This is a genomic window from Kitasatospora gansuensis, assembly GCF_014203705.1.
Lineage (GTDB): Bacteria > Actinomycetota > Actinomycetes > Streptomycetales > Streptomycetaceae > Kitasatospora > Kitasatospora gansuensis.
In genome coordinates, this window is the sequence record NZ_JACHJR010000001.1 from 339,040 (window position 1) to 567,275 (window position 228,236).

At 71.5% G+C, this 228,236-nt stretch carries 198 protein-coding genes and 5 pseudogenes (2 of these 203 only partly in view); 87 read left to right on the plus strand and 116 right to left on the minus strand.

The genetic code is table 11. The features are described 5' to 3' along the window. Nucleotides 1–40, minus strand: the beginning of a protein-coding gene (locus F4556_RS01620) for an Lrp/AsnC family transcriptional regulator (RefSeq protein ID WP_184910992.1). Its footprint begins 920 nt before the window's first position; only the first 40 of its 960 coding nucleotides appear in the window; its start codon is at nucleotides 38–40; its stop codon lies off the left edge, out of view. 112 nt (nucleotides 41–152) lie between these two features. On the opposite strand from F4556_RS01620, the gene F4556_RS01625 reads away from it, so the two are divergent. Both F4556_RS01625 and F4556_RS01630 read left to right on the plus strand, forming a co-directional pair. Beyond that, nucleotides 153–584, plus strand: a complete 432-nt coding sequence (locus F4556_RS01625; protein ID WP_184910993.1) for an MFS transporter — start codon at nucleotides 153–155, stop codon at nucleotides 582–584. A gap of 76 nt (nucleotides 585–660) precedes the next feature. Then, nucleotides 661–1,527, plus strand: a complete 867-nt coding sequence (locus F4556_RS01630) for an aldo/keto reductase (protein WP_281403627.1) — start codon at nucleotides 661–663, stop codon at nucleotides 1,525–1,527. Between the two features lie 30 nt (nucleotides 1,528–1,557). Here F4556_RS01630 and F4556_RS37795 read toward each other — a convergent pair whose 3' ends face one another. Beyond that, nucleotides 1,558–2,406 carry a MerR family transcriptional regulator gene (locus F4556_RS37795; protein WP_184910994.1) on the minus strand — a complete coding sequence of 283 codons (849 nt, stop codon included), beginning with the start codon at nucleotides 2,404–2,406 and terminating at the stop codon, nucleotides 1,558–1,560. 229 nt (nucleotides 2,407–2,635) lie between these two features. Here F4556_RS37795 and F4556_RS01640 point away from each other — a divergent pair, with 229 nt between their 5' ends. Both F4556_RS01640 and F4556_RS01645 read left to right on the plus strand, forming a co-directional pair. Next, nucleotides 2,636–3,445 (plus strand): hypothetical protein, encoded by an 810-nt coding sequence (locus F4556_RS01640; protein WP_184910995.1) that lies wholly within the window; start codon nucleotides 2,636–2,638, stop codon nucleotides 3,443–3,445. Between the two features lie 95 nt (nucleotides 3,446–3,540). Beyond that, entirely contained in the window at nucleotides 3,541–4,428 is an 888-nt protein-coding gene (locus F4556_RS01645; RefSeq protein WP_184910996.1) for a class I SAM-dependent methyltransferase, read from the plus strand. Here the strand turns inward: F4556_RS01645 and F4556_RS01650 are convergent. The 3 genes and pseudogenes from F4556_RS01650 to F4556_RS01660 form a co-directional block, all read right to left on the minus strand. Further along, a pseudogene (locus tag F4556_RS01650) lies at nucleotides 4,411–5,517 on the minus strand (glycosyltransferase); the annotation flags it as partial. The gene F4556_RS01645 and the pseudogene F4556_RS01650 overlap by 18 nt on opposite strands. A gap of 179 nt (nucleotides 5,518–5,696) precedes the next feature. Further along, nucleotides 5,697–6,596: a Gfo/Idh/MocA family protein gene (locus F4556_RS01655; protein WP_313069156.1), complete on the minus strand. Its 900-nt coding sequence runs from the start codon at nucleotides 6,594–6,596 to the stop codon at nucleotides 5,697–5,699. 178 nt (nucleotides 6,597–6,774) lie between these two features. Further along, on the minus strand, nucleotides 6,775–7,692 hold the full coding sequence (locus tag F4556_RS01660) for a LysR family transcriptional regulator (RefSeq protein WP_184910999.1): 918 nt from the start codon (nucleotides 7,690–7,692) through the stop codon (nucleotides 6,775–6,777). 359 nt (nucleotides 7,693–8,051) lie between these two features. Here F4556_RS01660 and F4556_RS39850 point away from each other — a divergent pair. Further along, nucleotides 8,052–8,372: pseudogene (locus tag F4556_RS39850) on the plus strand (WXG100-like domain-containing protein); the annotation flags it as partial. Between the two features lie 648 nt (nucleotides 8,373–9,020). On the opposite strand, the gene F4556_RS01670 reads toward F4556_RS39850, so the two are convergent. Then, nucleotides 9,021–10,259 carry a glycine C-acetyltransferase gene (locus F4556_RS01670; RefSeq protein WP_184911003.1) on the minus strand — a complete coding sequence of 413 codons (1,239 nt, stop codon included), beginning with the start codon at nucleotides 10,257–10,259 and terminating at the stop codon, nucleotides 9,021–9,023. A gap of 29 nt (nucleotides 10,260–10,288) precedes the next feature. Next, the gene (gene tdh / locus F4556_RS01675; RefSeq protein WP_184911005.1) at nucleotides 10,289–11,317 is read right to left on the minus strand and encodes an L-threonine 3-dehydrogenase; all 1,029 of its coding nucleotides are present in this window, start codon (nucleotides 11,315–11,317) and stop codon (nucleotides 10,289–10,291) included. Nucleotides 11,318–11,730: 413 nt separating this feature from the next. On the opposite strand from tdh, the gene F4556_RS01680 reads away from it, so the two are divergent. From F4556_RS01680 to F4556_RS01695, 4 genes are all read left to right on the plus strand, one after another. Further along, nucleotides 11,731–12,114: a hypothetical protein gene (locus F4556_RS01680; RefSeq protein WP_184911007.1), complete on the plus strand. Its 384-nt coding sequence runs from the start codon at nucleotides 11,731–11,733 to the stop codon at nucleotides 12,112–12,114. Further along, a complete protein-coding gene (locus F4556_RS01685) occupies nucleotides 12,114–12,971 on the plus strand; it encodes a transcriptional regulator (protein ID WP_246510946.1) in 858 nt (285 codons plus the stop codon). Before F4556_RS01680 ends, F4556_RS01685 begins: the two co-directional genes overlap by 1 nt. 37 nt (nucleotides 12,972–13,008) lie before the next feature. Beyond that, complete coding sequence (locus F4556_RS01690) at nucleotides 13,009–13,461, plus strand: roadblock/LC7 domain-containing protein (protein ID WP_184911009.1); 453 nt, start codon at nucleotides 13,009–13,011, stop codon at nucleotides 13,459–13,461. Between the two features lie 70 nt (nucleotides 13,462–13,531). Further along, entirely contained in the window at nucleotides 13,532–13,906 is a 375-nt protein-coding gene (locus tag F4556_RS01695; RefSeq protein WP_184911011.1) for a hypothetical protein, read from the plus strand. Nucleotides 13,907–13,964: 58 nt separating this feature from the next. Here F4556_RS01695 and F4556_RS01700 read toward each other — a convergent pair whose 3' ends face one another. The 3 genes from F4556_RS01700 to F4556_RS01710 form a co-directional block, all read right to left on the minus strand. Next, entirely contained in the window at nucleotides 13,965–14,657 is a 693-nt protein-coding gene (locus F4556_RS01700) for a class I SAM-dependent methyltransferase (RefSeq protein WP_184911012.1), read from the minus strand. Between the two features lie 75 nt (nucleotides 14,658–14,732). Beyond that, nucleotides 14,733–15,224 carry a GNAT family N-acetyltransferase gene (locus F4556_RS01705; protein WP_313068106.1) on the minus strand — a complete coding sequence of 164 codons (492 nt, stop codon included), beginning with the start codon at nucleotides 15,222–15,224 and terminating at the stop codon, nucleotides 14,733–14,735. A 44-nt stretch (nucleotides 15,225–15,268) separates the two neighbouring features. Continuing rightward, entirely contained in the window at nucleotides 15,269–15,658 is a 390-nt protein-coding gene (locus F4556_RS01710; protein WP_184911014.1) for a cupin domain-containing protein, read from the minus strand. 61 nt (nucleotides 15,659–15,719) lie between these two features. On the opposite strand from F4556_RS01710, the gene F4556_RS01715 reads away from it, so the two are divergent. Both F4556_RS01715 and F4556_RS01720 read left to right on the plus strand, forming a co-directional pair. Next, a complete protein-coding gene (locus tag F4556_RS01715) occupies nucleotides 15,720–16,577 on the plus strand; it encodes a carbon-nitrogen hydrolase family protein (RefSeq protein WP_184911016.1) in 858 nt (285 codons plus the stop codon). Between the two features lie 117 nt (nucleotides 16,578–16,694). Continuing rightward, nucleotides 16,695–17,309, plus strand: a complete 615-nt coding sequence (locus F4556_RS01720; RefSeq protein WP_184911018.1) for a hypothetical protein — start codon at nucleotides 16,695–16,697, stop codon at nucleotides 17,307–17,309. A gap of 79 nt (nucleotides 17,310–17,388) precedes the next feature. Here the strand turns inward: F4556_RS01720 and F4556_RS01725 are convergent, their stop codons facing one another. From F4556_RS01725 to F4556_RS01760, 8 genes are all read right to left on the minus strand, one after another. Next, nucleotides 17,389–18,576, minus strand: coding sequence for a metallopeptidase domain-containing protein (locus F4556_RS01725; protein ID WP_184911019.1), 1,188 nt, complete (start codon nucleotides 18,574–18,576; stop codon nucleotides 17,389–17,391). 96 nt (nucleotides 18,577–18,672) lie between these two features. Next, nucleotides 18,673–19,836, minus strand: a complete 1,164-nt coding sequence (locus F4556_RS01730; RefSeq protein ID WP_184911021.1) for a M6 family metalloprotease domain-containing protein — start codon at nucleotides 19,834–19,836, stop codon at nucleotides 18,673–18,675. Nucleotides 19,837–19,868: 32 nt separating this feature from the next. Beyond that, nucleotides 19,869–21,152, minus strand: a complete 1,284-nt coding sequence (locus tag F4556_RS01735) for an alpha/beta fold hydrolase (RefSeq protein WP_313068107.1) — start codon at nucleotides 21,150–21,152, stop codon at nucleotides 19,869–19,871. Beyond that, nucleotides 21,149–22,138, minus strand: a complete 990-nt coding sequence (locus tag F4556_RS01740; protein ID WP_184911024.1) for an ABC transporter ATP-binding protein — start codon at nucleotides 22,136–22,138, stop codon at nucleotides 21,149–21,151. Before F4556_RS01740 ends, F4556_RS01735 begins: the two co-directional genes overlap by 4 nt. Beyond that, the gene (locus F4556_RS01745) at nucleotides 22,135–22,947 is read right to left on the minus strand and encodes an ABC transporter ATP-binding protein (protein WP_184911026.1); all 813 of its coding nucleotides are present in this window, start codon (nucleotides 22,945–22,947) and stop codon (nucleotides 22,135–22,137) included. Before F4556_RS01745 ends, F4556_RS01740 begins: the two co-directional genes overlap by 4 nt. After that, nucleotides 22,944–23,936, minus strand: a complete 993-nt coding sequence (locus tag F4556_RS01750; RefSeq protein WP_184911028.1) for an ABC transporter permease — start codon at nucleotides 23,934–23,936, stop codon at nucleotides 22,944–22,946. The genes F4556_RS01745 and F4556_RS01750 overlap by 4 nt, the downstream gene beginning before the upstream one ends. Beyond that, nucleotides 23,933–24,814 carry an ABC transporter permease gene (locus F4556_RS01755; RefSeq protein ID WP_184911031.1) on the minus strand — a complete coding sequence of 294 codons (882 nt, stop codon included), beginning with the start codon at nucleotides 24,812–24,814 and terminating at the stop codon, nucleotides 23,933–23,935. The genes F4556_RS01750 and F4556_RS01755 overlap by 4 nt, the downstream gene beginning before the upstream one ends. Then, a complete protein-coding gene (locus F4556_RS01760) occupies nucleotides 24,811–26,493 on the minus strand; it encodes an ABC transporter substrate-binding protein (protein ID WP_184911033.1) in 1,683 nt (560 codons plus the stop codon). Before F4556_RS01760 ends, F4556_RS01755 begins: the two co-directional genes overlap by 4 nt. A 98-nt stretch (nucleotides 26,494–26,591) precedes the next feature. On the opposite strand from F4556_RS01760, the gene F4556_RS01765 reads away from it, so the two are divergent. Then, nucleotides 26,592–27,554 (plus strand): LysR family transcriptional regulator, encoded by a 963-nt coding sequence (locus F4556_RS01765; protein ID WP_184911035.1) that lies wholly within the window; start codon nucleotides 26,592–26,594, stop codon nucleotides 27,552–27,554. A 179-nt stretch (nucleotides 27,555–27,733) separates the two neighbouring features. Here F4556_RS01765 and F4556_RS01770 read toward each other — a convergent pair whose 3' ends face one another. From F4556_RS01770 to F4556_RS01780, 3 genes are all read right to left on the minus strand, one after another. After that, on the minus strand, nucleotides 27,734–29,179 hold the full coding sequence (locus F4556_RS01770) for a glyceraldehyde-3-phosphate dehydrogenase (protein WP_184911038.1): 1,446 nt from the start codon (nucleotides 29,177–29,179) through the stop codon (nucleotides 27,734–27,736). Between the two features lie 196 nt (nucleotides 29,180–29,375). Continuing rightward, on the minus strand, nucleotides 29,376–30,275 hold the full coding sequence (locus tag F4556_RS01775) for a hypothetical protein (protein WP_184911040.1): 900 nt from the start codon (nucleotides 30,273–30,275) through the stop codon (nucleotides 29,376–29,378). Between the two features lie 13 nt (nucleotides 30,276–30,288). Beyond that, complete coding sequence (locus F4556_RS01780) at nucleotides 30,289–31,941, minus strand: serine/threonine-protein kinase (RefSeq protein ID WP_184911042.1); 1,653 nt, start codon at nucleotides 31,939–31,941, stop codon at nucleotides 30,289–30,291. A 257-nt stretch (nucleotides 31,942–32,198) separates the two neighbouring features. Here F4556_RS01780 and F4556_RS01785 point away from each other — a divergent pair, with 257 nt between their 5' ends. From F4556_RS01785 to F4556_RS01795, 3 genes are all read left to right on the plus strand, one after another. Then, nucleotides 32,199–32,762 (plus strand): GNAT family N-acetyltransferase, encoded by a 564-nt coding sequence (locus tag F4556_RS01785; protein ID WP_184911044.1) that lies wholly within the window; start codon nucleotides 32,199–32,201, stop codon nucleotides 32,760–32,762. 294 nt (nucleotides 32,763–33,056) lie between these two features. Further along, entirely contained in the window at nucleotides 33,057–34,088 is a 1,032-nt protein-coding gene (locus F4556_RS01790) for a phytanoyl-CoA dioxygenase family protein (protein ID WP_184911046.1), read from the plus strand. A 2-nt stretch (nucleotides 34,089–34,090) separates the two neighbouring features. After that, the gene (locus tag F4556_RS01795; protein WP_184924173.1) at nucleotides 34,091–35,236 is read left to right on the plus strand and encodes a type III PLP-dependent enzyme domain-containing protein; all 1,146 of its coding nucleotides are present in this window, start codon (nucleotides 34,091–34,093) and stop codon (nucleotides 35,234–35,236) included. Here F4556_RS01795 and F4556_RS01800 read toward each other — a convergent pair. Then, nucleotides 35,229–36,299, minus strand: coding sequence for an ATP-dependent DNA ligase (locus F4556_RS01800; protein ID WP_184911048.1), 1,071 nt, complete (start codon nucleotides 36,297–36,299; stop codon nucleotides 35,229–35,231). The two genes, F4556_RS01795 and F4556_RS01800, sit on opposite strands and share 8 nt — an antisense overlap. A 94-nt stretch (nucleotides 36,300–36,393) precedes the next feature. On the opposite strand from F4556_RS01800, the gene ligD reads away from it, so the two are divergent. From ligD to F4556_RS01835, 7 genes are all read left to right on the plus strand, one after another. Next, nucleotides 36,394–37,389, plus strand: a complete 996-nt coding sequence (gene ligD, locus F4556_RS01805) for a non-homologous end-joining DNA ligase (protein ID WP_184924175.1) — start codon at nucleotides 36,394–36,396, stop codon at nucleotides 37,387–37,389. Nucleotides 37,390–37,728: 339 nt separating this feature from the next. Continuing rightward, nucleotides 37,729–39,801, plus strand: coding sequence for a DUF8189 domain-containing protein (locus tag F4556_RS01810; RefSeq protein WP_184911050.1), 2,073 nt, complete (start codon nucleotides 37,729–37,731; stop codon nucleotides 39,799–39,801). 275 nt (nucleotides 39,802–40,076) lie between these two features. Then, entirely contained in the window at nucleotides 40,077–42,248 is a 2,172-nt protein-coding gene (locus F4556_RS01815) for a trypsin-like serine protease (RefSeq protein WP_184911053.1), read from the plus strand. Nucleotides 42,249–42,455: 207 nt separating this feature from the next. Beyond that, a complete protein-coding gene (locus tag F4556_RS01820; protein ID WP_184911055.1) occupies nucleotides 42,456–43,943 on the plus strand; it encodes an RICIN domain-containing protein in 1,488 nt (495 codons plus the stop codon). A 130-nt stretch (nucleotides 43,944–44,073) separates the two neighbouring features. Further along, on the plus strand, nucleotides 44,074–48,561 hold the full coding sequence (locus tag F4556_RS01825; RefSeq protein ID WP_184911057.1) for a polymorphic toxin-type HINT domain-containing protein: 4,488 nt from the start codon (nucleotides 44,074–44,076) through the stop codon (nucleotides 48,559–48,561). 15 nt (nucleotides 48,562–48,576) lie between these two features. Beyond that, nucleotides 48,577–48,984 carry a hypothetical protein gene (locus tag F4556_RS01830; RefSeq protein WP_184911059.1) on the plus strand — a complete coding sequence of 136 codons (408 nt, stop codon included), beginning with the start codon at nucleotides 48,577–48,579 and terminating at the stop codon, nucleotides 48,982–48,984. Between the two features lie 139 nt (nucleotides 48,985–49,123). Further along, complete coding sequence (locus F4556_RS01835; protein ID WP_376775645.1) at nucleotides 49,124–49,774, plus strand: hypothetical protein; 651 nt, start codon at nucleotides 49,124–49,126, stop codon at nucleotides 49,772–49,774. Between the two features lie 8 nt (nucleotides 49,775–49,782). Here F4556_RS01835 and F4556_RS01840 read toward each other — a convergent pair whose 3' ends face one another. The 3 genes from F4556_RS01840 to F4556_RS01850 form a co-directional block, all read right to left on the minus strand. Beyond that, nucleotides 49,783–50,223: a VOC family protein gene (locus F4556_RS01840; protein ID WP_184911061.1), complete on the minus strand. Its 441-nt coding sequence runs from the start codon at nucleotides 50,221–50,223 to the stop codon at nucleotides 49,783–49,785. Nucleotides 50,224–50,326: 103 nt separating this feature from the next. Further along, complete coding sequence (locus F4556_RS01845) at nucleotides 50,327–51,130, minus strand: hypothetical protein (protein ID WP_184911063.1); 804 nt, start codon at nucleotides 51,128–51,130, stop codon at nucleotides 50,327–50,329. After that, on the minus strand, nucleotides 51,127–51,771 hold the full coding sequence (locus F4556_RS01850) for an RNA polymerase sigma factor (protein WP_184911064.1): 645 nt from the start codon (nucleotides 51,769–51,771) through the stop codon (nucleotides 51,127–51,129). Before F4556_RS01850 ends, F4556_RS01845 begins: the two co-directional genes overlap by 4 nt. A 388-nt stretch (nucleotides 51,772–52,159) precedes the next feature. Here F4556_RS01850 and F4556_RS39315 point away from each other — a divergent pair, with 388 nt between their 5' ends. From F4556_RS39315 to F4556_RS01865, 3 genes are all read left to right on the plus strand, one after another. Further along, nucleotides 52,160–53,128, plus strand: coding sequence for a serine protein kinase RIO (locus F4556_RS39315; protein ID WP_313068109.1), 969 nt, complete (start codon nucleotides 52,160–52,162; stop codon nucleotides 53,126–53,128). An 89-nt stretch (nucleotides 53,129–53,217) separates the two neighbouring features. Next, complete coding sequence (locus F4556_RS01860; RefSeq protein WP_221503507.1) at nucleotides 53,218–54,360, plus strand: hypothetical protein; 1,143 nt, start codon at nucleotides 53,218–53,220, stop codon at nucleotides 54,358–54,360. A gap of 35 nt (nucleotides 54,361–54,395) precedes the next feature. Next, nucleotides 54,396–55,403 carry a YdcF family protein gene (locus tag F4556_RS01865; protein WP_184911065.1) on the plus strand — a complete coding sequence of 336 codons (1,008 nt, stop codon included), beginning with the start codon at nucleotides 54,396–54,398 and terminating at the stop codon, nucleotides 55,401–55,403. A gap of 7 nt (nucleotides 55,404–55,410) precedes the next feature. Here F4556_RS01865 and F4556_RS01870 read toward each other — a convergent pair whose 3' ends face one another. Next, the gene (locus F4556_RS01870) at nucleotides 55,411–56,595 is read right to left on the minus strand and encodes an 8-amino-7-oxononanoate synthase (protein WP_184911066.1); all 1,185 of its coding nucleotides are present in this window, start codon (nucleotides 56,593–56,595) and stop codon (nucleotides 55,411–55,413) included. 115 nt (nucleotides 56,596–56,710) lie between these two features. Next, a complete protein-coding gene (locus F4556_RS01875) occupies nucleotides 56,711–57,694 on the minus strand; it encodes a zinc-binding dehydrogenase (protein ID WP_221503508.1) in 984 nt (327 codons plus the stop codon). A gap of 176 nt (nucleotides 57,695–57,870) precedes the next feature. Between F4556_RS01875 and F4556_RS01880 the strand changes: the two genes are divergently transcribed. Together F4556_RS01880 and F4556_RS01885 are read left to right on the plus strand one after the other, a co-directional pair. Next, nucleotides 57,871–59,415 (plus strand): APC family permease, encoded by a 1,545-nt coding sequence (locus F4556_RS01880; protein ID WP_313068110.1) that lies wholly within the window; start codon nucleotides 57,871–57,873, stop codon nucleotides 59,413–59,415. A gap of 350 nt (nucleotides 59,416–59,765) precedes the next feature. Beyond that, a complete protein-coding gene (locus F4556_RS01885; protein ID WP_184911067.1) occupies nucleotides 59,766–61,331 on the plus strand; it encodes a S8 family peptidase in 1,566 nt (521 codons plus the stop codon). A 19-nt stretch (nucleotides 61,332–61,350) separates the two neighbouring features. Here the strand turns inward: F4556_RS01885 and F4556_RS01890 are convergent, their stop codons facing one another. The 22 genes from F4556_RS01890 to F4556_RS01995 form a co-directional block, all read right to left on the minus strand. Further along, nucleotides 61,351–61,926, minus strand: coding sequence for a hypothetical protein (locus tag F4556_RS01890; protein WP_184911068.1), 576 nt, complete (start codon nucleotides 61,924–61,926; stop codon nucleotides 61,351–61,353). A gap of 76 nt (nucleotides 61,927–62,002) precedes the next feature. Beyond that, nucleotides 62,003–63,484: an NCS1 family nucleobase:cation symporter-1 gene (locus tag F4556_RS01895; protein ID WP_376775646.1), complete on the minus strand. Its 1,482-nt coding sequence runs from the start codon at nucleotides 63,482–63,484 to the stop codon at nucleotides 62,003–62,005. A 187-nt stretch (nucleotides 63,485–63,671) separates the two neighbouring features. Continuing rightward, nucleotides 63,672–64,931 (minus strand): ATP-grasp domain-containing protein, encoded by a 1,260-nt coding sequence (locus tag F4556_RS01900; RefSeq protein WP_184911070.1) that lies wholly within the window; start codon nucleotides 64,929–64,931, stop codon nucleotides 63,672–63,674. Nucleotides 64,932–64,985: 54 nt separating this feature from the next. After that, entirely contained in the window at nucleotides 64,986–65,828 is an 843-nt protein-coding gene (gene ddaH / locus F4556_RS01905) for a dimethylargininase (protein ID WP_184911072.1), read from the minus strand. A 43-nt stretch (nucleotides 65,829–65,871) separates the two neighbouring features. Continuing rightward, nucleotides 65,872–67,059: an acyl-CoA dehydrogenase family protein gene (locus F4556_RS01910; RefSeq protein ID WP_184911074.1), complete on the minus strand. Its 1,188-nt coding sequence runs from the start codon at nucleotides 67,057–67,059 to the stop codon at nucleotides 65,872–65,874. A 4-nt stretch (nucleotides 67,060–67,063) separates the two neighbouring features. Then, a complete protein-coding gene (locus tag F4556_RS01915; RefSeq protein ID WP_184911076.1) occupies nucleotides 67,064–67,570 on the minus strand; it encodes a flavin reductase family protein in 507 nt (168 codons plus the stop codon). Nucleotides 67,571–67,667: 97 nt separating this feature from the next. Beyond that, on the minus strand, nucleotides 67,668–69,026 hold the full coding sequence (locus F4556_RS01920; RefSeq protein WP_184911078.1) for an FAD-binding oxidoreductase: 1,359 nt from the start codon (nucleotides 69,024–69,026) through the stop codon (nucleotides 67,668–67,670). Next, nucleotides 69,023–69,376 carry an avidin-fold protein gene (locus F4556_RS01925; protein WP_184911080.1) on the minus strand — a complete coding sequence of 118 codons (354 nt, stop codon included), beginning with the start codon at nucleotides 69,374–69,376 and terminating at the stop codon, nucleotides 69,023–69,025. The genes F4556_RS01920 and F4556_RS01925 overlap by 4 nt, the downstream gene beginning before the upstream one ends. After that, nucleotides 69,373–70,671, minus strand: a complete 1,299-nt coding sequence (locus F4556_RS01930) for an ATP-grasp domain-containing protein (RefSeq protein ID WP_184911082.1) — start codon at nucleotides 70,669–70,671, stop codon at nucleotides 69,373–69,375. The genes F4556_RS01925 and F4556_RS01930 overlap by 4 nt, the downstream gene beginning before the upstream one ends. After that, entirely contained in the window at nucleotides 70,668–71,747 is a 1,080-nt protein-coding gene (locus F4556_RS01935; protein WP_184911084.1) for an NAD(P)/FAD-dependent oxidoreductase, read from the minus strand. Before F4556_RS01935 ends, F4556_RS01930 begins: the two co-directional genes overlap by 4 nt. A gap of 1 nt (nucleotide 71,748) precedes the next feature. Then, nucleotides 71,749–73,287 (minus strand): class I tRNA ligase family protein, encoded by a 1,539-nt coding sequence (locus F4556_RS01940; protein WP_184911086.1) that lies wholly within the window; start codon nucleotides 73,285–73,287, stop codon nucleotides 71,749–71,751. Next, nucleotides 73,284–73,652 carry a cupin domain-containing protein gene (locus F4556_RS01945; protein WP_184911088.1) on the minus strand — a complete coding sequence of 123 codons (369 nt, stop codon included), beginning with the start codon at nucleotides 73,650–73,652 and terminating at the stop codon, nucleotides 73,284–73,286. The genes F4556_RS01940 and F4556_RS01945 overlap by 4 nt, the downstream gene beginning before the upstream one ends. Continuing rightward, a complete protein-coding gene (locus F4556_RS01950) occupies nucleotides 73,652–74,932 on the minus strand; it encodes a SidA/IucD/PvdA family monooxygenase (protein ID WP_184911090.1) in 1,281 nt (426 codons plus the stop codon). The genes F4556_RS01945 and F4556_RS01950 overlap by 1 nt, the downstream gene beginning before the upstream one ends. Nucleotides 74,933–75,073: 141 nt before the next feature. After that, nucleotides 75,074–76,537, minus strand: coding sequence for a tetratricopeptide repeat-containing protein (locus F4556_RS01955; protein WP_184911092.1), 1,464 nt, complete (start codon nucleotides 76,535–76,537; stop codon nucleotides 75,074–75,076). A gap of 204 nt (nucleotides 76,538–76,741) precedes the next feature. Further along, nucleotides 76,742–77,977, minus strand: a complete 1,236-nt coding sequence (locus F4556_RS01960) for an MFS transporter (protein WP_184911094.1) — start codon at nucleotides 77,975–77,977, stop codon at nucleotides 76,742–76,744. A 132-nt stretch (nucleotides 77,978–78,109) separates the two neighbouring features. Next, on the minus strand, nucleotides 78,110–78,937 hold the full coding sequence (locus tag F4556_RS01965) for an isocitrate lyase/PEP mutase family protein (protein WP_184911095.1): 828 nt from the start codon (nucleotides 78,935–78,937) through the stop codon (nucleotides 78,110–78,112). A 214-nt stretch (nucleotides 78,938–79,151) separates the two neighbouring features. Beyond that, on the minus strand, nucleotides 79,152–80,420 hold the full coding sequence (locus F4556_RS01970) for an MFS transporter (protein WP_184911097.1): 1,269 nt from the start codon (nucleotides 80,418–80,420) through the stop codon (nucleotides 79,152–79,154). Between the two features lie 130 nt (nucleotides 80,421–80,550). Next, on the minus strand, nucleotides 80,551–82,287 hold the full coding sequence (locus F4556_RS01975; protein ID WP_184911099.1) for a copper resistance CopC/CopD family protein: 1,737 nt from the start codon (nucleotides 82,285–82,287) through the stop codon (nucleotides 80,551–80,553). A 32-nt stretch (nucleotides 82,288–82,319) separates the two neighbouring features. Then, nucleotides 82,320–83,135, minus strand: a complete 816-nt coding sequence (locus F4556_RS01980) for a dimethylarginine dimethylaminohydrolase family protein (RefSeq protein WP_184911101.1) — start codon at nucleotides 83,133–83,135, stop codon at nucleotides 82,320–82,322. Nucleotides 83,136–83,319: 184 nt separating this feature from the next. Then, nucleotides 83,320–84,336, minus strand: coding sequence for a TIGR03842 family LLM class F420-dependent oxidoreductase (locus F4556_RS01985; RefSeq protein ID WP_184911103.1), 1,017 nt, complete (start codon nucleotides 84,334–84,336; stop codon nucleotides 83,320–83,322). Between the two features lie 12 nt (nucleotides 84,337–84,348). Further along, a complete protein-coding gene (gene hydA / locus F4556_RS01990; protein ID WP_184911106.1) occupies nucleotides 84,349–85,746 on the minus strand; it encodes a dihydropyrimidinase in 1,398 nt (465 codons plus the stop codon). 11 nt (nucleotides 85,747–85,757) lie between these two features. Further along, a complete protein-coding gene (locus F4556_RS01995) occupies nucleotides 85,758–86,600 on the minus strand; it encodes a nitrilase-related carbon-nitrogen hydrolase (protein WP_184911108.1) in 843 nt (280 codons plus the stop codon). A gap of 296 nt (nucleotides 86,601–86,896) precedes the next feature. Here F4556_RS01995 and F4556_RS02000 point away from each other — a divergent pair, with 296 nt between their 5' ends. After that, entirely contained in the window at nucleotides 86,897–88,177 is a 1,281-nt protein-coding gene (locus F4556_RS02000) for a glycoside hydrolase family 16 protein (RefSeq protein WP_184911110.1), read from the plus strand. 52 nt (nucleotides 88,178–88,229) lie between these two features. Here F4556_RS02000 and F4556_RS02005 read toward each other — a convergent pair whose 3' ends face one another. Then, the gene (locus F4556_RS02005; protein WP_184911112.1) at nucleotides 88,230–88,544 is read right to left on the minus strand and encodes a porin family protein; all 315 of its coding nucleotides are present in this window, start codon (nucleotides 88,542–88,544) and stop codon (nucleotides 88,230–88,232) included. A gap of 195 nt (nucleotides 88,545–88,739) precedes the next feature. Between F4556_RS02005 and F4556_RS02010 the strand changes: the two genes are divergently transcribed. After that, nucleotides 88,740–91,238, plus strand: coding sequence for a DEAD/DEAH box helicase (locus F4556_RS02010; protein ID WP_221503843.1), 2,499 nt, complete (start codon nucleotides 88,740–88,742; stop codon nucleotides 91,236–91,238). Between the two features lie 30 nt (nucleotides 91,239–91,268). Here F4556_RS02010 and F4556_RS02015 read toward each other — a convergent pair whose 3' ends face one another. Further along, nucleotides 91,269–91,721 (minus strand): hypothetical protein, encoded by a 453-nt coding sequence (locus F4556_RS02015; RefSeq protein WP_184911116.1) that lies wholly within the window; start codon nucleotides 91,719–91,721, stop codon nucleotides 91,269–91,271. 663 nt (nucleotides 91,722–92,384) lie between these two features. Between F4556_RS02015 and F4556_RS02020 the strand changes: the two genes are divergently transcribed. From F4556_RS02020 to F4556_RS02035, 4 genes are all read left to right on the plus strand, one after another. Then, nucleotides 92,385–93,017: a hypothetical protein gene (locus F4556_RS02020; RefSeq protein ID WP_184911118.1), complete on the plus strand. Its 633-nt coding sequence runs from the start codon at nucleotides 92,385–92,387 to the stop codon at nucleotides 93,015–93,017. Next, nucleotides 93,014–93,439: a hypothetical protein gene (locus tag F4556_RS02025; protein ID WP_184911120.1), complete on the plus strand. Its 426-nt coding sequence runs from the start codon at nucleotides 93,014–93,016 to the stop codon at nucleotides 93,437–93,439. Before F4556_RS02020 ends, F4556_RS02025 begins: the two co-directional genes overlap by 4 nt. 254 nt (nucleotides 93,440–93,693) lie before the next feature. Then, entirely contained in the window at nucleotides 93,694–94,512 is an 819-nt protein-coding gene (locus F4556_RS02030) for a barstar family protein (protein WP_184911122.1), read from the plus strand. A gap of 230 nt (nucleotides 94,513–94,742) precedes the next feature. Next, nucleotides 94,743–95,840 (plus strand): MerR family transcriptional regulator, encoded by a 1,098-nt coding sequence (locus tag F4556_RS02035; protein ID WP_184924187.1) that lies wholly within the window; start codon nucleotides 94,743–94,745, stop codon nucleotides 95,838–95,840. A 17-nt stretch (nucleotides 95,841–95,857) separates the two neighbouring features. Here F4556_RS02035 and F4556_RS02040 read toward each other — a convergent pair whose 3' ends face one another. The 5 genes from F4556_RS02040 to F4556_RS02060 form a co-directional block, all read right to left on the minus strand. Continuing rightward, a complete protein-coding gene (locus tag F4556_RS02040; RefSeq protein ID WP_184911125.1) occupies nucleotides 95,858–96,763 on the minus strand; it encodes a GlxA family transcriptional regulator in 906 nt (301 codons plus the stop codon). Continuing rightward, complete coding sequence (locus F4556_RS02045; RefSeq protein WP_184911127.1) at nucleotides 96,760–97,347, minus strand: cysteine hydrolase family protein; 588 nt, start codon at nucleotides 97,345–97,347, stop codon at nucleotides 96,760–96,762. The genes F4556_RS02040 and F4556_RS02045 overlap by 4 nt, the downstream gene beginning before the upstream one ends. Nucleotides 97,348–97,439: 92 nt before the next feature. Beyond that, complete coding sequence (locus F4556_RS02050) at nucleotides 97,440–97,922, minus strand: macro domain-containing protein (protein WP_184911129.1); 483 nt, start codon at nucleotides 97,920–97,922, stop codon at nucleotides 97,440–97,442. A 74-nt stretch (nucleotides 97,923–97,996) separates the two neighbouring features. Continuing rightward, on the minus strand, nucleotides 97,997–98,659 hold the full coding sequence (locus F4556_RS02055) for a phosphotransferase (protein WP_184911131.1): 663 nt from the start codon (nucleotides 98,657–98,659) through the stop codon (nucleotides 97,997–97,999). 46 nt (nucleotides 98,660–98,705) lie between these two features. Continuing rightward, entirely contained in the window at nucleotides 98,706–99,278 is a 573-nt protein-coding gene (locus tag F4556_RS02060; protein WP_184911133.1) for a TetR/AcrR family transcriptional regulator, read from the minus strand. A gap of 120 nt (nucleotides 99,279–99,398) precedes the next feature. On the opposite strand from F4556_RS02060, the gene F4556_RS02065 reads away from it, so the two are divergent. From F4556_RS02065 to F4556_RS02075, 3 genes and pseudogenes are all read left to right on the plus strand, one after another. Then, the gene (locus tag F4556_RS02065) at nucleotides 99,399–99,839 is read left to right on the plus strand and encodes a nuclear transport factor 2 family protein (protein ID WP_184911135.1); all 441 of its coding nucleotides are present in this window, start codon (nucleotides 99,399–99,401) and stop codon (nucleotides 99,837–99,839) included. Nucleotides 99,840–100,451: 612 nt separating this feature from the next. After that, a complete protein-coding gene (locus F4556_RS02070; RefSeq protein WP_184911137.1) occupies nucleotides 100,452–102,875 on the plus strand; it encodes a cold shock domain-containing protein in 2,424 nt (807 codons plus the stop codon). A gap of 127 nt (nucleotides 102,876–103,002) precedes the next feature. Continuing rightward, nucleotides 103,003–103,359, plus strand: a pseudogene (locus tag F4556_RS02075) (NAD-dependent DNA ligase LigA); the annotation flags it as partial. Nucleotides 103,360–103,795: 436 nt separating this feature from the next. On the opposite strand, the gene F4556_RS02080 reads toward F4556_RS02075, so the two are convergent. Further along, nucleotides 103,796–104,803, minus strand: a complete 1,008-nt coding sequence (locus F4556_RS02080; RefSeq protein ID WP_184911139.1) for a hypothetical protein — start codon at nucleotides 104,801–104,803, stop codon at nucleotides 103,796–103,798. 350 nt (nucleotides 104,804–105,153) lie between these two features. Between F4556_RS02080 and F4556_RS02085 the strand changes: the two genes are divergently transcribed. The 3 genes from F4556_RS02085 to F4556_RS02095 all read left to right on the plus strand — a co-directional run bounded on the left by F4556_RS02085 (nucleotide 105,154) and on the right by F4556_RS02095 (nucleotide 107,121). Continuing rightward, on the plus strand, nucleotides 105,154–106,038 hold the full coding sequence (locus F4556_RS02085) for a hypothetical protein (protein ID WP_184911141.1): 885 nt from the start codon (nucleotides 105,154–105,156) through the stop codon (nucleotides 106,036–106,038). Nucleotides 106,039–106,208: 170 nt separating this feature from the next. Next, nucleotides 106,209–106,625 carry a VOC family protein gene (locus tag F4556_RS02090; RefSeq protein ID WP_184911143.1) on the plus strand — a complete coding sequence of 139 codons (417 nt, stop codon included), beginning with the start codon at nucleotides 106,209–106,211 and terminating at the stop codon, nucleotides 106,623–106,625. A gap of 106 nt (nucleotides 106,626–106,731) precedes the next feature. Further along, on the plus strand, nucleotides 106,732–107,121 hold the full coding sequence (locus F4556_RS02095; RefSeq protein WP_184911145.1) for a hypothetical protein: 390 nt from the start codon (nucleotides 106,732–106,734) through the stop codon (nucleotides 107,119–107,121). A gap of 361 nt (nucleotides 107,122–107,482) precedes the next feature. Here F4556_RS02095 and F4556_RS02100 read toward each other — a convergent pair whose 3' ends face one another. The 5 genes from F4556_RS02100 to F4556_RS02120 form a co-directional block, all read right to left on the minus strand. Beyond that, the gene (locus F4556_RS02100; RefSeq protein ID WP_184911147.1) at nucleotides 107,483–108,073 is read right to left on the minus strand and encodes a hypothetical protein; all 591 of its coding nucleotides are present in this window, start codon (nucleotides 108,071–108,073) and stop codon (nucleotides 107,483–107,485) included. 95 nt (nucleotides 108,074–108,168) lie between these two features. Next, complete coding sequence (locus tag F4556_RS02105; RefSeq protein WP_184911149.1) at nucleotides 108,169–108,639, minus strand: NUDIX hydrolase; 471 nt, start codon at nucleotides 108,637–108,639, stop codon at nucleotides 108,169–108,171. A 121-nt stretch (nucleotides 108,640–108,760) separates the two neighbouring features. Continuing rightward, complete coding sequence (locus F4556_RS02110) at nucleotides 108,761–109,768, minus strand: hypothetical protein (protein ID WP_184911150.1); 1,008 nt, start codon at nucleotides 109,766–109,768, stop codon at nucleotides 108,761–108,763. Beyond that, complete coding sequence (locus F4556_RS02115; protein ID WP_184911151.1) at nucleotides 109,765–110,124, minus strand: PadR family transcriptional regulator; 360 nt, start codon at nucleotides 110,122–110,124, stop codon at nucleotides 109,765–109,767. The genes F4556_RS02110 and F4556_RS02115 overlap by 4 nt, the downstream gene beginning before the upstream one ends. A 14-nt stretch (nucleotides 110,125–110,138) precedes the next feature. Then, nucleotides 110,139–110,732, minus strand: coding sequence for an MmyB family transcriptional regulator (locus F4556_RS02120; protein ID WP_281403692.1), 594 nt, complete (start codon nucleotides 110,730–110,732; stop codon nucleotides 110,139–110,141). A gap of 16 nt (nucleotides 110,733–110,748) precedes the next feature. Between F4556_RS02120 and F4556_RS02125 the strand changes: the two are divergent. Both F4556_RS02125 and F4556_RS02130 read left to right on the plus strand, forming a co-directional pair. Further along, nucleotides 110,749–110,922, plus strand: a pseudogene (locus F4556_RS02125) (aldo/keto reductase); the annotation flags it as partial. Between the two features lie 93 nt (nucleotides 110,923–111,015). Further along, nucleotides 111,016–111,561 carry a hypothetical protein gene (locus F4556_RS02130; protein WP_184911153.1) on the plus strand — a complete coding sequence of 182 codons (546 nt, stop codon included), beginning with the start codon at nucleotides 111,016–111,018 and terminating at the stop codon, nucleotides 111,559–111,561. Between the two features lie 460 nt (nucleotides 111,562–112,021). On the opposite strand, the gene F4556_RS02135 is transcribed toward F4556_RS02130, so the two are convergent. From F4556_RS02135 to F4556_RS02160, 6 genes are all read right to left on the minus strand, one after another. After that, the gene (locus F4556_RS02135; RefSeq protein WP_184911154.1) at nucleotides 112,022–112,432 is read right to left on the minus strand and encodes a VOC family protein; all 411 of its coding nucleotides are present in this window, start codon (nucleotides 112,430–112,432) and stop codon (nucleotides 112,022–112,024) included. A 169-nt stretch (nucleotides 112,433–112,601) separates the two neighbouring features. Then, nucleotides 112,602–113,252: a neprosin family prolyl endopeptidase gene (locus F4556_RS02140; RefSeq protein ID WP_184924189.1), complete on the minus strand. Its 651-nt coding sequence runs from the start codon at nucleotides 113,250–113,252 to the stop codon at nucleotides 112,602–112,604. 9 nt (nucleotides 113,253–113,261) lie between these two features. After that, on the minus strand, nucleotides 113,262–113,843 hold the full coding sequence (locus tag F4556_RS02145; protein ID WP_184911155.1) for a hypothetical protein: 582 nt from the start codon (nucleotides 113,841–113,843) through the stop codon (nucleotides 113,262–113,264). Between the two features lie 91 nt (nucleotides 113,844–113,934). Continuing rightward, the gene (locus tag F4556_RS02150) at nucleotides 113,935–115,482 is read right to left on the minus strand and encodes an MFS transporter (protein ID WP_313068111.1); all 1,548 of its coding nucleotides are present in this window, start codon (nucleotides 115,480–115,482) and stop codon (nucleotides 113,935–113,937) included. A gap of 207 nt (nucleotides 115,483–115,689) precedes the next feature. Beyond that, nucleotides 115,690–116,862 carry a C40 family peptidase gene (locus tag F4556_RS02155; RefSeq protein ID WP_184911157.1) on the minus strand — a complete coding sequence of 391 codons (1,173 nt, stop codon included), beginning with the start codon at nucleotides 116,860–116,862 and terminating at the stop codon, nucleotides 115,690–115,692. Nucleotides 116,863–116,998: 136 nt separating this feature from the next. Beyond that, a complete protein-coding gene (locus F4556_RS02160) occupies nucleotides 116,999–117,601 on the minus strand; it encodes a TetR family transcriptional regulator (protein ID WP_281403628.1) in 603 nt (200 codons plus the stop codon). 261 nt (nucleotides 117,602–117,862) lie between these two features. On the opposite strand from F4556_RS02160, the pseudogene F4556_RS02165 reads away from it, so the two are divergent. Next, nucleotides 117,863–119,647, plus strand: a pseudogene (locus F4556_RS02165) (glycoside hydrolase family 3 protein); the annotation flags it as partial. Between the two features lie 54 nt (nucleotides 119,648–119,701). Beyond that, the gene (locus F4556_RS02170) at nucleotides 119,702–121,876 is read left to right on the plus strand and encodes a pectate lyase-like domain-containing protein (protein WP_184911160.1); all 2,175 of its coding nucleotides are present in this window, start codon (nucleotides 119,702–119,704) and stop codon (nucleotides 121,874–121,876) included. A gap of 18 nt (nucleotides 121,877–121,894) precedes the next feature. Here F4556_RS02170 and F4556_RS02175 read toward each other — a convergent pair whose 3' ends face one another. Continuing rightward, nucleotides 121,895–122,614 carry a hypothetical protein gene (locus tag F4556_RS02175; RefSeq protein WP_184911162.1) on the minus strand — a complete coding sequence of 240 codons (720 nt, stop codon included), beginning with the start codon at nucleotides 122,612–122,614 and terminating at the stop codon, nucleotides 121,895–121,897. Nucleotides 122,615–122,768: 154 nt separating this feature from the next. On the opposite strand from F4556_RS02175, the gene bioB reads away from it, so the two are divergent. The 4 genes from bioB to F4556_RS02195 all read left to right on the plus strand — a co-directional run bounded on the left by bioB (nucleotide 122,769) and on the right by F4556_RS02195 (nucleotide 126,590). Then, nucleotides 122,769–123,995: a biotin synthase BioB gene (gene bioB / locus F4556_RS02180; RefSeq protein WP_184911164.1), complete on the plus strand. Its 1,227-nt coding sequence runs from the start codon at nucleotides 122,769–122,771 to the stop codon at nucleotides 123,993–123,995. 76 nt (nucleotides 123,996–124,071) lie between these two features. Continuing rightward, nucleotides 124,072–125,304 (plus strand): adenosylmethionine--8-amino-7-oxononanoate transaminase, encoded by a 1,233-nt coding sequence (locus F4556_RS02185; protein WP_246511250.1) that lies wholly within the window; start codon nucleotides 124,072–124,074, stop codon nucleotides 125,302–125,304. Then, a complete protein-coding gene (bioD, locus tag F4556_RS02190; RefSeq protein ID WP_184911168.1) occupies nucleotides 125,301–126,023 on the plus strand; it encodes a dethiobiotin synthase in 723 nt (240 codons plus the stop codon). The genes F4556_RS02185 and bioD overlap by 4 nt, the downstream gene beginning before the upstream one ends. 90 nt (nucleotides 126,024–126,113) lie before the next feature. Continuing rightward, nucleotides 126,114–126,590, plus strand: coding sequence for a RidA family protein (locus F4556_RS02195; protein WP_184911170.1), 477 nt, complete (start codon nucleotides 126,114–126,116; stop codon nucleotides 126,588–126,590). A 12-nt stretch (nucleotides 126,591–126,602) separates the two neighbouring features. Here the strand turns inward: F4556_RS02195 and F4556_RS02200 are convergent, their stop codons facing one another. From F4556_RS02200 to F4556_RS02235, 8 genes are all read right to left on the minus strand, one after another. Beyond that, a complete protein-coding gene (locus tag F4556_RS02200; protein WP_184911172.1) occupies nucleotides 126,603–127,439 on the minus strand; it encodes a PhzF family phenazine biosynthesis isomerase in 837 nt (278 codons plus the stop codon). Nucleotides 127,440–127,513: 74 nt separating this feature from the next. Further along, complete coding sequence (locus tag F4556_RS02205; protein WP_184911174.1) at nucleotides 127,514–128,335, minus strand: 2OG-Fe(II)-dependent halogenase WelO5 family protein; 822 nt, start codon at nucleotides 128,333–128,335, stop codon at nucleotides 127,514–127,516. Between the two features lie 84 nt (nucleotides 128,336–128,419). Beyond that, complete coding sequence (locus tag F4556_RS02210; RefSeq protein WP_184911176.1) at nucleotides 128,420–128,602, minus strand: hypothetical protein; 183 nt, start codon at nucleotides 128,600–128,602, stop codon at nucleotides 128,420–128,422. A 222-nt stretch (nucleotides 128,603–128,824) separates the two neighbouring features. Continuing rightward, nucleotides 128,825–131,761, minus strand: coding sequence for an alpha/beta hydrolase (locus F4556_RS02215; protein ID WP_184911178.1), 2,937 nt, complete (start codon nucleotides 131,759–131,761; stop codon nucleotides 128,825–128,827). Between the two features lie 127 nt (nucleotides 131,762–131,888). Next, nucleotides 131,889–132,521, minus strand: a complete 633-nt coding sequence (locus F4556_RS02220) for a class F sortase (RefSeq protein WP_184911180.1) — start codon at nucleotides 132,519–132,521, stop codon at nucleotides 131,889–131,891. 68 nt (nucleotides 132,522–132,589) lie between these two features. Beyond that, nucleotides 132,590–133,009 (minus strand): excalibur calcium-binding domain-containing protein, encoded by a 420-nt coding sequence (locus tag F4556_RS02225; protein WP_184911182.1) that lies wholly within the window; start codon nucleotides 133,007–133,009, stop codon nucleotides 132,590–132,592. A 138-nt stretch (nucleotides 133,010–133,147) separates the two neighbouring features. After that, nucleotides 133,148–134,485 carry a DUF4419 domain-containing protein gene (locus tag F4556_RS02230; protein WP_184911184.1) on the minus strand — a complete coding sequence of 446 codons (1,338 nt, stop codon included), beginning with the start codon at nucleotides 134,483–134,485 and terminating at the stop codon, nucleotides 133,148–133,150. Nucleotides 134,486–134,515: 30 nt separating this feature from the next. Beyond that, nucleotides 134,516–137,842: an ATP-binding protein gene (locus F4556_RS02235; RefSeq protein ID WP_184911186.1), complete on the minus strand. Its 3,327-nt coding sequence runs from the start codon at nucleotides 137,840–137,842 to the stop codon at nucleotides 134,516–134,518. A gap of 108 nt (nucleotides 137,843–137,950) precedes the next feature. On the opposite strand from F4556_RS02235, the gene F4556_RS02240 reads away from it, so the two are divergent. The 5 genes from F4556_RS02240 to F4556_RS02260 all read left to right on the plus strand — a co-directional run bounded on the left by F4556_RS02240 (nucleotide 137,951) and on the right by F4556_RS02260 (nucleotide 141,705). After that, nucleotides 137,951–138,613: a hemerythrin domain-containing protein gene (locus F4556_RS02240; RefSeq protein ID WP_246510948.1), complete on the plus strand. Its 663-nt coding sequence runs from the start codon at nucleotides 137,951–137,953 to the stop codon at nucleotides 138,611–138,613. A gap of 32 nt (nucleotides 138,614–138,645) precedes the next feature. Next, complete coding sequence (locus F4556_RS02245) at nucleotides 138,646–139,083, plus strand: DUF4267 domain-containing protein (RefSeq protein ID WP_184911188.1); 438 nt, start codon at nucleotides 138,646–138,648, stop codon at nucleotides 139,081–139,083. A gap of 46 nt (nucleotides 139,084–139,129) precedes the next feature. After that, nucleotides 139,130–139,555, plus strand: a complete 426-nt coding sequence (locus tag F4556_RS02250) for a GNAT family N-acetyltransferase (RefSeq protein ID WP_184911190.1) — start codon at nucleotides 139,130–139,132, stop codon at nucleotides 139,553–139,555. A gap of 91 nt (nucleotides 139,556–139,646) precedes the next feature. Continuing rightward, the gene (locus F4556_RS02255; RefSeq protein ID WP_184911192.1) at nucleotides 139,647–140,315 is read left to right on the plus strand and encodes a class I SAM-dependent methyltransferase; all 669 of its coding nucleotides are present in this window, start codon (nucleotides 139,647–139,649) and stop codon (nucleotides 140,313–140,315) included. A gap of 229 nt (nucleotides 140,316–140,544) precedes the next feature. Further along, nucleotides 140,545–141,705, plus strand: a complete 1,161-nt coding sequence (locus tag F4556_RS02260) for an ROK family protein (protein WP_184911194.1) — start codon at nucleotides 140,545–140,547, stop codon at nucleotides 141,703–141,705. Nucleotides 141,706–141,785: 80 nt separating this feature from the next. Here F4556_RS02260 and F4556_RS02265 read toward each other — a convergent pair whose 3' ends face one another. Continuing rightward, nucleotides 141,786–142,568: a GntR family transcriptional regulator gene (locus F4556_RS02265; RefSeq protein ID WP_184911196.1), complete on the minus strand. Its 783-nt coding sequence runs from the start codon at nucleotides 142,566–142,568 to the stop codon at nucleotides 141,786–141,788. 254 nt (nucleotides 142,569–142,822) lie between these two features. On the opposite strand from F4556_RS02265, the gene F4556_RS02270 reads away from it, so the two are divergent. From F4556_RS02270 to F4556_RS02285, 4 genes are all read left to right on the plus strand, one after another. Continuing rightward, the gene (locus tag F4556_RS02270; RefSeq protein WP_184911198.1) at nucleotides 142,823–143,629 is read left to right on the plus strand and encodes an exodeoxyribonuclease III; all 807 of its coding nucleotides are present in this window, start codon (nucleotides 142,823–142,825) and stop codon (nucleotides 143,627–143,629) included. A gap of 195 nt (nucleotides 143,630–143,824) precedes the next feature. Beyond that, entirely contained in the window at nucleotides 143,825–144,844 is a 1,020-nt protein-coding gene (locus F4556_RS02275; RefSeq protein ID WP_184911200.1) for an LLM class flavin-dependent oxidoreductase, read from the plus strand. Between the two features lie 130 nt (nucleotides 144,845–144,974). Then, on the plus strand, nucleotides 144,975–145,355 hold the full coding sequence (locus F4556_RS02280) for an effector-associated constant component EACC1 (protein ID WP_184911202.1): 381 nt from the start codon (nucleotides 144,975–144,977) through the stop codon (nucleotides 145,353–145,355). 6 nt (nucleotides 145,356–145,361) lie between these two features. Next, nucleotides 145,362–148,052 carry a caspase, EACC1-associated type gene (locus tag F4556_RS02285; RefSeq protein ID WP_184911204.1) on the plus strand — a complete coding sequence of 897 codons (2,691 nt, stop codon included), beginning with the start codon at nucleotides 145,362–145,364 and terminating at the stop codon, nucleotides 148,050–148,052. Nucleotides 148,053–148,075: 23 nt separating this feature from the next. On the opposite strand, the gene F4556_RS02290 is transcribed toward F4556_RS02285, so the two are convergent. Next, entirely contained in the window at nucleotides 148,076–149,605 is a 1,530-nt protein-coding gene (locus F4556_RS02290; RefSeq protein ID WP_184911206.1) for a hypothetical protein, read from the minus strand. A 69-nt stretch (nucleotides 149,606–149,674) separates the two neighbouring features. Further along, nucleotides 149,675–150,619, minus strand: a complete 945-nt coding sequence (gene bla / locus F4556_RS02295) for a class A beta-lactamase (protein WP_313068112.1) — start codon at nucleotides 150,617–150,619, stop codon at nucleotides 149,675–149,677. Between the two features lie 415 nt (nucleotides 150,620–151,034). On the opposite strand from bla, the gene F4556_RS02300 reads away from it, so the two are divergent. After that, on the plus strand, nucleotides 151,035–151,403 hold the full coding sequence (locus tag F4556_RS02300; RefSeq protein ID WP_184911210.1) for a VOC family protein: 369 nt from the start codon (nucleotides 151,035–151,037) through the stop codon (nucleotides 151,401–151,403). A 47-nt stretch (nucleotides 151,404–151,450) separates the two neighbouring features. Here the strand turns inward: F4556_RS02300 and F4556_RS02305 are convergent, their stop codons facing one another. From F4556_RS02305 to F4556_RS02315, 4 genes are all read right to left on the minus strand, one after another. Next, nucleotides 151,451–151,930: a transposase family protein gene (locus tag F4556_RS02305; protein ID WP_313068113.1), complete on the minus strand. Its 480-nt coding sequence runs from the start codon at nucleotides 151,928–151,930 to the stop codon at nucleotides 151,451–151,453. A gap of 152 nt (nucleotides 151,931–152,082) precedes the next feature. Next, nucleotides 152,083–152,382: a barstar family protein gene (locus F4556_RS37800; protein ID WP_246510949.1), complete on the minus strand. Its 300-nt coding sequence runs from the start codon at nucleotides 152,380–152,382 to the stop codon at nucleotides 152,083–152,085. Beyond that, complete coding sequence (locus tag F4556_RS37805; protein ID WP_246510950.1) at nucleotides 152,363–152,581, minus strand: CPCC family cysteine-rich protein; 219 nt, start codon at nucleotides 152,579–152,581, stop codon at nucleotides 152,363–152,365. The genes F4556_RS37800 and F4556_RS37805 overlap by 20 nt, the downstream gene beginning before the upstream one ends. Nucleotides 152,582–152,623: 42 nt before the next feature. After that, nucleotides 152,624–155,074, minus strand: coding sequence for a hypothetical protein (locus F4556_RS02315; RefSeq protein WP_184911212.1), 2,451 nt, complete (start codon nucleotides 155,072–155,074; stop codon nucleotides 152,624–152,626). A gap of 323 nt (nucleotides 155,075–155,397) precedes the next feature. Here F4556_RS02315 and F4556_RS02320 point away from each other — a divergent pair, with 323 nt between their 5' ends. The 4 genes from F4556_RS02320 to F4556_RS02335 all read left to right on the plus strand — a co-directional run bounded on the left by F4556_RS02320 (nucleotide 155,398) and on the right by F4556_RS02335 (nucleotide 158,075). After that, the gene (locus tag F4556_RS02320; protein ID WP_184911214.1) at nucleotides 155,398–156,372 is read left to right on the plus strand and encodes a D-alanine--D-alanine ligase family protein; all 975 of its coding nucleotides are present in this window, start codon (nucleotides 155,398–155,400) and stop codon (nucleotides 156,370–156,372) included. Between the two features lie 147 nt (nucleotides 156,373–156,519). Then, nucleotides 156,520–156,831 carry an NIPSNAP family protein gene (locus F4556_RS02325; RefSeq protein ID WP_184911216.1) on the plus strand — a complete coding sequence of 104 codons (312 nt, stop codon included), beginning with the start codon at nucleotides 156,520–156,522 and terminating at the stop codon, nucleotides 156,829–156,831. A gap of 118 nt (nucleotides 156,832–156,949) precedes the next feature. Further along, nucleotides 156,950–157,501, plus strand: coding sequence for an FHA domain-containing protein (locus F4556_RS02330; protein ID WP_184924197.1), 552 nt, complete (start codon nucleotides 156,950–156,952; stop codon nucleotides 157,499–157,501). Between the two features lie 19 nt (nucleotides 157,502–157,520). Continuing rightward, nucleotides 157,521–158,075, plus strand: a complete 555-nt coding sequence (locus tag F4556_RS02335) for a MepB family protein (RefSeq protein ID WP_184911218.1) — start codon at nucleotides 157,521–157,523, stop codon at nucleotides 158,073–158,075. A 6-nt stretch (nucleotides 158,076–158,081) separates the two neighbouring features. Here the strand turns inward: F4556_RS02335 and F4556_RS02340 are convergent, their stop codons facing one another. Both F4556_RS02340 and F4556_RS02345 read right to left on the minus strand, forming a co-directional pair. Beyond that, entirely contained in the window at nucleotides 158,082–158,528 is a 447-nt protein-coding gene (locus F4556_RS02340) for a nitroreductase family deazaflavin-dependent oxidoreductase (protein ID WP_184911220.1), read from the minus strand. A gap of 187 nt (nucleotides 158,529–158,715) precedes the next feature. Further along, complete coding sequence (locus F4556_RS02345; RefSeq protein ID WP_184911222.1) at nucleotides 158,716–159,438, minus strand: SDR family oxidoreductase; 723 nt, start codon at nucleotides 159,436–159,438, stop codon at nucleotides 158,716–158,718. Nucleotides 159,439–159,534: 96 nt separating this feature from the next. Between F4556_RS02345 and F4556_RS02350 the strand changes: the two genes are divergently transcribed. Beyond that, entirely contained in the window at nucleotides 159,535–160,476 is a 942-nt protein-coding gene (locus F4556_RS02350; RefSeq protein ID WP_184911224.1) for an AraC family transcriptional regulator, read from the plus strand. 18 nt (nucleotides 160,477–160,494) lie between these two features. Here the strand turns inward: F4556_RS02350 and F4556_RS02355 are convergent, their stop codons facing one another. Together F4556_RS02355 and F4556_RS02360 are read right to left on the minus strand one after the other, a co-directional pair. Continuing rightward, nucleotides 160,495–160,764 carry a hypothetical protein gene (locus F4556_RS02355; RefSeq protein ID WP_184911226.1) on the minus strand — a complete coding sequence of 90 codons (270 nt, stop codon included), beginning with the start codon at nucleotides 160,762–160,764 and terminating at the stop codon, nucleotides 160,495–160,497. Between the two features lie 28 nt (nucleotides 160,765–160,792). Then, nucleotides 160,793–160,948 carry a hypothetical protein gene (locus F4556_RS02360; protein ID WP_184911228.1) on the minus strand — a complete coding sequence of 52 codons (156 nt, stop codon included), beginning with the start codon at nucleotides 160,946–160,948 and terminating at the stop codon, nucleotides 160,793–160,795. Between the two features lie 130 nt (nucleotides 160,949–161,078). On the opposite strand from F4556_RS02360, the gene F4556_RS02365 reads away from it, so the two are divergent. From F4556_RS02365 to F4556_RS02375, 3 genes are all read left to right on the plus strand, one after another. Further along, nucleotides 161,079–161,705 (plus strand): TetR family transcriptional regulator, encoded by a 627-nt coding sequence (locus F4556_RS02365; protein WP_184911230.1) that lies wholly within the window; start codon nucleotides 161,079–161,081, stop codon nucleotides 161,703–161,705. A gap of 115 nt (nucleotides 161,706–161,820) precedes the next feature. Beyond that, a complete protein-coding gene (locus tag F4556_RS02370; RefSeq protein ID WP_184911232.1) occupies nucleotides 161,821–164,544 on the plus strand; it encodes a SpoIIE family protein phosphatase in 2,724 nt (907 codons plus the stop codon). 112 nt (nucleotides 164,545–164,656) lie between these two features. Next, a complete protein-coding gene (locus F4556_RS02375) occupies nucleotides 164,657–166,189 on the plus strand; it encodes an MFS transporter (protein WP_221503512.1) in 1,533 nt (510 codons plus the stop codon). Nucleotides 166,190–166,211: 22 nt separating this feature from the next. Here the strand turns inward: F4556_RS02375 and F4556_RS02380 are convergent, their stop codons facing one another. Continuing rightward, complete coding sequence (locus tag F4556_RS02380) at nucleotides 166,212–166,994, minus strand: sporulation protein (protein WP_184911234.1); 783 nt, start codon at nucleotides 166,992–166,994, stop codon at nucleotides 166,212–166,214. A gap of 38 nt (nucleotides 166,995–167,032) precedes the next feature. After that, nucleotides 167,033–167,389, minus strand: a complete 357-nt coding sequence (locus tag F4556_RS02385) for a hypothetical protein (RefSeq protein WP_184911236.1) — start codon at nucleotides 167,387–167,389, stop codon at nucleotides 167,033–167,035. A gap of 163 nt (nucleotides 167,390–167,552) precedes the next feature. On the opposite strand from F4556_RS02385, the gene F4556_RS02390 reads away from it, so the two are divergent. After that, nucleotides 167,553–168,752: an MFS transporter gene (locus F4556_RS02390; protein ID WP_184911238.1), complete on the plus strand. Its 1,200-nt coding sequence runs from the start codon at nucleotides 167,553–167,555 to the stop codon at nucleotides 168,750–168,752. Nucleotides 168,753–168,775: 23 nt separating this feature from the next. On the opposite strand, the gene F4556_RS02395 is transcribed toward F4556_RS02390, so the two are convergent. Together F4556_RS02395 and fxsT are read right to left on the minus strand one after the other, a co-directional pair. After that, nucleotides 168,776–169,645, minus strand: a complete 870-nt coding sequence (locus tag F4556_RS02395; RefSeq protein WP_184911240.1) for a hypothetical protein — start codon at nucleotides 169,643–169,645, stop codon at nucleotides 168,776–168,778. Between the two features lie 159 nt (nucleotides 169,646–169,804). Next, nucleotides 169,805–173,698: an FxSxx-COOH system tetratricopeptide repeat protein gene (gene fxsT, locus F4556_RS02400; RefSeq protein ID WP_184924201.1), complete on the minus strand. Its 3,894-nt coding sequence runs from the start codon at nucleotides 173,696–173,698 to the stop codon at nucleotides 169,805–169,807. A 1,135-nt stretch (nucleotides 173,699–174,833) separates the two neighbouring features. Here fxsT and F4556_RS02405 point away from each other — a divergent pair. Beyond that, on the plus strand, nucleotides 174,834–175,055 hold the full coding sequence (locus F4556_RS02405; protein ID WP_184911242.1) for a hypothetical protein: 222 nt from the start codon (nucleotides 174,834–174,836) through the stop codon (nucleotides 175,053–175,055). A 19-nt stretch (nucleotides 175,056–175,074) separates the two neighbouring features. Here F4556_RS02405 and sigJ read toward each other — a convergent pair whose 3' ends face one another. Continuing rightward, nucleotides 175,075–176,028: an RNA polymerase sigma factor SigJ gene (sigJ, locus tag F4556_RS02410; protein ID WP_184911244.1), complete on the minus strand. Its 954-nt coding sequence runs from the start codon at nucleotides 176,026–176,028 to the stop codon at nucleotides 175,075–175,077. Nucleotides 176,029–176,210: 182 nt separating this feature from the next. On the opposite strand from sigJ, the gene F4556_RS02415 reads away from it, so the two are divergent. Next, nucleotides 176,211–176,819, plus strand: coding sequence for an SGNH/GDSL hydrolase family protein (locus F4556_RS02415; protein WP_184911247.1), 609 nt, complete (start codon nucleotides 176,211–176,213; stop codon nucleotides 176,817–176,819). A gap of 39 nt (nucleotides 176,820–176,858) precedes the next feature. Here the strand turns inward: F4556_RS02415 and F4556_RS02420 are convergent, their stop codons facing one another. Genes F4556_RS02420 through F4556_RS02445 form a run of 6 tightly spaced genes read right to left on the minus strand, consistent with a single transcriptional unit; the run spans nucleotide 176,859 to nucleotide 183,892 of the window. Further along, nucleotides 176,859–177,707: an ABC transporter ATP-binding protein gene (locus tag F4556_RS02420; protein WP_184911249.1), complete on the minus strand. Its 849-nt coding sequence runs from the start codon at nucleotides 177,705–177,707 to the stop codon at nucleotides 176,859–176,861. Continuing rightward, nucleotides 177,704–178,687 (minus strand): ABC transporter ATP-binding protein, encoded by a 984-nt coding sequence (locus tag F4556_RS02425; protein ID WP_184911251.1) that lies wholly within the window; start codon nucleotides 178,685–178,687, stop codon nucleotides 177,704–177,706. Before F4556_RS02425 ends, F4556_RS02420 begins: the two co-directional genes overlap by 4 nt. Next, complete coding sequence (locus F4556_RS02430; protein WP_313068115.1) at nucleotides 178,687–179,559, minus strand: ABC transporter permease; 873 nt, start codon at nucleotides 179,557–179,559, stop codon at nucleotides 178,687–178,689. Before F4556_RS02430 ends, F4556_RS02425 begins: the two co-directional genes overlap by 1 nt. Beyond that, nucleotides 179,556–180,530, minus strand: a complete 975-nt coding sequence (locus F4556_RS02435) for an ABC transporter permease (protein ID WP_184911253.1) — start codon at nucleotides 180,528–180,530, stop codon at nucleotides 179,556–179,558. Before F4556_RS02435 ends, F4556_RS02430 begins: the two co-directional genes overlap by 4 nt. Beyond that, a complete protein-coding gene (locus tag F4556_RS02440) occupies nucleotides 180,527–182,149 on the minus strand; it encodes an ABC transporter substrate-binding protein (RefSeq protein WP_184911255.1) in 1,623 nt (540 codons plus the stop codon). Before F4556_RS02440 ends, F4556_RS02435 begins: the two co-directional genes overlap by 4 nt. A 33-nt stretch (nucleotides 182,150–182,182) precedes the next feature. Then, nucleotides 182,183–183,892, minus strand: a complete 1,710-nt coding sequence (locus F4556_RS02445; RefSeq protein ID WP_221503513.1) for an amidohydrolase — start codon at nucleotides 183,890–183,892, stop codon at nucleotides 182,183–182,185. Nucleotides 183,893–184,015: 123 nt separating this feature from the next. Here F4556_RS02445 and F4556_RS02450 point away from each other — a divergent pair, with 123 nt between their 5' ends. The 3 genes from F4556_RS02450 (at nucleotide 184,016) to F4556_RS02460 (ending at nucleotide 188,836) form a co-directional block, all read left to right on the plus strand. After that, nucleotides 184,016–184,711: a TetR/AcrR family transcriptional regulator gene (locus tag F4556_RS02450; RefSeq protein WP_184911257.1), complete on the plus strand. Its 696-nt coding sequence runs from the start codon at nucleotides 184,016–184,018 to the stop codon at nucleotides 184,709–184,711. Between the two features lie 222 nt (nucleotides 184,712–184,933). Next, nucleotides 184,934–186,550 carry a flavin monoamine oxidase family protein gene (locus tag F4556_RS02455; protein WP_184911259.1) on the plus strand — a complete coding sequence of 539 codons (1,617 nt, stop codon included), beginning with the start codon at nucleotides 184,934–184,936 and terminating at the stop codon, nucleotides 186,548–186,550. Nucleotides 186,551–186,910: 360 nt separating this feature from the next. Continuing rightward, nucleotides 186,911–188,836, plus strand: a complete 1,926-nt coding sequence (locus F4556_RS02460) for a glycoside hydrolase family 5 protein (RefSeq protein ID WP_376775648.1) — start codon at nucleotides 186,911–186,913, stop codon at nucleotides 188,834–188,836. 50 nt (nucleotides 188,837–188,886) lie between these two features. On the opposite strand, the gene F4556_RS39320 is transcribed toward F4556_RS02460, so the two are convergent. Next, nucleotides 188,887–190,014: a nucleotide disphospho-sugar-binding domain-containing protein gene (locus tag F4556_RS39320; protein WP_184911261.1), complete on the minus strand. Its 1,128-nt coding sequence runs from the start codon at nucleotides 190,012–190,014 to the stop codon at nucleotides 188,887–188,889. A gap of 135 nt (nucleotides 190,015–190,149) precedes the next feature. Continuing rightward, nucleotides 190,150–190,653: a MarR family winged helix-turn-helix transcriptional regulator gene (locus tag F4556_RS02470; RefSeq protein WP_313068116.1), complete on the minus strand. Its 504-nt coding sequence runs from the start codon at nucleotides 190,651–190,653 to the stop codon at nucleotides 190,150–190,152. Between the two features lie 74 nt (nucleotides 190,654–190,727). On the opposite strand from F4556_RS02470, the gene F4556_RS02475 reads away from it, so the two are divergent. The 3 genes from F4556_RS02475 to F4556_RS39325 all read left to right on the plus strand — a co-directional run bounded on the left by F4556_RS02475 (nucleotide 190,728) and on the right by F4556_RS39325 (nucleotide 193,106). After that, nucleotides 190,728–191,894, plus strand: coding sequence for a flavin-dependent oxidoreductase (locus F4556_RS02475; RefSeq protein ID WP_184911263.1), 1,167 nt, complete (start codon nucleotides 190,728–190,730; stop codon nucleotides 191,892–191,894). Then, the gene (locus F4556_RS02480) at nucleotides 191,891–192,340 is read left to right on the plus strand and encodes a DUF3237 domain-containing protein (RefSeq protein WP_313068117.1); all 450 of its coding nucleotides are present in this window, start codon (nucleotides 191,891–191,893) and stop codon (nucleotides 192,338–192,340) included. Before F4556_RS02475 ends, F4556_RS02480 begins: the two co-directional genes overlap by 4 nt. Nucleotides 192,341–192,428: 88 nt before the next feature. After that, the gene (locus F4556_RS39325; protein WP_184911267.1) at nucleotides 192,429–193,106 is read left to right on the plus strand and encodes a sensor histidine kinase; all 678 of its coding nucleotides are present in this window, start codon (nucleotides 192,429–192,431) and stop codon (nucleotides 193,104–193,106) included. On the opposite strand, the gene F4556_RS02490 is transcribed toward F4556_RS39325, so the two are convergent. Genes F4556_RS02490 through F4556_RS02500 form a run of 3 tightly spaced genes read right to left on the minus strand, consistent with a single transcriptional unit; the run spans nucleotide 193,037 to nucleotide 196,982 of the window. Next, entirely contained in the window at nucleotides 193,037–194,287 is a 1,251-nt protein-coding gene (locus tag F4556_RS02490; protein WP_184911269.1) for a vWA domain-containing protein, read from the minus strand. The genes F4556_RS39325 and F4556_RS02490 overlap by 70 nt on opposite strands. After that, nucleotides 194,284–195,522: an AAA family ATPase gene (locus tag F4556_RS02495; protein ID WP_184911271.1), complete on the minus strand. Its 1,239-nt coding sequence runs from the start codon at nucleotides 195,520–195,522 to the stop codon at nucleotides 194,284–194,286. The genes F4556_RS02490 and F4556_RS02495 overlap by 4 nt, the downstream gene beginning before the upstream one ends. Before the next feature lie 50 nt (nucleotides 195,523–195,572). Then, complete coding sequence (locus F4556_RS02500) at nucleotides 195,573–196,982, minus strand: hypothetical protein (RefSeq protein ID WP_184911273.1); 1,410 nt, start codon at nucleotides 196,980–196,982, stop codon at nucleotides 195,573–195,575. Between the two features lie 547 nt (nucleotides 196,983–197,529). On the opposite strand from F4556_RS02500, the gene F4556_RS02505 reads away from it, so the two are divergent. The 10 genes from F4556_RS02505 (at nucleotide 197,530) to F4556_RS02550 (ending at nucleotide 209,703) form a co-directional block, all read left to right on the plus strand. After that, nucleotides 197,530–199,113: an amino acid adenylation domain-containing protein gene (locus tag F4556_RS02505; RefSeq protein WP_184911275.1), complete on the plus strand. Its 1,584-nt coding sequence runs from the start codon at nucleotides 197,530–197,532 to the stop codon at nucleotides 199,111–199,113. Nucleotides 199,114–199,146: 33 nt separating this feature from the next. Further along, a complete protein-coding gene (locus F4556_RS02510) occupies nucleotides 199,147–199,443 on the plus strand; it encodes an acyl carrier protein (RefSeq protein ID WP_184911278.1) in 297 nt (98 codons plus the stop codon). After that, a complete protein-coding gene (locus F4556_RS02515) occupies nucleotides 199,440–200,771 on the plus strand; it encodes a flavin monoamine oxidase family protein (RefSeq protein WP_184911280.1) in 1,332 nt (443 codons plus the stop codon). The genes F4556_RS02510 and F4556_RS02515 overlap by 4 nt, the downstream gene beginning before the upstream one ends. A gap of 137 nt (nucleotides 200,772–200,908) precedes the next feature. Continuing rightward, nucleotides 200,909–202,615 (plus strand): class I adenylate-forming enzyme family protein, encoded by a 1,707-nt coding sequence (locus F4556_RS02520; RefSeq protein ID WP_184911282.1) that lies wholly within the window; start codon nucleotides 200,909–200,911, stop codon nucleotides 202,613–202,615. Nucleotides 202,616–202,622: 7 nt separating this feature from the next. Continuing rightward, on the plus strand, nucleotides 202,623–204,053 hold the full coding sequence (locus tag F4556_RS02525) for a KamA family radical SAM protein (RefSeq protein WP_184911284.1): 1,431 nt from the start codon (nucleotides 202,623–202,625) through the stop codon (nucleotides 204,051–204,053). Continuing rightward, nucleotides 204,037–205,056 (plus strand): ATP-grasp domain-containing protein, encoded by a 1,020-nt coding sequence (locus F4556_RS39330; RefSeq protein ID WP_184911287.1) that lies wholly within the window; start codon nucleotides 204,037–204,039, stop codon nucleotides 205,054–205,056. The genes F4556_RS02525 and F4556_RS39330 overlap by 17 nt, the downstream gene beginning before the upstream one ends. Then, nucleotides 205,053–206,276, plus strand: coding sequence for a phenylacetate--CoA ligase family protein (locus F4556_RS02535; RefSeq protein WP_184911288.1), 1,224 nt, complete (start codon nucleotides 205,053–205,055; stop codon nucleotides 206,274–206,276). The genes F4556_RS39330 and F4556_RS02535 overlap by 4 nt, the downstream gene beginning before the upstream one ends. Continuing rightward, a complete protein-coding gene (locus tag F4556_RS02540; RefSeq protein WP_184911290.1) occupies nucleotides 206,273–207,565 on the plus strand; it encodes an MFS transporter in 1,293 nt (430 codons plus the stop codon). The genes F4556_RS02535 and F4556_RS02540 overlap by 4 nt, the downstream gene beginning before the upstream one ends. Continuing rightward, nucleotides 207,562–208,422, plus strand: coding sequence for an SDR family NAD(P)-dependent oxidoreductase (locus F4556_RS02545; protein ID WP_184911292.1), 861 nt, complete (start codon nucleotides 207,562–207,564; stop codon nucleotides 208,420–208,422). Before F4556_RS02540 ends, F4556_RS02545 begins: the two co-directional genes overlap by 4 nt. A gap of 24 nt (nucleotides 208,423–208,446) precedes the next feature. After that, complete coding sequence (locus F4556_RS02550) at nucleotides 208,447–209,703, plus strand: AMP-binding protein (RefSeq protein WP_184911294.1); 1,257 nt, start codon at nucleotides 208,447–208,449, stop codon at nucleotides 209,701–209,703. Between the two features lie 53 nt (nucleotides 209,704–209,756). Here the strand turns inward: F4556_RS02550 and paaI are convergent, their stop codons facing one another. Continuing rightward, nucleotides 209,757–210,194: a hydroxyphenylacetyl-CoA thioesterase PaaI gene (gene paaI, locus F4556_RS02555; RefSeq protein WP_184911296.1), complete on the minus strand. Its 438-nt coding sequence runs from the start codon at nucleotides 210,192–210,194 to the stop codon at nucleotides 209,757–209,759. Between the two features lie 60 nt (nucleotides 210,195–210,254). Beyond that, nucleotides 210,255–211,175, minus strand: coding sequence for a GNAT family N-acetyltransferase (locus F4556_RS02560; RefSeq protein WP_184911298.1), 921 nt, complete (start codon nucleotides 211,173–211,175; stop codon nucleotides 210,255–210,257). Between the two features lie 216 nt (nucleotides 211,176–211,391). Between F4556_RS02560 and F4556_RS02565 the strand changes: the two genes are divergently transcribed. The 3 genes from F4556_RS02565 (at nucleotide 211,392) to F4556_RS02575 (ending at nucleotide 216,953) form a co-directional block, all read left to right on the plus strand. Further along, the gene (locus tag F4556_RS02565; RefSeq protein WP_184911300.1) at nucleotides 211,392–215,105 is read left to right on the plus strand and encodes a tetratricopeptide repeat protein; all 3,714 of its coding nucleotides are present in this window, start codon (nucleotides 211,392–211,394) and stop codon (nucleotides 215,103–215,105) included. A gap of 155 nt (nucleotides 215,106–215,260) precedes the next feature. Further along, entirely contained in the window at nucleotides 215,261–216,070 is an 810-nt protein-coding gene (locus F4556_RS02570; RefSeq protein ID WP_184911302.1) for a GNAT family N-acetyltransferase, read from the plus strand. A 7-nt stretch (nucleotides 216,071–216,077) separates the two neighbouring features. Beyond that, complete coding sequence (locus F4556_RS02575; protein WP_184911304.1) at nucleotides 216,078–216,953, plus strand: lysophospholipid acyltransferase family protein; 876 nt, start codon at nucleotides 216,078–216,080, stop codon at nucleotides 216,951–216,953. Between the two features lie 21 nt (nucleotides 216,954–216,974). Here the strand turns inward: F4556_RS02575 and F4556_RS02580 are convergent, their stop codons facing one another. The 10 genes from F4556_RS02580 to F4556_RS02625 form a co-directional block, all read right to left on the minus strand. Then, nucleotides 216,975–217,796 carry a phosphate ABC transporter ATP-binding protein gene (locus tag F4556_RS02580; protein ID WP_184911306.1) on the minus strand — a complete coding sequence of 274 codons (822 nt, stop codon included), beginning with the start codon at nucleotides 217,794–217,796 and terminating at the stop codon, nucleotides 216,975–216,977. A gap of 33 nt (nucleotides 217,797–217,829) precedes the next feature. Continuing rightward, nucleotides 217,830–218,723 (minus strand): sortase, encoded by an 894-nt coding sequence (locus F4556_RS02585; RefSeq protein WP_184911308.1) that lies wholly within the window; start codon nucleotides 218,721–218,723, stop codon nucleotides 217,830–217,832. Further along, nucleotides 218,720–220,444, minus strand: coding sequence for a substrate-binding domain-containing protein (locus F4556_RS02590; RefSeq protein WP_184911310.1), 1,725 nt, complete (start codon nucleotides 220,442–220,444; stop codon nucleotides 218,720–218,722). Before F4556_RS02590 ends, F4556_RS02585 begins: the two co-directional genes overlap by 4 nt. 50 nt (nucleotides 220,445–220,494) lie before the next feature. Next, nucleotides 220,495–221,649: a phosphate ABC transporter permease PstA gene (gene pstA, locus F4556_RS02595; protein WP_184911312.1), complete on the minus strand. Its 1,155-nt coding sequence runs from the start codon at nucleotides 221,647–221,649 to the stop codon at nucleotides 220,495–220,497. A gap of 18 nt (nucleotides 221,650–221,667) precedes the next feature. After that, complete coding sequence (gene pstC, locus F4556_RS02600; RefSeq protein WP_184911314.1) at nucleotides 221,668–222,666, minus strand: phosphate ABC transporter permease subunit PstC; 999 nt, start codon at nucleotides 222,664–222,666, stop codon at nucleotides 221,668–221,670. Between the two features lie 55 nt (nucleotides 222,667–222,721). Then, on the minus strand, nucleotides 222,722–225,172 hold the full coding sequence (locus F4556_RS02605; RefSeq protein ID WP_184911316.1) for a hypothetical protein: 2,451 nt from the start codon (nucleotides 225,170–225,172) through the stop codon (nucleotides 222,722–222,724). A 241-nt stretch (nucleotides 225,173–225,413) separates the two neighbouring features. Then, nucleotides 225,414–226,046, minus strand: a complete 633-nt coding sequence (locus F4556_RS02610; protein ID WP_184911318.1) for a hypothetical protein — start codon at nucleotides 226,044–226,046, stop codon at nucleotides 225,414–225,416. A 103-nt stretch (nucleotides 226,047–226,149) separates the two neighbouring features. After that, complete coding sequence (locus F4556_RS02615; protein WP_184911320.1) at nucleotides 226,150–227,178, minus strand: substrate-binding domain-containing protein; 1,029 nt, start codon at nucleotides 227,176–227,178, stop codon at nucleotides 226,150–226,152. 313 nt (nucleotides 227,179–227,491) lie between these two features. Next, nucleotides 227,492–227,881 (minus strand): hypothetical protein, encoded by a 390-nt coding sequence (locus F4556_RS02620; RefSeq protein WP_184911322.1) that lies wholly within the window; start codon nucleotides 227,879–227,881, stop codon nucleotides 227,492–227,494. Then, on the minus strand, nucleotides 227,871–228,236 hold the 3' portion of the coding sequence (locus F4556_RS02625; RefSeq protein ID WP_184911324.1) for a YegP family protein. It continues 36 nt past the right edge of the window; only the last 366 of its 402 coding nucleotides appear in the window; its start codon lies beyond the right edge, outside the window; its stop codon occupies nucleotides 227,871–227,873. The genes F4556_RS02620 and F4556_RS02625 overlap by 11 nt, the downstream gene beginning before the upstream one ends.

Consider the following 228,236-nt stretch of genomic DNA (forward strand, 5'->3'; position numbering starts at 1 on the left):
GGTCGAGGTCGTCGAGCATCGGACTCTGAGTGGTTTCCATCACTACTGCAGTGGACGGTCGGCGCGGGCTCGACCTGGACCGCCCTGCTGCCCGGCCTGGCGCTGACCGGTGTCGGGGTGGGCCTGGCGGGGCCTCGCTGGCGACCGCCGCGATGGCCTCGGTGCCGGCGGAGCGGGTCGGGATGGCGGCCGGCGCCGTCAGCACCTCGCGCCAGCTGGGCAACGCGCTGGGGATCGCGGTGCTGGGCGCCGTCTTCCACGGCAAGGTGCTGTCGGCGCTGCGGGCCTCGGGCAGCGCGGTGGAGGACCACAAAGCCGCCGCGGACGCGCTCACCGGCGGCCGGGCCGCCGCCTTGATCGCCCGGGCAGCGCCCGAGCACCAGGCCGCGGTTTCGCAGTTGGTGCACGAGGTGTTCGCCACCGGGCTGCGGCAGACCTTCCTGGTGGCCGGTGTGCTGGGCCTGGTGGGCGGCGCGATCGTGCTGCTGCTGGTCCGCCGACCGCCCGCCCGAGCCTGGGCCGACGGCCGGGGCGAACCTCGGGAGGCCCGCCCTTCGGTCAAGGCGACAGCTCGGGAGCGGTAATTCGGTGGCAGGGGCGGACTCCTGGGTGGTGCACTTCGGCTCGACTGACGCCGGCTCACCTTCCAGGGGTTATGAATTGTCTGAAAGATTCCCGTTCGGCGGCGACCTGCCGGTGCGGCGGCTCGGCTTCGGCACCATGGGGCTCACCGGCCCGGGGGTGTGGGGCGAGCCCGCCGACCGGCGGCAGGCGGTGCGGGTGCTGCGCCGGGCGGTGGAGCTGGGTGTCGAGCTCGTCGACACCGCCGACTCGTACGGGCCGTACGTCAGCGAGGAGTTGATCGCCGAGGCACTGCACCCCTATCCGGCGGGGCTGGTGATCTCGACGAAAGGCGGCCTGACGCGGCAGGGGCCCGGGCAGTGGCAGGCGGTGGGCCGGCCGGAGTACCTGCGCCAGTGCGTCGAGCTGAGCCTGCGCCGGCTCCGCCTGGAGCGGATCGACCTCTACCACCTGCACCGGATCGACCCGCGGGTGCCGCTCGCGGAACAGCTCGGCGTGCTCGGCGAGTTGCGTGCCGAGGGGAAGATCCGGCACCTCGGCCTGTCGGAGGTCGAGGTGGACGAGATCACCCGCGCCCGCGAGGTCGTACCGATCGCGAGCGTGCAGAACATCTTCAGCCTCACCCGTCAGCGCTACCGCGACACCCTCGACCACTGCACCCGCGAGGGCATCGGCTTCATCCCGTTCTTCCCGCTGGGCCGAGGCGAACTCACCGACCCGGACGGCCCGTTGGGCGCAGCAGCCGCAGCCAGGGGCGTACCGCCCGCCCAACTGGCGCTCGCCTGGCTACTGCACCAGTCACCGAACGTGGTACCGATCCCCGGCACCACCACCGTGGCCCACCTGGAACAGAACCTCGGCGCGGCGGACCTCTCCCTCACCTCCGCCGAACTCGCCGAGCTCGGCGCCCACTGCTCCGACACCCCCGCGCCGCCCACTGGCTGACGCCGACGAGCAGGTGGGGGTGCGGGCGGGTCACCAGAAGCGCGGTTGGGCGGGAATGGATTCCAGGTCGGTGAGGACCAGTTCGCGGTCCTCGTCCTGGGCGATCTCCTCGGCGGCGGCCAGGGCCTGTTCGGTCCAGGTGCGGGCCTGGTCCTTGTCGCCGGCCACCGCGTGGGCGCGAGCCAGGGACTCGTAGGCGTAGGCCAGGTCCCAGTCGCCGATGCCGTGCTCCCGGCAGATCTCCAGGCCGCGCCGGGCGTGGTGCAGGGCGGGCTCGGGCCGTCCCAGTACGGCGTAGACGCGTGAGCACTGCCACTCGCCGCGGCTGAGGTTCACCGGGGCGCCGACCTGGCCCCAGTGGTAACGCGAGGCGTGCGCCATGTGCAGCATCCGGTCGTCCTCCTCGACGGTGCGGCCCTCCTTCTCCAGCAGTCGCCACACCCCGTTGAACAGGTCAACGGCCACGCGCCGTTCATCGCCCGCCGAACCGGCTGCGTTCTGCTTGTCCTGGTCGGTCATCGCTGTGGTGACTCCGTCCTCGATCAGATGGTCGGTGCGGTGGAGGTCGCCCCGGACCCGGTCCAGGCGTGCCTGGAGCCGGCGCCGGTGCTGGATCAGGACCTGCTGGATCACGGCCTCGTCGTCCGGCCGGGCCAGGCACGCGCGCACCTGGTCCAGCGGGACGTCGACCGAGCGCAGGAGCCGCACCAGCCGCGCGGGAGCGACCTGCTCCGCGCTGTAGAGCCGGTAGCCCGTGCCGGGGTCGACCACGGCGGGCGACAGCAGTCCCACCCGGTCGTAGTGCCGCAGGGCCTTCGCGGTCAGGCCGACACGGCGTGCCAGCTGTCCGACCGTGATCAGTTCGGGTCCATCCACCATGCCCCGAACCTAGAACCTTGCCCCGCGGGAACCTCAAACGCAGCGCCCGGGAAGAGGCAGACGCTCTCCAAGGCACTCTGGCGCCGGTGGAACAGATCTGACACCATCTCAGCCGAGATGAACAGGCAGTGGACGAATGGTTCATCTCAGCTGCACCGCTATAGCCGTTGAGCGCCGAGAAGATCTGAGGCCAGCCTTGAAGACCTTACGAAACCACATCCCGAATCTGATGACGCTCGTGTTGTTGCTACTTGGCCTGATGACCGCCGCGACGGCGCAGGCAGAGGCGGCCCCACAGCAGCTCACCGGCAGCGCGATCGTCTGCTCCAACTCCCCCATCCCGTCCGGATGGGTCATCACAAGCTCGTACCGCAGCAGCGGTTGCGCCGGCACCGGCATCGCGTACTCCATCAGCGATTCGAGCGGGCAGACCAGTCTCGCCGTTTGTTCCATGTCCCCCATCCCGACCGGATGGGTCATCACCAGCTCGTACAGCAGCAGCGGCTGCGCCGGCACCGGCGTCGCCTACTCCATCAGCAACGTCACCAACCAGACGTACGCCAACGTGTGCTCCATGTCTCCCATCCCGTCAGGGTGGGTCATCACGAGCTCCTACAGCACCAGCGGCTGCGCCGGCACCGGCGTCGCGTATTCCATCAGCAACGTCACCAACCAGACGTACGCCAACGTGTGCTCCATGTCCCCGATCCCGGCCGGATGGGTCATCACGAGCTCGTACAGCAGCAGCGGCTGCGCCGGCACCGGTGTCGCCTACTCCATCAGTAAAATCACCAACCAGACCTATGCCAACGTGTGCTCCATGTCTCCGATCCCGTCAGGGTGGGTCGTCACGAGCTCCTACAGCACCAGCAGTTGTGCTGGCACAGGCGTCGCGTACTCCATCAGCAACGTCACCAACCAGACGTACGCCAACGTGTGCTCCTTCTCTCCCATCCCGGCCGGATGGGTCATCAGGAGTTCGTACAGCACCAGCAGCTGTGTCGGCAGTGGGGTCGCCTACTCCATCAGCAAGGTCTGACCGACCGCCGCCGGGCTCGGCTCGATTCCCAGGCACCGTTGGGGAATCGAGCCGAGCCGCAGCCCGCGTGGCAACCACGCACTACGGTGGGCCACATGCCTGCCTCCGTACGGGACTTCTACGACGAGTTGGCCCACGACTACCACCTGATGTTCCGGGACTGGGACGCGAGCATCGCTTACCAGGCCGAGGTACTGGACGGCCTGGTTCGCCTGCGCCTCGGAGCGGGACCGCACACCGTCCTGGACTGCTCGTGCGGGATCGGCACCCAGGCGATCGGGCTCACCTCGGCCGGGCACCAGGTCATCGGCAGCGACCTGAGCCCGCTCGCCGCCACCCGCGCCGCCGCCGAGGCGGCAGCCCGAGGCGGCCGGCTCCCGACCCTCGCCGCCGACATGCGCCAACTGCCCTTCAAGGCCGGGACCTTCGACGTCGTCCTCTGCGCGGACAACTCACTCCCGCACTTGCTCTCCCCATCCGATCTCCGGACGGCACTCCTCGGCATGAGACGGGTACTCCGACACGAGGGACTGTTGCTACTCACCGTCCGGGACTACGACGAGGCGCGCCGGACCAGGCCGACAGCCACACCTCCCCAGGTCTCCGACACACCCGACGGCCAGGTGATCACCTTTCAGCTGTGGCACTGGCACGAGGACGGCGAGCGCTACGACCTGGAGCACTTCCAGCTCGTCCCCGCAGGGAACACCTGGAACGTCCGAGTCCGCCGCAGCACCTACTGGGCGCTGACACGCTCACAGTTGACCGAGTTCGTGACCGAAGCCGGCTTCACCGACATCACCTGGCACAGTCCGGACTCCAGCGGGTACTACCAGCCCGTGCTCACCGCGACCGGTCTACCGGCCGGCCTCGTCGAGCAGCAGTTTCGCGGCCACCGTCGCTCCGTCGGTGCGGATCCTGCCGGCCACGGCCCTCGCCCGGGTGTGGGTCTCGGGGGTCAGGACGGTGGCGAACGCGGCTGAGAGGGAGTCGACGGTCGGGGTCGGATCGTGGTGCGCCACGCCGATGCCCAGCTCGGCCACCCGGGCGGCCCAGCGCGGCTGGTCCGCGATCCGGGGGACCACGACCTGGGGTGCGCCGGCCCGGGCGGCCGTGGTCGTGGTGCCGGCGCCGCCGTGGTGCACGACGGCGGCCACCCGGCCGAACAGTGCCTGCTGGTTGACCTCGCCCACCACGAGACAGTCGCCCTGGTCGTCGACCGGGGTCAACTCGGCCCAGCCACGGGCCAGCACCACCCGACGGCCGTGCACCCGGCTCGCTTCGACGGCCACTCGCGCGATGCCCTCGGGGGCGTGCGCGGCCATGCTGCCGAAGCCCACGTACACCGGCGGTTCGCCGGCGTCCAGGAACGCCTCCAGCTCGGGCGGGAGGGGGCGCTCGTCGGGCAGCAGCCACGCCCCGGTCTGCACCACGTCGAGCTCGGTCATGCCCTGCGACGGCCACAGCAACGGGTCCGCCGCCAGCAGCGGCAGGCCGCTGAGGACGTGGTCGCGGACGTTGTCGACCGGAGGCAGGCCGATCGCCGCCCGCCGGCTGTTGAGTGCTTCGCCGTACAGCGCGTTCACCCGCTGGGCGTCCTGCTCCCAGAGCACCCGGTAGTCGGTCTCGCCCTGCGGGGACGGCGTGCCCGGCCGGGTGCCCGGCGGGAATCGCCGGGACGGCAGCCCCAAGGTGTGGAAGCAGGCGAACACGTAGCGGAGGCCCAGCTTCTCCGCCACGTCCGGCGCACCGGCCGGCATCAGTCCGGTCGCCAGCAGGACGTCGCAGCCCTCGGCGGCCGCGGTGAGCGTCTCGAACCGCGCGGCGACCAGCCTGGGGGCGAGCTCGAACGCGGCCTGCGGCGAGGGCGGCTTCGGGCCGGACACCACCGAACGCACCGAAGGGCCCATCGGCACCAGCGGCACACCGGCCCGCTCCAGCAGCACCGCGAACTCCTCGTCGGGAGGCGCGCACACCACGGCGTCCGCGCCGAGTTCCCGCAACGCCACCGCGAGCCCCGCCAGCGGCTCGACGTCCCCGCGCGATCCCCAGGTCGACAACAGCACACGCATTCCGCAATCCCCGTTTCCGCAGGTCCTGACCTTCCGGTCGGCAATCCTGCGGCACGACCGGGGTCTTGCCGCAAGCCCCCCGGCACGCTATAGCTTGGAAAGGGAGGAGAGTGGGATCTCCTCGCCGCGCCTGGACGACTTCGCTCCGGCAGACGACCCGGTCGCGCCCGGACGGAGCGTCAGTGAGTCTGCTCCGCCAGGTCGTTGACGATCCGTTCGCACAGTTCGTGGGTGCGCAGCGCGTCCCGGGCCGAGAGCACCTTGCCGGCCCGGACGGCGTCCAGGAAGCCCACCACCACCTGCTCGATGCCGCGCTGGCGGGCCACCGAGACCCAGTCGCCGCGGCGGCGTACGGTGGGCTGGCCGCGGTGGTCGATCACCTCGGCGAGGTTGTGCACGGCGCGCTTGGAGTCGCCGCCGGAGACCTCGAGGATCTCCTCGGTGGAACCGGAGAGGCGGTTCATGATGCCGAGGGCCGTGAAGCCCTCGCCCGCGAGGGTCAGCACCAGGTGCTCGACCAGGCCGTCGCGGATCCGGGACCGGACGTCGATGTGCTCGATCTCGCCGGGGACCAGGAAAAGCAGGGAATCCACCACGTGGATGAAGTCGTCGTAGACCAGCGTCCGGGCGGCCTCCGGCAGGCCCTCGCGGTTCTTCTGAAGCACGATCAGGTCGCGCGGCCGCTCCTTGGCCATCACATAGCCGGGGGCGTACCGGCGGTTGAAGCCGACCACCAGCGAGCGGTCCCGGCGCTCGGCCAGGTCCACCAGCCGACGGGCGCCGTCCAGGTGGTAGTCGAGCGGCTTGTCGACGTACACGTCGATGCCCGCCTCCAACAGCGCGGTGACGATCGGCACGTGCTGGTCGGTGGCGGCGTGCACGAAGGCGGCCCGCAGCCCGCTGTCGATCAGTTCGCCGAGGTCGGTGTAGCGCTGCGGGATCCGGTAGCTGTCGCCGATCCGGTCGAGCTTGGCCCGGTCGCGGGTCATCAGCCGCAGGTCCAGGCCGGGCAGGGCGGCGAGTACCGGCAGGTACGCCTTCTGTGCGATGTCGCCGAGGCCGATCACCCCGACCGGAATCGGCTCGGTCGCGGGATCCGGAACGTGCTCGCTCATCGGAGGTACTCCAACCGTTCGTCCAGCGGCGGCGCCACGCCGTCGTGGTGCCCGGCCACGCTCAGCAGCATATGCCAGAACGGGTGCTGATCAGTCAGAACGCGTACTCATCGGCCAACTTGACGCCGTCCTCGAAAAGCCGTCACTCCACCGCCAGCGGCGCGGCCGCCGAGGTCAGCGCCGCCAGCACCGGACGGATCAGCGGGTGCCGCTCCGCCCCGGTCCGGACCGCCGCGAACACCTTCCGGGTGGCCAGCGCGCTGTCCACCGGCCGGACCGCCACCGCCGACAGGTCGGTCCCGCGCAGCGCCGAACGCGGCACCAGGGCGACCCCCGCACCGGCCGAGGCGAGCGCGACCACCGCGCGGAAGTCGTCCGAGGAGTGCACCAGTCGCGGCTGGAACCCGGCGTACTCACAGGCCAGCAGCACCACGTCGTGGCACGGGTTGCCGGGGTAGGGGCCGATCCACGGCTCGGTGGCCAGCTCGGCCATCGCGATCGGTCCGACGCCGGCGGCCAGCGGGTGGCCGAGCGGCAGCACCGCGTCGAACGGCTCGGCGTAGAGCGCCACCCGGGTCAGCCGCTGGTCGTCGGCCCGGGGCGCGCCCCGGTACTCCACCGCGACCGCGAGGTCCGCCCGGCCGTCCAGCACCATCGGGACACTGGCGTCCCCCTCGGCGTCCAGCACCCGGAGCCGTACGCCCGGGGCGGCCTCGGCCAGCGCGCCGATCGCCGGGGCCAGCACCAGGGCGATCCCGGTGGCGAAGGCCGCCACCGTCACCTCACCCGCGACGCCTTCGCGGTACGCGGCGAGGTCGGCCTCGGCGCGCTCCAGCTGGGCCAGCACCAGGTCGGCGTGGAGCAGCAGGATCTCTCCCGCCGCGGTCAGCCGCACTCCCCTGCCGTCCCGCGCGAGCAGTTCGTGGCCGGTCTCCTGCTCCAGCGCGGCGAGCTGCTGGGAGACGGCCGAGGGGGTCAGGTACAGCGCGGCTGCGGCGGCCGTCACCGTCCGGTGGTCGGCCACGGCCCGCAGGGTCCGCAACCGTCTTGCGTCGATCACCCCACCATTCTGCCAGCGCGCCGCCCCCGGTCGAAACCCGGCCAGCTCCGCCCGGCCGTGGCCGAAAGCCGTTGTCCGTCACCCCTACCGCGCCGTAACGGAGTTGTACCAGGAGCCCCACGGCCCGTTCACTTGTCGTCCTCGACTACTACGCTACGAACGACGACACACAGTCAGAGCACAACCGGACTGGATCAAGGGTCGGGGTCCTCCCTCGCGCCCCCGGCCCGGGTAATCCCCACCAGTACTGGGTACGCCTTCCACACAAGGTCAAGGTCCGGTAGTGGTAACGGAGTTCCGTGTGTATCGTCGCGTTCTGCGATCACGGGCCGACCACGAGCAGCTGGGGGGCAGCAGCAATGGCACTGGAGTTACCTTCGGAATTGACGTTCGTACTGAAACTCCTCGGGGTGAACTGGCCCCAGGCGAACGAGGACGAGCTGACCAGACTCGCCGACCAGCTGGACAAGCTGGCCTCGGCCATCGACTCCACCCAGATGGCGGCCGACAAAGCGCTCGCCAAGCTGGGTGAGGTCTATCACGGAGAGTCCGCCGACAAACTGGCGGAGCTGTGGAGCACGATCTCCAAGTACTCCAGCATGGTGGTGGACGTCCTGGGCGTCGCCTCCACCGGGATCAAGGCCGCCGCTCTGGTGATCCAGATATGCAAGGGTCAGGCCCTGGTCCAACTGATCAACATTCAGGCCCAGTTGGCGGCTTCCTCGGCCACCTTCGGGCTGAGCACGCCCGCCATCATCGCGGCCGGCAAGGTCGTCATGTCCGAGATCCTGGACGAGGCGGTCTCCCGGCTCGCCCACGAGCTGGCCAAGCCGATCGCCGACCTGGCGGACGCGGTGGTCGCGAAGGTGCTGCCCAGCGGCTCCGGGAGCGGCAGCGCGGGTCAGGGCTTCGGTGTCGACGTGGCGGCGATGGCCCAGTGCGCGCTGGACATCCGGAAGCACTCGGACGACGTGGACAGCGCGGGCAGTTCGTTCCGCCGGGTGGTCGAGAGCCTGGACGTCGGCAAGCCCGGTGACGCGTTCGGCAAGCTGGCCATCGCCGTCGCCGAGCAGGTCGCCAAGACCGTCGGCATGGACGTACTCACCCGGATCCTCAACTCGTTCCGCGGCACCGCCGACAAGATGGACACGGTGGTCCGCAACCTGAGCGAGAACGAGGACACCCACACCCAGCAGATGAACGGCGGCATGGCGCTGCTGGGCACTTCATTCGGCAAGGGGCCGACCGGCCCCACCCAACTGGCGGGTGGAGCCGGCGGCGCCGGGGGCGGCGGTCACCGCGACCCCGGCATGGCGGCATTCGACTCGCTACGCCCCAACCTCGGTGGCGGCGGTGGCGGCGGTGGCGGCAAGCTCGGCGGCAAGCTCGGTTCGGGCGGACACGAAGGCTTCGACAGCGCGCTCAACGTCCTCGGTGGAATGAGCGGCGGAAAGCTGCACCCGAATACGGGCCTGCCCGTGGGGAACCACGGGGAAGGAGAAGCCAATCACGTAAACGCCGCGGGCCAGCAGCAGTTCGGCCAGCCGACCGGCCTGGGCCGCGTCTCCAACCATAACGGGAGCAATGGGGTGCTCTCCCGGAAGGATGTCGAATCCGGCGGCGGTCATGCGGGATCGGAACAGCGCGGTGTTGGCGGCCAGCCGGTCTCGCAGGTCCCCGGAATGCTCAATCAGGTCCAGCACGGTCAGGGAGGCCGCGGCAATCACGGGGGCCAGGGAGTTGGAGAAAAGGTACGGTCGGCTGCGCTGTCGCAGCAGCGCAACAATCTCCGCTCGCGCCGCGACGTACCCCCCGGAGGCCCCACCGAGCGCCTTGCCGAGGGTCCCGGTGATGATGTCGACACGGTCCATGACTCCGTGCAGCTCGGGCGTACCGCGCCCACCGTCGCCGATGAACCCGACGGCATGTGAGTCGTCGACCATGACCATCGCGTCGTAGCGCTCGGCCAGGTCACAGATCTCCCGGAGCGGGGCGATGTAGCCGTCCATGGAGAACACGCCGTCGGTGACGATGAGCCGGCGGCGCGCGTCCTGGCTGTCCTGGAGCTGCTTCTCCAGGTCAGCCAGGTCGCGGTTGGCGTAGCGGTACCGGCGGGCCTTGCAGAGCCGGATGCCGTCGATGATCGAGGCGTGGTTGAGCGCGTCGGAGATGACCGCGTCGCGGTCGTCCAGCAGCGTCTCGAAGACGCCGCCGTTGGCGTCGAAGCAGGAGGAGTACAGGATGGTGTCCTCCTGGCCGAGGAAGCCCGAGAGGCGCTCCTCCAGCTGCTTGTGGACGTCCTGGGTGCCGCAGATGAAGCGCACCGAGGCCATGCCGTAGCCCCAGCGGTCCAGCGCCGCCTTGGCCGAGGCGAGCACCTCGGGGTGGTCGGCCAGGCCGAGGTAGTTGTTGGCGCAGAAGTTCAGCACCTCACCCCGCTGCCCGCCGCCGGTCACGGTGACGGCGGCGTTCTGCGGGCTGCCGATGACCCGCTCCGGCTTGAACAGACCGGCCTCGCGGATCTCGGTCAGGGTCGCGGCGATGTCGTCGCGGACGTTGTCGAACACAGGAGCTCCTACCTCAGGCTGACGGGTGGTCAGACGGTCCAGTCGAGGATGATCTTGCCGCAGCGGCCGCCGGCGGCCTCGTCGAAGGCGGCCTCGAAGTCCGCGGCGGCGTACCGGCCGGTGATCACCGGGCTCAGGTCGAGGCCGCCCTCGAGCAGCACCGACATGGCGTACCAGGTCTCGAACATCTCCCGGCCGTAGATGCCCTTGATGGTGATCATCGAGGTGACGATCGAGGCCCAGTCCACCGGGAACTGCTCGGCGGGCAGACCGAGCATGGCGATCTTGCCGCCGTGCGTCATGTTGGCGATCATCGACTGCATCGCCTCGGGGCGGCCGGACATCTCCAGGCCGACGTCGAAGCCCTCGCGCATGCCGAGCTTGCGCTGGCCCTCCTCGATGGAGGTCTCGGCGACGTTCAGCGCGAGCGTGACGCCGACCTCGCGGGCCAGGTCCAGGCGGTACGGCGAGACGTCGGTGATCACCACGTTGCGGGCGCCGGCGTGCTTGGCGACGGCGGCGGCCATGATGCCGATCGGGCCCGCGCCGGTGATCAGCACGTCCTCGCCGACCAGCGGGAAGGAGAGCGCGGTGTGCACCGCGTTGCCGAACGGGTCGAAGATCGCGGCCACGTCCAGGTCGACCGGCACCCGGTGCACCCAGACGTTGGAGGCGGGCAGCGCGACGTACTCGGCGAACGCGCCGTCCCGGCCGACGCCCAGGCCGATCGTGTTGCGGCACAGGTGGCGGCGCCCGGCCAGACAGTTCCGGCACTTGCCGCAGACCAGGTGACCTTCGCCGCTGACCAGGTCACCCACGTTGACGTCGGTCACCCCGGCGCCGATCTCGGCCACCTCGCCGACGAACTCGTGACCGAGCGTCAGCGGCGTCCTGATCGTCTGCTGCGCCCAGCCGTCCCACTTCCGGATGTGCAGGTCGGTGCCGCAGATCCCGGTCCGCAGCACCTTGATCAGCACCTCGGCGGGGCCGATCACGGGCTTGGGGACGTCCATCAGCCAGAGTCCCGGCTCGGCCTTCTGCTTGACGAGTGCCTTCACGGCGACGGCTCCTGACGCACGGTGGGACGGACGGGGCTGCCGACGGCCTCTCCGGATCTTCACCGGGGCCGCACGGCACTGTGCAATCTGCCTGCTGGGCGCCGCCGCGGTCCATCGAGGAATTCTTAACGGCCGCCACAGCTCGGCTTCACGATCGTCCCCGAGCCCGCCGCCCCCGGCCCGCCGCCGTGCCGGGGACCACCCGGACGGCGGTATCCGACGGTGCGTCAGCTCTCTTGCCCCGAGCGGGAGTTACCCCTTAGCAGATTCGGGCATATGCCCGAGGAATATGCCGGAATCCGACCCACGATCGGATGGAGCGGGCTAGCGTTACGTCCCGCAAAGGTTACCGCCCGTGAGCGCGGGACCACAGGTGTGCCCTGCCACGGGCAGGGCGGGAGAGGTGCGGACCGGTGCCGGGAATCGATGACTGCCTCGCCGAGGCGATGGGCGTACCGGGTGCCCTCGGGGTCAGCCTGGTCGACTGGACCAGCGGCCTGGCGCTCGGCACGGCCGGGGAGGGTCCCGGCGGCGACCACGAGGCCGGGGCCGCCGACGCGACCGAGCTGGCCCGGGCGGTCACCCAGAGCGCGTCCTTCGCCGACCCGGCGGCCGGTACGGCACCCGCCGAGGACCTGATCCTCAGCTCGGCCGCCGCCTACCACCTGGTCCGCTTCCTGGAGACCGACTTCGACAGCAGCCTGATCCTCTACCTCCGGCTGGACCGCGACCGCGCCAACCTGGCCCTGGCCAGACTCCGGCTGGCCGCCATCGCCGAGCAGCTGGTGCTGGACTGATGACCGCCACCCTGTACGCACCCGCCCCCCGGCTCCCCCGCCGCCGTCGCTCGGGGTTCGCCCCCGCCGGCACGGTCGAGACCGCCCTCGCCGACCTGGCCGCCTCCCGCGCCACCGGCGCGCTGTACGGCAGCGCGGGCACCCTGCACCTGGCCGACGGCGCGGTGGTGAACGCCGAGAGCCCGGCCGCGCCGGACGTACGGGCGTTGCTCACCGGCTGCGGTCGGCTGACCGGCGCGGAGTGGGCCGAACAGGTCGACGCGGGCCGGAAGGCCGGCCGGACGATGGCCGAGCAGCTGGTCCGGTCCGGCCGCGTCACCGCCGGGGAGCTCCAACTCTGCCAGCTGACCGCCGTGTTGGACGCCGCCTACGTCGTGCTCAGCCGCTCCGAGGGCGAGATCGGGTTCGCCCCTGCACCCGCGCCGATGTTCGCGCTGGCCCGGCCGATGACCGCCCGGGAGCTGCGCGCCGCCGTCGGCCGCCGCCGGACCCTGCTCGACCGGGTCTGGCCCTCGCCGCAGCTCGACTCGGCCGCCCTGCACCGCCGGCCCGGCAGCGTGCCGCGCGGCTGCACCCGGCGCCGCCGGGCCGTACTGGAGGCCGCCGACGGCCGGCGCACCCCCGCCGAGATCGCCCTGCTGCTGGGGCGATCGGCGTTCGGCACCGTGCTGGACGTCCGGCACCTGGCGGCCCGGGGACTGATCGAGTCGGCCCCGTTATTGGTTTCGGCACCGGCCCCGGTCCTGCCGGTGGCCCCCGCGCCGACCCGTTCCGCCGCCCCACCGGCGTACGACCCGTCAGATCCGCACGTCGCCCTGCTGCTCAGGATCCGAGCCGGCCTGGAGGCCCGACTGTGAGTGTTCCACCCGTCCGTACCGTCCGCCCCGTCGAGTCATGAAGCGTGCCTTGCGACAGTTCACCGGCCGTCGGCCACCCGTCCTGATCGATCCCGAACTGCTGGCCGGCCCCGGCCTGCTCGACGAGCTGAACGGGCTGCGGGCCAGAGTCCCGCACCTGACCGGCAGTCTGGTCGCCACCACCGACGGCCTGGTGGTCGCTCACGACACCCGGGGGCTCGAACCGTCCGGGGTCGCGGCGCTCACCGCCGCCGCGCTCGGGGTCGGCGCCCGGCTGGCCGAGGCGACCGGACAGGGCGAGTTCCGCGAGCTGCTCACCCGGGGCGAGCTCGGCTACACCGCCACCTACGCGGCGGGCAGCTACGTGGTGCTCACCCTGCTGGCCGGGCCGGACGCCAACATCGGCCGCCTGCACTTGGAGGCCCGCCGGGCCGGCCGGCGGATCGCCGAACTGTCCGACGCCGTGCTGGCCCGCCAGGACCGCGACTGACCTCCGTACCACCTGCCCCCCGATACCACCCGTGCCGAAAACCTCACCGCAGAGAAGGAGTCACATCACCATGGCCAACACCGAGTCCGCCCTCAAGGACGTCATGAGCTCGATCGACGGCGCCATCGGCGTCGCCCTGGTCGACTACAACAGCGGTATGGCGCTGGGCACCCTGGGCGGCAGCGCCGAACTCGACCTGAACGTGGCCGCCGCCGGGAACACCGACGTGGTCCGCGCCAAGGTCCGGGCGATCGAGCTGCTCAACCTCAAGGAGGCGATCGAGGACATCCTGATCTCGCTGAACACCCAGTACCACCTGATCCGCCCGCTCACCGGCCGCTCGGGCAAGGGCCTCTTCCTCTACCTCGCCCTGGACCGCAGCCGAGCCAACCTCGCGATGGCCCGCCACCAACTGAAGCGGATCGAGGCGGACTTGGAGGTCTGAGCCCGGCCCTCCGGCCGCAGGCTCCCCCTGCGGCCGGAGCCGGTCTGTGGTGCGGCCGCTACGGTCGGCTGTCGACCGGCCGCGCCCGCACCCAGGTGCGGTCGTCCGTCAGATAGGCGTCGACGGCGAGCCCTGCCTCGGCCAAGGCGAGCTCGAAAGCCTCCGGGGTCAGGGGGCAGGCCAGGAAGGTCTGAGTCCACCGCGCGTCCGGGAAGACGTATTCGACGTGGACGGACCGCACACCGGGCCGCACCAGGTCGGAGGACACCATCCGGATCAGACCCCCGGGGATCTCCCGCTCCCGCGGCAGATTTTCCTGCCGTCCCTCGTCTTCCCGCTGGATCAGTACACAGCCGTCATCCGCGACATGCCGTCGGCAGGCCCGCAACAACCCCTGGCGTACCTGCGGAGGAGCATGAACCAGGAACGACCCCAGCAGGACCACGTCGAAGCGCTCGTCGAGCTCCAGCTCCTCGATCGGACTGCGCACGGCACGAGCGCCGCGGACCCGCTCCAGCATCTCGGGCGACTCGTCGACCGCGGTCACCGTGAAGCCCCGTCGCACCAGCGGGTGCGTCACGCGGCCGACACCCGAACCCAGTTCCAGGATCCTGGCCCGCGCGGGGACGGCCTGTTCGATGATGTCCGGCTCGTCGCCCACCGGAAGCCGTTCGTACAGCTCCACCGCACATCCGTCCGGCGTGATGAATCCCGGCCCGGTTCCGTCGTATCCCTCGCGCAGCCGCCTCATTCCCTCATCGGAACACGGCAGGGCCGACTGCGGAAGAGCGCGTCGTCCCGACCTCACCGGGGACAGCAGTCGGTCTCAGGGCAGCTGCCACCTGACCTCGCCGTCGTGCCACTCGTCCGTGGGCACCAGCCCGGCTGCGGCAGCGACGGCCGCCGATGCCCGGTGGTCCGGGTGGATGTGCGCGATCACCGAGCCCACCCCCTGCTCGCGCAGCCAGCCGACCAGCGCCCGGGCCGCCTCGGTGGCGTAGCCGCGCCCCTGCCAAGGCGTCCCCACGATCCACGCGATCTCTGCGACGTCCGCCGTGACGGTCGCCTGGACCGTGCCGACCAGGCAGCCCTGCTCGTCCGGCCGGAGCACCCAGTTGAGCCAGCTCTCCGCCGGGTCGGGCGAACCCGCCGTCATCCGTCCGTAGCGCGCGCGTAGGTCCTCGGGGCTGAGCGGTTCGCCACCGATGAAGCCGTGCAGGGCCGGGTCGGACAGCACTCCGGCCATCTCCTCGGCATGCTCCACCAGCAGCGGAAGCAGCGTCAGGCGGCTGGTCCGGACGGTCTCGGCGGTGATCACATGGTCTCCCTGTTCGCGGGTCGGGTGCGGACGGTGCGGCGGGATCACCAGCGGCCGGTCTCGAACCTGGCCTCGTCCGGGCTGTCCACCGGCCACGGCGGCACCGTCGCCGCGACCACTCGCAACCCCGTCGCCCCGGCCCGGAACTGGAACGTGGTGCCCAGCGGGATGGTCAGGCAGACGCCCGGCTCCAGCGCCGTGACCTCCTCGCGGCCGTCCTGACGGCGCCACATCTCGCCCGCCCCGGCCACGACGTACCAGACCTCCGAGACGGTCGCGTGCGACACCGCCTTCGCGATCTGGCCCGCCGTCAGCTCGAACTGGGCGAAGCTCGCCGCTCCGGGGAGCACGCACAGCGGACGGACCGCCGAACCGTCCGGCGCGGTGATCTCGGGGGCCTGATCGAGACGTACGGTGCTGAAGCGTTCGCTCATGATCCCCACGATAGAACCCCGCCCCGGCTGCCGGACAGGGCACCCGGTATTCTGGCGGTCCATGAATGATCTTCATGCGCTGCCGTCGGCCGGTCTCACCCTGACGGCCGGTCAGGCCCCGTGCGCCGCCCTGGACATCCCCGCCAACGTCGCCACCGCCGCCGAGCTGGTCCGACGTTCCGCCGACCAGGGGTCCGCGCTGCTGGTGCTGCCGGAGCTGTTCCTCACCGGCTACGAACTGCCCGGCATCGTCGCCGACCCGGACCGGTACGCCCTCGGCCCGGCCGACGCCCGGCTCGACCCGCTGGCCGCCGCGTGTGCCGAGGCCCGCGTCGCCGTGGTGGTCGGTGCGCCCACCCGGCACCAGGCCGGCAGCCAACTGCGCATCTCCGCCCTGGTGTTGGGCCGGGACGGACGGTTCGTCACCCAGTACGACAAGCAGCACTCCACCCCGAACGAGCGCGCCGCCGGCTTCAGCCCGGGTACCAAGGGCTGCACCCTCACCCTGGACGGCTGGCGCCTCGGGCTGGGCATCTGCTGGGACCTGGGCTTCCCCGAGCACGCCCGCGCCGCCGCCCTGGACGGCGCGCACGCCTACCTGCTCGGCGCCATGCTCGGCCGCGGCAGCGGCGCCCACCAGCGCACCACCGTCCTACCGGCCCGCGCCCTCGACAACACCAGCTACACCGTCCTGGCCAACCACTGCGCTCCGAGCGGCCCGTACCACGGCTGCGGCGGCAGCGCCGTCTGGAACCCCGACGGCACCCTCCTGACGGAGGCGGGCCCCGACGGGCCCGCCCTCGCCACCGCTCACCTCTCCCCCACCGCCCTGGCCCGGGCCCGGGCCGACGACCCGGTGCTGATCGACCCCTCCCTCACCGCCCCCGCCCTGCCCCGGACCACGGCCGACCTCGACTGAACCGCTCGCGCGGGGGCGTGCGCGGGCGGGCACACGCCGTCCGGCCCGGGCCGGCGGGGTGGCCGGGCCTAGGCTGGCCGGACTGGCTTCTTCAGGTTTCGCCGGAGGTGTCCGCCCATGCGCCCGGTCCGTCTCGTGCTCGCCCTGACGCTCACCGTCGTTGCGGCTGCCGCCCTGGGCGCGGCAAGCGGCGGGGACGACGACGGGCCGACCGTCCGGGCCGAGCCGATGGTCCTGCTCGCGGACCCGCAGGCGCAGCGGAAGCTCCACCTCGTGACCGACGCGGTGCAGGACTGGGCGGAGTCCGGCGCCCGCGACTCCGGCGGCTACGCGGGCACGGTGATCGACTCGCCCAACCGGCGCGCCGACATCTACTGGAAGGGTCCGGTTCCCTCCGCCGTAACGGAGTTGATCGAGGCCAAGGTCTCCCCGGGCCTCACCGTCGCCCTCCGGCCCGGCGCCTACTCCCGCAACGAGATGACCTCGGCGATAGACAGGTTCACCACGGCCGCCCGGCCCGAGACCTGGACCTCCGTCGGACCGAAGGAGGACGGCAGCGGCATCGCCATCACCTACGATCCCGCCAGGGCAGGCCGGTTCACCGAAGGCGAGCCGACGGCCGAGCGGTACGCCGAACGTGCCGCCGCCCTGGCCGGCCTGCCGGTGACCGCGCGTCAGGGCAGCGCAGCCGTGCCCCTGTCCGGCAGCCGCGGCGCGGACGTCTCCCCGTAGTCCAGGGGGCGGGACCGCCGCGCCGTCGTCGCCAAGGGCGACAGTGACCGTCAGGTGATCTCAGCCGGGAGACACCGCGTCACCAGCTGCTGATCTGAATGCTGTCCCCGTACGCGCCGCCGCTGCGGACCGAGATCTGGACCCGGGCGGTCCAGTCGGTGAAGCTCTGGCCCGGGCGGTGGGCCGCCATGTCGAGCGGGGTGCAGCCGGTGGGCGGGGTGGCCGTCGGGTTGCCGTTGACGACACGGATCGGGCCGTAGCCGGTCTGCACGGAGGTGTCGACCTTGTAGATCAGGACGCCGGTGGAGCAGGGGTTCGGGTCGGCGTAGGCGGCTCGGCGGGATTCGGCGACGTACGCGGTGGTGGCACTGGTGCGGATCACCGCGATCTTGGTGCCGCCGACGTACTCGACTGCGTTCAGGTCGACGTTGGTCCAGCCGGGGCCAGGCAGGCAGGCGACCTGGGTGTCGTCGATCCAGCCGAGCTTCCAGCCCTCCCAGCCGACGTACTGCGGGGCCGGGCCGCCGACCTTGCCCATCACGTCCCAGCCCCCGACGTAGGTGTGCTGCTCGGTGCCGGTGAAGGCGTACAGGTCGGGCAGGCCGAAGGTGTGCCCGGTCTCGTGGTCGGCGATCCTCGGGCCCCAGTACCACATGTCCTGACCGAACGTCACGGCCCACTTGATCCGGGTGCCGTCGGCGGTGACCCCCGCCGTGGTGGGGTCGTAGACGTAGGTGGGGGTGAAGCTGATCGCCGAGGCCGACTTCGGCGGGACGATCCAGACCATGTCGTACTGGGTGAAGTCCGCGTACGGTTCGGCGGCCGCCACGGCGTCCCGCACGTAGACCTCGTGCTGCTCGAAGCTGATGCCGCGTTGGAAGCCGTAGGAGGCGGACTGCTGCGGCATCCGGAGCCAGCGGTTCAGCGGGGTGACGGCCAGCCAGGTGCGGCCGTAGGAGGCTTTCCACATCCAGTCGGCGGCGGGGGCGAGTTGGGTGCCGTAGGTGGCGGTGGGGCCGTCGGCGGGGGCGTCGGCGAAGTCGACGAAGAGGGTCAGCACCCGCTTGGTGCCCAGCGGCTGCTGGAACTGCGCGCGGTCGGTGAAGTGGCCTTCGTCGGTCCAGCCGGTGGTGCCGGCCAGGGCGCAGGACGAGGCCGGCGCGGTGGCGGCGGCCGCGCGTTCGGCGGGGGCGACCAGCAGGACGAGCAGGCCGGCCAGGGCCAGTACGGCGGCGAGCGGGCGGGCGGTTCTGACGGGGGATCTCATGAGGTGTACCTCCTGGGGGAGAGGGTGGGTTCGCGTCGGGACACCGCTCAGCCGTGGGGAAGCCCCGACGGTGCCCCGACGCGAGTCGGTGGACGGTCAGCTCCTGCTGACCGTGACGGTGTCGGCGTACGCGCCCCGGTGCCCGACGTCGATCCGAACTCCGGCGGCGGGGTCGGTGAAGGACTGCCCCGGCCCGTACGCCGCCAGGTCGAGCGGCTTGCAGCCGGTCGGCAAAGCGGCACCCGGGTTGCCGTTCACGATCCGGACCGGGCCTTCCCCGGTCTGGACCGCGCTGTCGACCTTGTAGACCAGCACGCCGGTGGAGCAGGCACCGGCGTCCCCGCCGACAGCCCGGCGGGACTCGACGACGTACGCGGTGGTCTCACCGGTGCGGATCACCGCGATCTTGGTGCCGCCGGGGCGTTCGACGGCCTGCAGGCGGACGGTGCGCCGGCCCTTCGCCGGCAGGCAGGCCACCTGGTGGTCGTCGATCCAGCCCAGCTTCCAGCGCTCCCAGCCGAGTTGCTGCGGGGCCGGGCCCGAGATCAGGCCCATCAGGTCCCAGCCGCCGACGAAGCGGTGGTAGTCGGTGCCGGTGAAGGCGTACAGGTCGGGCAGGCCGAAGGTGTGCCCGGTCTCGTGCGCGGCGACCTTGGGGCCCCAGCGGTACATGTCCTGGCCGAACGTCACCGCCCACTTGAGGCGCTTGCCGCCCACCACGATGCCGGCGGCGGCCGGGTCGTACAGGTAGGTGGGCGAGAAGCTGATCGCCGAGGCGGACTTGGTCGGGACGACGTAGACCAGGTCGTACCGGGCCAGGTCGGTGTACGGCGCGGCGGCCTCCACGGCCTGGCGGACGTAGAGCTCGTGCTGCTCGAAGGTGATGCCGCGTTCGAAACCGTAGGAGGCGGAGTCCTGCGGCATGTGCAGCCAGCGGTTCAGCGGGGTGATCTCGAGACCGGTCCTGCCGTACGAAGCCTCCTTCAACCAGTCGGCGGCCGGGGCGAGTTGACGGTAGTAGTCGGCGAACTCGCCGGTGGCCGGGGCGTCGGGGAAGTCGACGTGCAGCAGCAGGACGCGCTTGGTGCCGAGCGCCCGTTGGAACTGCGTACGGTCGGTGTCGTGGCCCTCGTCGGTCCAGCCGGTCCGGCCGGGCAGGGCGCACGCGGCGGCGTTGGCGGAGGGGGCGGCGGCGGCCGGGGTGGCGGCCACCAGCGGGACAGCCAGGGCGAGCGCGGCGGTGAGGGAGCGGAGTCTCATCGGTCTCCTAGGGGTGTGGGGGTGTGGGGGTGTCAGATCCGGTCCGCGGCGAGGTCCATCAGGCGGGCGAGCACGCGGGCCCCGGAGGCGGTGACCCCGTCGTGTTCCCACTCGTTGGTGACCCAGGTGCGCAGGCCGCCGACCGAGCGGGCGGTGCGCAGGGACAGCTCGGCGTCCACGTACATGTCGTCGTGGTAGATCGCGGCGGCCACCGGCACCTGGTTGGCGGCCAGCCGGGCGGGGTCGTACAGGTCCGGCCAGTCGGTGCGCCGGGCGAGCAGCTCGACGGCCTCGGCGAACGGGCGGAGGCCGGTGATCTCGCGGAACATCCAGGGGTAGACCATCTCGCCGGTGAGCAGCAGCGGGTCGGCCTCCTCGGCGAACTCGGGGTGGGCGGTCAGGGCGTGGGCGGCGGCCCAGCCGGTGGCGGCGCCGGACTGGCCGTAGATCGACTCCTGCAGGGCGGCGAACAGCGGGCTGTCGGTGAACGCGGTCAGCTGGGCCACCTGGTGCAGGAACGCGGCGGAGAGCTCGCCGTCGGCGTCGAAGGCGTCGTCCAGCAGCCAGTGCAGGCGGGCGGAGCCGTCACCCATGCCGAGCAGCAGGCCAAGGGTGCGCAGCCGGCGGACGGTCAGCCGGTCACCATCCGGCAGGCGTACGGGAGTTGCGCCGAGCCGGTCGGCGATCCGCCGGATCAGCGCGCGGTCGCCGGGGTGGCGGGCGTAGTGGGCGGTGACCTTGTCTCGCACCCGGGGGTAGGTGGCGGCGTACACGTCGTCGGCGGTGGCGTCGAGGCCGGGCAGGCCGCCGGTGACGTAGCAGGCGACCAGGCCCTCGGGGGCCTGCGAGAGGTAGCTGAGGGTGAGGAAGCCGCCGTAGCTCTGGCCCAGCGTCTCCCAGGGCTGGTGGCCGCAGAGCTGACGCCTGATCAGTTCGGCGTCGGCGACGATCGAGTCGGCCCGGAACAGTGCGAGGTGGTCGGCCAGTTGCTGCGGGGTGCGGAAGCCGGCCGCCGCGCGGGCCGTGACCGGGGTGGACCGGCCGGTGCCGCGCTGGTCGAGCAGCAGCACCCGGTGCGTCTTCAGGGCGTGGCCGAGCCAGCCGCCGGTGGCGTTCAGCGGGCGCGGCGACTTCCCGCCGGGGCCGCCCTGGAGGTAGAGCAGCCAGGGCAGTTGGTCCGCCGCGCGGGCCGGGTCGGCCAGCGCGCGGGCGAAGACGTCGATCGTCGGGCCGCCGGGGTCGGCGTGGTCGAGCGGCACGGTGAAGACGTGGTCGGTCACCGCGAGGCCGGGCAGGCGGTGGGTGGTCAGGATCACTGGTCGAACTCCGGGTAGTGGCAGGCTACTTCGTGCCCGTCGGCGAGCACCCTCAGCACCGGTCGCTCGGCGGCGCAGCGGTCGGCCGCCTGCGGACAGCGGGTGCGGAAGCGGCAGCCGCTGGGCGGGTCGAGCGGGCTGGGCAGGTCACCGCGGAGCACGATCCGCTCGCGGGTCCGTTCGGTGTCCGGGTCGGGCAGCGGCACGGCCGACAGCAGGGCGCGGGTGTACGGGTGGGCGGGGGTGGCGAACAGGGTGTCGCGGTCGGCGGTCTCGACCACGGAGCCGAGGTACATCACCGCGATCCGGGTGCTGATCTGCCGTACGGCGCCGAGGTCGTGCGCGATGAACAGGTAGGCGAGGCCGTACTCGTCCTGGAGGTCCTTGAGCAGGTTGAGGATCTGCGCCTGCACCGAGACGTCGAGGGCGGAGACCGGTTCGTCGCAGACCACCAGCTTCGGCCGGAGCGCCAACGCCCGGGCGATGCCGATGCGTTGGGCCTGGCCGCCGGAGAACTCGTGCGGGTGGCGGTCGGCGTGCTCGGGGCGCAGGCCGACCCGTGCCAGCAGCCGTTCCACCGGTTCGTCGGGGGTCAGACCCTGGTACCGGAAGGGTGCGGCGAGGATCTGCCGGACGGTCTGCCGGGGGTTGAGCGAGGAGAACGGGTCCTGGAAGACGAGTTGCAGCTCGCGGCGCACCGCCGGGTCGTCCGGTGCGTCGAGGTCCCGTCCGGCGAACCGGACGGTGCCGGAGCTGGGGCGTTCCAGCCCGGTGAGCAGCCGGGCGACCGTGGACTTGCCGCAGCCGGACTCGCCGACCAGGCCGAGGGTCTCGCCGGGGTCGACCCGCAGCGAGACGCCGTCGACGGCGGTGACGTGCCCGGCCAGGCGCCGGGTGAGGCCGTGCCGTACCGGGAAGCGCTTGACCAGGTCACGGGTTTCGAGCAGGGCGCTGTGCTCGACTTTTCGCTTGCTTCGCTCGCTCATGCCGTCGCCTCCAGGGTGGGCAGCCGGTGCGGCAGCGGCCCGTCGATGCGCGGCACGCAGGCGAGCAGGCCGCGGGTGTACGGCTGCTGCGGCCGGTGGAAGACCTCCCGGACGGTGCCGCGTTCGACCGCCCGCCCCTGGTGCATCACCACCACCTGGTCGGCCAGCCCGGCGACCACGCCCATGTCGTGGGTGATCAGCATGATCGCGGTGCCGGCCTCCGCCCGCAGCTCGCGCAGCAGGTCCAGGATCTGCGCCTGGACGGTGACGTCGAGCGCGGTGGTCGGCTCGTCGGCGATCAGCAGGTCGGGTTCCAGGCAGAGCGCCATCGCGATCATCACGCGCTGCCGCATCCCGCCCGAGAACTCGTGGGGGTAGGCCCGGGCCCGCCGTTCGGGCTCGGGGATGCCGACCCGCTCCAGCATCCGGACGGCGACCTTGTGGGCCTCCCGCCGCCCGGCCCGGTGGTGCGCCCGGTAGGCCTCGGCGATCTGGAAGGCCACCGAGTAGTAGGGGTTGAGGCAGGACAGCGGGTCCTGGAAGACCATGGCGATCCGGTCGCCGCGCAGCCGGCGCAGCGAGCGCTGGTCGAGCGTGGTCAACTCCCGTCCGTCGAAGCGGATCTCACCACGCACGGTGGCGCCCTGGAGCAGGCCGAGCACGGCCAGGCTGGTGACGGACTTTCCGCTGCCGGACTCCCCCACCACGCCGAGCACCTGACCGGCACTCAGGTCCAGGTCGAGCCCGTCCACGGCGCGGACGCCGGAGCGGAAGTCCACCGTCAGATCACGTACGGTCAGCAAGCTCATCCGACGGCCCTCACTCTCGGGTCGAGCACGGCGTAGACCAGGTCGACGGCCAGGTTGGCGAGCACCACGAAGGCGGCGGCGAACAGGGTCACGCCGAGGATCACCGGCTGGTCGGCGCCGGCGATCGCGTCGGCCGCGAGTTTGCCGACCCCGGGCAGGCCGAACACCGACTCGGTGATCAGCGCGCCGCCGAGCAGCGCGCCGAGGTCCATGCCGAAGATGGTGACGATCGGCATCAGCGCGGGGCGCAGCGCGTGCCGGCGCACCACGGTGCGCTCGGGCAGGCCCTTGGCCCGGGCGGTGCGCACGTAGTTCTGGCCGAGGCTGTCGAGCATCTCGCCCCGGGTGATCCGGGCGTACACCCCGGCGTAGAGCATGGCCAGGGTGATCCAGGGCATCACCATCGACTCCGCCCAGCCGGCCGGGTCCTGGGTGAACGGGACCACCCGGGGGTAGGGCAGCACCCCGAGCTGGACGACCAGCAGGTACTGGAGCACCAGGGCGGTGAAGTAGATCGGCAGCGAGATGCCGCCGAGCGCGGCGGTCATCGCGGCGCGGTCCCACAGGCTGCCGCGCCGCAGCGCGGACACCACACCCGCCGCCACGCCGACCGTCAGCCAGAGCACGGCCGCGCCGAGCGCGATCGAGATGCTGACGGGCAGTCGGTCGGTGAGCAGGTGCCAGACCGGTTGGCTGGTCTGGAAACTGAAGCCCAGACAGGGGAACGGGCACTGCACGGCGCGCTCCCCCGTGCCGTACGTCCGGCCGGTGACGATGCCGCCGAGGTAGTCCCCGAACTGGGCCACCGGGGAGCGGTCCAGCCCGAGGGTGGTGCGGATCTCGGCGATCCGCTCCGGGCTGCACGCCTTGCCGCAGGCGCCCTGGGCCGGGTCGGCGGGCATCAGGTAGAAGATCGAGAAGGTGATGGCGCAGATCACCACCAGGATGGCCGCGGTGACGGCCAGTCTGCGCAGCAGGTAGAGGATCATCGTCGCTGGCTCCGGGGGTCGAGCGCATCGCGCACCGCGTCGCCGAGCACGTTGAAGGCGAGCACGGTGGCGAACAGGAAGGCGCCGGGGATGAGGAAGTAGACGGGGTCGGCGGCGTACCAGGGCACGGCGGCGGCGATCATCTGGCCCCAGCTCGGCGTCGGCGGCTGTACGCCCACGCCGAGGAAGGACAGCCCGGCCTCGGTGGCGACGCAGGCCGGGATCGACATGGTCGCCACCACCAGCACCGGGCCGGTCAGGTTGGGCAGCACCTCGCGCAGCAGCAGGGCCCGCCGGGAGGCGCCGAGCACCCGGGCCGCCGCCACGAACTCGCCCCGGGCCAGCACCATCGCCTGCCCGCGCACGATCCGGCCGACGTACGGCCAGCCGAAGAACCCGAGCACCGCCACCAGCAGCAGCCGGCGGTCCGCGCCGGGCGCGGCCGAGATCAGCGCGATCATGAAGATCAGACCGGGGAAGGACATCAGCAGGTCCATCAGGCGGCCGATCAGGGTGTCGACCCAGCCGCCGAGGAAGCCGGCCAGCAGACCGAGCGTGGTCCCCAGCAGCACCGACAGCGCGGTGGCGAACACCGCGATCAGCAGCGAGACCCGCGCCCCGTACACCACCCGGGTGAGCACGTCCCGGCCGTTCACCGGCTCCACGCCGAGCCAGTGCTCGGCGCTGATCCCGCCCGCCGCGCCGCGCGGCAGGCCGCCGAGCGCGGGGTCCACCGCCTCGCCGTGGAACTCGGTGGGTGAGTTGCCGGTGAGCCAGCCGACCACCGGGGCGGCGATCGCGGCCAGCACCAGCAGGGCCACCACGGCCAGCGCGAGGGCGGCCGAACGCTGGGTCGACAGCCTGCGCAGGACGGTCACTTGCGCAGCCCCAGCGAGACCAGGTCGAGCCGGCCGACGAAGGCGGTGTGCCCGTACGCCCCGGTGACGTTCGGTCCGACCAGGACGGCGGCCTTGTCCCAGAGGAAGGGCACCACGGGCGCGTCCCGCATGATCCGCTTGGCCAGTTCGCCGTACGCCGCCTGCGCGGCGGCCGGGTCGCCCATCGTGCTGATCTCGTCCAGTCGCTTGTTCACCTCGGCGGAGTCGTACTGGGCGCGGTTGTTGTTGCCCTCACCGGTGATCAGGCGGCCGTCGAACAGGATCGGCAGGTAGGTCGAGGCGCCCGGCCAGTCCGGGGTCCAGCCGTCGATCACCAGGTCGTGCTGGCGGGCCGGGCTGCCCACGGTGGAGTAGAACGCCGAGGAGCTGATCTCGTTGATCTTCACGGTGATCCCGGCCCGGCCCAGCGCGGCCTGCACCGCCTCGCCCTGCGCCTTGCCGCCCGCCGTGGCCGGGGTGTCCAGGGTGAGCGTCACCCCGGCGCCGTGGCCGGCCTCGGCGAGCAGTGCCTTGGCCTTCGCCGGATCGCCCTTGCCGTCCTTGCTCGGGTACGGGTCCTCGGCGGCGTGGCCGGGCAGGGTGGGCGGCAGCAGGGTGGTCGCCAACTCCCCCGCGATCGGGCCGCCCCGGGTGGTCCGCAGGGCGTCCTTGTCCAGCGCGTACGCGATGGCCTGCCGGACCCGGACGTCGTCCAGCGGCCCGCGCTTGGTGTTGATGCTGAGGAACCGGGTGTTGATCGACTCCCCGGTGACCAGCCGCTGCTTGAGCTGAGGGTCGTTCAGCACCCGCCCGACCGAGGCCGGGCCGATCGGCTCGAGCCCGACCGCGTCCGCGTCCTCGCCCTGACCGGCGATCAGCCGCTGGTCGACCACGGCCGGATCGAGGTTGAGGTCGATCACCACCTTGTCCGGCAGGCCCTTGCGGACGGTGTCGGTGGCCTGGTCCCAGGAGGTGTTGCGCACCAGCGTGAGCTGCTTCTTGGCCTCGAACCGCTCGATCTTGTACGGGCCGGAGGAGAACGGGCGGTTGTCGTAGCCGACCCCGGTGTCCTTGTCCTGCGGCACCGGGGCGAACATCGGCAGCGACACGGCCGAACCGAAGTCGGACACCGGGCGGTTGAGCCGGAACACGATGGTCCGGTCGTCCGGCGCCTCGATCGAGGCGAGCCCGGCCGGGCTCAGGTACGGGCCCTTGTACGCCTCGCCGCCGGCCAGCCAGAGCCGGGCGTACGGCGGGCCCTCGGGCAGCTCGGCGGCGAACGTCCGCTCGACCCCGTACTTGACGTCCTTACTGGTGACGGGCCGTCCGTCCTCGTACTTCACCCCCTCCTTGAGGGTGAAGGTCCAGGTCTTCGCCCCGTCGCTGGGCCGCCCGGTGTCGGTCGCCAGGTCCGGCACGATCGTGCCGCCGGCCGGCCCGGGGGCGGGCGCGAAGGTGGTCAGCGTCCGGTAGATCAGCCGACCCACGTCCTGGCTGGAGGTGACGTAGGCGCGGGCCGGGTCGAGGTGCTCCAGGTCGATGCTCGACAGCACGTGCAGCGTGCCGCCCCGCACGGCCACAGCGTCCCCGGCGCTGTTGCCGTTCGAGGCCGTACAGGCCGCCGTGGACAGCAGCCCGAGCGCCGCGCCCAGGGCCAGTCGGGCCCTTCGTGTTCTCATTGTCGCCACTCCTATGTCATATGACATTTCACATGTGGGACAAGATTGGAGGCTCGGAGCCCTTCCGGGGAGCTCTCATCGCTCCATAACATCCCGTTATGGAGCTCGAGATACGCCACCTGCGGATCATCTGCGCGATCGCCGAATCCGGGAGCCTCAGCCGGGCCGCCGCCGCCCTCCGGCTCACCCAGCCGGGGCTCAGTGCGCAGCTGCGGCGGATCGAGAGCATGCTCGGCGGCCCGCTCTTCGACCGCAGTCCCTCCGGGGCCGTGCCGACCGCCTTCGGCGAGGTGGTGCTCGCCCGGGCCCGGGCGGTCCTGCCCACCATCGACGACCTACTGGGGACCGCCGCGCTGGCCGCCCGCTCCGGTGATCCGGTACCGCAGCTCAGGTTGGGCTCCGTCAATGCGCCGCCGCTGGGCGGGCTGATCACCGCCCTCAAGCTGCACTACCCCGGGGCCCGGATCGTCTCGCGGGGGCACGGATCGTCGGTGCCGCTGGTCGACGACGTCGCCAACGGCCGGCTGGACGTCGCCGTGGTCGGCGACAGCCCCGGCTACGAGCTGGCCCCCTGTCCGGGCGTCGCGCTGCACCCGATCGCCACCGAGCCGCTGTTCGTCGCCCTGCCCGCCGCCCACCGGCTGGCGGCGCGGGACGAGGTCACCCTGGACGAACTCGCCGACGAGGACTGGGCGTCCCCGCGCCCCGACGACGACCGGATCCGGGAGTACTGGTCCAGCACCTTCCTGGCGACCGGCCACCGGATGCGTACGGTGCACGAGGTGGAGGGGCGGCTGCTGATGGAACTGGTCCGGGGCGGCCACGCGGTGAGCCTGTGTCAGGCCAGCTTCGAGGAGCTCCCCGGCATCGCCGTCCGCCCGATCACCGGCAACCCGCTCTGGTACCGCCACCTGCTCGCCTGGCACCAGGCCGGCCCGGTGGCCCACCTCGGCCCGACGCTGGTCCAGCACGTCGCCGAAGCCCAGCGGACCGCCGCCGCCCGCAGCCCGGCGTACCGGCGCTGGCTGCGCGACCACGGCTCCCAGCCGCCCCCACCCTGACCCGCCGCGCGGGAAGGCAGCCGACCAGCCGTCAGGCCACCTGGCGCCACTGGAATCCGGTCGTCGAGGTCACTCGTGTCAGGTGGGGCACTGCCGACCGGACCCGGGCCCGGCGCCCGACGAGGCCGCCCCCGCGTGGTTCGGGGGCGGCCTCGTCGGGCGTGCGGTCGGACGGTCCGTCAGGCTGCCGGGGCCGGGTAGGTCGGGTACTCGACGCCGGAGACGTGCTGGACGACCCGGACGACCTGGCAGGAGTAGCCGAACTCGTTGTCGTACCACAGGTAGAGGATGGCGTTGTCACCGTCCACCTTGAGCGCGCCCGCGTCCACGATCGAGGCGTGGCGGGAGCCGATGAAGTCGTTCGACACCGCGTCGGGGGCGTTGGTGAAGTCGATCTGACGGCGCAGCGGCGAGGTCAGCGACACCTCGCGCAGGTGGTCCAGGACCTCCTCGCGGGTGGTCTCGCGGGCCAGCTGCAGGTTCAGGATCGCGATCGAGACATCCGGCACGGGGACGCGGATCGAGCTGCCGCTGATCTTCGCCTTGAGGTCCGGCAGGGCCTTGGCGACGGCGGAGGCCGCACCGGTCTCGGTGATCACCATGTTCAGCGCCGCTGCGCGGCCACGGCGGTCCGAGGAGTGGTAGTTGTCCAACAGGTTCTGGTCGTTGGTGTACGAGTGGACCGTCTCCACGTGGCCGCGGAGCACGCCGTACTCGTCCGCCATCGCCTTCAGCGGCGGGACGATCGCGTTGGTGGTGCAGGACGCGCAGGAGATGATCTGCTCGTCCGGCTTGATGGTGTCGTGGTTGACGCCGTGCACGATGTTCGGCACGTCGCCCTTGCCCGGGGCGGTCAGCACGACCTTGGCGATGCCCGGACGCAGGTGCTTTGACAGCCCCTCGCGGTCCCGCCAGATGCCGGTGTTGTCGACCAGGATGGCGTCGTTGATGCCGTACTCGGTGTAGTCGACCGTGGTCGGGTCGTCCGAGTAGATGACCCGGATCGCGGTGCCGTTGGCGATGATCGTGTTGGTCGCCTCGTCCACCGTGATGGTGCCGTTGAACTGACCGTGGATCGAGTCCCGGCGCAGCAGCGAGGCGCGCTTGACCAGGTCGTCACCCTTGCCCTTGCGGACCACGACGGCCCGCAGCCGTAGGCCGTTGCCCGAGCCGGCCTTCTCGACCAGCAGCCGAGCCAGCAGGCGGCCGATTCGGCCGAAGCCGTAGAGCACGACATCGCGGGGCTCGCGGCGCTCCAGCTTGTCGGGGCCGACCGCGCCGGCCACCGCCTCAGCCGTGAACTCCTCGACCGTCAGGCCGCGGGTGTCGTTCTTGTAGGTGGCCGCGAGCATCCCGAGGTCGATCTGGGACGGGCCGAGGTCGAGCGAGGTGAGGGCGCGCAGGAAGGGCAGCGTCTCGGTGACCGAGAGCTCCCCCCCGGCGATCTGGCGGGCGAACCGGTGGGTCTTGAGGATGCTGACCACCGACTTGTTCACCAGGGAGCGGCTGTACAGCAGGACGGTGACGTCCTTCTCCCGGTGTAGTCGGCCGATGATCGGAATCATCGACTCCGCGATCTCCTCGCGGCTGTTCCAGTTCGTGAGCACGTCGTCGTTGACAGTCACAAGTCCATCTTTCGAGGGTAGGACGTTACCCCTCATGCTAACTTCGGTCCGTCTCGATCTTGGCGGCGGACCCGCCCTGACCAGGCACGGAGCCCCGAACCAGTGACGGACTTCACTGGTGCGAAGCTTCCGTAGGCCCTCCGGGGCCTGAAGATCGCCTTCCGGAGATGTGACAGCGACTCAACTTGTCAGGTCGTCAGGCGCAGGCGTAGGTGAACGAGACACCCGCCGTGTGGGCCTCCGGGGCCAGCAGCTCCAGGGTGGCGGTGGCGTCCATCGAGCCCTGGCCGTGGAAGGACCAGCGGAGCACCAGTTCGGTGCTGCGGTGGCCGCGCGCGATGTGCTGGGTCAGTTCGCCGGAGTCGGTGCCGTCGCTGCGGCGCCAGCGGTAGCGGAGGTCGCCGCCACCGCCGTCGGTGGCCAGGGTGGCCCGGATCACCTGGGTGCCCTCGCAGCCCAGCGGCGCCGGCTCGGTCGATACGGCGACCGAGTCGACCACCATCGGGCGACCGTACTGCTGCCAGGCCCAGTACCCGAGAGCGGCCAGCAGCGCGAGCAGCAGCGGCAGGAGCAGCCAGCGCCGCCAACGGCGCTTGCGGGGCGGTTCGGCGGTGCCGTGCCAGACGGCGGCCGCCTGCGGCGGGACGCCGGGGCCGAACCGGCGCAGGCCGTCCGGCTGTTGGAGCGGCTGGGGAGCGGTGGGCGGGGCTTCGGCGAGGGTGCGGTCCGCACCTGCGGGGGCGGGCCAGGCGTCGGGGTCGAGGAAGGTCGCGCTCTCGAAGCCGGTCGCCTCGGCGGGCAGCCTCAGCTGCACGGTGCTCCCGGCCGGCGGCGGGCCGAGCCGGACGGTGCCGGCGGACTCGTCCTGGCTCAGCCGGACCGTCAACTCCTCGTTCAGGGCGGCCGATTCGGCTTCGATGCGCAGCTGCACCGTCGCGTTCGGCCCGGGTGCGGGGTCGCCGAGGCGGACGGTCTGCTCGGGAGCGGTGGGCTGCGATCGCCGAACCGGGCCGAGCGCCACCACGGGTGCGGAGTCGACGTCTTCCTTGCCGAGGCGGACGGTACGGTCCGGTTCGGACGCCGGTGGAGTGGTCATGGCTGTCCTGCTCTCAGCGGATCGGATTGCAAGTCTGGCTGCTGGAATCCAGCGTGAAGGTCGAGCCCTGTCCCCTGGTGGCGGCCGGCGTGCTGGTCAGCCGGACCGTCAGCGTCCGGGCGTTGCCGAACGGCATCGAGTCGCTGAACTTGACGGTCCGTTGGCCCTTGGGCAGCGCGACGGTGTGGGTGACCGGCAGCCTGGACGCACTGCTCGTCCAGGTCAGCGTCAGCGTTCCGTCGGCGGCGCCGTCGGTGTCGACCGTCCCGGAGACCGTCATGTACGAGGGCGAGCAGGTGGCCGAGCCCGCGATGTACTTCACCTGCAGCGGCGGTGCGGGCGGCGTCACGGTCGGGGTGGGCGGCGCAACGGTCGGCGACGGGCTCGCGGACGCGCTCGTACTGCCGGTCGGCGTCGGGGGCTTCTTGCTCATACTCGGCACCGGCGGAGCCATGGTCGCCGAGGCGCTCGGCTCCCCGGACGGCGAGGCCGACGGCGTGGGCACAGCCGAAGCCGAGGCGGCGGCTGACGCACTGTCGGACGGCGCCGGTGCGACCGCCGCCCCGAGCGTGGTGGTCGCCTTCGGTGCGGCCATCGCCGTGCTCCCGGCCGAGCCGGGCGCTCCCGCCACCGCGACCCCGGCCAGTGCGCCGGCCACCAGGACCACCCCGATGCCCGCGCTCAGCAGCTTGGCCCGCCGCCCGAACCGCGCCGGACGGCCCGCCGTCGCCCCCAGCGTGGTGGTCGCGAACGACGTACTGCCCACCGACGGCGCGCCGCCGTACGGCAGCAGCCCGGGCAGCAGGGCGACCAGCGCGGCGAGCCGGTGCCGGCCCCTGGCCTCCCAGTCCGGTCCGTACGCGGCGCCCGCCACCGCCTCCAACTGTTCGATCAGCAGGGCGGCGCCGTCCGGCCGCTGCTCCGGCGTCTTGGCCAGACCGGCCAGGATCAGCGGACGCAGGGCCTCGGGCGCCTGCTCGGCCGGGATCTCCGCCTCGGTGTGCTGGACGGCCAGCTCGATCAGCGTGGTGCCGGAGTAGGGCTTGGCGCCGGTCAGGCACTCGAAGAAGGTGGCGGTCGCGGCGTAGACGTCGGTGCTGGGTGCGGCGGGCCGGCCGGCCCACTGCTCGGGGGCCATGTAGGCGGGGGTGCCGGCGATCCCGCCGGTGTCGCCGACCCGGACCGCGATGCCGAAGTCGACCAGCTTCGACGATCCGTCAGCCGCGACCAGGACGTTGCCCGGCTTGTAGTCGCGGTGCACCACCCCGGCCCGGTGGGCGGCGACCAGGCCGAGCAGCGAACCCTTGAGCACGGTGAGGGCGGCCTCCGGGCCGGTGGCGCCCTCGGCCTTGAGCAGGTCGCGCAGCGAGATGCCGTCGACCAGCTCCATCACGATCGCGGCCCCGTACGGGCTCTCCACGTACTCGTAGAGCCGGGCGATGTACGGCGAGTGCAGCGCGGCGAGCAGCTCGGCCTCGGCGCGGAAGCCTTCGTGGTCGGCCGCCGGTCCTGAGAGGTACTTGACCGCGACCGGCGTCCCGGTGGCCCGGTGCCGGGCCAGCACCACCCGCCCGGCCGCGCCCGCGCCGAGTTCGCGATCGTGCTCGTAGTCCGGCAGTTCCCACCGCTGGTCCTGCGGTCCGGCCTTGGCTATCGAGTCGTCCATCTGTCTCCACCCCCGAGAGGTCGGTCCACACCGCATGTGGCCACCGAGAGTGACGCGGCAGACGGGCCGCCGGGTTCCGGCCCGCGGGCGATGATAGGTCACAACTTGGCCGCTCCCGGTACTCCTTACCGGATCGAACAGCCTCTCGGACAGGCGGGCGAAGGATGGTTCGTGGTCACTGTCCGTCGCCCGGATGCCCCGCCGGATCCCGGTAATTCCGTTGCCCGCGCGCTCCGCCGCGGACCATCATCCCCGGCATGGACATTCCGCTGCACGTGATCGAACTGGACGAACTGACGCTGCGCCGCCTCGACGAAGCGGATCTCCCGGAGCTGCTCCGGGTGATCGACGAGTCGCTCGAGCACCTGCGGCCCTGGCTGCCCTGGGTGGCCGAGCACAGTCCGGCCAGGACCGCCGCGCACGTCGGCCGCCGCGCCGAGTGCTGGGCAGACGGGACGGAGTACACCTACGCACTGGTCCTGGACGGGGCGATCGTCGGCCTCAGCGGCCTGATGCGCCGCGAGGACACCGAGCCCGGCGGCCGTGAGATCGGCTACTGGCTGCACCCCGCCGCCACCGGCCGCGGGGTGGCCACCCGGGCCGCCAGGGCACTCACCGAACAAGCCTTCCGCATTCCCGGGGTGGAATTCGTCGAGATCGTGCACGACGCGGCGAACCTCGCCAGCGGGGCCGTTCCGGCCCGGCTCGGCTATACCGAGCACCTTCGGCGGCCGGCCGAACTGCTCGCCCCGGCCAAGAGCGGTGAGGACGTGGTCTGGCGGCTGACCCGTCGTCAGAGTGCGGACCTGAACGGGTCCTGAACCCGGAACACCGAGAAGGGCACCCGCCCGACGGGTGCCCTTCTTTGTTTTCCAATTGCACATATTCGCCGATTGCCCTTCCCGTCATCTCCGGACTGACCGGCAGGGCAGAATTCCCTCGATTTCCGCCCGCCAGGGCCGAGTTACCCACCGGAAAGGCTTGACGCGAAAGTTGGTCTAGTCCAATGTGAGGGAAGCGGCCCGTGCGGCGTCCATTCCCCACGGCCGGATTCCAACGCCCTTTCCCCCGACGGGAGTCCGGGCCACGTCGACCACCCGACCTGGAGTGACTGCATGCCCACGCCCGACCCGTATCTCCATCGCGCCGCCACCGACCGGCCCTACTTCAGTGCGGACGGCGAGACGTACCTGGCCCGGACGGCGCTGCGGGAGATCCGGAAGACCCGGCCGCTGCGCGTCCTCTCCGAGGAGGACTACGACTTCTGGCAGACCTACGGCTACGTGATCGTCAGGCAGGCCGTCCCGGCCGAGGAGGCCCGCCAACTGCTGGCGTTCGCCTGGGAGTTCCAGGACATGGACCCGGACCGCCCGGAGACCTGGTACCCCGAGCGCCCGTACCGGGACGAGCTCGACCGGCACCTGCACGTCTACGGCTTCGTCGAGGCGTACCAGCACCGGCTGCAGTGGAGCATGCGGCAGAACCGCCGGGTCTACGAGGCCTTCGTCGACGTCTGGGACAGCGAGCAGCTCTGGGTCACCCTGGACCGGCTCAACCTCAACCCGCCCAACACCGGCAACCGTTCACGCGACCTGATCGAGGCCACCGACCGCGGCTTCGACATCGAACTGCACTGGGACGTCGACACCACCCAGGGCATCCTGCCGCAACGCGTCCAGGGCATCATCGCGCTGAACGACACTCAGGACGGCCACGGCGGATTCCAGTGCAACCCGGAGCTGTTCCGGCAGTTCAACCAGTGGCAGGCCGCCCAGCCCGCCGACCGCGACCCGATCCGGCCGACCGTCGACCGGGCCGAACTCCCGGTCGTCCGGCCCGAGCTGAAGGCCGGTGACCTGCTGATCTGGAACGGCCTGCTGGCCCACGGCGTCGCCGCCAACACCTCCGCCGACGGCGTCCGGGCGGTCCAGTACCTCTCGATGATGCCCGCTCTGGAGGAGCACGAGGAGCTGCGCACCTCCCGGATCAACTCCTGGCGCACCCTCGGCACCCCCGAGTGGAACTGGACCCTGGTCGGCGACGCCGTCCGGCCCGAGTGGGAGCGCTACGGCAGCCCCGAACTCGACGAGCTCGGCGAGAAGTTGCTCGGCCTCAGGTCCTGGCGTGCAGAGGACTCCGCCAAGTGAGCCTGCAGGCCGCGCTGGCCGCCGCCACCGAGGACCGGATCATCTACGACCTGGCGGCCATCGGCGAACGGTACGCGGCGCTGGTCGAGGAGCTGCCCGGGGTCGCCGTCCGGTTCGCCCTGAAGGCCTGCCCGGTGGACGATGTGCTGGCCCAACTGGCCGGGCAGGGCGCCGGGTTCGACGCGGCCAGCCCGAACGAGATCGCCCAGGCGCTGCGCACCGGCGTGCCGCCCGGCCTGGTCCACTACGGCAACACCGTCAAGTCCGACCGGGGCATCGCCGAGGCGTACCGGCTGGGGATCAGGGATTTCGCCACCGACAGCCTGGAGGACGTCGCGGCGATCGCCGCCCACGCCCCCGGCGCCCGGGTGTTCTGTCGGCTCGCCACCAGCGGGACCGGCGCGCTCTGGGGGCTGAGCCGGAAGTTCGGCTGCTCGGCGGACGACGCGGTGCTGGTGCTGGAGGCCGCCCGGGCGGCGGGGCTGACCCCGGCGGGCCTGTCGGTGCACGTCGGTTCGCAGCAGATGACCACCGAGGCCTGGCAGGACGCCTTCGAGCAGCTGGCCGAGGTGTTGCTGACGCTCCGTCGGCGCGGCATCCGGCTCGACCACGTCAACCTCGGCGGCGGGCTGCCCGCGCTCGGCTACCACGACCGGCACGGCAGGCCGCTCGACCCGCCGCTGGACAAGATGTTCGCGGTGATCCGCGAGGGCGTCGACCGGCTCAGGGAACTCGCGGGCGGCACCCTGGACTTCGTCATCGAGCCCGGCCGGCACCTGGTCGCCGACCAGGGCGCGATCCGGGCCCACGTCTACCGGCTCTCCTCCCGTCGGCAGTCGGACGGCCGGCCGGAGCACTGGCTCTACCTGAGCTGCGGCAAGTTCAACGGCCTGTACGAGATGGACGAGTTGCAGTACCGACTGGTCTTCCCGACCCACCCGGACGCGGAGTACGTCCCGGCCGTGGTGGCCGGTCCGACCTGCGACAGCGACGACGCCTACGACCACGAGCACGCCCGGGTCCCGGTCCCAAAGGCTGTGGTCTCCGGCGACCCGGTGTGGATCCTCTCCAGCGGGGCGTACGCCACCAGTTACCTGACCCAGGGCTTCAACGGCTTCGACCCGCTGCCCTGCACCGTGCTCAGCTGACCGTGGGTCCGAGCAGCTCCGCCAGGTCGTAGCCCACCGGCTCCTCCAGCTGCTGGTAGCCGCAGGACTCCGGCGCCCGGTCCGGCCGCCAGCGCTTGAACTGGGTGGTGTGCCGGAACCGGGTGCCCTCCATGTGGTCGTACCCGACCTCGCAGACCCGCTCGGGGCGCAGCGGCACCCAGCTCAGGTCCTTGCCGCCGGTCCAGCGGCTCTGTCCGCCGGGCAGCCGGGCGGCCGCCTGGGCCGCCTCGTCCTGCCAGGCCATCCACGGGTGCTCGGCGCCCTCGGGCAGGCGCAACTCCGCCAGTTCCTCGACCAGTTCGGCCCGGCGGGCCATCGTGAAGGAGGCGCAGACCCCGACGTGCTGGAGCTGCCCGGCCTCGTCGTACAGACCGAGCAGCAGCGAGCCGACCACCGGACCGCTCTTGTGCTCGCGGTAGCCGGCCAGCACGCAGTCGGCGGTCCGGCTGTGCTTGATCTTGTACATCGCCCGGGCCCCCGGCTGGTACGGCTGGTCGAGCTGCTTGGCCACCACCCCGTCCAGGCCCGCGCCCTCGAACTGGCCGAACCACTGCGCGGCCACCGCCGGGTCGGTGGTCGCCGGGGCCAGGTGAACCGGCGCCCGCGCCCCGGCCAGTGCGGCCACCAACGCCTCCCGACGCTCCCTCAGCGGCCGCTCCAGGTACGAGTCCCCGCCCAGCGCGAGCAGGTCGAAGGCCACGAACGAGGCGGGGGTGCGCTCCGCCAGGGTGCGGACCCGGGAGGCGGCGGGGTGGATGCGCTCGAGCAGCTCCTCGAAGTGCAGCCGTCCGTCGTGCGCGATCACGATCTCACCGTCGACCACGCACCGCTCCGGCAGCTCGGCCCGCACCGCCTCGACCACCTCGGGGAAGTACCGGTTCAGCGGCTTGCCCGTACGGCTGCCGATCTCGACCTCGTCGCCGTCCCGGAACACGATCGCCCGGAAGCCGTCCCACTTCGCCTCGTAGTGCAGGCCCGGCGGAATCCGGGTCACGGCCTTGGCCAGCATCGGCGGGACGGGCGGCAGCACGGGGAGGTCCATACCCCGATGGTGGCGGTCCGTCAGCTCGGATGCGCGCCAGGACGCGCGGCCTTGGCACGGTCGGCCTAGCGTGGAGGCCATGGCGAGTACGGCGATCGAGTTGGACGTGGACGGCCGGGCGGTGCGGCTCTCCAATCCGGACAAGGTGTACTTCCCCGAGCACGGGTACACCAAGCGGGACGTGGCGGAGTACTACCTCGCGGTGGCCCCCGGCGCGCTGCGCGGGCTGCGCGACCGGCCGACCACGCTGCAGCGCTTCCCGGACGGGATCGAGGCGGAGTTCTTCTACCAGAAGCGCGCCCCCAAGAGCCTGCCGGACTGGCTGCCGACCGCCCGGATCGCCTTCCCCAGCGGCCGCACCGCCGACGAGATCTGCCCGACCGAGGCGGCCGCCGTGCTCTGGGCGGTCAACCTGGGCTGCCTGACCTTCCACCCCTGGCCGGTCCGCCGCACGGACACCGAACACCCGGACGAGCTGCGGATCGACCTCGACCCGCAGCCCGGCACCGACTTCGCCGACGCCGTCCGGGCCGCGCACGAGCTGCGCGCCGTCCTGGAGGAGCACGGCCTGCGCGGCTGGCCGAAGACCTCCGGCGGCCGCGGCCTGCACGTGTACGTGCCGATCGTGCCGGAGTGGACCTTCGCCGACTGCCGGCACGCGGTGATCGCGCTCGGGCGCGAGCTGGAGCGCCGGATGCCGGGCAAGGTCACCACCAACTGGTGGAAGGAGGAACGCGGCGAACGGATCTTCGTCGACTACAACCAGATGGCCCGCGACCGCACCATCGCCTCCCCCTACTCCGTCCGGCCCCGCCCGGAGGCGACCGTCTCGGCGCCGCTGCGCTGGGAGGAGCTGGACCAGGCCACCCCGCTCGACTTCACCATCCGCACCATGCCCGCCCGCTACGCGGAACTGGGCGACCTGCACGCGGACCTCCCCGACCACGCCTTCCGCCTCGACCCGCTCCTGGAGCTGGCCGACCGTCAGGCCGCCGACCACGGCGTGGGCGACCTGCCCTACCCGCCGGACCACCCCAAGGCCGAGGGCGAACCGCCCCGGGTCCAGCCGAGCCGGGCCCGCAAGCACTGATCCGGTGATCGCCCCGAAATCCTGACCCAGTGTCAATACCCGCTGTCCGGCGGCCGGTTCCCAGCATGGTGGGAACCGGCCGCCGGACGCGTTCGGGAGAGGCAGCAGTTCGGGAACGGAAATCGCCTCCGACCTGCCAGAATGTCCGCCGCCACAAAACCTGACGAGGACTGCCCGAAGGCTTTGACGCTCAAGAACACCAGCCGGTAGCGTCCGGTCGGCAATTCGCGTGCGATGGGGGCAGCAGCGTCTCCCAGGCATGTCATTTCTTTGGGAGTACTTGTGCGTATGGCTCGTAGAGTGGTGTGGCCGCTTGCCGCCGTTCTGGCAATACCCGTGATGGCCGGTTCGGTATCGGCCTCGGCCGCTGAGGCCACCCTGCCGCCGGCGGTGGAGGGTTTCTCCTACCCGGATGCAGCAAAGATCCTGGCGGAGAGTCACGTCACCCTGAAGTCCGGGGACGGCAACATCCGCCTCGCGGACTGCACCTCGACCGACAACCTGATCGAGGTCTTCAGCCGGACCTTCGACACCGGCTCCGTCAAGGTCTGCTTCAAGGTCACCGGGCCCACCGGCTACCTCGCGCTGGAGCTCCCGAAGGTCTACAGCGTCAAGGGCGACGACCACGCCGTCAAGGCCACGCTCAACACCGGCGGTTCGGTCAGCAGCGTCGACATCCGCAAGAACCTCTACACCCCTGTCGGCGAGGGCACCTCCGCCGACGGCACCACCCTGCTGGAACTGAACGCCACCGACGGGCCCGCCGCATCGGCCACCACCAGCGAGTACCCGGCGGTCGGTGCCGTCGTCATCGGCCAGCCCGGCCGCGCGGGCTCCCGCGCCTGCACCGCCACCCTCGTCGACCCGTACTGGGTCCTGAGCACGGCCGGTTGCTTCACCGACACCCCCGCCACGCTCGCCGCCGGCGCGCCCGCCACCAAGAGCACCGTGACGATCGGCGGCAAGACCGTCGACCTCGTCGAGCTCGTCCCCCGTACCGACCGCGACCTGGTGATGGCCCGCCTCGCGGTGCCCGCCGCCGGGGTCACTCCGATGCCTGTCGCCGCCACCGCTCCGGTCGGCGGCCAGGAGTTCACGGTGGCCGGCTACGGTCGCACCAAGGTCGAGTGGGTGCCCGGCAAGCTCCACACCGCCACCTTCACCGTCGGCGCCGTCGCCGCCACCGGCCTCGACCTCGCGGCCAAGGCCCCGGCCGACACGATCTGCCAGGGTGACGCCGGTGGTCCGGCGATCCGCAGGACCGGCACCGGCTACGAGCTGGCCGCGGTCAACAGCCGCGCCTGGCAGGGCGGTTGCCTCGGAACTTCCGCGTCCGAGACCCGTACCGGAGCGTCCGGCACCCGGGTGGACGACATCGCCCAGTGGATCACCCGGACGGCGAGTTCGACGCCGTCGGGCACGGTCACCAAGGGCTCGCCGTTCACGATCGTGGACCCGGCCGACAAGCACCTGGTGACCTACCTGCGGGACAGCGACAACCACTTGTGGTCGGTCGACCCGCAGGGCGAGGGCTGGCGGAACTGGGGGGCGTACGCTGCCGCCGACCCCGTCGCCGTGGTGAACCCGGCGAACAACCACGTCATCGTGTACGTCAACGGCCCCGACAACAGGCTGTGGTCCTTCGACGAGCGCGCGAGCGAGAACCAGCGCTGGATCGAGTTCACCAAGACCTCCTCCAACACCGTCCTCGCACCCAACGCGGTGCCCAGCACCGTGGTCGACCCCGCGGACGGACACCTCGTCACCTACGTCCGCGACACCGCCAACCACCTGTGGTCCGTGGACCCGCAGGCCGAGGGCTGGGTCGACTTCGGCGCGATGGCCGCCACCGACCCGACCGCCATCGCGGCCAACGGCCACGTGATCGTCTACGTGAACGGCCCGAACAACCTGCTCTACTCCGTCGACCAGCGCGGCAACGGCTGGACGACGTTCATCAAGACGCCCTCCGGCACGGTCCTGGCGCCCAACGCCGTTCCCCACACCGTGATCGACCCGGCCGACGGACACCTCGTCACCTACGTCCGCGACACCGCCAACCACCTGTGGTCGGTGGACCCGCAGGCCGAGGGCTGGGTCGACTTCGGCGCGATGGCCGCCACCGACCCGACCACCGTCGCCGGCCCCTCCGGCCAGCGCCACCTGATCACCTACGTCAACGGGCCCGACAACCGCCTGTTCATGGTCGACCCGCTGGGCGCCGGCTGGACCCAGTTCACCAAGACCCCCGACGACACCGTCCTGGCGGCCGACGCCGTACCGCAGACGATCGTGGACCCGGCCGACAACCACCTGGTCACCTTCGTCCGCGACACCCGCAACGCCCTGTGGGCCGTCGACCCGCAGGGTGAGGGCTGGACCAAGTACCACGGCGGCCCGTCCGCTCCCTGACCCGGCGTCAATATCCGTTGTCCGGCGGCCGGTTCCCACAATGCTGGGAACCGGCCGCCGGACGCGTTCCGGAGAGGCAGCAGTTCGGGAACGGAAATCGCCTCCGACCTGCCAGAATGTCCGCCGCCACAAAACCTGACGAGGACTGCCCGAAGGCTTTGACGGTCAAGAACGCAAGCCGGTAGCGTCCGGTCGGCAATTCACCTGCCATGGGGGGCGACAGGGCTTCCCAGGCATGTCATTTTCTGGGAGCACTTGTGCGTACGGTCCGTAGAATGGTCTGGCCGCTTGCCGCCGTTCTGGCAATACCTCTGATGGCCGGTTCGATGTCGGCCTCGGCGGCCGAGGCCACCCCGCCGCTGACGGTGGAGGGCTTCTCCTACCCGGGGGCCGCGCAGATCCTCGCGGAGCAGCACGTCACCCTGAAGTCCGGGGACGGCAACATCCAGCTGGCCGACTGCACCTCGACCGACAACCTGATCGAGGTGTTCAGCCGGACCTTCGACACCGGCTCCGTCAAGGTCTGCTTCAAGGTCACCGGGCCCACCGGCTACCTGGCCCTCGAGCTGCCGAAGGTCTACAGCGTCAAGGGCGACGACCACACCGTCAAGGCCACGCTGAACACCGGCGGTTCGGTCAGCAGCGTCGACATCAAGAAGAACCTCTACACCCCCGTCGGCGAGGGCACCTCCACCGACGGCACCACCCTGCTCGAGCTCAACGCCACCGACGGACCCGCCGCAGCGGCCGTCACCACCGACACCCCCGCGGTCGGCAGCCTCGTCATCGGCCAGCCCGGTCGGGCCGGCTCGCGTGCCTGCACCGCCACCCTGGTCGACCGCATCTGGGCCCTGACCTCGGCCGGCTGCTTCACCGACACCCCCGCCACGCTCGCCGCCGGCGCGCCCGCGACCAAGAGCACCGTGACGATCGGCGGCAAGACGGTCGACATCGTCGAGCTCGTCCCCCGTACGGACCGCGACCTCGTGATGGCCCGCCTGGCCGGCCCGGTCGACGGCATCACCCCGGCCAAGCTCGCCACCACCGCTCCCGCGACCGGGGAGAGCCTGCGCGTCCCCGGCTTCGGCCGCACCGCCACCCAGTGGCGTCCCGTCAACCCCCACACCACCACGCACACCACGGGCGCCATCACCGCCACGGGCATCGACAGCTCGCCCGCGACCGGCGCCGCCCCGATCTGCGCGGGTGACGCCGGAGCTCCGCTGCTCCGCGACCAGAACGGCACCGTCGAGATCGCCGGTGTCGCCTCCCGTTCCTGGCTGGGCGGCTGCCTCGGCACCCCCGCCGCCGAGACCCGTACCGGCGCCGCCAGCACCCGCGTCGACAACCTCGGCCAGTGGGTCGGGGACACCGTCCTGCGCTCGGTGACCCGTGGTGACGCGAACGGTGACGGTCGTTCGGACGCGATCATGGCCTACCACCACGCCAACGGCTCGATCGCGTTCATGACCTCCCTCACCGACACCAACGGCGCGTTCAGCGAGTACACCTCCGGCTACGTCGTCCCCCCGGCCAGCTGGGACTGGGACTCCATCAAGTTCATCAACGGCGACTTCAACGGCGACCACCGCGCCGACCTCGCCATGATGTACCGCTTCGGCGACGGCTCCATCAAGATGTTCACCGGCCTCGCCGACGCCACCGGTCACATCCAGCCCTTCACCAGCAGCTACGGCGTTCCCGCCAACGCCAACTGGGACTGGAACGCCATCCAGCTCTACGCCGGTGACGCCAACGGTGACGGCCGCTCAGACGCGATCATGGCCTACCACCACACCAACGGCTCCATCGCCTTCATGACCTCCCTCACCGACACCAACGGCGCGTTCGGCGAGTACACCTCCGGCTACGTCGTCCCCCCGGCCAGCTGGGACTGGAACGCCATCCGCTTCATCTCCGGCGACTTCAACGGCGACCACCGCAGCGACCTCGCCATGATGTACCGCTTCGGCGACGGCTCCATCAAGATGTTCACCGGCCTCGCCGACACCACCGGTCACATCCAGCCCTTCACCAGCAGCTACGGCGTTCCCGCCAACGCCAACTGGGACTGGAACGCCATCCAGCTCTACGCCGGTGACGCCAACGGTGACGGCCGCTCAGACGCGATCATGGCCTACCGCCACACCAACGGCTCGATCGCGTTCATGACCTCCTTCACCGACGCCAACGGCGCCTTCGGCGAGTACACCTCCGGCTACACCGTCCCCGCCGACAGCTGGGACTGGAACGCCATCCGCTTCATCTCCGGCGACTTCAACGGCGACCACCGCGCCGACCTCGCCATGATGTACCGCTTCGGCGACGGCTCCATCAAGATGTTCACCGGCCTCGCCGACGCCACCGGTCACATCCAGCCCTTCACCAGCAGCTACTCCGTCCCCGCCAACGCCAACTGGGACTGGAACGCCATCCGCCTCCCGTAGGCCTGAGCTCCCGGACCGCCCTCGCCCGGAAGTCTGCGGGGGCGGTCCGGGAGCGTCCTCAAGATCCAAAACAGCTAACGTCCGCTCGGCAATTCGCGTGCGATGGGGGGCATCAGCGTCTCCCAGGCATGCCATTTTCTAGGAGCGCTTGTGCGTAAGGTTCGTCGAGCGGTATGGCCGTTCGCCGCCGTTCTGGCCATACCTCTGATGGCCGGTTCGATGCCCGCTTCGGCGGCTGAGGCCACGGCACCACTGGCAGTCGAGAACTTCTCCTATCCGGGTGCGGCAAAGATCCTGACGGATAGTCACGTCACCCTGAAATCCGGGGACGGCAACATCCGCCTCGCGGACTGCACCTCGACCGACAACCTGATCGAGGTGTTCAGCCGGACCTTCGACACCGGCTCCGTGAAGGTCTGCTTCAAGGTCACCGGGCCGTCGGGCTTCCTGGCGCTGGAGCTGCCGAAGGTCTACAGCGTCAAGGGTGACGACCACACCGTCAAGGCCACCCTGAACACCGGTGGTTCGGTCAGCAGCATCGACATCAAGAAGAACCTCTACACCCCCGTGGGCGAGGGTACGTCCGCCGACGGCACCACCCTGCTCGAGCTCAACGCCACCGACGGCCCCGCCGCACCGGCCGTCACCACCGACACTCCGGCCATCGGCAGTGTTCTCGTCGGCCAGCCCGGACGCCCGGGCTCCCGCGCCTGCACCGCCACCCTCGTCGACCGCTACTGGGCCCTCACCTCGGCCGGTTGCTTCACCGACACCCCCGCCACGCTCGCCGCCGGCGCGCCCGCCACCAAGAGCACCGTGACGATCGGCGGCAAGACCGTCGACATCACGGAACTCGTCCCCCGCACCGACCGTGACCTCGCGATGGCCCGCCTGGCCACCCCGATCGAGGACATCACCCTGGCCAAGGTCGCCACCACCGCCCCGGTGGCGGGCGAGAGCCTGCGCATCCCGGGCTTCGGGCGCACCGCCACCCAGTGGCGTCCCACCAACCCCCACAACGTCACCCACACCGCGGGCGCCGTCACCGCCACCGGCCTCGACAGCACCCCCGCTGCGGGCTCCTCCGCCGTCTGCCAGGGCGACACCGGGGCCCCGCTGCTCCGTACCGCCAACGGTTCCACCGAGATCGTCGCCGTCGCCTCCCGTTCCTGGCTGGGCGGCTGCCTCGACGCCCCGGCGGGCGAGACCCGTACCGGCGCCGGCAGCACCCGCGTCGACAACCTCGGCACCTGGATCCAGCAGACCCGCTGGCGCACGGCCCAGGTGCGGAACGTCAACACCAACAAGTGCCTCTACGTCTCCTGGCGCACCCCCGACAACGCTGCCCCGGCTCTGCAGGTCGGCTGCGACGCGCGGTACATCGACCAGGTCTGGAAGCTGGAGCCGGTCACCGGCGGCGGCTACCAGTTCCGCAACCCGGTCACCAACCGCTGCCTGGTCGTCTCCTGGCGCACCCCTGAGGACAACGCGCCCGTCACCCAGTACGACTGCAACCCCGCCTGGGCCGACCAGGTCTGGTACCTCGACCCGGTCACCGGCGGCGGCTACCAGATCCGCAACGCCGTGACCAACAAGTGCATGTACGTCTCCTGGCGCACCCCCGAGGACGGCGCGGCCGTCCTGCAGTACGGCTGCAACCCGGCCTGGAACGACCAGGTCTGGAACCTGTCCTGACGGACGGTCCTCGACCGGCTCCACGGGGCCCATGGGCGCGACTCCCGACGTCGCGCCCACGGGTCCCTTCGCGATTCGACGCCACCGGCCAGGGCGCCGGTGGCCGATATGAGGGGAATTCAGATCTTCGATGAGGATCACTGATGACAGGCGATCAGGCCGACGGCGCGCCGCCGTCGGCCTGATCGCGGGCAGCCTGCTGACCGGGCTGCTGACGATTCCGGCCTTCGCGGCCGATGCCCCGCCCGCGACCGGACCCGTCGCCGACCGGGTGAAGGCGGTCGCGGCCTGGCAGGCCGGCGGACCGGCCGTGCGGCGGGCCGCCGAAACGGCCCTGGCCGGCTCCGACGCGGACGTGACGGCCTTCGTGCTGACCGGCAAGGCCGTCGCCGCGGAGCACGACCTGCGGGCCCGCGTCGAGGAACTGATCGCGATCGCCGGGCCGGGGGTCCGGGAAGCCGCGACCACCGCGCTCGCGGGCAACGCGGCCGGTCTGCAGACCTTCCTCGACAAGGGGATCCAGAACCCGTACGAGCACGACCAGCGGGTGCTGCTGTCCCAGATCATGTCGACCGGCAGCCCGGCGGTGCAGGAGGCCGCGAACAAGGCGATGGCCGGCCCGCTGCAGGACGTCGTCCAGTTCCTGAACGTGGGTCAGTTCAACGCCCGCGAGCACGACGACCGGGTCAAGCTGTCCCAGCTGATGAACGTGGGCGGCCCGCAGGTGCAGCAGGCCGCCAACGCCGCGATGGGCGGCGGCGCCGAGGACGTCCGGGAGTTCCTGCGCTACGGCTACCAGACCGCCGCGGCCCACGACCAGGAGACCCTGACCGTCGCTCAGCTGGCGGACCTGACGCGGAACGCCGCCGACCAGGCCGGCGAGCAGGCCAGGATCGCCCGGGACGCGTCCGCCCAGGCGCTCCAGGCGACCGCGCTGGCCAAGCAGGCGGCGGAGCGCGCCGCCGAGGAGACCCGGACCTCGCAGGCCGACTCCGCGAAGGCGTCCAACGCGGCCGACCGGGCGGCGGACGCCGCCGTCCGGGCGGCCAACTCCGTCCAGAACGCGACGGCTGCGGCCAAGGCGGCCAACGAGGCCGCGCGGCAGGCCGCGAACGCCACGGCCGACGCGGCGGCGGCCGCCATGAAGGCGGGCAAGGCCGCCACCCGGGCCCGGTCCGCAGCGGCCGACACCGCGGGCGACGCGGGCAAGGCCGACCAGGCGCGCGCGGCGGCCGTCGCCGCCCGCGACGCCGCCGCCGACGCCCGTACCGCAGGCGAGGCCAGCGGCTGGGCCGAACGGGCGTCGACCCAGGCCAAGGAGGCGGCGAAGGCCGCCGAATCCGCAGGCAACAACGCCGCTGCCGCCGCCCAGGCCTCCGCCGACGCGGCCGGTGCCTCGGGTGTCTCCGGGGACGCCGCGGACCGGGCCAGGCGGGCAGCCGCCCGGGCCAAGAGTGCCGCCGCGGAAGCCAGTCGCGCGGCGAAGGCCACCACCAGGATCGCCGACGAGGCCGCCGCGGCCGCCCGCGAGTCGCAGCAGGCGGCCAACTCCGCCGCCGCCCACGCCGAGGCGGCGGCAGCCGCAGCGGAGGACGCGGCCGCGCACGCCGGCGACTCCGCCCGGGCCGCCGACACCGCGCAGGCCGCGGCCACCGCCGCCGATGCGGCCGCCGTGTCCGCGGAGAACGCGGCGAAGCAGGCCCACAGCATCGCGGCCATCGCCCGCGCCTCCGACCAGGAGCGCCTGGACGCGCAGCAGGCCGCCGAGGTGGCCCTCGCGCAACAGGCCTACCGGGACGAGGACCTGAAGAACCGTCGGGCGGCCTGGGAGGCCGGCAAGACCACCCAGCTCGCGGCCGACACCGAGCAGCTGATCACCGAGGCCACCGCCGCCGGAGCCGACCAGAAGACCGTGGTGGCCAAGGGCCGTCAGGCCGCGGTCCGGCTGCTGGACGCGGGCGGCCCCTGGGCTCAGGCCGCGGCGCAGACCGCGCTCGAGGGCTCGGACGGCGCGGTCCTCGCGTTCCTCAGCTCCGACCTCGCGCGGGCCCGGGAGCAGGACGACCGCAGCAGCGTCCTGGGCATCGCCGAGGGCTCGACGAAGCTGGAGCACAAACTCGCGGCCGAGACCGCCTCGGTGGGCACCGCCGCGCAGGTCCGCGACTTCCTGACCACCGGCGCCTACGCCGGCCAGGAGCACGACGACCGGGCCCTGCTCTCGCAGATCCAGTCGGCCGGCGGTCCCGGTGTGCAGGACGCCGCCAACACCGCCATGGGCGGCACCCACGCGGACGTCCGCGCGTTCCTGACCAAGGGTCAGTACATCGCGCGCGAGCACGACAACCGGGTCCTGATCACCCAGGCCATCGCCTCCGGCGGCCCCGAGGTCCAGACCGCCGCCCAGGCCGCCATGGCCGGTCCCGCCTCCGGCATCGAGCCGTTCCTGCAGACCGGCCTCCCGCTGGCCCGCCAGCGCGACGCCTTCACGGCGGCCCACGTCGCCACCATCAACTCCTATCTCGCCACCATCGACGGCAACGTCGCCCAGGCCCGCGAGTACGCGGCCCAGGCCGCCCGGTCCTACGCCACCGCGCGCAACGCTTCCAACGAGGCCGCCGCGTACGCCAACCAGGCGCAGGCCTCCGCCGCACAGGCCGCCGACTGGGCCTCGAAGGCCGCCGCCTCGGCCGCCCAGGCCAAGGCATCCGCCGACCAGGCGGCCGCCTACGCCAAGCAGGCCCGTACCGCTGCCGCCGCCGCCCAGGCCTCGGCCCGCAGCGCCGGCGTCTCCGCCAACTCGGCGGCCGGCTACGCCAAGCAGGCCAAGAAGTACGCCTCCGACGCGAAGACCGCCTCCGACGAGGCCCAGGCCTCGTCCGTCGCCGCCGGCAAGAGCCGGGACGAGGCCTTCACGGCCGCCCGGGAGGCCGCGCAGCTGATCATGGCGAAGCAGCAGGCCAACACGGCCGAAGGCAAGATGCAGAGCGAGACGGCCGTCGTCGACGCGAACGGCCGGGTCACCTTCGTCGAGGGCGTGCCCCGGTCCGACGTGAAGTCCAAGGTCGTCCGCGAGGACCACAGCAAGTGTGTCGAGTACGACCCGATCATCATCGCCATCTTCCCCGGCGGCTGGCGGGAGGAGGGCAAGAAGCTGGTCTGTGACGTGCCGGTCACCGTCAAGATCACCGGCACGGTCGACTACTACCTGAAGACCTGCCCCGAGCCGAACCTCTCCATCGCCGCCTGCCAGGGCAAGTACAGCAACTGGGACACCGTCCTCCTCCGCAGCGATCCGATCGACACGCAGTACGACACCACCGCCAAGAAGGAGTACAAGAGCACCAACCAGCTCATCTTCGAAGCCCTCACCGGTGACTTCGTCAAGTGCTGGAAGAACCCCGGCCTCAACGGCCCCTGCGCCTGGGCCGCATCCAACTTCATCCCCTACGGCACCCTCGCCAAGGGCGCCAAGGGTGTCGTCGCGTTGCGCTTCGCCCTGGAGACGGGCGTCGAACTCGAGCAGGCCAAACTGGCCGTCCAGGCCACCCTGAACGGCTACAGCGACGCGATCATCGCGAAGCTCACCGCCACCGCCGACGCCGTCACCTCCTTCCGCCTCACCCTCAGGAACGGGGCCGGCACCGATGCGGCGCTGGCCGCCCTGCACAACAATTCCGCTCTCGACCCGTCCCTGGTACGGCAGTTGGAGAACGAGGCGCGGATCGCCGGGGAGGCCCGTACGGCGTGCTTCACCAGCAACAGCTTCCCGGCCGGCACCCCCGTCCTGATGGGCGACGGCAGCGCGCGGCCGATCGAGGCGGTCCGGGCCGGTGACTCGGTGCTCGCCACCGACCCGGTGACCGGGGCCACCGGTCCCCAGCGGGTAGAAGCCACCATCCTCACTCCGGACGACCGTGACTTCACCGATCTGACCGTCACGGCCCCGGACGGTTCCACCGCCACGGTCACCGCCACCGATCACCACCCGTTCTGGGTGGCGAGCGCCCGGTCCTGGCGGGACGCGGCCGAGCTGACGGTCGGTGACACCCTGCGCGTCGCGGACGGTCGCACCGCCGCGGTCACCGGGACCCGCCACCGGACGGCGCTGCAGGCCGCGTACAACCTGACGGTCAACAGCGTCCACACGTACTACGTGCTGGCCGGTGCCACCTCCCTGCTGGTCCACAACGCCAACCCGCTCTGCCCGCTGCAGATCGCCTACGACAGCGACGAGTTGAGCACCGCGGCGTTCGACCTCCGGTACGCCTCGGGCTTCTGGGACGCCGAGCGCAACGTGGCCGTCGCCCGGGTGCGGGCCGCTGACGGCAGCACCCGGCTGGTCCGCGCGTCGAGCGGTGACGCGGGCCACGCCGAGCAGCGGGTCATGGACCAGCTGGCCGCGGACGACAAGGTCCTCGCCCTCTTCACCGACCGGGCCCCCTGCCCGGACATGTGCGGCCCGATGCTGGCGACGGACGCGCGGGCCAAGGGAGCCACCATCACGTACGTGATCCCTTACGCCTCTCCGCTCACCAAGGAGGGCAAGCTGCTGAACAAGGTGTGGGCAGAGGAGTTCGCTAGGATGGTCGCCGCCGCGAAGCAGCGTCGTGGGCTCTGACATGGAGGGAAGCTCATGACTGTTCCCGAGCGAGTGGGCCAGGACGAGGAGCAGGTACTCGTCGAACGGACCGAGGCGGTCGAGGCCGACCTCCGGTTCGTCGGCCTTCCCGTCGTCCGGGGCGGCGACAGCCGGGCCGGCAAGACGATCGGTTCGTCGACGTTCGTCGTCTACTACGACGCCAGCGCCGACAGCTCCGGCGGAGTGTTCGTCACCTGGGAGCCGAGCCGGGAGCTCAAGGACCTGATCGTCGCCTCCCCGCAGCTGGCTCTCCAGCGAGCCATCCCGCTCGGCAGCACGGCCCTGGAGGCCATGACCGTCGCCGTCGAGCAGGTGCTCACCGCCGCAGGCTGGGCAACCGAGCAGACCGACGTCGGCGTCCATGAGAGCTCGGTCAAGATCCTCGGCCCGGTGCCCCGGTAGGGACTGACCGGTTCTGACAGGTGGCCGCGCTCGTGCAGACGAGCGCGGCCACAGCCGTTCCCAGCGCTTCGGCCTGCTGCGCTGACGGTCCGGCAGAATGGGCTGTCACCCCCGCTGACCGGCAGGGTACGGTCCTGCCATGACCATGATCCGTTCAACCCAGCCGGTGACGCCGGACGACCTCGACCTGGCCGTTCGGCTCGCCGTCGACACCCTGCGCGCGGCGCCCGAGGCGGGCTGGGACCAGCCGGCCGGTTCGCTGGAGTGGACGTGCTGGGAGACCGCCGAGCACCTGGCCGACGACCTCTTCTCGTACGCCGCCCAGATCGGCCCGCGGACCCCGCCGCTGGAACGTGAGGTGCCGTTCAGCTGGACACGGACGCGGGCCGGCGGCCCCGCCAACGCGATCGGCGTCGACCGTGCGGCCGGGCCCGCCGGGATGCTCCAGGTGCTGGAGACCACCGGTGCGCTGCTGGTCGCGATGGCTCGCTGCACGCCGCCGCAGGTCCGGGCGCACCACATCTTCGGCATCTCCGACCCCGAGGGCTTCACCGCCATGGGCATCGTGGAGATCCTGGCCCACACCCACGACCTGGCCGAGGGCTTCGGCCTGCCGTGGGCCCCGCCCGCCGAGCTCTGCGAACGGGTGCTGGCCCGGCTCTTCCCCGACTCCCCCGCCGACGCCGAGCCCTGGCCCGCCCTGCTCTGGTGCACCGGCCGCGGCGAGCTCCCGGGCCGTCCCCGCCTCACCAAGTGGCGCTGGAACGGCGTACCGGCCGCCGAACGCTGACTCGCTGGTCAGCTCAGCTGCTCGGCCAGCGCGACGATGATTCCGCTCGGCCCGCGGAGGTAGCAGAGCAGGTAGCTGTCCTCGTAGCGCGTCACTTCGCCGACGAGTTCGGCGCCGTGCGGGCGGAGGCGGGCGAGGGTGTCCTCGAGGTCGTCGACGGCGAACATGACGCGGTGCAGGCCCAGCGTGTTCGCCGGGGTGATCTCCGGCTCGGGGGTGATCGCCTGCGGGGTGTGGTACTTCGCCAGTTCGAGCCGGCCCGGGGCGTCCGGGATCCGCATCATCGCGATCTCGGTGCGCAGGTCGTCGAGCCCGACGACGCTTGCCGCCCAGCGTCCTTCGATCGGCATCCTGCCTTCCAGCTCCATGCCGAGTTCGGTGAAGAAGGCGACGGCGGCGTCGAGGTCGTCGACGACGATGCCGACGTTGTCCATGCGCTGAATGGTCATGTCCTCACGATAGGGTCCGGGTACGACTCGTGACGGTCCGTGACCTGCCGTGGCGTCAGCAGACCGGTGAGCCCCGCCACCAGACGGGGCCCACCGGTTGCGGTCAGTGCGTCGGGCTCGGGTACAGGCTCGCCAAGGGGTTCTCGTACGGCTTGGCAGGCATGCAGTCCGGCCCCGGGGTCGTGGTCAGGCCGGCCTCGAACTCCTGGGCGTGGGTGGTCGGGGTGGTCTTCGCCAGCGGGAGGTGGACGTAGACCTGGAAGCCGGCCGGGATGGCCGAGGGACGGACGGTCAGGACGGCCTTCGGGAAAGTGGTGTCGATGTCCCAGCCGAAGAAGGCCAGCCGGTCCGCGTTGGTGCCGTTGTTCGCGGCGATCTCCGGGCCCTCCGGGTAGCTGGGGCCCGGGGCCGGCTCGGGCGCGGTGCAGCCGGGCTCGCCGGGGTAGACCCGGGTGCGGGCGCCGAACCGGTCCAGGTCGCGCTGGAGTTGGGCCGTGTCGATGGCCCTGTTCTGATCGAGCAGGGTGAGCTGGACGAGGTCGGTGCCGGTGGTCTGGAGGCTGTAGGCCACGTTGCCGACCGGCTCGGGCAGCGGGCCGGGCGTGACGCCCGCGGACGGGCTGCCGCCGGCGACGGCCGGGCCGGGGGCGGGGGCGGGGTGGTCGGCGCCGTTCACCAGGACGGCCCCGACCAGTGCGGCGGCCACGCCCACGGGAAGTGCCAGACGCAGCGTCAGGGAGCGCCGCCGGGTGGTGCGCCGGGAGTTCTCGGTCACGGTGTCCATCAGGTGTTCCTTCAGCAGGAAGTGGCGGTGACCGTCGGGCTCCGGGGCATCCGCGGCCGGCAGCAGCCGGGCCAGCTCCTCCCGCTCGACCTGCTCCGACCGGTGCCGGGGGTGGGTGCTCATCGGATCGTCTCCTTGGTCGACCGGACCGCGAGTGCGCGGTCACCTGTCAGCTGTCCGCTGCCGCTCCGGCGTTGCGTACTTCTTTCGGCACGCTCCCTGGCCAGCTCCTGGTCCGTGAGCTCGCGCAGCCGGGCCCGGGCCCGGGAGAGCCGGGACCGGACCGTCCCGACGGGCTTGCCGAGCGCCTCGGCGACGGCCGCGTGGTCCAGTCCCTCCCACACGTAGAGCGCGAACACCTCACGCTCGGCCGGGCGCAGCCGCTCCAACGCGGCCTTGGCGGCCATCAGTTGCTCGGCGTCGGCGATCCGGCCGGTCAGCTCGGCGGCGAAGTCGGGGACCACCTCGTGCGGCGGCAGCTTGGCCAGCGCCTTCTGGTGCCGCCGGGCGGCTCGGCGGGTGTTCCGGATGACGTTGGTGGCGATGCCCAGCAGCCAGGGCCGCAGGCTCTCGCCCTCCGGCGCCACCCCGGCCCGCAGCCGCCACGCCTCCAGGAAGGTCAGCGAGACCACGTCCTCGGCGACGGTCCGGTCCCCGGTCATCCGGGCGGCGTGCCGGTGCACCACCCGAGCGTGCTCCTCGAAGAGCTGTCCGAACGCCACCGCGTCCCCGGCCCGGATCCGGGCGCGTATCGATATCTCCACACCCATGCCTGTCCGCCCGCGCGGGGCCGTTGCCATGACCCGCGTCACGTCCGCCACCTGACGGCCCGGCAGGTCACCGGCCCGGCAGCAACCCTGGGAACAGTCAGATTCTCCATACCGGGCACCCTAGAGCGCCTGCCAGGGAACTCATGCGAGCCCCCGTTCCGCTGTGGGGCGGAGAAATTCGCTTGCGCCGTCCGCTGGAGCGGCTAGGGTGACCAGGCTGTCCGAGTCCGGAAGACCGAGGAGGTGTGTCCCGATGGTTGCCGCCCAGTCGCGGCGCGCTTCTGCCTGCGCGCCATTCGCCGCCTTCTTCCGTTCTTCGCCCACCGGCTGACGAAGCGTCGTATCCGACGCACCGGTGGGCCGCCTCCCAGGAGCCACCACAGTGCGCGAGCGCTTTGCCGACAGCGATTCCTTCTCCCGTATCCGCCCCAAGGGCGGCGCCCGGCGCGGACGTCGGACCGAACGGTTCGACGACTTCGAGCCCGAGCACTTCCCCGCCGACATCCTCTCTGCCGCCGATCCGTCCGGTTACGGCGCCGAATCCGCCGCCCCGGCCCCCGAGGGACCGGTCCAGGGCGACCGCTGGTCCACCTGGGATCAGTCCACCCCCACGGAGATGGGGCCGGAGCCCCGCCCTGACTGGGTGGTGACCGAACTGGCCGCCGTCGACACCGAATTGGGCATCGTCAAGACCGGCAAGGAGGCTGACGTCTTCCTGCTGGAGCGCGGTGTGCCGGGCACCCGGCGCCGGACGCTGATGGCGGCCAAGCGTTACCGGGACGCCCAGCACCGGATGTTCCACCGCGACTCCGGCTACCTGGAGGGCCGCCAGCACAAGGAGTCCCGGGTCAGCCGGGCGATGGCCAAGCGGACCGCCTTCGGCAAGGACGCGATCGCCGGGCAGTGGGCGGCGGCCGAGTTCACGGCACTGTGCCGACTCTGGTCGGCCGGGATGGCGGTGCCGTACCCGGTGCAGATCACCGGCACCGAGATCCTGATGGAGTTCGTCGGTGACGAGGATGGTGTGGCCGCGCGGCGGCTCGCCCAGTTCGCCGCCGAGGAGGTCGACCTCGACGACCTGTGGGAGCAGCTCGGCCACAGTCTGTCGGTGCTCGCCCGGCTGGGCTACGCCCACGGCGACCTGTCGGCGTACAACATCCTGGTGCACCGGGGCCGACTGGTCATCATCGACGTGCCGCAGATCGTGGACGTGATCGCGAACCCGCGTGGCCGCTCGTTCCTGGAGCGGGACGTGCAGAACGTCGGGGCCTGGTTCGTCGCCCGTGGTCTGCCGCAGACGCGGGTCGACGGGCTGGTCGACGTGCTGGCGTTCGACGCCCGGCTGGACTGATCGCGCCGCTGCCCGGGGCTGACCTCACGTCAGCCCCGGGCAGCAACTGAAAGGTGATATGACGGTGCGGAGCCTGGAGGTGGTCCATCGTGACCCGGTACTGCGTCGACCCTGTTCGACACGAACTCATCGCCAGCTGGGGAAGCGGTGAGGGCGATCTGGCCACCCTCATCGCCGCCGTCCCGGCCGGCACCGACACCGGCGCGCTCTCCCGGCTGGCCAGTGTGCTCACGCAGCTGTCGTCGGCGGCGTGGCACACCTACACCCACTCCGTCGGCGGCGCCGACTCGCTCGAACCCGACAGCGAGGGCTGGCACCGCGAGCGGGAACGCAAGGCGTTCGAGGAGGTGGCCCAGGCCGTCGCCACCCCGCATCTGCCGCAGGGCGGTTCGATCACCGTCTCCTACAGCCCGCTGGTGGAGAACGCGAACCGCGTCGGCCGCGCCCTGCTCGCCCTCGGCCTCCCCGAGTTGACGGCGGCGGTGCGCACCGACATCGCGGCGGAACTGGCCGCGGTGGAGGCGGCCGAGCTCGGTGACCTCACCGGCCGCGCCCAGCAGGCCGTCCTGCTCAGCCGCGAGGACGCCTCCCCGGTGCAGGTCGCCGCGGCCGACCGGCTGCTGCACGCGAACCCGTTCGGCTCGGCCGCGCTCTTCTCCGACGTCGATCCGACGGCTGCGGCGGTGGCCGCCGCACACTGGCTGTACGCCGCCGCCGAGGCCGTCTCGGAGGTGTCCGGGCAGGCGCTCACCGACGTGGTCCGCGAGGCGGACAACATCGAGGCCCTGCCCTACGAGACACCCACGCTCGTACTCGAGCTGCTCGACGCGGGTGCCTCCCCGTACGACGTCGTCACCGGGCTGGTGCGGCACGCCCTGCGGGTCGCCGACGGCGTACTGCCCGACCCGGCGGCCTTCCGCGAGCAGTTGGAGGAGGCCGAGGAGCTGCTCGCCGAGTACACCGACGACGAGGAGGAGACGGACCTGCGGCTGACACCGCTCGACCCCAAGCGGCCCTCCCGCGACCTGCTCGAAGACCTCATCACCGGTATCCAGGGCTGCTGGCTCCTCCACGACGCGTACGAGGACGGGGATGAGGACGAGGAGGAGGAGGAAGACGAGCACGAGGACTTGGACGACGCGCAGGCCGAACAACAGCAGCAGCACAGCCGCGAGGCATTCCTCGCACTCGTCCGCGCCACCGCGGCACAGCACCACGACCGCCTCATCTGACCGGTCTCGGGGCTGCCCAGCCCTAGGATCGTCGGATGATCGCCTACGCGCTCGCCACCCTGCTCCTGCTGCTCTTCGGGCGGAACGTCCGCCGGGACCGGCGCCGGTTCAGCAACGCCGTGCTGCTCGGGCTCGCGGTGGTCTTCTTCGCGTTGGGCGTGCTCGGTGAGCTCGACCGGATGCCGCCCGGGGTGCTGGACGCCGTGGAGGTGCTGACCCCGTTCGCTGCCGTGCTGGCCGCCGTGGCGGTGGCGGTCTGCCTGCTCGCCAACGGGGTGGTGATGGCCCGTCAGGAGGGCAGTGGGCGGCCGGCCAATCTGCTGTCGCTGGGGACCGGGCTGGCCGTGCTCGGGGTGCTCGCGCTGCTCTGGACGGCGGCCCGGGTCGACTCGACGGCGCTGCACGTGGTGGCGGGTGCGGTGCTGCTGCCCGCCGGGTACCTGGCCTTCCTGCTGCTCTGCTTCCTCGGGTACGCCTGGCTGTACGGGCGGCTGCCGGTCCGTCGCGACGTGGACTTCGTCGTCGTGCTCGGCGCCGGGCTGGTCGACGGCGACCGGGTGCCCCCGTTGCTGGCGGCCCGACTGGACCGGGCCTTCGACCTCTGCGCGGCGCAGGACGCCCGGGGCCGTCCGCCGGTGCTGGTGGTCTCCGGCGGCAAGGGCTCCGACGAGCAGTGCTCGGAGGCCGCCGCGATGGCCCGGTACCTGACGGGGCGTGGGATCCCGGCCGACCGGATCCGGCTGGAGGATCGGTCCCGGAACACCGCCGAGAACATGGAGTTCAGCGCGGCCGTGATGGCGGCCGAGCGGGAGCGGTACCGCTGCGTGGTGGTGACCAACGACTTCCACGTCCTGCGCACCGCGCTGATCACCCGCCGGGCCGGCGTCCCCGGCCAGGTGACCGGTGCGCCGACCGCGGGCTACTACTGGCCGAGCGCCGTGCTGCGGGAGTTCGTCGCGGTATTGGTGTCGTACCCCGTCACCAACGCCTGTGCGCTCCTGCTGCTGGTGCTGCTCGGCGGCGCGGCCGGCTGGCACGACTGACGCCGGGTCACCCCAGCGGGGCGGTGCGGCGGATCACGTCCACGGCGTGCGCGATCTGGGCGTCCGTCAGGTCGCCGCGCGCGGTCAGCCGGAGCCGGGAGATGCCGTCGGGCACGGACGGCGGGCGGAAGCAGCCGACCGCGAGACCGGCGGTACGGCAGTCGGCGGCCCAGGCCACCGCGGCCTCGGGGCCGGGGGCGCGGACCGAGACCACGGCGGCGTCCGGGGTGCTGGCCCGCAGTCCAGCGGCGGTGAGCTGGGCCGACAGCAGCCGGGCCACCTCGCGGGCCCGCTCGGCGCGCTCCGGTTCGGCCCGCAGCAGGCGCAGCGCGGCCAGTGCCGCTCCGGCGGCGGCGGGGGCCAGGCCGGTGTCGAAGATGAAGGTCCTGGCGGTCTCGGTGAGGTGCCTGATCACCCGTCGGGGGCCGACCACCGCGCCGCCCTGCGAGCCGAGCGACTTGGAGAGGGTGACGGTGGCGACCGTGTCGGGGGCGCCGGCCAGTCCGGCGGCGGCCACCGCGCCGCTGCCGCCGGGGCCGAGCACGCCGAGGCCGTGCGCGTCGTCGATCAGCAGCGCGGCGCCGTGCGCGCGGGCGGCGGCGGAGAGCTCGCCGACCCGGGCGGCGTTGCCGTCCACCGAGAACACCGAGTCGCTGACCACCAGCGCGCGCGGCTGGGTCCGCGCGGCCAGCACCTCGGCGACGGCGGCCGGGTCGTCGTGCGGGGCCCGGTGCACCTGGCTGCGGGAGAGGCGGCAGCCGTCGATCAGCGAGGCGTGATTGTAGGCGTCCGAGACGATCAGCGTGTCGGGGTCGGTCAGCGCGGTCAGCGCGGCCAGGTTCGCGGCGTAGCCGGAGGAGAAGACCAGGGCAGCCTCGGCCCCGCAGAAGTCGGCCAGTTCCCGTTCGAGTTCGGTGTGCAGCGCGGTCGTCCCGGTGACCAGGCGGGAGCCGGTGGCGCCGCCGCCCCAGCGCAGGGCGGCGTCGGCGGCGGCCCGGGTCACGGCCGGGTGGCGGACCAGCCCGAGGTAGTCGTTGCCGGCCAGGTCGAGCACCGGGTCCTCGGCGGGGCGGCTGCGCAGCGTCCGGGTCAGCCCGGCGGCGGCCCGCAGGTCGGCGGCCTGGTCCAGCCAGTCGAAGACGGCGGCGGGAGCCAGCGGCTCGGCGGTGACGGGCGCAGCGGAGTTGACCATGGCTCGCACTCTGTCATCCGCCCCGCCGGTCGGGCAACGGTCCGGTACGGCCCCGATTGCCCGGCAGGCGGCTGTGACCTGCGGATTCACCGCTCCCGGCGGTGCGCCGTGTGGCTCAGTTCACCCGCACCACGAGCTTGCCGAACCGGTGGCCGTGTTCGAGGTCGGTGTGGGCGTCCCTGATCTCGTCCAGCCGGTAGACGTGGGTCGGGCCGACGCCGATCTCCCCGGCGGCGATCCGGTCCAGGTAGCGCTGCAGCACCTCGGGCGGCAGGTCGGCGGCCTCGCCGGAGTAGGCGGCCAGCCGGACACCGCGCGGCAGGTAGCCGATGGGGTAGAAGTCGGGCACGGTCCACTGGTTGGAGAGCATCCCGGTGAAGCAGACGGTGCCGTGCACCCGGGCCGCCGCCAGGGTGTCCGGCAGGGTCGGGGTGCCGACCAGTTCGAGCGCCGCGTCCACCCCGTCCGGGAGGATCGCCCGGACCTGCTCGGCCACCTTGCCGTCGTCCACCAGCGGGTGGTCGACGCCGTGCCCGGCCAGCGCGCCGAGCCGGTCGGGGTTGCGGGTGGTGGACAGCACGGTGGCGCCGAGGTCCTTGGCCAGGGTGGCCGCGACCAGGCCGAGCGCCGAGGTGCCGCCCCGGATCAGCAGCGACTGACCCGGTGTCAGGTCGAGCCCGACGGTGAGCGAGCCGTACGCGGTCTGCAGGGTCTCCGGGACGGCGCCCAGCACCTCCCAGGGCAGCCCGGAGGCGAACGGGACGACCTGCTCGCGCGGCACCACCGTGTACTCGGCGTACCCGCCGTCGAAGGTCCGGCCCATGCCGCCCATCATCGTCACCACCTGCTGCCCGGGGCGCAGCACGCCGTCCGGGTCCAGGTCCACCGTGCCGGTGGCCTCGATGCCGGGCACCCGGGGGAAGGTCACGCCCTCGGCCAGGCCGAGCCGGGTGTGCAGCTCGGAGCGGTTCAGCCCGAACGCCTCCACCTTGATCCGCACCCAGCCGGGCGCGGGCTCCGGCTTCGGCAGCCGGACCACGCTCAGCTGCTCCACCGGCCCCGGCGCCGCCAGCACCACGGCCCGCATCGTGCCGTCCATCGCGTTCTCCTTCGTCGTCCCGTTTCGCTGCCGCAGGCACAACCTTCCGGCAGCGGGCGCGTGTTCCTGCTACACCCCCGCCGATGCACCGCCGCACGGGTGGTTCCGCGCGGTTCGGGGCCCGGGTCCGTGACTTCGTGGCCGCGCCGTGGTGATCATCGTTCCAGGGAGGCCCAGTGCGCGAGAGTGACCTCAGTACCGACGGCGAACACCTGCCCGAGCCGGACCTGCACGAGAAGGGCCTGCGCCCCGGCGCGGTCGGCCTGGTGGCGAGCGTGGTGCTCAGCGTCTCCTCGGTCGCACCGGTGTACGCGCTGACCGCGACCCTGGGGCCGACGGTCGGTCAGGTCGGGCTGCAGATGCCCGCGGTGTTCCTGGCCGGGTTCGTGCCGATGCTGCTGGTGGCCTTCGCCTACCGGGAGCTGAACCGGGTGATGCCGGACTGCGGCACCTCGTTCACCTGGACCGCGAAGGCGTTCGGCCCGCACGTCGGCTGGATGTGCGGCTGGGGTCTGGTGGTGGCGACCATCATCGTGCTCTCCAACCTGGCCGGAGTGGCGGTCTCGTTCTTCTACCTCTTCCTGGCCCGGGTCTTCGAGCACCCGAGCCTGGCCGATCTGGCGCACAACAAGGGCGTCAACGTCCTGACCTGCATCGCCTTCGTCGCGGCGGCCACCGCGATCGCGTACCGGGGGGTCGGCCTCACCAAGGAGGTCCAGTACGTCCTGGTGGCGCTCCAGTTGGTGGTGCTGGCGATGTTCGCCCTGTACGCGTTCGTCAAGGCCGGCCAGGGGCGCTCCGAGCTGGCCATCGAATTCAGCTGGCAGTGGCTGGACCCGTTCGCGGTCGAGTCCTTCGCCGCCTTCACCGCCGGGCTCTCGCTCTCGCTCTTCATCTACTGGGGCTGGGACACCTCACTGACCGTCAACGAGGAGACCAGCGGCAGCGCGAAGACCCCCGGCCGGGCCGCGCTGCTCACCATGCTGGTCATCCTCACCAGCTACCTGGTGGTCGCGATCGCGGCCCAGCGGTTCGCCGGGGTCGGCAGCACCTCGTACGGCCTGGGCAATCCCGAGACCGAGGACAACGTCTTCGCCGCGCTGGCCGATCCGGTGCTCGGCAGCCTGGCGATCCTGATCTTCATCGCCGTGCTGGCCAGCTCCGCGTCCAGCCTGCAGACCACCTTCCTGCCGCCGGCCCGCACCATGCTCGCGATGGGCACCTACCGGGCCATCCCGGCCCGGCTGGCCACCGTCCACCCGCGGTTCGCCAGTCCGTCCACCGCGACCCTGGTCTCCGGGGTCGGCACCGCGGTCTTCTACTCGGCGATGACCCTGATCAGCGACAGCGTGCTGGTGGACACCATCTTCGCGCTCGGCATGATGATCTGCTTCTACTACGGCCTCACCTCGTACGCCTGCGTCTGGTACTTCCGCCGTGAACTCACCCACTCGTTCCGGGACTTCCTCTTCAAGGGGCTGTTCCCGCTGACCGGCGCGGTAATTCTCACCCTGATCTTCGCCAAGACCGCCGTCGACACCTGGGACCCGGACTACGGCTCCGGCACCTCACTGTTCGGCGTCGGCACCGTCTTCCTGATCGGCTTCGGCCTGCTGCTGCTCGGCGTGGTGCTGATGCTGCTCTGGCAGCGCCGCGCCCCCGAGTACTTCCGGGGGCAGACCCTGCGCCACGACACCCCGTCGCTGATCGTCGAGGACTGACCCCCGCCTGGTCTTCTGCGGCCCCCGCCCGTCCGGCGCTCCGGCGGCCGCACGCTGGCCGAGGCGGTCCAGCACTGGTACGACACCCGGGAATCGGCGGCGCTGCCGCAGGAGGTCGGGTCGCAGTTCGAGTTCAACCGGTTCCTGCGGGACTGGCACACCGCACACCCCGCCGGCACCCGGCCGGACGCACTGGCCGCCTGGCGCGCGCATCGGGCCGCGCCGAGGATCAAGTAGGGCTTCTTTACAGACAGTTGACGCTCCGTCAGGCTGATGAAAGTGGGGGGAGACCACGGCCTCCCCCGGCCTGCCCGCGTCACCTCGGCGCGGGCCGAGCAAGGGGGGAAACCATGCTCCGCAGACTCCTGCCGTCCCACCGCATACCCGCCGCACTGCTGCTCGCCGCGGCGCTGGCCGTCGCGGGCGGCACCCCGGCCGTCGCCGCCGACCGGGAGGGCGTGGTCCGCGGCGACGGCGCACCCGGCACCGTCCCTGGCAGCTACCTGGTCATCCTCAAGTCCCGGGCGCTGACGGCGGATTCCGGCGCCGAACTGGCGGCCCGCTACCACGGGAAGCTGCGCCGCAGCTTCGACGCGGCGTTCCACGGCTACTCGGTGCAGCTCGACTCCCGGCAGGCCCGCCGCCTCGCGGCCGACCCGGCCGTCGCCTCGGTCGTCCCCAACCGCCGGGTGCGGGTGGACGCCACCGTCACCCAGACCGAACCGCCGTCCTGGGGCCTGGACCGGATCGACCGCCGCCGGCTGCCGCTGGACAGCCGCTACGGCTACCCCGACACCGCGGGCCGGGGGGTCACCGCGTACATCGTCGACACCGGGGTGATGATCGAGCACAACGACTTCGGTGGTCGGGCCAGTTACGGCTACGACTTCATCGACAACGACAACGTCGCCCAGGACGGCTACGGGCACGGCACCCATGTCGCGGCCACCGTGGCGGGCACCCTGTACGGCGTGGCCAAGCAGGCCAAGGTGGTCGCCGTCCGGGTGCTCGACGACTCCGGCTCCGGCACCACCGAACAGGTGGTGGCGGGCATCGACTGGGTCACCTCGCACGCCGTCAAACCGGCCGTGGTCAACATGAGCCTGGGCGGCGATCCGGACGAGGCGCTCGACACCGCCGTCCGCAACTCGATCGCCACCGGCCTCACCTACGCGGTGGCGGCGGGCAACGACGGCGTGGACGCCTCCGAGCACTCACCCGCCCGGGTCGCCACCGCGCTCACCGTCGGCGCCAGTACCAGCAGCGACCGGCGCGCCTCCTACTCCAACTACGGCCCGCTGGTTGACCTGTTCGCCCCGGGCTCGGACATCGTCTCCGCCTCCACCTGGTGGGAGGACGGCGAGACCAGCATGTCCGGCACCTCGATGGCCACCCCGCACGTGGCGGGCGCGGCCGCCCTCTACCTGGCGAGCCACCGCACCGCCACCCCCGCCCAGGTGGCCACCGCCCTCACCAGCACCGCCACCACCGGCTCCCTACGCGACCTCGGCGATCCCGGCGACGGTACGCCCGACCGGCTGCTCTACACCGGCAGCGCCCCCGTCCGCCCGCCGGGCCCGCGCTTCGCCAACACCACCGACCAGGTCACCGACGACGGCCCGATCGAGTCGGCCGTCACGGTCACCGGCGTGCCCGGCCGCGCACCCGTCGACCTGGACATCGAACTCGACATCAAACACGAGTGGAGCGGCGACCTGCGGGTCGAACTGATCGCCCCCGACGGCACCGTCTACCTGATCAAGGAGGACTACATCGCCGACGGCAGCAAGGACCTGCTCGGCGTCTACGGCATCGACGCCTCCAGCGAGACCGCCAACGGCGTCTGGCGCCTGCGCGTCACCGACGTCACCCAGATCTTCAGCGGCTACCTGGACAGCTGGGCCCTGCGGTTCTGAGCGACGTGTCCGGCCGCTCTCACTCCACGGGGACGCGGACGCCGAGGCAGCGGAAGAGCTCGTGCACCGCTGCCTCGGCGAAGCTCTCCGCGCCGTTGACCACCTCGGCCACCGCGTCCCGGGACACCTCGTGGCCGGCGGCGGCCGCCCACGACAGTGCATGGCCGAGTGCGTCGGCGCGCTCCGCGTCCCAGCGCGCGGTGACCGCGTCGACGCACTCCTGCCACTCCTCCGCACTCAGCCCGTCGTCCTCGGTGCAGCCGAACTCCTCGAGGACGGCCTGCTCGACCACCAGCCGGACGTTGAACTCCGCCGACCACACCCGGCCGCCGGGAGCACACCCCCGAACCTCGGCGTAGTCACTCCGGAAGACCTGGCAGACCAGCACCGGCGCCCCGGTGTCGGCCGCGAGTCGCCGCACCTGCCCGTCGTCGACCAGATCCTCGGCCGGGTAGGGGCGCAGACCCAGCACCCGCCACCCCTCGGGGCAGTCGATCGGCTCGTGGAGCTGCACCTCGTCCGCCGCCGAAAGGTCGAGCAGGTCGGTCACCGCCTCCTTCGTCCGCGCCAGCACCAGATAACCGTTGAAGCCCATCGGCCCTCCCCCTCGTGAACCACCGCCGGTCCGGCGGCACCCACGCGGACGATCCTGGCTGACGGTGCGTCATCCCTCAAGTCCGGGCGAGCCGGGTGAGGGCCGTGTAGAGCAGCAGGGCGGCCCCGAAGCCGACCGCCCAGCCGTAGTCGGCCAGCGGCTTGAGCAGCGGGATCAGGCCGTCGGCCGGGAACGGGCCGCCGTGCGAGCCGCCGATGGCCAGCAGGCCGCCGGTGGCCAGGGCGGTGACGGCGCGCCAGTTCCAGCCGCCGGAGTACCAGTAGCGGCCCTCGGGGCGGTAGAGGTCGGCCAGGACGAGTTCGGTGCGGCGGATCAGCCAGTAGTCGGCGATCAGGACGCCGCCGACGCTGCCGAGCAGGCCGCCGACGGTGCCGAGCCAGGTGAAGATGTAGAAGGCCGGGTCGGAGACCAGCTTCCAGGGGAAGATCACGATCCCGACCACGCCCGTGATCAGGGCGCCGGTACGGAAGTTGACGAACCGTGGCAGCAGGTTGGCGAGGTCGTACGCGGGGCTGACCACGTTCGCGGCGATGTTCACCGACAGGGTGGCGATCAGCACGGTGAGCAGGGCGAACAGGATGCCGACGGTGCTGTCCATCTTGGCGGCCAGCGCCACCGGGTCCCAGATCGGCGCGCCGTAGACGGCCTGCGAGCCGGAGGTGACGAGTACCGAGAGCAGCGCGAACAGCGTCATCGTGGTGGGCAGGCCGAGCGCCTGGCCGACCGCCTGGGCGCGCTGGCTGCCGCCGAACCGGGTGAAGTCCGGGATGTTCAGCGACAGAGTGGACCAGAAGCCGATCATGCCCATCAGGGCCGGGAAGAAGACCTGCCAGAAGCCGCTGCCCCAGCCGAGCGCGGAGGGCTGGGAGAGTAGCGGACCGAAGCCGCCCGCCTTGACCGAGATCCAGGCCAGCAGCGCGAGCGCCCCGACGATGACGAACGGCGCCGCCCAGTTCTCGAACCGGCGCAGGGTCTCCATGCCGCGGGCGATCACCAGCATCTCGACCAGCCAGAACAGCAGGAAGGACAGCCACTGGGTCCACGGGTAGCCGCCGACCTGCGAGGCGCCCAGCCAGCCGGAGCCGATCAGTTCACCCGCCAGCAGGAAGATCGCCGAGCCGCCGATCCAGCTCTGGATGCCGAACCAGGCGCAGGCCACCGCCGCGCGCAGCAGCGCGGGCAGGTTGGCGCCGCGCAGACCGAAGGAGGCCCGGGCGAAGACCGGGAACGGGATGCCGTACCGGGTGCCGGCGTGGCCGGTCAGCAGCATCGGGATCAGCACGATCAGGTTGGCCAGGCCGATGGTGAGGACCGCCTGCTTCCAGTCCATGCCGAGCGCGACCAGGCCCGAAGCCAGCGTCCAGGACGGCACGTTGTGCGCCATGCCGACCCAGAGCGCGAGGAAGTTGTAGGTGGTCCAGCGCCGGTCGGCGACCGGCACCGGGCGGAGGTCGTCGTTGGCGAACCGCGGGTCGGTCAGGGCGACGTCGGGGAGCAGTTCGACCCGGCGGTCGGGGTGGACCAGCTGACTGGACAAGGGCAACTCCCGGGCGAGGGTGAAGGGGTGGCGTCGATGATCTCGCCTACGCCGCCCCTTGCCTAGCCCGGGGACCCAACCGTTTCATGCCGGAAACAACCCGGGCAGTCCGCAGAAAGGAGCGCCGAGAACGCGCCGACCGCCGGGAACGTAAGTCCCGGGGTACGGCGCGTCCGGCCACGGCAAGTCAGTTCACCGCGGTGGCGGGAGTGGTCTCGATCCCCACCGCGGCGACCACCGCCTCCGCGTTCCGCAGTGCCTCCAGCGAGTCCGCCCCACGGGCCATCACCGAACCGACCCGGTCCCAGGAGCTGCGCAGCTCCCGGACGGTGTCGCCGGGTGTCAGTTTCAGCGTGAGCGAGAGCACGCCCGGCAGTTCGCGGGCCTCCTCGACGCCGGTGATCGAGACCACCTCGCCCGGCACCGCCTCCATGAAGCGCACCGCCGCGCCGCCCGACGCCTGACGGGGCATCGGCTCGGGACGGCCGCCCTGCATGACGGTGTAGAAGTCGCGGGCCAGGTTGATCTGGTACGCCTCCTCGATCAGCATCGGGATGCCGTCGCCCGGGAACCGTCCGGCGCACTCCACCAGGTAGGGGGTGCCCTCGCTGACGATCCACTCGCAGTGGATGATGCCGCTGCCGAAGCCGACCGAGCGGATCACCGTCTCGGTCTGCGCCACCAGCAGCTCGCTCAGCTCGGCCGAGATCCCGGCGGCCGGGACGGTGTGCCCCAGCTCGATCGGGCGCGGTCCGGCGAACAGCAGCTTGCCGGTGACGTTGGAGAACAGCACCTCGCCCTCGCGGACCAGGAGTTCGACGCTGTACTCCTCGCCCTTCACGAACTGCTCGATCAGCATCCGCAGTTCGCGGTCGCGGTCCGGGACCAGGTTGCCCTCGTCCTGCTTGATGCACTCCTCCCAGGCGGCGTCCAGGCCGTCCAGCGAGTGCATCACCTTGGTGCCGACCGAGGCCTGCCGGTTGGCCGGCTTCAGGACCAGCGAGCCGGGGTACGCGGCGGCGAACTCCCGGACCTCGTCCGGGGAGGTGACCTCGCGGGAGGCCGGGTTCGGGACGCCGGCGGCTCGGGAGACCTTGCGCAGCAGCGACTTGTCCCGCAGGACCTGGGCCGCGCCGGCCCCCGCCCCCGGTACGCCGTACCGCTCGGCCAGCCGGGCGGCGAACGGGGTGGCGTACTCGACCAGCGGGGACACCAGGGCCGGGTCGAGGTCGGGGTAGGTGTTGAAGAACTCGTCGGCCGAGGCCGGGAGTTGGTACTCCCATTCGATCAGTTCGCGGAGCATCGAGGCGCCCTCCAGGGCGGCCTTGACGTCACCCTTGCGGATCACGTCCGGCTCGTCGATGACGATCACCGATCCAGGAGCGAACTCCTTGATGTACGGGAGGACGTTCACGAACCCGACGATGATCCAGGGCTGCTCGGTCATTTGGTGCTTCTCCTGTCACGGAAGGAAGGGGAGGAAGGGGGCGAAGTATGGGCGTCAGTGCCGGAGTTCGAGGGTGCAGCACTTGGCGCTGCCGCCCGCCTTGAGCAGCTCGGAGAGGTCCACGCCGTGGGTCCGGAAGCCCCGGGCCCGGAGCTTGGCGGCCAGGCCGGTGGCGGCCTCCGGGAGGATCACGTTGTAGCCGTCGGAGACCGCGTTGAGGCCGAACACCACCGCGTCCGCCTCGTCGGCGAGCACCGCGTCCGGGAACAGCGTCTCCAGCACCCGGCGGCTCTCCGGGGTGAACGCGGCCGGGTAGTACATGACCTCGTCCTCGTCCAGCACGGCCAGCGCGGTGTCCAGGTGGTAGAACCGCGGGTCCACCAGGGTCAGTCCGACCACCGGGCGGCCGAACAGCGCCTCGGCCTCGGCCTGCGAGCGCGGGTCGGAGCGGAAGCCGTTGCCGGCCAGGATGGCCCGGCGGGTGGTCAGGTAGTCGCCCTCGCCCTCGTTCGGGTACTGCGCCTGCACGACCTCCACGAAGCCCTGTTTACGGAACCAGTCCACGTAGTGCTGCGATTCACCGTCCCGTTCCGAGTGCCGGAACCGGGCGACCAGCGCCTTGTCGTCCACCACGGTGGCACCGTTGGCGGCGAAGACCATGTCCGGCAGACCGGCCTCGGCGTCGATGGTCTGCACGTGGTGGCCGAGCTCGACCAGCAGCTTGTGCAGCACCTCCCACTGCGCGAGGGCCAGGTCGTTCGAGGTGGGCTTCTCCGGGTCCATCCACGGGTTGATGGTGTACGTGACGTCGAAGTGGTCCGGGCGGCACATCAGGAAGTGTCGGATGCGTGCCTGCCGCCGGGTCGCAGCGGTGGGGGGAGCGAGGAGGTCGGTCATGAGGGTGTGTCCTTCCCGGGGTGTTGGAAAGATCTGCCGGGTCTCAGCCGGTGATGCCGAGGCTCAGCGGGAAGCCGGGCTTGCTGCCCAGCAGGTACGCACCGGCGGTCTGCAGGATCTTGTCCTGGGCCACCACGTGCTGGCACATCGTCATGGTGTCGCGGAGCCAGCGGTCCAGCGGGCTCGGGCGGTAGATCGAGCCGGTCTGCATCAGGTCGTACAGCCGCATCACGATCGAGCGGGCGGTCCGGAAGGCGTGCAGGCGGGAGAGCGGCAGCGCCGCGCGCTCGTCGGCGGTCAGGTCGTCCATGGTGCCGCCGGCCTCCAGCACCTCCCACTGGCGCCGCATCGCGCCGTAGACCGCGCTCCGGGTGGCGTTGAAGTCCGCCTCGCACTCGGCCAGGGCGACCTGCATTCGCCAGTTGTCGGCCCAACCGCCGCCACCGGGCTGCGACTTGGCGACCACCTGCTCGCGCACCCAGTCCAGCGCGGCCCGGGCCACGCCGAGCGGGACGCCCGGCATGTTCCGCATGTGCACCTCGGGCTGGGCCAGCGGGCCCTCGCCGTTGCGGACGGTGGCGAAGGTCATCGTGCGGTTGTCCGGGACGAACACGTCGGTGATGGTGTAGTCACAACTCCCGCTGCCGGCCAGGCCGGTGGTGTTCCAGGTGTCGATCACCTCGATGTCGGACTGCGGGACCGCCAGCAGGATCGAGTCCTGCGGCCCGTCGGCCGGCCAGGGCTGCCCGTTCTCGGTGATGAAGGCACCGGAGACCACCCAGTCGGCGTGCGTGACGCCGCTGCCGAACTGCCAGCGGCCGCTGAGCCGGTAGCCGCCGGGCACCCGGTCGGCCTTGCCGGTCGGGAAGAGCAGACCGGCGGTGGTCATGTCGATGCTGGGGAACATCTCCTTGGCGACCACCTCGTCCAGGAAGTTGGCGTACAGGCCGGAGTCCATCCCGATCATCGCGACCCAGCCGGCCGAGGCGTCACCGTAGGCCAGCGCCTCGACCACCTCGGTCTGCTCGACCGAGGTCAGCTCCGGGCCGCCCCAGGCCTTGCTGAAGCCCATCCGGAAGGCACCGGTACCGCGGATCAACTCGACCACGTCGGCGGGCATTCGGCGGTTCTTCTCGATCTCCACCGAGCGCTCCCGCAGCTGCGGGGCGAGCGCCTTGGCGGCGGCGAGGATGTCGGCGGCGGTGTTCGGGACCACCGGGTTGTTCGGCATTTCGTTACTCCTTGGAGGTGGTGGCAGCCGCCAGGTGCTGGAAGCTGCCGTGCAGGAAGAGCAGAGGGGGTTGCAGGTCGCGGACACCGGTGGAGACCACCTCACCGATGACCATGGTGTGGTCGCCGATGTCGAAGCTGTCCCAGAGCACGCACTCCAGGCCGCTGTGCGCGTCCAGGACGAGGGCTCCGGTCTTCGGCCCCGGGGTGGCCGGGAGGGCGTTGACCGCCTCCGCGCGGTCGTCCCGGCCCTTGGCGAGGCGCCGGGCCAGCGGCTCGGCCTCGCAGTCGAGGATGGAGACCGCCCACTTCTTGGTCTCCAGCAGATCGGTCAGGAACTGCGAGTCCCGGTGCAGGGACAGCGAGACCAACGGCGGGTCGAGCGATACCGAGGTCAGGGAGTTGAGGGTCACCGCATCGTGGCGGCGGACGCCCCCGCGGTCGGCGTAGGTGGTGGCGACGCAGACTCCGGTGGCGAAGTTCCGCATCGCGCCTCGCAGATCGGGCGACATGGCATGGTCCTCTCGTGCTCGGTGGATCGACGGTAGATCAGATGGGGGTACGGCAGCTGGTAGTGCGTCAGGTCGGGGCCCCCGCAGGGGCGGTGGGTCAGAGCCCCTGCGGGAACCGGAAGACCCCGTCCGGGTCGTACTGGCGCTTGATCTGACGCAGTCGGTCCACGTTGGGGCCGAAGTAGGCGGCGTGGGCGTCGGTCAGGTCAGGATCGGTGAAGTTCACGTAGCTGGCGTCCCGGGCGTACTCGCCCATCGCGGCGTGCAGATCGGTCAGCCAGTCCAGGTTGGCCTGCCGGACCTCCGCGCTGTCCTCGGTGCTCCAGGAGGTGTCCATCGAGACCAGGAAGAGGACGTCCCGGTGCGGGAATGCGGTCTCGGTGGCCGGAACCTTGTTGATCGCGCCGCCCCAGGTGAAGAGCGCCAGGCCGGCGCCGTCCGGGTTCCCGCTGCCCGGCCACTTGGCCAGGAAGGTCAGCGCGGTGTGCACGGCCTCCTCGGGGAGCGGCTCGGTGACCGTCCTGGTGCGGACCGCGAACGGGTCGCCCGAGGTCTCGTGGTGCAGGAACTCCTTGGCCTCCCAGTAGCTGCGGTCCTCGATCTCCGCGCGGTCGGGCACCACCGTGCTCAGGACGGGGGCCAGCAGCTCCCGCAACTCCGAGGCGGGACCCAGGTGCTGACCGATCACCGAGACCATCCCGTCGTCCCCCGAGGAGCGGCTGAAGCCGATCCGGGCGGAGAACTCGTTCGGGGCGCCCTGCATGATCCGCTGCATCACCGGCAGCACGGCGGCCGCGTCGCTGAGCGGCCAGAGCAGCAGGCAGGTGGAGCTGGCGATGGTCGGCCTGGCCTGGAAGGTGAACGAGGTGTTGACCCCGAAGTTGCCGCCACCGCCGCCCCGGCTCGCCCAGAACAGGTCCGAGTTCTCGTGCTCGTTGCAGGTCACCAGGGTGCCGTCGGCGAGCACGATGTCGGTCTCCACCAGCGAGTCGCAGGTGAGCCCGAAGGCCCGGGAGACCGCGGCCACACCCCCGCCGAGGGTGAGGCCGCCGATCCCGACGTCGTTCGAGTTGCCCAGCGGTACCGCCAGGTCGTGGCGCTGGAGTTCGGCGTACAGCTGGCCGGCCCGGACGCCGCCACCGACCCGGACCAGCTCGGAGCCGCGGTCCACGGTGATCGCGTCCAGCCCGTGCAGGTCGAGCAGCAGGCCGGTGGTGGTGGCCTGGCCGGCGTAGCTGTGGCCACCGCCCCGGGCCACCACCGGCAGGCCCTGCGAGCGGGCCCAGGCGATGCCCCGGGCCACGTCCGCCACACTGCCCACCGAGAGCACCCCGGCCGGGGTGACTCCCGCGTACCGCTTGTTGAAGGCGGTGCTGTTCTCCTCGAAGCCGAGCTCCCCCGGCCGGGTGACCCGGCCGTCCACCTGGCTGCGCAGGCTCTCCCAGTCGATGGTCATCGTGCTGCCTCCTGCTTCTGACGTTCCGTCACTTCCGACAGGTAGGAGACTCCGGTCTCGGCGTGCGGGCCGTAGCGCTCCCATTCCTCGCGGAGCAGCAGTTCGCCGTCCGCGCCTTCCTCCGGGGTGTTCGTCGAGTGCCCCGCGATCACTTCTCCGCCGGCCAGCACCATGGTGTAGGCGAGCCGGAGGGTTCCGTCCTCACTGACGGTCCCGTTCACGCTTCCCTTGCGGACCGGTCCGCCGGCGAAGTCCGCCCAGACCAGGTCGTCCCGCTGGTGGTAGACCGCCACCACCCCGTCGGTCGATTCGAGCTTCCGGAACTGGCGTCCGTCGTAATCAATCCTCATTTGTCCACGTCCAACAGCCCTGCAGGCATCTCCAGCACCGCACTCACGTCCTTTCGTTCCAGCGGATCGGCGTCCAACTCGACTGCGTTCAGTGCAATCCGGAGGCGTTCGGTGACGCCCTCCCGGTCCTCGGCCTGGGAGACCACGAAGGAGTGCCTGGCCAGGTAGCCGCCGGGCGGCAGCCGCAGCTCGGTGCCCGGGTCGACCATCGGCGCGGCGGTCACCAGCCCCGGCAGGTCGGTCGGCACCCTGACCTCGCGGACGGTGACGTCCTCGGTCGGGTAGCCGAAGCGGATGCCGGCCACCTCGCGGCGGGTGAAGGTGATGTCCGTACGGATCCCGGTGGCGGCCTCCACCAGCACCTCTCCGACGTCGATGCCGGTGGCGATCCGGCCCAGGAAGGGGATCAGGTCGCCGCCCAGCCGGCCGTTGATCTCGATGATCACCGGGCCGTACTTGGTCAGCTTGACCTCGGCGTGGGTCATCCCGTTCTCGACGTTCAGCACCTGGTGCGCCTTGGACAGCACGTCCAGCAGCTCCTGGTCCCGGAGCAGCGGGTCGGCGGCGTCCACGACGTGGCCGATCTCCTCGAAGTACGGGTGGTGGCCGGTCTCCTTGCGGGCGATGAACATCGGCCGGTACTCGCCCTGGTGCACCACACCGTCGATGCTGATCTCGGGGCCGACGGCGTAGCCCTCGACGATCGCCCCGCCGCGGAACGGCTCGTCACCGACCAGGCTGGCGTTCGAGGCGACCAGGTACGCCTGGTCCAACTGGGCCTGGTCCTCGGCGAGTACGACACCCATCGAGGCGCCCAGCGCCCGGGGCTTGACCACCACGGGGTAGCCGATCCGGTCGGCCACCTCGCGGGCCTGCTCCAGGGTGTCGGTCAACTCGAAGCCGGGCTGCGGGAGTCCGGCGGCGGAGAGCAGCGAGCGGGTCCGGTGCTTGTCCCGGCAGCCCTGCACACCCTCAAGCCCGAGACCCGGGACCCCGAACTCGGCGGCCAGCTCGGCGGCCGGCATCACCAGCGGCTCGTCGTAGCAGGCCACCCCGACCACCGTTCGGCGACTGGCGATCTCCCTTGCCGCGTCCCGCAGTTGCTCGTGGTCGAAGACGTTGACCACGGTGATCTCGTCGAAGTACTCCTGCTGCCAGGTGGGCTTGAGGTTGTTGACCAGCACCAGCTTGAGGCCGAGTTCGGTCGCCCGCCGGGCGGCGGACTCGATGATGTACTCGCGGTAGAGTTTGAGCCCGCTGCCGATCAACAGCAGCACTCGGTCTTCGCCACTCATTTCGCTTCTTCTCCCAGGTAGTCGGTGTCTTCGAGAGCCGCCGCGATGCGGTCGGCGACCAGCGGGGCGGTACGGAATCCGTCGCCGCCGCTGGCGGTACGGGCCCAGGTCTTCGGGCCGAGCTGGATCAGGTGGGCGGCGCCGGTGCCGGCATCCACCAGGTAGTGACAGCGCTTGACCGCCATCACCGTGTAGCGCTTGGGGTCGGTCAGGATGGGCTCGGAGAGCACCTGTTCGGCCCAGCGGAGCTCTTCGGCCGGGCTGCCGTCGGCGGCCAGGTCGGCCTCCCGGCAGACAGTGGCCGAGCTCGCCTTGAGCAGGGTGCCCTCGCCGGGCGGCAGCAGCCAGGCGGTGCCTTCGGAGCCGATCCGGCCGATGCCGGGGGTGCGCTCCCAGACCGCTGCCAGGTCCTCCGGCGGCTTGAGGTAGACCAGGGTCTGACGGTGCAGCAGCATCGGCAGGTCGACCAGGTTCTTCGACCAGGGACCGGTGGCGATCAGCGTCAGGTCGGACTCCAGGGTCTCCGCGTCGGGCAGGTGCACCTGACCGGTCTCCGGGTCCACCGCCTTGACCTCCTGCCACGGGCGGAGCGTGACGTTGGGCTGCTCGGCCAGCCAGCGGACCACTGCCGCCAGGGCGTGGTCGGCGAGCAGGACGCCGCCCTGGTGCTCCAGCACGCCGACCGAGTCGGCGGGGAACCGCACGTGCGGGAACTTGGCCGGGTCCATCAGGGTGACCGGGAGCTGGGCGTCGGCCGCGGCCGCGGTCACCTGGTCGATCTCGGCGGCCGGCCAGGCACTCAGCATGCCGACCTGGCGGTAGAACTTGGTGCCCAGCAGAGCCTCCATGGCCAGCCACCTGCGGTGTGCGACCGCGGTGCGCCTGGTCCCTGCCAGGTCGTCCGGGTCCAGTGCCCGGACTGCGCGGTGCTGGTCGAAGGAGGTGGAGCCCGGGTTGGGGATCGCCCCCCGGTCCAGCACGGTGACCTGGTGACCGGCCAGCGAGGCCCGTACCGCCGTGAGCAGTCCGGTCACCCCCGCCCCGACCACCAGCACTCGACGCGCTTCGGTTGCCATGTCAGACCGCCCCACCGGTGAGCCGGGGCAGGATCTTCGGGGTGATCTCGGTGGTCTCGTCCCGGTCCCGGACGGCGGTGTCGTCCAGGGCCGCGGCGGCCAGGTCGATCAGGATCGGGGCGGCGCCGCGCAGGACGGCCTCCACCTGGTGGCAGAAGTCGCCGGCCAGCTCCTCGGTGACCTCCCAGCGGTCCAGCCGGCCGAGCTGCTCGGCCAGCGTCTCGGCCGCACGGCCGAGGCTGAAGGCGGGCATCTGGTAGGCGGCGGAGAAGCGTTGGGTGATCCGGTCGGCGGCGAAGCGGGAGGCGGCGGAGACCGGCAGGGTCCGTCCGGCCCACTGCTCGACCTTGGCGGCCACCCGGTTCCACGGCTGGATCAGCCGGGCTCCGGTGACGGCCTCGAGGGCGCCCCAGCCGAAGTTGGTGCGCTGGTTCTCCGGACTGGTGGCGGCCAGGTGGAACCGGCCGACATCCCGGGGCAGTCGATCCGCCAGCTCCTGACCCCAGACCAGGTGGCCCCGGCTGGTGGAGAACTTCTGGTGCTCCAGCTCGTAGAACTCGTTGGTGACGAAACGGGCCGGCAGCGCGTACCGGTCGCCCAGTGCCAGCAGCATGGCGGCACCGGCGATGGCGAAGGGGAAGGTGTTGTCGAAGCCGAGGAAGTAGACCACCTCGGTCTCGGACTCCGGCCACCAGAGTTGGTCATCGGCGGCCAGCACCTCTCCACGCTTCTCGGCGCCCAGCGCGGTGGTGTAGATGGACCAGGCCATCGTCTCGGCGTTCGGGTTGATGGTCTGCCCGGATACCTCGGGGAACGGCGCGGGGATGCCCCAGGAGATCGGGTAGGTGATCGGGAGGTCGGGCAGCGGGCGGTCCAGCATCTCCTGCACGGCCTGCGCCATGTGCGGGCGGAGCGCGGCGCCGCTGCTCGCGAAGTACTCCTTCAGCTGGGCTCGGTACTCCTCCAACGGCAGGACCAGGACCGGGACTTCGCGGATCTCGACCGGCTCGTCGGGGTGTTCGCTGGAGCGCGGGTCGATCAGGTCGCCGGCCGCCGACGGGTGGCCGCAGCTCTCGCAGAGTCCGGCGCAGCCCTCGGTCAGGCAGACCGGGCAGCCGCCCTTGACGAAGCCGTCCACCAGGTACTCGCCGGTGCTCGGCAGATAGGGGAAGCGGGCGGGCTTCAGCACCACCTTGCCCGCGCTGTGCAGCCGGCCGACGAAGTCCAGCACCAGCTTGGTGAACCGCTCCTCGTCCCGGCTGAAGCCGTCCACCTCGATGCCCATCGCGGCCAGGGTGGCCTCGATCTTGGCGGTCGAGTCGGCCACCAGCGCCTCGGGGCTGGTGCCCAGACGTCGGGCGGTGGTGACCACGAAGGTCGAGGTGTCCTGGGCGCCGGTGCCGAAGACGGTCTCGCGGCCGGTCGCCCGCTGGTAGCGGGTGTAGACGTCGGCGGCCAGGAACGGCCCCGCGAGGTGACCGAGGTGCAGGTCTCCGTTGGCGGTCGGGGCGGGGGAGATCACCGCCACGCGCTTGCTCATGCCTTCTCCTTCTGGTGACGGGCGAGGAACGCGTCCGACATGTCGGTGTCCCACCAGATCCCGTAGTACTCGAAGTCCTCCTGGTGGTTGTTGACCACCTTGTGCGTGCAGCCGGGCGGCAGGCGGACGATGTCGCCGGCGATGAACTCGTGGTCGGTGCCGTCGACCACCAGGGTCGAGCGGCCCGCCATCGCGATGAAGATCTCGTACTCGTGGTGCGAGTGCGGGGTGGACTCCCCGCCGCCGCTGATCACGCACCAGGCGCCCTCGAAGGGTGCGTTGAGCGCGTCCCAGGGCTGCAGGCGTTCGCCGAGGATGCCGTAGGCGGGGGTCAGGTTGGCCCGGTCGAGGCGACGGATCTCCATCAGAGGCTCCGCTCGGCCGAGACGGTGCGGCGGTCGAGCAGGTCGGTGGTGATCTCGTGCGAGCGGTGCGCCAGCACGCTGAGCAGCGAGTCGGAGATGCCGTGGGTGGCCTCGTTGAAGCCCTGCAGGTAGAGCCCGGCGCGGGTGGACTCGCCGAGGTCGACCCGGTAGCGACGGTTGACCGCGATGTCCTCGATGCCGACCTGGCCGGCCAGGTGACGGACCATCGCGGGCATCCGCTGGTCGTAACCGGTGCCGAGCAGCACCAGGTCGCAGCGGACCGTGTCGGTCTTGCCGGTACGGCGGTCGCGCAGCTCCAGCACCACCTCGCCGTCCTCCTCGCGGGCCTCCAGCACCTCGGTCATCGACCGGACGGCGGAGCGCTGCGAGCCGGAGAGCTTCTGCTCGTAGAGCATCGAGTAGGTCTCGTCCAGGAACGGGGCGGCCAGACCGGCGTAGTTGGTCAGCCGGATCTCCTCGAGGATCTGCTTCCGGGACTCGGCCGGGCTGTCGTGGAACTCGTTCACGAAGGACGGGAAGAAGAGCTCGTTGACGAACTTGCTGGTCTGGTAGTTCTGCAGACCGATCGAACGGTGGATCAGGGTGGGCTGGCTGAGCGGCAGGTCCTTGTGCACGGCCATGAACATCTCGGCGGCACTCTGCGCGGCGCCGATCACCACCACCCGGACCGGTCGGTCGATCGGGTACTGGGCGATCCGGGTGCTGTACTGGGTGCTGTGGATGACCCGGTCCGCGGGGAGGTGAGCGAACTCCTTCGGGACGTTCGCGTCCCGGCCGGTGCCGACCACCAGGTCCCGGGTGTCCACCGTGTCGCCGTTGGTGAGGGTGACCCGCCACCCGATCACGGTGCCGTCGTCGGCCCGGCGGGGAGCGACGCTCTGGCCCTTCGCGTTGTAGCGGATCCCCACGTGGTCCAGGTTGTTGGCGACCCACTGCAGGTACTCGGAGAGCTCGCGGCGGAAGGGGTTGAAGGTGCCGAGGTTGACGAACTCGTCGAGCCGGCCCTTGGCGTGCAGGAAGGAGAGGAAGGAGAAGCGGCTCTGCGGGTTCCGCAGCGTCACCAGGTCCTTGACGAAGGAGACCTGGCTGCGGGCGAAGGGCAGCAGCAGGTTGCGCTGCCACTTCACGTCCGGGTACTGCTCCAGGATGAGCGTGTTGTTGGCCAGACCGGTGGAGCCGGACTCCTCGAGAGCCACCGCCAGGGCCAGGTTGGACGGGCCTGCACCGATTGCCAGGACCTCGACCTCGTGGTTCGTCATCTTCTCTGCCACCTCGCTACTCGTCCTACCGCCCCTTCGAGCGAGTAGGTGTTCCGTCGCCGTTCTTGTGTTCGGCTTCGTTCGGTAGGACGAGTCAAGCGAGTGCGGCTGTTGATCGACAGCCTTGTCAGGCAAGGCCGATCAAGCGGCGCCGGCGGTGAGTTGTTCGACCGGTCCGGTCAACTGCCCGGCGGTGGGCTCCGGTCGCATCCTCGGGAAGGGCAACTCCCTACGAGGCTGCAGGTTGTGGGCCGGATCGCGGTCCGAGACGAAGGCCCGCACCAGCGGGTCGACCCGGTACGTGCCCTGCCGTTCACCCGGTCCGAGCATCCCGGCATCGACCAACTCGTCGATCAATTCGTCGGCTCCGGCCGGGATTGATTCCTCGGCCCGCAGCTCGGAATCCGGCCGCTTCGCCAGCAGATCGAGCAATTCGGCTGCCCGGTCGCCCAGTTGCACATGGGCGGAGTTGAGAGATTCACGCATCGACAGGTCGCCGACGCTCAGCCAGTCCAGCAGGGTCTCCGGGCAGTCCAGCCGGCTCGCCGCCCAGCGCAGCGAGATGTCGGGCCGGGCGGCCAGCTTGCGGGTGGCGATGTCCAGGGCCAGCGGCAGGTCACCGCAGAGCTCGGCCAGCCGGTCCGCCCCGGCCGGGTCGGCCTGGGCCCGTTCCGGCAGCGCCCGGGCGATCAGCTCGACCGAGTCGGCCCGGGGCAGTGGCTCCAGCCTGATCCGCCGGACGTCCCGCAGACCGAGCAGGGGCGTGCGGCTGACCACGATGGTGGTGCTGGTCCCGCTGTCGGCCAGCAGCGGCCTGATCTGCCGTTCGCAGTGCACGTTCTCCAGCAGCACCAGCACGCTCCGCCGGGCCAGCAGCGAGCGGAACAGCCCCGCCTGCTGGTCCGCTCCGGCCGGTATTCGCTCCGGCGGCACCCCGAGCGCGGACAGGAACCCGCCGACCAGCTCGGACAGGTTGAAGGTGGCCTTGGTCAACGGGCCCAGGTCCGCGTAGAGCTGACCGTCCACCAGCTGCTCGGCCAGGTCGTACGCGTGCCGCAGCGCCAGCTCGCTCTTGCCGACCCCGACCCGTCCGCTGATCAGCACCGGGCTGCCGCCGGGCCCGCCCAGCCGGCCCAGCTCGGCCGACCGGCCGACGAACCCCTGGGGGCGCAGCGGCAGTTGGGCCGGCCGCGGCATCCCCGCCCCCGGCAGGCCCACCACGCCCGCCACGCCCGCCACCGCCAGGCCCGCCACCGGCTGCTCCGGCACCAGCGCCGGCACCGCCGCCAGTGCCGCCGGGACCTGCCCGGCCGCCGGCTCGGTCACCGACACCGCGGGCCGCGCCCCGACCACCGGCACGCCACCCCCGGCGGCGGCCGCCAGCCAGCGCCGCCGCCACTCCTCCCGGTTGCCCCGGCAGGCCTCCACATACCCCAACGCCACCGGCAGGGTGGGCAGTCGGTGCCCGTTGGCGGCGCTGGACAGCACCGAGGCGGAGTACATCGCGGTCCTGGCCATGTCCCGATAGGTCGGGTTGCCAGCCTCGGCACGCAGTCGACGGAGCCCGCTCGCGAACTCCGCGACCGCGCCGCCCGTCTCGTCCACCGGTTTCTCCGGCCTCCCCATGTCTTCATCCCCTCTTTTTCGATCGCACACAGACGGCCTGTGTGCCGACGGAAACGCCCGGGGGAATGGGCGGCCGGTGTCTCCGGCCGGCCCACTCCCCCGGGTACTACCTACGGAAAAGCACGGCGGACTTGGTTGGCCGGTGTCTCCGGCCGTTCCACTCCTCCGTGCGTCGTGACATCGTCAGCTCGCAAGGTTCCCCCGCATGCCCACCCGGGCGCAGAGCGCGGCGATCACGCCGAACACCCCGCAGAGCGCCCAGATCCCGTTCCCCAGCGTGCTCCAGGCGAAGACGCCCAGCGTGGGGCCGAGTGCCATGCCGAGCCCGAAGGTGGCCTGGTGGGCGGCGATGTAACGGGCCTTCACCGCCGCCGGATAGGTGGCGGGGTGCGCGAACATGGTCGGCCCGCTGGTCATCACCCCGAAGACGAACAGCACCGTGCAGGCGACGATCGTCACGCTGGAGCCGAACGGCAGGCCGTAGCCCGCCACCCCGAGGCCCATCAGGGCGGTGCCACCCGCCCCGGCCACGTACGGCTTCCAGCCCTTCACATAGCTGGTGATCTTCAGTTCGCAGAGGATCAGGATGACCGAGGAGGCCGTCAGCACCCCGCTGTACAGCGCGGCCGGGTGCCCCTCCTCGGTGATCTTCAGTGGCAGCGCCACCGTGTACTGGACGTAGATCACCGAACCGAGCAGCACCGAGGCCAGGAAGGCCAGGTACCGCCCGTCCCGGAACAGCACGGCGTAGGCACCGCGCCGCTCCGCCGGCTCGTCCGCCGGCTCCTCCTCCTGGGGCGCGGACACCTTGGGCAGCAGCGTCAGCGCCAGCAGCGCGTAGCCGAGCGCGGTGGCCGCGTCCAGGTAGAACAGCAGGTCCCAGTCGACCAGGATCAGCCCGGCCGCGATCAGCGGGCTGAGCGCGGCGCCGCCGTTCATGGCTATCCGCATCATCGAGAAGCCCATCACCCGGTGCTCGTCCGGGATCAGGTCGCTGAGCAGCACGGCGGCGGCCGGCCGGTACGACTGGGTGGCCAGGCCCGCCAGCGCGATCGCCGCCAGCAGCAGGCCGAACCGCCCGGGCCCGCTCAGGGTCGGGACCAGCGCCAGGATCACCGCCGACGTGGACATCGCGCCGACGATGGTGGCCCGCGGTCCGAACCGCTGGGTCAGCTCACCACCCAGGATGGTGCCGAGCACCGCGCCCACACTGTACGCGGTGAGTGCGAAACCCGCCTGACCGACCGACAGTTGACGGGCCGTCAGGTAGAGCACCAGGAAGGTCTGGACGAACGCGCCCATCTGGTTGACGAGTACGCCACCGAGCAGGTACCTGACCTGGACCGGTGTCTCTCTCAGGGTGGCCAGGACGCCCGACGGGGCGTCCTTTCTCTGTGCTGTGCTGATGGTGCTGGTCATGAGTCCTCGATCCCGGTTGGCTGTGCACGGTTCGGAAAGGCCCGGGCACGCTGCCGTGCCCGGACCTCACTGCCCGTTCAATCCACCTGAGCTGGGACTCGACCCGCGGTGACGTCGGCGTCCGTCAACCGCTCAGCGGGTGAAGCTGCTGTTCACCGCGCCGAAGTCCAGCGCGCCGGCCAGCTCGTCGTACGTGCCCTTGCCGACCAGCTCGGCGGCGGCCCGCTGGGCGAGCGTGTAGGCGGCCTGGGCGACGGCGGTGCCGACGCTGACCCGGCGCACCCCGGCGGCCTCGAACTCGGCCACCGTCGGCGCACCGGGACCGGCCATCACGTTGACCGGCAGCGGCTGACCCTGCACCAGCTCCGCGATCACCGCGAGGTCGAGCAGGCCCGGCACGAACAGGCTGTCCGCTCCGGCCTCGGCGTAGACGGCCGCGCGGGCCAGCACGTCGGCCGCCCGACCCTCCGGCTCGCCGATCCCGAACAGGAACACGTCGGTGCGCAGGTTGATCACCAGCTCCGGCAGACCGGCCTGCTCGGCCGCCTGGCGGGCCGCGCGGATCCGGGCCGCCTGCTCCTCGGCCGTGAACAGCGAGAAGTCCGGCTTGGAGTCCTCGAGGTTGACCCCGACCACGCCGGCGCCGATCACGGCCGTGATGGTCGCCGCGACGTCCTCCGGCGCCGGACCGTAGCCCGCCTCGATGTCGGCGGTCACCGGGAGCTCGACCGCGTCGACGATCCGGGCGACCAGCGCCACCATCTCGTCCCGGCTGAGCGCCTGCTGGTCCGGCTTCCCGGCCGACCAGGACACGCCGCCACTGGTGGTGGCGATCGCCTTGGCACCGGCCTGGCCGATGAGCGCCGCGCTCCCGGCGTCCCAGGCGTTGGGCAGCACCAGGACGCCGTCCTTGTGCAGCTCGCGGAGGAGTACGGCCTTGGTTTGCTGACTGTTCGTCATGACGGCACCTTTCAATAGGGGTTTACTCGGCATATTCCCCAGTGGCCCGGAGTACCGTCAACGCGACCGAACACACTCCATCACGTCATCCACCTGGGCTCTTTCCGCCCCGGCACTCCGTCAGGTACGGCCCGCACGGCTCGCGCACCATGCCGAAAACGCCGAAGCGGCACCCCGGTGAGGGGTGCCGCTTCGGCGTTCGAACGAGGGCGACTCAGCTGTGCGCCTCCTCCGGCAGGCGCTCCTCGACGGCCGGAGCCTCGGGGGTGCTCTCCACCGGTGCCTTCTTGATCCGCATCGACAGCAGCGCCGCGCCGACGCTCAGCACACCGGCGACGTACCAGGCCGGTGCGTAGTCGCCGAAGCTGTCCCGGGTGAGGCCGGCCGCCGTGGCGGCGAACGCCGCACCGAGCTGGTGACAGGCGAAGACCCAGCCGAACACGATCCCGGCCGACATCCCGAAGTGCTCCCGGCACAGCGCCACGGTCGGCGGCACGGTGGCGATGAAGTCCATCCCGTAGAAGATCACGAAGATGATCATGGGACCGCTGATCTCCTCGCTGAACAGCGAGGGCAGCACCAGCAGCGAGAGCCCGCGCAGCACGTAGTACACGGCCAGCAGGATGCGCGAGTCGACCCGGTCGGAGAGCCAGCCGGAGAGGATGGTGCCGATCAGGTCGAAGATGCCGATCATGGCCAGCAGACCCGCCGCGGTGACGGTGGGCATGCCGTGGTCGTGGGCGGCGGGGATGAAGTGGGTGGCCACCAGACCGTTGGTGGTGGCACCGCAGATCGCGAAGCCGACCGCCAGCAGCCAGAACGGCTTGGTCTTGGCGGCCGCCTTCAGACCGTCGACGGCGAGCCGGGCCGCGCTGCCGGTGGCGGGCGCCGGAGGCACGATCTCGTCCCCGCCGTACGGCGGGATGCCCAGGTCGGCCGGGTGCTCACGGAAGAACAGCAGGACCAGCGGCACCGTGGAGAGCGCCACCAGCGACACCACGATCGCGGCCGTCCGCCAGCCGCCCGAGGTCTCGGTCAGCGAGGCCACCAACGGCAGGAAGATCAGCGAACCGGTCGCGCCGCCGGCCGACAGGATGCCGGTGACCAGACCCTGCCGCTTGACGAACCATCGGGTGCCGATGGTGGCGACGAAACCGAGCGAGATCGAGCCGGCCCCGAGGCCGACCAGGACACCCCAGAGCAGCACCAGCTGCCACGCCGAGGTCATGAACACGGTCAGACCACTGCCCAGGGCGATCAGGGTCATCGCCCCGGCCGTCACCTTGCGGACGCCGAAGCGCTCCATCAGGGCCGCGGCGAACGGCGCGGTGACGCCGTACAGCGCGAGGTTGACCGACATGGCCAGTCCGATGGTGCCGGACGACCAACCGAATTCTTGTTGGAGCGGCTCCACCAGTGCGCCCGGGGTGGCCCGGAAGCCCGCCGCGCCGACGAGCGCGACGAAACCGATGGCCGCGATCATCCATGGCCAGATTTGCTTGTTTCGAATCACCTGGCCAGAGTGCTCGCCCCCGCCCGGTTCCGGATAGCCGTGGTCCGGAACTTTGTCAGGTCCGGACCACGGCCCGGCGGTCTGTGTTCCCATGCGTCGCTCAGCTCCCAATCGTCAACTGCTGCACGGATGTTGCCTGGTCGATGTCGGAGGTACGGACGGCCACCGAGGCCACCCACTCCCCCGCCAGCGGGAGTTGGGCGGTGCCCGACCAACTCCCGGTGCCCTCTGCCTTCAGGGCCACCGTGAGTGGCCCGAGGTCCTTGGCCGGCAGCGTGAAGGTCAGCTCGATCTCGGCCACCTCCACCGGCTGCCCGGCCGGGTCGGTCAGCCGCAGCCGGACGGTGTTGTTGCCCACCGCGACCGGAGCGACACCCAGGGTCGCGACGCCCTTGGCGTTCGCGGTCCGGCCGCCGGTCTCGTACGGGAGCCTGAGCTCGACCGCACGGCCGACCGCGGCCACCGGGCCCGGCGGCAGGGCGGCGACCTCCTGGGCCACCCGCCCGGGCGGTGCGCTGGTGAGCATCGTGGTCACCACCAGCACCGCCACCGCGACGACCGCCTCCACCAGCACCGATCGCCGCAGCCCGGCCGCGCCGTCCGCGCCGTCCGCCGCGGGCCGGGCGATCCAGCGGCGCGAGAACCACGCCGCGCCGAGCATCACCGCCACGCACCCGATCTTGATCAACAGCAGCCGGCCGTACTCGGTGCCGGTCAGCGCGCTCCAGGAGCCCACGCCACGCCAGGACTGGTACACCCCGGTCAGCACCAGGACCGTCACCGAGCCGAACGCCAGCCGGGAGAACCGCCGCACGCTCGCGGCCCCGACGCCCTGCCGCAGGCCGACCAGCAGGGTCACCAGGCCGCCCAGCCAGGCCGCCATCGCGAGCAGGTGCAGGGTGGCCGTCGGCAGGGACAGCCAGACCTGGATGCCCACCGCCGAGTGGTCGGTGCCGACCCAGGTCGCCGCCAGCCCGACCGCCAGCAGCACCCCGGTCACACCCAGCCGGGAACCGGCCGGCCGCTCCTCGCCCGGCTGCCCCAACTGCCCGACCAGTACGGCCAGATACACCCCGCTCAGCGCGAGCAGCAGCAGCCGGACGGCCAGCGCGGTGTAGATCCGCCCGTCCAGCGCGACGTGCGCCAGTGCCGGATCCGCCGCCTGCGCGATCTTGCTGCCGCGCTCGTACGAGCCGCGCAGCAGCAGCAGGACCAGCGTGGACAGCAGCAGGCCGAGCCAGCCGCCGACCAGCAGTTGCTGCACCTGCTTGACCGCCGCACCGGCCGGCCAGCAGATCAGCACGAACGCCACCGCGCCGGCCAGCAGCGCGAACGCGGCGTACGCCGCCACCCGGCCGGTGTCGTACATGAACGAGATCAGCCCGTCCGTCTTGACCCCCTGGGCCGAGTCGGCCGGGACCACGGTGGCCGAGGGCGCGCCGATCGAGAACGTGAACGCGCCGCCGACCGGGTGCGAGTCGTCCGAGACGGCCCGCCAGGCCACCGTGTAGGTGCCGTTGCCGAGGCCCGGGCGCAGGGTGACCCGGGCCGTGTCACCCTTGCCGTCGGCCCGCCCGGAGTCGCCCGCATCGACCTGCTTCCCCGCCGGGTCGAGGACCCGGACCGAGTCGGCGCTGAGCGTCACGCCCTCGCTGAAGGTGAGCGTGACGGCGGTCGGCGCGGACGGCACCACCGAGTTCTGCGCCGGGTCGGTCGAGACCAGCGCCGCGTGCGCGGCCGCGGTTCCCGCCGCGCCGAGCACCATCAGCGCGGCCGCGCACAGCGCGATCAGCACGCCGATGAGGCGACGGCGTATCCGCAGAAATCGTTCGGTCATGGCTCGTACTTCCCGGTTCTGGTTTCTCGATGTCAGAGGGACGGGCGCCCGGGCGGGTTGTCCAGCGTCAGGGCGGTGCAGCGCACCCCGCCGCCGCCCTTGGCCAGCTCGGTGGTGTCGAGTTCGACCACCCGCAGGCCGCGCTCGCGCAGCTCGGCGGCGAGCCGCGGCGCGCCCTTGGTCATGGTCACGGTGGTGCCGTCACCGACCAGGTTCAGCGCGAACTTGGCCGCCTCCTCGACCGACACCTCTATCAGCTCGGCCCCGAGTCCGTGCAGACGTCGGAGGCTCGGCGCGTCGAGCGCCGCCGGGCAGTAGGCCAGGGTGTTCGGCAGGCCGACCACGCCCACGGCCAGGTCGAGGTCGTACCAGCGCGAGCTCACGGTCTGCAGCGCCACCACCTCGTAGTCCAGCTCCTCGGCGAGCACCCGCATCATCCGCTGGTCGGTGCGCTGCCCGTGCGCCGCGAGCAGCAGGTCGTCGCCGAAGGCCAGCGCGTCGCCCTGGCCGCTGAACGCGTACGGCACCTCGACGACCTCGTAGCCCTTCCAGGTCAGCCACTCCTGGAAGTACTGCACCTCGGCCTTGCGCTCCGGCGGCGGGTTGCCCAGGACCGCCCGGTTGCCGCGCACCACGGCGGCGTTGGCGGTGAAGACCATGTCCGGGCACTCCGGCGCGGACGGCACGTACCTGACCTTGCGGCCGGCCGCGAGGTGCGCCGCCACGATCGCCTCGTGCTCGCCGACCGCCGCCGCCAGGTCCGGCTGGATCTCGGTGTGCATGTACGGGTTGATCTCGTAGTCGACCCGGAAGTGCCTCGCGTCGGAAACCAGCAGCTCACTGTTCACGGTTCAATCCCCTGGTCTGTCGGAACCGGCTCGATAAAGCCGGTTGGAAGGTGCGGTCCGGGTCGGCTCGCTCCATCGAGTTCAACAGAGCGCCGAATTGGTCGCCATCTTCGGCTCCCGAAACAATCAACTCGGGCCGAGGACGACCTCGACCCGAGTTGACGCACCGCCAGGGACCCCGCGCTCACCCCAGGGCGGGGATCACCTCCGCCCCGTACGCGTCGATGGTGGACTCGATCGCGTCGTGCATCGCGTACACCGCGAACTGGTCGACGCCCAGCTCGCGCAGCCGGCGGAGCTTGGCGAGCTGCGCCTCGGGCGGGCCGATCAGGCAGAACCGGTCGACGATCTCGTCCGGGACGAAGGCGGTGTCCGGGTTCCCGGACCGGCCGTGGTGGGCGTAGTCGTAGCCGTGCCGGTTCTTGATGTAGTCGGTCAGCGCGTCCGGCACCAGGCCGGAGTGCTCGCCGTAGCGCGCGACCAGGTCGGCGACATGGTTGCCGACCATGCCGCCGAACCAGCGGCACTGCTCGCGGGCGTGCGCCAGCGCCTCGGGCGAGTCGTCGGCCGTGACGTACGCGGGCGCGGCCACGCAGACCCTGATCGAGGCCGGGTCGCGGCCGGCCCGCTCGGCGGCGGCGCGGACCGCCTTGACCATCCACTCGGTCAGGTAAGGATCGGCCAACTGCAGGATGAAGCCGTCCGCCTGACGGCCCGTCAGCTCCAGTGCCTTCGGGCCGTACGCGCCCATCCAGACCGGGAGTTCAGCGCCTGGCCGGACCCAGGGGATGTGCATCGGGGTGCCGTCCACCTCCGTCTCCCGGCCCTCCGCCAGCTCCTTGATGGCGTGCATCGCGGCCGACAGCCGCTCCAGGGTGGCCGGGCGGCGGCCGGCCACCCGCATCGCGGAGTCACCGCGCCCGATCCCGCACACCGTACGGTTGCCGAACATGTCGTTCAGGGTGGCGAACAGCGAGGCGGTCACCTCCCAGGTCCTGGTCGACGGGTTGGTCACCATCGGACCGACCGTCAGGCGCGAGGTCTGCGCCAGGATCTGGCTGTAGATCACGAAGGGCTCCTGCCAGAGCACCGCGGAGTCGAAGGTCCACCCGTGGGTGAAGCCCGCGGCCTCGGCGCGCACCATCCGCTCGACGAGCAGACGGGCGGGCGGGTCGGTCTGGAGCACAAGGCCGATGTCCAAGTCGCTTCTCCTCTACAGGTACTGACAGGTCGAGCGGGGCTGATACCGCCCGTGCCCGGCCCGGCCGAGGTACACGTCGCCGTCGACCACGACGGTGCCCCGGGAGAGCACGGTGCGGGCCTTGCCGGTCAACTGCCTGCCCTCGTACGCCGAGTAGTCGACGTTCATGTGATGGGTGGCGGCCGAGACGGTCTGCACGGCGTTGGGGTCGTAGACCACCAGGTCGGCGTCGGCGCCCGGCGCGATCGTCCCCTTCCTGGGGTACAGGCCGAACATCCGGGCCGGGGTGGCGCAGGCGATCTCGATCCACCGGCGCCGGGTCAACTTCCCCTCCACCACGGCCTGGTGCAGCAGGTCCATCCGGTTCTCGACCCCCGGCAGGCCGTTCGGGATCTTCGAGAAGTCGCCCCGCCCGAGGTCCTTCTGCCCGACGAAGCAGAACGGGCAGTGGTCGGTGGAGACCACCTGGAGGTCGTTGGTGCGCAGCCCCCGCCACAGCGCCGCCTGGTGCTCGCGCGGGCGCAGCGGCGTGGAGCAGACGTACTTGGCGCCCTCGAAGCCCGGCTCGGCCAGGTTGTCGGTCGACAAGTAGAGGTACTGCGGGCAGGTCTCGCCGAACACCGGCAGGCCCTCGTCCCGCGCCTTGGCCAGCTCGGCCACGGCCGAGGCGGCCGAGACGTGCACCACGTACAGCGGTGCGCCCGCCACCTGGGCGAGTTTGATCGCCCGGTGGGTGGCCTCGGCCTCCAGCAACTCGCGCCGCACCTCGCCGTGGTAGCGCGGGTCGGTCTTCCCGGCCGCCAGCGCCTGTTCCACCAGCACGTCGATCGCGATGCCGTTCTCGGCGTGCATCATGATCAGCCCGCCGTTGTCGGCGCCGCGCTGCATGGCCCGCAGGATCTGGCCGTCGTCGCTGTAGAAGACGCCGGGGTAGGCCATGAACAGCTTGAAGGAGGTCACCCCCTCCCCCACCAGCAGGTCCATCTCCTTGAGGCTGGCCTCGTTCACGTCGCCCAGGATCATGTGGAACGCGTAGTCGATGGCGCAGACGCCCGCCGCCTTCTCGTGCCAGGCGTCAAGACCGGCCCGCAGCGAGGAGCCGACCGACTGGACCGCGAAGTCCACGATCGTGGTGGTCCCGCCGAAGGCGGCGGCCCGGGTGCCGGTCTCGAAGGTGTCGCTGGCCTCGGTGCCGCCGAACGGCAGCTGCATGTGCGTGTGGGCGTCCACGCCGCCGGGGATGACGTACTGTCCGGTGGCGTCGATCACCCGGTCCGCCGTCCAGCCGTCGGCGACGTCGCTGCCGGTGCTGGCCAGCGCGACCACCTGCTCACCCTCGATCAGCACGTCCGCGGGCATCTCCTCGGCGGCGGTGATCACCAGGCCGCCGCGGATCACGGTACGGGTCATCCGAGCTCTCCTCACGCTTCCGTCAGCGGGCCGTAGGCGTCCGGGCGCCGGTCCCGGTAGAACGCCCACTGCTGCCTGACCTGCTCGATCACGTCCAGGTCGAGGTCACGGACCACCAGCTCCTCGTCCTTGTCGGAGGCCACCTCACCGACGAACTGGCCGCGCGGGTCGACGAAGTAGGAGGTGCCGTAGAAGTCGTTGTCGCCGTACTCCTCGGTGCCGACCCGGTTGATCGCCGCGATGTAGTACTCGTTGGCCACGGCGGCGGCGGGCTGCTCCAGCTGCCAGAGGTAGGCGGACAGGCCCCGGCTGGTGGCCGAGGGGTTGTAGACGATCTCGGCGCCGGCGAGACCGAGCGCGCGCCAGCCCTCGGGGAAGTGCCGGTCGTAGCAGATGTACACGCCGACCTTGCCGACCGCCGTGTCGAACACCGGCCAGCCGAGGTTGCCGGGCTTGAAGTAGTACTTCTCCCAGAATCCCTTCACCTGCGGGATGTGGTGCTTGCGGTACTTGCCGAGGTAGGAGCCGTCCGCGTCGATCACCGCGGCGGTGTTGTAGTAGAAACCGGACTGCTCGACCTCGTACACCGGCACCACGATCACCAGGCCGAGCTCCTTCGCCAGCGCCTGCATCCGCCGCACCGTCGGCCCGTCCGGCACCGGCTCGGCCCAGCGGTAGTGCTCGGGCTCCTGGACCTGGCAGAAGTAGGGGGCGTTGAAGACCTCCTGGAATCCGATGATCTGCGCACCCTGGGCGGCGGCATCGCGCGCCGCCTGCTCGTGGGCCGCGATCATCGTCTCCTGATCCCTCGTCCACGCGGTCTGGAACAGGGCGGCGCGTACGACACGACTCATGACGGACTCCCTCGCAGCAAGCGGTGTGAGCGTTGAGACTAGGAGTAATGCCCTCGGTTGACGCGCGTCACGCGCCGGGAAGCGGAACTTCTCTCTCACCGCCGGCACGCTCTCGGCCGCCTTCACTACCCGAACGCCGGGCCCGGAACTGAGCCTCCGTCAGGCCCCGTTCGCTACAAGACTGAAGAAGTCGGTGCATTGACGTTGCCATGACTTGAAGGCCCTCCGTAGGATTTCGCGAGAGAGCGCTCTCAGCAAGGTCGTTCCCCCTTCCCCCACACAAGGGCGGTTCCCCCATGCCTGCTGCAACTCGCCCACCCCGCCGGTCCTTCGGCGGACTGGTCTCCCTGCTCGGCGCCGGTCTGCTGGCCGCCGCGCTGCTCACCGCACCGGCCACCGGCGCCGCCGCCCCGCTCGACGGCGCCGCGCCGATCGCCGCCCAGACCTGGAACGACGACTTCAACGGGCCCGCGGGCTCAGCCGTCGACTCCGCCAAGTGGACCCTGGAGACCGGCGGTTCGGGCTACGGAAACCACGAACTCCAGTACTACACCCCGGGCGCCCAGAACGCCGCCCTGGACGGCCAGGGCAACCTGGTCATCACCGCCAGGCGCAACACCGACTCCGGCCTGGGCTGCTGGTACGGCACCTGCCAGTACACCTCGGCCCGGCTGAACACCGCCCGCACCTTCACCCAGGCGTACGGGCGCTTCGAGTCCCGGATCAAGATCCCGCGCGGTCAGGGCATCTGGCCGGCCTTCTGGATGCTGGGCAACGACCTCGGCACGGCGGGCTGGCCCACCAGCGGCGAGATCGACGTCATGGAGAACATCGGCCGGGAGCCGGGCACCGTGCACGGCACCATCCACGGTCCTGGCTACTCCGGCGCCGGCGGCATCGGCGCCGCGTACACCCTCGGCGGCGGGCAGTCCTTCGCGGACGCCTTCCACACCTTCGCCGTCGACTGGAGCCCCACCGCCATCACCTGGTCGGTGGACGGCAACGTCTACCAGACCCGGACCCCGGCCGACCTGGGCGGCAACCGCTGGGTGTTCGACCACCCGTTCTTCGTCATCCTCAACCTGGCGGTGGGCGGCGACTGGCCGGGCAGCCCTGACGGTTCGTCGACCTACCCGCAGACCATGACCGTCGACTACGTGCACACCACCAGCTGGGGCGGCAGCTCCGGCCTGCCCTACACCGGGCGGATCACCGGCCCCGGCGGCATGTGCGTGGACGTGGCCGGTGCCTCCAGCACCGACCGCACGCCGATCCAGCTCCACAACTGCACCGGCGGCGCCGCGCAACAGTGGACGGTGGGCACCGACGGCACCGTCCGCGCCTTCGGCAAGTGCCTGGACGTGGACGCCGCCTCGCACAACGACGGCGCGGTCATCCAGCTCTACACCTGCAACGGCACCAGCGCCCAGCAGTGGACGTACCGCTCCGGCAAGGACTTCCTGAACCCCGGCTCCGGCAAGTGCCTGGACTCCCCGAACGGCTCCTCGGCCGACGGCACCCGGCTCCAGCTCTGGACCTGCAACGGCAGCGCCGCCCAGCGGTGGACGCTCGGCTGAGCCCTGCGGGCGGGGCCGCGCGCTGACCGGCCCCGCCCCATCCGATGGACCGTCAGCAGCTGCAGCTGAGGGTCAGGGTGATGGACTCCGGCGGCGCCGGGGAGCCCGCGTACGGCGCGATCCAGGCGGCGACGCCTTCCTCGTCGAGGCTGGTCCAGCGGACCCGCTGATCCGGGCCGAGCGGACTGCCGTCCCCGGCGGTGACCGTCCAGTCGACGAGGTGGCTGCCCTCCGGACAGTGGGCCTCCACCCCACTCGGGGAGCCGGTCACCGAAACACCGAAGGTGTCGTCGGCATGGGCCGGGCCGGCCAGCAGGGCGGTCAGGCCGGCCACGGCCAGACCCACACCCAGGAGTCGCTTGCGCATCGATTTCCTTCCGTCGTCCGCCCAGCCCGTTCGTGGGCGATCGGCGGCAGCATTCCCGCTACCCACAGTGATATTCCGATCACTCCGGGAAGTCACCCGCCCGAGTGGCGGCGGCGCGCCCCGACCGTGCGCGCCCGAGCTTTGCCCCGGCCCTTCCCTACCAGGCAAGATGGCCCGGTGACCCTCCTGGACCTGATGCCGAAGCCCGCAACTCCCGACGCGCTGTACGAGACCTTCGCCGAGTGGGCGCAGGACCGTGGCATCACGCTCTACCCCGCCCAGGAGGAGGCGCTGATCGAGCTGGTCTCGGGCAACAACGTCATCCTCGCCACCCCCACCGGCTCCGGTAAGAGCCTGGTCGCGGCGGGTGCGCACTTCGCCGCGCTGGCCGAGGGCAAGCGCACCTTCTACACCGCGCCGATCAAGGCCCTGGTCTCGGAGAAGTTCTTCGACCTGGTGAAGATGTTCGGCACCGAGCAGGTCGGCATGATGACGGGTGACGCCAGCGTCAACCCGACCGCGCCGATCATCTGCTGCACCGCCGAGGTGCTCGCCAACATCGCGCTGCGCGACGGCGCCCGGGCCGACGTCGGCCAGGTCGTGATGGACGAGTTCCACTTCTACGCCGAGCCGGACCGCGGCTGGGCGTGGCAGATCCCGATCCTCGAGCTGCCACACGTGCAGTTCCTGCTGATGTCCGCCACCCTCGGCGACGTCCGCCGGTTCGAGGAGGACCTGACCCGCCGGACAGGGCGCCCGACCACCGTGGTGCGCTCGGCCACCCGTCCGGTGCCGCTGTTCTACGAGTACCGCCGCACCAACCTGCACGACACCCTGGAGGAGCTGCTGAAGACCGGTCAGGCACCGGTCTACGTCGTGCACTTCACCCAGAAGGAAGCCGTCGAGCGGGCGCAGTCCCTGATGAGCATCAACATGTGCACCAAGGCGGAGAAGGACGCCATCGCCGACCTGATCGGCGGCTTCCGGTTCACCACCAAGTTCGGCCGCAACCTCTCCCGCTACGTCCGGCACGGCATCGGCGTGCACCACGCGGGCATGCTGCCCAAGTACCGCCGCCTGGTCGAGCGGCTGGCCCAGGCCGGTCTGCTCAAGGTGATCTGCGGCACCGACACCCTCGGCGTCGGGGTCAACGTGCCGATCCGCACCGTGCTGTTCACCGCGCTCTCCAAGTACGACGGCCAGCGGGTCCGGGTGCTGCGGGCCCGGGAGTTCCACCAGATCGCCGGCCGGGCCGGCCGGGCCGGCTTCGACACCGTCGGCCAGGTGGTCTCGCAGGCGCCCGAGCACGTGATCGAGAACGACAAGATGGTCGCCAAGGCCGGGGACGACCCGAAGAAGAAGCGCAAGGTGGTCCGGAAGAAGGCCCCGGAGGGCTTCGTCAGCTGGTCCGAGGAGACCTTCGAGCGCCTGATCGGCGCCGACCCGGAGCCGCTGGTCTCCCGGTTCAAGGTCAGCCACGCCATGCTGCTCTCCGTCATCGGCCGCCCGGGCAACGCCTTCGCCGCGATGCGCCACCTGCTGACGGACAATCACGAGGAGCGCTCCGCCCAGCGCCGCCACATCAGCAGCGCGATCGCCATCTACCGCTCACTGCTCGCGGGCGGCGTGGTCGAGCGCCTGCCGGAGCCGGACGCCGAGGGCCGGATCGTCCGCCTCACCGTCGACCTGCAGGAGAACTTCGCCCTCAACCAGCCGCTCTCCACCTTCGCGCTGGCCGCCTTCGAGCTGATCGACCAGGAGTCGCCCTCCTACGCGATGGACATCGTCTCGGTGGTCGAGGCCACCCTCGACGACCCGCGCCAGATCCTCGCCTCGCAGCAGAACAAGGCGCGCGGCGAGGCGATCGGCGAGATGAAGCGGGACGGCATCGAGTACGAGGAGCGGATGGAGCGGCTCCAGGACATCACCTACCCCAAGCCGCTCGAGGAGCTGCTCGGCCACGCGTACGAGGTCTACCGCCAGGCCCACCCGTGGATCGGCGACCACCACCTGGCGCCCAAGTCCGTGGTCCGCGACCTGTACGAGCGGGCGATGACCTTCTCGGACTACGTCGGCCACTACGACCTGGCCCGCACCGAGGGCATCGTGCTGCGCTACCTCGCCGGGGCGTACAAGGCACTGGAGCAGACCGTCCCGGACGACCTGAAGACCGACGACCTCAAGGACGTCATCGCCTGGCTCGGCGAGCTGGTCCGCCAGGTCGACTCCAGCCTGCTCGACGAGTGGGAGCAGCTGGCCAACCCCACCTCCCCGGAGACCACCGAGGTCCGGCTCGACGACAAGCCCGCCCCGGTCACCGCGAACGCCCGCGCCTTCCGAGTGCTGGTACGCAACGAGATGTTCCGCCGGGTCGAGCTCTGCGCGCTCGAACAGTACGGCACGCTGGGCGAGTTGGACGGCGAGTACGGCTGGGACGCGGACCGCTGGGCGGACGCGATGGACGAGTACTGGGAGGAGCACGACGACCTCGGTACCGGCCCCAACGCCCGCGGCCCCAAGATGCTCCTGATCGAGGAGGACCCGGAAGAGGGCTCCTGGCGAGTCCGCCAGATCTTCGAGGACCCGGCCGGCGACCAGGACTGGGGCATCAGCGCCGAGGTCGACCTCTACGGCTCCGACGAAGAGGGCCGCGCCGTCCTCCGCGTCACCGCCGTCAACCGCCTCGACGGCTGACACCCGCTCAGCCGCCGCGGCCCGTGTCATCTACTCGTAGACACGGGCCGCCAGCAGCTGTTCCGCCACGCTCCCCCAGGTGACCGGCTCGAGCTCGAACGGGCTCCCCGGTACCCGAGTTGAGCCCCCAGCCAGGACGCCCAGGTCTCCAGCACACCGGGCAACGTCCCATACGCCCATTTCGACGAAGTCCGCCGCCAGCGCCACCAGCAGCGCGTGCAGCCCGTCCCGGCTGTCCACCTCCGGCTCCTCGAACCTCCCCCTGGCAGGCTCGGCACCACCGGTCGGCGGAGCACCGAGCGCGGCCACCACCTGCCGCCCCAGCCCGGGCCACCCCGGCTCGCCGGTCGCCTCACCCGGGAGAACCGCAGCCCAGCGCAGCAGGAAGTCGTCGACGGCCGGCCCATCCGGTGCGAGCTCGCGGGCCAGCTCTTCCAGCAGCGCGATGAACTCCGCGCCCGATGTCGCCTGAGTGCCTGTCACATCCAGGAGACTAGAAAACCGCAGGCACCCTCGTCGACGCGGTTTCGCCGGATGGCCGCCCGGTCAGTGGCCCACTCCAAGGCGGCACGGATGTGCTCGGGCTGGAGGCCGGTGCGCGGGTCGAGTTCGACCAGCAGGGTCGGCCTCCCGGTGGTAGTCCGGTCGGTGGCCCCTGGGCCCTGTTTTGGAAGTAGTGCACGATGGGGTCAACCGCGTGTCGATCGGAAGAAGTCCTCGTGGTTGACCCCGTGCTCAAGGCTGCCCTGCGCCACCTTCGCGTTGTGAAATCGCAGCGGCCGACCGGTGCAGAACCCGGCGAGTTCGCTGACTGGCGGGAGAGGATCGCTGAAACCCTGGACGCCTTGGCACTTGTGCTCCGTTTCGAGGAGGACCAAGTCAGGGCAAGGGCAGAGGCAGTCTCAGCACGGGCTCAGGCGGACGAGATCCGAAAGACGCCGCGCGTGCTGTCGCGGCGGACGACCTCTGCACCCGCAGGCCCGTGACCCTGGCGCGGTTGCGCGAGGCGCTGGGCGGCCGACGGCGGCCGGATCCCCGCCACCCGGCTGAAGACCGCGATCTGCGGCCATGCTGGTGGTCCTCGGATGGTCCATGCCAGCCAGGGGTAGCCGGTAGGCTGGCTCGGTGAGTAGGAGGTGATGTGACGTGGTGTCAAAGCGCAGAAGCGGAAGGCTGGTTGACGGCCGAAGTGAGGAAGACCTACCTGCGTCGTTCGCGCAGGGCAGTGCGTGGTCCGGCGCGATCTTGCTGGTGGTTCCGCTGTACTTCCTCGCGCAGGGCGGAGCGGCATACTCGGCTCTGGGTGTGGCGCTACTCGCTCTCTTCGCGACGATTTGGGCTGTCGGCTACCTGGTGAAGCGCACCGCGCTCGGGGACGAGATCGCTGAGATGCGACGGCATGATGCCCTGTACCGCGAGTTGAAGCGCCAGCACCGGCGCTCGCGTCGGCGCCGGGGTTCGCCTCAGGACCAGTTCCTGACGGACTACTACTTCGAGATGGCGGCCTTCAGGCGGCTCGTCGCCGCCAAGGTTGTCGATGACAGCGCTGACGTCACGACGGCCATGCTTGTGGCGTCAGCGCCAGTCGGGCCGGAGGCCGAGGCTGCGGCGCAGCGGGTGCACGCGAGTTTGGAGAACTTGTTCGCCCGGCTAGGTCCGCCACCGGATGCGGCTCCCGATGACGGTACTTGGGGTGGGGGCGATGCTCCGCCGGGGGTGGCTCCGTGGGAGCCAGGGTTCGACGATAGTGACGATCATTCTGAGAGGGCAGCTCGGTGACGCAGGATGAGGGGCGGCAGACCACGGGCTCTGGCGTGGTGATGGAGTACGCGCGTCAGTGGTCGAAGATGCCCGCCGAGCAGCTCAAGCTCTCTCTTGGCATGGTGGACAAGCAGATGGCGCGCGAGCACGAGCAGGCGATGCTCTTCGAGAAGCTCCGCCACCGGCGGGAGATGACCGGCATGGCTATCGGTGGGCTCCTGGCGCTTGGGTCGCTGGCGTTGACGCTGTACCTGGCGCCGAGTCAGCCGTGGGTGGCCGCAACGACGGGGATCGGCAGCTCGGTGTCACTGGTCACCGTCATCGGCATGTTCGTGCTGAAGAGGTCTCCGAGTACTGCGGACTTGAAGCTGCTCGGCCGCCCGTCGGTGGTTCCGCAGCCGACGACACCGGTCGACCCGGCGCCGATCGCCCAGCCGTAGGAGATTAGCCTCGATGTCATCGAGTGCTGCCCAGTTGGGGTACGTCGACTTCGGCAGCGAGCAGGTAGCGCACTCCTTCGACTGGTCGGCCGCGTCGCAGCGGGCGGTGACGACGAGGTACTGGTGGGAAAGCCTGCCGTTCTCCAGACCCCTGCCCCCCTGACCGAGCTCGGCATGCCAACGCACCTCGGCATTGGCATCAATCGGGCAGGTTGCGGGGCGCCGATAGGATCGGCGCTCTCATGGGGAGTGCGATGCGAACAGCAGCTCAGGATAGCCAGGGGCGGAAGTACGCTCTCACCTCGGACGAGGACGACGCCGACTTCTGGGGCTTTGCCCAGGAGGCTGATGGGTTGTTCACACCGCTGCCGGAGGACGAGGGAACGCGGCGAGTTCACCTCGCGGGTTGCTTCCCGCAGGGCGGTCTGCTGAAGAGCGTTGATCTTGTCGGCACTCGTGGCGCCATGGCGGGGAACGCCTGGTTCGAAATGCTCGGTGCCGACGGTGCCACTATGGGTTCCTACTTCGTTGGCGGGGTCACCGTCGTCGATGTTCAGCCCTCCGCGTACGGAGCCGGCCTTGTCGACCTCACGGTGACGCTGTCGTGCGAGAACGCCCTGCCAGGGGCGGGCGGCATATGGGACCTGGTCCGTACGGGTCGCATGACTCGAACCGGCATGTGGCACGAGCTGGACTCTGAGGGCAAACGAGCGTGGCTGTCGGTGGCGCTGTGGTCCCATCAGTACCGACGACAGGGGAAGCCCGACGTTGCCGCCGGCCGGATGTTCACACTGAACGGTCGGCACATTGTTGACGAGGACAGCTTCTACTGCGCGATGGGTGAAGCCGTCAACGGTCCCGGGGGATACTTCGGCTGGAACCTTGACGCTCTGGACGACTGCCTGACGGGCAGGTGGGGAGCAGCCCCGCCATTCACCTTGCGGTGGGAGTCCTCGGACGGGGCCAGGGCCTGGTTGACGGAGCGTGTGCCCACCCGCGATGGCGAGGCATCGCTGTTCGACCTCATCGCGGAAATCTTCGAGAGACGGGGCGTCTGCGTAGTCCTGCGGTGACGGCTGATCGCTTGCGACCAGCGGCTTGGAGGGTCACGACACCGCGATGGCCGACTGTCACAGCAGCTTCTGGGATCGCTAGGAACCCGGGCGGCATCGCGCCGCCCGGCTCCTGTGCTGCACATCTGACTCACCGCCACCCCGCACCTGAGCTTGCTGCTGTGCATGAAGCTCTTGACCCTGACGTGGCGTCAGGCCGCATAGTCGGTGCCGTGGAGGATCACTGGACCGTGGGACGCGTGGCCGAGCTGGCCGGGGTGAGCGTCCGGACGTTGCATCACTATGACGGGATCGGGCTCGTTCGGCCGTCGGCGCGGACCGGGGCCGGGTACCGGGCGTATTCGGCGGCCGATGTGGAGCGGTTGCGGGAGGTGCTGGCCTATCGGCGGCTGGGCTTCGGGCTGCGGGAGGTCGCGGAACTGGTCGGCGACCCGTCCACCGACGCGGTCGCGCATCTGCGCCGGCTGCGCGGCCTGCTGCTGGAACGGCGTGATCGCGCCGACGCCATGGCGGCGGCCATCGACCGGGAACTCGAGGCACGGGCGAAGGGGCTGAAGGTGACACCGGAGGAGCAACTGGGGATGCTCGGTGCGCGGTTGTACGACGCGATCGGCGGCGCCTACACCGCGACCCGGCACACCGAGCCGCGGATCGCCGCGCAGATCTGGGACGCGCTCGGGGACGCCCGGACGGTGCTGAACGTCGGGGCCGGCACCGGCTCGTACGAGCCCGCCGACCGCGACGTGACCGCGGTGGAGCCGTCGGCGGTGATGCGGGGGCAGCGGCCCGCCGGCTCGGCGCCGTGTGTGGCGGCCGCTGCGGAGAGCCTGCCGTTCGCGGACCACTCCTTCGACGTCGCGATGGCCGTCTCGACCGTTCACCACTGGGGAGATCCGCTGGCCGGGCTGCGCGAGATGCGGCGCGTGGCCCGCCGCGTGGTGGTGCTCACGTTCGACACCGACGAGCCCGGCTGGCAGGACCGGTTCTGGCTGACCCGGGACTATCTGCCCGAGTTCGCCGCCGTCCTCGCGGATTTTCCCTCGCTCGCCGGGATGGCCGACGCGATCGGAGCCCGCGCCGAGCCGGTACCCGTCCCGTGGGACTGTGCCGACGGCCTGTTCGAGGCGTACTGGCGCCGACCAGGGGCGTACCTGGAGGAGCACGTGCGCCGTGCGATGTCGGTGTGGACCAAGGTCGGGCCGGAGGCCGAGCAGCGGGCGGTGCGAAGCCTCGGCGAAGACCTCGACTCCGGCCGGTGGGCCGAGCGCAACGGCCACCTCGCCGACCTCGACGCGGCCGACCTCGGCCTCCGCCTACTCATCGCCTAAACCGTGCCGACTAGCCGTCAGACCCGGGCTCGCAGGCGGCGGAGCATTCGGGCGTCCTGGAAGCCGACGGTGCGAGCGGCTGACTCGATGGTGCTGCCGTGGGTGATCAGGTGTTCGGCGCGTTCCAGGCGCAGTTCCTGCTGGTAGCGCAGCGGGGTCAGGCCGGTGGCCTCGGCGAAGCGGCGGGTGAGGGTGCGTTCGCTGACTCCGGAGGCGGCGGCCAGGTCGGTCAGGGCGAGGCGGCTGGTGTAGCGGGCGTCGATCAGGTCCTGGACCTTGTGGATGGCGTCGCTGAGGTGGGTACGGTGCCGGAGCAGGGCGCTGTGCTGCTGTTCGTCGCCGTTGCGGCGGGCGTAGACCACCATCTCGCGGGCCACCTTGGCGGCGGCGGCCGGGCCGTACCGGACGGCCACCAGGTGCAGCGCGAGGTCGATGCCGCTGGCGATGCCCGCCGAGCTGACCACCCGGTCGTCCAGCACGTAGAGCACGTCGCGCACCACGGTGGCCCGGGGGTAGCGGCGGGCCAGTTCGTCCTGCTCCTCGTGGTGGGTGGTGCAGCGGCGGCCGTCCAGCAGCCCGGCCCGGCCCAGGGCGTCCGCGCCCCAGCAGACGCTGGCGACGGTGCCGCCGGCCGCGTGATGCGCCGTCAGCCGCGCGAGGGTGTCGGGCCGCAGGCCGCCGTTCGTCCGCGGGGTGGGCGTGCGCCAGCCGGGCACCATCAGCAGGTCGTCGGCGGTCAGCTCGGGCCACTCGGTGTCGGCGCGCAGTGCCAGGCCCTGCGCCGACGGGACGTCCTCCTGCTCGGCCACGTAGCTGACCCGGTAGTCGCAGCCCTGCTCCGCCGCGGTCGAGAAGACCTGTGCGGGCCCGGCCAGGTCGAGCAGGTGCAGCTGCGGGACGAGCAGGAAGACCACCCGGGTCACGATCCGGTCAGCTCCTTCACGGTGGTCACCCGGGCGAACCGGCCCGCGAGGGCGTACTCGGTGCGGGTGATGATCTGATCGGTGGTCAGGGTGAGCGGGTCGGCCAGGATCTCGGCCAGGCTGCGGCCCGCCGGGGCGTCCCGGTGCTCGATCGGGTGGGTCGCGGTGGCATCGGTGACGAAGGTGACGTCGTAGCCGAGGTCCGAGGCGACCCGGGCGGTGGTCTCGCAGCACTGCTCGGTCCGGATGCCGCTGATCACCACCTCCCGTACCCCGCGCTCGGTGAGCTGCTGCTGCAGGTTCGTGGTGGTGAAGGCGTTGTGGGAGGTCTTGGTGACGACCGGTTCGCCCTCGGCCGGAGCTCGCAGGCCCTCGATCGGGCGGACGTGGCCGAGCGCCGGGTCGAAGACCGTACCCGTGCCGGCATCGGCGTGCAGGACCCACACCACCAGGTCGCCGGCCGCCCGGGTGGCGTCGACCAGCCGGTTCACCTGCCCGACGATGTCGGGGTTGGACACGGCCGCCCAGTCCTCCCGCTGACGGAACGACTCCTGGACATCGATGACGATCAGTGCGCTGTTCATGGGCTCCATCCTGCGGTCCGCCGGGGCCCCGCGACAGACACCATCATGCCCCGAACCGGACCGATCCGGTCAGCACCCCAGCCTCGCGCCGGTCAGTCGTGGTCGTACACGGTGACCGGCACCCCGGCCCCGGTCAACCGCGCCTCGATCAGCGGCTCGACCCGGGACCAGCGCCCGCCCGCCAGACCGCAGCCGATCCGCGGCATGTGGACGGACGCCCCGAGCTCCACCACCTGCGGCGCGAGCCGCCCGAGCGCGGCGTCGATCGCCTCGTACCGGACCGGGACGCCCTGGGAGCGGCTGGTCCTGATGCCGCGTTGACCGACCATGTTGGTCACCCACACATACCGCTCGACCTGGACCAACTGCACCGCGCCGAGCCCGAAGTCGTTGCCCGCTCGCTCCCGGTGCCACCGCCGGAACGCCGCCTCCGGCTCCGGCCAGCGCCTGGACAGCGCGAGCACGAAGCCCTTGCCCCAGCCGCCCAGGTCGTTGCAGACGTGGGCGATCACCTTGACGCCCTTGCCCTGCGGCGCGGTGGCGTCCCCCTGCACGTAACTGATCGCGTCACCCATCCGGGCAGCCTAGATGCCCGGGGTGTCAGCGGCGCCGCTGCCCGAACGCGACGGGCAGGCCGTGCGGCGGTGCGTCAGGAACCGGCTGTCTCGGTGATCAGGGCCACCGCCTCGTCGAGCTTGCCGACCTCGTCCGGGCTGAGCGTCGGGTTGGCGGCCCGCCGCATCCTGGCCTCCGCGAGGTGTTCCTCTTCTATGCCGTCGAGATGCTGCAGCAGCGAGGAGAGCACGGTTCGGGCCACCTCGGAGACGGCGGGCATGGTGAGAGCGGCCTGCGCCAGGATCAGCGCGGCCATCGCCGAGTCCAGGCCGGGCGGACCCTCCGCCGCAGTGGCCCAGTCGATCACCACCGGTCCCTGCGGTGTCAGCATGACGTTCTCGGGATGGAAGTCCAGGTGAAGGACTCGATGCCCGGGGTCGGCGGAGAGGCGTGCCGGGATCGTATGCAGGCACCGCAGCAGCTCCGCCAGTAGCTCGCCCGCCCGTTCGGCCGTGATCGCGCCGTTGACCAGGGCCTCCACCATCGTCGTTCCGGACAGCCGCTGCATCACCAGCTCACCCGCGGCCGTCCCCGGCCAGACAGCGGGAACCGGAAACCCGTGCTCCGCCAGGTAGGCCATCACGGCGACCTCGCCTGTGGTGTCATCACCATCCCGATAGCGCCGCAGCACCCGCCCGTCGTCCAGCGCGAACACATCCGCTGTCCGGCCCGCCCCCACCAACTCGCCGATCTTCATGCCGAAGAACCTAGCTGGAACAGGCCAGGTGGTACCAGCTCGGCTTTCAGCGTGGCCGGAGGCCGTCGAAGACCACCTCGAAGATCCGTTCCCGGGCCACCGGGTCCGGCCCGAGGTGTTCCATCGTCGCGCTGGTGCCGACCAGCAGGGCGATCAGCTCCGGCAGGCCCAGGTCCGCGCGGACCGCCCCGAACTGCTGGGCCCGGGCCAGCAGTTCGGCCAGCCGGGCCTGGATCTCGGTGCTGGACTCCCGCAGGGACGCGTGTGCGTCCACCCCGGCCGCGGCGAGCGCCCGGGCGAACTCGTTCTTGCCCTCGGACTGGTCGACCACCAGGCGGAAGCAGCCGAAGAAGGCCTCGGCGGGTTCGGCCTCGGCGGCCAGCTGCGCCGTCCGGGCCGCGATCGCTTCCAGCCGGCGCACCATCACCGCCTCCAGCAGCGCCTCCTTGGTCGGGAAGTGCCGGAAGAGCGTGCCGACCCCGACCCCGGCGGCCCGGGCGATCTCCTCCGTCGGCACCCCGACGCCGCGAGTGGTGAACACCTCCGTGGCGACGTCCAGCAGCCTGGCCCGATTGCGAGCCGCATCCGCCCGCAGCGGGCGCCCCTGAGTGTCACTCATATTCCGTACTCCTTCCCGCCGTTGGCAGAACCGCCCTGGACAACCGGAGCCGCCAGTCCGTATCGTCGGAAACGGAGTCGCTGGTCCGATTCTACCGACGGTTACCGATGGGGGTTGATCATGTCCGAAACGCTGTCACCGCGTGAGGTCTTCCAGAAGCTGATCGGGGGCATCACCGCAGGACGGTTCGCGGAACTGCCCGAGCTGTACGCCGAGGACGCCGTGGTGGAGACCGTCTTCGAGCCGGTCGGACCGCGCCGGATCGAGGGGCGAGCCGCACTCGAGGAGCGCTTCGCGCTGGTCTCGGTGAGTACGCCCGTGCAGCTGACCGCGACGAACGTGCTGATCCGGACCACCGACGACCCCGAGGTGATCGTCGCCGAATGGGACTACCAGGTCCACCACCGGGTCACCGGACGGGACTTCGAGGTCGCCAACATCCAGGTGCTGCGGGTCCGCGACGGCCTGATCGTCAACAGCCGGGACTTCCACGACCACCTGGCCCTCGTCGTGGCCGGCGACAACCTCCCGCAGCTGGTGGCGGCGCTGGACGGCAAGTAGCGTGCGGCTGCGGGCCGGTGACGGCGAGGAAGGCGGCTCCCACATCGCCGACGCGGGGAATGCTCAGCTTGCCGTTTAGCCTCTGCCTGGGCGTTTGCTGCTGAATGCATCGGTTGTGCCTGCTTCAGGGGCCTACCCGTTGTGCTGCCTGTGGCAGCGCAGGGATTGGAGTGACAGACGTGGAGCGTGTGTACGAAAGTGCGCCCGACCTGCACTGAGCAGCCAGACACCCAGGCGAGGCAGCCTAGAACAGATGTTCGCATTACTGAGACTGCGCTTCCCATCTGATCCTGTCATGATGCTCATTTTCCCAGCTCGGAAGACGCACCTAAACGCGATCCGTGCACTCTCCGCATCCGCAGAGCTCCGGCCAGCCCACCCCAACTTGCAGGCAAGTGGGGGAAAGTGGCTGACATGCTCTTGGAGCACCACTAGCCTGAGGTTCCCAGACACGCTGATCAGGGGAACTAACGGATGGCTCTGAGCGCGACTCGACTGACATGCTTCGCCCTTCTGTCCGCGATCGAAGAAGATCTTCGATCACGCATTGAGTACTCGCTCTACGGAGTCCCCCTAGAAGATGCCCTGGGTCAGAGTCGTACGGAAACTGCCATGCAGCGCTATGCTCGCGATCAGGGAAGCACCTCAGCTCCGAATCTTGCCGACCTCCTGCCGTACGTCGATTTTGCCGATGCATTCCAAATCCTGAATGGATCGGCATCAAGTCTCGACCGAGGCGAGGCTGAATTTCTTCGGGAAAACACGCGCCACCTACAGAAGCTAATCCCCGTTCGAAACAGAGTGGCTCACACCCGGCCGCTTGAGTTTGACGACTTGCCAACGGTGCTTGATGTTGCAAAAAAGTTTTCAATCGCTCCAGAAATTGACACACCAAAACTGGACCAGACGCTCTCTCAACTGGAAAGAGATCCGTCATTTGTTCTGGGATTGGAGATTAGATTCCCAGATGTAGCACCTGAAGCCTCTGGGCGCCACAACCTCCCAATCCCAGATTTTGATGAAACTGGGTTCATTGGGCGGAAGTCTGTAATCCGGTCCCTCATTAAGACAATTCGGGGGCCCTATCCGGTAATCAGCCTGGTAGGGGATGGAGGAATCGGAAAGACCTCACTCGCCCTTAAAGCCGCCTATGAAATTCTCGACTCGCACGACAGCCCCTTCGATGCAGTCGTGTGGACCACCGCCAAGAATTCTCTGCTTACGGCAAGTGAGATCAAGAGAATCCAAGGGGCAGTGAAGGATTCACTTGGAATGCTCCGGGTCGCCGCAGAGGAACTCGGGGGAAAGGTTGCATCTGCAGATCCGATGCAGGAGGTTCTGGAGTACATGCAACACTTCAAAGTGTTGTTGATTCTGGATAATCTTGAAACGGTACTGGATGCAAAACTTCGGGAATTTCTCCGCGAGCTTCCCAATGGTAGCAAAGTTCTCATTACGAGTCGCATCGGAATTGGCGCCCTCGAGAATCCGATCAGAATCGAGCCTTTGGAGAAGAGCGAGGCGATCAGCCTGCTTCGCGCGCTCGCAAAGATCCGCAACGTGGCTGCTCTGCTGGATGCCAGTCCGCAAGCACTCGATAGAATTGTGGAGCGAACCTCAGCCCATCCGCTGTATATCAAATGGTTCGTCTCAGTAGTCCAATCCGGCAGGCGGCCAGAAGATGCACTCAACAGTGGCCTTCTGCTTGACTATTGCATGTCCAATGTCTATGGCTATATTTCCGAAACCGGAAAGCTAGTGCTTCGCTCGATGCAAACCCTAAACGGCGCTCACAATCAAGCCGAGCTTGCATATTTGAACGAGCTAGATGTCAAGCAACTCCAGACTGCCATTCTGGAACTCATCACCACAAATTTCGTTCTAATGCGGACATCTTCAGCCGGCAATGCGGTAGTGACCGAGTATGAGCTCAGCGAGTTCGCCCAGGACTACCTCGAAAAGCATCACCCTGTGGGTGATGATGAGCAGCGTTGGCTGCGCGAAATGAACGCAGGACTATTTGCCTACGGTGAACAAATTAGCCTAAATGCCAAGTCAAATCGATACGATGAAAAATCACTTGATGTGCGCGACGCCAAGGACTTCAGCGTCGCTGCTAAACTTCTCGATTCCCTCAGTCTTATCTATCGCGGGGAACATGGCACCGCTCTCCAGGTAATTTCAGATGCCCAGGAACTAGCGCCCGACTATCACGAATGCTACCGGCTGGAGGCGATGGCCCGCGCTGCCAGTCACAATTTGCATGGGGCCAATACTGCCTACGAGAAGGCGCTGGAGCTTAACTCCTCCAGTTCGACACTCAACTGGTTCTATGCAAGGTTTCTGATTCGAGAGTTTGGGCAGCCGCAAGAGGGGCTCCGCTATCTACAGAAAGCGGTTGCACTCGACCCTGCAAGCACCGTACTGAAACTGGAAATTGCAAAAGTTCACCATCAGCTGGCCAATAGTGAGGCGGCCCGAGAGGCTTGTGTTGCGCTACTGCGAATTCCAGAGACGCCGCTTGAAATCAAATCGCGCGCTCTCGAAATTTACGTAAAGTCCGCCACACTGTCGGCCGGTAAGATGTACGGGGTGGGTGACTATGGAGGCTGTCTGGAGCTTCTGGAATACCTCCAGGAGACTCTAGGTGGCCTTCAAGGTGTCGCTGCGGATAACCTCGTCCGAGACCGGATTAGCTACGGAATGAGCCTGGCCAGAGGGGTTCGAATTAAGACGGCAGATAAATATCTAGCCCGTTCGGCGACCATGATTAACATTGCACTTTCGCAGTGGCTTGGAGTTGGCTTTAATGAGGCTGTCGATCGATCCTACGGATCCGTGAAGGCTATGCAGGCTGAGCGCGGTTTCGGATTCCTCCGGCCAACTGATGGCGGACCCGATATCTTCTTCCATGCGACAGATTTTCGCCCAACCGAGGAGTTTTCTCTTGTTCGAGAAGGCTCCGAGCTTTCATACAAGAAGACGACCAAGGATGGAAAGATTCGGGCTGTGGAAGTATGGCTAGTGGAGCGCTAGGGCCTGTGAGGCCTGTGATCAGCGGGTCTCATTCAGGAGAGTATTGATCTCGATCATCGAGGCTCCTTGTAGAGCTCGGGGTCGTGGCCTACAGCCCGTCCGTCCCACCTGCCCCTTCATCAGGGATATTGACACCTCCGAGCAGCGCTGGCGCTGCGTCCAGGGCCGGGGCTGCCAGGCGGTCGCCTCGATCCGGTACGCGGCCTCCCGCGACCAGCTCGACATCGCGGGGCTCGGCGGCACCCGGGCGGTCCAGCTGGTCGAGTCCGGTCTGGTGGCCGACCTCGCCGACCTGTTCACCCTGACCCGGGATCAGCTGCTCACCCTGGAGCGGATGGGCGAGACCAGCGCGGACAACCTGCTCGCCGCGCTGGAGACCGCCCGCCACCAGCCGCTGCACCGGGTGTTCTGCGCACTCGGCGTCCAAGGCACCTTCTCTGAACTACGCCTCCTGGGGCGATACATGCACCAGCTTCTTCGGCTTGATGGCCCCGCAGTGGATGCATTTGGAGGGCCACTGCTTCCCCGCGCCCGGGTGGTCCTCCAGCGGATCCCCGCCCCATTCGAGCATGACGGCGCCAGCTTTCGCCCCATCGTGGGTGGGCTTTGGTGCGATCTAGCGTGACCGGCAGATCTTGCCACAGACCCTAGTCCCCTTGTTGACGACATCGTTGTAACGTGGCGAACTCACCTCATTACAGGTCAGACAAAGGAAGCTCCACGGCAGTTGAGTCCCAGGGAAAGGTTCGAGCGGGCGCGCCCCCGAACAAAGCATTGCCTCGACGGCGTCGACTTCGCTTACTCTGCGTGGCATTGGAGAACCCCTTGGGCATGTCATAGCAACGGGGTACGGTCGGCCGCCCCATGACCATGCCGTCTACGTCGAATCCCACGTCTGGGTCCGCACTACCTCTGACGGGTCAGCACCCTCGGTCGTAGATCGCTCGCAGCCACGATTCCCTGACGGCTGGCATCCGCGCGAGCGTGTACCGGAACGCCTCCCTGGACGGCTGGAACGGATACCACGGGTGCGGCGGCAGTGGGTCGTCCCGCTCCACGCCCGCCGGGAGCCCGCCGACCACCGGCAGCCGGGTTCGGTGTAGCGGGAAGGCGAGTTCGGCCCAGAGCGCGGCATCCATAGGTACCGGCACCGCCCCGGTACGCGGCTGCCACATGTCTCCGGTCTGCGGATGGACCGGCACCAACACCAGGTCAGTGGCCGGCTCACCGAGCCCCGGCCCAGCCAGGTCCAGCCGCTTCGTACCTTCCCCGGCGTTCAACAGCGCGCCGAGTGCCCAGCCGAGAAGCTCCGCGACCGGCCCGGGCGCCACCTCGACCGGCGCGCCCCCGGCGGCCACCACCACCTGGGCGAGGGCCACGCCTGCCGGGATGTCCCGGTACTCGCTCAGCCGGTGCCACAGCGCGCCGGCGGCCAGCAGCTCTACCCAGTCCATGACCGGCCGCTCCGGCGGGCCCGGCAACCGCACTACCGCCTGCGGGACGAGCCGGACGACTTGCCAGCACCCGCAGTCGTCCATCCTCGTTCCGACCGGCAGATCGCAACCCAGGCAGGCAAGGTTCGGCCCGTCTCTCCCGTCGATCCCCATGCAGTAGCCATCGGCCCGCTCGAGGATCAGCCTGGTGTTGCGCATGTCGCCGGGCGCGAGGATGACGGTGTCCGACGGCCCGTCAGACAGCGCGCCGAACGGCGCAAAGCGCCCTCGTTCCGCCGCCTCGCGCGCCCCGACCTCGTCCCACTGCCGCCACGGCGGCCCGTACGGTGCGGGGTCGACGGCGTAGGACCCGGCCTCCAGCAGTGGCGGGTGCAGCGTCTCCCAGTGGGTGTCGGCGAGGTGGATCGGCAACGCCACCTCCGACACCGCCGCCGTCAGAACCGCACCGCAGCCCGCACACCCGAACACCGCCAAGCTGTCCCCTCCCACCGTCGAAGCCTGCATCCCACCAAGCAGGTAGACCGGAGAGCAAGGGGTTTAGGGAGGCCGGACGAGACCCTCACGAATGCAACGGAGCTCCGGCGGCTGCGGTGGCCTGGAACTTCTTGATCGCTGACATCGGCGCACCGCTATCAGCGGGTCCCGGCGCGCTTGGCGGTCAGTTCCGGTCGGGAGCAGTCGAGTTGAGCCGTGTCCCGATCTTCTCCGGACGTCTGACCATCCTGCGCGGTACGGCGTGCTACGTTCCGTGCTCCAACCGAAGACAGGTGACCCCGGCGGTGCTAGAACACCCCGGGGTCCGGCAACAGGAGCAACCACTCCCGATGCGAGTTCATCGTAGCGCCCACGGGCGCAACTTCACCGTGCTTCCCAACGCACTCCTCCAGGACCGCCGCCTCAGCTACACCGCCCGCGGCCTGCTGGTCGACCTGCTCTCCCGTCCGGACGGCCGACGGGAGGACGGCCGTCAGATGGCCGACTCCAGCACCCAGGGCCGGGGCACCGTCCGCCGGGCCTTGAAGGAGCTGACGGCGGCCGGGTACTACCGGGTCGACACCGTGCGCCTGCCCAACGGCACCGTCCGCTCGGAGGCCCACGTCTTCGACACCCCGCAGCAGCAGCGGGCGGCGCCGGGTGTCGCCCGTCCGGGCGCCGGTGAGCCGGGCACCGACCGTACTGACACTCCTTCTGTAGAGGAGTCGGGGAAAGCACCCTCCCACCCCGACCGGCCGGACGACGAAGCGCGCGCAGCGGCGGACACCCTGCTGCGGGTGGTCCGTACCGAACCGCGACTGTGGCTGGGTGAGGCCGAAGCGCTGGCACTGGCGCCACTGGTGGCACGCTGGCTGGAACGGGGCTGCACAGCAAGCGAGTTGGCGCGGGCGATGCTGGACGGTCTACCCGGTACGGTGCACTCCCCCGTCGCCGTGCTGCGCAGTCGCCTGGAGCGAAAGATGCCACCTCACCGTGTTCCCGGGCAGCGGCCGGCGGCCCGGTACGCCGAGTGCGACCGGTGCCACGACCCGGTGCCGCAGCGGGGTATCTGCCGGGCCTGCGCGGGTCTCGGCGGCGGACGGGCGCTCGCGGTCGGCGGCGGCGCGACGGTGGCCCGCAAGGGTGCGGCTCGGGCTCGCGCCGCGATGTGCAGGGGTTCCCTGACGGCCGGGCTCCTCTCCCTCAGCGTTGCCCGGCCCCTGACGGAGCGTTAGAGTCGGTCGGGTGACTGCCGGGTCGGCCTTGAGCCATACACGAGTGAGACGCCCGGCTGTGGCGTGACCACCAGGCGGGCCAGAGGCCCGCCCCGCTCCCTGTCTTCGCTTCCGGCGCCCTCGCGCGGCGCCTCGTCCCACGGAATCCAAGACCCGGAGAAACGCCACAGATGCCGTACGACCACCAGCAGCAACCGCCCGTCACCTCCGTCCAGTTGAACCACACCGTCGTCCATGCCACGGACCGTCAGCTGTCGGCCGAGTTCATCGCCGAGATCCTGGGGCTGAAGGTCAGCGCCCCGTTCGGACCGTTCCTGCCCGTCAACCTGGCCAACGGCGTGACGCTCGACTACTACGAGACCCGCGACCAGCCGATCCAGCCCCAGCACTACGCGTTCCTGGTCCCTGACGACCAGTTCGACACGATGATCGCCCGCCTGGAAGCGATCGCGGCCACCTACTACGCCGACCCCAGCCACACCGAGCCCGGGCAGATCAACCGCCTCTTCGGCGGCCGCGGCGCCTACTTCGCCGACCCGGACGGCCACAACATGGAGATCATGACCCGGCCGTACGCCCGGCGTTGACACCCACCACGGAAATCAGAGCGGGATGGTGAACCGGGTGGTGTTCGGTGGGGCCGGGTTGCGAATGCCTCGGCCGGTCGCGCTTCCGACGCAGTACCGTGGGCCGGTGGATGAGTTGCCGGCCCCGATGACGGGTATGACGATCAGCATTCGGACGCGCCAGGACGTGGTCATCGTCGATCCGGAGCGCTTCGTCGCTTCGGCCCGCGCGGCGTACCGCGAAACCTCTCCTGAAATCACCGAGGAGAGGGCAGCCGAGCACATCCGCAATGTCTACGACGCTGTGTGGGCTCTGGTGGACCGCTTCGGTCGACTCGCAGCCGACGCGCCGGCATCCACCGGGCTCCCCGGCCACCGGATTCCGGACCGCCCGGACGGACTCTCACCTGCGGGCGAGCGTATGCAGATCGTGCTGAACGATCCGCATCCGCTGCAGGACTACGGCTGCTTCATGCCCGAGGAGTACGACCCGTTCGCCATCCCGCCAGAGGTGTGATGACGTCCAACGCGAGGCGGCTCCACAATGCCTGTAGTCCCGGTTTTGGTCCGGGGTGGGCGCCAGTACCCAACTGACAACGAGGGGGCGGCTATGCGCTGTATCACTGCGCCCACCACCCACGACTGCCCTTCGTGATCCGGTCACAGAATGCGACAACAGTCCCAGATGGCGCGATCGCAACGGCTCAGCCGTGCAGGCCCCACTTGTCGAGGCTGGAGTAGATGACAGCAGTCCGGTATCCAGGCATGGCGAAGCACTCGGCCTCGCCCTGTGTTGCCGGCCTGACTGATCGGCCGGTGGACGGGCGCCCGATGGCGTGGCGGACCTGACCGTGACGGGCGGCCCGGCCCGGATCGGGCTACTGCTCGTGGACGGGCAGTCCGTCCGTGCCGCGGACCTCGATGGGCAGGTCGAACTCGTCGCGCAGTGCCGCCGCCTGCTCGGGGGTGGCCAGCAGGTAGTAGTCGTCGGCGCAGCCGCCATCGCCGGGGACGCAGTGGAAGACCCGCGGGTCGTCGCCGCCCGGGACGAGGTCCGAGATGCCCGCCCCGACGGCGCCCAAGTCGAGGTAGTCGTCGGACTCCTGCTCGATCCGCCAGGACTTGGGCTCACCGTTGACCTTGAACTCGAGATCCCGCGACGAACCGATCTCGCCGACCAGTTCCACGTCCGTGACGGTGACCGCGCCGCCGATCATCCGCTCCGCGTCCCCGAGGATGCCAACGTAGGCGTCCTCGGCGACGTCGACGTCCTCACCGTGAGCCTGCAGCGCCACGTCACAGACCTCGAGCACCCCGGTCAACTCTTCGGTGCGCTGGCTAGGGTCTGGCTCGCCCCAGTCGGCGGTGTACTCGACCGACTCGTCCGCCTTCTCGCGGGTGATCATGCCGAGCTCGTGCAGCCGGACGGCCAGGCGCTGACAGGTGTTCATCCCCGTGTTCTCGATCATGCGGGGGATTCTGACATGCCGTCATGACAGCGCAGTCAGGACCCCGGTGGGATCAGCCCGGCGCGGTCGCAACGGCTCGCAGCCGGGTTGCGTAGTCATCCGAGATACGGGGTGGTCCGGCGCTCCAGGAAGTGCTGGAGGCGAAGGCGTTGGGTGTGGTGGATGGGCAGTTCGTCGAGTTCCGCCGGGGAAACGAAGCGGAGGACGGTGGACTCGCTGGAGATGCGCAGTGCTCCGCCGGTTACGCGGGCGGTGAAGCAGACGTTGAACTGTTGGCGCACTTCCCCGTCCGAGTAGGCGATCACGTGGCGTGGATCGGTGTAGGTGCCGACCAGGCCGGTGACCTCAACCTCCAGTCCGGTCTCCTCCAGGACCTCGCGGACGACGGCGGCGGGCAAGGATTCGCCGAAGTCCATCGCGCCCCCTGGCAGGGCGTAGAGACCGTCGTCGGTTCGGCGTTGCAGGAGGATTCGCCCTGCGGCGTCGGTGACGACCGCGGAGGCGGCGACCACAAGGTGGGTGGGCCGGGGTGCGTTCGGGTCGTCGTAGTACTCGGTCCTGGCCATGCGTCAGTCTCCCCTCAGAGCAGGTCACGCCCAGGTGGGCAGCGTTCGGGCGGCCCTCGAAGGTGTGAGGGCCGCCCTCTGCTGGTTCCGGCGGGTGAGGGCAGTGCCCCGTGACGTCGGGTCAGACCGTCGGATCGGAGGCTCGCGGTCCGTCCGGTTCGGCGAGGCGCGTCCGCCGGCTGTTCCGGCGCAGGGTGCCGATGGTGGTGGCGGTGGCCAGGAGGACGAAAGTCACGCCGGCGTTGCGGAGCAGGTCGTGGGCGTCGGTCGGGATGCTCCGGTAGAGCGGTGGGACGACCGTGAGCGTCCACGGCAGGACGGCCAGTGCGATGCCGCCGGTGTGCAGGGGATCGGTGTTCGGCCTTGCGAGGCGCGCGAGGTAGGCGAGGCTCAGCACGAGGGCCGGCCAGGCGGTGGAGAGGTCGAGCAGGGCCTGCTGGACGGGCGGGAAGACCAGGTTGGGGTAGTCCTCGGGGAAGGTGCCGATCCAGAGGACGGCGATGCCGCTCATCGGCAGCGCGATGGCGACGGCGGAACCGATCGCCCAGGAGCGTCCCCGTCGGGAGAGGTCGACGGCGTCGGGCGGTGCGATCAGCACCAGGACACCCATGACCAGCCAGAGCCCGAGCAGTTCGGAGTACTGGGTGAGCGCCGTGGCCGGGTGGAACAGCGCCGCCACCGCGATGCCGGTCCTGGTCACGACGGCCATCAGCACCAGGGCCCGGGCCGACGCCCAGCGGCCGACGGCGGCGCACAGCAGGGCGAGCACCCAGGGAACGGTCTGCGCAGCACCCGCCACCCAGTTCGCCGAGCGGTCGGGCAGCAGCGCACCGATCAGCAGTTGCACCACACTCAGGGCGGCCCCACCGGCCAGCAGGAACGGCGCGGCACCGGCAAGGATCCGGCCCACGGGATCACGGGAGCTGAGCCGGGTACGCAGTCGCACGGCATGCGCGGCGAGCGCGGTCCACTCGCGCAGGGCGGTGCGGGAGTCGGCGAACTGGAGGGCGTCGGCGAACACGGCGGCGATCTCCTCGCCGTGCGCGGCACGGTACTTGGCCGGGTAGAGGCCGTTGAGGGGCAGCCGGCGCAGCAGGGCGGGAGCGGCGGCGGTGTGCAAGTCGGTCATGCTGTCCCCCAGTTCGTACGGAGCTTGGGCTGCGGGGCACCGAGGGCGAGCCGGCGCTCGGCCTCGGTCACGCCGGCGCGCAGCCGTGCCGTCTCCTCGGTCAGCGTGTGCCGGCCCTGCTCGGTCAGGGCGAAGCTGCGGCGCAGCCGTCCGGCCACGACCTCCTCGTGGTCGATCCGGATCAGGCCCTGCTGGAGCAGCCGGTCCAGTGCCGTGTAGAGGGTGCCGGTGAGCATCCTGGTCCGACCTTCGGTGATCGTCAGGACTTCTTGGAGGATCGCGTAGCCGTGCCGGGGCGCATCGGCCAGTGCGGTGAGCACGAGCCGTGTCGGTTCGTGTAGTTGACGGTCTGCCATGTCGCGACCATAGATCAATGGTTTAGATATGTCGATGGTTTAGCTATAGGGATGCCGAGAGCCCGACTCAACCGTCGGCTCGGGTGGCGGCGAGGCTGCCGAGGAGCCTGACCCGCCTTGTCGCGCGGATTGCGTCCTGCCGCGGTGCGCAGGTTCGCGGCGGCGGCGTCGGCCGCGCGTTCCCACTGCGGGTAGAAGGTGCGCGCGGCGGGGCTGAGGAAGACGAACCGCGCCGAGTTGTTCCGGGTGTCCGGGTCGTCGAGCAGCGGGGCGAGCAGGGCCCGGGCGAGCGGGTTGGTCGCGAGGATGTCGGCCCGCTGGTTGACGATCCACGCGGGTGCCCCGGTGACCGCGTCCAGGAACCGCTGGAGGGAGGGCCGGATCGTCGCGGGTACGGGGCGGGCGCGGTGCCGGCTCGGGTGGGGGTTCGCCGCCCGGGCGAGATCGTGCAGGCGTTCGGTCTCCGCCTCGTCCAGACGGAGCGCCCGGGTGAGGGCATCGAGCACCTCGGGCGAGACGCCGGCGAGGTTGCCGCGTTCCATCTTCGCGTAGTAGTCGCTGCTCATTCCGGCCAGCATGGCGACCTCCTCGCGGCGCAGGCCCGGCAGGCGGCGACGTCACCATCCCAAGTCGGTCAACCCCGACCGGATGGCGCAGAACATCGACGTCTTCGACTTCGAACTCACCGACGACCAGATGTCCGCCGTCGCCGCCCTCGACACCGGCACGACCCTGTTCTTCGACCACCGCGACCCCGAGATGGTCGTCTGGCTCGGCAAGCGCCGCCTGGAGGGCTGAGCTCCGACGGCGGTCATTGGCGGACGCGACGAGTGAGCAGCCTTGAGTACCAGTACTCATGACACGGCTGCCGCGGTGGGATGGGGTAGGGACATGCCTCGCTCCCTTCCGCTCACCTGGGCGCTGCGCGCCGCCGCATTGCTCGCTGTCGCGGTCACCGCAACGGCCTGCGCCAAAAGCGTTGACCCTTCCGCGCGTTCGGACCGGCAGGCATGGGATGCGATGTACCCGGCCGTCCTGGATGCGGTGCAGGCCGTTGACCCCGGCATCGAACCGAAGGAGTCCGGCGGGGGGCACACCGCGTGTCATCCCACGGACTTCATCGGCGACTCCATGGACGAGAGCGAGGTCATCGGATCCGCCTCGATAACTCTCCACGCGTCACCGTCGGACCAGCGCTCGCCGGCGGAGCTCGCGCGCGAAGTCGTCACGGGGATGGAGCGGAAAGGGTGGGAAGGGCCCGGCCTTGACGGCATCTCAGCAGTGAACGGCCAGGTCTCCGTGAGTCTGAAGATGCCCGGCTCGGGCGCGGCCACGGTCTCCGCGAGCCATGAACGTCCGACCGAGGCCCCGGCCTTCAACCGGCTGACAGTGAGCCTGTCCACCGAATGCCTGCGCAACTCGGACTGGCACGGGTGAGTGGTCGTCCCCCCTCGAATCCGTCAAGCTTCGCCGGGCCCGCCCGATCCACCGCAAGCGAGGATCCGTACCGCTCGGGTACATCCCAGCAGAGCCCACTCGGCATCGGACAGTTCAGCACCTGAGCGGTCTCGGTGATGCGGGCCGCGGTTCGGGCATGAGGTAGGGCAGGGAGGGGCTTGCCCATGCCGAAGATCTTGCGTGTGGAGTTGACGTCTGATCAGGAACGCGAGGTGCGTGAGCATCTGCGGACACGTGATCTCGCGCCGGGTGCCAGACGTCACCGTCCGGGGTGCGGCCCACCGCTTGGCGGCCGACGGGTTCGACGCGCTGGCGAATGCCCCGCGCCCGGGCCACCCCGCCTCGATCACCCGCGAGGACCGCGAGGTACTGGCCTCGCAGCCCCGAGCTGAACGACATCGAGCGGGTGTGGCGCTCGGCGAAGTACGAGAAAGCCGCGTCAGTCGTGCTTGGGCCAGATCGGGCCCTGGTCGGTCCAGATGACGCCCTTGTTGCGGCACAGGCAGAAGGGGTGGCCGATCGGGTCGGTGTAGACCTGCCAGCCGTAGCCGTTGGGGCCGTTGAAGTCCTGCCTTAGGGTCGCGCCGAGGTCGAGGACGCGGCGCTGCTCGGACTCGATCTCGTCCACTTCGAAGTCGAGGTGGAACTGCTTGGGGTGCTCACTGTCGGGCCACTGCGGAGCGCGGTAGTCGTCCACCCGGATGAATGCCAGCTCGATCTCGCCGAACTGGATGCCGGCCCAGTCCTCGGAGCTGCCTTCCTTGATCGGACGGCCCGTCACCTCGGAGTAAAAAGCCGCCAGCTTCATCGTGTCCGGGCAGTCGATGATGAAATCGGTGAGTCGCAGCATCCCGTGATCTTGCCACAAGCTCACACCCGACTTCGAGACAGGCCCTGAGCAGCTCCGCTGAGGTGCGGGAACAGAGAGTTCCTGGGGCTTCGCCCCCAGACCCCGTTCACCAGGGGCGGCCAGGTTTGTACCGCAGGTGCAGATCAGCAGCGGACTTCGGCGGAGCCGCTTAGGGGCAGCCGGAGTTCCGCCCGCTGCCGCCCCACCAGAAGTACGACCCCCAATCGTCGGTGTTGTCGAAGTGCGCCTCGATGTCGTAGCAGTCCGGGTGGGTGGCCCAGGCGTCACCCTGGTACCGGGTCATCGTGCCGCGCGGCGAACTCTGGTAGCGGAGGCTGTGCATGTAGGCGCAGCGCTGCCAGCCCTCGTACGGCCAGTGCCCGTTGCCCATGTCGGTCCGGGTGGTCACGCTGTCCGCCTTGGAGTCCGCGACCTCGCCGTACCACTTCACCGCTGCGGCCTCCGAGCGCAGGCCGTCGGTGCTGAACAGGTCGGCCGGGTAGAAGCCGATCCAGGTGTCCTTGACCTTGACCCACCAGTTTCCCTCCCAGAGCTGGACCTTGAGGCGCAGGATCCGCTGGGGGCCGTCGAGCTCGCTGGTCCGGCTCAGCAGCGCGCCGGGGTGGATGGTGTCGGCGACCTGTACCCAGCCCTCCACGTTCTGGTTGTAGCCGCCCAGGCGTTTGCCGTGCTTCGTGTAGTTGTTGGTGGTGAAGAAGACGAACAGGTGGGGCAGCCAGTCCCCGTTCAGGTCGTGGTACTCCTGGCAGCCGACCTCGATCGTCTGATGGTTCGTCCCGGAGCCCCGAGTGAGCAGCAGTTGGCCGAGCTAGAACTCGTCCGAGCGGAACACGTACGGATCCCAGACGTTGATGACGCCGTCCGTCCCGTAGCAGGTCACCGCCTGCGCGGTGGCGGCGTACTTGTGGTCGCCGCCGTCCTCGGGCGGGAGGACCTCGCGGGCGTCGGCGGGGAGCCCGAGCCGGTTCGCCCGCCGCCCCTTGGCCAGCCAGTCGTTCAGCCCGACCACGGGGGTGATCCGCTCGATGGGCGTGCGCACCACCGGTACGGTACCGGGCGGCCCGAGTTCGGCACCGTGCAGCTCCAGCTCGAACCGAACGGGTTCACCTCGCCGTTCACCTTCCGGGGCTTCGTCCGCCTCGTGCTCACCCGGCGGCGCGGCCGGCAGTCGGCCACCCCCGAGCTGGGACTCCACCGGGATCCAGTCGAGCTCCTGCCCCGCGGGCGTGACCGTCCGGGCAACCACCTCCCGCTGCGCGTACCGGTCGGTGAGGTACCGATGGATCTCCGCCAGCCGTTCGGCAGCGGCTTTCGCCCGCTCCTGTGGGCCGAGTACCCGATTGGGTCGGCCGAGATCCTCGTGCCGATCGTCGTGGGGGTTCCGTGCCAAGCGTCCGCCACCCATGTCCGGATCCTCTCGGAAGTGCGTGCTGAGCGTTGCGTGCCGTCCGGCTTCAGCGTAGCGGTATGTGTTCAAACAACTACGAAAGAGGAGCTCGGGCTCTCTCGCGAGGATCGAAGCAGGGACGGGGCAACAGGAACGAAGCCGCGAGGGCCGCCGCGAGCAGGGCGGTTCCGGTCCACGACGTGATCTGCATGGTCGCGCTGTGGTCGGCCACCACGGCGGTCCGTACGGCCTGGTCGGGGGCGCCGGTCGGCTGCCCGCCGAGTGCGCCGAAGAACACGGTGCCCAGGACGGCGACGCCCAGCGCGCTGCCGAGCTGCTGGACGGCGGTGATGGATCCGGAGGCGGAGCCGCTCTCGTGCGGTTCGACGGCGCCGAGCACGGTGTCGAAGAACGGCCCCATGACCAGGCCCATGCCCAGGCCCGCAAGGACCAGCGCCGGCGTGAGGTGCCACGGCGTGACACCGGTGCCGGCCGTGTTCAGGGTGACGGCGAGGGTGGCGATGCCCAGGGCCATGACCACGAGCCCGGTCTGGATGACCCGGCGCCCGAGCCGCTCGACAATGCCGAACCGCTCGGCGACCTGGACCGCGGCGAAGCCGAGCACCATGCCCAGCGACCAGGGCAGGCTGGCCAGCCCCGCCCGCAGCGGGGTGAGGCCGAGGCCGGACTGCAGGAACAGGCTGAGCACCAGCGAGAAGCCGGCCACCGCCGCGAAGAACACCGCACCGGTCACCAGCCCGGCGGAGAAGGCCCGCTTGCGGAACAGGCCCGGCAGCACGAGCGGATCGCCACCCGCCCCGGCCACCCGCAGCTCGTACCGGCCGAAGATCACGAACAGCCCGACCCCGGCCGCCATCGACACGAACGTCCAGACCGGCCAACCGAGTTCACGACCCTGCACCAGCGGGAGCACCAGCAGCAACGCGGCCAGCGAGGCCAGCCCGGCGCCCACGAGGTCGAGCCGGGGCCGCTGCGCGGCGCGTGACTCCGGCAGGAACTTCCAGCCGCCCAGCAAGGCGAGCAGACCGAGCGGCAGGTTGATCAGAAAGATCATGCGCCAGCCGGAGCCGAAGAAGTCGGCATCGACCAGAGCACCGGCCAGCACCGGGCCGCCCACGGTCGACAGGGCCATCACCGGGCCGAACAGGCCGAACGCCCGCCCGACCTCCGGTCCGTCGAACATCTCCTTGATGATGCCCAGACCCTGAGGGATCATCACCGCGCCGAACAGGCCCTGCAGTCCGCGGGCGCCGATCAGCATCCCCGGCGACCAGGAAACCGCGCAGAGCAGGGAGGCGGTGGTGAAGCCGAGCGCGCCGATCAGGAACATCCGCTTGCGGCCCACGATGTCACCGAGGCGTCCGCCGGTGATCAGGCCGACCGCCATCGCCAGCGCGTACGCGGCTCCCAGCCACTGCACCGTGGCAGCGCCGCCGCCCAGGCCGGCCCGGATCGAAGGTGCCGCGACATTGGCGATCAACGCGTCCAGCATGTCCATCGCCTCGGCGGCGAGCAGCACCCCCAGCGCGACCCAGCGCCAGCGGTACGGTGCGCGGGTGAGCTCCGCAGCGGGGGGAACGGAAGTGCGGACGGCAACACCGTCCGCGGGAAAGTCAGACACAGAGGTCCCTTTCTCAGAAAGATCACGAGAGAAAGAGACGCACCGGGCACGACCGGCGAGCCGGTGTGCTGAGAGCGCAAGCCCCGCCCGGACTAACCAATACCGGGAACAGTGTTTTCGCGCGTCACTACCGATCCACGGTAACAGACCGCGCCGGACGGGGTGCCGACGCCCGTACGCTCGGCGCCGGCACCCCCGTCCCCGCCGTCAGCAGTCGGGGATCACCGTGCCGTTGTTGTCCTTGGCGACATCGTTGCCCCAGCGCGACAGGTAGAACGCCGACACCCACTGACCCCCCGCGCCGACGTCCGGATCGGTCTTCAACCACCAGTGGTTGAAGCTCCCACCACTGGCGATCTCCCGCCCCCACGCCTTGCAGAACACGTAGTTGGTGCCCTGATACAACGTCCCGGTCGCCGCCGTACTGCTCGGCGAACCGAACACCGACGCACTCGCGAACGTGTCCACCCAGTACTTGCCGGTCGCCGGCGGAGCCCCGCCGCCCGCGCAGTCGGGGATCACGGTGCCGTTGTTGTCCTTGGCCACGTCATTGCCCCAGCGCGAGAGGTAGAACGCCGACACCCACTGACCCCCCGGACCGACGTCCGGATCGGTCTTCAACCACCAGTGATTGAAGCTCCCACCACTGGCGATCTCCCGCCCCCACGCCTTGCAGAACACGTAGTTGGTGCCCTGATAGAGCGTCCCCGTCACCGCCGTACTGCTCGGCGAACCGAACACCGACGCACTCGCGAACGTGTCCACCCAGTACTGTCCACCACCCGACGGCGGCGGAGTGGTGGAGCCACCACCGGGACCGTACAGCCGGATTGAGCCGTAGTAGTCACCGTGCGAGTAGAGCGTCGCCACCTGGACGTAGCCGCCGGAGTACGGGGCCTCGGCGATGTAGCCCTGGCCGAGGTAGATCGCCACGTGGTGGATGCCGGCGGCGGTGTCGCCGTAGAACACCAGGTCACCGGGGAGCAGTGGGGCGAGCCCGTCGCCCCGGTAGTAGCGGGCGACCGCGCGGGAGGAGGGCCACTGGGTGTACGTCGTTCCGTTGATCACGTCGGCGCCGACCGCGAGGTAGTAGGCGTAGCGGACCATGCCGGAGCAGTCGAGTCCGCGGACGTGGCAGTCGTTGGGTGCGCCGTTGGAGGCGTCGCAACTGCCGTACGAGAGGCCGGGTTGGGCGCCGTGGCCGCCGCCCCAGGAGTAGGGGGTGCCGATCAATCCGCAGGCGGCGTTGACCGCGGCGGCGGCCTGCGGGGCGGCACCGGAGGCGAGCACGCCGCAGGCGGGGGCCGCCTGGGCGGGCTGGACGCCCGCGAAGAAGATCGCGCAGGAGGCGATGACGGAGAGCAGGGCGGCGTATCTCAAGGGGCGAAGTATCCACCGTGGCACCAGGTTTACGCGCGTAGTCACAGGGCCGTCCAAGTCTGTGGGGACCGGGGATTGTTGGCGGTCATTCAAGCACCGGCGCGGCGGCCGCCGATAGCCCTTCGGTCCACACTCCTCAACGACGCGTCAGGTCGGCCAGCAACACCCTGACGGCCCGTCGGGTGCCCGCCGCCATGTCGACGGCGCCGGGGTCGAGCAGCCACTGCACCTGGAGCCCGTCCATCACCGCGACGATCGCGGCGGCCACCGAGCCGACGTCGAACTCGGCCTGCAGCTCCCCGAGTTCGGCCGCCTCGACGAGGGCCTCGGCGACCATCGCCCGCAGGCCCCGGTACCGCTCCCGGAAGTAGCTCTGGGCCGGGTGCCCGTCCGTGACGCTCTCCGCCGAGAGCACGGTGTACAGCCGGACGATCCCCTCCCGTTCGGCGTTGTGCCGGGCGGTGTCCACCAAGTGGTCCAGGAAGGCCAGCCCGCGCGGCCGTTCGGTGCCGAGCTGCTCGATGTCCGACTCGTCGCGCAGCGCCAGCACCCCGCTCAACAGCGCGGTCTTGGACCGGAAGTGGTGCAGCAGCCCGGCCTGGGTGAGCCCCACCCGGTCGGCTATCTCGGCCAGCGAGGCGTGGTGGTAGCCCCGGGTGGCGAAGGTCTCCATCGCCACCCGCAGGATCTCCTCGCGCCGGCTCGCAGCGGCCGCTCTGACGGCCTGTCCGTTCTTCATCGCCCGAGTGTACGGGCGACCACCCCGCTGACCACGCGTTACTTCACGGTTAAGTTCAAGTACTGAAAAAAGCGCCACCGACTACTTACCAACCACTCGGTAGGTCTGCTTTCATGCTTGCTGCCACGCACCTCCGGCACCCCACCCAGGACTGGAGACACCTGCATGCACCGGCCCACCCTGCTCACTTCGCTGACCCTCGCCGCAACCGTCGCCGCCGGCGCCCTCGCTGTCGTACCGTCAGCGGCCACCACCACCGCGCCCTACCTCAACTCCCACCAGCCGGTGGAGCGTCGGGTGAACGACCTGCTGGCCCGGATGACGCCGGCGGAGAAGATCGGCCAGATGACCCAAGCCGAACGCAACGCGGTCGACGGCGACCAGGCCAAGATCACCGAGCTCGGCCTCGGCTCGCTGCTCTCCGGCGGCGGCTCCACCCCCACCCCCAACACCCCGGCCGCCTGGGCCGACATGATCGACGGCTACCAGGCCCGTGCGCTGGCCACCCGGCTGCGCATCCCGCTGCTCTACGGCGTGGACTCGGTGCACGGCCATGGCAACCTGGTCGGCGCCACCGTCTTCCCGCACAACATCGCCCTCGGAGCCACCCGCGACCCGGAGTTGGTCCGCGAAGCCGCCCACATCACCGCGACCGAGACCCGGGCCACCGGCCCGCAGTGGGTGTTCGCCCCGTGCCTGTGCGTGGCCCGGGACGACCGCTGGGGCCGCACCTACGAGAGCTTCGGCGAGGACCCGGATCTGGTCACCAGCCTGGAGACCGCGATCGACGGCTTCCAGGGCCGGGGCGCAGGCCAACTCGACCGCCCCGACCGGGTGCTGGCCACCGCGAAGCACTTCGCGGGCGACGGCGACACCACCTACGGCTCCTCGGCCGGTGACTACAAGCTGGACCAGGGCGTCACCATCACCTCCCGCGAACGGTTCCGCCGGATCGACCTGGCGCCGTACGTCGCGGCGGTCCGGGAGCACCGGGTCGGCAGCATCATGCCCTCCTACTCCAGCGTGGACTGGACCGAGGACGGCGTCGGCAACCCGGTGAAGATGAGCGCCCACCACGAGCTGCTGACCGAGGTGCTCAAGCAGAAGATCGGCTTCGACGGCTTCCTGATCAGCGACTGGGACGCGATCAACCAACTCCCCGGCGACTACCCGACCCAGGTCCGCACGGCGGTCAACGCGGGCCTGGACATGTTCATGGTGCCGTACAGCGCCGGCAAGTTCGAGCAGGCGCTGCTCGCCGAGGTGACGAGCGGTCAGGTGAGCACCGCCCGGATCGACGACGCCGTCCGCCGGATCCTCCGCGCCAAGTTCGAACTCGGCCTGTTCGAGCACCCGTTCACCGACCGCCGGTACGCGGGCACCATCGGTTCGCCCGAGCACCGCGCCGTGGCCCGGGAGGCCGTCGCCAAGTCCCAGGTGCTGCTGAAGAACGACCACCGCGCGCTGCCGCTCGACCGCTCGCAGCGGATCTACGTGGCGGGCGCCAACGCCGACAACCCCGGTAACCAGGCCGGTGGTTGGACGGTCAGCTGGCAGGGCGCCTCCGGCGACACCATCCCCGCCACCACCGTCCTGGAGGGCATCCGGCAGTACGCCCCGGACACCGCCTACAGCCTGGACGCCTCCGCCCCCACCGCCGGGTACCAGGTCGGCATCGTGGTGGTCGGCGAGACCCCGTACGCCGAGGGCGTCGGCGACGTCGGCAACCACGGCCACACCCTCGCGCTCTCGGCCGCCGACCAGGCCAACATCGACAAGGTCTGCTCGGCCATCGCCACCTGCGTGGTGCTGGACGTGGCCGGGCGTCCGCAGATCGTCACGGACCAACTGCCCAAGCTGGACGCCCTCGTGATGTCCTGGCTGCCCGGCAGCGAGGGCGGCGGCGTGGCCGACGTGCTGTTCGGCGAGCGCGGCTTCACCGGGAAGCTCCCGGTCAGCTGGCCGCGCAGCGAGGCCCAGGAGCCGATCAACGTCGGCGACCGCGACTACGACCCCCTGTTCCGGTACGGCTTCGGCCTGACCACCCGCCACTGATCCCCCACGCTCACGCCCGGTCCCCCACCTCAGGAGCGAACACCCGTGAATCCGAGACAACGGCGTTACGGCATACGCCTGTTCACCGCCGCCACCCTGCTGGCACCCGCCTCCCTGGTCTCCTCCGCACCCGCCGAGGCCGCCGTCCCGACCGGCTGGACCACCCTGGTCAACCGCAACAGCGGCCGCTGCGTGGACGCCGCCGCGGCCGCCAGCGCCAACGGCACCGCCGTCCAGCAGTACTCCTGCAACGGCACCAACGCGCAGCAGTGGCAGCTCCAGCCGACCGACTCCGGCTACGTCCGGATCGCCAACCTGAACGACGCCACCAAGGTGATCGACGTGACCGACGTCTCGACCACCGACGGCGCCAAGCTCCAGCTCTGGGCGTACGGCGGCGGCGCCAACCAGCAGTGGCTGCCGGTCGAGGAGGCCGGCGGCGGCTACCACCTGGTCAACCGCAACAGCGGCAAGTGCCTTGACGTGCCCGCCGCTTCGACCACCGACGGCGTGGTGCTCCAGCAGTACGCGTGCAACGGCACCACCGCCCAGTCCTTCACCTTCGGCACTCCGGTCACCCCCGGCAATCCCGACCTCGGGCCGAACGTCGCCGTCTTCGACCCCTCGATGTCCGCCGCCTCGATCCAGTCCAAGCTGAACGCGGTCTTCCAGCAGCAGGAGACCAACCAGTTCGGCACCCAGCGCCAGGCCCTGCTGTTCAAGCCCGGCAGCTACAACGTCGACGCCAACGTGGGCTTCTACACCCAGGTCGCCGGGCTCGGCCTCTCCCCCGACGACGTCACCATCAACGGCGGGGTGCACGCCGAGGCGGACTGGTTCCAGGGCAACGCGACCCAGAACTTCTGGCGCTCGGCCGAGAACCTCTCGGTCAACCCGCCCTCCGGCACCGACCGTTGGGCGGTCTCGCAGGCCGCCCCGTACCGCCGGATGCACGTCCGGGGCAACCTCCAGCTGGACGACGGCGGCTGGTCCAGCGGCGGGCTGATGGCCGACTCGAAGATCGACGGCCAGGTCCGCTCGGGCTCCCAGCAGCAGTGGCTGTCCCGGAACTCGCAGTGGGGCAGCTGGACCGGCTCCAACTGGAACATGGTCTTCGTCGGCGACGTCAACGCCCCGGCCAACACCTTCCCGAACCCGCCCTACACCACGGTCGGCCAGACCCCGGTGGTCCGGGAGAAGCCGTTCCTGTACGTGGACGGCGCCGGGGCGTACCGGGTGTTCGTGCCCGCGCTGCGCGCCAACTCCACCGGCACCAGCTGGAGTTCCGGCAGCCAGCCGGGGGCCTCGCTGCCGATCGACCAGTTCTTCGTGGTGAAGCCGGGCGCCACCGCCGCCCAGATCAACGCCGCGCTCGGGCAGGGCAAGCACCTGCTCTTCACCCCGGGCGTCTACCACCTGGACCAGACCCTGAACGTCGCCAGGGCCGGCACGGTGGTGCTCGGCCTCGGCCTGGCCACCCTGATCCCGGACAACGGGATCACCGCGATGACCGTGGCCGACGTCGACGGCGTGAAGATCGCCGGGCTGCTGTTCGACGCGGGCCCGGTCAGCTCCCCGGTGCTGATGCAGGTCGGCCCGGCCGGCTCGGCCGCCCGGCACACCGCCGACCCGACCTCGCTGCACGACGTGTTCTTCCGGATCGGCGGCGCGGGCGTCGGCAAGGCCGCCCAGAGCCTGGTGGTGAACAGCTCCGACGTGATCGGCGACCACATGTGGATCTGGCGCGCCGACCACGGCACCGGCGTCGGCTGGACCAGCAACACCGCGGCCACCGGCCTGGTGGTGAACGGCACCGACGTCACCATGTACGGCCTGTTCGTCGAGCACTACCAGCAGCACCAGGTGATCTGGAACGGCAACGGCGGGCGGACGTACTTCTACCAGAACGAGATGCCCTACGACCCGCCGAACCAGGCCGCCTGGACGAACGGCTCCACCAAGGGGTACGCCGCGTACAAGGTGGCCGACTCGGTCACCACGCACGAGGCCTGGGGCCTGGGCAGCTACTGCTACTTCAACGTCAACCCGGCGGTGGTGGCCGAGCACGCCTTCGAGGTGCCGAACCGCAGCGGCGTGCGGTTCCACGACATGGTGACGGTCTCGCTCGGCGGCACCGGGACGATCAACCACGTGATCAACAGCACCGGCGGTCCGTCCAACTCAGGCAGCAACGTGGCCAACCTGGTCAGCTACCCCTGACGCGGGTCTGACGCAGGATCAGAGCCACATGAACGGCGCCCGGGCGGTGAACGACACCGCCCGGGTCGCCGTGCCCAGCGAGCTGTCGTTCGCGGGCGCGGTCGGCCGCTGGTCGACGAAGCGGGAAGAGGTGACGGTCAGGTAGTGGCCGACCGCCTCCACCTGGGTCTCGGTGGCCGGCTTGGCCGCGCCCGGCGAGGGCGAGCCGGTGGCGGCCGGGGTGACGCCGGGGTCGGCCGTGAAGAAGGCGATCGCGGCGGGAGCCGCCGCCAGTGCCTGCCGGGCCTTCTCGGCGGCCGCCTGGTCCGCGTACCGGAGCACCGTCACGCTGCTGACCACCAGCTTGTCCTCACGGAGGTAGCCGACCGTCACATAGCCCTGGCAGCCGGAGTCGTGCAGCACGTCGTGCGCGCGGTCGGCCAGCGTGACCGCGCAGTCCTCGCCCTGCTGTCCCGCGGTGCGCCCGGCCTTGTAGCCGTCCTGCTCGATCTGCTTGGCGGCCGGGAAGTACCGTTCGGCGATGAAGAAGTCCTTCTCCGACAGCGGCTGCGAGGCATCGGTGGGCGCCGCCAGCTGCATGGACTCGGCGGTCGTCCGCCCGGCGCCCTCCAGCCAGTCGCCGGTCTCGGTCACCACCACGCCGATGGTGATCGCCACCGCGCCGACGATGCAGAGGGCTATCGTCCGGCGTCGGCTGCCGTGCGCCCGATGGGTGTGGCTTTCCCCCTGCGTGGTCATGGCGCAGATTCTAAACGGATGATCCGAACAGTCCAGCCGCGGGGGCGGAGCCGTACCGCACCGGGCCCACTGTGACAACCCGCACACGTTCCGGGAGATCTTCTGGGTGGTTCCCTCTGGCGCGACTCCAGGTCCCCCGGGCAGGATCAAGCCCATGGATCTGCTTGACACCCTCACCGCCAAGGGCCTGCGCCGGGAAATCCCCACCCGGGAGGAGGCGCTCGCCGTACTCGCCACCACCGATGACGAGTTGCTGGACGTGGTCGCCGCCGCCAGCCGAGTGCGCCGCCAGTGGTTCGGCCGCCGGGTCAAGCTCAACTACCTGGTGAACCTCAAGAGCGGCCTCTGCCCCGAGGACTGCAACTACTGTTCGCAGCGGCTCGGGTCCAAGGCCGAGATCCTCAAGTACACCTGGCTCAAGCCGGAGCAGGCCGCCGAGGCCGCCGCCGCCGGTCTCGCGGGCGGCGCGAAGCGGGTCTGCCTGGTCGCCAGCGGACGCGGTCCGACGGACCGTGACATCGACCGGGTGGCCGACACCATCGCCGCCATCAAGGACGCCAACGAGGCCGTCGAGGTCTGCGCCTGCCTGGGCCTGCTCTCCGACAACCAGGCCGAGCGGCTGAAGGCGGCGGGCGCCGACGCCTACAACCACAACCTGAACACCTCGGAAGCCACCTACGGCGACATCACCACCACCCACACCTACGCGGACCGGGTGGACACCGTCACCAAGGCGCACGGCGCCGGGCTCTCCGCCTGCTCCGGCCTGATCGCGGGCATGGGCGAGAGCGACGAGGACCTGGTGGACGTGGTCTTCGCGCTGCGCGAGATCGGCTCCGACTCGGTGCCGGTCAACTTCCTGATCCCGTTCGAGGGCACCCCGCTGGCCAAGGAGTGGAACCTCACCCCGCAGCGCTGCCTGCGCATCCTGGCGATGGTCCGGTTCGTCTGCCCCGACGTCGAGGTGCGGATCGCCGGTGGCCGCGAGGTGCACCTGCGCTCGATGCAGCCGCTCGGCCTGCACATCGCCAACTCGATCTTCCTCGGCGACTACCTCACCAGTGAGGGCCAGGCCGGTCAGACCGACCTCGACATGATCGCGGACGCGGGCTTCGAGGTGGAGGGCGCGGGCGAGCCGACCCTGCCCCGGCACCGCTCGGAGGCCGGGCTCGGCGGCGGCTGCGGCTCCGGTGGCGGCGGTTGCTCCGACGCCGCCTCCGACGTCGCTTCCGAGGACGCGCACGCTTGCGGCACCGGTGGTGGCTGCGGCCCGTGCGGCAGCCACGCCGAGGCCGCATCTCACGAGAACGACGAGCTGCGCTCCGACCTGGTCCGGGTCCGCCGCCGCGGCGCGGGTACCGAACTGGCCCCGAACGCCTAGAACTTCCAGGAACTGACGCACCGTGAGCACCCTTCTCGACCTCGACCGGGCCCACGTCTGGCACCCGTACGCACCGATGCCCGGCACCTCGACCCCGTACGTGGTCGAGTCCGCCTCCGGCGTCCGGCTCCGGCTCGCCGAGCCGGTGGCCGGGCACCGGGAGCTGATCGACGGGATGTCCTCGTGGTGGGCCGCGATCCACGGCTACCGGCACCCGGTGCTGGACGAGGCGGTCCGGGACCAGCTCGGCCGGATGAGCCACGTGATGTTCGGCGGGCTCACCCACGAGCCCGCCGTCCGGCTGGCCGCCAAGCTGGTGGAGATCACCCCGGAGCCGCTCCGGCACGTGTTCCTGGCCGACTCCGGCTCGGTGGCGGTCGAGGTCGCGATCAAAATGTGCCTGCAGTACTGGCAGTCCATCGGCCGGCCCGAGAAGCGCCGGCTGCTCACCTGGCGCGGCGGCTACCACGGCGACACCTTCCACCCGATGTCGGTCTGCGACCCCGAGGGCGGGATGCACCAGCTCTGGGGCAGGGTGCTGCCGCGTCAGCTGTTCGCGGCCGAGCCGCCGGCCGGCTTCGACGCCGGGCCGGACGAGGCGTACGCCGCGCAGCTGTCCGCCCTGATCGCCGAGCACGCCGACGAGCTGGCCGCGGTGATCGTCGAACCGGTGGTGCAGGGCGCGGGCGGGATGCGCTTCCACTCCCCCGGCTACCTGCGACTGCTGCGCGAACTCTGCGACCGGCACGGCGTGTTGCTGATCTTCGACGAGATCGCCACCGGCTTCGGCCGGACCGGCGAGCTGTTCGCCGCCGACCACGCGGGCATCTCCCCCGACGTGCTCTGCCTGGGCAAGGCGCTGACCGGCGGCTACCTCACCATGGCCGCCACCCTGTGCACCGCCAAGGTCGCCGACGGCATCAGCCAGGGCGAACTGCCGGTGCTGGCACACGGGCCGACCTTCATGGGCAACCCGCTGGCCGCCGCCGTCGCCAACGCCTCGATCGACCTGCTGCTCCGGCAGGACTGGCGGACCGAGGTGAAGCGGATCGAGGCCGGACTGACCGAGGGCCTGGCCGAGGTGGCGCATCAGGAAGGTGTCGCCGACGTCCGGGTGCTGGGGGCGATCGGCGTGGTCCAGCTCGACCACCCGGTGGACGTCCGGGCCGCCACCGAGGCCGCCGCCCGGGAGGGCGTCTGGCTCCGGCCGTTCCGCGATCTGCTCTACACCATGCCGCCGTTCATCACCTCCGACGCCGACCTGGCCCGGATCACCACGGCCGTGGCCGCCGCGGCGGTGGCCGGATGACCGCCACCGTCCTGTACGTCACGGGCACCGGGACCGAGGTCGGCAAGACCGCCGTCACCGCGGCCGTCGCCGCCCTCGCCCCGTCGGTGGCCGTACTGAAGCCCGGTCAGACCGGCGTCACCGCGACCGAGCCCGGCGACGCCGACGAGGTCGCCCGGCTGGCAGGACCGCACGTCCTCACCCGCGAACTGGCCCGCTACCCCGAACCGTTGGCCCCGGACACCGCCGCCCGCCGGTCCGGTCTGCCCGCGCTGCGCCCGCGGCAGGTGGCCGACGCCGTGGCCGAACTGGCCGCGGGGCACGGGCTGGTACTCGTCGAGGGCGCGGGCGGACTGCTGGTCCGCTACGACGCCGACGGCCACACCCTGGCCGACCAGGCGCTCGCCACCGCCGCCCTCGGCCTCCCGGTCCACGTCCTGCTGGTCGCCTCCGCCGGGCTCGGCACCCTCAACACCACCGCACTCACCGCCGAGGCCCTGCGCAGCCGCGGCCTGGCCACCCTCGGTGTGGTGATCGGCAGTTGGCCCACCGACCCGGACCTGGCCATGCGCTGCAACCTCACCGACCTCCCCCACGCCGCCGGCGCCCCCCTGCTCGGCGCCCTCCCGCACGGCGCCCCGCACTCCCCCGACTTCCCCACCCTGGCCAAGTCCTCCCTCGCCCCCACCCTCGGCGGCACCTGGGACGCGGCCGCCTTCACGGCGGCACACCCGGCCTGACCGATCCACCAGGAATCACGGACGCGCACTTTCGGGCAACTGCCGACAACCGCACCCGCCCACCGGCCCGCCGCCGGTAATCTGCGCGCCATGCAGGCAACCGAACCCCTCGACCCCCACCGGCGACTGGCCGAGCTGAAGCTCGTGCTCCCGCCGCCCAGCCCGCCCGGTGGGGTCTACACCCCGGCCGTCCGGAGCGGTCGGTACGTCTTCGTGTCGGGCCAGATCCCGATGGAGCAGGGGGCGGTCACCACCGTCGGCAAGGTGGGTGCCGAGGTCACACCGGAGCAGGCGTACACGCTCAGCCGCCACTGCGCGCTGGCCGCGCTGGCCGCCATCGACGCGGTGGCCGGGCTGGACCGGGTCAGCCAGGTGGTGAAGGTGACCGGGTACGTCGCGTCCGCCACCGACTTCACCGCCCAGGCCGGTGTGGTGGACGGCGCCAGCGAGCTGCTGCTGGCGGTCTTCGGCCCGGCCGGCCGACATGCCCGCAGCTCGGTCGGGGTGGCCGAACTCCCGCGCGGCGCACCGGTGGAGATCGAGATCACGGTGGAGATCACCCCCTGACCGGCCGGATCGTCAGAGGGCGACCGCTGTGCCGGTGACCGCGATTCCGCTGCCGGGATCGGCCGGGATGCCGACGGTGATGGTGCTCGGACGCCCCATGTCGTACCCCTGATGCACCGTCACCGTCGCGGGCAGTGCCACCAGTTCGAGTTCGCGGAGGTAGCCGCCCAGCGCGGCGGCGGCCGCCCCGGTGGCCGGGTCCTCCACCACGCCGCCCGGCGGGAACGGGTTCCGGGCGTGGAAGACCGTCGCGGACTCCCGCCACACCAGATCCACCGTCGCCCAGCCGAGGCGCTCCATCAGCCCGGCCAACCGCGGCAGGTCGTAGTCGAGGTCGGCGAGCCTGGCCCGGTCGGCGGCCGCGATCACCGGGTGCCAGGCCCCCGCGTATGCCGCCCGGGGTGGCAGCGCAAGGTCCAGCTCCCCGGCCGACCAGTCCAGTGCGGCCAGCAGTTCGGCCAGGTCCTCCGGGTCGATGGCCGCCGTCCTGGGTGGCACGCTGACCAGGGTGGCGACCGTGCTGCCGTCCGGACCGGGACCGGTCCGGACGGCCACCTGGCCGGCCTTGGTGATCAACCGGAGCTCACCGGCGCCGTACCGCTCGGCGTGCGCCACGGCGGTGGCGATCGTCGCGTGCCCGCAGAACGGGACCTCCATCAGCGGGCTGAAGTACCGCACACCGAGCGCACCGTCCGCCGCCGGGAAGACGAACGCGGTCTCGGAGTAGCCGAGTTCGGCGGCCGCGGCCAGCATGGCCGCGTCGTCGAGCCCGGCTGCCTCGAGCACCACGCCCGCCGGATTGCCACCGGACGGATCTGCACTGAACGCCACATATCGAAGCAATTCCACCCGCCGAGCGTAGCGGCGCCGACACTCCGACGTCAAAGCCGACAATCATCGAACTCCCTTGCCAGGCAAGGGAGTCAGCCCCAGACCAGCAACGCCCCGGTGTCGCTCAGCCCGACCGAGAAGCCGAGCGCGATCCGGCGCTCGTCCTGACTCGGGCGCACCGCGTGGAAGTTCCGCGGGTCGAACAGCAGCGCCTCTCCGACCGTCGGCTTCAGCTCGAACGACTCCACCCCGTCCACCACCTCCGGCGCGTAGCCGTAGGAGTTCGGCAGTCGGTACGTCTCGTCGGACGGCTGCCAGCGGTGCCGCCAGACCACCGTCTCCCCGCCGCGCTCGGGCACACTGAGGTAGAGGTTGAAGGCGAACTGAGCCACCAGCGGCGCATCGAGCAGGTCGCCGGTGAACTCCCGCACCGCATCGTCGAAATGGACCTGGAAGCCCTGGTTGGGCTCGCGCGCCACACCGGCGCCCAGCTCCCGGCCGCCGCTGCGGCCGATCACGACCGGGTTCGGCCAGTCCCGGCCCAGCGCATCCCGGCAGAGCCCGAAAGGGTCGAAGGGCAGGCCGAGACCCGACCACTGCCGACGGTGGCCGTCCAGCGCGGCCCAGTAGCTCTCGACCAGTCGACCGTCCTGCCGGTGGTCGCTCACCCCCACCCCGAAGCGCAGCACCGGCGGGTAGACCCGCTCGGTGCCGTAGGTGTCGAACCGTGCCGTCTGCAGGGCCGTCAGGACCGCGCGGCAACTCTGCGCCGGGAGCAGGTCCTTGACCCTGATCGCGGCGCAGCGGCCGGCCGCGAGATCGGCGATCTGCGCGCGGCCGAATCCCTTCGCGTCGACGGCGGCGAAGTACGGGTCGTGCTGCTCGATCGGCACTGCAGCGGTGACAGAGTTCATTCGACCGTCCCCTCCTGGATGATTCCCGGTCAGGTGAGCGGACGAAACCGGAACACCGTCCCGCCAGGCGGTCGCCCCTTCGGATCAGGAACGGTTTTCGGCCCGGAACGCCAGTTTCGCGTCCAGTTCCAGTGCCTGGTGATCGGCATTCAGTGTTTCGCGCGCGAGTTGCTGTGCGAGCTGAAGTTGCGCCCCTTGGGCCGCATTCCCGTGCGCCGCGCCCTCCGAGCCGCCGTTGCCGCCGGAATGATCGTTACCGCTGGCCATGGGGGCCTCCGTACAGTCCTGGGATTCGGGTGACTCACGCTGCCCGGCATTCCCGCGGGAAACACTGAGCCCCGCAGAGACTACCGGCAACTCGACCCCCAGAAGGGCCGTTTGACATTCGACGACCCGGACAGTCGGATTCCGGCGACATGTCGACACTGACAGTCGGCCAACTGAAAAATAGCGGTCTCCGCCCCCTTCCGGATAGTCTCCGTGCACTGATCATTCCTCCGATACGTTCAACCGTGCCAGAATCCGCCGGGAATCCTCCAGCAGCGTTCTGTGCCGGACGGTCTCCGGGTGCGCCGGACCGAGCACCCGGTGCTGGTCGCGCACCAGCAGTTCCAGATCGGCCACCGCCTCCGCCACCTGACCCTGCATCAGGAACACCCGGCTCGGCACCGTCCGCAGCGCCAAAGAGGCCGGCGCGTCCGGCCGTGGGGCCAGACTGAGTGCCTCCGCGATCTCCTCGGCGGCCGCCTCGGGTCGGCCCTGCTCCAGCAGACTGCGGGCCAGCGTCTGCCGGACGTACAGGGTGGCCGGCGCGGTCGGCGACCAGATCCGATTGCCGATCAACAGCACCTGACGGAGCATCCGTTCGGCCTCCACCGCCCGGCCCAGCGCGAGCACGGCGCGGGCCAGGCTGTGCTTCACGAACATGGTGTCGGAGTGCTCGGGGCCGCTGACCTCGTCCTCGACCCTGGCGATCGACAGCAGCATCGGCTCCGCCTCGGCCCATCTGCCCTGGTCCAGCATCGCCTTCGCCAACTTGTGGCGGCTCGCCAGGGTCTCTGTCGCCTCGGCTCCGAGCAGCCGCGTACGCTCGGCGATCACCAGCCGGAGTTCGGCCTCGGCCCGGACCGGATCACCGCGCTCCAGGTCGATCCTGGCCTTCTCGTGCCGCAGCCCGAGGATCTCCCGGTCGGTCTCCCGGAAGCCGAACGATCCGCACCCCGCCACGATCGGCAGCACCAGGTCACGCGCCGGGCCCACCAGTCCCGCCGCGATCAGGTAGCGCGCGGTCCGCCGCGCGATCTCCAGGGCGGCCGCCACCACCTGACGGTCCCCCAGCCGCTCGCTGCCCAGCAGCGCGGAACGCGCCACCGACACGGCGTGCGGCGCCACCACGCCCCAGACCAGCCAGCCGTCGGGGAGGTCGGGATCGGCCCGCTCCGTCGCGGCCAGCAGCATCCGGACGTTCAGGCCGTAGTAGTCGAGCCGACGCCGCCGGACGTCCTGGTCGTCCCGCAGGATGCCGTGCACCAGCGGGTGCAGCGAGACGACGTTCCGGAGGGTCGGGTCCTGCGGCTCCCGCAGGAGGTGCGGCTCGATCAGCCCCAGGTCGGCCAACGCGTCCAGCACGCTGACCCGCTTCATCGGTGTGAAGTCACTGAACAGCGGTGACTCCGCCAGTACTCCGGTACCCAGCAGGGCCTGGTAGGGGATCGGCGCCATGTCCAGGCAGGCCAGCAGCTTGAGCAGCGGCGCGGCTTGGGTCAGGCCGCGCTGGGCCAGCAGGTCGAGCGAGAGGTCGAAGACGTTCTGGACGATCTCCAGGCCGAGGGGCTCGTTCAACTCCCGGTCGTAGGCCCCCGGCGGGGACTCGAACCGGCGCTTCACCGCCGCCCGGTAGTCCTCGAAGTCGGTGATCCCCGCCGTGCCGGGCCAGACCCTGGTCCTGGCCACCGTGCGCAGGTAGTCCGCCGCCGCCCGCAGCGCGATCGGCAGACCACCGAGCTCGGCCGCCAGCCGCCGGGCCTGCTCGTAGCTGCCGGCGGACTCCCCGGCCCGGTTCACCAACATCACGGCGGCATCGTCGGCCGCCAGCGGCGGCACCGGGTGCACGGCGCTCCAGGCTCCCCAGGTGCTCTCCCTGCCGTCCCGGGTGGTGACGATCACCGATCCCCGCGCGGTGGCCGGCTCGCGCAGCCACCCGGTGCCGTCCGAGACCGGCCCGGCCAGCGGACCGAGCCGCTGCGGGTCGTCGGCGTTGTCGAAGACCAGCAGCCAGTCCTCCGGCCAGGCGTCCAGCATCCGCCAGGTCAGATCGGTCGGGCTGCCCTCGCCCAGCCAAGCACGGTCCACCTGCTGCCCGGGGGCGCCGAGCTGGTTCGCCACCTCCCGCATTCCGGAGTTGAGTTGGGGGACCGACACCCACCAGACCCGGCGTCCGGCCTGCTGTGCCCGGTGAGCGATCTCCAGGGCCAGCCTGCTCTTGCCCGAACCACCGAGACCGGCCAGCACGTGCACCCGGGACGGGTGCCCGGACTTCATCACCGAGGCGATCAGCGTGTCCCGACCGACCAGCGGGGTGTCCCGCCGGCCGTAGGGCGGTGCGACCGAGAGCCGGCCGTGCTGCGACTGCCCGGCGGCGGTCACCGGAGCGGTGACCGGACCGGGCTCCGGACCGGGCTCCGGACCGGGCTCCGCCGGCCCCGTGCCGAGCGCTGCCAGCACATCGTCCAGCACCCGGCGCAACACCCGGTACGACGGCGAGTCCGGTCCGCTCGGCCGGACCACCGAGAAGTGGTCGCCGTCCACCACCCCGTTGTCCGGGAAGACCCAGGTCGAGACGGACGGCGGAACGATCGCGTCGGAGATCCCGCCGTAGGCCGAGATCGGGATCCGGCACTCGGATTCGCCCTGCCCGCGGGCGTTCACCACGGAGCGCAGCACGATCTGCTGCGCCTCCGTCACCGCCCGGACGAACGGCCGCAGTTGACGCTCCTGCGGGTGCCTCCAGGGGAAGGCGAGCCGACGCACCGAGAGGAAGAACTCCGAGCCGGAGTTGGGGCAGGCGAACATCGTGATGTGCCTGATCCTGGCCAGCGAGCGCCCCTCCCCCTTGGCCAGCGCCCGGGCCAGGAACCGCTGCACCACCAGTCCGCCCTGACTGTGGGTCACCAGGACGACGGCCTCGGCGTGCCGCAGCTCGGTGCTCAGGTAGGTGCGCAGCCGGTCCGCGATGTCATCCGTCTCCGGGATGCGGCGGTGCACCCGGGTCCGCAGGACCGGCGACTCGTACTGGAAGCGGTGCACGGTGACGGCCCCGGCCAGTTCCGGGTCGGCGAGCAGCAGTTGCTCGAACTCGGCCCACACCTTCCCGGACGAGAACAGACCATGGACGAAGACCACGTGCAGGTCTCCCGCTACCGCCATCACGATCCTCCAGCACGGGGCAAGTACCGCCGCCCGGTCGAGCGGGAAGGACAGTGTCGCACGCGACAACGGCCTGTTCGATGCCTTCGAGCATCGTCAACTCCAGGTACTGGAGGTGCAGTTGACGTCAGTTGAGATGGGCGTAGACCACTGTGTTCTCCTGGTAACCGCCGTGCGCCCGGTCGTAGCGGCCGCCGCAGGTGATCAGGCGCAGTTCGGGGCGCGGGGCGGGGCCGTAGACGCGCTGCTCGGGGAAGCCGTCCTTGGGGTGGTTCTCCACCGCGTCGACGGTGAAGCGGGCCACGGATCCGTCCGCCCGGTCCACCTCGACCCGCTGACCGGCGGTCAGGGTGGACAGGCCGAAGAAGGCGGCCGGACCGTGCACGGTGTCCACGTGCCCGGTGATCAGCGCGGTGCCGGTCTCACCCGGGCTGGTGCCCGCCGCGTACCAGCCCGCCAGGTCGGGGTCGTCCGGGTCCGGCGGACGCAGCGCCCCGTTCTGATCGAGTGTCAGCCCCACCAGCGGGGTGGCGGTGCCGAGCGCGGGAATCCGGACCCGGACCGGTACGGCCCGGGGCAGGCCGTCCGCCGCTCGGGCGGGCGCCGCGGAGACCACGGGAACGGCCACCGGCAGGGCCGGGCCCGGTGCGGCACTCAGTCCGACCTGCCAGGCGCCCGCCGCCAGCGCTCCGGACAGCGCGAGCAACACTGCGGGGGCCCGAGAGCGCCGTCGCCGTCGGGGGCCGATGGCCGTGGCCATCCGTTCCTCCTCCGCTGTACGGGGGCCGGGACGGCGGGGCTGCCGTCCCGGCCGGGGCCGGTGCTCGGTCAGTCCTCCCGCTTGGTCCGGCGGCGCACCACCACCGCGCCGCCCGCCGCCAGCACGGCGCCCGCCGCGAGCGAGAGCGTGACGGGTGTGCTGCCGCCTTCGGCCGGGCCGGCACCCGCCGCCACCGCGCCGTGCGGCGCCGGAGCCGGCGGGACCAGCGGGGCGGGGGTGGCCGCCGCACCGGGGGCAGGGGTGACGGCGCCGCCCGGCAGACTGGCCGGCAGGCTCTCGCAGGCGATCCCGTCCTTGTCGGCATCCAGCCGGTTCGGGTCGGAGCGGTCCAGGTTGAAGACGGCCTGCGCCTCCGGCTGGGTGCGGAACTCGGGACAGTCCCGGTCCTGGGCCTGGGCGGCCCCCGCGAGCGGCACACCGGCCAGCGAGATCAGCAGGGCGGCACCGGCCGCAATGGCAATACGCATGAGCAGAACTCCAGTACGTCGAGTGACATGACTGCCACCAGTACGTCCGGACCGCCCCCGCCCCTGCCACTCGGCTGACCCACCGGCGCGAGCGCACGCCGGAGCGCGCCACCCCCTCCGGTGGACGACCCGGTCGGTTCAGAAGTATGTCCGCAGGGCCATGCCGAGGTCCGGGCCGCAGTTCTCCTCGCACAGGATGTCCCCGGTCTCGGAGACCAGGTCGCCGAGGTACCAGTCGCCCTCCACCGTCCGGACGAGGCAGACTCCTTCCTCCACGTCGATCCCGTAGTCGACCTGGAGGAGCGCGCCCTCGTGGGTGACGGTGCCGAAGGTGTCGAGCAGCCTGGCCTCCGGGCTGCCGGTGATCCGCTGGATGTCGGCCAGGTGCCAGGGCTCGGGCAGGCGTTCGTCGCGGTGGCCGGCGGCGGGGAGCAGCTCCACCACCGCGTGGCCGAGCCGGGGCCTGATCCACTCCTCGTCGCGTTCGATGCCGAGGACCCCGCCGAGGAAGGCCATGTCGAAGGTGCCGGCGAGAGTCTCCCAGCGGAACGGGACACGCGAGACGTGGGAGGGGAAGTCCACTGCGGGTGCACTGTCCTGGCCGAACTCGTCCTTCGGGCACGGCCCGTCATCGGTGTACCGGTGGGCGAAGAAGGCGTTGATCCAGCCGGTGACCCAGGCGCCGCCGGATCGCGACCGGTACTTGTAGAGCGAGCACCAGAACTCCTCCTCGACTCCTCGTCCCGAGGCGGTCGCGGCGATCTCGTCCAGGACCGGGTGCAGGGCGGTGAACCAGGGCCGCAGCCCCTCGAACCGGTCGGCGAGCCCGCGTACCCGCGCCGCCAGAAGCTCCCAGTCCTCGGCCGTCCCCTCCAACCGGATCCGGGGGATGCCGCACAGGGTTCTCCAGCGGAAACGGTAGTACGGGCTGACGACGTCCATCAGCGCCACCAGCGCGGCGGCGGCATCGGCGGACGTGGTGGTCGAGAAGGCGGGTTGGAAGAGCTCGGCCGTCTCGGTGCCGATCCGCTCACGCAGCGGTTCCTGCACCAGGTTGATCGAGCGCTCCCAGTCCGAGGGCGCCTCGTCGTCGTGCACGGTGATGGTCCGCCGGAATCCCGGCGTATCGGTGAACAGTCCCGCGTACGTCTCGGAGTTGAGGCGCACGTGCACGGCCACCTCGTGCACGACCGCGTACCACAGCAGGTCGGGCGAGAGACTGAGCGGCAGGTGCGCCGTGAAGGACAGGTGGAGGGCGCGGAGCAGCAGACTGGAGTTCGGCTCGACCACCTCCGGAGCCGCGGTGTCCCAGCCGACCAGCCGGTCGGTGCTCCGATGGTGGAAGGCCACCGGATCCCGCAGGACAGCCCGCAGGAACCGCTCGTTGCCGATCTCGCCGAGCTCCCGGGCGAGCCGAGCAGCTGCGGCGTCCCCCGCCCGGTCCGCCGGGAGCGGCAGGTCGATCTCGAAAGCCACGTCGCCCCCATCAGTCGTAAGGACCCGATCCTAGGGAACAGACAGCTCGTCAGCCGACCGCCACTGCCCGGCGATCTCCGCCGCCCGGGCGAAGTGCGCCCGCGCCTCGGCCTCGCGACCCAGCAGCGCGGCCAGTTCGCCCAGCGTCTCCGCCACCGGACGGATCGCCACGGTGAACCCCGCCGCCGGCGGTGGAGCGTCGCGGTAGGGCAGCAGCGCCTCGTACAGCTCCGCCGCTCCCCCGGTCTCGCCGGTCATCACCATGGCCATCGCGCGGAAGGTCGCGAAGACCTTGAAGAAGTAGTCGGGCCGGACCGGGCCCGCCTGGGCCAGCACCCGGCGGGCCTCGGCCTGTTCCCCGGCGGCGGCCAGCGTGACCGCCAGCAGGTCGGCCAGGAGCGGGCCGAACTCCTCGAACAGCCGCCGGGCCTGCGGCAGCAGCTCGGCGAGCCGGCCCTCCGTCGCCCGCAGGGTCGCGATCGCGACCACCAAGTAGCCCTCGGCGTGCGGCGATCCCTGCCCGGCCATCAGCGCGGCCGCCCGGGTGTACTCGGCCTCGGACGCCTCGATCCGGCCGTCCAGATGGGCCAGGGTGGCGGTCATGGTGGCGGTCACCGCGCCGGGCCCCGGCATCCGGTAGGAGGTGGCCAACTCCGCGCACTCGTCGATCAGTCGACGGACCTCGGCGGTTTCGCCGCTCGCCGCGGCGGAGGTGACCTGGAAGGACCGCCCGTGCCACTGGTGGCCCGGCAGGCCGAGCTCGGTGCCGATCTGGTCCAACTCCCTTCCCAGATCGGCCTGTTCGCGCCAGTCCAGGTCGGTGTCGAGCTCGCGGGCCAGCGTTACCAGCGTCGCCGCCCGCAACGCCGGGTCGCCCAGGTCGGCCGCCAGCGCGACCGCCTCCCGCGCCGCGGCCGACACCCCCGGGTCCCCACTGTCCGACAGCTCGGCCACGTACGCACCCAACAGGCGGCAGCGGACGGCTGGTTGGAGGTCGGTCCGGCCGAGCAGCCGCTCCAGCAGCGCCACCACCGGCCGGTCGACCGTCCCGTACGGCCTGCTCTGCCAGGGGGTCGCCTCGGTCCACGCGGTGAACACCCGGATCAGCAGGTCGTCCCGGCCGACCGCGACGGCCCGGTCGATCGCCGCCCGGTGGGTGGCCCGGGCCGCCGTCACCGCCCCGGCCCTGACCTGGGCCCGCAGCAACCGGCCCTGCAGCTCGACCCGTTCGGCCTCCCGGTCGCTCCCGGCCTCGGCGGGGACCAGCTCGAAGCACGCGACCGCCTCGGTCAGCACGGCCGCCGCCGCCTCGTGGGCGTAGCGGTTCCCGGCCAGCTCGGCCGCCCGGACGCAGTGCCGCACCGCCCTGGCCGCCGTCGCGGAGGAGGCGGCGCGGACGAAGTGGTGGGCCAGCACCGAGACATCGGACGATCCCAGCCGCTCCAGCGTCGCCGCGATCCGCCCGTGCATCCGGGCCGAACGCAGCCCACTGAGGTCCGCCAGCAGGGTGTCCCGGACCAGCGCGTGCGCGAACCGGACCAGCCCCGGCGCTGGTTCCACCAGCAGCCCGGCGAGCAGCCCGGCCTCCAGCGCCCCGAGCACCCCGTCCTCGTCGGTCTCGGCCGCCTCGACCAGGACCTCGACGCGCGACTCCCGCCCCGCCACGGCGGCCAGCCGCAGCACCGCGACCGCCACCTCGGGCAGCCGCCCGAGCCGACGGCGCAACACGTCCCGTACGCCCTCCGGCACTTCGGACAGCGCGACGAGTGCGCCCTCGCTGCTCAGCAGCCGGGCACTCTCCCGGACGTAGAACGGGTTGCCGCCGGTGCGTTCGGTGAGCGCGGCCAGCGTCTCCCGGTCCGGCTCGGGACCGCCCAGCGCGCGGACCACCTCGGCGACGGCCGACTCCGGCAGGCCGCCCAGCACCACCCGGACCGGCTCACTCCTCGCCAGCACCGCGAGTGCCTTCCCGAGTCGGCTCCCGACCTCCTCCGGCCGGTACGCGCAGACCAGCAACACCCGTGCCCCGGACGGCAGATCGGCCCCAGCGGCGAGCAGCGCCAGGGTCTCGGCGTCGGCCCAGTGCAGGTCGTCGAGGACGACGGCGACCGGCCGCTCCCGGGCGGCCTCCGCCAGCCACTGCCACACCGCGCGGTGCAGCCTGAACCGGCCCAGCGCGGCGTCACCACTGTCCTGGGTTCCGTTCCCAGCCGGACCGTCGGCCAGCAGCGGCGCCAGCACGGCGGCCTCCGCAGGCCCGGGTGGCGCGGTGGCCGCCATCGTACGCAGCGCCTCGACCCAGGCCCAGGCCGGCGGGGCGCCCTCCTCGACGGTGGTGCGGCCGACCGCCACCAACCAGCCCTCCCGGCCCAGCCGGTCGCCGAGCCGGTTCAGCAGTGCCGACTTGCCCAGCCCCGCTTCACCGGTGACCAGAGCGATGGCCGGGCCGTCCGCCAGGGCGCGACCGGATGCCTGCGCCAGCAGAGCGAGTTCGTGCTCACGTCCGACGAACGGGCCGCTCTGGTCCGTGAGTTGCTCGGCCTCCGGCGGCTGGACCGGCGCCGGCCGGAACGGTGGCGCGTCCGTGGCGGCCAGCAGCAGGCGGTCGTCCTGGGCGAGGACCGCGGCTTCGAGCTCGGTCAGCGCGGGGCCCGGGTCGATCCCGGCCTCCTCCGCGAGCACCGCGCGGGCCCGCCGCAGGACGGCCAGCGCGTCGGCCTGCCGGCCGGTCGCCCAGAGTGCCAGGGCGTGCAGTCGCCAGCCCTCCTCGCGCAGCGGCTGGTCCCGGGTGAGCAGCCCGGCCTCGGCCACCACGTCGGTACGGTCGGTGCCGCGCAGTGCGGCGGCGATGTCCAGCTCCCGGGCGGTCAGCCGGAGTTCGTCCAGCCGGCCGGTCTCGGCCTCGGTCCACGGCTCGTCCGCGGTGTCCGCGTAGGCCGGTCCCTGCCAGAGGGCCAGCGCCTCCCGGAGCAGGCCCCTGGCGGTGTCAGGATCGGCGGTCAGCAGCTCCCGGGCGTCCCGGAGCAGCTGCTCGAACCGCCAGGCGTCCACCGCGTCCGCCGGGAGCCGCAGCGCGTACCCCGGCGGGGCGCTGACCAGCAGCTGGGCCGGGGCGCGCGGCGGGCGGCCCGGCTCCAACAGCCGCCGCAGGTTGGATACATAGGCCTGCAGCGAGGTCACCGCACGGGCGGGCGGCGCATCCTGCCAGAGCTCCTCGACCATCCGGTCGACGGACACCACCCGGCCGCGCGCGGCCACCAGCAGGGCCAGCGCCGATCGCTGGCGGTGGCCGCCGAGCGGGACGGTCTCGCCGTCCCGCTCGGCGGTGAAGGATCCGAGTACGCGTATGTACACCATGTCGCCACCCAGCCTAGGACCCGCTGCTGACGTGCTGTCACACGCCCTCGCGCGAGTGTCCAAGTGCCGTCCAAGTACCTTCCATGAACCGGCCGCGAGTCTCTGGTCATGGAAACCACGACGACACGGCCCAACACCCAGGAGATGGTGGTCATCCACCGCGGACTGCGCCGGGAGGCCCGTCTGTTGGCGGAGCTGACCGCCGCAGTCACCCCCGGCGACACCGCCCGGGCCCGTACGCTGGCCGACCACTTCCGCGACTACCGGCTCGGCCTGCACAACCACCACCACGGCGAGGACGAACTGCTCTGGCCGCTGCTGCTCTCCCGGGTGGACCTGGAGGCCGACCTCGTCCTGCGGATGGAGCAGCAGCACGAACGGGTGGCCGCCTCGCTGGTCGCGGCCGAAGCGGCCTTCCTGGCCTGGGAGCCGACCGCCGGTGCGAGCGAACGCGACGTACTGGTGGCCGCGCTGACCGAACACCGCGCGGTGCTGACCGAGCATCTCGACGACGAGGAGCGGGAGTTGCTCCCGCTGGCCGCCCGGCAGCTGTCCGTGTCCGAGTGGAGCGCGCTCGGCGAGCACTTCCTCGCCAGTACGCCCAAGCCCAAGCTGCTGCTCTTCCTCGGCATCGTGCTGGAGGACGCCGAACCGGCCGAACGGGCCGCGCTGCTGGGCGCCATACCCCGGCCCGCCCGGCTGCTCTGGTCACTGGTCGGCCGACCGCAGTACGCCCGCCGGGTCCGCGCCGTACGCGGCACCAAGTCCTGATCACCCGCCAATTCCCGTACAGGAGACACACCGTGAAGCTCAAGCACCTCACCACCGCCCTGGCCGCCGCCGGCGCCGCGTTCATCCTCTACATCGGTCTCAGCTACCTGATCGCACCGCAGTCCATCGCCCCCGGCTTCGGGGTGTCCGGCTGGCCGGAGCAGGACGGCACGGCCTTCCTGATCAAGGGCCTCCGCGACACCGCCTCCGGCCTGGTCGTCCTCGCCCTGCTGCTGAACGGGCAACGGCGCGCCCTGGGCTGGGCGCTGGCCGCCCTGGCGGTCGTCCCCACCGGCGACATGCTGATCGTCCTGAACGACGGCGGCCACCCCGGCATCGCGTACGGCGTGCACGGCCTCACCGCCCTGACCGTGGCCGCCACCGCCGCCCTGCTGCTGCGCGAGCGCCCGCAGCACGCGCCGGCCCGGCTCGCCGCGACCCGCCGCGACCCGGCCCGTCTCGGAGGGTGAGAAATCTCCTCGGCCGGGGCAGCCGTCGGCTGCTAGACAGGTCCTCATGACCACCATCAAGATCCGCACCGCCCACCCGGCCGAGGTCCCCGACCTGCTGACCTTCTGGTCCAAGGCCGCCGAGGGCACCAGCATCACGGACGACGAGGCCGGGGTCTCGCGCCTGATCGAGCGCGACCCCGAGGCCCTGATCGTGGCGGAGCTGGACGGGCTGCTCGTCGGCACCGTGATCGCCGGCTGGGACGGCTGGCGGGCCTCGCTCTACCGGCTCGCGGTGCTGCCCTCGCACCGGCGGCAGGGCATCTCCAAGGCGCTGCTGGCCGCCGCCGAACAGCGGTTCGTCGCCGTGGGCGGCCGGCGGGGGGACGCCATGGTCCTGGAGGACAACGAGCGCGCCCACCACGCCTGGTCCACCGCCGGGTACGAGCGCGAGGACCGCTGGCGCCGCTGGACCAAGCCGCTGACCAGCTGAGCCGGTCACCTCCGCTCGGCGTCTGACGCCCCGTCAGGTGGCGTAGGGTCTGGGCAGCCAGCGCCGGTCTGGTGCAGTGGGAAGGCAGAGCATGAGTTCAGCCGTTGTCGACACCGCGGACCTCCAGACATTCATCCGGGCGCAGACCCTTCTCGCCCCCGTGCCGTTCGTCCCCGAAGTGCAGCTGTACCAGGCCGCCGAGGCGATCGGCCTCTGGGAGCGGACCGAGCAGGCCAAGGGCGAGATCGGCCTGCCGCCGCCGTTCTGGGGTTTCGCCTGGGCGGGCGGCCAGGCGCTGGCCCGGTACGTGCTGGACCACCCGGAGCTGGTGGCCGGGCGTCAGGTACTGGATCTGGCGGCCGGCTCGGGCCTGGTCGCGGTGGCCGCCGCACTGCGCGGCGCGGCCGGGGTGACGGCGGCCGAGATCGACGCCTACGCGGTGGCCGCGATCCAGATCAACGCCGAGGCGAACGGCGTGGCCGTGGACGCCCGCTGCGAGAACCTGCTGGACGGCGACGGCGCACCGGCCGATGTCGTGCTTGCGGGTGACGTCTTCTACGAGCGCGCGATGGCCGAACGGGTGCTGCCCTTCCTGACCCGGGCCGCCGCCAGGGGTGCGGTGGTCCTGGTCGGCGACCCCGGCCGGGCGTACCTGCCCCGCGCCGCGTTCGGCTCGGTGGCCGTCTACCAGGTGCCGACGGCGGCCGATCTGGAGGACCGTCCGGTGAAGACCACGACGGTGTGGCGCTTGGGAAGCTGAACCCGCCGACCGGCGGGGCTACGTACCGTTTTCATACCGAACAGGTGATGAGCTGCGGAAATGCTCGCGGCTCGAAGGCCCGCCGAGTAGCATCCGGCTCACGCCCTCCGGCGCCCGTACCCCGTGTCGCGCTGCCCGGTCGGCTCATCACGCGGGGGCGCGCACGAACGTCTCCGCGCACTCGGTACGCGCGCCACTGCTGTCGCGCGATCTGCGGAAGGGCAGCGACTTGGCGGATCGGCTCACCGGAGGAGACTCCTCGCTGCTGCGTCGGATCAACGCCGCGGTGACCCTGCGGGCGCTCCGGGACGGACAGGCGGTCACGCTCACCCAGCTGGTGGGCGACACCGGGCTCTCCCGGCCCACCGTCGAAGGCGTGATCGAGGGCCTGATCGAGGCCGGACTCGTCGCCGAGGTCGAACAGTCCCAGGACAGCGGCCGCCAGCGCGGCCGCCCCGCCCGCTGGTTCAGGTTCCGCGCGGAGGCCGGGCACATCCTCGGCATCGAGATCGGCGTGCACGAGATCCGGGTCATCCTGGCCGACCTCACCGGGCGGGTGCTCGGCAGCCACGCCAAGAGCGCGGCCGAGACCCTCGACCCGGAGGAACGGCTCACCCTGGCCCGCACCACCGTCGCCGAGGTGCTGCGCAAGGCCGGGGTCTCCCGGGACAGCCTCTGGGCGGTCGCGGTCGGCAGCCCCGGCATCGTCGACCGCGAGGGCACCGTCAAGCTCGGCACCGCGATGCCCGGTTGGACCGGCCTCGACCTCGGAGCACGGCTGCGCCGCTCGTTCCGCTGCCCCGTCATGATCGAGAACGACGCCAACCTGGCCGCCATCGCCGAACACTGGCAGGGCGCGGCGGTCGGCAAGGGCGACCTGGTCTTCGTGATGGCCGGGCTCAGCCCCGGCGCCGGTTCACTGATCAACGGGCGGCTGCACCGCGGCTTCGGCGGCGCGGCGGGCGAGATCGGCGCCCTGCACCTGCTCGGCCAGGAGGCCACCCCGGAGCGACTGCTCTCCACCACCGGCAAACCGCTCGACCCGCTGGACGAGGCGGCGGTGGCCCGGGTGCTCCGGCTGGCCCGCGAGGGCGACCAGGTGGCCCAGGTGGCGATGGACCGCTTCCTGCGCCGGCTGGTGCACGACGTCGCCGCGCTGGTGCTGGCCCTCGACCCGGAGATCGTGGTGGTCGGCGGCTGGGCGGCCGGCCTTGACGGCGTGTTGGAACCGCTGCGCCAGCAGCTGGAGCTCTACTGCCTCCGGGCCCCCGAGGTGGTGCTCGCCGCCCTCGGCGAGGAGGTGGTGGCGATGGGCGCGCTGCGCGTCGCCCTCGACACCGTCGAGGAGCAGCTGTTCGCCGTGGACTCCCCCGGGGTCTCGGCGCGCTGACCCGACGTCCCTCGACAGCGCAGTGCCCCCGTCGTCCTGGACCGGACGACGGGGGCACTGTCACGCTGTCAGGACGCCTGTCAGGAAGCGGCGCCGACCGGCTGCTGGGCCTCGACCGGGGTGACCTCGACCAGACCGGTCTCGCCGAAGGTGAGCTTGCAGGTGTCGGCCCGGTAGGTCGAGACGGCGAGCCCCACCAGGCGGCCGGCCGACGCGTACTGGGTGGTGACGATCAGCACCGGAGTGCCCGGCGGACGCTCCAGCAGGACGGCCTGGTCGGCCTCGGCGACACCGAGCTCGACCGAACGGGACTCGCCGTCGATGCCGAGCCGCTCCAGTCGCCGGAGCACCGAACGGGCCGGCTCACCGTCGCCGCCGACCACGTGCGGGACGGCGGGCAGCTGCGGCAGCACCGAATCCGGCACGTGCAGCGACTCGGTGGCCATGATCTGACCCTGCACCAGCCGCAGACGGCGGACGGTGTGCACCGTCTCCCCCGGCGCGATGCCGAGCGCCAGCGCGATCTGGGCGGAGGCCGGCGCGCTCACGCAGTCGACGCTGCGCCAGGACTGGCTGCGGGCGGCCCCGGGCCAGCCCTCCTCGCGCCGGCTGACCGGGACGCCGACCCGGGGGGCAGCGATCAGGGTGCCGATGCCACGGCGGCGGACCAGGCGGCCCTCCAGCTCCAGCTGGTCGAGCGCCTGCCGAAGGGTGGCCCGGGCCACGCCGAACCGGGAAGCCAACTCCCGCTCGTTCGGGAGGATCTGACCGGTGGAGAACTCCGCGTCGATGGTGCGCACCAGCACCGTGCGCAGGTGCCAGTACTTCGGCTCCGGTACTGCCGCGAGCTGTCCCTGCGCCACCGTGTCCTCCACCCTGAAAGACGCCGGGCCTGCCCCGCTCCCGATGTTCCGGCAGGTGGGAGGGGCGGGCTTTATCCGTCCTTCTTTATTAAAGGTCTTTGCAGTAAGGACCCTAGGGGGTGGTCGCGGAGATGGTCAAGACCAATGGCACCGCCTGACGACGACCGAACAAGACTTCACAAACCGTTCACGACGCGAACCGACCCGGCACGCCCCAGCACGCCCGGGCCCGACCGGCCGGATACCCTTCCCGGGTGACAAAGGTGACTTCGGTGAACGTGAACGGGATCAGGGCAGCCGCCAAGAAGGGCCTGCTGGAGTGGCTGGAGACCACCGAGGCGGATGTGATCTGCCTCCAGGAGGTACGCTCCGAGCCCGAGCAACTCCCGGCCGAGCTACGCGACTTGACCGACTGGCACGCCGTCTGGGCGCCGTCCGCCAGCAAGGGCCGGGCCGGCGTGGCGATCCTGTCCCGGCAGCAGCCCACCCGGTCCGTGATCGGCTTCGGCTCCGCCGAATTCGACATTTCGGGCAGGTATGTCGAAATCGACCTGCCCGGCCTGACGGTGGCCAGCCTCTACCTCCCTTCCGGCGAGGTCGGCACCGAGCGCCAGGACGAGAAGGAACGCTTCATGGCCGAGTTCCTGGTGCACCTCACCGAACTCCGCAAGCGCGCCGAGGCCGACGGCCGCGAGGTGATCGTCTGCGGCGACTGGAACATCGCCCACCGCGAAGCCGACCTGAAGAACTGGAAGGCCAACCAGAAGAGCGCGGGCTTCCTTCCCGAGGAACGCGCCTGGCTCACCCGAGTCCTCGACGAGGTCGGCTACGTCGACGTGGTCCGCACCCTCCACCCGGACCAGGAGGGCCCCTACTCCTGGTGGTCCTACCGCGGCCGCGCCTTCGACAACGACTCGGGCTGGCGGATCGACTACCTGATGACCACCCCGGGAATCGCCGCCAAGTGCGTCAAGGCCCACGTCGAACGGGCCGCCACCCACGCGGAACGCTGGAGCGACCACGCACCCGTCACCGCCGAGTTCGATCTCGACACCGACTGACCCGCGGCCTGGACACCGGGCCCGGGCTGCTGCGGGGATGTCACGGGCGTATTGCCCCCGATGGCCTTTCCGGTGCACCTCTTGATCGTCGCCCGGCCGCGTGTGAATGTGGCCGGGCGCCCGGTGATCGCCCGGCCGTGTCAGTCGAACCGCGCCGCACCTCGTCCGGCCCGTCGCGGAGAACGGAGGACCCCGGTGCCCTCGCCTTCGCAGCCCCTTCGCAAGCTGGGCTTCCTGACCATCGGGCTGTTCGACCCCGCCGATCCCGGCCGAGGGCACGAGTCGACGCTCCAACTCATCGAGCTTGGCGAGCAGTTGGGGTTCGACGGCGCCTGGGTGCGGCACCGGCACCTCCAGTACGGGATATCGTCCCCCGTCGCCGTGCTCGCGGCGGCCTCGCAGCGCACCCGCCGCATCGAACTGGGCACCGCGGTCATCCCGTTGGGATGGGAGAACCCGCTGCGCCTGGCGGAGGACCTCGCGACCGTCGACATCCTGTCCGGAGGCCGGCTCAACCCCGGCATCAGCGTCGGACGGCCCGGCCACTGGGATCAGGTCGCCCCCGCGCTGTACCCGGACACCGCCGAGTCCGAGGAGTTCGGCTACGAGCGGGTCGAGCGGCTGCTGCGCTTCGTCAAGGGCGAGCCCGCCACCGACTTCAGCGGCGTCGAGGGCATCGAGGTGTACTCCGACCGGGTCCAGCCGGTCGCGCCCGGCCTGCCGAACCGCATCTGGTACGGCGGCGGGAGTCTGCGCTCGGCCCGGTGGGCGGGTGAGCAGGGGCTGAACCTGCTGACCAGCAACGTGGTGCGGGCGGAGCAGTCGGAAGACTTCGCCGAGATCCAGCGCTCGCAGATCGAGGCCTTCCGCACCCACCACCCCGAGGGCGCCCGCGCCCGGGTGTCCCAGGGGCTGGTGGTCATCCCCACCGACAGCGCCTCGCCGGAGCAGCGCGCGAAGTACCTGGACTACGCCCGGAACCGGCTCCCGCGCACGACCACCCCACAGGGCCCGGCCCGCACGATGTTCGCGCCGGACCTGGTGGGCACGTCCGCCGAGATCGCCGAGCGGTTGTACGCCCACGCGGCGTTCCGGGAGGTCGACGAGGTCGTCTTCGCGCTGCCCTTCAGCTTCGGCCACCAGGACTACGTACAGATCCTCACCGACATCGCGACCCGACTCGCCCCCGCCCTCGGCTGGCAGCCGGCCGCCTGAGCCGACACCGTCCCCGACCCGCCCATCTGAAGTATCGTCACCGGGTGTACCGCAATACCGTCGTGTTCAGTTCGTGAGCCCCATCCCCGGCCCGGGAGGGAGCGCGGACTCGGGTGAAGGGTGGAGCACCGTGACGTCAGCGGAGAACTCGGTCTGGCTCGTACTCGACACGGGTGACGACGACCCGGAGTACACCGAGGAGCAACTCCAGTACCTGATCGACGAACTGCGCGGACTCGACCTGTCGAGCATCGAACGGGCGTCGCAGGCCCCGGCGCCTCCGGGCGCCCGCAGCACGGGTGCCCTGGAGCTGGGCGCGGTACTGATCGGTCTCGGCAGCAGCGGTGCGCTGCTGCCCGCGCTGGTCGGCCTGGTCCAGGGCTGGCTGGGCCGCCGACGTGCGGGGACCGTCCGGCTGAGGTTCGGTGACGACGAGATCGAGCTGACCGCCACCTCCGACGAGGTGCAGCAACGCGCGCTGGACGAGTTCTTCCGCCGCCACGGGGAGTGACCCGCGATGGCGAACCGGGCGCTGATCATCGCCAACGGCACGTACGACGACGACCACTTCGCCCCCTTGCCGGCGGCTGCCGCGGATGCCACGCAGTTGGAAGCGGTGCTGAGCGACCCGGACATCGGCGAGTTCGAGGTCGAGACCCTCGTCGACGTCGGCCAGCGCGCGGCCATGCGCGCGCTGGAGTCCTTCTTCACCCGGGCCGGGCGCGACGACCTGCTCCTGCTGCACCTGTCCCTGCACGGGTGGAAGGACCTGCGCAACCGCTTGTACTTCGTCATGCGCGACACCGAGCGCGACTACCCGGGCGCCACCGCCGTCCTGGCCGAGACGGTCGGCGGCTTCATGGGCGAGAGCCGGTCCCGGCGGATCGTCGTCCTGCTCGACTGCTGCTACAGCGGGGCGTTCTCCCTCAACGCGTTGCGGCGTGACGCCGGGACACCCACCGTCGACATCGCCGAGCCCTTCGCGGGCAACGGCCGGGTCGTCCTGACCGCCTCCACCGCCCTGCAGTACGCCCACGAGGGCGTCCAGGACGTCCGGTTCAGCCGCACCCCCGCCCAGCCGTCCGTGTTCACCTCGGCGGTGGTGCGCGGCCTCCGGGACGGCTCCGCGGACCTGGACGGTGACGGCTTCGTCTCCGTCGACGAGCTCTACGAGTACGTCCACGAGGAGGTCCGGCGGAGCATCGCCGGCCAGACCCCGACCTTGAGCGTGGACAGCGCCCAGGGCACGATCCACCTGGCCCGCAGCCCCCGCCACGGCGATGTCGACCGGCTCGCCGAGCTGCGCGCCGCGGTCCTCGACGTCCAGCCCTGGAAGCGCATCGGGGCCCTCCACCTCGTCGAGCAACTGCTCGGCAGCGTCCGCGAACCGACCCGGGACACGGCGCGGGCGGCGCTGCTCGGGCTGATCGCCGACGAGGACCGTGAAGTGGCCCGACGCGCACGGCAGTTGTGGCACGACCGCGGACTGGGTGAGATTCCCACGGCACGTCCGACCCGCCCCTCCGCTCCGCACCGGCCCCCGGACACCTCCGGTCCGGTGGTGGGCATCGACTTCGGTACGACGAACTCGTCGATCGCGATGCTGGCCGGCGAGGACGTCCGCCTGATCCCCAACGCCGAGGGCGCCCTCACGACACCGAGCGTGGTGGCCGTCACGGCGGACGGCGAGATCCTGGTGGGCACCGCCGCCAGACGACAGGCGATCGCGAACCCCGAGTCCACGGTGCGGTCGGTCAAGCTCAGGCTCGGCACCGAATGGACCATCGCCCCGGGCGGGGTGCGGATGACGGCGGAGGACGTCGCGGGGCACATCCTGCGGCGGCTGCGGGAGGACGTCGAGGCGTACACCGGCCAGTCACCCCGCCTGGCGGTGATGACCGTGCCGGCCAACTTCGACCTGGTCCAGCGGGCCGCGCTGGTGGAGACCGCCAACCGGGCCGGACTCAACGTGATGCGGGTGCTCAACGAACCGACGGCCGCGGCGCTCACTTACGGCCTGAGCAGGGTGGAGGACGCCAGTGTCCTGGTCTTCGACCTCGGCGGCGGCACCCTGGACGTCACCCTCCTCGAGATCGGCGACGGCGTGGTGGAGGTCAAGGCCACCTGCGGTGACACCCATCTCGGCGGGGACGACTGGGACCAACGCATCGTCCGGCACCTGCTGCGCCGGGTGCTGGACGACCACGGCGTGGACCTCACTGGGGACGTCCTGGCCCGCGAGCGGCTTCAGCAGGCGGCCGAGGCGGCGAAGATCGAGCTGTCCTCCGCGAGCAGCACCACCATCCGACTGCCCTACCTGACCAGCGTGGCGGACACCCCCGTACACCTCGACGAGACCCTGACCCGCAGCGAGTTCGAGGCCATGACCCGGGACCTGCTGGAACGCTGCAGCCGACCGGTCGAACAGGCCATCCGGGACGCCGGCATCCGGCACTCCGAGCTGGACCAGGTGATCCTGACCGGTGGAGCCACCCGGATGCCCGCCATCGGTGAACTGCTGCGCAGGCTCACCGGCGACCGCCAGCCCTATCGCGGGATCATCCCCGAAGGCATCGTCACGGGGGCCGCCCTCCAAGCCGGAGTCCTGGGCGGAGCCGTCAAGGACGTGCTGCTCCTCGACGTCCTCTCGACCTCGCTCGGCTTCGAGACCCACGACGGCACCGTGCGGAAGCTGATCGAGCGGAACACCACCATCCCCGTGCGAAGGTGGGCCTTCGCCGCGCCGAGCCGGAGCGGCCAGCCCGCCATGACCGTCCACATCGTGGAGGGTGAGAGTCCGACCGCCGCCGACGGCAGGACCCTCGCCGTGCTCGAGTTGTCGGATCTGCCCCGGCACCCCCGGCACACCCCGCTGATCGAAGTAATGCTGGACATCGACGCCAATCAGCTCCTGCACGTCAGCGTCCGGGAACTGCGTGGTCGAACCCGTGAACTACCAAAGCGGGCACGCGAGTTGACCGAGGCTCGGGCCGCCCTGGACTTTTCCGGCGTCCACTTCGCCAGTCCGGAGGCCGGACGGCTACGGGCAACGATCGCCAGGCTTGAGGCCAAGTACTTCACCGACCGGACCTGGCAGGTGACCGTAGACCGCGCCTCGATGACCCAGGCCGCCGAACTCCTCCGCTCCCCCCGCTGGCCTGCCGTACGCGAGCTCGCTCCGTTCGTCTGGGAGGCCCCGGAGACCTGAACCGGGGCCCGTGTCTTCGGTGTTCAGAAGGCGAAGGGCTGCACCGGCAGCGGGAAGGGGTCGGGCGTGAAGCCCTCGATCCGGTTCCGGACCAGCTCGGTCAGCCCGACGAAGCGGGTGACGCAGCCGAAGTCGGCCAGCGCCGTCGGCTGCCAGCCGGTGCCGCGCTCCCGGGTGGGGAAGCCCGGGTACGCCCGTAGCAGGGTCGCGATCTGCGAATTGAGCGTGGTGACCTGCCAGTTGAAGCCGAGCACCGACTCCTGTGCGGTCAGCGCGAGGTGGCCGGTGACCTTGCCCACGCTGTGCTCGTACGCGTCCAGGAGGTGGTTCACCGAGGCCAGCCAGTGATCGGCCGTCAGTTCCATCGGACGGTCGGAGAGCCCGGCGTGCTGCCGGGACCAGCCCAGCAGCGCCTTCGCCTCGCGGGCGAAGACGTCCCAGCTGGGCCGCTGGGTGCCGTGCAGGCGCAGCTCCACCGGGATCCCGCGCCCGACGGCGGGGTCCGGGTCGTGCTCGCCGTGCACCGTCGGGTCGAGGCCGGTCTCGTTCATCCCGCCGAACACCCGTTCCTGGTCGACGGCCGCGAAGTGGCCGAGGGCCGAGCGCAGGTACTCCTTGATGGTGACCTCGGCCAGGCCCTCCAGGTAACGCGAGTCGCCGTCACTGAAGCCCGGGATGATCCGGTCGCCGATCCGCTGCTCGATCGCGTCCGCATGGGTGTGCAGCGCGGCCCGTACGTCGGCGTGGAGCGCGTCGTACACGGTGCGCAGCGGGACCCGCGACAGCACGACCAGGTAGTTCTTCGGTTGCGCGGCGGCCTCCAGCTGCTCGGAGTCCGAACTCTCCGGCTCGGAGTCGGCCACGATGTCGGCGAAGCCGGCCACCTGGACGAAGACCAGGGCCAGGAACCCCTCGAACTCGGCCACGTGGTCGGGGTGGACCGCCCCCGGAGTGACCAGCCCGAAGCACTCCTGAGCCACCGCGTGGGCCCGCTGGGCGTGCTGCTTGGCCGAGTTCCCGACGTTGCTCTTGTCCCGGGCCGCGTCGCCGAGGGCGGTGAGCGCGGGGCCGAGCTTCTCGGGGGCGATGCCCACCGTGTAGTGGATCAGCATCCGCAGCTCGTTGTTCGGCACCTGGTACGTCCGCGGTGCGACCAGCGCGTCCTGCGGGAGTTGGACCCCGCCGATGGCTCGCAGCACCGCCGGATCGAACCGGGCCGTCGCGAAGGTCTCGTACGCGGTGGCTGTGGCCTGGCGCACCGCGGCGGACAGCGCCCGGTTGGCCTCGTCCTGGTACAGGTCATCCATCAACAGGGCCACCGCGTGCAGGCGTTGGTCGAGCTGCGCCTCCGCCTCCTGAAGCGTGCCCGCGTGCTGGTCGAAGTGCACCGTGACGAACTCGGCGTTCGAGTAGTCCACTTCCTGGTCCCCCTGCTCCAGGCTCCGCAGGTCGCTGACCAGCTTCAGCAGACCCGGCATCAGCAGGACCTCGGTGTCACCGTCCAGGTTCGACCCGTCCAGCGCGAGCAGCGGCCGGGCCACTTCGATCTCCATGCCAAGTGCCATGATCCCCCCCGGGATTCGTCGGAACTCGCCTACCGTGCAATGGCGTTGGCGGGCATCCTATCGACTGCCGGTATGCCCCGGAGGCCTTCCGGACGGACCGGTGAGAGTCGCCGCGAGCAGGGCGGCGGTCCTGGCGACCAGGGGTTCGTCAGCCGGAGCGGCGGCGTCCGGCTTGGTGGACAGCACGGCCAGCACGACCGGCGTCCGGTCCGGGGTCCAGGCGATGCCCACGTCGTTGGTGGTGCCGTGGCGGCCAGTGCCGGTCTTGTCCGCCAGCGCCCAGTCCGCCGGGAGTCCGGCACGGAACCGCGCGCCGCTGGTGGTGTTGCCGAGCAGCCACTCGGTCAACTGCCGCCGGTCCCGCGGCGCGAGCGCATCCCCGAGCACCAGTTTCGCGTGCGTGCGCCCGATCGCAGCCGGGCTGGTGGTGTCCGTCACCCGCCCCGGTTCGGCGGAGTTCAGCTCGGGCTCCCACCGGTCGAGCCGCGTCACCCGGTCGCCGACGGACCGGCAGAAGCGGGTGACCGCCGTGGGGTCGCCGAGCTGACGGAGCAACAGGTTGTCGGCCGCGTTGTCGCTGTAGTCGAGGGCGGCGGCGCACAGCTCGGCGACGGTCATCCCGTTCGCGAGGTGCTCGGGCGTGCCCGTGATCGGGGCGTAGCCCGATCCGGTGACGTCCTGCTCGGTGTAACGGATGCGCCTGGCGAGGAACTCGCCGTTCCGGTCGAGGTCGCGCAGGACGGCGGCGGCGGTGATCGTCTTGTGCACCGAGCAGACCGGGAACAGCTCGTCGGCGCGGTACGCCACGGTCCTGCCCGTGACCATGTTCCGCGCGAAGACCCCCAGCCGGGCGCCGTGCTCCCGCTCGAGATCGGCCAACGCCCGGGCCGTTCGATCGCCGCCTGTCGCGTGCGCCGTCCCACCCGTGGACACAGCGGTAGCCAGCGCGGCCCCCGTCGCCAGCACCGCGCGGCGGCTCGGCCGTCCTCCGAAGTTCTCCACGATCACATCCTCCTCCGTTCGACGACGATCCTTCGGAGAACAGGACGCTCCGGCAGCCCGATCAGTTCGGCTCACAGGTGACGGGCCGTCACTCATCCGACCGGAGGCCGTCAGCGGACGAGGACCGTGGCGAATTCCGACAGATCACCGGAGATGGTGACCTTGCCTACCGCCTCGGGCAACGGCAGGCGCTCGATCCGTCCGTCGGCCGGGCCACCGACGAAGGTCACCACCCTGATGCTCCGCCATCTTGACGTGGCTGGTCAGCGGGGTGGCGTGACCTCGTTTCGGGGTGCTCGTGCTGGTCGTGGGCGGCAGTCTGTGTTGTAGATCGTCCGGCGCGGTGGTGTTGCCGATGAGTTCACCCTCCTCGAACGGTCTACCCAGCGACAGTTCCGTTCTCGACAGGAGTGCCATGTCCACCATCCAGCCCGTGATCCTGACTGCCGACCAGGACGTTCTGCTCGGCTTCTATACGAAACTGTTCGGCGCCGAGGAGATCTTCCGGGTACCGGCGGAAGGCCCGGCCTTCTACCTCGGCCTGCGCATCGGCGACACCGACCTCGGGCTGGTGGCCAAGGAGGACCCGGGGACCGGGGCGGCGCCGCGGATCCTGCTCAGCATCGGTGTCGACGACGTCGACGCGACGCTCGCCCGGGTGGAGGCGCTCGGCGGCTCGGTCAGCGGCGGCCCCAACGACATGCCGTGGGGACAGCGCGTCGCCCACATCAAGGACCCCGACGGCAACCCGGTGAACCTCACTCAGCCGATCCCGGCCCGGTGACGCGGTTCCGGGGGCATGTGCTGATCGTGGGCTACCTGCGGTGGAGATCAATTGTCGGCAGCGACCTCTATGTTCGTCAGGACGAGCAGCGCGCGAAACAGGTGGGTGGCGCGGGCGGGGTCAGTCCGGAGCTTGGTGAGGATCCGCCACTTCTTCAGGTGGGCAAAGCCGCGTTCGACGGGGACGCGTCCGGCCGGAAGGACGCGGTTGGCGTCCTTCTGGCCGGGGGTCAGCTTGCGGGCGCGGGTGGCCTTGAATCCGGTGACGCCTACGGGGTTGTCCGGATCGTCGTCCAGGCCGAGGAATCCCAGGTCGGCCAGGGCGCCGAGGCCGGCGGCGCGCAGGTGGGCCGGCAGGTGGTCGCGGCGGGCGGCGGTGATGTCGTGGGTGCGGCCGGGCCGGGCAGCGGATATCCGGATCAGCCGGCCTTTCTCGTCGGTCAGGGCGAGGACGTGCAGGCCGTGACGGTGATGCTTGCCGGAGTAGTTCGGCCGGTTCGCCTTCAGGACGACCTCCCCGCCCCGCACCGCGATCTTCCTGGCCGCCGTGCGGGAGGCCGCCGGTCCAGCCCACCACAGAGACGATCTTGTGACTTCCCACAGACCGGACCGCCAACATGGGGGCGGATGTCCGTAAGCACCCGGAGATTGCCAACGCGAGTACCTGCAGCGGGAAACGGTCACTCCGAGGCTGGAAGGGGATCTTCACCGGGCCGGCTGTAAGTGACCTTGATGCTCCGGACGCCCGCTTCGCCGTCGGCCAACTGGCGCGCGTACCGTGCCAGTTGGTGGCGGAGCATGGCTGCTGCCTTCGGCACGTGGCGTGCCAGCTCGTCCCAGTGCAGGAACGACAGTTCGCTGGGCACCTCCACCAGGCCGGTGATCGCGTCCCAGAACTCCCAGTCCTCGAAAAAGTCCGTGGCAAGGTCGATCAGGCGCCAACGGGGGTCCATTAGTTCATCAACGGCCGGCGGCCGCACGAACCGCCTCCTGATCACAAGCCTCGAACTCCTGAAGGTTGCGCTGGGCCTTGACCAGCGAGGTCCTGTTGGCGCCGCCCGCCATGAACGGCCACCGGAACTGAACCGAGTCGTCTTCCCAGACGCAGACCGGGCAGATGACGTGCGAACCGGGCCACCCGTCCTCCACCTCAAGAGTCTGGCCCGGCACCCTGACCATCGGCGACTCGTTTTCGGGACACCAGGTCGGGCGCGCAGTGAATCAGCCCGCGCCGGACAGCCCGACGACGCCGACTGCCTTCTGGTCCATGCCGGCGCTGACGCCGATCGCCCCGACGACCGAGACTGCGGTGAGGCCGAGGGCCAGAGAGTTCTGGACCGCAGTGTGGCCGGCCAGGCGGAGGATGAACACCTCCTCCTCGTCCACCTCGGATGCGGGGCGGGAGCCGGCCCGGACGGAGCGCAGGAGTTGCGCGATGCGGCCCGGCAGCGAGCGCAACCTTGCCGCCGAGGACTGGGCCGTGGCGAGCCCGCCCGTGAGGTCCGGGGAGAGCGGGGCGGCAGGGGTGTCACCGCTCTGTCGCAGCTCGTTGGTGCGACGCCGCTGTCGTTCCACGTGGGAGTCGTTGTTCTCCAGCGTCCACAGGAAGGCGGGAACGAACAGGAAGAGGAAGCCCGCCAGCACCGTACCCACCGCGGCCCAGCGTTCGGGCGCGGACGCGGGGACGTTCGCCAGGACGAACTGGGGCAGCCAACCCAACGTCAGCCACAGGAATCCGAGCAGCAGGCAGTCCTGGGCCGCGTTGCGGGCGGGTGGATAGTCGGTGCGGTAGTACCAACCACCGGCTGCGTAGACAACGGCGGTGCCCGTCACCGTCAGCACGGCCGCCGAGACGAAGGCACCACCGAGCGCGGCGACGGCGAACCCCGGGACACTGGACTCCGAGCCCGGTCGGACGGCATCGGTCAACGACCAGTAACCGATGAATCCGACGGCCAGGAACACCGAGCCGGCCGCGCACTTCGCCGGCCACTGCAGTTGGCCGAGGTGCAGCCAGGCGCCGTTGCCCAGCACGGTCTGCAGGGAGAAGGCGGCCAGCAACAAGGCCTGTACGGCGGCCAGCCAGTCCCAGCCGTGCTTCCACGGGAGCACGAGCACCATCAGCAGGCACACGGCTGCTCCCGCTGCCAGGCACCACCACACGCCACCCGAGCGCACGTCCATGTCCACCGTCGGTCGGGGGTGATGCTTCTCCAGAGCCCGACCCACATCAACCAGGGCCGGCGCGACCAGGAGCAGAAGGACGACCGCCACCACGGCCGGGCCACGCACGCCGGGATGCGCCATTCCTGCTGCCCATCCCAGGGACGGAGCCAGCGCGATGGTGAGCGCCAGCATCGACATGAAGGCGGCGACCGCGAACCCGAGCAGCGGCCACCACGCCTTCTTGGCCACCGCGTACTGCTCCGCACCCGCCCCAGCGCCCGCCACGCTGCGGTCGACGTCGCCTTCGACCTCCATCAGCTCCTCGAAGTCCTTCTTGAACGACGGGAGGAACACGCCTCCGAGCAGCAGACCCACGACAGTCAGGATGAACCCGGCGGTGATGTAGCCGCGCCCTTGGTGGTCGTGGAGCCAGAGCGCGAATACGCACAGCGCTTCGAGGGAGGCACTGATCGCTCCGGCTGCCACATAGCGGGCGTTGAGCGGGCGGCCAGGAGAACAGGCCATCCGCAGGACCGCCGCCAAGGCGAACACGGCAACCGGGATCAGCACCGTCTGCAGAATTCCGAGGTCGCGAACCGACACCAGCAGGGTGAGGGCGGCGAACAACGCGCAGACACCCACGGCCTCCTGGCCGACCGCGTCATCACCCGGGCGGGCCGACCAGCTCAGCGAGAATCCGGCACCGAGGGCACCGACGAGCACGCAGTACACCAGGGCATCGGCCCGTCCGTGGACCGCCGAGAACGCCACCACCGCACCCGCGATCGCCGCTCCCGCCGCCAGCGGACCCGCGGCGCTCACCGGCCGCCCCCGAGTCGCCCACAGCAGACAGGCCGTCAGCGACACGGCAGCGAAACCGAGCACCGCGACGGACCCCGCCCCCGACGAGGTGCCGGCCGCACGGGCGGAGTCGATCCCGGCCAGCCAGGCGAAACCCACCGTGCAGCCCACCGCACCGGCCGCCTGCATCGACCTCAAGGGATCCGGGCCGTCGGACTCCGGCGGCTCCCCTTCGGCAGGGCGTTCGGCATGACGCAGCCTGCGCAGCACTTCCACCCAGAGACCCGCGAACAACGCACTGGCAGCCACCAGGAACACGGCGTGCCAGACGCCCGCCGTGTTGAGGTGGTGCGGGCGCGGGGCAGTCCAGTTCGACTCGGGCGACGGATCGGCCACCCACACCGCGATCAGAGCCGCACCGGCCACTCCTCCGGCTGCGGCAGCCAGCAGCGTCGGCCGGCGCCCGCCCGGCGGTTGCGACAGCTGCCCGATCCAGCCGATCAGACAGAACGCGAGGACGGGGAGGAGCAGCCCGTCCCCCCAGGTGGCGCTGCGAAAGGCAAAGAGGCCCGGCACGCCGTCGGTTCGCTCCCCGAACGCCCACATGAGCTGGAGCGGGACCCACCCACCGAGCAGGACCACCAGCGCACCCAGCAAGGGCAACGCGACCTTCCAGCCGGAACCTTGGCGTGCGTCCGCATCCACAGGCAGCCTCCACGAACCCGCCGCCGCAGGCCGCTCCTGCCGCAGGCGCCGTCCCTGGCAGGAGTCTCCCAGGGCGCGCAGCGTGCGGCCGGGGTTCAGCCCAAAGTCATACTGCTCAGCGTGTCCGCGAGCAGGCGCGGCGAGGGCCGACGTCGTCGCCGCGCAGTCCACCAGGTACTCCAGCGGCACTGTGCCCGGCAGCGAGCCGCGGAAGTGACCCCGGCACAACATCTGCTCAACTGTTCGACTGCCAGCCAGGTTGTGACCGGCGGGAGTGGGCAGGGATGACCACCCGTGGCAAGCGGTTTCCCTGGAGGTCATCGGTGCGGATAGCTGTCGCTCACAACCTGAGGTCGTCCGAGGGACCGGATCAGCGGGGGTTCACCTCCCGGCAGGAGCTCGACGACCTGCTGGCCTCGGTGGCCAGCCTCGGGCACTCCGTCGAAGCCCTCGAAGTGTCCGGAGCGCTCGCCGAGGTGGCCGGCGTTCTCGGAGCCAACCGTCCCGACCTGGTGTTCAACCTGGCCGAAGGCTGGAGCGGCCCGTGGCGGCAGTCGGCTTTCCCGGAACTGTACGAGGAGCTGGGCCTGCCCTACACCGGCTCGGGCCCCGGCGCGCTGGCGCTCGCCCTGGACAAGCACCGCACCAAAGTCACCCTGCGTCAGGCCGGCCTGCCGACCCCGCCCTCGGTGTTCCTGACCCCGGGCGCGGCGACGACGGAGCTGAGCGGTCTGCCGTATCCCGTCATCGTCAAACCGAACTTCGAGTCCTGCTCGAAGGGCATCACGGTCAACTCCCTTGCCCACACGCCGGAGGAGGCCGCCACGCTGGCCGCGGCCCTGCTCGTCGAGTACCCGGACGGGGTCATCGCCGAGGAGTACGTACCCGGCCGGGACATCACCGTCCCGTACCTGGCCGCAGCCGGCGGGCCCCTCCCCGTCGCGGAGACCACCATGCCCACCACCGCCGCCGCGGGCGGCACCTTCGACTACGACCTCAAGCAGGACCCGACCCGCTGGCAACACCTCAAAGTCCCGGCCCCGGTACCCGACGACATCGCCCGCCGGGCCCGCCACCTGACCGGACTGGCCGTCGACGCCCTCGGCCTGCGGGACATGGCCCGAGCCGACTTCCGCCTCGCCCCGGACGGCGGCCTCCACCTCCTGGAAGTCAACGGACTCCCCGGACTCCCCCGCGACGGCGCCACCCACCGAGCCTCCGTGGTGGCGGGCCTCGCCGCCGACAACGGCATGGCCGCCGCCATCATCGCCTCAGCCCTCACCCGCTACGCCGGCTGACCGAACGTCACCGGCCTCGGCGGCGTCTCGGACGCTGGCGGGATATCGACGGCTTCGGGCGCTCGCGCCGCTGGTGCGGAGGCTCCCCCTGCCAGCAAGATCGGATCGTCGTCATCCCCAGCCGGCCCACCGAGAGGCAGTCCGTACGTGATCACCGTGCACCTGAAGTACGAGATCGACCCCGACAAGCTGGCGGACTTCGAGGAGTACGGGCGCCGCTGGGTCAAGCTGGTCGACCGCTTCGGCGGCAACCACCACGGCTACTTCCTCCCGAGCGAGGGGGACAGCGACATCGCCTACGCGCTCTTCTCCTTCGGCAGCCTCGCCGAGTACGAGCAGTACCGCACCGCCAGCTTCACCGACCCCGAGTGCATGGCAGCCTTCGAACTCGCCCGGACCACCGGGTGCATCAGGCGCTACGAACGTCGTTTCCTGAAGCCCCTCGACACCGGCAAGTGACCGACGCCCTGCTGCTGCGGGGGCGTGCGGACTGACCTTCCGTCACCGCCCCGGCAGCGGGGAAGGGATGGAGCTCGCGATTCTGGACAGCCCGGGCCGGGGCGTCGACAATCTGACCATGACCGCTCCAGAGTTCCGCACCGCCCAGCTGGCGGCCAGGCCGTCGCAGGCCGACCGCGACCAGGTGCTGGACGTGCTCCGGGAGGGTGTCGGCAACGGGCAGCTCTCGCACGACACGTTCGTGCGGCGGATGGAACTGGTCCTCACCGCCAGGAGCCGGGCCGAACTGGCCACGGTGGTGGCCGACCTGCACTCGTACGGGCGGTTCGCCCGGGCGCTGCTGCGCGGGGTGGCCTGGCTGTCGGCGTTCAAGGTCCGGCTGGCGCGGACCTGGGAGACGGAGCAGCTGCCCGGTCTGCGACTGCCGGGCCCGGGTGCCGGGCGGCTGGTGATCGGCCGGCAGACCGGCTCGGGCCTTCGGCTCGGTGACGCCTCGGTGTCGCGCTTCCACGCGGAGCTGCGACGGGAGCCGGAGGGCTGGGTGCTCCAGGACCTCGGCTCCAGCAACGGGACGTACGTCAACGGGCTGCGGGTGGCGGGCGCCGTACTGGTGCGGGCCGGCGACCAGGTACGGTTCGGACGGCTGGCCTTCCAGCTGGTCTCGGACTGACGGAAGCTGTCCTTTGAGAATGGCGACGAACCGCGAGCACCCCACCGGATTCACACCGTGGCCTGACACCGCACCGGTCCACAGCGATCTCCTCGCGGTGAAAGCCCTCGTCTACGACCCGTGCGGGTTCACCTGCTCGCAGCCGGTCCCCGAAGCCGAGAGTGCCGCATACGCCGCCCACTCCTTCACCCTTGACGGACTGTCCATCCGGTTCCGCGCAGCCAAGACGACCCCTACCAAGGTCGGCCAGTTCGTCACCGTATGGAAGAGGTCCCCGGGCGGTCCCATCCAGCCCTTCGACGCAGCGGACCCCGTCGACCTCTTCGTCATCAGCACCCGCGACCGGCACCACCTCGGCCAGTTCGTCATTCCCATGGACGCGCTCCGCCGGCACGGTGTCGTGTCGGCAGAGGGTTCCGGCGGGAAACGCGCCTTCCGCGTCTACCCGCCCTGGGTGACCACCACCAACCGCCAAGCGGGCACGGCGCAGGCGTGGCAGCTGGACTACTTCCTGCACCTGCCCCGGGACGGGTCCATCGACTCCGCCCGCGCCCGAGGGCTCTACCGCCGGTAGGACGTCCTACCCGCGCGCGGGCTCCAGCACGAAGACGGGGATCACCCGGTCGGTCTTCAGCTGATACTCGGCGTACGGCGGATACGCGGCGACCGCGCGCTCCCACCACTCGGCCTTCTCGTCCCCGGTGATCTCACGGGCCGTCATGTCCTGGCGTACGGGTCCGTCCTGGAGCTCCACGTGCGGGTGGGACGTGACGTTGAAGTACCAGACCGGGTGACTTGGGGTGCCACCGTTCGAGGCCACGGCCGCGTACCGGCCCTCGTGCTCCACCCGCATCAACGGGCTCTTGCGGATCTTGCCGCTCTTCGCGCCGCGCGTCGTGAGGATGACGACGGGCAGGCCCGTGTCCCAGAGCGTCAGTCCCTGCGTGCCGCCCGAACTCTCGTACAGCTCGACCTGATCGCGCACCCACTGCACCGGATTCGGCTCGTACTCGCCCTCAAGAGGCATCGCGTTCACCCCGTCGTCGCGTCATGAAGTGTGGTGCCTCCCACGCCGCCCGGAGACACCTCCCAGCTGAAGCACCCTATCGGTGCCACCCGCGTGTTCGCGTCGGACGCGCGGTGGCCGTTCGGTGGCCTCACAGGAACATGCCGAGGCTGTCGGACCGGCAAGCCCGGTCCGACAGCAGCCGGTGTCAGGCAAGTGCGGCTCCGCCGTCGAGGGTGAGCACCGTGCCGGTCGCGTAGCCGTTGCTCAGGAGGTAGAGGTAGGCCGCCGCGGCCTCCTCGGGGTTGCCGACGCGCTGCACGGGGAGGCCGCTGCCGTGCGCTTGGAGGAAGGCCTCCGGGTCGGGCACGGTGCTGTCCCAGAGCTCGGTGCGGATCGCGCCGAGGCGGACCGCGTTGACTCGCAGGGGGGCGAGTTCGAGGGCCAGGGCTCGCGTCAGGCCCTCGACGGCTGCGGTGACGCTTGCGCCGAGGGAGGCTCCGGGGGCGGGCCGGGTGGCGAAGGCGCCGGAGGTGAAGGTGATCGAGCCGCCGGGACGGAGCTTCGGCGTCGCGTACTTCGCGGCGAGCAGGGCACCCCAGAAGCGGCGCTCGAAGAACGCTCGGGACTCCTCGGCGGTGAGGTCGGCGAGCGGCTTCAGCAGCAGGGACTCGCCCGCCGTGTAGACGAGGTGGTCGAACTCGCCGATCCGGTCGAAGAAGGCGGCGAGCGCGGCGTCGTCGGCGACGTCCAGCACGATGCCTTCGGCCGGGCCGCCGAGCTTCTTCACTGCCAGGTCGACCCGGCCCTGGTTGCTGGAGGCGACGACCACGTTCGAGCCATGAGCCGCTGCGGCCTGCGCAACGGCGAATCCGATGCCGGAGGTACCACCTATGACGACGACACGCTGGGTGTCCGCTGTGTTGTTCATGGGGAGGACGCTACGTGTCGCGAACGAGACACTGAATAGCCTGAAGTCTTGATTCCCTGTCTGATCGTCTCGCTATCAGCACGCTAGGGTGAACGCATGGACATACTCAGCGACACGCTCGCGGCCCTGCGCACCGGGCGTCCGTCCGTTGTCCGGACCGACGCGCGGGCGCCGTGGGGTGTGCGCTTCCAGCCCATCGCGGGAGCCGGGTTTCACGTCGTCGTCGAAGGACACTGCTTTCTCCTGCCGGTCGGCGGCGATCCGATAGCCCTGGGGCCCGGCGACGTCGTGTTCCTGCGGCGCGGCACCGATCACGCCATCTGCGACGCGGTCGCCAGCGAGTTGGTCCCCTTCGAGCCCGACCGCGTCGACAACTCCTCGCCGATCGGGCGTTTCACCATCGACGGCAAGGGCGCTCGCAGCGTGCTGGTGTGCGGGGCCTACCACCTCGACATCGACCGGCCGCATCCGCTGCTCGGCGACCTCCCGGAGGTCATCCACCTCCCGGCCGGCCCCGGTCGCCATCCGGCGCTGCGCTCGGCGGTCGACCAGCTCTGCGCCGAGATCCAGCGGCCTCAGCCGGGTTCGGACTCCGTGGTCACGGCGCTCGTCGATCTGCTGCTTCTCTACATCCTGCGGTCCTGGTACGCCGAGTTGCCCAGGGAGCAGACGCAGGGCTGGGCCTCGGCGCTGAACGACCCGTTGATCGCCCCGGCACTGAAAGCGATCCACGACGACCCCGCGCACCCGTGGACCGTCGAATCGCTGGGGAGCCGGGCCGGGCTGTCGCGCGCCACGTTCGCCCGGCGGTTCACCACGGTGGTCGGCGAGCCGCCGCTCAGTTATCTGACGACGTGGCGGATGGCCATCGCGGCGCGGATGCTGCGCGAGACGGTCGACTCGCTGAGCGCCGTGGCCGAGCACGCCGGCTACACCTCGGAATTCGCGTTCGCGAAAGCCTTCAAGCGGCACTTCGGCACCCCGCCCGGGGCATATCGGCGAGAGCGGCGGACGGCGCCGGCCTCGCTGTCGGTCTGACTGTCTTTCAGCGCGAGGTCAGCCGCCGAGGTGCCAGAGGGTGCCGTGGCCGGCGTTGAGGGTGGCGGCCAGCACGATCAGGTCGGCGGCGCCGAGGGTCAGGCCGAGGAGGGCTCGGCCCCGGCGGCGGGTGCCGCGGGTGAGGGCGAGGGTGGCCAGGACGAGGGCGCACGGGCCGAGCACCAGGTTGAAGAAGAGCAGGCCCAGCAGACCCAGGACGAACGAGGCGACGGCCATGCCGTCCACATCGCTACGGGTGTGCGTGCGGGTGAGGGTGGCGCTGTCCATGGTGGTGACTCCTAATCCGACTCGGGATTCAGTGGCGCCGGGCGCGGGCGAGCTGCTCGCGGACGGCGAAGGCGGACAGCCAGGCGACGATGGCGCAGCAGGCGGCCGCGAAGACCGGGCCGGAGGCGTGGACGGCGGCACCGCCCAGCACTGCCAGGGCGACGAGCACGGCTAGGAGTGACATCTGCGGGGCCTCTCGGTTCGGTCGGGTCTGCGGGGTGGCGGCATTCGGCGAACACTTGGGATGACAACTGTTCGCCGACTTCTCCACTCTACGCTGGCCAAAGTCAGCAAACAGTTGTTTACTGAATGACGTGAGTCACACCCTGGGGCCCAGGCAGGCCCAGAAGCAGCAGACCCGGCGCGCCCTCCTCGACGCCGGGCTGCACCTCCTGGAGGCGCAGAACCTCAGCAGCCTCGGCGTCCGCGAGGTCACCCGCGAGGCCGGGATGTCCCCGGCGGGGTTCTACCGGCACTTCCGCGACATGGCCGACCTGGGCGTGACGCTGGTCGAGGAGTCCCTGGCCAGCCTGCACGGGATGGTGCTGGCGGTGCTGGCCGGGCCGGACGACGCCGAGGAGCTGATCGACCGCGCGGTGGACGTCGTCGCCCGGCACGTCCGCGAGCACCGCGCCCACGTCCGCTTCCTCGCCCGCGAGCGGCACGGTGGCGTACGGCCGGTGCGCGAGGCGATCGGCGCGGAGCTGGCCCGGTTCGCCGACGAGGTCGCCGCCGCGCTGGCGGAGCAGCCGGTGTCGGAGGGCTGGAGCCGGGAGGACCTGCTGATGCTGGCCGAGCTGTACGTCGAGCACCTGGTCTCGACCGCGACGGCCTTCCTGGAGGTCCCCGAGGACCACCCCGACGAACTGCGGATCAGCCTGCGGGCGCGCCGCCAGCTGCGCCTGATCAGCGTGGGCCGCCGCCACTGGCGCGACTCCTGACGGAGCGTCGGGCCCGGCATTCGGCGTCCCCGACAGCCGTCGGTCGGCTCCTCCCGACAGGGCCGATGTGCGCGATCTCTTGGCCTCGGGCTGTCGACCAGGGTAGACATGGCATATGGCCCGTAATTCCGGTCGATCCCGGGCCCCGTCGGTCCCCGAGTCCCCCGGTCGGCGCCCGCACGGCGGACGTGAACGCCCCCCGGCACCACCGCAGCGCCTCCGGGCCGCGCTCAGGACGCGCAGCGTCGCGGGCCAGGTCTTCGTCCTGCAGGTCCTGATCGTGCTCCTGCTGGTGGCGGGCGCCGGGACGCAGATGGTGATCCAGGCGCGCCAGGACACCGCGACCGAGGGCCGGAACCGCTCGCTGGCGGTGGCCGAGACCTTCGCGGCCTCGCCCGGCATCGTCGAGGCGATCCGCTCGCCCGACCCGACCGCGGTGCTCCAGCCCAGGGCCGAGGCCGCCCGGATCAAGTCCGGCGTCGACTTCGTCGTGGTGCTCAACACCGACGCGATCCGCTACACCCACCCGATGCCCGACCGGATCGGCAAGAAGTTCGTCGGCACCACCGCCCCCGCGCTCGCCGGTGAGTCGATCACCGAGGAAGTGAACGGCACCATCGGCCACCTGGTGCAGGCCGTGGTGCCGGTCACCGACAGCGGCGGCCAGGTGGTCGGCATGGTCTCGGCGGGCATCAGGACCAGCCGGATCAGCGACAGCGCGGCGAAGCACCTGCCGATCCTGCTCGGCAGCGCGGCGGCGGCCCTGGCCCTCGCCCTGGCCGGTTCCGCGCTGGTCAGCCGTCGGCTGCGGCGGCAGACGCACGGCCTCGACCCGGCCGAGATGACCCGGATGTACGAGCACCACGACGCGGTGCTGCACGCGGTCCGGGAGGGCGTCCTGATCATCGGCGGGGACGGCCGACTGCTGCTCGCCAACGACGAGGCCAGCCGCCTGCTCGCGCTGCCCGCCGCCGCCGAGGGCCGGCACCTCTCCGAGCTGGAGCTGGACCGTCCGGTGGCCGCCCTGCTGCTCCCCGGACGGACCGTCACCGACGAGGTGGTGGCCTCCGGGGGCCGGCTGCTGGCCGTCAACGTCCGCCCCACCGACCGCGACGGCGGCCCGCCCGGCCTGGTGGTGACCCTGCGCGACTCCACCGAGCTGCGGGCGCTCTCCGGCAAGGCCGACCTGGCCCGGCACCGGCTCGAGCTGCTCTACGACGCGGGCCTGGCGGTCGGCAGCACGCTGGACGTCTCGCACACCGCCCAGCAGCTGGCCGGGGCGGCCGTCCCCGGCTTCGCCGACTACGTCACGGTCGACCTCGCCGAGGCCGTCCTGCAGGGTGACGAACCCGAACCGGGGGCCCGGATGCGCCGGGCCGGGCTGAGCGGCATCGGCGACCAGGCCCCGTTCCACCCGATCGGCGCGAGCGTCCCGGTGGTGCCGGGCACGCCGCGGGCCCGCGCCCTGGCGGCCGGCCGGTCGGTGATCGAGGACGACCTGACCGAGGCCCTGAACGCCTGGCGGGAGTACGACGCGCAGCGCGTGCTGAAGGTGCGGGAGCAGGGCGTGCACGCGCTGCTCGCGGTGCCGCTGCAGGCCCGTGGCGTGGTGCTCGGCATCGCGACCTTCTGGCGCGGCGGCGAGCGGGGCCCGTTCGACGAGGAGGACCGCTCGTTCGCCGAGGAGCTGGTCGCCCGGGCGGCGGTCTCCATCGACAACGCCCGCCGGTACACCCGTGAGCACACCATGGCCGTCACCCTGCAGCGCAGCCTGCTGCCGGGCAGCCTGCCGGAACAGAACGCGCTCGACGCGGCCTACCGCTACCTCCCGGCGCACGCCGGCGTCGGCGGGGACTGGTTCGACGTCATCCCGCTGCCCGGCGCCCGGGTGGCGCTGGTGGTCGGCGACGTGGTCGGGCACGGCCTGCACGCCGCCGCCACCATGGGCCGGCTCCGCACCGCCGTGCACAACTTCTCCTCCCTCGACCTGCCGCCCGACGAACTCCTCGGCCACCTGGACGAGTTGGTCAACCGGATCGACCAGGAACAGGGCACCGACGGCCAGGCCCCGATCACCGGGGCGACCTGCCTGTACGCGATCTACGACCCGGTCTCCCGGCGCTGCTCGATGGCCCGGGCCGGCCACCTGCCGCCCGCCCTCGTCCACCCGGACGGGACGGTGGAGATCGTCGACTTCGTGGCCGGACCGCCGCTCGGCCTGGTCGGCCTGCCGTTCGAGACCGCCGAGCTGGAACTGCCGGAGGGCAGCAGCCTGGTGCTCTACACCGACGGCCTGGTCGAGCACCGCGACCGGGACATCGACCTCGGCCTGGACCTGCTGCGCTCGTCCCTGGCCCGCCCCGGCCGCAGCCCCGAACAGGTATGCGACGACGTGCTCGGCGCCCTGCTGCCCGTCAACCCCACCGACGACATCGCCCTGCTGGTGGCCCGCACCCGGGCTCTGCCGGCCGAGCGGGTCGCGGTCTGGGACGTACCGCCCGACCCGGCCGCCGTCCGTACCGTCCGGGCCCAGGTGACCGCCCAGCTCGCCGACTGGGGGCTGGAGGAGCTGGAGTTCACCACCGAGCTGATCCTCAGTGAGCTGATCACCAACGCGATCCGCTACGGCGTCCCGCCGATCCAGGTCCGGCTGCTCCACGACCGCATCCTGATCTGCGAGGTCTCCGACCGGAGCAGCACCTCGCCGCACCTGCGTTACGCGGCCAGCACCGACGAGGGCGGCCGCGGGCTCTTCCTGGTCGCCCAGTTCGCCGAACGCTGGGGCACCAGGTACACCGGCAGCGGCAAGGTCATCTGGGCCGAGCAGCGGCTGCCCTGAGCGTGCCTGGGCTGAGCCTCCACACCGAGCCGCGTGTCACCGGCGGTCACGTTCCGTTGTTGCGTACCGTCAGAGCGGTGACGAACCGCCCCTGACGAGGAGACCGGCTTCCGTGGAACGCAAGTGGTGGACCCTGCTCACCGTCTCGGTGGCGACCTTCATGCTGCTGCTCGACATCACGGTGGTCAACGTGGCACTGCCGTCGATCCGCAAGGATCTCGACGCCAGTTTCACCGACCTCCAGTGGGTGATCGACGCCTATGCCCTGACCCTGGCGGCCCTGGTGCTGGCGGCCGGCTCGCTCGCCGACCGGCTGGGGCGGCGGCGGACGTTCGCCGCCGGGCTGGCGATCTTCTCGGTCGCCTCGCTGCTCTGCGCGCTGGCGCCGAATCCGACCTTCCTCAACCTGGCCCGCGCCGTCCAGGGCGTCGGCGGCGCGGTGATGTTCGCGGTGTCGCTGGCCTTGATCGCCCAGGAGTTCCTGGCCGGGCGTGAGCGCGGCATGGCGATGGGGGTGTACGGGGCGACCATCGGCGTCGCGGTGGCGATCGGCCCGCTGGTCGGCGGGGCGCTGACCGACTCGCTCGGCTGGGAGTCGATCTTCTACCTGAACGTCCCGATCGGCGCGGGGGCGATCGTCCTCACCTACCTGAAGCTGCGGGAGAGCCGCGACCCGAACGCGACCCGGGTCGACTGGCCGGGCGTCGCCACGTTCAGCGCCGCGCTGTTCCTGCTCGTGCTGGCGCTGGTCCGCGGCAACACCGAGGGGTGGGGCAGCGCGCTGATCGTCTCGCTGTTCGCCGGTGCCGTGGTCCTGCTGGCCGCGTTCCTGGTGATCGAGCGTCGGGTCGCCGAGCCGATGCTCCCGCTGGGGCTGTTCCGGCGGCACGCGTTCACCGGCGTGCAGCTGGCCGCCTTCGCGGTGTCGAGTTCGCTGTTCGCGCTGTTCCTCTATCTGACGCTCTATCTGCAGAACTACCTCGGCCTCACCCCGTTCCAGACCGGGGTCCGCTACCTGCCGATCACACTGCTCAGCTTCTTCGTGGCGCCGGTCGCCGGTGTCCTGCTGTCCCGGGTGCACGCGCGGTTCATGCTCGCCGTCGGGCTCGCGGCCATCGGCGTCGGGCTGCTGCTGATGGGCGGGATCAAGGCGACCGACGAGTGGACCACCCTGCTCGGCGGCTTCCTGGTCGCCGGTGCCGGGGTCGGCCTGATCAACCCGGTGATCGCGGACGTGGCCGTGAGCGTGGTGCCCAAGGAGATCAGCGGCATGGCGGCCGGCATCAACGACACCTTCCGCCAGGTCGGCATCGCGGTGGGCATCGCCGTCTGGGGCGCGATCTTCGTGGCCCGTGGCACCAGCAGGATCGGCGAGCTCACGGCGGAGGTCCCCGGTCTGACCGGGGACCTCCGCCGCGAACTCGCCGAGGCCGCCTCCTCGGGCAACCTGCCGCAGGTCCTCGCCGCGATCCCCCCGCAGTCCCGCCAGCTGGTCTCGGACGCGGCCCGGGCGGGCTTCCTGACCGGCTTCAACACGGTGCTGTTCCTCGGCGCCCTGGCCAACTTCATCGGCGCCGCGCTGGCCCTGTGGCTCGTCCGGGAACGCGAGATCGAGCGCCAGCGGCCGGAGCCGGCCGCGTCCTGACCCGACCTGACCTGTCGAAGGGTCAGATCCAGCCGCGGCGGCCGCCGACCGAGTGCAGCCACTGGTGCAGGTAGTTCGCCCAGTCGGTGCCGGCCGCCTCGGCGTGCGTCACGGTGAACGAGCGGAAGGTGTCGGAGCCTTCGGTGAACAGGCCGCCGCGCTTGTCCATCTCCAGCACCACGTCCACGGCGTGCTCGTCCGCGACGAACGACAGCTCGACCTGGGTCAGCCCCGGGTACTGCGGCGCCGCGAAGAACTCGATCTCCTGGTAGAACGGCAGCCGCTGCCGGGTGTTGCGGATCTGACCGCGCTCCAGGTCCGCGCCCTTGAAGCGGAACCCGAGCTGCCCGAACGCGTCCAGGATGCCCTGCTGCACCGGCAGCGGGTGCACCGCGATCGGGTCCAGGTCACCGGCGTCGACCGCCCGGTCGATCGCCAGCTCGGTGTGCACGCCGAGCACCATGCCGCGCAGCTGCTGCCCGCCGACCGCCGTCACCGGCGTCTCGAACGGCACCTGGAAGGCGAACGGCACCGCGTGCAGCGCGCCCTCCTTCAGTTCGAACGCGCCGCCGAGGCGGTGCTGCTGGAAGCGGATGTCCTGGTGGTGCTCGCTGTCGCCGCCCTCCACCTCGACCCGGGCCTGGAGACTGAGGGTCAGCCCCTCGATGGTCTGGTCGACCTTGCCGCCCTGGATCCGGACCTCGCCGCGCAGCGTGCCACCGGGCAGCACGTTCGGGTCCGCGAGGACCGTCTCGACCGAGGCGCCCCCGGCACCGAGTCCGGCCAGCAAACGCTTGAATCCCATCGCAGTTCCTCTCATCGGCCGCATCGCCGCCGACCAGCCTAGTCCCGCGCCGAGTCCCCGCTTCGACGGGCCCGCAGCCGGTACGTCAGCCGCGTGAGCAGGAACCCGAGCAGCCAGGGCAGCAGCGTGATCAGCCCGACGTAGACCAGCAGCGTGCCCACCAGGTCCGCCACGAAGGTCTCCTCGTCCCAGGAGTCCGTCGGCAGGATCGCGTTGACCGTCACGGTCACCACCGGCACGGCGGGCAGCAGCACCGCCGTCAACCGCGCCTTCCACCCCGGCTGCCGGGCGTACCACACCCCCAGCGCGCCCATCAGGAACGGCCCGCACAGCAACCACAGCACCACCGGAACGAAGAAGACCGCGAACCACTCGTCCGAGTACCCAAACATCATCACTGCCCCCAGGACTTCGATCCCCAACTCCCGTCCGCAGCCGACGATATCGAAGACGGCCGACGGAGCTCGCGGCAATTTCCGACGGACTGCCGGAACGGGCTGCTAGAATGGGGGTGTTGGCCTTCGGTGTGCCCAGTTGGGGCGTCCGGAGGCTTTTTTCATGCCTACCCACACCCTTCCGCCCGTGACGCCCGCCGTCACCGGCTACCGTGACCTGCTCCGCAACCTCGAGTTCGCCGGACTGTACGCCGCCTTCGGCCTGACGGCTGCCGCAAGTACCCTGTCGGGCTTCGCCCTTGCGACGCTGGTCGGCCGGCAGACCGGCTCCCCCTTCCTGACCGCCGTCAGCATGTACGGCGCCACCTTCGCCGCCGTGCTCGGGGCGCTGACGCTGATGTCGGTGGCGGACGGACGGCGGCCGCGCCGGACGCTCGTCCTGCTCCAGTGCCTCTCGCTGCTGGGGGTCGCGGCGCAGGCGATCCCAGGGCTGCCGCTGGCCGGCCGGTTCGGTCTGCTGCTGGTGCTCGGGTTCTTCCAGTCGCTGGGGACGGGCACCCGGATGGGGGTGCTCGCCGAGGTGGTGCCGGCTTCCGGCTATGTGATGGCCCGTTCGCTGATGAACATCACCTCGGGCGGTACGGCGGTGCTCGGCTTCGCCCTCGGCGCCGTCCTGCTGCGCGTGCTGAGCCCGCAGCAGATCTTCCTGCCGGCCGCCCTGCTGACCGCCGCCGGACTGGTGGTGCTGGCCGCGACCGTCCGGGAGCACTCGATCCGGCTGACCCGGCGCCCGGGGCTGCGGCAGACCTGGCGCACCAACGCCGCGCTCTTCGCCGACCCCGGGAAGCGGGCCCTGCTGCTGAACCTCTGGGTGCCGAACGGCCTGGTGGTCGGCTGCGAGGCGCTGTTCCTCTCCTACGCGCCGGACCACGCGGGCGCCCTGCTGGCCGCCGGTTCGGCCGGCCTGCTGGTCGGCGACCTGACCGTCGGCCGGCTGCTCACCGCCGCCCGTCGGCAGCGCCACGCGTACGGCCTGCGGCTGCTGCTCGCCGCCCCGTACCTGCTGTTCGTGCTGCACCCGCCGGCCGTGGTCGCGGTGCTCGTGGTGTTCGCCGCGAGTGTCGGGTTCGCGGCCACCCTTCCCCTTCAGGAGCAGCTGCTCGAGCTGACGCCCGATCAGGTGCGCGGCCAGGTCCAGGGGGTCGAGTCGGCGGGCCGGATGACCTGGCAGGGGCTGGGCGCCGCGATCGCGGGCGGCGCCGCCCAGTACCTCGGTCCGGCTGTCGCGATCACCGCCGTCGCGGTGGTCTCACTCGCCGTCACCATCGCCTCCCGCCCGGCCGTGCAGCGGGCCCGCCGTTAGAGCACGGGCCCGCTGCACAACGGTCACAGCACCGGGATGTCCACCTTCAGGACGAAGGCGTGCGGCGCGGGGTCGGCCGGGGCCTCGTACGTCAGGGTCGCGGTGACCGTGCTGCCGTGCGGGGCGGTCGGGCTGACCCTGACGGCGAAGCCGCGGTTGAGCCAGGACCAGGTGTTGCTGACCGTGTCGGGGCAGGTCGCGGTGGTGCCGTCGGCGGAGAACACGCAGGCCAGCCCCTCCGGCGCGGAGCTCAGGAAGGTGGAGCCGGGCGGCAGTTGGGCGACCAGGCGGCCACGCCATGGGTAGTCGGTGGACGGGCCGAGGTTGCGCTCCTCGACCTCGAAGTCGGCCGGGTTGCCGGGGGCGGCGGGCAGCGGCGGCCGGACCAGCGACAGGTAGGCGCCGGTGACCGGGGCGGCGATCTCGGACGTCCAGGTGGCGAGGTTGTCCGCCGGGTTCTGCTCACCGTCCCAGCTGACCTCGGCGGTGCCGCCGGGGTAGCTCTTCGGCCCGGCGAGGCCGCTGATGGTGCGTGAGCGCAGCTTGATGTGGCTGCACGTGTGCGGTTGGAGTCCCTCGGCGACCGGGACCCGGATCCAGTTCCAGCCGCCGTCGGTGGCCTCGCCAGTCTCGGGCGAGATCTGCATGCCCTCGTCCGGCGGCCCGTTGACCACCAGGGTGGCCGCGGTCTGCGGGGTCTCGGTCCCGTGGTTGCAGACCACGACCGTGAACGGCACGGTGGCACCGGGCGGCGCGGCCGGGTTGGGTGCGGCGACCGTCACCGCCAGGTCGCGGGCGTACGGCGGGCCGGACCGCGGGGACGGGGTGGCCTGGGCGGTGACGGGGACGAGAACGACCGCGAGGGCGGCGGCCAGGGTGGCGGGGATCCGCATGGGGTCTCCATCGGGACGGTCGCGGGCTGCACGATTCGGCGCCCACGTTCGTCCACGAAGCTATCCCGGTCGGCACGGCCCGGCCGTGCCGACGGCGCCGGTCGAGGCGGAGCTTTCGCCCTTCCGGGTGATACCTCGTCAGGCTGCCGCGGAGGGTGGTCAGATCGGCTGGGGTTCCAGATCCCGGCTGATCCGCCGCCAGCCGCGTGCGGCGACCGTGAGCGGGTGCTCCTCCCCCAGCCGCTGGACCAGCTCGACCAGCACCTCCGAGCGCAACCCGCCGGCCTCGTTCAGCCGACCGTGATCCCGGAGGGTGACCGCCAGGTTGACCTGACACGCGAGCGCGTCCGGATGGCCCGGGCCGTACAGCTCGCACAGGCCGGCGTGCGCGGACCGCTCCAGCTCCTCCGCCTGGTCGAAGAACCCCAGCTCGCCGTAGGCACAGGCCAGGTTGACCATCGCGTTCAGGGTGTACGGATGCTTCGGCCCCACTGTCCGGGTCAGCCCGTCGAGCGCCTGCTTGCCGTGATCGACGGCGCCCTGGATGTCGCCGTTGGCGCGCAGGTAGATGCCGAGATTGTTGGTGCAGGCCAGGGCGAACGGGTGCTCACCGCCGAGTAGTTGGCGGTACCGGTCGAGAACTACGGCGCACCGGTCGCGGGCGGCCTCCTGGTGACCGGAGGCCCTGAGGTCGGCGGCCAGGTTGAGGGCGCAGGCCAGCGCGTCGGGTGTGTCACGGGTACTCCGCGCCTGGTAGCGCTCGTCGGTGTCACCGGTGATCCGGTGCGCCTCGGCGAGCGAGCCGGCTCGGCGCAGCGAGACAGCGAGCGAGGTGGCGTTGCGCAGGCAGTCCGGATGGTCCGGGTCGAACACCGCGCCGAGCTCTTCCCTGAGCTGCCGGAGCAAATCGGCCGAGCCCTGGTAGTCGCCGAGTTCGCGCAGATCACGGGCCAGGTTCGACCAGGCGGCGAGGGTGTGGGGGTGGTTGGCGCCCCGGGCTACGGCGCGGTGTTCGAACGTGTCCCGGTCGAGTCTGCGGGCAGCCTCGGCGTGCCCTGCCAGCCGGAGGTCGATCGCCAGGTTGCCCGCCGCGAGCAGCGTGTGCGGGTGGTCGTTCCCGAACAACTCGCGGAACCAGTCGAGGACTTCACGGTCGAGATCCTGAGCCGCCTGGAATCGCCCGAGGGCCCGGAAGTCGGCGGCGAGCGCGGAGGCGGTCATCAGGGTCTCCGGGCGCCCCTCACCAAGTAGCTCCCGCTGACGCTCCAGAACGGCCTCGTCCAGGGCCCGTGCCCTGGTGTAATCACCCTGCGCGCGAAGCACGTTGGCAAGCTGGACGCGCAGCAGCAGGGTCTGCAGGTCGTCCGGCCCGTGCCGGTCGGTCCACGCCGCGTCCAGGCTACCGCCGAGGTCGCGGGCCTGGTCGAGCTCGTCGCGGTGCCACAGGTAGCGGACCCGGTCGATCATCAGCTCCCGGGTGTCCGCCTCACCACAGTCCTGCGCCTCGGACGGCACCAGGTGCGGCCAGATCCGTTCGAACTTGGGCCAGTTGGCCGGGTCGTCGATGCCGCCCAGGGCCGGCCGGGCACCGGTCAGGATGCGGTGCGCCAGGTGCATCGCATCCATCTGTGCGTACTCGTCCATCTCAGCGCGGACCGCCGCCCGCACCAGCTGGTGCATCTGGAAGCTGTTCCTGCTCAGATCCACCTTGGCCAGCCCGTACCGGCTGATCGTCTGAACCACCTTGCCCACCATGAACTTCTCGGTCAGCGTCGGATCGTGGAGTTCCAGCTCACGGGTCATCCGGTCGCTGAAGAGCAGGTCCATCGAGATCGGCTCGGGCGCGAGGAACGCGCAGAGCTGCAACAGCCGCACGGCGGCCGGGGACTGCTCGCGCAGCCGGGCGGCCGTGACGTTCCAGGTGGCACCGACGGGTTCCGGGTAGTCGGCCGGGCGATCGAGCGCGAACCCCCGGGTGGCCTCCTCCTGGAGCTGCTGCAGGTAGCTGTCCACCGGGGTGCCGGTGGTGTCCGGCCAGGCAGCCGCTACTTCCAGCGCCAGCGGCAGGTCACACAGCAGTTCGGCCACCCGGTCGGCATCCGGCCGGGACATACCTCCGACCCGGCGGCACAGGTACTCGACACTCTCGCCACGGGTGAACACGTCCACCACAATCTCGTCGGTCTGCCCCAGCCAGCTCTGGTCCCGCGAGGTGACCAGGATGTGCCCGGAACCACCGGGGAAGAACCGGGGTATCTGTTGCTGCCCACCGGCGTTGTCGAAGATCAGCAGCCAGCGCGGTGCCGGTTCGCCCCGGCGCAGCGCGTCCAGGACTGCCCTGGCCGACTCGCTGACACCGTCGCCGATCCGCAGCCCGAGCTGCCCGGCCAGCTCGGCCAGCCCGGTCGGGATCAGTTCGGCCTGCTCCGCGTCGATCCACCACACCAGGTCGTAGTCGGCCTTGAAGCGGTGCGCGTACTCCAGCGCCAGCTCGGTCTTGCCGACGCCGCCGAGCCCGAACAGCGTCTGCGGGGTCGGCAACACCACCACCGGCCCGCCGGGCAACTGCTCGCGCAGCTCCTCCAGCACCTTGGCCCGGCCGGTGAAGAACGGGTTCCGCTGCGGCACCGACCAGACGGATGGCTCACCACCGGGGTAGCGTGGTCCGCCGCTGGGTGCCTCCCCGAGCTCAGCATCGGTGACGTCCAGCGCGCGCAGCAGGACGTGTTCCGCCCCCGTCTCGTCGCGGTTGACCAGGTCGACCGGGTTCCTGTTGAGGAACGGCTCGGTCAGCCGGACGTCACCGATCCGGACCGGGACCGGACCGCGAGCGGAGCCGGAGGGGTCGGCCCCGGCCATCGACTCCCACAACGCCTGGGCCTGAGGGGCCCTCAGATAAGCGGCGGAGAGCAGCGCGACGGTCCGCTCGACGGCGCCCACCACTTCCTGGCTCCCGTACGGGCCGACCGTGACGTCCCGGCGGCGCACCAGGAAACCCGCCCTGGCGAGCAGCGACTCGATCCACTCCGCCCACATCCGGTCCTCCGGCGCATACGACAGGTGGAGGACCACGGGCAGCGGCCGACGCCGCCTGAAGGCCTCCACGTACCGCAGCCGCACCTCGTCGTTCATCAGCGGCAGCGCGGCGACCAGACCGCGCGTGATCACCCCGGTCAGCCGCTCGCAGGCAGCCAGCATCGAACTCTGCATGCCGACTCGGTCCCCGAAGGTGGCCAGGATCTGTTCGTAGGCGTAGAACGGCCGGTACGGGATCTCCACCGAGCCCCAGTAGGAGGAGAGTTCATCGGCCGTCAGACCGGCGGGCAGACCGTCGAAGCGGGCCCGGGCGAGCGTCCGCCCGGCGTCCGCCTTCTCCTTCTCGCCCTCGTCGACGCGCATCGGCACCGGCAGGATGCGGATCCCGAGATGCTCGAAACGCTCGTCGATGGCCCGGGCGATCCGGGAGGCGGCGTCGATGGACTGATCGCTCAGGGTGAAGCAGACCAGCAGTTCGTCGGGCAGCTGGAGGGTGCAGATGTCGGCGAGGTCGGACATCCCACTCCGGGAGTCGATCAGCACGTAGTCGTAGTGCCGGCTCAGGTCCTCCCTCATCGCATCGACGAACTCCGCCGAGGCCGGTTGCGTGAAGAACCGCACGATCTCGCCCAGGCTCGCGTCCGCCCGCCCGGCCGGCAGCAGGTCAAGACGCCCGCCCTGGGGGAAGCCGCTCCAGTCGATGGTGTGCGCGAAGCCCCGGACGCAGGCCGCACGGCGCAGCCACTCCGCGCGGGGCCGACCGTGTCTCCGCCGCGCCGTGTCACGGTAGTCGCTGAGCAGTCCGATGACTCCCCGGCCGTTCTCGACGGCGCCGGAGTCCACGAACGGCCGGAAGAACCGGTGCAGACCGGGTACCTCCAGATCCCAGTCGACAGCGAGCACCCGGTAGCCGTTCGCGGCCAGGATCCAGGCGCAGTTCGCCAAGGCGGTGGTCCGGCCGGTGCCGCCCTGGTGGGAGTAGAACGTGACGATCCGTCCGTCCGCACTCCGGGTGATGTGCTCCTCGTCCTCGGGGCCTTCGTCCTCATCCGTCTGCGGCTCGACGTCCCGCTGTTCCTCGCTCCCGCCCTCGTCCAGCGGCGGCGTGAAGACCTGCTCCTCCGTCAGATCCAGTTCGTCCGTGATCCGCCGGACGGTACGCTCGCCCTGCTCGTTGATCTCCGTCACGCGCCGCAGAGCCCGTTCGATGTCCTCGCCGACCGGGTCCTCCGTCGCTCCTGCTCTGGCCACCCCGTCGCCCACCGGCGGGCCGGGAAGCCCGGCGGTGCGTCCGGCCGTCTCCCCCTGGAGCAGCGCCACCATTTCGGTCAACCGGCCGACCTGGTCCAGCACTTGGGCGAGCAGCCGCTCCGCCTCGCTGCGCCGAGCCTCGGCTCGGACCAGCTCCTCCACCGCCTGGCGCTCCTGGGTGTGCGCCCGGACCAGCTGCTGCTGGGTCTCGAACAGTCTCGCGATCTCCTCGCGGTGCCCGAGCAGCGCGTTGCGCTCCTCGGTCAGCTCGCCCACCCGCTGCTGCAGTGCGTTCAGCATGCCCAGCAGCAGCATGACGATCTTGCTGCTGTTGTCCAGGGTCACCTGCAGCTCGTCCCGCTGGCCCTCAGCCTGCATCAGCCGCTGGAAGACGCTCTCCAGATGCTCCCGCTGCTCCTCCGCGTCAGCGGATCCGCGTCGTACCGGCGCCCGCTGCGGAGCGGGGTTGCGGGCCGCCTCCAGCAGGGTCAACGCTCGACGGAGATCACGCGGGTCACGACTGGTGGCCGCCACCACCGCTCGTACGAACGGCTCGGTGGGGACCCGGCCGCCGAGGTTCGCGCTCACGGTGGCCGGGGCCTTGCCGACCGCGTTCGCCAGCTCGGCCAGCGTCCTCCCGCTCGTCCGCACCAAGTGGCGGAGGAACTCCGCGAGTTCCTCCGCCTCCGGGTTCTCCGCCCGGACCGGCCCGAAGGGGCGACCGCCCCCGTTCCCCTGCGCCACCCGTCCCCCCGACACCGCAGATCGCTGTTCGGCATTATCGCCGAACAACCTCCGGTTGTTCAGGCTTCAGCAGGACCGGCCCGGACGAACAACGTCGATGAACCGACGAGCCTGCGACGTTCATCTCCACTGCTCACCCCGGCACTTGGAGACTTCGATGCCCCTGCTGACCCTCACCCCCCGCGTGCTCGGCAACCTGCAGCGCGTGCTGCTGGTGGCCCTGCTCGCCCCCGTCCTCGCGGTCATGGTGCTCGCCACCGTGCCCGCGCTCGCCGTGCTGCCGTTCCTCCCGGACGGCGACCGACGGACCGTCAGCCTCCTGAAGACCCACGCGACCACGGCGGCCGTCCTGCTGCGCGGCAGCCGGCCGGGCAACTGAACGTCGCCGTGACGCCGGATCAGCTCTCCTCGACCGCCAGCCACGCACCGAGCTTCTCCGGGTTGCGGACCGCCCAGATCCGGGTCACCCGCTCTCCGGTGACCTCGAACGCCGCCACCGTCACGGTGGTGCCGGTGTGCTGGGCGACCAGGCCGGGCACGCCGTTGACCGTCCGCTCCAGGAGTGTCAGCCCGGGGGCCTTGTCCGCGATGAAGATCAGGTACTCGGCGATGCGCTTGCCGCCCTCGATGGGCCGCAGGGCCGCGCCGACCATGCCGCCGCCGTCGGCGACCATCGTGGCGGCGGGGTCGAGGAGGTCGACCAGGGCGCCGATGTCCTTGGCCTCCCAGGCCTGCTTGAACTGCCGTACCAGACCGGCCTGTCCGACCGCAGGTCCCGCCGGCGCCGGCGCGGCGCCGACCCGCCGTCGGGCCGAGGACGCCAGCTGCCGACAGGCGGCGGGCGTCCGGCCGACCATCTCGGCGACCTCACCGAAGGGGTACCGGAAGACGTCGTGCAGGATGAACGCCACCCGCTCGGCGGGCGTCATCGACTCCAGGACGACGAGGAAGGCCATGTTCACCGACTCGTCCAGGGTGACCCGGTCGGCGGGGTCGGCCGACTCCGAACTGCCGCCGCCCGCCCGGCCGCTGAACCACTCCGTACGGTCGGGCAGCGGCTCGGGCACCCATTCGCCCACGTACCGCTCGCGTCGGGCCCGCGCCGAACCGAGCTGGTCCAGGCAGATCCGGCTGGCCACCGTGGTCAGCCAGGCGCCCGGTGTCTCGATGGCCTCCTGCTGCGCCCGCGACATCGCGTACCAGCGCGCGTAGGTCTCCTGCACGGCGTCCTCGGCCTCGGCCAGCGAACCGAGCAGGCGGTAGGCGAGGTTGATCAGATGACGCCGCTCACCGATGATCACGCTCAGGTCCGGCTCGGACCGGTCGTGCCCTGCCTCGGTCGGGGTGCTCATGGCTGCGGCTGCTCCTCGGCTCCTCGCGGACTCACCTCGTGGGCCCACGTCGTCGGACTACCGAGACACTACTGATCCACCGTCGGCCCGCGGCACGGGGGTCGCGGCGGATCCGACGTATCGTCATGATCGAACAGCGTGCGCGCGATCAGCGCGCACCGGAGCGAACAGGGGATGGTCACGTGATCGAGCTTTCGACGACACCGATGACCTGGGTGGCGGCTGGGGACAGCATCACCCAGGCCGTTCTGCACACCTACGGAGCCCGGGGCTGGGTCGAGCACGTCCACGAGCGGATCCGTTGGCAGCTGGACCGGCTGACCGACATCGTCGTCAACTCCGGTGTCTCCGCCTGGTGCGCCAGCGACGTCCTCGGTTCCTACGACCACCTGATCGGCCGGTTCGCGCCGGACGTGCTGTCGATCTCGCTGGGCACCAACGACGCCCGGGCCGGGCTGGCCGGCCTCGAGGTGTTCCACACCGACCTGCGGGCCATCATCGCCAAGGCCGACGGTGCGCGGATCGTACTCCACACGCCCGTCCTGACCAGCATGAGCGGCCGCGCCGCCCGTCCCGAACTGCCCGCCTACTGCCAGGCCGTCCGGGAGATCGCCCAGGACACGGGCGCGCTGCTGGTGGACCACGAGGCACACTGGCTGGCCCGGTTCCCCGACGGTGCCGACCCGATCCCGTGGCTCGACGACCCCGCGCACCCCAACGCCGTCGGCCACCTGCAGATGGCCAACCACACCCTGCGCACGCTGGGGCTGGGCGAGTTGACCGACGTGTAGGGAGGCGGCGAAGGCCCCCGGCCGGGGGCCTTCACGTGTCTACCGCACCAGGGCGTCGGCCGCCGCGAGCTCGCGGCGCTGCTCGCCGATCGCCTCGGGGTTCCAGCCGGGGCGGGGCACCGAAGCCAGCAGCAGCCGGGTGTACGGGTGTCGGGGCGCGGCCAGCAGGTCGGCTACCGGCTGGTGCTCCACCGTCCGGCCCCGGTACATCACCAGGGCCTCGTCGCAGACGTAGCGGACCACCGCCAGGTCGTGGCTGACGAAGACCAGGCCGATGCCGGTGTCGCGGCGGATGTCGGAGAGCAGGTTGAGCACCTGCGCCTGCACCGAGACGTCCAGCGCCGACACCGCCTCGTCCAGCACCAGGACGGCGGGCTCGACCGCCAACGCCCGGGCGATGGCCGCGCGTTGGCGTTGCCCGCCGGAGAGCTGCCGGGGCAGCGCGGCGGCCTCGCGGTCACCGAGACCGACCTGGGCCAGCAACTCCCGCACCCGGTCCGCCCGGGCCGCGCCGGACGGCGCACCGTGCAGGCGCAGCACGCCGTCCACCGTCTCGCCGATGCTCAGCCGGGCGTCCAGCGAGAGGTACGGGTCCTGGAAGACGATCTGGACCGCCTTCGCCCGGGCCAGCCGCGCCGCCCTGCCCCGGGTACGGGCCGCCAGCGGGGTGCCCTGCACCAGGATCTCGCCGTGGTCCGGGCGTTCCAGGCCGACCAGCATCCGGGCGGTGGTGGTCTTGCCGGAGCCGGACTCCCCCACGATGCCGAGGGCGCCGCCGGGGCGCAGCGCGAAGGAGAGGTCGTCGACCGCGACGACCGGCGTCCGGTCGCCCGGGTAGGTCTTGCGCAGGCCGCTCACCTGGAGCAGCGGGGTGGGTTCGGCGGTCAACGGTCCTCCTTGGCAGTCGAGTTGGCGATTTCGTCCACCCGGTGGCAGGCGACCAGGGCCGGTCCCAGCGGGACCAGCGGAGGCGCGGTCCGGTCGCAGCGCACGGGCTGCGCGAACCGGCAGCGATCGAAGAAGGCGCAGCCGGGTGCACTCTGCGCCAGGCTCATCGGCGTGCCGGGGATCGGCGCCAGCCGGGAGAGCTCACCGTGCAGCGGCGGCGAGGAGCCCAACAGCCCTGCGGTGTACGGGTGTCGGGGCCGGGCGGGCAGCTCGGCTGCGGTGCCGGTCTCGACGATCCGCCCGGCGTACATCACGTAGATCCGGTCGCAGGTGGCGGCGGCCAGGTCCAGGTCGTGGGTGATCAGCAGCAGGCCGAGGCCGTTGTCGCGTTGCAGCCGGCGCAGCACGGCCATGATCTCGGCCTGGGTGGTGACGTCGAGTGCGGTGGTGGGTTCGTCGCAGAGCAGCAGGCGGGGGTCGGCGGTGAGCGCTCCGGCGATCATGACGCGTTGCAGCATGCCGCCGGACATCTGGTGCGGGTACTGGCGCAGGTGCCGGGGCGGGTCGGGCAGGCCGACGGCGCTGAGCAGTTCGAGGGCCCGGGCCTCCGCCTCGGCCTTCGACCGGCCGCCGACCAGGCGGAGCTGCTCGGTGAGGAAGTCGCCGACCCGGCGGACCGGGTTGATGCCGGCCCGCGGGTCCTGGAAGATCATCGACGCCTGGCCGGTCCGCACCGCGCGCAGGGTCGCGGCGTCCGCGCCGATCAACCCGGCTCCGGCGACCCGGACTTGGCCGCCGACCCGGGCTCCCTCCGGCAGCAGACCGAGCGCGGCCCTGGCGGTCACCGACTTGCCCGAGCCCGACTCCCCGACCAGCGCGACGGCCTCGCCCTCGGCGACGCTCAGGCTGACGCCGTCCAGGATCGGCCGGGCCATCCCCGGCAGCGCGACACGCAGTTCCTCGTACTCAAGGATCGGCATCAGGATTCCCTCCCGGCGAGCCGGTCGCCGAGGTGTTCCCCGACGACGTTGAAGGCGACCACGACCAGCACGACCGCGACGGCCGGGACGATCGCGGACAGCGGCTCCCCCTGCAGGACGGCCGCCTGGCCCTGGTTGATCATGGCGCCCCAGTCGGGGGTCGGCGGCTGGACGCCGAGCCCGAGGAACGACAGCGCGGCCAGGTCGAGCAGCGCGTAGCCGAAGTTGACCGTCGACTGGGCCAGCACGGTGGGCATGATGCCGGGCAGCAGCCGGCGCAGGGCGACGAACACCGCCGAGTGACCCTGCACCCGGTACGCGGCGATGTACGGCCGCGCCTTCTCCTGCGCGGTCAGGCCGCGCACCAGCCGGGCGGTGTACGGCAGGTAGGCGACCGCCATCGCGAGCACCGGCGCGGTCAGCCCCTTGCCGAACAGGGCCACCGCGAGGATCGCCAACAGCAGGGCGGGGAAGGCGAACAGGATGTCCAGCACCCTGCCCACCACGGTGTCGACCCAGCCGCCGCGCCAGGCGGTGAACAGGCCGACCGCGATGCCGCCGAGGGTGGCGAACAGCACCACGGCCAGCGGGCCGACCAGGCTGGTGCGGGTGCCCTCGATCAGCGCCGAGAAGGTGTCGTGCCCGCCGCCGTCCGTGCCGAGCCAGTGCTCGGGGCCCGGGCCGGTGAAGTTCTCGCCCAGTTCGCCGTAGGTCGGGTCCTGCGGGGCGAGCCAGGGCGCGAACAGCGCGACCAGCACGAAGAGGGCGAGGACCAGGGTGCTCGCTCTGGCCAGCGGGCCGCCGCCGATCCGGCGCAGGGCACCGAGCAGGGCGCCAAGTGGACTGTTCAGCAGCGAAGTCGGGATGCTCACCGGGCTCCTCCGGCCGCGCGCACGCGCGGGTCGATCAGTGGGTGGAGCAGGTCCACCAGGGTGTTGACGACGACGAAGGCGGCGACCACCAGCAGCACGATCGCCTGGACCACCTGGAAATCCAGCTGGTCCACGCACTGCACCAGCAGCGAGCCGATCCCGGACATGCCGAACGCGGTCTCCACGATCGCGGTGCTGACCAGCATCCCCGAGACCAGCAGCCCGCCGACGGTGACGATCGGGCCGAGCGCGTTGCGCAGCACATGACGCCGGATCACGGTCCGCCGGGGCAGCCCCCGGCTGAGCGCCACCTCGACGTGCTCGCGCCGCAGTTCGTCGAGCATCGAGGACCGGGTCACCCGGGTGACCAGCGCCATGAAGGTGACCGACAGGGCGATCGCGGGCAGCGCGACGTGGTGCAGCCGGTCCGGCAGGTCGGTGCCGTTGCCGATGGTGGGGAACCAGCCGAGCCGCACCCCGAAGACCGAGCGCAGCACGATCGCCGCGACGAAGGAGGGCACCGCGGCACCGACCGTCACCAGCAGCAGCACCGCCGAGCCGGTCCGGGTGCCGCGCCGAAGGGCGCCGACGATCCCGGCGCCGACACCCAGTACGGCGATCAGCACGGTCGCCACCCCCACCAGCAGCAGGGTGGCCGGCAGCCGCGCGCCGAGCACCTCGCCGACGCTCTGGTGGAACAGGTACGAGCGGCCGAGGTCGCCGTGCAGCACGCCCTCCAGCCAGTGCCAGTAGCGCACCGGGAACGGGTCGTCGAAGCCGTACTGCTGACGGATCGCCAGCAGTTCCTGCGGGCTCGGACTGCGGCCCTTGACCAGGAAGCTCGCCGGGTCGCCGGGCGCCAGGTAGAGCGAGGAGAACACCAGGAACGAGGTGACCAGCAGGGTCACCGCCATCCCCAGCAGCCTGCGCGCCGCCGACCCGGCCGCCCGGAGCGCGGTGGCGGGCGTCATCCCTTGGCGCCGATCTCGGCGGCCCACGGGTAGTAGAGGTAGGCGATGGAGGGCTTGACGCCGGTGATCCGCTTGCCGAGGAAGACGCTGACCGGCTCGGTGTACAGCGGCAGCCAGGGCAGTTGGGCCATCGCGATCTGCTGGGCCTCCCCGGTGGCGGCGGCGTGCGCGGCCGGGTCGTAGGCGCCGACGGCCCGGTCGACGGCCGCGTCGAACTTCGGGTCCGACCAGCCGCCGTAGTTGCTGAACGCCCCGGTCCGCAGCGAGCTGTACATGTCCAGCGGGTCGGTGATCGAGGTGTACCAGAAGGTCAGGAAGAGGTCGATGCCCTCCCGCGCGGCCGGGTCGGTGAACAGCGCGGTGTACTTGTCGGCCGCGATGGTGTCGATCTCCGGCTTCAGCCCGATCGCGGTGGCGGCCTGGGCGACCGCCTGGGTGATGATGGTGGTCTGCGAGTCCAGCGGGCTGGTCGCGATCACCACCTTCTGACCGTTCACCCCGGCCTCGGCGGCCAGCGCCTTGGCCTTCGCGGGGTCGTACGGGTACTCGGGCAGCGCCTTGATCAGCTCGGCGGCGCCCGGTGCGCCGTTCCAGTTGTTCGCCGTCACCAGGGAGTTGGCCACCTCGCCGACCCCGCCGGCGCCGGCCTTGACGATGCCCTTGCGGTCGACGGCCATCAGCAGCGCCTGCCGCACCCGGGCGTCACCCAGCGGCCCCTTGAGGTTGTTGACCACCTCGGTGGCGACCGTGGTGTTCTGGCCGAAGTAGAGGGCGCCGCCCGGGGTGTCCTTCAACTGCGCGTAGGCACCGGCCGGGACCATCCAGCCGCCGTCCACCTCACCGGTGCGGAACGCGTTGACCCGGGTGGTCGGGTCGGCCAGGAAGACGAACTTCGCCTGCGCCGACCTGGCCTTCAGCTGGGGGTTCCAGTACTCGTCGAACCGCTTGAGCACCAGCGACTGACCGGAGGTCCAGGAGGCGAACGAGAACGGCCCGGTGCAGTTCACCCCCGTGCCCGGACTCCCGTACTCCTTACCGGACTTGGCCAGGGTGGCGGCCGACTCGACCACCCCGGGGCCGGCCGCCAGGTACTTGTTGAAGGTGGCGTCCGGCGCCTGCAACGTGACGGTGACCTCCAGCGGACCGGTCCGCTCGATCGACTCGACGTTGCGGTACTGGTTGCCCCAGACACTGCCCACCTCCGGGTCCAGGTTGCGGCGCAGCGAGGCGACCACGTCGTCCGCGGTGAGCGTGCTGCCGTCGTGGAACTTCACGCCAGGACGGATCTGGTAGACCCAGCTGGTCGGGGTCGGGTTGGCGAACGAGGCGGCCAGGTTCGGCGAGGTGGTCAGGTCCGGGTTCCACCGCAGCAGGCTCTCGCAGACGTTGGCGAGGATCTGGTTCGGCGGGAAGTCGAAGGAGTACGCGTAGTCGATCGTGGTCGGCTCGCCGAACAGCGACCAGGTGAACGAGTCAAGATCGCCGCCGGCGGCGGGCGTGGTGTCGGTCAGCCGGTAGGCGGCGCCGGTGCCGTCGGCCTGCTTGGCGGTGCCGCTGCACCCGGCGGCGGCGAGGACGGTGGCCACCGTGGCGGCGGCGAGGAGGCTGCGGGGTCTCATGGGGGTCCTTCGCGGGGGAGGAAAAGTGGGCGGTCAGGGAGCGGCGGTGAAGACGGCGCGGCCGTCGAGGTAGGTGCGCAGCACCCGGGTGCGGGCGATCTCCTCGGCCGGGTGCTCGAACGGGTCGCGGTCCAGCACGACCAGGTCCGCGTACTTGCCGACCTCGACCGTGCCGGTGACGTCGTCGAGGTGGTTCGCCCAGGCGCTGCCGGCCGTGTACGCGGTCAGCGCCTGAGCCAGCGTCAGGGCCTGCTCGGGGTAGAACGGCTCGCGCGGCTTGTGGTCCTCCGCGGCGTTCGGGGCGTTGGGCGCGTCCACCGGTACGGCCCGGTTGACCGCGACGTGGATGCCCCAGAGCGGGTTGGGGCTGCTCACCGACCAGTCGCTGCCGGCCACCAGCCGGGCGCCGGCCCGGTGCAGGTCCCCGAACGGGTACTGCCAGGCGGCACGTTCGGAGCCCAGGAACGGGATGGTCAGCTCGTCCATCTGCGGCTCGTGCGCGGCCCACAGCGCCTGGATGTTGGCACCGGCGCCGAGCTCGGCGAACCGGGCCAGGTCGTCGGGGTGGATCACCTGGAGGTGCGCCAGGTGATGCCGGTTGTCGTTCGCGCCGTTGGCCTCCCGGGCCGCGGCCAGCGCGTCCAGGGCCTGGCGGACGGCGCGGTCGCCGAGCGCGTGGAAGTGCACCTGGAAGCCCGCCGCGTCCAGCGCGCGGACGGCTTCGGTGAGCACCTCGGGGCCGACGAAGGTGAGTCCGGTGTTCTGGGTCGGGCAGCCGCAGCCGTCCAGGTAGGGCTCCAGCATGCTGGCGGTGAAGTTCTCCGCGATGCCGTCCTGCATGATCTTCACGGTGGTGGCGGCGAACCGTCCGACCTGCCCGCCGCGTCGGCGCTCCTCCAGTTCGGGCAGCTGCTCCAGGCCGCGTTCGCGGTCCCACCAGAGCGCGCCCACCACCCGGGCCCGGAGCGAGCCGTCCGCCGCCGCCCGCAGGTAGACCTGGTAGTTGTCGGGGTTGCCGGGGAAGGCGCCGATCATGGCGTCCTGCCAGCTGGTCACCCCGAGCGAGAACAGGTGTTCCTGCGCCACCAGCAGCCCGGCGTGCGCCTCCTCGGCCGTCGCGACCGGGACGTGCGCGGCCACCAGGTCCATCGCCCCCTCCTGCAGGGTGCCGGCCGGGCTGCCGTCCGCCGCCCGCTCGATCCGGCCGTCCGCCGGGTCGGGGGTGTCCCGGCCGACGCCCGCGAGCCGCAGCGCGGCCGAGTTCACCCAGGCGCCGTGCCCGTCCCGGTTGGTCAGCAGCACCGGCCGGTCCGGCACCACGGCGTCGAGCATCGCGCGGGTCGGGACGCCGCCCGGGAAGACGTCCATCGACCAGCCGCCGCCGCAGATCCACGGCGCCTCGGGGTGGGCCTCGGCGTAGGCGGCGACCGCCGCCAGGTAGCCGTCCACCGAGCGCTCGGCGGACAGGTCGCAGCGCAGCATCTGCACGCCCGCCACCGCCGGATGCACGTGGGCGTCCTGGAATCCGGGGACCAGCAGGCCGCCCGCGAGGTCGACCACCTCGGTGTCCCGGTCCACCAGCAGCCGGACGGACGCCTCGTCGGCGACCGCGACGATCCGGCCCCCGGCGACCGCCACCGCGGCCTCGATCGGCGCGGGGCCGGTGGCGGTGAAGACCCGGCCACCGACGAAGACGGTGTCCGCCCGCGGCCCGGTCCGGTCCGCGCTGTCCTGTGTCGTCAACGGAACTCCCCCTCGGCGGGCAGGCCCGCACGTCGTGTTGTTGAGGAGGAGTGAACGGCAGCGCAACACTGTTGTCAACGGTGTTGCGCCAACTCGTGGGCACATCGATACACTGAGGGCACTATGTCGAAGCCACCCGTGACTCCCGCCCGCAGCAAGCGCGTTGGCGCCCAGCTGACCCCCGAAGCGATCATCGACGCCAGCCTGCGGATCGCCGCCCGGGGCAGCGCCGACGCCTTCACCGTCCGACGCCTCGGCGAGGAGCTGGGCACCGACCCGACCGCGATCTACCGGCACTACCGGGACAAGGACGAGCTGCTGCTCTCGGTCGCCGACCGCACCCTGGGCGAGGTGCTCGACAGCATCCCGCCCGGCCTGGGCTGGCAGGACCGGCTGCGGGCGCTGGCCGACGGCTCGCTCGCGGTCGCCCTCAAGTACCCGGCCGTGAGCTCGGCGATGGCCAGCCGGACCACCCGGCGCGCCAACGAGTTCCGGGTGGTCGAGCTGATCCTCGGAGCCGTCCGCGAAGCGGGCCTGGACGGCGTCGACGCGGCCGTCCACTACCGGATGGTCGGCGACTCGCTGCTGGCCTACGTCGGCCAGCGGGCCGCCTACCTGCTCTTCGACCCGGAGGTCCGGGCCGGTGACGAGTCCTCCTGGAGCCGCGAGTACCGCCTGGTCGACGCCGAGGGGTTCCCGAACATCGCCGGCCTGGGCCGGGAGCTGGCCGAGGTGACGCACGACCAGATCTTCCACGCCCGGGTGGAGGCCCTGATCACCGCAATCGAGCAGCGGGCGGCGGCGGTCCGCCGGGGCTGACGGCGGGGTGACGGCGGGGCCGGTACGGGAGCCGGGCCCGGGGGTCCGGTCTGCACCAGGATGCGCAACACCGTTGACAACACCGGTGCGCGAGCGCTTCACTCCCCCTCGACTCGAAAAACGCGTCGGGCGCCACGCCGCCGCGCGAGCCTCTCCGAACTGTCTCCGCCTGCGGTCCCCCACTGACGCCGCAGGGAAGCCACCCTCCCGAGAAGAGGCACCATGGACCGCGTACCCTCCGACCGAGCCGGACTGCCCGAACCGCTGCGTGCGGTCTTCGCCACCCACGCCGAGGCCCGCCGGCGCGGCATGCCCGTCGCCGAGGTCGCCGGCGAACGGGCCGAGCAACAGCTGAGCCGACGTCAACTCCTCGGCACCGCAGGGGCGATCGCCGCCGCCACCGTACCCGCCGGGCTGCTCGCCCCGTCCCGGGCCGCCGCGGCCGCACCCACCGCGCCCCGGGTGGTGATCGTCGGGGCGGGCCTGGCGGGGCTGCGCTGCGCCCATCAGCTGTGGAACCGGGGCACGCCGATCGCCTCGACCGTCTACGAGGCGGACACCACCCACCTCGGCGGCCGCTGCTGGTCACTGCGCGGCTTCTTCGCGGGCGGCCAGGTGAGCGAGCACGGCGGCTCGTTCATCAGCTCGACCGACAAGGCCGTGCTCAACCTGGCCAACAGCCTCGGCCTGCAACGCGAGTACGCGAACGGCGGCGCGCTGGACTCCGGCGACTACGCCGGCTGGGTCAACGGCTCGCTCTACAACGGCAGTCAGCAGCAGGACGACTGGATCGCCGACGCTTTCGACGCGTTCAGCGCCTCCTACCGGGCGATCGGCACACCGCGCTACGACAACTACACCGCCGAGGCACACCGGCTCGACCAGCTGTCCTGTCTGGACTACCTCGCCGAGATCGGCCTGCCCGCCGACTCCCGGCTCGGCCAACTGATCCAGGCCCTCCAACTGCAGTCCGGCGGCGAACCGGGGCAGTCCTCGGCATTGAACATGATCGGCTTCCTCGGCGGTTCGAGCATCTTCGCCGGTGGCCGCGGCTTCGACGAGAAGTACCATCTGGTGGGCGGCAACGACCAGTTGGTGACGGGCATGGTCGGCCGGCTGCCGGCCGGCACGGTCCGGCAGGGGTACGAGCTGATCGCCCTGGCCCGGAACGGCGACGGCAGCTACACCTGCACCTTCGACCACTGCGGCAGCACCGTCTCGGTCCCGGCCGACCACGTGGTGCTGGCGCTGCCGTTCAGCACGCTGCGCAGGGTCGACCTGTCCCGGGCCCAGCTGTCCCCGCTGAAGCTGACCGCGATCCGGCAGCAAGGGATGGGCCAGAACGCCAAGTTGGTCACCCAGCTCACCCGGAAGACCTGGCCCGCCCTCGGGTACAACGGCATCTCCAACACCGGGCCGCTCGGCTACCAGACCGCCTGGGACGGTTCGGTACAGCTGGGCGAGGCGGGCGCACCGGCCCTGCTGGTCAACTTCCCCGGTGGCGACGGCGCCAGGGACCGGCTCACCGGCGCCGCGCACGGCCCGGCCCCGGCCGCCGACGTGAACGCCTTCCTCGCCCAGATCGAGCACGTCCACCCCGGCACGACGGCCGCCTACAACGGCCGGGCGTACGAGGACCACTGGTCGCTCGACCCCTGGCACCTGGGCGCGTACCACTACTACCGGGTCGGCCAGTACACCGCGTTCGCAGGCTACGAAGCCGTCCAGGAGGGCCGGATCCACTTCGCGGGCGAGCACACCGACGTGGACAACGCCACCCTCAACGCCGCGGTCCTCTCCGGCGCCCGAGCGGCGGGCGAGATCACGGCGCAGCTCTGACAGGCCGAATTCGGTTGCTTCGGGGTGGTGCCGCCGCTCTACAGTGACGGCCATGCGCCCTCAACTGAGCGCCGCCATCAGAGCGGTGTGGTTACGCCTGCCCTTTTCCATCCGAAGAACCGCTGCTCCGGGGGTGGTGTTGCGGCACCGGACGTCCCCACTGCTGACCCGCGGCTGCCGCGCCGACCGTCCCTCCGACCGGGGTGCGGCGTACATACCCCGCCTGCCGGCCTGACGCCCTTTCAGGGCAACTGTTACCGAGGGGTAGCCAGCGACGGCCGCAATGGCTGAGAGTGAGTCATTGAACGCGTACATTCACTCAGTTGCACCGCCTCGCACCCCGTCCCTCAGGGAGAGACCGTGAGAACCGCCAGGCCAGGCACCATCAGAAGACTCCTCACCCGGGCGCTGTGCGTCGCGGCCCTGCTGTCCGGCCTGCCTGCCGGGGTGGACGCGGCAGCAGCGGCGACACCGCAGACCGGCGCCGAGCCGGCCGCGTCCTGGACCGGCCCGCTCAGCACCCGGGGCCGCTGGATCGTGGACGCGAACGGCAACCGCTTCAAGCTGAAGTCCGGCAACTGGGAAGGAGCCCAGGGTACTTGGCTCGGCAGCGGGGACATCGGCGACCCCGCGAACCACATGCACGGCGAGCCCGGCCACAACATGCCGCTGGGGCTGGACCGGGTCCCGATGGCGAAGATCCTGGCCGACTTCCACGGGCTCGGCATCAACAGCATCAGACTCCCCTTCTCCAACGCCCTCCTGCACGACACCACCCCGGTCCCGGACGCGGCCGTCGCGGCCAATCCCCAGCTGCGCGGGGCCACCGGGCTCCAGGTGTTCGACGCGGTGGTCGCCGCGCTGACCGCCGACGGCTTCGCCGTGATCCTCAACAACCACACCACCAGCGCCCGTTGGTGCTGCGGACTGGACGGCAACGAACGCTGGAACAGCGGGCAGTCCACCGAGCAGTGGATCGCCGACTGGGTGTTCGTCGCCGAGCGCTACCGGGCGAACAAGCGCGTGGTCGGCGCCGACCTGCGCAACGAGATCCGCCGGGACGTCTGGGACGACCCGAACTGGGGCTGGGGCGACTCCCACGACGCGAACGCGGCCTTCGAGGCCGCCGGCAACCGGATCCTGCAGGCCGCTCCGGACCTGCTGGTCATCATGGAGGGCATCAACTGGTACGGCATCCCGCTCAACGGTCTCCCGCACGGTCGGCCGGTGCTCGCCCCCGTCCGCACCCTCTCCAACACCCTGATCAACTCGGGCAAGTTGGTGTACGCGGCACACTTCTACGCCTACACCGGACCGGCCAACAGCGGCGCGGGCAGCGGGCTCGGGGCCACCGACGACCCCCGCTACCAGGACTTCGGCGCCGCCGAACTCGCCCAGGTGGTCGACCGGGAGGCGCTGTTCGTCACCCAGTCCGGACAGCACTTCACCGCCCCGGTCTGGATCAGCGAGTTCGGGGCCGGCGGCCGCGGCTCCAACGACGCCAAGGAGCAGGCCTGGCTCCGCAACTTCACCGACATCCTGGTGGCCAACGACACCGACTTCGCGATCTGGCCACTGGTCGGCTGGACCAAGGACGGTGCACCGCTGGACAGTTGGGCGCTGCTCTCGTACGCCCCCGACGGTACCCGGCTGAGCATCGACGACCCCGGCGACTGGCGGGTCACCGACTGGCGCAGGCTGGTCGGCGCGCCGGGCCGCACCGGGCCGGTGGCCCAGGTCTCCCACTGGAACATGCTCAACCTCGACCACGGTGACTACGTGGTCTCGGCCCGGATGCTCGCGCTGCCGGACTGGGACTCCGGTGCCCGCAAGGGAAGTTGCCCCGACGGTCAGCGCCTGACCGGTCTCGGCCGCAGCGACAGCCGGGGCCTGTGCACCGACGCGGCGCAGCCCGGGGCCACCGACACTCCCTATCTGCGGGTCACCGACGAGCGCTACGTGACCGGGGGCGACTGGGCGTCCGGGTACAACAAGCTGCAGTGCCCGGACAACCAGCTCGTGGTGGGTTACAGCGTCCGGGGCAGCTCGATGGCCTCCCTGCTCTGCGCCCGGGCCAGCGCTCCGCTGCCCACGGCGGGCCGCAACGTGTGGTTCGACCACGGCGACAACCGTCCGGCCACCGGGGGTTCGTCCGGGAGCGACTGGGCCCCCGGCTACTACAAGGGCCAGTGCACCGACCAGGAGTACCTGGCCGGCGTCGCCTTCACCTGGAAGTGGAACCACGGCGGGGTGCCCGACGCCCTGCTGTGCCGCCCGCTGAGCTGAACCGCCGTCACCGGGGTGGCAGGCCGTCCGGCCTGCCGCCCCGATTCAGCTCAGCGCGCGCCGGTCGCGAGGGCCTCGATGGCGGGGACCAGGGCGGCCGGGGTGGGAAGGGCGTCGTTCTCGGCCCGGAGCCGGACGGCCGCCTCGCGGAGTGCCGCGTCGCCGATCAGCCGCGCGAGCAGCGGGGTGTCGACGTCCGCGGAGCTGGAACGCAGCGCGGCGCCGGTGCCGGTCAGGATGTCGGCGGCGAGGAAGTTGTCGGCGCCCTGGGGCAGCACCAGCTGGGGGATCCCGGCCTGCACGGCGGTCAGCGCGCTGCCGGAGCCGCCGTGGTGGATCACCGCGTCGCAGACCCGCAGCAGCTCCGCCAGCGGCACCCACGGCAGCGGGCGCACGTTGGCCGGAAGCGTGCCGAGGTGGCTGAGGTCGGCATCGCCGACGGCGAGCAGGAACTCGGCGTCGACCGACGCGGCGGCCTCGATCAGGCGGGTGATGGCGTGCACCCCGTCCACCTCGGTGACCACGGTGCCCAGCGTGACGGCGACCCGCGGCCGGGTGCCGCGGCGCAGCAGGTCGGCCGGGACCACGCCACCGCCGTTGTAGGGGATGTAGCGCATCCGCAGACCGCCCGCGTCGCCGCCGAGCGAGACCGGGACGACGTTCAGCGGAGTGGTCTCGGCCGGGGCGGCCACGCCGTGCGCCTCGTAGAGGTCGGTGAAGTGACCGGCCAGCCGGGCGGCCATGTCGAGGCCCGAGATGAAGCCGAAGTTCTGCAGCGCCGCCGGGATCTTGAGCTTGGCCGCGACCAGCTGGGCCGAGGCCAGGCAGGAGTCGTGGATCAGCAGGTCGGCGCCCCACTCACTGGCGGTGGCCAGCAGACCGTCCACGGTGGCGCGGGAGGCGTGCGCGAAGGCGGCGGCGGCCACGTCGATGATCTGATCCTGCGTCAGATCGGGCCTGGCATAGCGCGGTTGCTCGCCACTGGTGGCCACGAACGAGTCCCGGAGCGGCCGGCCGTCGCCGATCTCGACGATCGGGAAGCCGGCCTGCCGGAGCTGGTCCATCGGGCTCGGGCTGGCGAACAGCACCTCGTGCCCGGCCGCCCGCAGGGCCTGCGCGGTGGGCACCATCGGGAACACGTGGGTGGGCGCGGCCGGTCCGGTGAAGAGTATGCGCACGATCGTCTCCTGGTCGATAAAAGGTGGCACGGGCGGGGCCCGCACACCGTCAACTGACGGGTGGTCAGCTGATGTTCCCGGCACGATCGATTTCGGACGTTCTGCCGCGGGCCTTGCCAAGGAGGGGCCGGTGCGCTAGGCGCCCGGGTCGGGGCGGGCGGCCAGGATGCGGGTCAGCAGTCCGGTGAGGGTGCTCCGCTCCTCGGGATCGAGGACGGCGAACCACTCCTGCTCCCGCCGGGTCTGTTCGGCGAAGGCCTCCCGGACGGCGTCCTCGCCCCGGGCGGTCAGGGCCACGGCGACGGCGCGACGGTCCTCGGGCAGCGGGCGGCGTTCGACCAGGCCGTCGCGCTCCAGGGTGTTGACGGCGTTGGTGACGGCGGAGCGGGACATCGCCGAGAGTTCGGCGAGCCGGGCGGGCTGGGTCGGCCCGAGCAGCCAGAGCTTGAACATCAGCCGGAAGCCCGGGAGCGTCCAGCCGCGCGGGCGGTGGATCCGGCTCTCCAGGTCGGCGACCACCAGGTACGACAGGTGCAGCAGATGGTGCGCGAGCGCGAACGCCTCCGGGTCGGCCGGGGGCGGCATGCCCGCCAGGCGGTCGCGGGCGTAGTCGGCGTATCTGAGATCTGGTCGGTCCACAGGACAGAGTCTTGCGCATGGGCGGCCCGGTAGGAGATTGTTACGGCCATAACAATCTCCCCCAGGAGGGTGCTGTGCAGATCACCATCGCAGGCGCGGGCATCGGCGGACTCGCCACCGCACTCAGCCTGCACGCGGCCGGGTTCGAGGACGTCGTCGTGCACGAGGCGGCCCCGGAGATCCGCCCGCTCGGCGTCGGGATCAACCTGCTCCCGCACGCCGTCCGGGAGTTGACCGAGCTGGGCCTCGCCGAGAAGCTGGCGGCGATCGCCGTCCCGACCGCCGAACTGGCCTACTTCAACCGCCACGGCCAGGCCGTCTGGGCCGAACCGCGCGGACTCGCCGCCGGCTACCGCTGGCCGCAGTACTCGGTGCACCGCGGCCGGCTCCAGCTGCTCCTGCTGGACGCCGTCCGCGAGCGCCTCGGCACCCACGCCGTCCGGACCGCCAGCCGGATCACCTCGCTGCGGCACGACTCCGACCTCCTGGTCGGCGCCGACGGGATCCACTCGGCCGTCAGGTCCGCGCTCTTCCCCGACGAAGGGGCACCGCCGTGGAACGGGCTCGTCCTGTGGCGCGGCACCAGCTACGGCACGCCGTTCCTGACCGGCCGTTCGATGATCATGGCGGGCGACGGCACGCAGAAGTTCGTCGCCTACCCGATCGGCGACGGACGCCTCGTCAACTGGATCGCCGAGCAGCCGCTGGACGGCGAACCGCCGGAGCGCGGCAACTGGAACCGTCCCGCCGACCCGGCCGCCGTGGCCCGGCAGTTCGCCGACTGGACCTTCGACTGGCTGGACGTCCCGGGTCTCATCGCGGCCGCCGAAGCCGCGTACGAGTACCCGATGGTGGACCGCGATCCCCTCCCGTCCTGGAGCCGGGACGACGTCGTCCTGCTCGGCGACGCCGCCCACGCGATGTACCCCGTCGGCTCCAACGGCGCCTCCCAGGCGATCATCGACGCCCGGGTGCTCGCCCACTCGCTCGCCACCACCGGCGGCACCGCCGCGTACGAGGAGCTCCGCCGGCCGGCCACCACGGCGCTCCAGCTCGCCAACCGGCAACAGGGACCCGAGGTGGTCATGCGGCTCGCGCACGAGCGCGCCCCCGACGGCTTCGACGACATCGAGCAGGTCGTCCCGCTCGCCGAACGCACCGAGATCGCCGCCGCGTACAAGCGCACCGCGGGCTTCGACCCGGTGCTGCTCAACTCGCGCCCCTCGTGGAGCGTGCGGTGAAACTCGCCCACCTCGCCGCCTTCGACGTGCACCTGGACCCGGTGCTCGACCTCGGCGACTCGCACCGGGGCCGCCGCCGGGTCGTCAACATCGTCGGCGGGACCTTCGACGGACCGCGGCTGGCCGGGGAGATCCTCCCGGGCGGAGCCGACTGGCAGCTGCTGCACCCCGACGGCTCCGCCGAGATCGACACCCGCTCCACCCTGCGCACCCACGACGGCGCACTCCTCCACCTCACCACCAACGGCGTCCGGCACGGCCCGCCCGAGGTGCTCCGGAGGCTGGCCGCCGGGCAGGAGGTGGACCCCGGCGAGTACTACTTCAGGCTCTTCTGCCGCTTCGAGACCGGCGACGAGCGCTACCGCTGGCTCAACCACACCCTCGCCGTCGCCTCGGCCGCCCGCACCGGCAGCGCCGTCCGCTACACCGCGTTCGCGCTCACCTGAGCATCGAGTGCGCATACCTCCGGAGGAGGAGGGCGGATCGCCTCAGCGGCTGACTCGGGGTCAGCCACCGGCTGCCTACGCTGGCGGCGTGTACCGACTCCATACGTGGTTGCTCCGCCGTCCCGTCGTCGCGGACGGCGCCTGGGCGCTGGGGCTGTTCCTGCTGAGCGAGTGGGCCGGAGCCGGGCTCGGGCTGCTGCCGCTCGGCTGCCTGGTACTGGCCCGCTGGGCCGCCTGCTTCGGTTCTCCCCGGGTCTCGCTGGCCGGGCTGGCGGGCGCCCTGGCCTTCGGGCCGCTGGCCGTGGCCCCGGGAGTCGCCGACGGCAGCCTCGGCTACTTCTCGGCCGGGCAGTTGGTGCTCATCGCCGCAACCTACTCGCTCCCCTTCCTGCTGTGCTGGCTCTGGGGCCGGTGGTCACGGGCCCGCCGCGCCGAACTGGCCGAGCTGGCCCGCCGGGCCGCGACAGCGCGCACCGAACTGGCCCGGGAGGCCGTACGCGCCCGGATGGCCCAGGAGTTGCACGACGTCATCACCCACGACCTGACCGCGATGACCGTCCAGGCCGGCGGCGCCGAACACATCCTCTCCGTCAACCCCCGCCTGGCCGAGCAGACGGTCCGCGGCATCGGCCCCCAGGGCCGGCGCCTACTGGCCGAACTCGCCCGCCTGGAACGGGTGCTGACGCCCTCACCGACTCACCGGCCGCCGGGGCCCGACCCGATCTCCACCACCCGGGCCCAGTCGGGTGGCGAGTCCGGTACGTAGTCGGGGTCGTCCTCGTCGCAGGAGCTAGCCGGCCGTGGGCGGGGGAACAGGCCCACCACCGTCCGGCACGGAGGCCGGGAGCTCGGCCAGGGCGTCTGGCCATCCGTCAGAACCACGATGACATCCGGTCGTTGTCCGGTTCGGAGCGCTCGCGCGAAGCCGGCCCGCAGGTCCGTTCCGCCACCGCCCACCAGCGGGATACCCTCGGCGCGGCAGAGCGGGTGCACGACCCCGGCCGACGCGTCGCAGGAGAGCACGCTGACCAGGTCGCGACGGCCGCCCACCGCACGGGAGATCGCGGCAACCTCCCTGAGTGCGCTGCCCAGTTCGGCGTCATTGACCGACCCGGATGTGTCGATCACCACGGTGACCCGGGGCGGCCGGCGCCGCAGGATCGGCAGGACGACACCGGGTACGCCGGCCGACCGCCGGGACGGCCGGCCGTAGGTGTAGTCCTGGCCCGCGCCGGATCCCGAGGTCGCGGTGCGGATCGCCGCCCCCAGCAACTCCCGCCACGGCTGGGGTGCCTGGAACGCCTCCTCGGCCCAGCGCTCCCACCCCTGCGGGGCGCTGCCGGGCCGGCCGGTGATGCCCTGCGCAACCCGGAACCGGACCGCGTCGCGCTCCTGCGGGGTGAGGCCGTGCGCGCCGTCCGGTCCGAGCTCCCAGTCCCGTTCGAGTCCGTCGGCGCCGCTGCCGCAGTCCAGCCAGGCCAGGCCCTCGGTGAGCGGTCCGAGCCGGAACTGACGCAGGTAGTCCTCCATCAGCTGTCCGTCCGGCAGCCTCAAGTCCTCGGGCACGAAGGCACCTTCGGGGCGGACCAGTCCCTCGCCGAACGCGTCGTCGTTGATCTCGCAGTCCGCGGCGATGTTCATCCGCAGCCGCTCCCCCGGACCATGCAGCCCGCGCTCGCGGGCCACCCGGTCGCTGCGCCCGTGATGGTCGCGCAGCAGGTGCGACACCTCGTGCACCCAGACCCCGGCCAGCTCCTCCTCCGGGGTCCGGTCCACGAAGGCCGGCGAGACGTAGCAGCGCCAGTACCGGTCCACGGCCATCGTCGGCACCCGGCGCGACTCCACCACGTGCAGCGCGAACAGCGCCGTCGCCAGGTACGGCCGGGCCCGCGCGGCGTGCAGCCGGGCGGCGAACAGCCGGTCCCGGTCCAGGGTGCCCGGGGTCACCGGCCCGCCTGCGCGCCGACCGCGACCCGGGCCTGAACCCGGGCCGCCGTCCGGTCGGCTCGCTGGGAGAGCGACACCACACCGGCGAGCTTCTCGATGGCCGCCGGAACCGGCCACGCCTCGCAACGCAGCGTGGCCAGGGTGGTCGCGGGGACGACCACCAGATCCGGGGCCCCGGTCTCCAAGGCCCGGACCAGCAGCGCCCAGGCGGAGTCCCAGCGGTCCCTCGACGGCCGGTTGTGGACCGCTGCCACCACTCCGTCGAGCACCGCCTGCCGTAGGTCCCCTCGCTCGGGGAGCACGGCACCGGCCGGGTCGGCGAGCAGTTCCTCGGGGTCGGGGAGGTCCATCCGGTCCAGGCTCGCCAGCAGTTCCAGGCCAGGGCCGTCCCCCACCGTTCCCCTGACCAGCAGGGAGAGCACCTCCCTGGACGAGCCGGCCGCCGTCGCGAAGGCGACCAGACAGAGCGCCATCTCCCAGCTCCGGGGTGACGGCCAGGGGCCGCCCCGGCGGGCTTCGTTGGACGGCAGCCGGTGCACCAGCCCGGGGCGGGCGGCGAGCAGGCCGCAGACCGCGCGGCGGGCGAACTCCACTGATGCCGCCAGCCGTTCGGGATCGAGCCGGGGCAGCGTCGCCTGCGGCCAGGTGCCACCCAGGCCACGGACCACCACCTCGTGGTCATGGGTCCACTGCAGATGGACGAACCGGTTGGCCAGCGGCGGGCTCAGCTCCCAGCCGTCGGCCGCCGAGGCTCGCGGGTTGGCGGCGGCCACGATCCTTACCCCGGGCGGCAGTTGCAGGGACCCGATCCGCCGTTCGAGCACCAGTCGGAGCAGCGCGGCCTGCACGGCCGGCGGCGCGGTGGAGAGCTCGTCCAGGAACAGCAGCCCCCGGCCCGCCCGGACCAGGCGGACGGCCCAGTCCGGCGGAGCCATCGGGACGCCCTGCTCGGCGGGATCGTCACCGATGACAGGCAGCCCCGAGAAGTCGGACGGCTCGTGGACACTGGCGATCACGGTGGTCAGCGGCAGGTCCAGGGTGGCCGCCAGTTGGGTCAGGGCCGCCGTCTTGCCGATCCCCGGCTCACCCCAGAGCAGCACGGGCAGATCGGCGGCCACGGTCAGGGTCAGCGCCTCCAGTTGGCTGTCGGGGCGCGGTTCGGTGGTGGTGTCGCGGAGCAGAGCCAACAGCTCTCCGGCGACGTCGAGTTGAGAGGAATTGGGGTACCTGGGCATGTCTGATCACCTGTGGTGTGTAGGGAGCGGGGCGGGCAGAGCCCCGAGGTTCAGTAGGTCAGCGCGTGGCGCGGACGCGAGCGGCGCTCGGCGGACCGGCGGCCGTCCGTACGGTCACGATGGGGCCCGGGTCCGGAGCCGGCCAGGCCGGCCCGGAAGAGCCCGTAGCTGATCCGGCGGTGCGCGGCGGTCTCCAGTTCGTCCCGCAGATCGCCGCTGCGCAGCAGTGCGTCGGGGCCGAGCAGCCCTTCGACGACGGCCAGCGCACCGGCGATGTCACCGTGGTCCAGCCGTTCGCGGACGCCGACCAGGCAGTCCGGGTGACGGTGCGCCAGGTCGATCGCCTGCAGGCAGGGCATCGGGGTGCCGGACAGTGCGACCAGCAGCTCCTCGCGGCGGATCTCGGCCGGGTCGTGGTCCAAGGGGGCCAGTACCCCGTCGACCATGCCGATCCGGTGCAGGCTTCCCTGGCACTCCACCAGCTGCGGTTGGCCTGTCGGGGAAGGCAGTTGGGACGGTGCGGTCGGCGAGCGACCCGGCACCAGCGCCGAGGCGACCAGCGGGTGCAGCCGATCGGCCTCGATCAGTCCGGCGCGGAGCAGGTCGAGGTCGGGCAGCACCCAGGTCGCCGCGTCGGGCAGCACGGGCAGCCGGCGGCCGCCGCGATCCGGGGACGCCTTCGCGATCCGCAGCGTGGACGGGCCAGGGCCGTCCACGTCCCCGCCCAGTTCCAGGACCAGCCGGTGCCGGGCGCCGAGCCGCACGCCGACGGCACCGGCCCCACTGCTGGTGGACCGGCCCTCGGCACGGAGCAGGATCGCCGCCTCGGCCGCCCACCGGTCGACGGCACAGCGGTACCCCGGCGGCAGCAACCCCGCCGGCTCCGGGCCGGCGGGCGGCCCGACCGCATCGGCCCCCGAGCGAATCCGCAGCTCATCGGCCCTGCGCGCGTCCCAGAGGTGACGGTGCAGGTCGAGGCGGAAACGCCGGTGGGGACGGGGGTGCGGCGGGCCCCAACCGGCCGCCTCGGACTGAGAGCTGTCCCACAGCCCGAGGCTGATCCGCTGACCGGCGTCCGCCCAGGCGGGCGGCGTCCGGGCCACCAGGTGCACCGGACGGTCGCCGTCGGGCCCGGTGGCCCGGTACCGGGCCAGTTCGACGGTCAGACCTGGGCGCAGCAGCCCGTCCGGGGCGATCCTCGGCAGGTGCCAGCGCAACAGGTCGGGCGCCAAATGGCGTAGATCGGCCCGTACTTCGGCCATCAGTTCCCGGCCGTGGGTGCGCGCCAAATGACGCAGGCCGAAGTCGATGTCGACAGCTGCGGCGGCACATGCCCCGGCCCAGTCCCCGGTATGCCGGCGGGCGGTGGCAGCCTCGATCATGGTGGGCGGCACGGCGAACTCGCGCACGCGCTGCCAGTGGGAAAGTCGGGAATCCCCATTCGCGGTCCAAGTGAGCATCAGCACTCACCTTGCGCGGATGGGACCCCCGATCTGTGAACGGAGTGAGTAGTCATCGCGGATGACCATAGCGCCCCGCACTTCGATCTGCCAGGTCCTTTTTCCGGGCAGTTCCGGGCGGCGTACCGCGCCGTCGCCGCTCACGCCGCGCAGGGCGGCCACGCCGGCCCCGACGGACAGGACGATCACCAGTACTCCTAACTCGCCGGAAGGTAAAGGAAGTTCAACCACCGGATCGGACGGGCCACCGCCAACCTGTCACTTCTCAGCCATTTCTGACGCAGCGTCAAGCCGTTGCGGAAATCCGAGGCACGCCGCCATGGCAACCCGCCCGCCGGAAGATCACCCCTTGCAGTCGGACGCGCACAGCCCGGAGTCGATCATCGGTACATTTCCGCCCTTCTCGCCAGGCCAGCCCTGTTCACAGCTCCACCACGCCACCTTGAGGAAACAGCCTCAACAACCATTGTGACGACACATGTTCGAAGGTAGAGTCCCGGTTCGCCGAGCACCAATGAGCGCTCGCGAAGCATTGGCTGGGGCGGACATGTCAAACAATCGCGGCGCCAGCGAGGTCGCTTCCGACCTTTTTGACGCGTTCAGACAAACTACTCTTCGCTACCCGGATCACCCGGCGCTCATCCACCAAGGACGCGCCGTGAGTTATCGCCGGCTCAACGAGCTGGCGCACACGCTTGCCGCACGGCTGGGAGCCAATCCCGGCGTGGTCGCGGTACACGCGACACACACACCGGAAACGCTCGTCGGGCTGCTCGGCGTACTCGCGGCCGAAGGGGTCTACTGCCCCGTCGATCCGGCATTCCCGCCGCAACGGCAGCAGGCGATGCTGTCGGCGGTCGACTGCCGGACCGTGCTCGGCGCCGATCCCGGATTGGCATCCCAACTCGGGTTGAAATACCTGGAGTCGGACCATCTCGGGGTGGATTCGACAGAACCGGACCAGTCGGCGGAACTCACCGCGGGCCCACCCTCGGCCGACCCGACGGATCATCAGAATCCGTTAGCCATGGGCCAATTGGAAACAGACCCCGACATACCGGCCTACATCCTCTTCACCTCGGGCTCCACCGGACAGCCGAAGCCCGTCGTCACTCCCCGCCGGGCCATCTCCACCACCGTCCACTCGCTGCGCGAGCTGTTCGGTCTGACGCCCGCGGACCGGGTCCTCCAGTTCGCCTCGCTGAACTGGGACACCTGCTTCGAGGAGATCCTGCCCACCCTCACCACGGGGGCCGCCCTGGTCCTCGACGCCGAGGCGCACTCGGGCTCGTTCCCCCGCTTCCTGCGGATGGTCGAACGGGAGCGGATCACCGTCCTCGACCTGCCGACCGCCTTCTGGCACGAGCTGGTGCTCCACCTCACCGAGGACCAACTGCCGTTACCCGCCTGCCTCCGGCTGCTGATCATCGGTGGCGAGGCCGCGAGTCCGGCGCGGCTGGACGACTGGAGCCGCCTGGACACCGGGCGGATCCGGCTGCTCAACACCTACGGCTGCACCGAGACCACCCTGATCACCCACGCCGTCGACCTGCACGGCCCCGAGGCACCCTCCCCCGGTTGGAGCTGGGACGGCGGCACCCGGGCGCCGATCGGCCGCGCCCTCCCGCACGTCATCGAACAGATCAGCGAGCAGGGCGAGTTGATGATCGGCGGGCCCGCGCTCGCGCTCGGCTACCTCGGGCTGCCCGAGGCCACCGAAGCCAGGTTCACCGTCGTCGACGGCGAGCGCCGGTTCCGGACCGGCGACCGGGTGAGCAGCGCACCCGACGGCGTGCTCACCCACCAGGGCCGGCTGGACCACGAGATCAAGGTGCGCGGCATCCGGGTCGACCCGGCCGAGGTCGAGGCCCACCTCACCAGCCATCCCGGGGTGCAGGCGGCGGCCGTGGTGGGGACCACGCTGGCCGGCCGCTCCGCGCTGGTCGCCTACATCGTGCCGCGCACCCCCGCCACGGCCGGGACCCTGGACACCGACGTCCGGTCCTATCTGCACGGGCGGGTGCCCGGCCATCTGGTGCCGAGCCGGATCACCGTGGTCCCCCAACTCGTCCTCACCGCAAGCGGAAAGGTCGACCGCGCAGGCTCGCACCTGCGGCACGCAACGCACTGACCCAGCCCACTGACAGGTCAAAGGAGACCCTCGATGAGCGTTGACACCACCACTTCCGCCGGCTCCGGCGGCAGACCCACCAGCGCGGACGCCACAGCCGACGTCGAGGCGGCCGACGTCGAGAGCGTGGTGGCGATCTTCCGTCGGGTACTGGAGAGCACCGAGGTCGCGCCGGACTCCGACTTCTTCCTGCTCGGCGGCGACTCGCTGATCGCGACCCGGGTGCTGAGCGCGATCGCCCGCGGCCACGGCGTCGAGCTGACCTTCGACGACTTTGTGCTCGCGCCCACCCCGCAGGGTCTCGCCGAGCAGATCGCCGCTGCCCGATGACCCACACCCGCAGCGCCGTCGTGGTCGGCGCCGGACTGGCCGGGCTCACGGCCGCGACCGGGCTGGCGGACCACGGGATCGAGGTCACCGTCCTGGAGGCCCGCGACCGGGTCGGCGGCCGCACCCACGGCCGCCAGGTCGCGCCGACCGCCTGGATCGACGCCGGCGCCGCCTACCTGGGCAACCGGCACACCGAACTGCACGCCCTGATGGCTGAGTTGGGTCTCAAGACCACCCCGACCACGATGCAGGGCGCCAGCCGCTTCGCGCTCGGCGCCGAGCACGCCACCCGGGACGGGCGGTTCCCGCCGCTCAACGCCGTGGCCCTCGGCGACCTGTTCGAGCTGCTGGACGAACTCGCCGCCACCGTAAGGACCGAGGCCCCCTGGCTCACCCCGGACGCCGAGCGGCTGGACACCCTGACCGCCGCCGAGTGGGCCGAGCAGCACCTGACCCATCCGGACGCCCGGCTGTTCTTCCCGCTCTTCCTGGGCGAGATGATGGCCGCCGACCCGGCCGACGTCTCCGTCCTGCACATGGCGTTCTACCTGCGCTCGGGCGGCGGCCTCCGCTACCTCAACGCCTTCGAGGGCGGTGCCCAGCAGGACCGGATCACCGGTGGCGCCCACCAGGCCTGCGAGCTGCTGGCCGGGCGGCTCGGTGCTCGGGTACGGCTCGGCGAACCGGTCCTGACGGTCCATCAGGACCGGGACGGCGTCACCGTCCGTACGCCGCACGGCGAACACCGGGCCGACGTGGTGGTGATGGCGCTGCCACCGCTGCTGGCCGACGCCGTCGACTACCGGCCCGCCCTGCCGGTCCGCCGGGCGAGCGGGCGGACCGCCCGCGGCTGCGCGGTCAAGGTGAACCTGGTCTACCCCGAACCGGTCTGGCGCGACCACGGCCTCTCCGGCTGGTCGGTCAACGCCGAGGGCCCGCTGCTGTCCACGGTGGACGACTCCCCGGCCGAGGGCGGGGTCGGCGTGCTGACCGGCTTCGTCACGGGCGCCGAGGCACACCGGTACGCGGCGCTGCCGCCGGAGCAGCAGCGCTCGACGGCGGTCGGGCAGGCCGCCCGGCTGTTCCCGATGCTGCCGGAACCGATCGGCTTCCGGCTCACCGACTGGGTCAACGAGCAGTACAGCCAGGGCTGTTACGCCGCCCTGCTCGGGCCGGGCGACTGGCTCGAGCTCGGCCCGACGCTGACCACACCGCACCACCGGGTGCACTGGGCCGGCACCGAGACCAGCACCGAGTACTTCGGGCTGATGGAAGGCGCGATCCGCTCCGGCCACCGCGTGGTCGCGGAGATCCTCGCCCACCGCTAGGAACCACCTGAAGAACACCCGCAGAGCAGCCTCACCCGAACCACCCCGTTCTGCTGAGAGCCAGACCTCATCGACCAGTTCACCCGGCAGTCGTTCCACAAGAACGCACGCCGGGCGACTCGCACCGGGAGACCGCCATGAGCGATCAGAGTTCCATCGCACCCCTCGCCGCCCGGCAGCAGCTGATGACCGAACCCACCCTCGGGGCCGGCAACTTCCTGGACCACGCCATCGCGGTCAACCCCAATCGCGCGGTGCCGTTCGCCTACAGCCACCACACCGACCACCGCGGCGGCGTCGTACTGCGCGGCCACAGCCTGCTCGACCTCGCCGCCCTGCGCGACCGCTACGCCAAGTGGTACTGGGCGAACGGCGTCCGCCCCGGCGAGCCGGTCGGCGTGGTCGTCGGCGAGGGCCTGGAGCCACTGCTGCACTTCTTCGCACTGACCGCGCTGGGCGCCGTGCCCGCCCTGATCAACGACGCCATGCGGCACGACGTGATGGTCCGCTACCTCAACCACGTGGGCGTGGTCGGCATCGTCGCGGACGACCCCACCCGGCTCGCCGCGGCCTACCGGGAGGACCCGCGCTCGCGCCCGCGCTTCATCGCCATGGCGGCCGAGATCCAGGCCTTCGACGACGGCTCGGCCGAGCTCCCCGAGGTCTACCCGTACCGGCACGCGGCCGAGGACGTGGTCGCGCTGATCCACTCCTCGGGCACCACCGGCACGCCGAAGTCCACCATGCTGGCGCACCGTCAGTTCTGGGACGGCAAGCAGCCGCGGATGGTGCGCTTCCCGGCCGAGTCGTACGACCGGCTGATGTCACTGATGCCGCACACCCACGCGGGCGGGCTGAGCTACTTCCTCACCGCCACCCTGCTCGGTCTGCCGACCGTGGTGATGTCGGACTGGCGGCGGACGGTGGTGGAGCCCGTGATGCGGGCCTTCCAGCCGACCATGGTCGCCTCCTTCCCGCGCACCTTCGTCGAGTTGGCCACTGGCGAGCTGCCGGTCGAGGGTGCGGCCAAGGTGCACTCCTGGTTCAACACCGGTGACAGCGCGCACTACGGGCACATCCGCCGCCTGGTCCAGCTCGGCGAGCGGCCGGCCGGGCTGATCAAGCCCTGGCTGCTGCCGAGCGAGGCGGCCGACCAACCGGCCCTGGCCGGTTCGCAGTTCATCGACGGCCTGGGCTCCTCCGAGATGGGCATGGCGCTGTTCGGCCAGGTCACCTCACCGGAGAGCACCCGCAACGACCGGTGCGTCGGCAAGCCGCTCGAAGTGGTGCTCAGAGCCGCCGTCCTGAACGAGGACGGCGAGGAACTCCCGGACGGCACGGTCGGGATGCTCGGCGTGGTCACCCCGTCCCGGACCCCCGGTTACTGGAACAACCCGAAGCTCACCGGCACCTTCGAGCTGGCCGGCTACTGGCTCACCGGTGACCTGGCCCGCCGGGACGCCGAAGGCCGGTTCTACCACCTCGACCGCACGGTGGACGTGATCGACACCGCGAACGGCCCGGTCTACAGCCTGCCGATCGAGGAAGTGCTGCTGGCCGACTGCGGTGAGCTGGTGCAGGACTGCTCGGTGATCGGCCTGCCCGGGGCACCCGGCCAGGGCCAACGGCCGTACGCCGTCGTCCGGTTGCAGGCCGAGGCCGCGCAGAGCACCGCCGAGGAGATCCAGGAGGCCGCCAACAAGGCGCTCGCCGGGGCCGGTCTCACCGGGCTCGCCGGGGTGAGCATCGCCCGGACGCCGGAGGACTTCCCGCTCGGGCCCACCGGCAAGGTGCTCAAGCGCGAACTTCGGACCCGCTTCGCCACGCTCCTCACCGGCCGGTAGACCCGTGATGGGTCTCCAGCCGATCCGGCAGCCGTACCAGTACGTACGGACCGCGCTGGCCGAGCCGGACTGGCGTCGGCTGCCGGGCTGGCGCGACGTCACGGCGCGGCAGTGGCGGGACGCGCAGTGGCAGCGGGCGCACTGTGTGAAGAACATCCGGCAGCTGCGGGCGGTGGCCGGCGAGCTGCTCACCGACCGGTTCTACGAGGAACTGGCCGCCGACCAGGCCCAGTTCGCCATGATGTCGATGCTGCTTCCGCCGCAGATGCTCAACACCATGGCGCCGTACGCCCCGACCGATCCGGAGTCCTTCACCGAGGCGTTCTTCGCCGACCCGGTCCGCCGCTACATGCTGCCCGTACGCGCGGACCGGCACCCGCGGTGGCCGAGCCACCCGAAGTCCGAACGGGACTCGCTGCACGAGGCCGAGATGTGGGTGGTGGAGGGCCTGACGCACCGTTATCCCACCAAGGTGCTGGCCGAGTTGGTCTCCACCTGCCCGCAGTACTGCGGGCACTGCACCCGGATGGACCTGGTCGGCAACTCCACCCCGCAGGTCAGCAAGACCAGACTGGTGCTCCGGCCGGCCGACCGGCAGGAGCAGATCCTCGACTACCTCAAGCGCACCCCGGCCGTCCGCGACGTGGTGGTCTCCGGCGGCGACCTGGCCAACGTGCCCTGGCCCCAACTGGAGTCTTTCCTCGTCCAGTTGCTGGAACTCGGCTCGGTGCGCGACATCCGGCTGGCCAGCAAGGCGGTGGTCGGCCTGCCGCAGCACTGGCTGCAGCCGCAGGTGCTCGACGGTCTCGGCCGGGTGGCGGCGGTCGCGGCCCGGCGCTCGGTCAACCTCGCCGTGCACACCCACGCCAACCACGTGCAGTCGGTCACCCCGCTGGTCGCGGAGGCGGCCCGGGCGCTGCTGGACGCGGGCGTCCGGGACGTCCGCAACCAGGGCGTGCTGATGCGCGGCGTGAACGCCACCCCCGAGGACCTGCTCGACCTCTGCTTCGCCCTCCAGGGCGAGGCGAACATCCTGCCCTACTACTTCTACCTGTGCGACATGATCCCCAACTCCGAGCACTGGCGCACCTCGATGCACGAGGCCCAGCGGCTCCAGGAGGCGATCATGGGCTACCTGCCCGGCTACGCCACCCCCCGGATCGTCTGCGACGTACCGGACGTCGGAAAGCGCTGGGTGCACCAGGCGGTGGCCTACGACCGGCTCCGCGGCATCTCGTACTGGACGAAGAACTACCGCACCGAACTCGAGGTCCGCCAGGCCGAAGACGCCGGCCTCGACGCCCCGCTCGACCGGCGCCACCCCTACTACGACCCGCTGGACACCCTCCCCGAACCCGGCCGCGGCTGGTGGTCCGGGCAGCCCGGCGGGTCGTGCTCCCGAACCTCCGGAAGGACCCTCGGTGAACCCAACTCCTGAGAACGACACCGGCCCGCTGCGCCGGATGTGCTGGATCTTCCCCGACCGGGAGTCCACCCGGACGGGCGCGATGTGGAAGCACTACTTCTGGGACCTCTACGAGGAGGTCGCCGAGCAGCAGGGGATGAGCTGGACCAGGCACTCCCCCGACGCGGTGACGGTGGACGGCACGGTGCGCGGTGCGCCCCGGGTGTACGTGGACGACGAACTGGTCAGCCCGCACGACACCTTGTTCGTCACCGCGCTCTACTCGCTGCCCTACCAGTCGATGGACATCTTCAACCAGTACGCGCTGTACGCGGTGCTCGAGGAGGCCGGTTTCTACCTGCCCTTCCCGCCGAAGGTGTCGCTGATCGGCAACGACAAGCTGGCCACCCTGCTGCACCTGAACGGCTCCCCGGTGCCCCCGATCCCCTCGATCCGGATCGGCAGCGGCCGGGACGTCGGCAAGCACCTCTACGAGGTGGCGCTGACGAACATGACCTACCCGGCCATCGTCAAACCGGCCGGGTGGTGCGGTGGCGGCGGGATCAACCTGGCCCGCAGCTCCGAGGACATCCGGGGCCTGGCCAGCCTGGCCCAGGGCGGCGACACCACACTGGTGGTGCAGCCCTACCTGGGCGACGGCACGGTGGACTACCGGGTGTACGTCATCGACGGCAAGCCGTACGCCGTGCTGAAGCGGACCCCGGAGGACGGCTCGCCGGTGGCCAACGCCAGCCGGGGCGGCACCATGGAGTTCGCCGAGATCCCGGCCGAACTGGCCGAGGCCACCGCCTGGTTCGCCGAGCGGCTGCCGATCCCGTTCTTCTGCGTCGACTTCCTGCACGACGGCGAGCGGTTCTGGCTCTCCGAGCTCGAGCCCGACGGTGTGATCGCCCCGGACCTGGACGATCCGGACCGGACCATCCAACGCGGCATCACCCGGGCCCGGTTCGCCGCCTACCGGGACGCCCACGCCAAGTGGTGGGCCAACAGCAGCGCAGAGGCGGGCACGATATGACCGACTTCTCGCTCACCCCGGAGGCGGCCGAGCCGCAGCTCCGGGTCGCCCGGCAGTCGCTCGAACTGCTGCGGAGCGTCCCCGAGTTGGCGCCTCGCTACGCCGACCTCGGCCGGCTGCGCACGCTCGGCGACCTTGCCGCGCTGCCGCCGATGATGAAGGACGACCTCAACATCGCCCTGGCGCACCTGGAGCCCAAGGCCGAGGTCGGTGCCACCTGGCTGTTCCAGAGCGGCGGCAGCACCGGCGCGCCCAAGGTCGGCTACGCGCCCACCGGCTTCTACATGGCCGGGGTGTACGCGCGCTGGCGGCCGCTGGAGCGCGACGACGTCTTCGTCAACGCCTGGGGTGCGGGCCGGATGTGGGGCGCGCACTTCCTCGCCGCCGCGCTGGCCGACCTGTCCGGCTGCCAGGTGATCGCGGTGGGCTCGGTCACCAAGGACGAGTACGCCGACTGGCTGGCCTTCTTCGCGACCCGCAGGGTGACCGCGATCGGCGGGACGCCGAGCGTGCTGCGCCTGTGGTTCGCGAACGCCAGGGCCGCCGGGGTGAAGCTGCCGGCCCTGCGCAAGGTGCTCTGGCTCGGCGAGGCCTGGCAGCCCCAACTGGACGAGGACATGGCCGCGGTGGCGCCGGAGGCACGCCGCTGGGGCATGTTCGGCAGCACCGAGACCTGGGTGGTCGGCACCAACACGCCGGACTGCCCGGCCGACACCTTCCACACCCTGCCCGAGCAGCTGGTGCACGTCGACCCGGACGGACTGCTGGACTTCACCACCCTCAACCCGGAGATGCTCAACCCGGTGCTGCGCTACCGGACCGGCGACGCCGGGGAGTTGGTGTCCTGCCCGTGCGGCCGGCCGGGCCGGGCGATGCGGGTGCTCGGCCGCCGGGACAGCGTGGTGCAGGTGCGCGGCCTGGGGCTGCACGTGGACGAGATCATCGGCCGGGTGGAGCGGGAGCCGGGGGTGACCCGGGCTCAGATCCTGCTCACCCAGCAACAGGGCCGGGCCACCGGGGTCGACCTGCTGCTGCTCACCGGCGGCGGCGCGACACCCGACGTCGACCGGATCCGCACCGAACTGCTCTCCGCCACCTTCACGTTGAGCACCGCGTTCCAGCACGACCCGGAGTCCTTCCGGGTCCGCGAGGTCGACGCGCTGATCAGCAACGACCGGACCGGCAAGACCGCCAACCTCGTCGTCCGGGAGGACTCGTGAAGCCGCGCAGGCCGGTCTCGCTGGGACGCGGGTTCAACCTCTACTGGTTCGGACAGACCATCAGCACCGTCGGCGACCGGATCACGGTCTTCGTGGTGCCGACCGTGATGATCTTCGTGCTGCACGCCAGTGCCCTCCAGGTCGGGATCGTGGCGATGGCCCAGTACCTGGGCATCCCGCTGCTCGGGCCGATCGCCGGTGTCCTGGTGGACCGTTGGGACAAGCGCTGGACCATGCTGGGCTGCGACTTCGTCCGGCTGCTCGCGGTCGCGGTGATCCCGCTGGCGTACTGGCTGGACTGGCTGTCCACGCCGCTGCTGTTCGGCTGCGTGGCGGTGATCAGCGGTGCGACGATCTTCTTCACCGTCGGCTACCTGGTCGCCGTGCCCGCCGTGGTGTCCAAGGACCACCTGGTCCGCGCCTACTCCCGGCTGGAGGGCAGCCGTTCGGTCTCCGAGGTGGCCGGCCCGTCGATCGCGGCCGGTCTGTACAGCGCGCTCGGCGTGGCCGCCCTGCTGGTGGACGCGGCCAGCTACCTGGTCTCCGCGCTGTGCTTCCGCTCGATGCCGTCCTGGGGCGAGAAGACCGTCACCGAGGGCTCGATCTGGCAGCGGCTGACCATCGGCTTCCGGCTGAACTGGTCGGACCCGGTGCTGCGGCGGGTGGTGCTGGCGGCGGTGACGCTGAACTGCGGCGGGCCGATCTTCGTCACCGTGCTCCCGGTGCTCGCGTACCGGGGCCTCGGCGCCTCGGTGGCCGTCTTCGGCGCGGCCATGTCGGTCGCGGCGGTGGGCGCGCTGGTCGGCGCCGTGGTCGCCCCGAAGATCAGCGAACGGCTGGGCACCGGACGGACCTTGGCCTGGGCGCTGCTGCTGCACTGCCTGGTCGGCCTCGGTGTGCTCGCCGCGCCCACCCTGCCGACCGGCCCGGTGATCGCCGTGACGATGGGCTGCTACGGCTTCTTCATGTCCTGCATCAACGTGTGCAGCGCGCCGATCCGGCAGTCCCGGATGTCCGCCCAGCACCAGGGCGCGATGCACGCCGCGTTCCGGACCTTCACCTGGGGCGTCATCCCGCTGGCCGCCCTGGTCGGCGGCGTGGCCGTCACGCTGCTGACCGGCCCGCTGGGCATCCTGGACGCGGCCCGGGTGACGATGGCGGGCGGCACCCTGCTGGCGGCCTGCTCGTTCCTGCCCGCGATCGGGGTCCAACCACGGCTCGACGCGGCCGCCGAGGAGCAGGACCGGGCGGCCGGCACCGCCCCGGCCCTGGCTGACAGCGCGTCATGACGGCCGAACACGGGATCGTGCTGATCACCGGGACGTCCTCCGGTATCGGGCTGGCCACCGCCGTGGCCGCGGCCCGGGCCGGGTACACCACGGTGGCCACCATGCGGGAGCCCGGCCGGGCCGGGGCGCTGCTGGAGGCGGCGGGCCGCGCCGGGGTCTCGGTGGACGTCCGCCGCCTCGACGTCACCGACCCGGACTCCGTCGCCGCCTGCGTCGACGGCATAGAGCGGACCTACGGCCGGCTGGACGCGGTGGTCAACAACGCCGGCATCTCCAACTTCGACCCCACCATGGAGATGTCCACCATGGCTGCGCTGCGGGCCAACCTGGACGTGAACTTCTTCGGCGTGGTCGAGGTCAGCCGGGCCGCGATGCCGCTGCTGCGGGTCGGCCGCGGCCGGCTGGTGACCATCGGCAGCGTGCACGGGGTGGTCGGCCAGCCGTTCAACGAGGCGTACTGCGCCGCGAAGTTCGCCGTCGAGGGGTTCATGGAGAGCCTGGCGCCGGTCGCCGAGGCGCACGGCGTGCAGGTCTCGGTGGTGGTGCCCGGCTTCGTCCGGGACACCTCGTTCGGGATCTTCCCGGACATCAACCGCAAGACCGTGCAGGCCGCTTCGGGACCGTACGCCGGCACTTTCGCCGACTACGTCGCCTGGATCGGCAGTCAAGGCTGGGCGGCGGCTGGGCAGTTGGCGCAGGAGGTGGCCGAGGTGGTGGTCCGCACCCTGCGGGCCGAACAACCGCCGTTCCGCGTCCCGGCCAACCAGTGGGCCGCCGACTACCTGGCGGACAAGCTCACCGACGGGGACGGAACAGCCGTCCAGACTCTGGCCCGTACCTGGATCGGGCTCCCCTAGACCCTCCGACCGACAGGAGAGACAGTGCCCGCGAAATCACTGCAACAGCTGGTCGACCACGCCCGGACCCATTCGCCGTTCTACGCGGAGGCGTACCGCGACGTACCGCAGGTGGTCTCGCACATCACCCAGCTCCCCATCATCGACCAGACCGCCTTCTGGGAGGCGAACACCTGGCCGGACAACCGCCTGCTGACCGGGCCGCTGACCGATGCGGGCGTCTACAAGAGCGGCGGCACCACCGGTGTCCCGAAGCTCTCGGTCTGGTCCCGCGCGGAGCACGCCGACTCGGTGACCGCGTTCGGCGCGGGCATCGTCCGGGCCGGTCTGAAACCGGGTCACCGGGTGGCCAACCTGTTCTGGGCCGGTGAACTCTACGGCGGGTTCCTGTACATCGAGGGCGCCCTGCACCACGCGCCGGTGGACAACGTCCGGCTGCCGGTCGGCGCCGCCGCGTCCAGCGAGTACATCGTCGACCTGATCAGCGCCTTCGGGGTCAACGTGCTGGCGGGCGTGCCGATGAAGCTGGCCGCCGTGGCCGAGCACCTGATCGAGCGCGGCCAGGTACTCGACTCCATCGAACTGCTGCTGTTCGGCGGCGACCTGCTCTTCACCGACCTGCGGCCGATCCTGTCCCGGGCCTTCCCCAAGGCGGCCGTCGCCTCGGTCGGTTACGCCTCGATCGACGCGGGCCTGGTCGGCCAACCGGTGCCGGGCGAGGACGTCCGGGTGCACGAGGCCTTCCCGGACCGCACCCTGGTGGAGCTGGTCGACGACGTGACCGGTGAACCGATCACCACCCCGGGCGTGCCGGGACGGCTGCTGGTCACCAACCTGTTCCGCACCCTGATGCCGATCCTGCGCTACCCGGCGGGCGACCGCGCCGAGTGGGTCGACCCCGAGCGGCAGCGGTTCCGGCTGCTCGGCCGGTCCTTGGAGGGCGGCCGGGTCGGGATGGTCGCGATGCCGATCGAGGACGTCCGCGCGGTGCTGGTCGACAACGACCCGGACCACCACATCGTCGGCATGCAGATGGTGCACCGCCGTTGGGACGGCCGGGACGCCCTGATCCTCCGCCTCGGGTACGTCAACGAGCCGCCCGCCGAGCTGAGTCAGCAGCTGGTCGACGCCGTCTACGCGGCCCGTCCGGTCTTCCCCGCCGAGGTGGCGGCCGGCGCCATCCACCACCTCGGGATCGAGTGGGTGCCGACCTCCGAGCTGGTCACCAACCCGCGCACCGGCAAGCTCCAGCAGGTGCTGGACGAGCGCCCGCCCACCTGATCCGCCCGCCGTGCCCGCCCCGCCGATCCAGCGGGGCGGGCACGCCGGTCCGGTCAGTCGCTGTGCGGCTTCCCGGCCAGGATCACGCTCTGCCCGCGGAACTCCGCGACCACCTTCCCGGTGGCCTGACGGACGCTCACGTCGTAGATGCCGGTGCGCCCGGACCGCACCCGCTCCACCGCCTCGGCCACCAGCTCGTCGTCGACGGCGGCCGGGGCCAGGAAGGTGACCTGCGCCGCCTGCGCCACGGTGACCGGCCCGTAGCTGTTGCAGGCGTAACTGAACGCCGCGTCGGCCAGCAGGAACAGGTAACCCCCGTGCGCCATCCCGTGGCCGTTCACCATGCTCGCGGTCACCCGCATCCGCATCAGCGCCCGGCCGGCCGACACCTCGTCGAGGGCGATCCCCAGCGTCTGGCAGGTCCGGTCGCGCTCGTACAGCGCGGCGATCCTCGGCTGGCCCGTGAGAGCCGCTCCGACACCTGTTCCCATGATCTCCTGCCTTCCCCCTGCACAGCCCGACAACGGACAGCCCGACAACCGCGGCCCCGGCTAACCGTCGGCGAGCTGCTTGCTGTGGACCGTCGAGCTCCGACGGACCGTCATGCCCACCCGCTGGTACAGCGTCAGCGCGCCGGTGTCCGAGTGCGTCCAGAGCGTACAGCCGCTCCTGCCCCGCCGGTGGAACTCCCGGAAGGTGTGCTGGAGCAGCAGCCGGGCGATCCCCCGGTTGCGGTGGTCGCGCCGGACCGCGACCCGTTCGACGTACCCCTCCTCGGTGCCCGGCACGTCCAACGCGAGGACCGCGCCGACCAGTTCGCCGTCCGCGAAGGCCAGCGAGGACATCGCCGGGGCGAAGGTGGCCCGCTCGACGGCGAGGAGCGCCCACTCCTCGTACGACTTCCGCCGGGACTGCCACTCGTCGAAGGCGTCCTCGGTGAGCTGGTACACCGGGCGCTCGTCACCCGGCCGGAACGGCCGCACCGTGATGCCCGGCGCCGGCTCGGGGACCACCGGCTCGGTCGGCAGCCCGATCCCCAGCAGCCAGGCGGTGACCATCGGGTGGTACCCGTGGGCGCGCACCAGCGCCACGGCGGCCAGGTCGCCGTCGGGGACGGTCTGCGCCACCCACTCCGTACCCGCCTGGCGGGCCCGCGCCTCGACCCAGGCGAGCAGCGCGGAGCCGATGCCCAGACCCCGGTGGGCGGGGTGCACGTCCACCTCGGAGCGGCGGTTCACCCAGGCCCGGCCGACCAGTTCGCCGGCCGGACCGTGCACCAGCACGGTGTCCAGCTCCGGGACCAGCCCGGGGCGGGCGAGGTCGGCGGCGACGGTGTCGAGGTCGGTCTCGGCCGCTCCGTACAGGTCCTGCTCGCAGATCTCCACCAGCCGGTGGATCGCCGGGAGGTCGGCTGCCGTGGCGGGTCGGGTGCGGTATCCGGCGGGCAGGTCCTGCGGCGCGTGAGCTGACATGCAGTGCACCCTCCGCCATCGCGGCCGCCGCTGTCCACCCGATTGGCCCGGCCGGGCCGTCGCGTCGCACCGATCCGCACACCGGTTCCGCACCCGCCCTGCACCAGGCGTCCCATTCGCCTGCGACGGCGGGTGCCGGGTGGCAGCATGGTCCGGGTCGCACGTGCACATCTGATCGGGGCCCAGATGTTGACTGAATCGTCGGTGGTGTCAGCGGTGCCCGGGCCCAGCCCGGCCCGGCCGGACCACCAAGCGGACGCGAGCACCCTCACCGGCGGGTCCGCGTACGGGTTGCTCGGCGCCGACGTCCATGTGTCCGCCGAGGGCGTGCCGTTGTACCTGCTGGCCGACTGGCGTCGGCCGGAGCGGCTCGACGACGCCTGGCTGGCCGAGCAGCCGAGCCGGCTGCTGGACGCCGGGTCCGCCGTGGTCGGGTTCACCGGCCGGGAGCGGGAGTTGGCCGAGCTGAGGCGGTGGTGCACCGACGGGCCGCCGGCCGCGGCCCGCTGGCTGCACGCTCCCGGCGGGCAGGGGAAGAGCCGGATCGCCGGTCAACTGGCCGGGGAGCTGGCGGAGTCGGGCTGGCAGGTCGTCACCGCTGCCGAGGGCCCGGGCGCCGTCCTGCCGCCGCCGGGGAGTACGGATCTCCGGCCGGCCGGTGCCGTCGGCCTGCTGCTGCTGGTCGACCGGGCCGACCACTGGCCGCAGAGCCGCCTCGCCCGGCTGCTCGGCAACGCGCTGCTGCACCAGGCCGGTCTGCCGACCCGGGTGCTGCTGCTCGCGCGCGGCGCGGACGCTCCGCCACTGCTCCGGGACGCCTTCGCGGACCTCTCGCGGCAGACCCTGGCCCCGCTGTCGGCGACCGACCGGCTCGCCGTGTACGTGGCGGCCCGGGCCGCGTTCGCCGAGAAGTACGGCGTCCGGCCGCCCGCCGATCCGGTGGAGCTGGCGCACCCGGAGTTCGGGCTGACCCTGGCCGTCCAGATGGCCGCGCTGGTCGCCGTGGACGCGTACGCCACCGGCCGTCGGGCACCGGCCGATCCGGCGGGACTGTCCGTCTACCTGCTCGACCGGGAGCAGTTCAACTGGGCCCGTCTGCACCGGGGGCTCAGACCCGGGCGGTTCAGCTCCCCGCCCTGGGTGATGAACCGCACCGTCTTCACCGCCACCCTGACCGGACCTCAACCTGCGGGCACCGCAGCAGAGTTGATCGGCTCCCTGGGCCTGGACCACCCGACCGCCGCGCTGCTCGCCGACCACGCGGCCTGCTACCCGCCGCCCGGTACCGGCACCGCCCTGCACGCCCTGGCCCCGGACCGTCTCGCCGAGGACTTCCTCGCCCTCACCCTGCCCGGCCATCCGGCCGACCATCCGGCCCAGCCGTGGGCCCCGGCCACCGCCGCGGCGCTGACCCGGGCCGGCTGGCGGCCCGGACGGTCCGTCACGGTCCTGGCCGCGGCGGCGGCCCGCTGGCCGCACATCGGGCCGAACTGCCTGTACCCGCTACTGGACGCCGACCCTGGAACGGCGGTCGCGGCGGGCAGCCCCGGCCTCGCCCACCTGTCCGAACTCCCGGACATCACACCGGAGTTACTGGAGCAGGTCCTCACCCAGATACCGTTCCCGACCCCGGCCGACCTGATCCCTGGCCGGGCCGCCGTGCTGGTCCGCCTGCTGCCGCACCGGCTGGCCAGGACCGAGGATCCGGCGGTGCACGCCCGGATCCACGCCGAGCACGCCGGCCACCTGGCCGAGCTGGGCCGGGACGCCGAGGCGGTGCAGACCGCGCGGCGGACCGTACAGCTGATCGGGCATCTGGTGGCCGCAGCGCCGGGCCGCTACGAGCCCCGGATGGCGCGAGCGCTGGCCGCCCTGGCGGACCGGCTCGGCCGGGCCGGGCGTCCGGACGAAGCCGCCGAGGTCCAGGCCCGGGCGGTCGAACTGCTGCGACAGCGGCCCGACTTCGAACCGGGACTGGCCGCGGCCCTGGCGGCGCACGGCAACCACCTGGAACGGGCCGGCCGCTGGGGCGAGGCGCACCGGGCGAACCGGCAGGCGGTCCAGCGCTACCGCCGCCTGGCGGAGCAGGACCCCGCTCACCGGGCCGGGCTGGCCGCCGCGCTGACCGACGCGGCCGGGATGTCCCTGCGCGGTATCGGGACGGACGACGACCTCGACCCGGCCCGGGAGGCGGTGGCACTCTGGCGGACCCTGGCAGTCGAGGACCCGGACACCCACCGGCCGGCGCTGGCCTGCGCGCTGCTCGGCCTGCGCAACGACCTTGCCAGGGCCGGGCGTTGGGACGAGGCGGTGCGCGCGGGCCAGGAGTTGGTGGCGCTGCACCGGACGTCCGCGGAATCGGGCGGCGAGGCGCATGCCACGGCGCTCTCCGAGCTCCGCCGACTGCTCACCGCGGCCGGGCGGCCCGCCGAGGCCGTACCGGCCGGAGCCGAGGCGGTGACGCTCTGGCAGCGGCTCGCCGAGCGCGCCCCGGCGACCCACCGGGCCGCCCTGCTCGCCGCGCTCGACGGGCAGCGGCAGGCCCTGCGCGCGGCCGGCCGGGCGGCGGGCCCGGCCCCGGCCCCGGCCGGGCTCTGGTCCCCGCCGCCGGTGCCGGTCGAGGTGCGCGCCGCCGAGCTCGCCCAGCAGCAGGACTGGCCCGGCTACTGGGAACTCACCTGCGCCGCACCGGTGGTGGACGCCGTCCCGCTGGCCTCCCGGCTGCTCTCGGCGGGCTGGAGCCCGCCGGACCCCGCCGACCGGGAGCTGCTGGACCGGCTGACCGCGCTCGACCCGGACGAGGTGACGGCGGCCGCCACCCGCGCGGTCGCGGCGGCCACCGTCCGGCTGCCCGCCGGACTGCACCTGCTGGACGCCGACCACGTCTCGTTCGCCCACGGCAGCCCGGCGCTCGCGCTGGCCACGCCCGGCCACGGCACCCGGCGGGAGGTGATCGAGACCCTGGATCTCGCGCGGGACGCCCGCGCCACCCTGCACCAGGGCGAGGCCGGGCACTCCGCCGTCGCCTGCCTGGGCCCGGGCCAGGTGGTGGCCGCCCGCCGGGTCGGCGGGGACGACCCGCACTTCGAGCTGGTCCGGCACTCGGCGGCCGGACCGCAGCTGCTGGCGGCCGGCACGGCGGTGGCCGCCGCCCGGCTGGTGCCGACCGCCACCGGGTACGTGGCCGGGCTCCGGCTCACCCCCGGGGCGCTGGTGGACGACGGGCGGTCGGAGCTGCGGCAGGTCGGCCTGGAGCCGTGGGGGCTGGCCAACGCCGAACTGCTCGCGGTGGCGCCGGACGGTGACCGGCTGGTGCTCTCCGACGGCCGCCGGCTGGTCCTCACCGACACCGGCCTGCGGGGCGTGCTCGGCACGGCCACCGTCCCCGCCGAGTCCGGCCGGCTGCTCGACCTGACCTTCGCCGGGCCCGGCCGGCTGCTCGGCTCGGGTCGCCAGGGCGGCCTGACGCTCTGGGAGCTGGACGGCGCCGAACCCCGCCCGACCGTCCGGCGGGACACCCCGCGGCTGCGCAACCTGTTCGCCGTACCGGCCTGGCAGGTGGTCGGCGGGCTGGCCCCGAGCGAGGGGCGGGTGCACTTCTACGACCGGCGGAGTCTGGCCCCGGTGCCCGTACCGCCCCACCTGGCCGACACCGTCGAGTGGCCCCGGGTGCTGCGCTGCTCACCGGACGGCCGGTTCGTCGCGTACGCCGGGCGGCCCGTGGCGGACCCCCGGGACGGCTCCGCCCTGCTGCACGACCTGCACCACCCGGGCGCGCTGCTGCACCGGCCGCCGGGTTCACTGTCCCGGACCGAGTCGGCGGTGCTCGCCGCCCGCTTCCCCGGCGACCGCGACGTACGCGAACTGCTGCTCCTGGCACACCACTTGAGCCTGCGCGCCGCCGACCAGAACAGCCCGCGACCGTCCTGACGAGGTGAGTGGGGCGGACGGGGCGGTCGACACCGGGGCATTCAACAGGTCCACATCTCCACTCTCCCGGCTGGTCATACGAACGCCAACCAATCTGGAGAGACATAGGGCAGCACCGATCGCCACGCTCGACCCAAGCCCTGGGAGAACCCGTCATGGCCCCTGCTCTCAGCTCCCCCACTGTCGCCCGACCCACCGTCACCCGACCCGCCACCCGCTCCGGCGCCACCGCCGCCCCGGCCTACTCGGTCTCGCTGGCCACCGACGAGGCCGACGTCCGCGCGGCCCAGCGGCTGCGGCACGACGTCTTCGCGAACGGGATGGGCGCGGTCCTGGACACCCCGGTGCCCGGCCTGGACATCGACCCGTTCGACCAGTTCTGCGACCACCTGCTGGTGCGCGAGAACGAGACCGGCGAGGTGGTCGGCACCTACCGGCTGCTCCGCCCCGAAGCGGCGGTCCGGGCCGGGCGGCTGTACTCCGAGACCGAGTTCGACCTGACCAACCTGGCGGCCGTCCGCCCCGGTCTGGTCGAGGTGGGCCGGTCCTGCATCGACATCCGGCACCGGGACAACGGCGCGGTGATCAACCTGATGTGGGGCGGCATCGCCCGCTACCTGGTCGACACCGGCAACACCTGGGTGGCCGGCTGCTGTTCGGTCCCGCTCGCCGACGGCGGCGCCACCGCGGCCGGGGTCTGGGACACCATGGCCGCCCGCTACCTGGCCCCGGCCGAGTACCGGGTCACCCCGCACCGCCCCTGGGACCCGACCGGCGTCGCCCGCCCGGAGCGGAGCACCATCCCCGCGCTGCTCCGCGGCTACCTGCGCCTGGGCGCCTGGGTCTGCGGCGAGCCCGCGTACGACCCGGACTTCGGGGTGGCCGACCTGTACGTGCTGCTCTCGCTGGAGCGGACCGACCCGCGCTACCTCCGGCACTTCCTCTCGGCCGGAACGGGCGCGTGAGCGCGCCATGAGCAGCTGGCTCCCCACCGCGCCCTGTACACCGGAGAGTTGCCTCGCCGACCCGGGGCCGAGGGTCTCCGCCCCGCTGCGTCTGCTGCGCGGGTTCGGCAGCTTCGGTCCACTGCTGGCCGGGATCGCCGTGGTCGTGCTGACCCGGGGCTGGGGCCGGGTGCCCCGGCTGCGGGACGGTCTGCTCCGGCTCTGGACCAGGTCGGTCCTGGCCGGGATGGGCGTCCGGCTGCGGGTCGTCGGGACGCCCGCCCCCGGCGCCGTGCTGCGGGTGGCCAACCACATCTCGTGGCTGGACATCGTGCTGTTCACGGCCGTCCGGCCCGGGCCGATGCTGGCCAAGACCGAGGTCAGGTCCTGGCCGGTGGTCGGCGCGCTGACCGGACTGGGCGGGACGGTCTTCATCGACCGCGACCGGTTGCGTCAACTGCCGGGCACCGTCCGCGAGATGGCCGCCGTACTGCGGTCCGGACGGCCGGTCACCGCCTTCCCCGAGGGCAGCACCTGGTGCGGCGCGGCGGGCGGGCGGTTCCGCCCGGCGGCGTTCCAGGCGGCGATCGACGCGGGGGCCCCCGTCCAGCCCGTGACGATCCGTTACCAGCTGCCCGACGGCCGGCTCTGCACCGCCCCGGCCTACGTCGGCGACGACGAACTGCTCCCGTCCATCCGCCGGTTGCTGGGCACCCGGGGCGTGGTCGCCGAACTCGTCTTCCACTCCCCGATGCCCACGAACAACGGCACCGACCGCCGCCTGCTCGCCCGCCGGGCCCAGGCCGCCGTCGGCAGCCACCTCGGGGCCGACCACCGGGTCGACCGCCCGCACGTCCCCGCCCAGCAGCGCCCGCAGATCGCCGGGGCGGCCGCCTGGCGCTGATCCTCAGTTGCTCCAACTGCCCTAGCCGAACCGGCCGTTCACGTAGTCCGCCGTCCGCTGGTCGGCCGGAGCGCCGAACAGCCGGTCGGTGGGGCCCGCCTCGACGATCCGCCCCGGGGTGTCGTGGCTGGCCAGGAAGAACGCGCAGGACTGCGAAACCCGCTGCGCCTGCTGCATGTTGTGCGTGACGATCACGATGGTGAGCCGGCCCCGCAGTTCGGCGATGGTCTCCTCGACCCGCCGGGTCGAGGTCGGGTCCAGCGCGGAGCAGGGCTCGTCCATCAGCAGCACGTCCGGCGAGACCGCCAGCGAACGGGCGATGCAGAGCCGCTGCTGCTGCCCGCCGGAGAGCGAACCACCGGGCGAGCGCAGCCGGTTGCTGACCTCCTGCCAGAGCCCGGCGGCCTGCAGACTGCTCTCCACCAGGTGGTCCCGGTGTTCGCGGTCGGTCCTGATCCCGGCCAGCTTGAGACCGCTGGCGACGTTGTCGTAGATGCTCATCGCCGGGAACGGGTTGGGCCGTTGGAAGACCATGCCGATCCGCCGCCGGACGTCGGCGGGGCGCCGCCCGGCGGCGTAGACGTCGGTGCCCGCGAGCAGCACCTCACCGGACAGGCTCGCGCCGCGGACCATCTCGTGCATCCGGTTCAGGATCCGCAGATAGGTGGACTTGCCGCAGCCGGACGGGCCGATCAGCGCGGTGACCTGACCGGCCGTCATGCTCAGCGAGACCCGGTCCAGCACCTTGCGGTCACCGAACCAGGCCGACACGCCCCGGGTCTCGATGCCGTACAGCGAGTCGTCGAGCCTGGGCAGTACGGCGGTGTCGATGGCGTCGGTCATCCCGTTGGTCCTTCAAGTCGAGGTCAGCAGCGGTCAGTACAGATTGGGCAGCAGCGCGGCGGCGTTCTCGTAGCAGCTCCAGAGCAGCGCGCCGAGCACCGGCACCGCGCACAGGTAGGCCGCCCAGCGGTGCCAGAGCCGGACCGCGAGGGTGGTCAGCGTGACGCCCGCGAGCAGGCCAAGTCCCCAGAGCTGGAGCGCCGGCAGGGCGGCGCGGTCGGCGGCCAGCGCCTTGTCGGTGGGCCGCAACGTGCCCCGGGTACCGGAGTTGGGCTGCGGATCGCCGAGCAGCCGGGCGCCGACCATCACGGTCGAGGAGGAGATCCAGTCCGAGTCGCCGGTGACCAGCACCAGCCGGTTCTCGGCCTGGTCGGTGAGCGGACTGCCGCCGTCGCCGTGCTCGTTGACGGCGTAACTGGCCTTTCCCTGACCGGTGGTCACCTCGATCCGGTCGCCGTCCCTGAGCTCGCCGATCCGGGCGAACGGGGCGCCGAAGCTGACCCGGCGTCCGAACAGCACGCTGACGCCGCGCTGTCCCGGCAGCACGGTGTCCCGCCGGTGGCCGGGGCCGCGCATCAGGTCCCGTCCGGTGGTGCCCTCGACCACCACCGTCTGGCGCAGGCCGAGCGCCGGGATGTCCAGCACGGCGAGCGGTGCGCCGTCGGTGGTCGGGCCGGTGGGGGCGACCTGCTTGGCGAACTGGTCGCGCAGCGTCCGGTACGCGGCGGCCTGCGCGTGCTCCTCCTGCAGCCCGGACAGCGCGGGTACGAAGACGGCGAAGCCCAGCGCCAGTCCGGCCAACGAGCTGGCCGCCCAGCCCGCCTGCACCACCCGGCGGCGGGCCGCCGAGGCCGGCGGGCGGACGGCGGGCTTCACCGGCGCCGGACCGGTGGTGCCGACCGGCCGGTCCAGCGTGGGGGCGCTCATCGGGCCGCTCCCCGGTTGCGCCGCCGGGCGGCCAGCCAGCCGCCGAGCAGCGGCGGTATCGCGACCACGGCGAGCAGTTCGAGGGCGGTCAGCGTGCTGAGCAGCCACTCGTCCTGGCGGTTGCCGACCTCCACCACGCTCGCCTGCAGGTTGTTCGAGCCACCGGATCCGCCGGTGCCACCCGCGCCGCCCGCGCCGATCACCTGGCCGGTCTGCGGGTCGATCACCGGCGGCGCCGCGTTCGGGTCACCCCCGGTACCGCCCCCGGTGCCGCCCGCCGCCGGGTCGCCGCTCCCGCCGCCGGTCGAACCACCGCTGCCACCAGCGGAGTTGCCGCCGCCTCCACCGTTCCCGGCGGTTACCGGCTTGCCGTCCTTGACCACGCAGTCCAGCGGGGCGCCGGCTTTGTCGCACGGGCTCGGCTGCGGCGCGTTCACCAGCACGGTGAGCCGGCCCGAGCTGTCGAAGGTCGGGTTGGCGCAGTTGTCCAGCGTCTCCGCGTTCACCGGGCTGGCGTTGCCCGGGATGTGGCCGACCTGGAGCATCCCGCCGCGCACCAGGTTGCGCGGGATCGGCGAGTAGCCGAGGCTGTCGGCCTGCCCCTGCCCCGCGCACAGCACGTAGGAGATGAACCGGCTGAGCGCGTTGCCCTTGGCGTCGTTGAACCGGGGCGGCACCGGGTCGGCGGCGCCCTGCCGCGGCACGATCAGGTAGCTGTAGCTGGAGACCGGGTAGGCCCGGGGGTCGTTCATGTTGTAGACGCCGTCCAGGTTCTGCTGCAGGAAGTTCGGGTCGCTGGGCGGTGTCGCGTCGTCAACTCCCTTGATCCTGGCGGCGGTCAGCGCGACGGCGACGTTCGAGGCGGTCGGCAGCGAGTAGTACCCGGCGGCGTTCAGCACCTTGACGACCGGCCAGTTGCTGCGCTTGGCGAAGGCGTACTCGTCGTAGCCGATGGTGCCCACGTTGCCCGCGGACTTGATGAAGTTGGCCACGGCGTCGGAGCCGTTCTGCGCGGTCATCCGCGGGATGGTCGGGTAGAACTCGGTGTAGTCGCCGCAGCTGACACCGTTCCTCGCCTTGCAGTACTCCTCCCACTCGGCCTGGTGGGTGTGCTGCATCCAGCGGGTGAACTGGGCGGTGGCGCCGGAGCCGTCGGAACGGACCACCGGACTGATCTGAAGGCTCGGCAGCGCCCGGCCGTAGTCCTTGGTGATCGCCGGGTCGTTCCAGTTGTCGATCGTGCCGGTGAAGATCTTCACCAGGGTGTCCGAGGAGAGCCGCAGGTCGGTGACCCGCTTCCCGGCCACCACCAGGTTGTACATGAACGCGGTGCCCCCGGCGGTGACCGGCACGTACGAGTAGCCGTACACCGCTCGCTCGGCCCCGGCGGCGCCCGAGCCGCCGATCGCCCCGCTCGCGCCGGTGTCGGGCTTGGAGCGGAACGGGACGTCGGAGGCGGTGAAGTCGTTCAGCCCGGCCGCCCAGTTCTTCCGGCCGGCCGCCGAACCGGCCGGGTTGAAGTTGATCTGGATGCCCTGCGGCACCACGTCCTGGCGCCACTGGTCGATGGCCGGACCGGCCCAGCTGGAGCCGTCCGCGTTGAGCGAGGTCGCGGCGTGCGCCGGCGTCGCCCGGCCGAGCGCTGCCGAGGCGGCGAGCAGCAGCAGGACGAGCAGCACGGCGGCTGCGCGGTGCGGCCGGTGAGCGGATGCCCACGGCATGGGGACTCCTCTGGGGTGGTCGGTCGGTACCGGAGTGGAAGGGGTGGGTCTCATCGCGCGCGCCCGCCCGCGGCGTCCAGGGCGATCCGGCGGCGCTGACGGCGGCTCAGCTCCCCCGGCCGGTGGCCGCCGAGGACCCGGGCGGTGACGAACAGCACCAGCACGACGGCCATCAGGGTCAGCGCGGCGGCGAACGCCCGGGACTCCATGTCGGGGTAGGGCTGGCGGACGTAGTTCCAGATGTACAGCGGCAGGCTGACCTGCTGCCCGGCGAACGGGTTGCCGTTGTGGAACGCGGTCATCCCGGAGGTGAGCAGCACCGGCGAGGTCTCGCCGACGCCGCGCGCCATGCCGAGCACCACCGCGGTGGCCAGGCCGGGCCGCGCGGTGGGCAGCACCACGCTCCACACCGTGCGCCACTGGCTGGCGCCGAGCGCGTAGGACGCCTCCCGCAGGGTGCCGGGCACCAGCCGGATCACCACCTCGGCGGCCCGGGTGACGATCGGCATCATCATCACGGTGAGCGCCAACGAGGCGGCGAAGCCGCTCCGTTCCGCCCCGAGGGTGAGGATCACCACGCCGAGCACGAACAGCCCGGCGACGATCGAGGGCAGTGCGGTCATCGCCTCGACCAGGGTGCGCACCGGCCGGGCGAACCGGCCGCCGACCTCGGACAGGTAGACGGCGGCGGCGATGCCCAGCGGGACGGAGAACAGCGTGGCCAGGCCCAGCTGTTCGAGCGAGCCGATGATCGCGTGCAGCGCGCCGCCGGAGGTGATCGGGGAGAGTGCGGCGGTGGTCTCCATCGACTCGGTGAAGAAGTTCAGGTGGCTCGTGGCGCTCAGCCCGCGCAGCAGCAGGAAGCCGACCTGCTCGACGATCAGCCCGATCACCAGCAGGCCGGAGCTCCAGGCCAGCACCGTGACCAGCCACTCCCGGACCAGCCGGGCGTCCCACTGCAGGGCGGTGGCCCCGGCGAAGAAGGCCAGGAACAGCAGGTACCAGCAGAGCACGAAGCCGAACGCGCCACTGAACGGCAGCACCCGCTCGTACAGCAGCCAGTCCAGGCCCAGCGAGCCGCCCAACGCTCCGGCCACGGTGGCGAGTTCGGCGCGGGTGACGCCACCGGTACGGATCCGGGTCTCCGGTCCTTCCGTGGCGCCGGGGGCGGTATCGGCGGGGGTCTGCGCGAGGGTGTCGGTCATCGGCCGTGTCCTAGCTGCTCAGTCGGAGGTCGCCGCGCCGGAGCGCGAGCGGTTGATGATGACGCCGGCCGCCAGGTTGACCAGCAGCGTCAGGGCGAAGAGCACCAGTCCGGCCGCCATCAGGGCGGAGAGTGACAGTTCGTCGGACTCGCCGAAGCGCAGCGCGATCAGCGCCGAGATCGAGTTGGCGCCGTTCTCCAGCAGGTGGCCCTTGAAGACGAAGGCGGGCGAGATGATCAGCGCGACCGCGATGGTCTCGCCCATCGCCCGGCCGAAGCCGAGCATCACCGCGCCGATCACCCCACCCCGGCCGAACGGCAGCACCACCGTACGCACCATCCCCCAGCGGGTGCTGCCCAGCGCGTACGCGCCCTCCCGCTCGCCCTGCGGGGCCTGCGAGAACACCTCCCGGCTGAGCGAGGTGATGATCGGGATGATCATCAACGACACCACCACCCCCGCGATGAAGGTCGAGGAGGTGTACGAGACATTCACGTCCCCGCCCCTGACCTTGAGGAACGGCACCCGGTCGCCCAGGTGGTTGGAGGCCCACCGGGACAGCCCGGTGATCCTCGGCTGGAGGAAGAACAGGCCCCAGAGGCCGTACACGATGCTGGGGATCGCGGCCATCAGGTCGACCAGCGAGATCAGCACCCCGCGCACCCGGACCGGCGCGTACTCCGCGATGAAGACCGCCGTGCCGAGCGCCACCGGGACCGCGATCAGCAGCGCGACCAGGGCGATCAGCACGCCGTTGGGGAGCACGGCGGCGATGCCGAACTGGAGGGCGTCGGTGTTCCAGCGCTGCTCCGTCAGGAAGGACCAGCCGGTGGCCTTCAGCGCCCGGCCGCCGCGCAGCAGCAGGAAGAAGGCGATCAGCCCCATGATCAGGAAGACCGAGAGCCCGGCGGCGGTCAGCCCGGCCCGGAACAGCCGGTCGCCCGGGGTGACCGGTGCGCTGATCCGGCGCGGCCGATCCTGGTCCTGGTCCGTCGGGACAGGGGTGGCGATGGTCATGGCAGGGTTCTCCGCTGCGGTCGGAACGGGCAACTGGCGTGCCGGGCAGGCCGGTTCACTTCCGGCCGAGCAGCCGACGGACGCCCCCGGCGATCCGCCCGCCGAGATCGGTGCCGCTCAGCAGCAGCGTGGTCGGGCCGCCGACCAACAGCACCCCGCCGATCACCAGCAGCACCGGCAGCAGCAGCCGGGCCGCGCCGGCCCGGTCCTGCCCGGGTCGCCCGGCCGCCACGGGGGCGGCGGCCACCGGGGAGTTCGAGGCGGCCGGCGACTTGCCACCGGCCGGGGCGGCCACCGGAGCGGCTCCCGAACCACCGCTCGTACCACCCGAGTCGGTGCCACCGGAGGAGCCGTTGCTCGTGCTCTGCCCGCCCCCGGTGGAGCCACCGGCCGTACCCGCCGGGTTCACCGGGACGGGTACGGCCGGCTCGGCCACCGCGACCTGATTGCCCGGCAGGGCGGAGTCCTGTGCGGCGACATGAGCCGCGGCCGCCTTGGCCTGGGCCGACTGAGCCTCGGTCAGCGCCAGGAAGCCCGGCGCCAGCAGACCGGGCGCGGTGCCGTAGACCTGCCCGCCGCCCAGGTCGGTGGCCTGCCGGACGAACCGCGAGATCGCCCCCGCCTTGGCGCCGTCCAGGCCGCCGGTCGGCAGCATCGCGTACTGCACGGTGGTCAGCGGGTAGGCCGCCTTGGCACTCGCGAACGCCGATCCGGCTTCCCCGTACGGGAGTTGCTGGGTCCCGGTGACCGGGTCGGTGGTCATCACCGAGACCGCCGCCTGGAGCGCGCCGAGCGAGGGGGTGACGAACTCCCCGGCCGGGTTGGCCAGCGCCGCCTCGGGCAGCGAGTACGCCTTGGCCTGCCCCGCGTCCATGATGGCGAACAGCGCGCGCTGACCGACCGGCTGGGCCCCGCACTTGGGGTGGCTGCCGGTGTTGTCGATGTTCGGGTCGCTGCAGCTGGCCCGGCCCTCCAGCACGCTCCGGGCGACCTGGCCGAGCCCGCCGATCAGCGGGTTCCACTCGTACTGCTTCCAGTGCCCCGGGCCGCTGAAGTCCTGCGGCTGGAAGGTGTCGACCGGGTAGCCGGTGAACTTGGACCGCAAGTAGAAGGAGTTCAGCCGCATGCCCCACGGGTCCTTGGCTCCGCCGAGGAACTGGGCGGCCTCCGGGTCGGCGGCGATCCAGGAGGTGACCTGGTGGACCAGGTCGGAGGTGCCGCCGATCACCACGGGGGTGGTCTCGGCCTTGTTGCCGCCGGAGCCGCACTCCGGCCAGACCGGGCCGTTCACCACGTCCACCGGGTTGAGCTTGAGGAACTCCGGGTCCAGGAAGACGCACTTCGGGTTGCCGTCCACCGAGGGGATGGTGGCGCCGTACTGGAGGTCGTAGGACTGGGTCAGCAGCTTGGCCATCAGCCGGGCGTTCAACCGGAGTTGGCGGATCTGGCGACGGTTGGTGCCGTCGTCGATCACGTACACCACGGAGACCGCGGTGCTGCCGAGCGGCGCGTAGACGTACGGCCGGGTGGCCGGGGCGTGCTCGGCCCGGGCGGTCAACGCCACGTCGGCGCCCCGGCGTTCGAGGAAGGCGGCCCGGGCCTGCGGCTCGCCGCCGCCGAACACGTACTGCAGGTTGAGCGGCTGGTCACCGGCGCAGAAGCCGGCCCGCCACTGCTGCACCGCGCGGTTGGCCATCTCCAGGCCGGCCATCGCGAACTCGGCGTCGGCCGCCTTGCAGTCGCTCGGCGTGGCCGCGAACTCCAGTGGCACCACGGCCCGCTGGTTCCAGGCGCAGCTCTCGCCGGTCTGGTAGCGGCCGCCGGCGTTCTTCCGGAACGAGCCGTCCGAGGCGGTGTTGAAGAAACCGTCGCTGTCCGGCGAGTGGTCCTCGCAGTTCACCGTCCCGACCGGGGTCTGGTAGGCGCCGATCGAGTCGCCGCCGTACTGTGGCTCGACCACGATCGAGCAGGCGTGCGCGGCGTCGCAGCCCAGCGTCTGGCTCTGCTGGGAGGTCCACAGCTCGATCTCGGCCTCGCCGGTGCCGTCCGGCCGGGTGGCCGCGATGACCATGTTGGTCGGGAACTCGGGGGTGGTGGCGCCCTGCGCCATCTCCTGCTCGAAGCCCTTGGCCGGGTCGCCGTTGTAGACGGTGCTGCCGTAGCAGTCGGTGGGCTTGGGGTCGGTCCCCCGGCACTGGTAGACCCGGACCGGGTAGAGGATGTCGGAGGAGCCGACCACGGCCACGTCCACCGGACCGCCCCAGCTGAACACCGTGGGGGTGAAGCCGGACCAGCGCACCCGGACCCGCTCGTTGCCCAGGTTGCCCGCGTTCTCCAGGGTGACCGAGCCACGGTCCCCGGTGGTCCAGTCCTCGGGGTGCCAGACCGGCGGGCCCGGCACCGTCACACCGCCCGCCGCGTGCGCCCGGGGCACCGTACCGAGGCCGCCGGGCAGCACCGCCAGGGTGACCGCCACCGCCCAGGCGAGGGTCGCGGCCGCGAACACTGTCGCCCACCGCCGACGCGCGGAACTGCCCGGTCTGCGGAGCCTCATGGGGTGCCCTTTCGATGTGCCGATCACGGCCGTCCTGAACCGGACCCGGCCGGTCGAGACTCCGGTATTTCCCCATGTGGATATGACAGTTGATGACCATTCAGATGTATGAGACCCCAACTTGCCAGCGGGCGGCCTCACATGGTTCGGCCCGTGGCGCGTCCAGCGCGCCACGGGCCGTCGTCGCAACGGGTCAGGAACCCTGGGTGTAGCTCAGCGCGAACGAGCCGACCTGGCCGCCCGCGGTGAAGAACGAGGTGCCCAGCTTGCTGTCCAGGTACTGCGCACCCTCGGCGTCCACGGCCAGCCCGGTGGAGGTCAGCGAGCTGACCCCGGCGCTGAGCGCGACGGTGCTGTCGGTCGGCTCCAGCAGCGCGACCGGGGCGGTGGCGCCCAGCGGCACGCCGGTCAGCTGCCAGTTGTCGATGTCGAAGGCCAACTGCTGGAACAGCACGGTCTTCCCGGTCCGGACGTTGACCGCCAGCAGGCTGCCGCCGAGCTGGACGTTGCCGTAGTACTCCCGCAGCACGCCGGTCGCGGCGGTGACCGGGAAGCTGCCGGAGAAGCCCGCGGCGCTGTCGTACGCGGCGGTGCCCGGCGGCAGCGGCACCACGAAGATGCCCGCCTCGGCGCTGCGGCGCAGGAACTCACTGTCCTCCCGGACCACCGCGGTGCCGATCGAGGCGACCGGCACGGTGGCCGTCACCGCGTCGGGGGCGGCCGGGGTCTCGGTGGCGGCGGCGGTACCGGTCAGGCCGGTCAGCACGGTCACGGCGGTCAGCGCGGCGGCGCCGGCCAGGGCGAGCCGGGTACGGAGGCGGGTCATGTCGGGCTCCTTGGATGACGGGACGGATCTGCGGGGTGGGCGGGACGGCCCGACGGCCGGGCCCCTGCGGGCACGGCCGTCGGGTACTGCGGGGAACGGTGGATCAGATGGTGGTGGTGGTCCCGCAGGCCGCGCCCGGCAGGGCCAGGAAGCCGTAGTTGGTGATGGTGGCCGGGTGGGTGCAGATCCAGCCGGTGGAGCTGAAGACGTTCTTCAGGGCGGTGGAGTAGGTGCCCGGGGTGTTCCAGGCGGCGGCCCGGACCACGTTGTAGACCACCCGGCCGTAGGCGCTGGCCGCGAACGGGGCGTTGATGGTGTGGGCGGCGTTCACCGGGGCCACGCCGTTGATGTTGCGCAGGGTCAGGTTGCCCGGGTTGTCGGTGGGCGTGCCGTGGCCGCCGTACACCTGGCTGATGTTGTGCGCGACCGAGTAGGGGAAGATCGCGTCCACGTCGTCCAGGGCCGGGGTGGTGCCCGTGTTCTCCTGCGGGCCGCTGGTGACGCAGGCGCCCGGGGTGACCGGGGTGGCGCCGCCGATGGCCTTCAGGAAGAAGGTGCGGGTGCCCGAGCCGTTCTGCGGCAGGAAGGGCTTGATGGTGCCGGCGGTGCCGCCGACCGTGCTCCAGTTGGTGACGGTGCACTCGTAGATGCCCTTGAGCTGGGCGGTGGTGAGGTTCGCGGGGGCGTGGCCGCCGTTCTTGGCGGACCAGGTCACCGCGTCCTTGGCGAACGCGACGAACAGGTCGTCGGTGGTGTCACCGGTCTGCGGGCCCCGGGAGGACCGGGCGAAGTCGACGGTGGTGCTGGTGTTGTTGTTCAGCGCGGTGACGCCGGCGCTGGAGCCGTTCGGACGGGCGATGGTGGCCGCGCCGGTCTTCGGCGTGATGGTCGCGGAACCGGTCGGGTCCCAGCTGTACAGGCGGGGGGTGCTGGCCGGCTGGCCGACGATCGAGGCGTTGTAGTCGGCCGAGATCTGGGCCAGGTAGGTCGAGGTGGTGTCCGAACCCGTGCCGACCAGGTCGACGGCGTTCGGGGTGACACCCGGGTCGGCCTGGGCGGGAACTGCCGCGAGGGCGACGGTGGCGGCGGTGACCGCGACAGCGGCGACCAACTTGGCGGCGGTGTGGCGCATTTGGTGTTCCTCCGGTCGGAGTGAGCATCAGTGGTGCCTGCTCCCGACCGGGGCCCGGACGGGAGCACCGGCGGGCCGCACTCGGCGGCCGGCTGCCCGGCGGCTCAGATACTTGCCGGGCGGCACGTGCCGGTGGAAGGTCCGTCCGGCCCGGTCCGCTCCGGGCCGCCGCCCCGGACCCGGCCCGCTCCGGGGGTTTAGCCCGAGGCCGGGCCGGGTGACTCCGGCTCACCCGAGACTCCGTCAACTCCACCGCCCCAGTGGATCGTTCTTCTCCAGGTGGCGGTTCGGGGAGCGATCGGCAACCTGCCGGTCACCCGGCGCCGCGGACCGCGCGCAGGTGCTGGAGCATCGCCTGGAAGCTCGCCAGTCCCTGCCGGCACTGGTCCTGCCGCAGATAACCCCGGGCACTGCGGGCCACCGCCTCGCCCGCCGCCTGCCCGGTGCTGCGCACCGGCAGCAGCGCCGACCAGCCCCAGGAACGGTCGCCGCCCTGCTGCACCAGATAGCGCAGCGCGGCCCGCTCCACCAGCAACTGGCGTACCGCCTCGTCCAGTTCCGCCTCGCTCCGGTACGTCACCGCCGACCGGGCCAGCTGCCGTCCGTTCCCGGCCGCCAGCAGCCAGCCGACCCGCCCGCCGCCGAGCCGGACGGTGAGCAGCCTCGGGCCTCTCCGGGGGCCCGCCCCGGTGTCAGAACTCATCGCGCGGCACCGGGAGTTCGCCGCCCTCCGGGCGCTCCAGCAGCGCCACGAAGCGGCGGAAGGCGTTCTGGCAGGTGGCGTACCGCTCGTAGGTCCGGTGCGACCGGGCCTGCGGCACCCCGCGCGGTCCGGGCACCACCCAGATCCAGCCGATCCCGTCCCGGACGTGGGTGATCCGGGCCACCAGCCCGGGTGTCGCGCCGCGTAAGTTCTCGAACACCTGCCGAGCCTGCTCGGGGGTGTCGTACGCCGGGGCGGAGACCGCGACGATCCGGCCGTTCGGGGCCTTCAACGACCAGCGGTAGCGGCCGTTCACGTCCCGTTCGGCCTGCACCGAACCCCGGCGCGCCGGCCC

What these genes read in the sequence shown, in the direction of transcription:
- F4556_RS01695 (WP_184911011.1), top strand. Translation starts at nt 13,532, where the DNA reads ATGGCCAACACCGAGTCCGCCCTCAAGGACGTCATGAGCTCGATCGAC.
- F4556_RS02535 (WP_184911288.1), top strand. Translation starts at nt 205,053, where the DNA reads ATGACCGACTTCTCGCTCACCCCGGAGGCGGCCGAGCCGCAGCTCCGG.
- F4556_RS02010 (WP_221503843.1), top strand. Translation starts at nt 88,740, where the DNA reads ATGCCGAAGCCCGCAACTCCCGACGCGCTGTACGAGACCTTCGCCGAG.
- F4556_RS02005 (WP_184911112.1), bottom strand. Translation starts at nt 88,544, where the DNA reads ATGCGCAAGCGACTCCTGGGTGTGGGTCTGGCCGTGGCCGGCCTGACC.
- F4556_RS01685 (WP_246510946.1), top strand. Translation starts at nt 12,114, where the DNA reads ATGACCGCCACCCTGTACGCACCCGCCCCCCGGCTCCCCCGCCGCCGT.
- F4556_RS01820 (WP_184911055.1), top strand. Translation starts at nt 42,456, where the DNA reads ATGGCCGGTTCGATGCCCGCTTCGGCGGCTGAGGCCACGGCACCACTG.
- F4556_RS02585 (WP_184911308.1), bottom strand. Translation starts at nt 218,723, where the DNA reads ATGAGCGCCCCCACGCTGGACCGGCCGGTCGGCACCACCGGTCCGGCG.
- F4556_RS02545 (WP_184911292.1), top strand. Translation starts at nt 207,562, where the DNA reads ATGACGGCCGAACACGGGATCGTGCTGATCACCGGGACGTCCTCCGGT.
- F4556_RS01890 (WP_184911068.1), bottom strand. Translation starts at nt 61,926, where the DNA reads ATGGGCTTCAACGGTTATCTGGTGCTGGCGCGGACGAAGGAGGCGGTG.
- F4556_RS01925 (WP_184911080.1), bottom strand. Translation starts at nt 69,376, where the DNA reads ATGAGGATTGATTACGACGGACGCCAGTTCCGGAAGCTCGAATCGACC.
- F4556_RS01710 (WP_184911014.1), bottom strand. Translation starts at nt 15,658, where the DNA reads ATGAGCGAACGCTTCAGCACCGTACGTCTCGATCAGGCCCCCGAGATC.
- F4556_RS01760 (WP_184911033.1), bottom strand. Translation starts at nt 26,493, where the DNA reads ATGAGAACACGAAGGGCCCGACTGGCCCTGGGCGCGGCGCTCGGGCTG.
- F4556_RS01765 (WP_184911035.1), top strand. Translation starts at nt 26,592, where the DNA reads ATGGAGCTCGAGATACGCCACCTGCGGATCATCTGCGCGATCGCCGAA.
- F4556_RS01730 (WP_184911021.1), bottom strand. Translation starts at nt 19,836, where the DNA reads ATGAGACTCCGCTCCCTCACCGCCGCGCTCGCCCTGGCTGTCCCGCTG.
- F4556_RS02030 (WP_184911122.1), top strand. Translation starts at nt 93,694, where the DNA reads ATGCGAACAGCAGCTCAGGATAGCCAGGGGCGGAAGTACGCTCTCACC.
- F4556_RS01845 (WP_184911063.1), bottom strand. Translation starts at nt 51,130, where the DNA reads ATGAGCACCCACCCCCGGCACCGGTCGGAGCAGGTCGAGCGGGAGGAG.
- F4556_RS02405 (WP_184911242.1), top strand. Translation starts at nt 174,834, where the DNA reads ATGCCCCTGCTGACCCTCACCCCCCGCGTGCTCGGCAACCTGCAGCGC.
- F4556_RS02285 (WP_184911204.1), top strand. Translation starts at nt 145,362, where the DNA reads ATGGCGAACCGGGCGCTGATCATCGCCAACGGCACGTACGACGACGAC.
- F4556_RS02055 (WP_184911131.1), bottom strand. Translation starts at nt 98,659, where the DNA reads ATGAAGATCGGCGAGTTGGTGGGGGCGGGCCGGACAGCGGATGTGTTC.
- F4556_RS01935 (WP_184911084.1), bottom strand. Translation starts at nt 71,747, where the DNA reads ATGGCAACCGAAGCGCGTCGAGTGCTGGTGGTCGGGGCGGGGGTGACC.
- F4556_RS01930 (WP_184911082.1), bottom strand. Translation starts at nt 70,671, where the DNA reads ATGAGTGGCGAAGACCGAGTGCTGCTGTTGATCGGCAGCGGGCTCAAA.
- F4556_RS01950 (WP_184911090.1), bottom strand. Translation starts at nt 74,932, where the DNA reads ATGACGAACCACGAGGTCGAGGTCCTGGCAATCGGTGCAGGCCCGTCC.
- F4556_RS02220 (WP_184911180.1), bottom strand. Translation starts at nt 132,521, where the DNA reads ATGGCCACGGCCATCGGCCCCCGACGGCGACGGCGCTCTCGGGCCCCC.
- F4556_RS02560 (WP_184911298.1), bottom strand. Translation starts at nt 211,175, where the DNA reads ATGTCAGCTCACGCGCCGCAGGACCTGCCCGCCGGATACCGCACCCGA.
- F4556_RS02045 (WP_184911127.1), bottom strand. Translation starts at nt 97,347, where the DNA reads ATGAACAGCGCACTGATCGTCATCGATGTCCAGGAGTCGTTCCGTCAG.
- F4556_RS02195 (WP_184911170.1), top strand. Translation starts at nt 126,114, where the DNA reads ATGCAGGCAACCGAACCCCTCGACCCCCACCGGCGACTGGCCGAGCTG.
- F4556_RS01700 (WP_184911012.1), bottom strand. Translation starts at nt 14,657, where the DNA reads ATGAGGCGGCTGCGCGAGGGATACGACGGAACCGGGCCGGGATTCATC.
- F4556_RS02290 (WP_184911206.1), bottom strand. Translation starts at nt 149,605, where the DNA reads ATGGAGATCGAAGTGGCCCGGCCGCTGCTCGCGCTGGACGGGTCGAAC.
- F4556_RS02135 (WP_184911154.1), bottom strand. Translation starts at nt 112,432, where the DNA reads ATGCTGCGACTCACCGATTTCATCATCGACTGCCCGGACACGATGAAG.
- F4556_RS01825 (WP_184911057.1), top strand. Translation starts at nt 44,074, where the DNA reads ATGAGGATCACTGATGACAGGCGATCAGGCCGACGGCGCGCCGCCGTC.
- F4556_RS01835 (WP_376775645.1), top strand. Translation starts at nt 49,124, where the DNA reads ATGACCATGATCCGTTCAACCCAGCCGGTGACGCCGGACGACCTCGAC.
- F4556_RS01920 (WP_184911078.1), bottom strand. Translation starts at nt 69,026, where the DNA reads ATGACCATCGACTGGGAGAGCCTGCGCAGCCAGGTGGACGGCCGGGTC.
- F4556_RS02090 (WP_184911143.1), top strand. Translation starts at nt 106,209, where the DNA reads ATGCCGTACGACCACCAGCAGCAACCGCCCGTCACCTCCGTCCAGTTG.
- F4556_RS01645 (WP_184910996.1), top strand. Translation starts at nt 3,541, where the DNA reads ATGCCTGCCTCCGTACGGGACTTCTACGACGAGTTGGCCCACGACTAC.
- F4556_RS01725 (WP_184911019.1), bottom strand. Translation starts at nt 18,576, where the DNA reads ATGAGATCCCCCGTCAGAACCGCCCGCCCGCTCGCCGCCGTACTGGCC.
- sigJ (WP_184911244.1), bottom strand. Translation starts at nt 176,028, where the DNA reads ATGAGCACCCCGACCGAGGCAGGGCACGACCGGTCCGAGCCGGACCTG.
- F4556_RS02395 (WP_184911240.1), bottom strand. Translation starts at nt 169,645, where the DNA reads ATGCGGATCCCCGCCACCCTGGCCGCCGCCCTCGCGGTCGTTCTCGTC.
- F4556_RS02360 (WP_184911228.1), bottom strand. Translation starts at nt 160,948, where the DNA reads ATGTCACTCCTAGCCGTGCTCGTCGCCCTGGCAGTGCTGGGCGGTGCC.
- F4556_RS01915 (WP_184911076.1), bottom strand. Translation starts at nt 67,570, where the DNA reads ATGTCGCCCGATCTGCGAGGCGCGATGCGGAACTTCGCCACCGGAGTC.
- F4556_RS01690 (WP_184911009.1), top strand. Translation starts at nt 13,009, where the DNA reads ATGAAGCGTGCCTTGCGACAGTTCACCGGCCGTCGGCCACCCGTCCTG.
- hydA (WP_184911106.1), bottom strand. Translation starts at nt 85,746, where the DNA reads ATGACCCGTACCGTGATCCGCGGCGGCCTGGTGATCACCGCCGCCGAG.
- F4556_RS01775 (WP_184911040.1), bottom strand. Translation starts at nt 30,275, where the DNA reads ATGACCACTCCACCGGCGTCCGAACCGGACCGTACCGTCCGCCTCGGC.
- F4556_RS02615 (WP_184911320.1), bottom strand. Translation starts at nt 227,178, where the DNA reads ATGCGCCACACCGCCGCCAAGTTGGTCGCCGCTGTCGCGGTCACCGCC.
- F4556_RS01995 (WP_184911108.1), bottom strand. Translation starts at nt 86,600, where the DNA reads ATGAGTCGTGTCGTACGCGCCGCCCTGTTCCAGACCGCGTGGACGAGG.
- F4556_RS02215 (WP_184911178.1), bottom strand. Translation starts at nt 131,761, where the DNA reads ATGGCGGTAGCGGGAGACCTGCACGTGGTCTTCGTCCATGGTCTGTTC.
- F4556_RS02525 (WP_184911284.1), top strand. Translation starts at nt 202,623, where the DNA reads ATGGGTCTCCAGCCGATCCGGCAGCCGTACCAGTACGTACGGACCGCG.
- F4556_RS02340 (WP_184911220.1), bottom strand. Translation starts at nt 158,528, where the DNA reads ATGCCTCTTGAGGGCGAGTACGAGCCGAATCCGGTGCAGTGGGTGCGC.
- F4556_RS01865 (WP_184911065.1), top strand. Translation starts at nt 54,396, where the DNA reads ATGATCGCCTACGCGCTCGCCACCCTGCTCCTGCTGCTCTTCGGGCGG.
- F4556_RS02345 (WP_184911222.1), bottom strand. Translation starts at nt 159,438, where the DNA reads ATGAACAACACAGCGGACACCCAGCGTGTCGTCGTCATAGGTGGTACC.
- F4556_RS01785 (WP_184911044.1), top strand. Translation starts at nt 32,199, where the DNA reads ATGGACATTCCGCTGCACGTGATCGAACTGGACGAACTGACGCTGCGC.
- F4556_RS01720 (WP_184911018.1), top strand. Translation starts at nt 16,695, where the DNA reads ATGCGCCCGGTCCGTCTCGTGCTCGCCCTGACGCTCACCGTCGTTGCG.
- F4556_RS02520 (WP_184911282.1), top strand. Translation starts at nt 200,909, where the DNA reads ATGAGCGATCAGAGTTCCATCGCACCCCTCGCCGCCCGGCAGCAGCTG.
- F4556_RS01625 (WP_184910993.1), top strand. Translation starts at nt 153, where the DNA reads ATGGCCTCGGTGCCGGCGGAGCGGGTCGGGATGGCGGCCGGCGCCGTC.
- pstC (WP_184911314.1), bottom strand. Translation starts at nt 222,666, where the DNA reads ATGACCATCGCCACCCCTGTCCCGACGGACCAGGACCAGGATCGGCCG.
- F4556_RS02510 (WP_184911278.1), top strand. Translation starts at nt 199,147, where the DNA reads ATGAGCGTTGACACCACCACTTCCGCCGGCTCCGGCGGCAGACCCACC.
- F4556_RS02590 (WP_184911310.1), bottom strand. Translation starts at nt 220,444, where the DNA reads ATGCCGTGGGCATCCGCTCACCGGCCGCACCGCGCAGCCGCCGTGCTG.
- F4556_RS02225 (WP_184911182.1), bottom strand. Translation starts at nt 133,009, where the DNA reads ATGCGTATTGCCATTGCGGCCGGTGCCGCCCTGCTGATCTCGCTGGCC.
- F4556_RS02495 (WP_184911271.1), bottom strand. Translation starts at nt 195,522, where the DNA reads ATGCCCAGGTACCCCAATTCCTCTCAACTCGACGTCGCCGGAGAGCTG.
- ddaH (WP_184911072.1), bottom strand. Translation starts at nt 65,828, where the DNA reads ATGACCGACCTCCTCGCTCCCCCCACCGCTGCGACCCGGCGGCAGGCA.
- F4556_RS02300 (WP_184911210.1), top strand. Translation starts at nt 151,035, where the DNA reads ATGTCCACCATCCAGCCCGTGATCCTGACTGCCGACCAGGACGTTCTG.
- F4556_RS01870 (WP_184911066.1), bottom strand. Translation starts at nt 56,595, where the DNA reads ATGGTCAACTCCGCTGCGCCCGTCACCGCCGAGCCGCTGGCTCCCGCC.
- F4556_RS02450 (WP_184911257.1), top strand. Translation starts at nt 184,016, where the DNA reads ATGTCGAAGCCACCCGTGACTCCCGCCCGCAGCAAGCGCGTTGGCGCC.
- F4556_RS01715 (WP_184911016.1), top strand. Translation starts at nt 15,720, where the DNA reads ATGAATGATCTTCATGCGCTGCCGTCGGCCGGTCTCACCCTGACGGCC.
- F4556_RS37805 (WP_246510950.1), bottom strand. Translation starts at nt 152,581, where the DNA reads ATGGTCAGGGTGCCGGGCCAGACTCTTGAGGTGGAGGACGGGTGGCCC.
- F4556_RS01965 (WP_184911095.1), bottom strand. Translation starts at nt 78,937, where the DNA reads ATGACGAACAGTCAGCAAACCAAGGCCGTACTCCTCCGCGAGCTGCAC.
- F4556_RS01840 (WP_184911061.1), bottom strand. Translation starts at nt 50,223, where the DNA reads ATGACCATTCAGCGCATGGACAACGTCGGCATCGTCGTCGACGACCTC.
- F4556_RS02105 (WP_184911149.1), bottom strand. Translation starts at nt 108,639, where the DNA reads ATGGCCAGGACCGAGTACTACGACGACCCGAACGCACCCCGGCCCACC.
- F4556_RS02455 (WP_184911259.1), top strand. Translation starts at nt 184,934, where the DNA reads ATGGACCGCGTACCCTCCGACCGAGCCGGACTGCCCGAACCGCTGCGT.
- F4556_RS37795 (WP_184910994.1), bottom strand. Translation starts at nt 2,406, where the DNA reads ATGGTGGATGGACCCGAACTGATCACGGTCGGACAGCTGGCACGCCGT.
- F4556_RS02175 (WP_184911162.1), bottom strand. Translation starts at nt 122,614, where the DNA reads ATGACCACGCAGGGGGAAAGCCACACCCATCGGGCGCACGGCAGCCGA.
- F4556_RS01960 (WP_184911094.1), bottom strand. Translation starts at nt 77,977, where the DNA reads ATGACCAGCACCATCAGCACAGCACAGAGAAAGGACGCCCCGTCGGGC.
- F4556_RS02570 (WP_184911302.1), top strand. Translation starts at nt 215,261, where the DNA reads ATGGCCCCTGCTCTCAGCTCCCCCACTGTCGCCCGACCCACCGTCACC.
- F4556_RS02435 (WP_184911253.1), bottom strand. Translation starts at nt 180,530, where the DNA reads ATGACGCCCGCCACCGCGCTCCGGGCGGCCGGGTCGGCGGCGCGCAGG.
- F4556_RS01810 (WP_184911050.1), top strand. Translation starts at nt 37,729, where the DNA reads ATGGCCGGTTCGGTATCGGCCTCGGCCGCTGAGGCCACCCTGCCGCCG.
- F4556_RS01640 (WP_184910995.1), top strand. Translation starts at nt 2,636, where the DNA reads ATGACGCTCGTGTTGTTGCTACTTGGCCTGATGACCGCCGCGACGGCG.
- F4556_RS01975 (WP_184911099.1), bottom strand. Translation starts at nt 82,287, where the DNA reads ATGACCGAACGATTTCTGCGGATACGCCGTCGCCTCATCGGCGTGCTG.
- F4556_RS02380 (WP_184911234.1), bottom strand. Translation starts at nt 166,994, where the DNA reads ATGGGATTCAAGCGTTTGCTGGCCGGACTCGGTGCCGGGGGCGCCTCG.
- F4556_RS02185 (WP_246511250.1), top strand. Translation starts at nt 124,072, where the DNA reads ATGCCCGGCACCTCGACCCCGTACGTGGTCGAGTCCGCCTCCGGCGTC.
- F4556_RS01800 (WP_184911048.1), bottom strand. Translation starts at nt 36,299, where the DNA reads ATGGACCTCCCCGTGCTGCCGCCCGTCCCGCCGATGCTGGCCAAGGCC.
- F4556_RS02065 (WP_184911135.1), top strand. Translation starts at nt 99,399, where the DNA reads ATGTCCGAAACGCTGTCACCGCGTGAGGTCTTCCAGAAGCTGATCGGG.
- F4556_RS02385 (WP_184911236.1), bottom strand. Translation starts at nt 167,389, where the DNA reads ATGATGTTTGGGTACTCGGACGAGTGGTTCGCGGTCTTCTTCGTTCCG.
- F4556_RS01750 (WP_184911028.1), bottom strand. Translation starts at nt 23,936, where the DNA reads ATGATCCTCTACCTGCTGCGCAGACTGGCCGTCACCGCGGCCATCCTG.
- F4556_RS02060 (WP_184911133.1), bottom strand. Translation starts at nt 99,278, where the DNA reads ATGAGTGACACTCAGGGGCGCCCGCTGCGGGCGGATGCGGCTCGCAAT.
- F4556_RS01875 (WP_221503508.1), bottom strand. Translation starts at nt 57,694, where the DNA reads ATGGACGGCACGATGCGGGCCGTGGTGCTGGCGGCGCCGGGGCCGGTG.
- F4556_RS02070 (WP_184911137.1), top strand. Translation starts at nt 100,452, where the DNA reads ATGCAGCGCTATGCTCGCGATCAGGGAAGCACCTCAGCTCCGAATCTT.
- F4556_RS02500 (WP_184911273.1), bottom strand. Translation starts at nt 196,982, where the DNA reads ATGCTCACTTGGACCGCGAATGGGGATTCCCGACTTTCCCACTGGCAG.
- F4556_RS02240 (WP_246510948.1), top strand. Translation starts at nt 137,951, where the DNA reads ATGGAAACCACGACGACACGGCCCAACACCCAGGAGATGGTGGTCATC.
- F4556_RS02235 (WP_184911186.1), bottom strand. Translation starts at nt 137,842, where the DNA reads ATGGTGTACATACGCGTACTCGGATCCTTCACCGCCGAGCGGGACGGC.
- F4556_RS01900 (WP_184911070.1), bottom strand. Translation starts at nt 64,931, where the DNA reads ATGACCGAGCAGCCCTGGATCATCGTCGGGTTCGTGAACGTCCTCCCG.
- F4556_RS01940 (WP_184911086.1), bottom strand. Translation starts at nt 73,287, where the DNA reads ATGAGCAAGCGCGTGGCGGTGATCTCCCCCGCCCCGACCGCCAACGGA.
- F4556_RS02505 (WP_184911275.1), top strand. Translation starts at nt 197,530, where the DNA reads ATGTCAAACAATCGCGGCGCCAGCGAGGTCGCTTCCGACCTTTTTGAC.
- F4556_RS01790 (WP_184911046.1), top strand. Translation starts at nt 33,057, where the DNA reads ATGCCCACGCCCGACCCGTATCTCCATCGCGCCGCCACCGACCGGCCC.
- bioB (WP_184911164.1), top strand. Translation starts at nt 122,769, where the DNA reads ATGGATCTGCTTGACACCCTCACCGCCAAGGGCCTGCGCCGGGAAATC.
- F4556_RS01945 (WP_184911088.1), bottom strand. Translation starts at nt 73,652, where the DNA reads ATGGAGATCCGTCGCCTCGACCGGGCCAACCTGACCCCCGCCTACGGC.
- F4556_RS02255 (WP_184911192.1), top strand. Translation starts at nt 139,647, where the DNA reads ATGAGTTCAGCCGTTGTCGACACCGCGGACCTCCAGACATTCATCCGG.
- F4556_RS02000 (WP_184911110.1), top strand. Translation starts at nt 86,897, where the DNA reads ATGCCTGCTGCAACTCGCCCACCCCGCCGGTCCTTCGGCGGACTGGTC.
- F4556_RS02355 (WP_184911226.1), bottom strand. Translation starts at nt 160,764, where the DNA reads ATGGACAGCGCCACCCTCACCCGCACGCACACCCGTAGCGATGTGGAC.
- F4556_RS02085 (WP_184911141.1), top strand. Translation starts at nt 105,154, where the DNA reads ATGCGAGTTCATCGTAGCGCCCACGGGCGCAACTTCACCGTGCTTCCC.
- F4556_RS01745 (WP_184911026.1), bottom strand. Translation starts at nt 22,947, where the DNA reads ATGAGCTTGCTGACCGTACGTGATCTGACGGTGGACTTCCGCTCCGGC.
- bioD (WP_184911168.1), top strand. Translation starts at nt 125,301, where the DNA reads ATGACCGCCACCGTCCTGTACGTCACGGGCACCGGGACCGAGGTCGGC.
- F4556_RS02205 (WP_184911174.1), bottom strand. Translation starts at nt 128,335, where the DNA reads ATGAACTCTGTCACCGCTGCAGTGCCGATCGAGCAGCACGACCCGTAC.
- F4556_RS02050 (WP_184911129.1), bottom strand. Translation starts at nt 97,922, where the DNA reads ATGGGTGACGCGATCAGTTACGTGCAGGGGGACGCCACCGCGCCGCAG.
- F4556_RS02130 (WP_184911153.1), top strand. Translation starts at nt 111,016, where the DNA reads ATGCCTCGCTCCCTTCCGCTCACCTGGGCGCTGCGCGCCGCCGCATTG.
- F4556_RS01910 (WP_184911074.1), bottom strand. Translation starts at nt 67,059, where the DNA reads ATGCCGAACAACCCGGTGGTCCCGAACACCGCCGCCGACATCCTCGCC.
- F4556_RS02370 (WP_184911232.1), top strand. Translation starts at nt 161,821, where the DNA reads ATGGCCCGTAATTCCGGTCGATCCCGGGCCCCGTCGGTCCCCGAGTCC.
- F4556_RS02115 (WP_184911151.1), bottom strand. Translation starts at nt 110,124, where the DNA reads ATGGCAGACCGTCAACTACACGAACCGACACGGCTCGTGCTCACCGCA.
- F4556_RS01815 (WP_184911053.1), top strand. Translation starts at nt 40,077, where the DNA reads ATGGTCTGGCCGCTTGCCGCCGTTCTGGCAATACCTCTGATGGCCGGT.
- F4556_RS02250 (WP_184911190.1), top strand. Translation starts at nt 139,130, where the DNA reads ATGACCACCATCAAGATCCGCACCGCCCACCCGGCCGAGGTCCCCGAC.
- F4556_RS02515 (WP_184911280.1), top strand. Translation starts at nt 199,440, where the DNA reads ATGACCCACACCCGCAGCGCCGTCGTGGTCGGCGCCGGACTGGCCGGG.
- F4556_RS02330 (WP_184924197.1), top strand. Translation starts at nt 156,950, where the DNA reads ATGACCGCTCCAGAGTTCCGCACCGCCCAGCTGGCGGCCAGGCCGTCG.
- F4556_RS02390 (WP_184911238.1), top strand. Translation starts at nt 167,553, where the DNA reads ATGCCTACCCACACCCTTCCGCCCGTGACGCCCGCCGTCACCGGCTAC.
- F4556_RS02620 (WP_184911322.1), bottom strand. Translation starts at nt 227,881, where the DNA reads ATGAGTTCTGACACCGGGGCGGGCCCCCGGAGAGGCCCGAGGCTGCTC.
- F4556_RS02425 (WP_184911251.1), bottom strand. Translation starts at nt 178,687, where the DNA reads ATGCCGATCCTTGAGTACGAGGAACTGCGTGTCGCGCTGCCGGGGATG.
- F4556_RS02575 (WP_184911304.1), top strand. Translation starts at nt 216,078, where the DNA reads ATGAGCAGCTGGCTCCCCACCGCGCCCTGTACACCGGAGAGTTGCCTC.
- F4556_RS01885 (WP_184911067.1), top strand. Translation starts at nt 59,766, where the DNA reads ATGCTCCGCAGACTCCTGCCGTCCCACCGCATACCCGCCGCACTGCTG.
- pstA (WP_184911312.1), bottom strand. Translation starts at nt 221,649, where the DNA reads ATGACCGACACCCTCGCGCAGACCCCCGCCGATACCGCCCCCGGCGCC.
- F4556_RS01970 (WP_184911097.1), bottom strand. Translation starts at nt 80,420, where the DNA reads ATGATCGCGGCCATCGGTTTCGTCGCGCTCGTCGGCGCGGCGGGCTTC.
- F4556_RS02210 (WP_184911176.1), bottom strand. Translation starts at nt 128,602, where the DNA reads ATGGCCAGCGGTAACGATCATTCCGGCGGCAACGGCGGCTCGGAGGGC.
- F4556_RS02110 (WP_184911150.1), bottom strand. Translation starts at nt 109,768, where the DNA reads ATGACCGACTTGCACACCGCCGCCGCTCCCGCCCTGCTGCGCCGGCTG.
- F4556_RS02580 (WP_184911306.1), bottom strand. Translation starts at nt 217,796, where the DNA reads ATGACCGACGCCATCGACACCGCCGTACTGCCCAGGCTCGACGACTCG.
- F4556_RS02100 (WP_184911147.1), bottom strand. Translation starts at nt 108,073, where the DNA reads ATGATCGAGAACACGGGGATGAACACCTGTCAGCGCCTGGCCGTCCGG.
- F4556_RS02350 (WP_184911224.1), top strand. Translation starts at nt 159,535, where the DNA reads ATGGACATACTCAGCGACACGCTCGCGGCCCTGCGCACCGGGCGTCCG.
- F4556_RS02440 (WP_184911255.1), bottom strand. Translation starts at nt 182,149, where the DNA reads ATGAGACCCCGCAGCCTCCTCGCCGCCGCCACGGTGGCCACCGTCCTC.
- F4556_RS02335 (WP_184911218.1), top strand. Translation starts at nt 157,521, where the DNA reads ATGGCGACGAACCGCGAGCACCCCACCGGATTCACACCGTGGCCTGAC.
- F4556_RS01830 (WP_184911059.1), top strand. Translation starts at nt 48,577, where the DNA reads ATGACTGTTCCCGAGCGAGTGGGCCAGGACGAGGAGCAGGTACTCGTC.
- F4556_RS02610 (WP_184911318.1), bottom strand. Translation starts at nt 226,046, where the DNA reads ATGACCCGCCTCCGTACCCGGCTCGCCCTGGCCGGCGCCGCCGCGCTG.
- F4556_RS01780 (WP_184911042.1), bottom strand. Translation starts at nt 31,941, where the DNA reads ATGGACGACTCGATAGCCAAGGCCGGACCGCAGGACCAGCGGTGGGAA.
- F4556_RS01740 (WP_184911024.1), bottom strand. Translation starts at nt 22,138, where the DNA reads ATGAGCGAGCGAAGCAAGCGAAAAGTCGAGCACAGCGCCCTGCTCGAA.
- paaI (WP_184911296.1), bottom strand. Translation starts at nt 210,194, where the DNA reads ATGGGAACAGGTGTCGGAGCGGCTCTCACGGGCCAGCCGAGGATCGCC.
- F4556_RS02160 (WP_281403628.1), bottom strand. Translation starts at nt 117,601, where the DNA reads ATGAAGAACGGACAGGCCGTCAGAGCGGCCGCTGCGAGCCGGCGCGAG.